This is a genomic window from Phycobacter azelaicus (genome assembly GCF_014884385.1).
Classification (GTDB): Bacteria; Pseudomonadota; Alphaproteobacteria; order Rhodobacterales; family Rhodobacteraceae; genus Phycobacter; species Phycobacter azelaicus.
The window spans coordinates 2,911,741-3,139,848 of sequence record NZ_WKFH01000003.1 but is presented as its reverse complement, the minus strand read 5'-3'; the positions used below and the strand labels follow the sequence as shown (position 1 = coordinate 3,139,848).

The 228,108-nt window shown below is 59.0% G+C and carries 215 protein-coding genes, 3 tRNA genes and 3 pseudogenes (2 of these 221 cut by a window edge); 95 read left to right on the top strand and 126 right to left on the bottom strand.

Annotated elements, in window-relative coordinates:
* Nucleotides 1-452 carry the 5' portion of a class I adenylate-forming enzyme family protein gene (locus INS80_RS16190; RefSeq protein ID WP_192966616.1) on the bottom strand. It extends 1,057 nt beyond the left edge of the window, so 452 of the gene's 1,509 nt are visible here — the first part of the coding sequence; it begins with the start codon at nt 450-452; its stop codon lies beyond the left edge, outside the window.
* Nucleotides 453-516: 64 nt separating this feature from the next.
* On the opposite strand from INS80_RS16190, the gene INS80_RS16185 reads away from it, so the two are divergent.
* Nucleotides 517-1,140, top strand: a complete 624-nt coding sequence (locus tag INS80_RS16185; RefSeq protein WP_192966615.1) for a helix-turn-helix domain-containing protein — start codon at nt 517-519, stop codon at nt 1,138-1,140.
* A gap of 10 nt (nt 1,141-1,150) precedes the next feature.
* Here the strand turns inward: INS80_RS16185 and INS80_RS16180 are convergent, their stop codons facing one another.
* Together INS80_RS16180 and INS80_RS16175 are read right to left on the bottom strand one after the other, a co-directional pair.
* Nucleotides 1,151-1,393, bottom strand: a complete 243-nt coding sequence (locus tag INS80_RS16180; protein WP_192966614.1) for a hypothetical protein — start codon at nt 1,391-1,393, stop codon at nt 1,151-1,153.
* A gap of 114 nt (nt 1,394-1,507) precedes the next feature.
* Nucleotides 1,508-3,325, bottom strand: coding sequence for an extracellular solute-binding protein (locus INS80_RS16175; protein WP_192966613.1), 1,818 nt, complete (start codon nt 3,323-3,325; stop codon nt 1,508-1,510).
* Between the two features lie 333 nt (nt 3,326-3,658).
* Between INS80_RS16175 and INS80_RS16170 the strand changes: the two genes are divergently transcribed.
* Complete coding sequence (locus tag INS80_RS16170) at nt 3,659-4,432, top strand: 3-hydroxybutyrate dehydrogenase (protein WP_192966612.1); 774 nt, start codon at nt 3,659-3,661, stop codon at nt 4,430-4,432.
* A gap of 58 nt (nt 4,433-4,490) precedes the next feature.
* Here INS80_RS16170 and INS80_RS16165 read toward each other — a convergent pair whose 3' ends face one another.
* The 4 genes and pseudogenes from INS80_RS16165 to INS80_RS16150 form a co-directional block, all read right to left on the bottom strand.
* Complete coding sequence (locus INS80_RS16165) at nt 4,491-5,174, bottom strand: DUF502 domain-containing protein (protein WP_192966611.1); 684 nt, start codon at nt 5,172-5,174, stop codon at nt 4,491-4,493.
* 92 nt (nt 5,175-5,266) lie between these two features.
* Complete coding sequence (locus INS80_RS16160; protein WP_192966610.1) at nt 5,267-6,181, bottom strand: pseudouridine-5'-phosphate glycosidase; 915 nt, start codon at nt 6,179-6,181, stop codon at nt 5,267-5,269.
* Entirely contained in the window at nt 6,178-7,098 is a 921-nt protein-coding gene (locus INS80_RS16155; protein ID WP_192966609.1) for a PfkB family carbohydrate kinase, read from the bottom strand. Before INS80_RS16155 ends, INS80_RS16160 begins: the two co-directional genes overlap by 4 nt.
* A gap of 57 nt (nt 7,099-7,155) precedes the next feature.
* Nucleotides 7,156-7,848, bottom strand: a pseudogene (locus INS80_RS16150) (DUF4198 domain-containing protein); the annotation flags it as partial.
* A 106-nt stretch (nt 7,849-7,954) separates the two neighbouring features.
* On the opposite strand from INS80_RS16150, the gene INS80_RS16145 reads away from it, so the two are divergent.
* Entirely contained in the window at nt 7,955-9,097 is a 1,143-nt protein-coding gene (locus tag INS80_RS16145; RefSeq protein ID WP_192966608.1) for a HupE/UreJ family protein, read from the top strand.
* 5 nt (nt 9,098-9,102) lie between these two features.
* Here INS80_RS16145 and INS80_RS16140 read toward each other — a convergent pair whose 3' ends face one another.
* Nucleotides 9,103-9,735: a thiamine phosphate synthase gene (locus INS80_RS16140; protein WP_192966607.1), complete on the bottom strand. Its 633-nt coding sequence runs from the start codon at nt 9,733-9,735 to the stop codon at nt 9,103-9,105.
* 177 nt (nt 9,736-9,912) lie between these two features.
* Between INS80_RS16140 and INS80_RS16135 the strand changes: the two genes are divergently transcribed.
* From INS80_RS16135 to INS80_RS16125, 3 genes are all read left to right on the top strand, one after another.
* A complete protein-coding gene (locus INS80_RS16135; protein ID WP_192966606.1) occupies nt 9,913-10,659 on the top strand; it encodes an RNA methyltransferase in 747 nt (248 codons plus the stop codon).
* Between the two features lie 70 nt (nt 10,660-10,729).
* A complete protein-coding gene (gene ctaA, locus INS80_RS16130; protein ID WP_192966605.1) occupies nt 10,730-11,878 on the top strand; it encodes a heme A synthase in 1,149 nt (382 codons plus the stop codon).
* 4 nt (nt 11,879-11,882) lie between these two features.
* Nucleotides 11,883-13,352, top strand: a complete 1,470-nt coding sequence (locus INS80_RS16125; protein ID WP_192966604.1) for a carboxypeptidase M32 — start codon at nt 11,883-11,885, stop codon at nt 13,350-13,352.
* Between the two features lie 80 nt (nt 13,353-13,432).
* Here the strand turns inward: INS80_RS16125 and INS80_RS16120 are convergent, their stop codons facing one another.
* Complete coding sequence (locus INS80_RS16120) at nt 13,433-13,783, bottom strand: DUF6614 family protein (RefSeq protein WP_192966603.1); 351 nt, start codon at nt 13,781-13,783, stop codon at nt 13,433-13,435.
* A 129-nt stretch (nt 13,784-13,912) separates the two neighbouring features.
* Complete coding sequence (gene gyrA, locus INS80_RS16115) at nt 13,913-16,630, bottom strand: DNA gyrase subunit A (RefSeq protein ID WP_192967311.1); 2,718 nt, start codon at nt 16,628-16,630, stop codon at nt 13,913-13,915.
* Nucleotides 16,631-16,824: 194 nt separating this feature from the next.
* Between gyrA and INS80_RS16110 the strand changes: the two genes are divergently transcribed.
* A complete protein-coding gene (locus INS80_RS16110; protein WP_192966602.1) occupies nt 16,825-17,094 on the top strand; it encodes an usg protein in 270 nt (89 codons plus the stop codon).
* Between the two features lie 6 nt (nt 17,095-17,100).
* On the opposite strand, the gene INS80_RS16105 is transcribed toward INS80_RS16110, so the two are convergent.
* Nucleotides 17,101-18,054, bottom strand: a complete 954-nt coding sequence (locus INS80_RS16105) for a radical SAM protein (RefSeq protein ID WP_192966601.1) — start codon at nt 18,052-18,054, stop codon at nt 17,101-17,103.
* Nucleotides 18,055-18,197: 143 nt separating this feature from the next.
* Here INS80_RS16105 and zwf point away from each other — a divergent pair, with 143 nt between their 5' ends.
* Together zwf and pgl are read left to right on the top strand one after the other, a co-directional pair.
* On the top strand, nt 18,198-19,673 hold the full coding sequence (zwf, locus tag INS80_RS16100; RefSeq protein ID WP_192966600.1) for a glucose-6-phosphate dehydrogenase: 1,476 nt from the start codon (nt 18,198-18,200) through the stop codon (nt 19,671-19,673).
* Nucleotides 19,670-20,341 (top strand): 6-phosphogluconolactonase, encoded by a 672-nt coding sequence (gene pgl, locus INS80_RS16095; protein WP_192966599.1) that lies wholly within the window; start codon nt 19,670-19,672, stop codon nt 20,339-20,341. Before zwf ends, pgl begins: the two co-directional genes overlap by 4 nt.
* Nucleotides 20,342-20,347: 6 nt before the next feature.
* Here pgl and INS80_RS16090 read toward each other — a convergent pair whose 3' ends face one another.
* Complete coding sequence (locus INS80_RS16090; protein ID WP_192966598.1) at nt 20,348-20,830, bottom strand: acyl-CoA thioesterase; 483 nt, start codon at nt 20,828-20,830, stop codon at nt 20,348-20,350.
* Between the two features lie 131 nt (nt 20,831-20,961).
* Nucleotides 20,962-21,035: transfer RNA gene (locus INS80_RS16085), tRNA-Gly, on the bottom strand.
* Nucleotides 21,036-21,189: 154 nt separating this feature from the next.
* Between INS80_RS16085 and INS80_RS16080 the strand changes: the two genes are divergently transcribed.
* Nucleotides 21,190-21,266: transfer RNA gene (locus tag INS80_RS16080), tRNA-Arg, on the top strand.
* A gap of 164 nt (nt 21,267-21,430) precedes the next feature.
* Here INS80_RS16080 and mepK read toward each other — a convergent pair.
* Nucleotides 21,431-22,000, bottom strand: a complete 570-nt coding sequence (gene mepK, locus INS80_RS16075; RefSeq protein WP_192966597.1) for a peptidoglycan L,D-endopeptidase MepK — start codon at nt 21,998-22,000, stop codon at nt 21,431-21,433.
* 361 nt (nt 22,001-22,361) lie between these two features.
* Between mepK and INS80_RS16070 the strand changes: the two genes are divergently transcribed.
* From INS80_RS16070 to INS80_RS16055, 4 genes are read left to right on the top strand one after another with little or no spacing between them, the layout of a single operon-like run.
* Nucleotides 22,362-23,987, top strand: a complete 1,626-nt coding sequence (locus INS80_RS16070; RefSeq protein WP_192966596.1) for a L,D-transpeptidase family protein — start codon at nt 22,362-22,364, stop codon at nt 23,985-23,987.
* Between the two features lie 40 nt (nt 23,988-24,027).
* Complete coding sequence (gene lpxD, locus INS80_RS16065) at nt 24,028-25,101, top strand: UDP-3-O-(3-hydroxymyristoyl)glucosamine N-acyltransferase (RefSeq protein ID WP_192966595.1); 1,074 nt, start codon at nt 24,028-24,030, stop codon at nt 25,099-25,101.
* Between the two features lie 47 nt (nt 25,102-25,148).
* The gene (locus INS80_RS16060) at nt 25,149-25,406 is read left to right on the top strand and encodes an acyl carrier protein (RefSeq protein ID WP_192966594.1); all 258 of its coding nucleotides are present in this window, start codon (nt 25,149-25,151) and stop codon (nt 25,404-25,406) included.
* A gap of 28 nt (nt 25,407-25,434) precedes the next feature.
* The gene (locus INS80_RS16055) at nt 25,435-26,643 is read left to right on the top strand and encodes a beta-ketoacyl-[acyl-carrier-protein] synthase family protein (protein WP_192966593.1); all 1,209 of its coding nucleotides are present in this window, start codon (nt 25,435-25,437) and stop codon (nt 26,641-26,643) included.
* Nucleotides 26,644-26,748: 105 nt separating this feature from the next.
* Here INS80_RS16055 and INS80_RS16050 read toward each other — a convergent pair whose 3' ends face one another.
* Nucleotides 26,749-27,363: an invasion associated locus B family protein gene (locus INS80_RS16050; RefSeq protein ID WP_192966592.1), complete on the bottom strand. Its 615-nt coding sequence runs from the start codon at nt 27,361-27,363 to the stop codon at nt 26,749-26,751.
* A gap of 488 nt (nt 27,364-27,851) precedes the next feature.
* Here INS80_RS16050 and INS80_RS16045 point away from each other — a divergent pair, with 488 nt between their 5' ends.
* Nucleotides 27,852-29,399 (top strand): helicase HerA-like domain-containing protein, encoded by a 1,548-nt coding sequence (locus INS80_RS16045; RefSeq protein ID WP_192966591.1) that lies wholly within the window; start codon nt 27,852-27,854, stop codon nt 29,397-29,399.
* 64 nt (nt 29,400-29,463) lie between these two features.
* On the opposite strand, the gene INS80_RS16040 is transcribed toward INS80_RS16045, so the two are convergent.
* The 5 genes from INS80_RS16040 to INS80_RS16020 all read right to left on the bottom strand — a co-directional run bounded on the left by INS80_RS16040 (nt 29,464) and on the right by INS80_RS16020 (nt 34,710).
* Complete coding sequence (locus INS80_RS16040; RefSeq protein WP_192966590.1) at nt 29,464-30,789, bottom strand: branched-chain amino acid ABC transporter permease; 1,326 nt, start codon at nt 30,787-30,789, stop codon at nt 29,464-29,466.
* A complete protein-coding gene (locus INS80_RS16035; RefSeq protein ID WP_192966589.1) occupies nt 30,786-31,796 on the bottom strand; it encodes a branched-chain amino acid ABC transporter permease in 1,011 nt (336 codons plus the stop codon). The genes INS80_RS16040 and INS80_RS16035 overlap by 4 nt, the downstream gene beginning before the upstream one ends.
* A gap of 3 nt (nt 31,797-31,799) precedes the next feature.
* The gene (locus INS80_RS16030) at nt 31,800-32,633 is read right to left on the bottom strand and encodes an ABC transporter ATP-binding protein (protein WP_192966588.1); all 834 of its coding nucleotides are present in this window, start codon (nt 32,631-32,633) and stop codon (nt 31,800-31,802) included.
* Nucleotides 32,630-33,418: an ABC transporter ATP-binding protein gene (locus tag INS80_RS16025; RefSeq protein ID WP_192966587.1), complete on the bottom strand. Its 789-nt coding sequence runs from the start codon at nt 33,416-33,418 to the stop codon at nt 32,630-32,632. The genes INS80_RS16030 and INS80_RS16025 overlap by 4 nt, the downstream gene beginning before the upstream one ends.
* A 98-nt stretch (nt 33,419-33,516) precedes the next feature.
* On the bottom strand, nt 33,517-34,710 hold the full coding sequence (locus INS80_RS16020; RefSeq protein WP_192966586.1) for an ABC transporter substrate-binding protein: 1,194 nt from the start codon (nt 34,708-34,710) through the stop codon (nt 33,517-33,519).
* A 190-nt stretch (nt 34,711-34,900) separates the two neighbouring features.
* On the opposite strand from INS80_RS16020, the gene INS80_RS16015 reads away from it, so the two are divergent.
* Nucleotides 34,901-36,016 carry a PQQ-dependent sugar dehydrogenase gene (locus INS80_RS16015; RefSeq protein WP_439650947.1) on the top strand — a complete coding sequence of 372 codons (1,116 nt, stop codon included), beginning with the start codon at nt 34,901-34,903 and terminating at the stop codon, nt 36,014-36,016.
* A 13-nt stretch (nt 36,017-36,029) separates the two neighbouring features.
* Here INS80_RS16015 and INS80_RS16010 read toward each other — a convergent pair whose 3' ends face one another.
* The gene (locus tag INS80_RS16010) at nt 36,030-37,037 is read right to left on the bottom strand and encodes a GlxA family transcriptional regulator (RefSeq protein ID WP_192966584.1); all 1,008 of its coding nucleotides are present in this window, start codon (nt 37,035-37,037) and stop codon (nt 36,030-36,032) included.
* Nucleotides 37,038-37,223: 186 nt separating this feature from the next.
* On the opposite strand from INS80_RS16010, the gene INS80_RS16005 reads away from it, so the two are divergent.
* Nucleotides 37,224-38,606, top strand: a complete 1,383-nt coding sequence (locus INS80_RS16005) for a class II 3-deoxy-7-phosphoheptulonate synthase (RefSeq protein ID WP_192966583.1) — start codon at nt 37,224-37,226, stop codon at nt 38,604-38,606.
* A gap of 216 nt (nt 38,607-38,822) precedes the next feature.
* Here the strand turns inward: INS80_RS16005 and INS80_RS16000 are convergent, their stop codons facing one another.
* Nucleotides 38,823-39,641, bottom strand: a complete 819-nt coding sequence (locus INS80_RS16000; protein ID WP_192966582.1) for a PAS domain-containing protein — start codon at nt 39,639-39,641, stop codon at nt 38,823-38,825.
* 266 nt (nt 39,642-39,907) lie between these two features.
* Here INS80_RS16000 and INS80_RS15995 point away from each other — a divergent pair, with 266 nt between their 5' ends.
* The 11 genes from INS80_RS15995 (at nt 39,908) to phoB (ending at nt 50,767) form a co-directional block, all read left to right on the top strand.
* A complete protein-coding gene (locus tag INS80_RS15995) occupies nt 39,908-40,804 on the top strand; it encodes a YicC/YloC family endoribonuclease (RefSeq protein ID WP_192966581.1) in 897 nt (298 codons plus the stop codon).
* Between the two features lie 84 nt (nt 40,805-40,888).
* The gene (gene gmk / locus INS80_RS15990; RefSeq protein WP_192966580.1) at nt 40,889-41,530 is read left to right on the top strand and encodes a guanylate kinase; all 642 of its coding nucleotides are present in this window, start codon (nt 40,889-40,891) and stop codon (nt 41,528-41,530) included.
* On the top strand, nt 41,527-42,051 hold the full coding sequence (locus INS80_RS15985; protein WP_192966579.1) for a gamma carbonic anhydrase family protein: 525 nt from the start codon (nt 41,527-41,529) through the stop codon (nt 42,049-42,051). The genes gmk and INS80_RS15985 overlap by 4 nt, the downstream gene beginning before the upstream one ends.
* Nucleotides 42,052-43,236, top strand: coding sequence for a trans-sulfuration enzyme family protein (locus INS80_RS15980; RefSeq protein WP_192966578.1), 1,185 nt, complete (start codon nt 42,052-42,054; stop codon nt 43,234-43,236).
* 53 nt (nt 43,237-43,289) lie between these two features.
* Nucleotides 43,290-44,330 carry an ATP-binding protein gene (locus tag INS80_RS15975; RefSeq protein WP_192966577.1) on the top strand — a complete coding sequence of 347 codons (1,041 nt, stop codon included), beginning with the start codon at nt 43,290-43,292 and terminating at the stop codon, nt 44,328-44,330.
* Nucleotides 44,331-44,548: 218 nt separating this feature from the next.
* Nucleotides 44,549-45,589 (top strand): substrate-binding domain-containing protein, encoded by a 1,041-nt coding sequence (locus tag INS80_RS15970; protein ID WP_192966576.1) that lies wholly within the window; start codon nt 44,549-44,551, stop codon nt 45,587-45,589.
* A gap of 98 nt (nt 45,590-45,687) precedes the next feature.
* Nucleotides 45,688-47,166 (top strand): phosphate ABC transporter permease subunit PstC, encoded by a 1,479-nt coding sequence (pstC, locus tag INS80_RS15965; protein ID WP_192966575.1) that lies wholly within the window; start codon nt 45,688-45,690, stop codon nt 47,164-47,166.
* Nucleotides 47,166-48,533, top strand: coding sequence for a phosphate ABC transporter permease PstA (pstA, locus tag INS80_RS15960; RefSeq protein ID WP_192966574.1), 1,368 nt, complete (start codon nt 47,166-47,168; stop codon nt 48,531-48,533). The genes pstC and pstA overlap by 1 nt, the downstream gene beginning before the upstream one ends.
* Before the next feature lie 11 nt (nt 48,534-48,544).
* On the top strand, nt 48,545-49,339 hold the full coding sequence (gene pstB, locus INS80_RS15955) for a phosphate ABC transporter ATP-binding protein PstB (RefSeq protein ID WP_192966573.1): 795 nt from the start codon (nt 48,545-48,547) through the stop codon (nt 49,337-49,339).
* Between the two features lie 25 nt (nt 49,340-49,364).
* Nucleotides 49,365-50,075 (top strand): phosphate signaling complex protein PhoU, encoded by a 711-nt coding sequence (gene phoU / locus INS80_RS15950; protein ID WP_192966572.1) that lies wholly within the window; start codon nt 49,365-49,367, stop codon nt 50,073-50,075.
* A gap of 2 nt (nt 50,076-50,077) precedes the next feature.
* Nucleotides 50,078-50,767, top strand: a complete 690-nt coding sequence (phoB, locus tag INS80_RS15945) for a phosphate regulon transcriptional regulator PhoB (RefSeq protein WP_192966571.1) — start codon at nt 50,078-50,080, stop codon at nt 50,765-50,767.
* A gap of 68 nt (nt 50,768-50,835) precedes the next feature.
* Here the strand turns inward: phoB and INS80_RS15940 are convergent, their stop codons facing one another.
* The gene (locus INS80_RS15940; RefSeq protein WP_192966570.1) at nt 50,836-51,747 is read right to left on the bottom strand and encodes a LysR substrate-binding domain-containing protein; all 912 of its coding nucleotides are present in this window, start codon (nt 51,745-51,747) and stop codon (nt 50,836-50,838) included.
* Between the two features lie 108 nt (nt 51,748-51,855).
* Here INS80_RS15940 and INS80_RS15935 point away from each other — a divergent pair, with 108 nt between their 5' ends.
* The 3 genes from INS80_RS15935 (at nt 51,856) to INS80_RS15925 (ending at nt 56,480) form a co-directional block, all read left to right on the top strand.
* Nucleotides 51,856-53,076, top strand: coding sequence for an acyl-CoA dehydrogenase (locus INS80_RS15935; RefSeq protein ID WP_192966569.1), 1,221 nt, complete (start codon nt 51,856-51,858; stop codon nt 53,074-53,076).
* Between the two features lie 748 nt (nt 53,077-53,824).
* The gene (locus tag INS80_RS15930) at nt 53,825-55,567 is read left to right on the top strand and encodes a SulP family inorganic anion transporter (RefSeq protein WP_192966568.1); all 1,743 of its coding nucleotides are present in this window, start codon (nt 53,825-53,827) and stop codon (nt 55,565-55,567) included.
* 145 nt (nt 55,568-55,712) lie between these two features.
* Nucleotides 55,713-56,480, top strand: a complete 768-nt coding sequence (locus INS80_RS15925) for an SDR family oxidoreductase (protein ID WP_192966567.1) — start codon at nt 55,713-55,715, stop codon at nt 56,478-56,480.
* Here the strand turns inward: INS80_RS15925 and INS80_RS15920 are convergent.
* The 10 genes from INS80_RS15920 to INS80_RS15875 form a co-directional block, all read right to left on the bottom strand.
* Nucleotides 56,477-57,352, bottom strand: a complete 876-nt coding sequence (locus tag INS80_RS15920) for an acyl-CoA thioesterase (protein WP_192966566.1) — start codon at nt 57,350-57,352, stop codon at nt 56,477-56,479. The genes INS80_RS15925 and INS80_RS15920 overlap by 4 nt on opposite strands.
* 14 nt (nt 57,353-57,366) lie before the next feature.
* Nucleotides 57,367-59,322: an acetoacetate--CoA ligase gene (locus INS80_RS15915; RefSeq protein ID WP_192967310.1), complete on the bottom strand. Its 1,956-nt coding sequence runs from the start codon at nt 59,320-59,322 to the stop codon at nt 57,367-57,369.
* 8 nt (nt 59,323-59,330) lie between these two features.
* Nucleotides 59,331-60,542, bottom strand: coding sequence for a serine hydrolase domain-containing protein (locus INS80_RS15910; RefSeq protein ID WP_192966565.1), 1,212 nt, complete (start codon nt 60,540-60,542; stop codon nt 59,331-59,333).
* A 31-nt stretch (nt 60,543-60,573) separates the two neighbouring features.
* Complete coding sequence (locus INS80_RS15905; protein ID WP_192966564.1) at nt 60,574-61,341, bottom strand: enoyl-CoA hydratase/isomerase family protein; 768 nt, start codon at nt 61,339-61,341, stop codon at nt 60,574-60,576.
* A gap of 192 nt (nt 61,342-61,533) precedes the next feature.
* The gene (locus tag INS80_RS15900) at nt 61,534-62,562 is read right to left on the bottom strand and encodes a phosphotransferase family protein (RefSeq protein WP_192966563.1); all 1,029 of its coding nucleotides are present in this window, start codon (nt 62,560-62,562) and stop codon (nt 61,534-61,536) included.
* Between the two features lie 11 nt (nt 62,563-62,573).
* On the bottom strand, nt 62,574-63,224 hold the full coding sequence (locus INS80_RS15895) for a histidine phosphatase family protein (RefSeq protein ID WP_192966562.1): 651 nt from the start codon (nt 63,222-63,224) through the stop codon (nt 62,574-62,576).
* 3 nt (nt 63,225-63,227) lie between these two features.
* Nucleotides 63,228-64,238, bottom strand: a complete 1,011-nt coding sequence (locus INS80_RS15890) for an NAD(P)H-dependent flavin oxidoreductase (RefSeq protein WP_192966561.1) — start codon at nt 64,236-64,238, stop codon at nt 63,228-63,230.
* Between the two features lie 31 nt (nt 64,239-64,269).
* Nucleotides 64,270-65,085: an SDR family NAD(P)-dependent oxidoreductase gene (locus tag INS80_RS15885; RefSeq protein ID WP_192966560.1), complete on the bottom strand. Its 816-nt coding sequence runs from the start codon at nt 65,083-65,085 to the stop codon at nt 64,270-64,272.
* A gap of 11 nt (nt 65,086-65,096) precedes the next feature.
* On the bottom strand, nt 65,097-66,212 hold the full coding sequence (locus INS80_RS15880; protein ID WP_192966559.1) for an acyl-CoA dehydrogenase family protein: 1,116 nt from the start codon (nt 66,210-66,212) through the stop codon (nt 65,097-65,099).
* A 5-nt stretch (nt 66,213-66,217) separates the two neighbouring features.
* Nucleotides 66,218-67,393: an acyl-CoA dehydrogenase family protein gene (locus tag INS80_RS15875; RefSeq protein ID WP_192966558.1), complete on the bottom strand. Its 1,176-nt coding sequence runs from the start codon at nt 67,391-67,393 to the stop codon at nt 66,218-66,220.
* A 140-nt stretch (nt 67,394-67,533) separates the two neighbouring features.
* Between INS80_RS15875 and INS80_RS15870 the strand changes: the two genes are divergently transcribed.
* From INS80_RS15870 to INS80_RS15860, 3 genes are all read left to right on the top strand, one after another.
* Entirely contained in the window at nt 67,534-68,529 is a 996-nt protein-coding gene (locus INS80_RS15870; RefSeq protein WP_192966557.1) for an NADPH:quinone oxidoreductase family protein, read from the top strand.
* Nucleotides 68,530-68,699: 170 nt separating this feature from the next.
* Nucleotides 68,700-69,152 carry a type II 3-dehydroquinate dehydratase gene (gene aroQ / locus INS80_RS15865; protein ID WP_192966556.1) on the top strand — a complete coding sequence of 151 codons (453 nt, stop codon included), beginning with the start codon at nt 68,700-68,702 and terminating at the stop codon, nt 69,150-69,152.
* Nucleotides 69,149-69,904, top strand: coding sequence for a helix-turn-helix transcriptional regulator (locus tag INS80_RS15860; RefSeq protein ID WP_192966555.1), 756 nt, complete (start codon nt 69,149-69,151; stop codon nt 69,902-69,904). The genes aroQ and INS80_RS15860 overlap by 4 nt, the downstream gene beginning before the upstream one ends.
* Before the next feature lie 468 nt (nt 69,905-70,372).
* On the opposite strand, the gene tsf is transcribed toward INS80_RS15860, so the two are convergent.
* The 5 genes from tsf to INS80_RS15835 all read right to left on the bottom strand — a co-directional run bounded on the left by tsf (nt 70,373) and on the right by INS80_RS15835 (nt 74,142).
* A complete protein-coding gene (tsf, locus tag INS80_RS15855; RefSeq protein ID WP_192966554.1) occupies nt 70,373-71,248 on the bottom strand; it encodes a translation elongation factor Ts in 876 nt (291 codons plus the stop codon).
* A 78-nt stretch (nt 71,249-71,326) separates the two neighbouring features.
* Nucleotides 71,327-72,094: a 30S ribosomal protein S2 gene (gene rpsB / locus INS80_RS15850; RefSeq protein WP_192966553.1), complete on the bottom strand. Its 768-nt coding sequence runs from the start codon at nt 72,092-72,094 to the stop codon at nt 71,327-71,329.
* A gap of 155 nt (nt 72,095-72,249) precedes the next feature.
* Nucleotides 72,250-73,089, bottom strand: a complete 840-nt coding sequence (olsA, locus tag INS80_RS15845; protein WP_192966552.1) for a lyso-ornithine lipid O-acyltransferase — start codon at nt 73,087-73,089, stop codon at nt 72,250-72,252.
* A gap of 7 nt (nt 73,090-73,096) precedes the next feature.
* The gene (gene olsB, locus INS80_RS15840; RefSeq protein ID WP_192966551.1) at nt 73,097-73,855 is read right to left on the bottom strand and encodes an L-ornithine N(alpha)-acyltransferase; all 759 of its coding nucleotides are present in this window, start codon (nt 73,853-73,855) and stop codon (nt 73,097-73,099) included.
* Nucleotides 73,856-73,959: 104 nt separating this feature from the next.
* A complete protein-coding gene (locus INS80_RS15835; protein WP_192966550.1) occupies nt 73,960-74,142 on the bottom strand; it encodes a DUF3553 domain-containing protein in 183 nt (60 codons plus the stop codon).
* Between the two features lie 27 nt (nt 74,143-74,169).
* Between INS80_RS15835 and INS80_RS15830 the strand changes: the two genes are divergently transcribed.
* A complete protein-coding gene (locus INS80_RS15830) occupies nt 74,170-74,766 on the top strand; it encodes a histidine phosphotransferase family protein (RefSeq protein ID WP_192966549.1) in 597 nt (198 codons plus the stop codon).
* 61 nt (nt 74,767-74,827) lie between these two features.
* Here the strand turns inward: INS80_RS15830 and INS80_RS15825 are convergent, their stop codons facing one another.
* From INS80_RS15825 to INS80_RS15795, 7 genes are all read right to left on the bottom strand, one after another.
* Complete coding sequence (locus tag INS80_RS15825) at nt 74,828-76,093, bottom strand: glutamate-5-semialdehyde dehydrogenase (protein WP_192966548.1); 1,266 nt, start codon at nt 76,091-76,093, stop codon at nt 74,828-74,830.
* Between the two features lie 70 nt (nt 76,094-76,163).
* Nucleotides 76,164-77,270: a glutamate 5-kinase gene (gene proB / locus INS80_RS15820; RefSeq protein WP_192966547.1), complete on the bottom strand. Its 1,107-nt coding sequence runs from the start codon at nt 77,268-77,270 to the stop codon at nt 76,164-76,166.
* Complete coding sequence (gene obgE / locus INS80_RS15815; RefSeq protein WP_192966546.1) at nt 77,258-78,295, bottom strand: GTPase ObgE; 1,038 nt, start codon at nt 78,293-78,295, stop codon at nt 77,258-77,260. Before obgE ends, proB begins: the two co-directional genes overlap by 13 nt.
* A 132-nt stretch (nt 78,296-78,427) precedes the next feature.
* Nucleotides 78,428-78,970 (bottom strand): GNAT family N-acetyltransferase, encoded by a 543-nt coding sequence (locus INS80_RS15810; protein ID WP_192966545.1) that lies wholly within the window; start codon nt 78,968-78,970, stop codon nt 78,428-78,430.
* 245 nt (nt 78,971-79,215) lie between these two features.
* Entirely contained in the window at nt 79,216-79,485 is a 270-nt protein-coding gene (gene rpmA, locus INS80_RS15805) for a 50S ribosomal protein L27 (protein WP_192966544.1), read from the bottom strand.
* An 11-nt stretch (nt 79,486-79,496) separates the two neighbouring features.
* Nucleotides 79,497-80,057: a 50S ribosomal protein L21 gene (locus INS80_RS15800; RefSeq protein WP_192966543.1), complete on the bottom strand. Its 561-nt coding sequence runs from the start codon at nt 80,055-80,057 to the stop codon at nt 79,497-79,499.
* A 258-nt stretch (nt 80,058-80,315) separates the two neighbouring features.
* Nucleotides 80,316-81,167 (bottom strand): DUF2059 domain-containing protein, encoded by an 852-nt coding sequence (locus tag INS80_RS15795; RefSeq protein WP_192966542.1) that lies wholly within the window; start codon nt 81,165-81,167, stop codon nt 80,316-80,318.
* Between the two features lie 119 nt (nt 81,168-81,286).
* On the opposite strand from INS80_RS15795, the gene INS80_RS15790 reads away from it, so the two are divergent.
* The 3 genes from INS80_RS15790 to INS80_RS15780 all read left to right on the top strand — a co-directional run bounded on the left by INS80_RS15790 (nt 81,287) and on the right by INS80_RS15780 (nt 83,150).
* Nucleotides 81,287-81,376: transfer RNA gene (locus INS80_RS15790), tRNA-Ser, on the top strand.
* 458 nt (nt 81,377-81,834) lie between these two features.
* A complete protein-coding gene (locus tag INS80_RS15785) occupies nt 81,835-82,287 on the top strand; it encodes a thiol-disulfide oxidoreductase DCC family protein (protein WP_192966541.1) in 453 nt (150 codons plus the stop codon).
* Complete coding sequence (locus tag INS80_RS15780) at nt 82,284-83,150, top strand: methyltransferase family protein (RefSeq protein ID WP_226892643.1); 867 nt, start codon at nt 82,284-82,286, stop codon at nt 83,148-83,150. Before INS80_RS15785 ends, INS80_RS15780 begins: the two co-directional genes overlap by 4 nt.
* 75 nt (nt 83,151-83,225) lie before the next feature.
* On the opposite strand, the gene INS80_RS15775 is transcribed toward INS80_RS15780, so the two are convergent.
* Nucleotides 83,226-83,825 (bottom strand): SOS response-associated peptidase, encoded by a 600-nt coding sequence (locus tag INS80_RS15775; protein ID WP_369411443.1) that lies wholly within the window; start codon nt 83,823-83,825, stop codon nt 83,226-83,228.
* Here INS80_RS15775 and trhA point away from each other — a divergent pair.
* The 3 genes from trhA to INS80_RS15760 all read left to right on the top strand — a co-directional run bounded on the left by trhA (nt 83,733) and on the right by INS80_RS15760 (nt 86,293).
* Nucleotides 83,733-84,641, top strand: a complete 909-nt coding sequence (gene trhA, locus INS80_RS15770) for a PAQR family membrane homeostasis protein TrhA (RefSeq protein ID WP_369411420.1) — start codon at nt 83,733-83,735, stop codon at nt 84,639-84,641. The genes INS80_RS15775 and trhA overlap by 93 nt on opposite strands.
* 279 nt (nt 84,642-84,920) lie before the next feature.
* Complete coding sequence (locus tag INS80_RS15765; RefSeq protein WP_192966538.1) at nt 84,921-85,142, top strand: hypothetical protein; 222 nt, start codon at nt 84,921-84,923, stop codon at nt 85,140-85,142.
* Between the two features lie 143 nt (nt 85,143-85,285).
* The gene (locus INS80_RS15760) at nt 85,286-86,293 is read left to right on the top strand and encodes a hypothetical protein (protein ID WP_192966537.1); all 1,008 of its coding nucleotides are present in this window, start codon (nt 85,286-85,288) and stop codon (nt 86,291-86,293) included.
* A gap of 117 nt (nt 86,294-86,410) precedes the next feature.
* On the opposite strand, the gene INS80_RS19540 is transcribed toward INS80_RS15760, so the two are convergent.
* The 4 genes from INS80_RS19540 to INS80_RS15735 form a co-directional block, all read right to left on the bottom strand.
* Nucleotides 86,411-86,611: a transposase gene (locus tag INS80_RS19540; RefSeq protein WP_439650946.1), complete on the bottom strand. Its 201-nt coding sequence runs from the start codon at nt 86,609-86,611 to the stop codon at nt 86,411-86,413.
* A 566-nt stretch (nt 86,612-87,177) separates the two neighbouring features.
* A complete protein-coding gene (locus INS80_RS15745; RefSeq protein WP_192966536.1) occupies nt 87,178-89,709 on the bottom strand; it encodes a calcium-binding protein in 2,532 nt (843 codons plus the stop codon).
* A 21-nt stretch (nt 89,710-89,730) separates the two neighbouring features.
* A protein-coding gene (locus INS80_RS15740) for an IS3 family transposase (protein ID WP_192966535.1) occupies nt 89,731-90,857 on the bottom strand; the annotation gives its coding sequence in 2 pieces (ribosomal slippage) (nt 89,731-90,593 and nt 90,593-90,857; 1,128 coding nt in all).
* Nucleotides 90,802-91,272 carry a hypothetical protein gene (locus INS80_RS15735; protein WP_192966534.1) on the bottom strand — a complete coding sequence of 157 codons (471 nt, stop codon included), beginning with the start codon at nt 91,270-91,272 and terminating at the stop codon, nt 90,802-90,804. Before INS80_RS15735 ends, INS80_RS15740 begins: the two co-directional genes overlap by 56 nt.
* 509 nt (nt 91,273-91,781) lie before the next feature.
* Here INS80_RS15735 and INS80_RS15730 point away from each other — a divergent pair.
* Genes INS80_RS15730 through INS80_RS15715 form a run of 4 tightly spaced genes read left to right on the top strand, consistent with a single transcriptional unit; the run spans nt 91,782 to nt 97,014 of the window.
* Nucleotides 91,782-93,341 carry an ABC transporter substrate-binding protein gene (locus INS80_RS15730; RefSeq protein WP_226892641.1) on the top strand — a complete coding sequence of 520 codons (1,560 nt, stop codon included), beginning with the start codon at nt 91,782-91,784 and terminating at the stop codon, nt 93,339-93,341.
* A gap of 51 nt (nt 93,342-93,392) precedes the next feature.
* Entirely contained in the window at nt 93,393-94,361 is a 969-nt protein-coding gene (locus INS80_RS15725) for an ABC transporter permease (RefSeq protein WP_192966533.1), read from the top strand.
* Nucleotides 94,361-95,296, top strand: coding sequence for an ABC transporter permease (locus INS80_RS15720; RefSeq protein ID WP_192966532.1), 936 nt, complete (start codon nt 94,361-94,363; stop codon nt 95,294-95,296). The genes INS80_RS15725 and INS80_RS15720 overlap by 1 nt, the downstream gene beginning before the upstream one ends.
* The gene (locus INS80_RS15715) at nt 95,293-97,014 is read left to right on the top strand and encodes a dipeptide ABC transporter ATP-binding protein (protein ID WP_192966531.1); all 1,722 of its coding nucleotides are present in this window, start codon (nt 95,293-95,295) and stop codon (nt 97,012-97,014) included. Before INS80_RS15720 ends, INS80_RS15715 begins: the two co-directional genes overlap by 4 nt.
* A gap of 25 nt (nt 97,015-97,039) precedes the next feature.
* On the opposite strand, the gene INS80_RS15710 is transcribed toward INS80_RS15715, so the two are convergent.
* The 9 genes from INS80_RS15710 to iscR all read right to left on the bottom strand — a co-directional run bounded on the left by INS80_RS15710 (nt 97,040) and on the right by iscR (nt 104,879).
* Nucleotides 97,040-98,260 carry a cysteine desulfurase gene (locus INS80_RS15710; protein WP_192966530.1) on the bottom strand — a complete coding sequence of 407 codons (1,221 nt, stop codon included), beginning with the start codon at nt 98,258-98,260 and terminating at the stop codon, nt 97,040-97,042.
* A complete protein-coding gene (locus INS80_RS15705) occupies nt 98,253-98,837 on the bottom strand; it encodes a Yip1 family protein (RefSeq protein ID WP_192966529.1) in 585 nt (194 codons plus the stop codon). Before INS80_RS15705 ends, INS80_RS15710 begins: the two co-directional genes overlap by 8 nt.
* Nucleotides 98,834-99,319 (bottom strand): YIP1 family protein, encoded by a 486-nt coding sequence (locus tag INS80_RS15700; protein WP_192966528.1) that lies wholly within the window; start codon nt 99,317-99,319, stop codon nt 98,834-98,836. Before INS80_RS15700 ends, INS80_RS15705 begins: the two co-directional genes overlap by 4 nt.
* Nucleotides 99,319-100,599, bottom strand: a complete 1,281-nt coding sequence (locus INS80_RS15695; protein ID WP_192966527.1) for a SufB/SufD family protein — start codon at nt 100,597-100,599, stop codon at nt 99,319-99,321. The genes INS80_RS15700 and INS80_RS15695 overlap by 1 nt, the downstream gene beginning before the upstream one ends.
* Nucleotides 100,600-101,355 carry a Fe-S cluster assembly ATPase SufC gene (gene sufC / locus INS80_RS15690; protein WP_192966526.1) on the bottom strand — a complete coding sequence of 252 codons (756 nt, stop codon included), beginning with the start codon at nt 101,353-101,355 and terminating at the stop codon, nt 100,600-100,602.
* Between the two features lie 67 nt (nt 101,356-101,422).
* Nucleotides 101,423-101,737, bottom strand: a complete 315-nt coding sequence (locus INS80_RS15685) for a YbjQ family protein (protein WP_192966525.1) — start codon at nt 101,735-101,737, stop codon at nt 101,423-101,425.
* Nucleotides 101,738-101,775: 38 nt separating this feature from the next.
* The gene (gene sufB / locus INS80_RS15680; protein ID WP_192966524.1) at nt 101,776-103,296 is read right to left on the bottom strand and encodes a Fe-S cluster assembly protein SufB; all 1,521 of its coding nucleotides are present in this window, start codon (nt 103,294-103,296) and stop codon (nt 101,776-101,778) included.
* 15 nt (nt 103,297-103,311) lie between these two features.
* Entirely contained in the window at nt 103,312-104,355 is a 1,044-nt protein-coding gene (locus INS80_RS15675; RefSeq protein WP_192966523.1) for a cysteine desulfurase family protein, read from the bottom strand.
* Nucleotides 104,356-104,417: 62 nt separating this feature from the next.
* On the bottom strand, nt 104,418-104,879 hold the full coding sequence (gene iscR, locus INS80_RS15670; RefSeq protein ID WP_192966522.1) for a Fe-S cluster assembly transcriptional regulator IscR: 462 nt from the start codon (nt 104,877-104,879) through the stop codon (nt 104,418-104,420).
* Between the two features lie 190 nt (nt 104,880-105,069).
* Between iscR and INS80_RS15665 the strand changes: the two genes are divergently transcribed.
* From INS80_RS15665 to INS80_RS15655, 3 genes are read left to right on the top strand one after another with little or no spacing between them, the layout of a single operon-like run.
* Nucleotides 105,070-105,723 (top strand): alpha/beta hydrolase, encoded by a 654-nt coding sequence (locus INS80_RS15665; RefSeq protein ID WP_192966521.1) that lies wholly within the window; start codon nt 105,070-105,072, stop codon nt 105,721-105,723.
* A complete protein-coding gene (locus tag INS80_RS15660; RefSeq protein ID WP_192966520.1) occupies nt 105,723-105,974 on the top strand; it encodes a hypothetical protein in 252 nt (83 codons plus the stop codon). The genes INS80_RS15665 and INS80_RS15660 overlap by 1 nt, the downstream gene beginning before the upstream one ends.
* Entirely contained in the window at nt 105,971-107,140 is a 1,170-nt protein-coding gene (locus INS80_RS15655) for an HD domain-containing protein (RefSeq protein ID WP_192966519.1), read from the top strand. The genes INS80_RS15660 and INS80_RS15655 overlap by 4 nt, the downstream gene beginning before the upstream one ends.
* Nucleotides 107,141-107,227: 87 nt before the next feature.
* On the opposite strand, the gene INS80_RS15650 is transcribed toward INS80_RS15655, so the two are convergent.
* Together INS80_RS15650 and INS80_RS15645 are read right to left on the bottom strand one after the other, a co-directional pair.
* Nucleotides 107,228-108,817 carry a methyl-accepting chemotaxis protein gene (locus INS80_RS15650; RefSeq protein ID WP_192966518.1) on the bottom strand — a complete coding sequence of 530 codons (1,590 nt, stop codon included), beginning with the start codon at nt 108,815-108,817 and terminating at the stop codon, nt 107,228-107,230.
* 28 nt (nt 108,818-108,845) lie between these two features.
* Nucleotides 108,846-109,145 carry a hypothetical protein gene (locus INS80_RS15645; protein ID WP_192966517.1) on the bottom strand — a complete coding sequence of 100 codons (300 nt, stop codon included), beginning with the start codon at nt 109,143-109,145 and terminating at the stop codon, nt 108,846-108,848.
* Nucleotides 109,146-109,390: 245 nt separating this feature from the next.
* Here INS80_RS15645 and INS80_RS15640 point away from each other — a divergent pair, with 245 nt between their 5' ends.
* The 3 genes from INS80_RS15640 (at nt 109,391) to INS80_RS15630 (ending at nt 112,342) form a co-directional block, all read left to right on the top strand.
* Nucleotides 109,391-109,726, top strand: coding sequence for a DMT family transporter (locus tag INS80_RS15640; RefSeq protein WP_304622245.1), 336 nt, complete (start codon nt 109,391-109,393; stop codon nt 109,724-109,726).
* 113 nt (nt 109,727-109,839) lie between these two features.
* Complete coding sequence (typA, locus tag INS80_RS15635; RefSeq protein ID WP_192966516.1) at nt 109,840-111,660, top strand: translational GTPase TypA; 1,821 nt, start codon at nt 109,840-109,842, stop codon at nt 111,658-111,660.
* A 100-nt stretch (nt 111,661-111,760) separates the two neighbouring features.
* Nucleotides 111,761-112,342 (top strand): VOC family protein, encoded by a 582-nt coding sequence (locus INS80_RS15630; RefSeq protein WP_192966515.1) that lies wholly within the window; start codon nt 111,761-111,763, stop codon nt 112,340-112,342.
* A 69-nt stretch (nt 112,343-112,411) separates the two neighbouring features.
* Here INS80_RS15630 and INS80_RS15625 read toward each other — a convergent pair whose 3' ends face one another.
* From INS80_RS15625 to recA, 3 genes are all read right to left on the bottom strand, one after another.
* Nucleotides 112,412-112,699 carry a DUF1330 domain-containing protein gene (locus INS80_RS15625; RefSeq protein WP_192966514.1) on the bottom strand — a complete coding sequence of 96 codons (288 nt, stop codon included), beginning with the start codon at nt 112,697-112,699 and terminating at the stop codon, nt 112,412-112,414.
* Between the two features lie 2 nt (nt 112,700-112,701).
* Nucleotides 112,702-115,353, bottom strand: coding sequence for an alanine--tRNA ligase (alaS, locus tag INS80_RS15620; RefSeq protein WP_192966513.1), 2,652 nt, complete (start codon nt 115,351-115,353; stop codon nt 112,702-112,704).
* A 143-nt stretch (nt 115,354-115,496) separates the two neighbouring features.
* On the bottom strand, nt 115,497-116,564 hold the full coding sequence (gene recA, locus INS80_RS15615) for a recombinase RecA (RefSeq protein WP_192966512.1): 1,068 nt from the start codon (nt 116,562-116,564) through the stop codon (nt 115,497-115,499).
* 31 nt (nt 116,565-116,595) lie between these two features.
* On the opposite strand from recA, the gene INS80_RS15610 reads away from it, so the two are divergent.
* A complete protein-coding gene (locus INS80_RS15610) occupies nt 116,596-117,348 on the top strand; it encodes a gamma-glutamyl kinase (protein WP_369411419.1) in 753 nt (250 codons plus the stop codon).
* Between the two features lie 44 nt (nt 117,349-117,392).
* Here INS80_RS15610 and INS80_RS15605 read toward each other — a convergent pair whose 3' ends face one another.
* The 3 genes from INS80_RS15605 to guaB form a co-directional block, all read right to left on the bottom strand.
* Nucleotides 117,393-119,702 (bottom strand): ATP-binding protein, encoded by a 2,310-nt coding sequence (locus tag INS80_RS15605; protein ID WP_192966511.1) that lies wholly within the window; start codon nt 119,700-119,702, stop codon nt 117,393-117,395.
* A 96-nt stretch (nt 119,703-119,798) separates the two neighbouring features.
* The gene (locus tag INS80_RS15600; RefSeq protein WP_192966510.1) at nt 119,799-120,974 is read right to left on the bottom strand and encodes an RsmB/NOP family class I SAM-dependent RNA methyltransferase; all 1,176 of its coding nucleotides are present in this window, start codon (nt 120,972-120,974) and stop codon (nt 119,799-119,801) included.
* A gap of 37 nt (nt 120,975-121,011) precedes the next feature.
* A complete protein-coding gene (gene guaB, locus INS80_RS15595; RefSeq protein ID WP_192966509.1) occupies nt 121,012-122,460 on the bottom strand; it encodes an IMP dehydrogenase in 1,449 nt (482 codons plus the stop codon).
* A 202-nt stretch (nt 122,461-122,662) separates the two neighbouring features.
* On the opposite strand from guaB, the gene INS80_RS15590 reads away from it, so the two are divergent.
* The 3 genes from INS80_RS15590 to INS80_RS15580 all read left to right on the top strand — a co-directional run bounded on the left by INS80_RS15590 (nt 122,663) and on the right by INS80_RS15580 (nt 128,231).
* Nucleotides 122,663-123,811 (top strand): CaiB/BaiF CoA transferase family protein, encoded by a 1,149-nt coding sequence (locus INS80_RS15590; RefSeq protein ID WP_192966508.1) that lies wholly within the window; start codon nt 122,663-122,665, stop codon nt 123,809-123,811.
* A 156-nt stretch (nt 123,812-123,967) separates the two neighbouring features.
* Nucleotides 123,968-126,016, top strand: coding sequence for an ASKHA domain-containing protein (locus tag INS80_RS15585; RefSeq protein ID WP_192966507.1), 2,049 nt, complete (start codon nt 123,968-123,970; stop codon nt 126,014-126,016).
* Between the two features lie 1,033 nt (nt 126,017-127,049).
* Nucleotides 127,050-128,231 (top strand): T6SS phospholipase effector Tle1-like catalytic domain-containing protein, encoded by a 1,182-nt coding sequence (locus tag INS80_RS15580; RefSeq protein WP_192966506.1) that lies wholly within the window; start codon nt 127,050-127,052, stop codon nt 128,229-128,231.
* A 118-nt stretch (nt 128,232-128,349) separates the two neighbouring features.
* Here INS80_RS15580 and INS80_RS15575 read toward each other — a convergent pair whose 3' ends face one another.
* From INS80_RS15575 to INS80_RS15560, 4 genes are all read right to left on the bottom strand, one after another.
* Nucleotides 128,350-129,960 (bottom strand): PAS domain-containing sensor histidine kinase, encoded by a 1,611-nt coding sequence (locus INS80_RS15575; RefSeq protein WP_192966505.1) that lies wholly within the window; start codon nt 129,958-129,960, stop codon nt 128,350-128,352.
* A 290-nt stretch (nt 129,961-130,250) separates the two neighbouring features.
* A complete protein-coding gene (locus INS80_RS15570; protein WP_192966504.1) occupies nt 130,251-131,312 on the bottom strand; it encodes a methyltetrahydrofolate cobalamin methyltransferase in 1,062 nt (353 codons plus the stop codon).
* 3 nt (nt 131,313-131,315) lie between these two features.
* Nucleotides 131,316-132,248 (bottom strand): methylenetetrahydrofolate reductase, encoded by a 933-nt coding sequence (locus INS80_RS15565; protein WP_192967306.1) that lies wholly within the window; start codon nt 132,246-132,248, stop codon nt 131,316-131,318.
* Between the two features lie 26 nt (nt 132,249-132,274).
* Nucleotides 132,275-132,571 carry a virulence factor gene (locus INS80_RS15560; RefSeq protein WP_192966503.1) on the bottom strand — a complete coding sequence of 99 codons (297 nt, stop codon included), beginning with the start codon at nt 132,569-132,571 and terminating at the stop codon, nt 132,275-132,277.
* A 312-nt stretch (nt 132,572-132,883) separates the two neighbouring features.
* On the opposite strand from INS80_RS15560, the gene INS80_RS15555 reads away from it, so the two are divergent.
* Entirely contained in the window at nt 132,884-133,996 is a 1,113-nt protein-coding gene (locus INS80_RS15555) for a Ppx/GppA phosphatase family protein (protein ID WP_192966502.1), read from the top strand.
* A 96-nt stretch (nt 133,997-134,092) separates the two neighbouring features.
* Nucleotides 134,093-134,824, top strand: coding sequence for an RlmE family RNA methyltransferase (locus INS80_RS15550; protein WP_192966501.1), 732 nt, complete (start codon nt 134,093-134,095; stop codon nt 134,822-134,824).
* Nucleotides 134,825-134,845: 21 nt separating this feature from the next.
* Here the strand turns inward: INS80_RS15550 and INS80_RS15545 are convergent, their stop codons facing one another.
* Together INS80_RS15545 and INS80_RS15540 are read right to left on the bottom strand one after the other, a co-directional pair.
* Nucleotides 134,846-135,013: a hypothetical protein gene (locus INS80_RS15545; RefSeq protein WP_192966500.1), complete on the bottom strand. Its 168-nt coding sequence runs from the start codon at nt 135,011-135,013 to the stop codon at nt 134,846-134,848.
* Between the two features lie 120 nt (nt 135,014-135,133).
* Nucleotides 135,134-135,994: a YihY/virulence factor BrkB family protein gene (locus tag INS80_RS15540; protein ID WP_192966499.1), complete on the bottom strand. Its 861-nt coding sequence runs from the start codon at nt 135,992-135,994 to the stop codon at nt 135,134-135,136.
* Nucleotides 135,995-136,145: 151 nt separating this feature from the next.
* Here INS80_RS15540 and cls point away from each other — a divergent pair, with 151 nt between their 5' ends.
* From cls to INS80_RS15520, 4 genes are all read left to right on the top strand, one after another.
* Nucleotides 136,146-137,597 carry a cardiolipin synthase gene (gene cls / locus INS80_RS15535; RefSeq protein WP_192966498.1) on the top strand — a complete coding sequence of 484 codons (1,452 nt, stop codon included), beginning with the start codon at nt 136,146-136,148 and terminating at the stop codon, nt 137,595-137,597.
* A gap of 78 nt (nt 137,598-137,675) precedes the next feature.
* Nucleotides 137,676-138,332, top strand: coding sequence for an ABC transporter ATP-binding protein (locus INS80_RS15530; protein ID WP_192966497.1), 657 nt, complete (start codon nt 137,676-137,678; stop codon nt 138,330-138,332).
* A complete protein-coding gene (locus INS80_RS15525) occupies nt 138,329-140,764 on the top strand; it encodes an ABC transporter permease (RefSeq protein ID WP_192966496.1) in 2,436 nt (811 codons plus the stop codon). Before INS80_RS15530 ends, INS80_RS15525 begins: the two co-directional genes overlap by 4 nt.
* Nucleotides 140,754-141,827: a lipocalin-like domain-containing protein gene (locus tag INS80_RS15520; RefSeq protein WP_192966495.1), complete on the top strand. Its 1,074-nt coding sequence runs from the start codon at nt 140,754-140,756 to the stop codon at nt 141,825-141,827. The genes INS80_RS15525 and INS80_RS15520 overlap by 11 nt, the downstream gene beginning before the upstream one ends.
* 52 nt (nt 141,828-141,879) lie before the next feature.
* Here INS80_RS15520 and INS80_RS15515 read toward each other — a convergent pair whose 3' ends face one another.
* The 4 genes from INS80_RS15515 to INS80_RS15500 all read right to left on the bottom strand — a co-directional run bounded on the left by INS80_RS15515 (nt 141,880) and on the right by INS80_RS15500 (nt 146,728).
* Entirely contained in the window at nt 141,880-142,311 is a 432-nt protein-coding gene (locus INS80_RS15515) for a universal stress protein (RefSeq protein ID WP_192966494.1), read from the bottom strand.
* On the bottom strand, nt 142,308-145,031 hold the full coding sequence (locus INS80_RS15510) for a TRAP transporter permease (protein ID WP_192966493.1): 2,724 nt from the start codon (nt 145,029-145,031) through the stop codon (nt 142,308-142,310). Before INS80_RS15510 ends, INS80_RS15515 begins: the two co-directional genes overlap by 4 nt.
* A 131-nt stretch (nt 145,032-145,162) precedes the next feature.
* Nucleotides 145,163-146,128: a TAXI family TRAP transporter solute-binding subunit gene (locus INS80_RS15505; protein WP_192966492.1), complete on the bottom strand. Its 966-nt coding sequence runs from the start codon at nt 146,126-146,128 to the stop codon at nt 145,163-145,165.
* A 195-nt stretch (nt 146,129-146,323) separates the two neighbouring features.
* A complete protein-coding gene (locus INS80_RS15500) occupies nt 146,324-146,728 on the bottom strand; it encodes a hypothetical protein (RefSeq protein WP_192966491.1) in 405 nt (134 codons plus the stop codon).
* Nucleotides 146,729-146,841: 113 nt separating this feature from the next.
* Here INS80_RS15500 and INS80_RS15495 point away from each other — a divergent pair, with 113 nt between their 5' ends.
* The 6 genes from INS80_RS15495 to INS80_RS15470 all read left to right on the top strand — a co-directional run bounded on the left by INS80_RS15495 (nt 146,842) and on the right by INS80_RS15470 (nt 152,793).
* Nucleotides 146,842-147,132, top strand: coding sequence for a hypothetical protein (locus INS80_RS15495; RefSeq protein ID WP_192966490.1), 291 nt, complete (start codon nt 146,842-146,844; stop codon nt 147,130-147,132).
* A gap of 115 nt (nt 147,133-147,247) precedes the next feature.
* On the top strand, nt 147,248-148,357 hold the full coding sequence (mtnA, locus tag INS80_RS15490) for an S-methyl-5-thioribose-1-phosphate isomerase (protein WP_192966489.1): 1,110 nt from the start codon (nt 147,248-147,250) through the stop codon (nt 148,355-148,357).
* A complete protein-coding gene (locus INS80_RS15485; protein ID WP_192966488.1) occupies nt 148,354-149,019 on the top strand; it encodes a class II aldolase/adducin family protein in 666 nt (221 codons plus the stop codon). The genes mtnA and INS80_RS15485 overlap by 4 nt, the downstream gene beginning before the upstream one ends.
* Before the next feature lie 109 nt (nt 149,020-149,128).
* Nucleotides 149,129-150,175 (top strand): dipeptidase, encoded by a 1,047-nt coding sequence (locus INS80_RS15480; protein ID WP_192966487.1) that lies wholly within the window; start codon nt 149,129-149,131, stop codon nt 150,173-150,175.
* The gene (locus INS80_RS15475; protein WP_192966486.1) at nt 150,172-150,921 is read left to right on the top strand and encodes an N-acyl homoserine lactonase family protein; all 750 of its coding nucleotides are present in this window, start codon (nt 150,172-150,174) and stop codon (nt 150,919-150,921) included. The genes INS80_RS15480 and INS80_RS15475 overlap by 4 nt, the downstream gene beginning before the upstream one ends.
* Nucleotides 150,922-151,044: 123 nt before the next feature.
* On the top strand, nt 151,045-152,793 hold the full coding sequence (locus tag INS80_RS15470) for an alpha-amylase family glycosyl hydrolase (protein WP_192966485.1): 1,749 nt from the start codon (nt 151,045-151,047) through the stop codon (nt 152,791-152,793).
* Nucleotides 152,794-152,802: 9 nt separating this feature from the next.
* Here the strand turns inward: INS80_RS15470 and INS80_RS15465 are convergent, their stop codons facing one another.
* From INS80_RS15465 to INS80_RS15455, 3 genes are read right to left on the bottom strand one after another with little or no spacing between them, the layout of a single operon-like run.
* Nucleotides 152,803-154,023, bottom strand: coding sequence for a glycosyltransferase family protein (locus INS80_RS15465; protein ID WP_192966484.1), 1,221 nt, complete (start codon nt 154,021-154,023; stop codon nt 152,803-152,805).
* A 2-nt stretch (nt 154,024-154,025) separates the two neighbouring features.
* Entirely contained in the window at nt 154,026-154,820 is a 795-nt protein-coding gene (locus INS80_RS15460) for an HAD-IIB family hydrolase (protein WP_226892640.1), read from the bottom strand.
* The gene (locus INS80_RS15455) at nt 154,817-155,788 is read right to left on the bottom strand and encodes a DUF808 domain-containing protein (RefSeq protein WP_192966483.1); all 972 of its coding nucleotides are present in this window, start codon (nt 155,786-155,788) and stop codon (nt 154,817-154,819) included. The genes INS80_RS15460 and INS80_RS15455 overlap by 4 nt, the downstream gene beginning before the upstream one ends.
* Before the next feature lie 253 nt (nt 155,789-156,041).
* On the opposite strand from INS80_RS15455, the gene gap reads away from it, so the two are divergent.
* Both gap and INS80_RS15445 read left to right on the top strand, forming a co-directional pair.
* Complete coding sequence (gap, locus tag INS80_RS15450; protein ID WP_192966482.1) at nt 156,042-157,043, top strand: type I glyceraldehyde-3-phosphate dehydrogenase; 1,002 nt, start codon at nt 156,042-156,044, stop codon at nt 157,041-157,043.
* A gap of 76 nt (nt 157,044-157,119) precedes the next feature.
* Complete coding sequence (locus tag INS80_RS15445) at nt 157,120-157,263, top strand: hypothetical protein (RefSeq protein ID WP_192966481.1); 144 nt, start codon at nt 157,120-157,122, stop codon at nt 157,261-157,263.
* Nucleotides 157,264-157,375: 112 nt separating this feature from the next.
* Here INS80_RS15445 and coaD read toward each other — a convergent pair whose 3' ends face one another.
* The 3 genes from coaD to INS80_RS15430 all read right to left on the bottom strand — a co-directional run bounded on the left by coaD (nt 157,376) and on the right by INS80_RS15430 (nt 159,475).
* Nucleotides 157,376-157,870 carry a pantetheine-phosphate adenylyltransferase gene (gene coaD / locus INS80_RS15440; RefSeq protein ID WP_192966480.1) on the bottom strand — a complete coding sequence of 165 codons (495 nt, stop codon included), beginning with the start codon at nt 157,868-157,870 and terminating at the stop codon, nt 157,376-157,378.
* Nucleotides 157,871-158,009: 139 nt separating this feature from the next.
* On the bottom strand, nt 158,010-158,444 hold the full coding sequence (locus INS80_RS15435; protein ID WP_192966479.1) for a CBS domain-containing protein: 435 nt from the start codon (nt 158,442-158,444) through the stop codon (nt 158,010-158,012).
* Nucleotides 158,445-158,578: 134 nt separating this feature from the next.
* Entirely contained in the window at nt 158,579-159,475 is an 897-nt protein-coding gene (locus INS80_RS15430; RefSeq protein ID WP_192967304.1) for a LysR family transcriptional regulator, read from the bottom strand.
* Between the two features lie 163 nt (nt 159,476-159,638).
* Here INS80_RS15430 and INS80_RS15425 point away from each other — a divergent pair, with 163 nt between their 5' ends.
* Both INS80_RS15425 and INS80_RS15420 read left to right on the top strand, forming a co-directional pair.
* Complete coding sequence (locus tag INS80_RS15425; RefSeq protein WP_192966478.1) at nt 159,639-161,138, top strand: CoA-acylating methylmalonate-semialdehyde dehydrogenase; 1,500 nt, start codon at nt 159,639-159,641, stop codon at nt 161,136-161,138.
* Between the two features lie 211 nt (nt 161,139-161,349).
* Nucleotides 161,350-161,946 carry a L,D-transpeptidase gene (locus INS80_RS15420; protein WP_192966477.1) on the top strand — a complete coding sequence of 199 codons (597 nt, stop codon included), beginning with the start codon at nt 161,350-161,352 and terminating at the stop codon, nt 161,944-161,946.
* A 17-nt stretch (nt 161,947-161,963) separates the two neighbouring features.
* Here the strand turns inward: INS80_RS15420 and INS80_RS15415 are convergent, their stop codons facing one another.
* Nucleotides 161,964-163,721, bottom strand: a complete 1,758-nt coding sequence (locus INS80_RS15415; protein ID WP_192966476.1) for an O-linked N-acetylglucosamine transferase, SPINDLY family protein — start codon at nt 163,719-163,721, stop codon at nt 161,964-161,966.
* A gap of 267 nt (nt 163,722-163,988) precedes the next feature.
* Between INS80_RS15415 and INS80_RS15410 the strand changes: the two genes are divergently transcribed.
* The 4 genes from INS80_RS15410 (at nt 163,989) to INS80_RS15395 (ending at nt 167,368) form a co-directional block, all read left to right on the top strand.
* On the top strand, nt 163,989-165,134 hold the full coding sequence (locus tag INS80_RS15410; RefSeq protein WP_192966475.1) for an acyl-CoA dehydrogenase family protein: 1,146 nt from the start codon (nt 163,989-163,991) through the stop codon (nt 165,132-165,134).
* An 8-nt stretch (nt 165,135-165,142) separates the two neighbouring features.
* Nucleotides 165,143-166,183, top strand: a complete 1,041-nt coding sequence (locus tag INS80_RS15405) for an enoyl-CoA hydratase/isomerase family protein (RefSeq protein WP_192966474.1) — start codon at nt 165,143-165,145, stop codon at nt 166,181-166,183.
* A gap of 4 nt (nt 166,184-166,187) precedes the next feature.
* Nucleotides 166,188-167,060, top strand: a complete 873-nt coding sequence (gene mmsB / locus INS80_RS15400) for a 3-hydroxyisobutyrate dehydrogenase (RefSeq protein ID WP_192966473.1) — start codon at nt 166,188-166,190, stop codon at nt 167,058-167,060.
* A gap of 119 nt (nt 167,061-167,179) precedes the next feature.
* A complete protein-coding gene (locus tag INS80_RS15395; RefSeq protein WP_192966472.1) occupies nt 167,180-167,368 on the top strand; it encodes a YgaP family membrane protein in 189 nt (62 codons plus the stop codon).
* 42 nt (nt 167,369-167,410) lie between these two features.
* Here the strand turns inward: INS80_RS15395 and INS80_RS15390 are convergent, their stop codons facing one another.
* From INS80_RS15390 to lpdA, 4 genes are all read right to left on the bottom strand, one after another.
* Nucleotides 167,411-168,283, bottom strand: a complete 873-nt coding sequence (locus tag INS80_RS15390) for a patatin-like phospholipase family protein (protein ID WP_192966471.1) — start codon at nt 168,281-168,283, stop codon at nt 167,411-167,413.
* A 5-nt stretch (nt 168,284-168,288) separates the two neighbouring features.
* Nucleotides 168,289-171,147: an excinuclease ABC subunit UvrA gene (uvrA, locus tag INS80_RS15385; RefSeq protein ID WP_192966470.1), complete on the bottom strand. Its 2,859-nt coding sequence runs from the start codon at nt 171,145-171,147 to the stop codon at nt 168,289-168,291.
* Between the two features lie 96 nt (nt 171,148-171,243).
* Nucleotides 171,244-172,419 carry an MFS transporter gene (locus INS80_RS15380; protein WP_192966469.1) on the bottom strand — a complete coding sequence of 392 codons (1,176 nt, stop codon included), beginning with the start codon at nt 172,417-172,419 and terminating at the stop codon, nt 171,244-171,246.
* Between the two features lie 191 nt (nt 172,420-172,610).
* Nucleotides 172,611-174,005 carry a dihydrolipoyl dehydrogenase gene (gene lpdA, locus INS80_RS15375; RefSeq protein WP_192966468.1) on the bottom strand — a complete coding sequence of 465 codons (1,395 nt, stop codon included), beginning with the start codon at nt 174,003-174,005 and terminating at the stop codon, nt 172,611-172,613.
* A 234-nt stretch (nt 174,006-174,239) separates the two neighbouring features.
* On the opposite strand from lpdA, the gene INS80_RS15370 reads away from it, so the two are divergent.
* Nucleotides 174,240-174,632: a hypothetical protein gene (locus tag INS80_RS15370; protein WP_192966467.1), complete on the top strand. Its 393-nt coding sequence runs from the start codon at nt 174,240-174,242 to the stop codon at nt 174,630-174,632.
* Between the two features lie 92 nt (nt 174,633-174,724).
* On the opposite strand, the gene INS80_RS15365 is transcribed toward INS80_RS15370, so the two are convergent.
* From INS80_RS15365 to INS80_RS15350, 4 genes are all read right to left on the bottom strand, one after another.
* On the bottom strand, nt 174,725-175,303 hold the full coding sequence (locus INS80_RS15365) for a DUF924 family protein (RefSeq protein WP_192967303.1): 579 nt from the start codon (nt 175,301-175,303) through the stop codon (nt 174,725-174,727).
* Between the two features lie 138 nt (nt 175,304-175,441).
* Nucleotides 175,442-176,716, bottom strand: a complete 1,275-nt coding sequence (locus INS80_RS15360; RefSeq protein ID WP_192966466.1) for an MFS transporter — start codon at nt 176,714-176,716, stop codon at nt 175,442-175,444.
* 203 nt (nt 176,717-176,919) lie between these two features.
* Nucleotides 176,920-177,990, bottom strand: coding sequence for a tRNA preQ1(34) S-adenosylmethionine ribosyltransferase-isomerase QueA (gene queA, locus INS80_RS15355; protein ID WP_192966465.1), 1,071 nt, complete (start codon nt 177,988-177,990; stop codon nt 176,920-176,922).
* 57 nt (nt 177,991-178,047) lie between these two features.
* Complete coding sequence (locus INS80_RS15350) at nt 178,048-181,548, bottom strand: YhdP family protein (RefSeq protein WP_192966464.1); 3,501 nt, start codon at nt 181,546-181,548, stop codon at nt 178,048-178,050.
* Nucleotides 181,549-181,595: 47 nt separating this feature from the next.
* Here INS80_RS15350 and INS80_RS15345 point away from each other — a divergent pair, with 47 nt between their 5' ends.
* From INS80_RS15345 to INS80_RS15325, 5 genes are all read left to right on the top strand, one after another.
* Nucleotides 181,596-182,072, top strand: coding sequence for a peroxiredoxin (locus INS80_RS15345; RefSeq protein WP_192966463.1), 477 nt, complete (start codon nt 181,596-181,598; stop codon nt 182,070-182,072).
* A gap of 97 nt (nt 182,073-182,169) precedes the next feature.
* Nucleotides 182,170-182,412 (top strand): hypothetical protein, encoded by a 243-nt coding sequence (locus INS80_RS15340; RefSeq protein ID WP_192966462.1) that lies wholly within the window; start codon nt 182,170-182,172, stop codon nt 182,410-182,412.
* 178 nt (nt 182,413-182,590) lie between these two features.
* A complete protein-coding gene (locus INS80_RS15335) occupies nt 182,591-183,433 on the top strand; it encodes a ferritin-like domain-containing protein (RefSeq protein ID WP_192966461.1) in 843 nt (280 codons plus the stop codon).
* Between the two features lie 187 nt (nt 183,434-183,620).
* Entirely contained in the window at nt 183,621-184,952 is a 1,332-nt protein-coding gene (locus tag INS80_RS15330) for a DUF5930 domain-containing protein (RefSeq protein ID WP_192967302.1), read from the top strand.
* Nucleotides 184,942-185,460 carry a bactofilin family protein gene (locus INS80_RS15325; protein WP_192966460.1) on the top strand — a complete coding sequence of 173 codons (519 nt, stop codon included), beginning with the start codon at nt 184,942-184,944 and terminating at the stop codon, nt 185,458-185,460. The genes INS80_RS15330 and INS80_RS15325 overlap by 11 nt, the downstream gene beginning before the upstream one ends.
* A 181-nt stretch (nt 185,461-185,641) precedes the next feature.
* Here INS80_RS15325 and INS80_RS15320 read toward each other — a convergent pair whose 3' ends face one another.
* A complete protein-coding gene (locus INS80_RS15320) occupies nt 185,642-186,190 on the bottom strand; it encodes a peptidylprolyl isomerase (protein WP_192966459.1) in 549 nt (182 codons plus the stop codon).
* The gene (locus INS80_RS15315; protein WP_192966458.1) at nt 186,183-186,689 is read right to left on the bottom strand and encodes a peptidylprolyl isomerase; all 507 of its coding nucleotides are present in this window, start codon (nt 186,687-186,689) and stop codon (nt 186,183-186,185) included. Before INS80_RS15315 ends, INS80_RS15320 begins: the two co-directional genes overlap by 8 nt.
* Nucleotides 186,690-186,828: 139 nt before the next feature.
* On the opposite strand from INS80_RS15315, the gene INS80_RS15310 reads away from it, so the two are divergent.
* Nucleotides 186,829-188,022, top strand: coding sequence for a phosphoglycerate kinase (locus INS80_RS15310; RefSeq protein WP_192966457.1), 1,194 nt, complete (start codon nt 186,829-186,831; stop codon nt 188,020-188,022).
* A 54-nt stretch (nt 188,023-188,076) separates the two neighbouring features.
* Here INS80_RS15310 and INS80_RS15305 read toward each other — a convergent pair whose 3' ends face one another.
* The gene (locus tag INS80_RS15305; RefSeq protein WP_226892638.1) at nt 188,077-189,726 is read right to left on the bottom strand and encodes an acyl-CoA dehydrogenase family protein; all 1,650 of its coding nucleotides are present in this window, start codon (nt 189,724-189,726) and stop codon (nt 188,077-188,079) included.
* 243 nt (nt 189,727-189,969) lie between these two features.
* On the opposite strand from INS80_RS15305, the gene INS80_RS15300 reads away from it, so the two are divergent.
* The 4 genes from INS80_RS15300 (at nt 189,970) to INS80_RS15285 (ending at nt 194,271) form a co-directional block, all read left to right on the top strand.
* Entirely contained in the window at nt 189,970-190,269 is a 300-nt protein-coding gene (locus INS80_RS15300) for an FtsB family cell division protein (RefSeq protein WP_192966456.1), read from the top strand.
* 256 nt (nt 190,270-190,525) lie between these two features.
* Entirely contained in the window at nt 190,526-191,539 is a 1,014-nt protein-coding gene (pdhA, locus tag INS80_RS15295) for a pyruvate dehydrogenase (acetyl-transferring) E1 component subunit alpha (RefSeq protein ID WP_192966455.1), read from the top strand.
* A gap of 14 nt (nt 191,540-191,553) precedes the next feature.
* Nucleotides 191,554-192,927 (top strand): pyruvate dehydrogenase complex E1 component subunit beta, encoded by a 1,374-nt coding sequence (locus tag INS80_RS15290; RefSeq protein ID WP_192966454.1) that lies wholly within the window; start codon nt 191,554-191,556, stop codon nt 192,925-192,927.
* Nucleotides 192,928-192,939: 12 nt separating this feature from the next.
* Nucleotides 192,940-194,271, top strand: a complete 1,332-nt coding sequence (locus INS80_RS15285) for a pyruvate dehydrogenase complex dihydrolipoamide acetyltransferase (RefSeq protein ID WP_192966453.1) — start codon at nt 192,940-192,942, stop codon at nt 194,269-194,271.
* Nucleotides 194,272-194,358: 87 nt separating this feature from the next.
* On the opposite strand, the gene cysE is transcribed toward INS80_RS15285, so the two are convergent.
* From cysE to fabD, 25 genes and pseudogenes are all read right to left on the bottom strand, one after another.
* Nucleotides 194,359-195,168 carry a serine O-acetyltransferase gene (gene cysE, locus INS80_RS15280; protein WP_192966452.1) on the bottom strand — a complete coding sequence of 270 codons (810 nt, stop codon included), beginning with the start codon at nt 195,166-195,168 and terminating at the stop codon, nt 194,359-194,361.
* 190 nt (nt 195,169-195,358) lie between these two features.
* Nucleotides 195,359-195,685 carry a DUF7742 family protein gene (locus tag INS80_RS15275; RefSeq protein WP_192966451.1) on the bottom strand — a complete coding sequence of 109 codons (327 nt, stop codon included), beginning with the start codon at nt 195,683-195,685 and terminating at the stop codon, nt 195,359-195,361.
* On the bottom strand, nt 195,682-199,635 hold the full coding sequence (locus tag INS80_RS15270) for a baseplate multidomain protein megatron (protein ID WP_192966450.1): 3,954 nt from the start codon (nt 199,633-199,635) through the stop codon (nt 195,682-195,684). Before INS80_RS15270 ends, INS80_RS15275 begins: the two co-directional genes overlap by 4 nt.
* The gene (locus tag INS80_RS15265) at nt 199,635-200,096 is read right to left on the bottom strand and encodes a C40 family peptidase (RefSeq protein ID WP_192966449.1); all 462 of its coding nucleotides are present in this window, start codon (nt 200,094-200,096) and stop codon (nt 199,635-199,637) included. The genes INS80_RS15270 and INS80_RS15265 overlap by 1 nt, the downstream gene beginning before the upstream one ends.
* Complete coding sequence (locus tag INS80_RS15260) at nt 200,093-200,980, bottom strand: phage/gene transfer agent baseplate hub protein (RefSeq protein WP_192966448.1); 888 nt, start codon at nt 200,978-200,980, stop codon at nt 200,093-200,095. The genes INS80_RS15265 and INS80_RS15260 overlap by 4 nt, the downstream gene beginning before the upstream one ends.
* Nucleotides 200,980-201,612: a DUF2460 domain-containing protein gene (locus INS80_RS15255; protein ID WP_192966447.1), complete on the bottom strand. Its 633-nt coding sequence runs from the start codon at nt 201,610-201,612 to the stop codon at nt 200,980-200,982. The genes INS80_RS15260 and INS80_RS15255 overlap by 1 nt, the downstream gene beginning before the upstream one ends.
* Nucleotides 201,613-201,633: 21 nt before the next feature.
* Nucleotides 201,634-202,290: an RcGTA-type gene transfer agent tail tape measure protein gene (locus tag INS80_RS15250; RefSeq protein WP_192966446.1), complete on the bottom strand. Its 657-nt coding sequence runs from the start codon at nt 202,288-202,290 to the stop codon at nt 201,634-201,636.
* Entirely contained in the window at nt 202,277-202,492 is a 216-nt protein-coding gene (locus INS80_RS15245) for a rcc01693 family protein (RefSeq protein WP_192966445.1), read from the bottom strand. The genes INS80_RS15250 and INS80_RS15245 overlap by 14 nt, the downstream gene beginning before the upstream one ends.
* Nucleotides 202,489-202,812, bottom strand: coding sequence for a gene transfer agent family protein (locus tag INS80_RS15240; protein WP_192966444.1), 324 nt, complete (start codon nt 202,810-202,812; stop codon nt 202,489-202,491). Before INS80_RS15240 ends, INS80_RS15245 begins: the two co-directional genes overlap by 4 nt.
* Nucleotides 202,813-202,815: 3 nt before the next feature.
* Nucleotides 202,816-203,237: pseudogene (locus tag INS80_RS15235) on the bottom strand (phage major tail protein, TP901-1 family).
* A 54-nt stretch (nt 203,238-203,291) separates the two neighbouring features.
* Nucleotides 203,292-203,699 carry a DUF3168 domain-containing protein gene (locus tag INS80_RS15230; RefSeq protein ID WP_192966443.1) on the bottom strand — a complete coding sequence of 136 codons (408 nt, stop codon included), beginning with the start codon at nt 203,697-203,699 and terminating at the stop codon, nt 203,292-203,294.
* A complete protein-coding gene (locus INS80_RS15225) occupies nt 203,696-204,046 on the bottom strand; it encodes a head-tail adaptor protein (RefSeq protein ID WP_192966442.1) in 351 nt (116 codons plus the stop codon). The genes INS80_RS15230 and INS80_RS15225 overlap by 4 nt, the downstream gene beginning before the upstream one ends.
* Nucleotides 204,043-204,642 (bottom strand): head-tail connector protein, encoded by a 600-nt coding sequence (locus INS80_RS15220; protein ID WP_192966441.1) that lies wholly within the window; start codon nt 204,640-204,642, stop codon nt 204,043-204,045. The genes INS80_RS15225 and INS80_RS15220 overlap by 4 nt, the downstream gene beginning before the upstream one ends.
* A gap of 186 nt (nt 204,643-204,828) precedes the next feature.
* Nucleotides 204,829-206,010: a phage major capsid protein gene (locus tag INS80_RS15215; protein ID WP_192966440.1), complete on the bottom strand. Its 1,182-nt coding sequence runs from the start codon at nt 206,008-206,010 to the stop codon at nt 204,829-204,831.
* A gap of 24 nt (nt 206,011-206,034) precedes the next feature.
* On the bottom strand, nt 206,035-206,577 hold the full coding sequence (locus INS80_RS15210; RefSeq protein ID WP_192966439.1) for an HK97 family phage prohead protease: 543 nt from the start codon (nt 206,575-206,577) through the stop codon (nt 206,035-206,037).
* A gap of 33 nt (nt 206,578-206,610) precedes the next feature.
* Nucleotides 206,611-206,829, bottom strand: coding sequence for a GTA head formation protein, RCAP_rcc01685 family (locus INS80_RS15205; protein WP_192966438.1), 219 nt, complete (start codon nt 206,827-206,829; stop codon nt 206,611-206,613).
* Nucleotides 206,822-208,027, bottom strand: coding sequence for a phage portal protein (locus INS80_RS15200; protein ID WP_192966437.1), 1,206 nt, complete (start codon nt 208,025-208,027; stop codon nt 206,822-206,824). The genes INS80_RS15205 and INS80_RS15200 overlap by 8 nt, the downstream gene beginning before the upstream one ends.
* Nucleotides 208,028-208,149: 122 nt before the next feature.
* Entirely contained in the window at nt 208,150-209,520 is a 1,371-nt protein-coding gene (locus INS80_RS15195) for a DNA-packaging protein (protein ID WP_226892637.1), read from the bottom strand.
* Nucleotides 209,420-209,767, bottom strand: coding sequence for a recombinase (locus INS80_RS15190; protein ID WP_192966435.1), 348 nt, complete (start codon nt 209,765-209,767; stop codon nt 209,420-209,422). The genes INS80_RS15195 and INS80_RS15190 overlap by 101 nt, the downstream gene beginning before the upstream one ends.
* 308 nt (nt 209,768-210,075) lie before the next feature.
* Entirely contained in the window at nt 210,076-211,230 is a 1,155-nt protein-coding gene (gene mltG, locus INS80_RS15185) for an endolytic transglycosylase MltG (protein WP_192966434.1), read from the bottom strand.
* The gene (fabF, locus tag INS80_RS15180; protein WP_192966433.1) at nt 211,231-212,496 is read right to left on the bottom strand and encodes a beta-ketoacyl-ACP synthase II; all 1,266 of its coding nucleotides are present in this window, start codon (nt 212,494-212,496) and stop codon (nt 211,231-211,233) included. It abuts the gene before it with no gap.
* A 266-nt stretch (nt 212,497-212,762) separates the two neighbouring features.
* Complete coding sequence (locus tag INS80_RS15175; RefSeq protein ID WP_192966432.1) at nt 212,763-213,506, bottom strand: 1-(5-phosphoribosyl)-5-[(5-phosphoribosylamino)methylideneamino]imidazole-4-carboxamide isomerase; 744 nt, start codon at nt 213,504-213,506, stop codon at nt 212,763-212,765.
* A 169-nt stretch (nt 213,507-213,675) separates the two neighbouring features.
* On the bottom strand, nt 213,676-213,909 hold the full coding sequence (locus tag INS80_RS15170; protein ID WP_065273474.1) for an acyl carrier protein: 234 nt from the start codon (nt 213,907-213,909) through the stop codon (nt 213,676-213,678).
* 402 nt (nt 213,910-214,311) lie between these two features.
* On the bottom strand, nt 214,312-215,049 hold the full coding sequence (gene fabG / locus INS80_RS15165; RefSeq protein ID WP_192966431.1) for a 3-oxoacyl-[acyl-carrier-protein] reductase: 738 nt from the start codon (nt 215,047-215,049) through the stop codon (nt 214,312-214,314).
* A gap of 72 nt (nt 215,050-215,121) precedes the next feature.
* Complete coding sequence (gene fabD / locus INS80_RS15160) at nt 215,122-216,054, bottom strand: ACP S-malonyltransferase (protein WP_192966430.1); 933 nt, start codon at nt 216,052-216,054, stop codon at nt 215,122-215,124.
* 185 nt (nt 216,055-216,239) lie between these two features.
* On the opposite strand from fabD, the gene INS80_RS15155 reads away from it, so the two are divergent.
* Both INS80_RS15155 and INS80_RS15150 read left to right on the top strand, forming a co-directional pair.
* The gene (locus INS80_RS15155) at nt 216,240-217,508 is read left to right on the top strand and encodes a cytochrome b/b6 domain-containing protein (protein ID WP_192966429.1); all 1,269 of its coding nucleotides are present in this window, start codon (nt 216,240-216,242) and stop codon (nt 217,506-217,508) included.
* A gap of 99 nt (nt 217,509-217,607) precedes the next feature.
* On the top strand, nt 217,608-217,829 hold the full coding sequence (locus INS80_RS15150) for a hypothetical protein (RefSeq protein ID WP_192966428.1): 222 nt from the start codon (nt 217,608-217,610) through the stop codon (nt 217,827-217,829).
* Nucleotides 217,830-217,841: 12 nt separating this feature from the next.
* Here INS80_RS15150 and INS80_RS15145 read toward each other — a convergent pair whose 3' ends face one another.
* Entirely contained in the window at nt 217,842-218,417 is a 576-nt protein-coding gene (locus INS80_RS15145) for a YceI family protein (protein ID WP_192966427.1), read from the bottom strand.
* Between the two features lie 371 nt (nt 218,418-218,788).
* Between INS80_RS15145 and rpsF the strand changes: the two genes are divergently transcribed.
* Genes rpsF through rplI form a run of 3 tightly spaced genes read left to right on the top strand, consistent with a single transcriptional unit; the run spans nt 218,789 to nt 220,031 of the window.
* Nucleotides 218,789-219,142, top strand: coding sequence for a 30S ribosomal protein S6 (rpsF, locus tag INS80_RS15140; RefSeq protein WP_192966426.1), 354 nt, complete (start codon nt 218,789-218,791; stop codon nt 219,140-219,142).
* A gap of 28 nt (nt 219,143-219,170) precedes the next feature.
* Nucleotides 219,171-219,398, top strand: a complete 228-nt coding sequence (rpsR, locus tag INS80_RS15135; protein WP_005982441.1) for a 30S ribosomal protein S18 — start codon at nt 219,171-219,173, stop codon at nt 219,396-219,398.
* Between the two features lie 12 nt (nt 219,399-219,410).
* Nucleotides 219,411-220,031 (top strand): 50S ribosomal protein L9, encoded by a 621-nt coding sequence (gene rplI, locus INS80_RS15130; protein ID WP_192966425.1) that lies wholly within the window; start codon nt 219,411-219,413, stop codon nt 220,029-220,031.
* Between the two features lie 72 nt (nt 220,032-220,103).
* On the opposite strand, the gene INS80_RS15125 is transcribed toward rplI, so the two are convergent.
* Nucleotides 220,104-220,781: a hypothetical protein gene (locus INS80_RS15125; protein ID WP_192966424.1), complete on the bottom strand. Its 678-nt coding sequence runs from the start codon at nt 220,779-220,781 to the stop codon at nt 220,104-220,106.
* 104 nt (nt 220,782-220,885) lie between these two features.
* On the opposite strand from INS80_RS15125, the gene INS80_RS15120 reads away from it, so the two are divergent.
* Both INS80_RS15120 and INS80_RS15115 read left to right on the top strand, forming a co-directional pair.
* Nucleotides 220,886-221,248: a hypothetical protein gene (locus INS80_RS15120; protein ID WP_192966423.1), complete on the top strand. Its 363-nt coding sequence runs from the start codon at nt 220,886-220,888 to the stop codon at nt 221,246-221,248.
* Between the two features lie 402 nt (nt 221,249-221,650).
* Entirely contained in the window at nt 221,651-222,070 is a 420-nt protein-coding gene (locus INS80_RS15115) for a transglycosylase SLT domain-containing protein (RefSeq protein ID WP_226892797.1), read from the top strand.
* Between the two features lie 70 nt (nt 222,071-222,140).
* On the opposite strand, the gene tig is transcribed toward INS80_RS15115, so the two are convergent.
* The 3 genes and pseudogenes from tig to INS80_RS15100 all read right to left on the bottom strand — a co-directional run bounded on the left by tig (nt 222,141) and on the right by INS80_RS15100 (nt 225,749).
* Entirely contained in the window at nt 222,141-223,472 is a 1,332-nt protein-coding gene (gene tig / locus INS80_RS15110) for a trigger factor (protein WP_192966421.1), read from the bottom strand.
* A 219-nt stretch (nt 223,473-223,691) separates the two neighbouring features.
* A pseudogene (locus INS80_RS15105) lies at nt 223,692-224,807 on the bottom strand (porin).
* Between the two features lie 462 nt (nt 224,808-225,269).
* A complete protein-coding gene (locus INS80_RS15100; RefSeq protein WP_192966420.1) occupies nt 225,270-225,749 on the bottom strand; it encodes a hypothetical protein in 480 nt (159 codons plus the stop codon).
* Between the two features lie 423 nt (nt 225,750-226,172).
* Here INS80_RS15100 and fba point away from each other — a divergent pair, with 423 nt between their 5' ends.
* Nucleotides 226,173-227,228 (top strand): class II fructose-bisphosphate aldolase, encoded by a 1,056-nt coding sequence (fba, locus tag INS80_RS15095; RefSeq protein WP_192966419.1) that lies wholly within the window; start codon nt 226,173-226,175, stop codon nt 227,226-227,228.
* A gap of 131 nt (nt 227,229-227,359) precedes the next feature.
* Nucleotides 227,360-228,019 carry a phosphoglycolate phosphatase gene (gene gph / locus INS80_RS15090; RefSeq protein WP_192966418.1) on the top strand — a complete coding sequence of 220 codons (660 nt, stop codon included), beginning with the start codon at nt 227,360-227,362 and terminating at the stop codon, nt 228,017-228,019.
* A 5-nt stretch (nt 228,020-228,024) separates the two neighbouring features.
* Here the strand turns inward: gph and INS80_RS15085 are convergent, their stop codons facing one another.
* Nucleotides 228,025-228,108: the final stretch of a hypothetical protein gene (locus tag INS80_RS15085; protein ID WP_192966417.1), read on the bottom strand. Its footprint extends 438 nt past the window's final position; 84 of the gene's 522 nt are visible here — the last part of the coding sequence; its start codon lies off the right edge, out of view; the stop codon is at nt 228,025-228,027.

Here is a 228,108-nt window from a genome sequence, read left to right as displayed (position 1 = left end):
CAAGGCGGACACGCGCGCATCGCTTCAAGGTCCGATAGAAGGACTTGCCTGGGATGGTCGGCACATACGACCTGTGGATCGCGCAGCACTGCGGCGACATCCAGATCCTGCATGATTTTGGCGGTTTCCGGTTCGGTCAACTGCGCCGAGGTGGGAACCGGGATCACTCCCACTGCGATGGCCCCGAGATAGGCAATCGGGAAATCCACAGTATTTCCTAGACGCATCAGCGCGATATCACCGGGTTTCAAACCGGCTTCCAGAAGACCTGTACCGGTCCCCCGCACAGCGGCCTCAAGTTGCGCATAGGTCCAAATCATGCTCGTTGAGGCGCCAAGCACCTCAAGCGCGGATTTGGCGGACAGCTCGCTGGCATGGCGCAGCACATGCGCAGCAAGGTTGAATGGAGACGGGCAGGCCTCAAAGGGTCCGGTATCATGTTCAGAGATCATGCGCCTTGGCTATCGCGGCATGTGGCGCGTTGCAAGCGGCGGCGGCTCGTCCTATAGAAACGCAATGACGGATCGCGACCCCAAAACCCTGATCAGCATTGCCCGCGCAGGCGGCGACAGCGCCCAGGCGGAACCCCTGGATCTTGGCGCGCGCGTGCGCGAGTTACGCAAGGCACGTGACTGGACCCTGGAGCATGCCGCCAATCAGGCTGGATTGGCCCGATCGACCCTGTCCAAGATTGAGAACGGACAGATGTCCCCAACCTATGACGCCCTCAAGAAACTCGCAGTTGGGCTAGAGATTTCTGTTCCGCAACTTTTCACGCCGCCGCAACGCGAGCAGGTGAATGGGCGGATGACAATTACCAAGTCCGGAGAGGGCTCAGCGCAGGCCACGGCCACATACGAGCACGAACTTCTTGCGGATGGGCTGACTCGCAAGCAGATGTTGCCGTACCGGGCGCGTGTACGTGCGCGGTCGATGGAAGAGTTTGACGGCTGGGTGCGTCATGACGGGGAAGAGTTTCTGTACGTGCTGACGGGCGTGATCCGGCTTTATACCGAGTTTTACGAGCCGGTTGAGATGCGGCGCGGCGACAGCGCCTATTACGATGCGGCCATGGGCCACAACGTGATTTCGGTCAGCCCCGAGGATGCGACCATTCTGTGGGTGACGTCTCTGTCTTAAGTTCCTCAAATTAAATCATATCTGCTTCGAGGTCGGGTTCCAGTTCAGCATGGAGACTTTCCCAGAACAGGAAATCGTCAGCCTCTTCACGTGCTTCTGTCAGCGTCAGATGATGGGACTGTGCCAAGTATGCGACAAAGCCGTCCTTATCCCGTATCGGACAGGGCGCAAGACGGCGCTGGAGATAGGGAAAGCGTTGCTTGGCGCGGGGAAAACGCACGGCCCAACTGGCAGTGGCAAAATGCTCCGACATTTGTTTCTCCCCACGCGACCATCACTACTACCCGCCCATATCGTAGCAAAACTGGAAAAAAAGGAAACATTTCTGTTTCAACCGCCGCGATCTGTCTGAGGGCAGACAGCTACGCTATCGCGGCTGGTACCACCAGACATGGGGAAAGAACTCGCTACGGTCGCCGTAGATTGGCAGCTCCTCAGGGTGCCGCAGCTCTTTCACATGGGCAATACGTCCCTTGTCGTATTGCCAGATCGGGATGACATAGCGGCCCGAAATCAGCACGCGATCAAGCGCACGCACCGCGGCAGTAAAAGCTTCGGCGCTCTCTGCCGTGAGCATATGGTCGATCATCGCTTCGACCGCCGAACTGTTGATGCCCATCAGGTTGCGGCTCCCCGGCTGATCCACGCCGGCGCGGCCCCAATAGAGCCGTTGCTCGTTTCCAGGACTTAGCGACAGGTCGCGCCGCACACGGGTCAGATCAAAATCGAATTCAGACTGCCGCGCCACATATTGTGCATTATCAACCAGTTCAGGGATCAACCTGATGCCAAGACGCTCGAGCGCGCGGGCGTAGATTTCCACCACCGTCTTCATTTCGCTATCGCCCTGGCGCAGCAGCACCGACAGCTCAAGAGGCTTGCCCTCGGAATTCTTCAATACGCCGTCCTGCACCTGCCATCCGGCCTCAGCCAGCAACCCAACGGCTTGGCGCAGGTTCCTTCGGTTACGGCTGGTGCCATCGCTTCGCGGCAAATCATAGCCTTCGAGCGCGCCGGGCAGCAGTTCACTCCGAAACGGCTCGAGCAGGGCACGGACTGCGCCTGTGGCTGGCCCGGGGACCATGGCCAGCGCCGAGTTGGAAAAATAGGACGTAATCCGAGGCTGCACGCCGCCGGTGATCGTGCCGTTGATGTACTCGAAGTTGAACGCCAGGAGCAAGGCTTCGCGCACACGCCAGTCATTGAGCGGCGCACGGCGGGTATTGAAGGCAAGCCCGGTGATTCCCGATGGGCGCTGATGCGGGATCTCGGTTCGTATGATGTCGCCGCTCTGTGCGGCGGGGAAGTCATAGGCGGTTTCCCATTTGTCCGGGTTGAACTCTCGGTAGGCACTCAATTCTCCCGCCTTGAAGGCTTCGAACAGCACGGTTTCATCGCCAAAAAAATCGATACGCAGTTCATCGAAGTTCTGTGTGCCCCGGCGCAACGGGAGATCGGCGCCCCAATAGTCCGGATTGCGCGTGAACGTCACAAAGCGACCTGGCTCAAAGTCACTCAAGACATAAGCGCCCGTTCCGATGGGCGCCTCACTCAGTCCGGATGCCGCAAAGTCCTTGCCGACCCACTGGGCCTTTTTCAGTATCGGGCGCAGACCGGCGATCAGGGCCAACTCACGATCCTCTGTGTTGAACGTGAGCCGGACAGAACGCGGACCGGTTTGTTCAATCTTGTCAACCTTCGACCAAAACCCGCGATATCGCAGGTGTCCTTCGGTCCCGAGGGTTTCGTAGGACCAGATGACATCTTCAACGGTCACCGGACTTCCGTCTGAAAAACGCGCTTGCTCTCTCAGTGTAAATTCGACCCAAGAGCGATCTTCGGGCACTTCAAGTGATTCGGCCAACAGCCCATAAAGGGTAAAAGGTTCATCCCAGGACCGCCCCATGAGGCTTTCGTATCCCCAGAACCTGAGTTGCCACGGTGGGGTGCCCTTCTGTGAAAAGGGGTTGAGAGTGTCAAAACCACCCGTATTCCCAACAACAAGGCGGCCACCTTTTAAGGCGCCAGGGTTAACATAGGGTAAAGATTTGAAGTCAGCCTCAAGCGCAGGTTTTCCATACATTGCAATGGCATGCGATGATTCTGCGGTTGCAAAACTGGTTGAGGCAACGAGGGCGATTCCGGCCAATAGGGCCCGTGCCGCAGAGAAATATTCTGGTCTCACTTTGGCAACAATCCCATTCTATCCTTATTTTGCTGAGCCTTAACGGTAGAGGCTAATCTTGTTCTTTTCAAACTTTTGGCTTGGAGGGAAGCAATAAATTGCGTATAAAGAAGTCACTGCTCGATAGGTTTCTTGCCTGTATGAAACCTGCCTCAATAACTGGACGCCCGCTTCGCGCGGGCGTTTTTTTTGGGGGTTCCTTCAATGTTTGGATCCGAACATTGAAGAAATCGCGGCATCCTTCTTGTTTCATCCGTAGTCCTGCGCGTTTTCTTCGCAGTCGCCCCGTGGCAAGGTGCGGCAACCAAACTCAGTGCGAAGGAAAGCTGAACCATGACATTGAAGGGCAAGACAGCGGTCGTGACGGGATCCAATTCCGGCATCGGCCTTGGAGTTGCGCGCGAACTGGCGCGTGCGGGTGCGGATGTGGTCCTCAACTCATTCACTGAGCGGGATGAAGATCACGCGCTAGCCAACGAAATCGCCAAGGAGTTTTCTGTATCGGCACGGTACATCAAGGCGGATATGTCCAAAGGAGACGAGTGCCGCGCCTTGATCGATCAGGCAGGGGCCTGCGACATCCTGATCAACAATGCCGGCATTCAGCATGTGGCCCCAATCGACGAATTCCCGTTCGACAAATGGGACGCGATCATCGCCATCAATCTGAGTTCTGCCTTTCACACCACCGCGGCAGCGCTGCCCTTGATGCGAGCCGCCGGATGGGGCCGTGTGGTGAATATCGCTTCGGCCCATGGGCTAACGGCCTCTCCTTACAAATCGGCCTATGTGGCCGCCAAACACGGGGTTGTCGGCATGACCAAGACCGTGGCCCTGGAAACGGCCGAAGAGGCAATCACGGCCAATGCCATCTGCCCAGGCTACGTGTTGACCCCACTGGTTGAGGCGCAAATCCCCGACACGATGGCAAAGTACAACATGGGTCGGGAAGAGGTGATCAAGAAGGTCATGCTGGAACGCCAGCCATCGCGTGAATTCGCCACGGTCGAACAGCTGGGCGGCACGGCCGTGTTCCTGTGTTCTGAGGCCGCGGCTCAGATCACCGGCACCACGATCAGTGTTGATGGCGGCTGGACCGCTTTGTGATTAACAAACTGGCGGGTCACAAATTGGCCCGCCAGTTCGATATCTTGTCGTGGAAAGCTCAAGCTTTGGCCGGGGGCTGGCTCGGGTCCTTGGCATTCGGGTAGACGAGACCGGCGGAGATCACGAGTTTTGCGGCATCCTCGACCGACATCTCCAGCATGGTCACATCTTCTTCCGGGACAAACAGCAGAAAACCGGACGTGGGGTTCGGCGTGGTCGGGATGAATACGCTCATGAGCCCACCGGAGGTCTGCGCGCGATGTGCAATCTCACCTTTTGCCTTGGTGGACACGAAGCCGATAGCCCATACGCCACGCCGCGGGTATTCGATCAGGCAAGCCTTGTCAAAGCTGCTCTCGGCCTGAGCAAAAACCGTTTCCGAAATCTGCTTGATCCCCGAGTAAATGGACCGCACCACCGGCATCCGGTCCACCAGGTTCTCTGCAAAGGTGATAAGGGATCGACCGATGATCCCCTTTGCAACCCAGCCAACCATGATCGTGAACAACAGGAAGATGATCAGCCCGACGCCACGCAGATTTATTCCGATGTATTCCTCGGGGCGCAGGTTGTTCGGCACCAGCGGCAGAACCACACCATCTATCCAGCCCATCACGGTCCAAAGAAGCCACAGCGTAAGGCCGACAGGCGCAATGACCACGATACCGGTCAGAAAGGACGAACGCAGCCGCGCCAACAGGCCCGGCTTGCGATGGGGTTCTTGGTCAAAAGGAGTAGTCATCGCGTGTGATTGTACCGCAGAGGCAAGGTTGATGGCGGAAACCTATGCACTGTTATTTGGCAGGGCAATGGGGCGGGTCCTGAAAACAGTTGTCAGCGGGCGATTACGTTCAATTCTCGTGCAATTTCCGCGGCGAGACGGGCGTTGTTGCGCACCAATGCAATGTTCGCCACCAACGAGCGCCCCTCGGTCAGCTCAAATATGCGCTGCAGAAGGAATGGCGTGACGTTTTTGCCAGTAATCCCCTGCCGGTCAGCTTCGTCCTGTGCCTGAGAAATTACAGGCGCCAAGACCTCGGCCGGGATCTCCGCGTCGGATGGGATGGGGTTGGCGATCAACTGCCCGCCAGGAAGATCCATGGCACGCCGCATGGCATGGGCGCGGGCGATTTCTGCCGCACTGTCCATCCGCAAAGGCCCCCTCAGGTCGGACTGCGCAGACCAAAAGGCCGGAAAGGCGTCTTGACCATAAGAAATGACCGGAACCCCTTGGGTTTCCATCACTTCTAGAGTTTTGGGAACATCCAGAATTGCCTTGGCGCCTGCTGCGACGACGCTTACCGGGGTCTGGGCCAGTTCCAACAGGTCGGCAGAGATGTCAAAACTGGTTTCAGCCCCCTTGTGCACGCCGCCGATACCACCAGTCGCGAAAACCTCGATCCCGGCGATGCGCGCGGCAATCATGGTGGCGGCAACCGTCGTGGCGCCGGTACCACCGGTCGCAATACAGGCGGCGATATCTGCGCGAGAGACCTTGGCGACATTCTTGGCCTGACCCAGTGTCTCCAGTGTTTGGGCCTCAAGGCCGACGTGCAGCGTGCCCTCAAGCACAGCCATCGTGGCCGGTGTCGCCCCCGCCTCACGTACGTCTTGTTCGACCTGAGTAGCCGTTTCGACGTTCTGTGGGTACGGCATACCGTGTGTGATGATCGTGCTTTCCAAAGCCACTAGAGGCAGGCCCTCGGCCCGGGCTTTTGTGACTTCGGCAGAAAATTGAATGGGGATCACAGCGGGGGTTCTCCTGAAACGTAACTTGCGGCAGCCGCCAGCGCCGAGGCAAGCGCCGTACTGGGCGCTTCTCCACGTGCCTCGGCTGCGATATGAGCGGCCATGAATGTATCGCCAGCGCCGGTGATGCGGGCCACGCTGACCCTTGGCGGCTCAAGCGTGTGGATCTCCTGTCCGTCTGCCTTGGTGGCCGCGCGGCTGCCATCGGTGACCAGCACACGCGCCGCGCCACGGTCCAGTAGTGCATTTGCTGCGACCTCGCTGTCGCTGAAACTGTCCTGACAGAGCAGGCCCGCCTCTTCGAGGTTGACATAAAGCGTTCCGCGCCCGCGCTGCAGGAAGGGGCGCAGACGCTCTGCTTTGCCGGGGGATGCGGGCGCCACCCGCAGATCCGCAGTTTCAAAGGCGGGGCTGGCGGCGATCTCATCCAAAAGAGAGAGGGTCAGATTGCCGTCAAGGGCAATTGGACCGGAATAGGGTGCAGCCTCGGAGCCCAAAGCGCCGTCAAAAAGCGGCCGCAGGATTTTGGCACCGGCTGCTTCAAGGGAATGGGCATCGGCGATGGCCGCGATCAGACCATTTGCCCCCTCAACAGCCATGTACCTGTCGGTCGGCAGATCTTCGGAGCGATAAACGTGACGAGCATCAAGGCCCAGGTGCCCACACGCCGCGATCAGCTCTTCTCCTTCGGGGTCTCGGCCCACGGCACTCAGAAGAATGGGTGCCATGCCAAACCGGGCCAGAGTCATAGCAATGTTCATGGCAACGCCGCCCGGAAGGCGGCTGATCCGCCCCGGCATGTCTGAGCCGCGCTGCATTTCGGCTGGGCAGCGGCCGATAATATCCCACAAAACGGACCCGATGCACAGGATCCGATCGGCGTCCGCCTTGGGTTGGAGAGAGGGCTCATGCGTCATCATGTCCCCCTCATGCCGCCTTTCGCAGCGCCCCGCAAGCGCGATCGCGACCGCGCCTCAGGGCACCGCAAACGTCAGCGCCGCCCAAAGGGTCTCCCAAACGGCGCCGTCGTCCGGATCGGCTGCACGCAGGACCACTGCATCCAGCAAATACTCGTGGCCAGGCTTTACGGGGATGTTCACGCGACCGCCTGCATCAGTTTGCGTCAGAAACACAGAAACACTGCCATCCTGACCGCGCTCAAACACCTCAACTTGCGCATTCGCGCGCGGCTTTCCCTGATACAACAGCAAGACGGGCAGGGCGCCTGCGGCCATGGTGTAGGGGTTGTCCTGGGCAACAAACTCCGTCTCGAGTCCTAGTGCGCGGTCCGACCCCGCACCCGCACCTACAGCGATCAACGCCTTGGCATGTCGGCTATAACGCTCGGCAAAATCCTCAAAAGGAAGGCCGCGTTCTGCGTGTCGCACGCGAATATTGGCAAAACCCTTGTGCTGCGCGAAAACATCGAACTTCTCCCAGGTCTTGTATACGAGGGTCTCCGGCTTGGTTTCATGTACGATTGCAAAGAGGCCAGGTTCGACAGGCTGAAAGGTCAGCGCCGGAAGGTCCCCCATCCGCCCTTGATAGGGCGCGACCGTATCGCCTGAGACAATGTCGAACCGTTTGGTACGGGTCTGAAAATAGGGCAGCCGCGCGCCCTTGAAGGTTTCACCGTTCATCAGATCCGCCGCGACTGGCTCATCACCTGTGACGCGATAGCTTTAGGGTTCGATCCAAAATTCATGCGCGAGGGCTGGAACTGTGCCCGCCATGACGCTAGCAATAATTACAAACGGAAACAGGCGATTTTTCATGACCAGACTTCTTTATCCACTGCGCCTCAACGTGATTTTAATCGCCCTGCTGTCAAGCTTGGGACTATGGATGCCGGAGCAGGCACAAGCCCATGAGGTGACGCCAACCATTGCCGACTTTGCAGTCGAAGGCGGTGAATTGCAAATGCAACTGCGGCTGAATGCCGAAGCTTTTGTCGCGGGCATAGACCTGGACACTCATCAGGACACCGATGAATCCGGACAGGCCGGGGATTATGATCTGCTTCGCGCGTTGCCTCCCGAAGAACTGAGCCCCATGCTCCGCCTCTTTGCCGAAGATTGGGTCAAGACGATCAACTTGGAAGCAGGGACTTCGGTCACGCTTGAGCTGAAGGATGTTCGGATTGCTCCTGTCGGAGATCTGAATGTTCCACGCGAAAGTTTCTTGGATCTGATTGCACCTCTGCCATTAGGCGCGGACGTGATGAATTTGACTTGGTCGGCAGGCTCGGGCGCGGTCGTTTTGCGTCAGAACGGTGTTGATGCGGCTTACACAGGTTACTTGCAGGGCGGCGAAAACAGCGGCCCTATAGCGCTTGCAGGGGGCTCCGCGCTTGCCCCCTATGAGGCCTTTATCTCCTACATACCTGTGGGGTTCGATCATATCCTGCCGAAAGGGCTGGATCATATCCTGTTTGTCCTCGGGCTGTTCTTTCTGAGCACCCGGCTGCGGCCGCTGATCTGGCAGGTCAGCGCCTTTACTGTGGCCCATACCATCACACTGGCCTGCGGAGCCCTTGGGCTGGTCACGGTGAATCCCGATATAGTGGAACCGCTGATTGCCGCTTCGATTGTTTTTGTGGCAGTCGAGAACATCTTTTCCCGCCGTCTGCACAGTTGGCGCACAGCGGTGGTCTTTGGGTTTGGCCTTTTGCACGGATTGGGCTTTGCCAGCGTCCTTGAGGAGTTTGGTCTCCCACAATCGCAATTCATTTCAGCACTGATCGGGTTCAACGTTGGCGTTGAGCTGGGGCAGCTTACGGTGATTGCGCTTGCCTACCTGTTGGTGGGCTATTGGTTCGGCAATCACCCCAAATACCGCGGCCGGGTGGCGATACCCGCCTCAGTGACCATCGCGTTGATCGGTGGCTACTGGTTCGTGGAGCGCGTCTGGCTTTAGCCTCGTCAGCCCATCGCCTTGACAAAGGCTTGCAGGGCGGTGGCAGGATCATCGGTGCGCCAGATCTCATCCCCAATTCCAAAGAAATCGGTGAAGGGGGCGAATTGGGCGATCAACTCCTCGGTCAAACCGCCTTCGGCCACAACAGGGACTTCGATCATTTCCGACCACCACTGGAACAGATCAAGCTGAGCCTGAGCGCCATCACCAAGGCCAGAGGTCCCGATTGGACCGAAGCTCACGTAATCCGCGCCGGCCTCTCCGGCGGACATCCCATCATGGCGCGAGGCGGCGCAGAAACTGCCGACGATGGCATCGGCGCCAAGCGCCTTTCGGGCACTGCGAACGGATTTGGACGCATCGCTCAGATGCACACCGTCAAGACCCAGCCGCTCCGCCAGGATCTGATGGTCCGAAATCACGATGGCCACGTCTCGTGCATGGCACACCTCGCGCAGGGCGTCACCGGCTCGGCTGAGCGTATCTTCATCGCGGCTCGCCATATCCAGGCGCACGCAGGCGACCTCAACACTGTCGAGCACCTTTGCCAGTTGATCCGGGAACCGGCCCAGTTCAAAACTTGGCGGCGAAATCAGATAGATCTGTGGCGTTTCTACAGTGTCCGCGGCGGTGGTCATGACGGGCGCTCCTGTTCTTTCATGGCAGGTGTTTAACGCATCTTGCGCCGGACGCAAGGACACGCCGTGCTTGTCCGGGTTTCATTGGCCGCCCGGCAAGCCTTGCCGATCCCGCGCCCTGCCATTAGAGCAGGGAAAATCGCCTGCAATTGCCCCAGGGGCGCAACGGAGAAAGACATGCCCAGCGAGACCCCTCAGCCCGCCTTTGTTCTGGTTCGCCCGCAGATGGGTGAGAACATCGGCGCCGCCGCCCGCGCCATGTGGAATTTTGGCCTGGATCGGATGCGCATCGTGGCGCCGCGTGATGGCTGGCCGAACCCGAAATCGGTGGCCATGGCTTCGGGCGCGGGCAGGCTGCTGGACGAAGCTCAGCTGGCGCCGGATGTGCCCGGGGCGCTTGAGGATTGCTCCTTTGTCTTTGCCACCACGGCCCGCCCAAGGGAGCTCACCAAACCCGTCTACAGCCCTGAAGCAGCAATGAAATTGGCGCTGGAAAAGATCCGGGGCGGTGAAAAAGTCGCCGTGATGTTCGGCCCCGAACGAGCTGGCCTTGAGAATGATGATATCGCCAAGGCCAATGCCATCATCACCGTGCCGGTGAACCCCGAGTTCCCCTCGCTGAACCTGGGCCAATGCGTACTCCTGACCGCTTATGAATGGCGCCGCCAGGCCGATGAGGTGCAGCACGAGGTCTTTGATATCGGCAAATCCGACTGGGCCACGGGCGTCGAGGTAGAAGCGCTGGTGAAACACTATGAGGATCGCCTGGACGAGGCTGGATACTTCTTCCCGCCGGAAAAGGCGCCGGGCATGAAGGTGGTCTTCCGCAATCTTTTCAGCCGCATGCGTCTGACGCGCGCCGATGTGCAGATGCTGCATGGCATAATGCGGCAGATGGTCCGCTGGAAGAAAAATGGCGAATGACCCCTGACCGGGGGCCAAGGATGATCTATATCTCGCCCGCAAGCGTGACCCGCAATCAAGAGAGACAAGCATGAGCAGCAAGCGCAGTATCTTTGAAGAGGTAAATGAGGCGCAGCCCGCACAGAAGGCCGCCCAGCCGGGTGTCATTGATCGTGGCAGGGGCGGTGCACGCAGGGCGATCCGCCTCTGGCTGATGGTTCTGTTTGGTTTGGTCATGGTGATGATTGCAGTCGGTGGCTTGACGCGACTGACCGACTCCGGGCTATCGATCACGGAATGGCGCCCCGTGACCGGTGCAATCCCGCCCATGAGTGAGGCGGACTGGCAGTCCGAATTTGAAAAATACAAGCAGATCGACCAATGGCGCATTCAAAACCAGTGGATGGAACTGGCTGATTTCAAAGTCATCTACTGGTGGGAATGGGGGCATCGCCAGCTTGGCCGGGTGATTGGCCTTGTCTGGGCCGTGGGCTTTTTCGGCTTTCTTGTTGCACGCAAGATCCCCGCAGGATGGGCCGGCCGACTGGTTTTGCCCGGCGCCCTTGGCGCCGTACAAGGAGCGATCGGATGGTGGATGGTGGCCTCAGGGGTGACCCAGGGTGAGGGCATGACCTCAGTCGCGTCTTACCGTCTGGCAACACATCTGGGCCTAGCCTTCGTCATCCTTGGCTTCCTCGCCTGGTACGTGTTCCAGCTGGGGCGAGAAGAGCGGGAGCTGATGCAAGCGCGGCGCGCAAAGGAAACCAAGCTTTTTGGCCTGTCTACAGGGCTTTTGCACTTTGCGTTCCTGCAAATCCTACTCGGCGCACTGGTTGCGGGCATTGATGCCGGCCGTTCCTACACCGATTGGCCGCTCATGGGTGGGCAGATCATCCCGCCGAACCCGTTGATGCTGGAGCCAGTCTGGAAGAATTTCTTTGAAAACCCGGGTTTGGTGCAGTTCATTCACCGCGTGTGCGGCTATCTTCTCTTTGCATTTGCCGTTGTAGTCTGGCTGCGCGGGCGGGGCAGTGCCCACGCTCAAACGCGCTTCGCCTTCAACGCGGTCTTTGCGGTTCTGTCGGTGCAGATCGTACTCGGCATTGTGACCGTTCTCTACGCTGCGCCCTGGCAGGCGGCGATCCTTCATCAGATCGTTGCTGTGATCCTTTGGGTGCTGATCCTGCGGGCTCGCTTCCTGGCCGCATATCCCATTGCAACCTCGATCAAGGATTACTGATCCCATGACTGCATTTGAACGGCTAATGGCCTATGAACGCGACACGCAGGCCTTGTCGCAGATTTCGGGCCGCCTGGGCTGGGATCAGGAAACGATGATGCCCCGCGGCGCCGCAAGCCAGCGCGGCATCGAGATGGCTGCGCTCGAGGCGGTCCTTCACGCCCGCCGTAGTGCGCCTGAGGTTGGCGAATGGCTTGAAACCGCCCAGGCCCCTGATGAAGTGGGCGCAGCTCACTTGCGTGAGATCCGGCGGAGCTATGAACGCGCGGTCAAGGTTCCCGGCGATCTGGCCAAAAAACTTGCTCAGGTCACATCCGAAGCGCAAGGAAAGTGGGCGCAGGCCCGTGCGGATGAAGATGTCGCCGCCTTCGTTCCGGTTCTCGAAGAAGTCGTCGCGCTAAAGCGCCAGGAGGCTGAAGCCCTTGCCGCCGACGGCGAGCTTTATGATGCGCTGGTCGCAGACTATGAGCATGGTACAACCTCGGCCGAGATTGCTGCGATTTTTGATGCGATGCGCCCGGCGTTGGTGGACCTGCGGGCCCGTGTGCTGGATCGCCCTGCGCCGAGAGGGCTGGAAGGCAAGTTCGACGAGGCGGTGCAAATGAAACTGGCGCGCAAGCTGGCGCGCGCCTTTGGCTATGACATGGACCATGGCCGTGTCGACAAGGCCGTACACCCGTTCAGCTCTGGTTCTGGGCTCGATGTTCGGATCACGACACGGACGAGCGAGAGCGACCCGTTCAACTGTTTTTACTCGACCATTCACGAGGTCGGTCACGCCGCCTATGAGCAGAACATCAGCCGGGACTACCTTCTCACGCCGCTGGGGCGCGGTGTGTCCATGGGCGTGCACGAAAGCCAGAGCCGGATTTATGAAAACCAACTGGGGCGCAGTCGCGCCTTCACCGGCTGGCTGTTCGATCAGATGAAAGACAGCTTTGGCGATTTCGGGATCGCCGATGCCGATGCCTTCTACGCGGCGGTGAACAAGGTCCACAATGGTTATATCCGCACCGAAGCGGATGAGCTGCAATATAACCTGCACGTGATGCTTCGTTTCGATCTGGAACGGGCATTGATGCAGGGCGATCTGGAGGTGAAAGACCTGGAAGCGGCTTGGAACGACCGGTTCGAGGCTGATTTTGGCTACGCCGTCGATAAGCCGTCCAATGGCTGTTTGCAGGACGTGCACTGGTCAGTGGGACTGTTCGGGTACTTCCCGACCTATTCTCTGGGCAATGTCTATGCTGGCTGCCTTCATGAGGCGCTTCGACAGGAGGTCCCCGATCTGGACGCGCAGCTTGCCAAGGGCGATACTTCAGCGGCGACCGGCTGGCTGGGGCAGGCGTTGCAACAACACGGTGGCCTGCGCAGCCCGAAGGACACCATTGCTGAGGCCGCTGGAATGGTTCCTGATCATGCGCCGTTGCTCAACTATCTCGAAGCGAAGTTTTCTGCGATCTACGATCTCTAGTCGTCGCAAAAGCAAAGGCCGGATCAAACGATCCGGCCTTGTATCAGTTCGCGGTGAGGTATCAGTTCGCGCTTAAGCCGCTAGATGAGCGCCATGCGTTCAGCCCGTTCCGGATCCGGGAATGGCCGATACAGACCAAAGTCCGACCGGGCCACCAACGCGGAAACGTTTGCATATAGCTTCTCGATTTCCTCGTCCTTTTCGCCCAGCACGCGAAAGGCCTGATCCAGCTGAGTCATGTTCTCGAACTCGATCTCCAGCAAAAAATCGCGGCAGGAATCGCTGGCCAGATTCAATTTGCGGCGCAACAGGCGCCAGCCTTTGATCACCTTGCGCTCCTTCAGGTAGGACATCCACTGGTCCACCGCGCTGGAAAAGGCCAGCGCCTTGGCCTCGTGATGCAGGTCGATATAGCAATGATACAGGTTCATCGGGCGCTCCCTCCCGTAAAGAAAAACGTTTGTGCAGGAGCGTAGGGAAAATTGTTTAGTCTTTCGTAAAGAGAGGCGCCGCCCCGGCTTGGGACGGCGCCTGATCTGTCAGCGAATCTAATTCGGCTCTCAGCCTTCGTCGCCTTCACCTTCTTCTTCATCGCCGCTGTCTGCGATCCAGGCGACCGAGACGACCTCTTCGCCCTTACCGGTGTTGAAGACGCGCACGCCGCCCGCCGAGCGGGAGCGGAAGGAGATGCCTTCGACCGGCACCCGGATCGACTGGCCCTTTGAGGTTGCCAGCATGATCTGGTCTTCCAGTTCCACCGGGAAGGACGCCACCAGTTCCCCGCCGCGCATTGCCTTATCCATGGCGGTAACACCCATGCCGCCACGCCCACGCACGGGGTAATCATGGCTGGAGCTCAACTTGCCCTGGCCGCCCTTGGTGATTGTCAGGATCAGGTTCTCGGCTGCGGACATCTCAGCATAGAGTTCAGTCGAGAAGTTGGGATCTGCGACCACATCCTCGTCCGAGCCCTCTGCTTCGTCGGCAATCCCGGCCATGGCGCGGCGCATTTTCAGATAGGCGGTGCGCTGCTCTGGCGTGTACTTCGAGTGGCGGATCACCGACATCGAGACAACCTCATCGCCCTCGTTAAGTTTGATGCCGCGCACCCCAACTGAATTGCGGCTGTTGAACACGCGAACTTCGGTCGAAGGAAAGCGGATCGCGCGCCCGGTGTTGGTGACCAGCATGATGTCATCGTCTTCGGAACAAATGCGCGCATTGATCAGCTTGGTGTCGGCATTCTCATCTTCGAACTTCATGGCAATCTTGCCGTTGCGCATCACATTCGTGAAGTCAGACAACCGGTTACGACGCACAGTTCCAGCGGAGGTGGCAAACATGATCTGCAGATCGGCCCATTCATCCTCGGCCCGGTCGACAGGCATGATCGCCGCGATAGACACACCGGTCGGGATCGGCAGGATGTTGACGATTGCCTTGCCTTTGGAGGTGCGGCCACCCTGCGGCAGGCGCCAGGTCTTGAGCTTGTAGACCATGCCGTCGGTGGTGAAGAACAGGAGCTGCGTGTGGGTGTTGGCCACAAACAGGGTGGTGACCACATCCTCTTCCTTGGTCTGCATACCAGAGAGGCCCTTCCCGCCGCGCTTCTGCGCGCGGAAATCGGCCAGCGGCGTGCGCTTGATATAGCCACCCGAGGTCACGGTCACCACCATGTCCTCACGCTCGATAAGGTCTTCGTCCTCCATGTCACCGGACCAGTCGACAATCTCCGTGCGGCGGGGGACGGCGAAACTCTCGCGCACTTCGCGCAGCTCATCGGCAATGATGCCCATGATCCGCTCACGGGATCCAAGAATTTCGAGGTATTCCTTGATCTTGGCAGCTAGTTCTTCCAGCTCGTCGGTGACTTCCTTCACGCCGATCTGGGTCAGGCGCTGCAAGCGCAGTTCAAGAATGGCACGGGCCTGAGTTTCCGAAAGGTTGTAGGTGCCATCGTCATTCATGGTATGGGTCGGATCGTCGATCAGGCGGATGTAGTCGGCAATGTCCATAGCCGGCCAACGACGGGTCATCAGCTTTTCACGCGCCTCGGCCGCGTCCGCCGATGCACGAATAGTTGCAACGATTTCATCCACGTTGGATACGGCAACCGCCAGACCACAGAGGATATGGCTGCGCTCGCGCGCTTTTCGCAAAAGGTACGCCGTACGGCGCGCCACAACGTCTTCGCGGAAATCAATGAAAGAGGTCAGGAACTTGCGCAAAGTCAGCTGCTCTGGGCGGCCGCCGTTCAGAGCCAGCATGTTGCAACCAAAGGAGGTTTGCATTGGCGTGAAGCGATAAAGCTGGTTCAAAACCACCTCGGCCGTTGCGTCGCGCTTCAGCTCCACCACCACACGCACCCCGTTGCGGTCGGATTCATCCTGCACATGGGCAACGCCTTCGACCTTTTTCTCACGGACCTGTTCCGCGATCTTCTCGATCATGGAAGCTTTGTTCACTTGGTAGGGAATCTCATCCACAACAATGGCGTAGCGGTCTTTCCTGATCTCCTCCACCCGGGTCTTGGCGCGGATGATGACGCTGCCGCGCCCCTCAAGATAGGCCTTGCGTGCGCCAGAGCGGCCCAGCATCACGCCCCCTGTGGGAAAGTCGGGTCCGGGCACATATTCGATCAGCTGTTCGCTGGTCAAATCGGGATCCTCGATCAGGGCAAGGGTCGCATCGACAACTTCACCAAGGTTATGAGGCGGAATGTTGGTCGCCATCCCAACCGCGATCCCGCCGGCGCCATTGACCAGCATGTTCGGAAAACGGGCCGGCAGAACAGTCGGTTCGCGGTCCTTGCCGTCGTAGTTGTCCTGAAAATCGACGGTTTCCTTGTCGATGTCGGACAGCATGAAGGCGGCGGGCTTGTCCATCCGCACCTCGGTGTAGCGCATCGCCGCCGGGTTATCACCATCCATGGAGCCGAAGTTGCCCTGACCGTCCAGAAGCGGCAGCGACATGGAGAAATCCTGCGCCATGCGCACGAGGGCATCATAGATCGCACTATCGCCGTGGGGGTGATATTTACCCATGACATCGCCCACGGGACGGGCCGACTTCCGATAGGCTTTGTCGTGGGTGTTACCGGTCTCGTGCATCGCATAAAGGATGCGCCTGTGCACAGGCTTCAACCCGTCGCGCAGGTCGGGAATGGCCCGGCTAACAATCACCGACATGGCGTAATCGAGATAGGAGGCCCGCATCTCAGATTCTATGGAAACCGTCGGCCCCTCGTAAACCGGCTTTGACGGTTGATTTTCATCCATGTTTTCAGGAGTTTCCGGCGTATCGCTCACGTTTGCTGCCCGTTCTTTTCTGGGGGTCTGTCTTGTGTCACGACACCCTATCAGACACCGCATGTGGGGCGCAAGCAGGGCAGCGTGTTCCGGCGGCTTTGGGGTCTTTTAATACTTTGATGTCTAGAATTTGACTTGGGGGGCTTCGAAAGAGGAGACCACAGATGGAGTTGAGCGAAACCGAACTCATGCTCAAAGGCTACGGCCTGACCACGGCCGAATTCATCTACCACATGCCAGACCATCCGCACGTCCTGAATACCTTTCTTTGGCAGGACTACGATCTCGCCCCTGACCACGACCGGATGTTCAAGTTCATCGAATTCTGGCAGCGCGAGATCGAGGGGCCGCTGCATTCGGTCCGTTTCACGCATCGTAAGATGATCAGCGCAGGGGAATGGCGTCACGTGACTGGCGAATTCACCATTCACTGAACACCTTCACGCGGAACAGCTTGCTCCGCCAAGGACGCAAAACTTGGCGCAATGTGGATGGTTCAGCGCAACAGGCGCTTCGGCCTCGGCCAATGTGGCGCCCAACTCGAACTCGGGCGCATACGGCAACAGCGTGCAGGCTAACACCACTGGCGCATCTGCGCCCTTGCGCTTTACAACCATCCGGGACGAGGCGCACATCACATCATTGGGAGATTTATTCAAAATCCCCCAGCAAGCTGTTGTAATCTCAGGAACTTCAACGCTTTCATCCATCTCAGGAAAGAGCACCGTCTGACCCGGATCACGAGCATCCACTGGAAAGCCATGCCCGGCAAAGAGATCCGCAAATCCGCTGCGCGCCTCAGCCTCGCTTTCAGCGAATGTGATCCGCCCCGCAACTGCCATCTGAAATCCATGATCACGCAGCCAGACCATACCTTCCAGCGTTTTGTCGAAACTCCCCTCACCACGTTCCTGATCATGTGCTGCGGCGCTGTGGTGATCCAGTGAAACGCGCAGCGTCAACTTGCCCGGAAAAGCCTGGTTCAGCTCCAGAAGACCGCGGCGCACCGATTTGCGCATCATCGGGCGCATGGCATTGGTTAGGATCAAAACCTCATACCCTCGTGAAAGAGCGGCCTCGGCCATCGCGCACATCTGCGGGTTCATGAACGGCTCCCCGCCGGTGAAACCGATTTCCCGGATCGGCCAGCCCCGGGTCTCGATCTGGTCGAGATAGCCTTGGACCTCGGCGGCGGACAGGTACACCAATGCATCATTGCGGGGCGAGCTGAGAATATAGCAGTTGGAACACTCGATATTGCAAAGTGTGCCCGTGTTGAACCACAGGGTTTCTGGCCTGGTGAGCGCAACGACCGCCCGCTCTTTGCCATCGGCCGTTACATGGGCGTCTTGAAATTTCCCTATGTTTGCAGTGGGCTTAGGCAGATCTTTCACGCGAATGTCCTCATGGGCCGTTCCTTTTGTGAGAGGCTAGCCTATAGTAGCCCACAAGTGAAAGACACCGCGTGCAGTGCTGACAGGGATGTGAAGCCATTCCCGTTTCTCATTTAGCGGTAGCAGGTATTGGACAAAGCCCTATGGCCACACGAGTGATTCCGGTCGACCCTTTTGATTTAGTCATTTTCGGCGGCACTGGAGATCTTGCAGAACGCAAGATCCTGCCCGCCCTTTATCGCCGGTTCTGTGGTGGACATTTCCCCGAAGACATTCGAATCGTCGGTGCCGCCAGGTCTGAGATGAGCGTCGCAGACTATCGCGCCTTTGTAGCGCAGGCAGTCCAGGCGACACTGGACGACCAGGGGCCGGACAAGAGCGCCATGCCAGCATTTCTTGATCGGATCAGCTACATCTCGATGGACGCCCGAGAGGAAAGGGGCTGGGACGCGCTATCCGCACTCGTCAAGGCGCGCGAGGACAAGGCAATCCGGGTATTCTATTTTTCCGTGGGCCCCAGTCTTTTTGGCGCGCTTGCGCAGCGCCTTCAGGCGCATGGGCTGTCAGATGCCGAAAGCCGGATCGTCGTGGAAAAACCCTTTGGCCATGATCTGGCATCGGCACAGGAGTTGAACGCAACGCTGGCAGGATATTTCTCGGAGAACCAGATCTTCAGGATCGATCACTACCTGGGCAAGGAAACCGTTCAGAACCTTATGGCGATCCGCTTTGGCAATATGCTGTTCGAGCCGCTTTGGAACAGCCAGTATGTGGACCATATCCAGATCACCGTGGCCGAAACCGTCGGTGTGGCCGGACGTCAGGAATACTATGACCGTGCCGGCGCCATGCGCGACATGATGCAGAACCATCTGATGCAGCTCTTGTGCTTGATCGCGATGGAGCCGCCTGCGAAATTCGACCCCGATGCCGTGCGTGATGAAAAACTTAAGGTGATCCGCGCGCTTGATCCGCTGGAGCCGCATCACATTGTCCGCGGGCAGTACAGGGCAGCACCCGGACATCAAGGAGACGATCTAAACTACCGCGATACCGTCGAAAACCCGCGTTCCACAACCGAAAGCTACATCGCCTTCAAAGCTCATATCAGCAACTGGCGGTGGGCCGGCACCCCGTTTTACATGCGTACCGGAAAGCGCCTTGTCGCGCGCTCATCGGTGATCAACGTGCTGTTCAAGGATGCGCCGCACTCGATCTTTGGCGCCGATGCGGGGCGCCATGCCAATCACCTGAAAATCCGCCTTCAGCCGAACGAGGGGATCACCCTCAGCGTGACCATAAAGGAGCCTGGACCGGGGGGCATGCGATTGATCGATGTGCCGCTGGACATGAGCTTTGCCACGGCCCTTGGGGCAGACGGGCAGAACCCGCCTGATGCCTATGAGCGGCTGATCACCGATATGATCCGGGGCAATCAGACGTTGTTCATGCGCGGCGATGAGGTCGCGGCAGCCTGGGCCTGGACCGACCCGATCATCGCAGGCTGGCAAGCGCGGGGAGATGTGCCCAAACCCTATGACACCGGCAGTACCGGCCCCGGAGATGCGGACCTGCTGATGCGTCGGGATGGACGCGAATGGAGAGGCATAAACCCATGAATATTCAAGAATACCCTGACCGGGAAATCCTTTCTATCAACGTAGCCAAACGCTTGGCCGACGACCTGGAGACACACCTTCTGCATCACGAAACAGCCTCTTTGGCCGTGGCGGGTGGCAGCACTCCGGGGCCGATCTTCGATGATCTCTGCGCCGCATCCATCGACTGGGAGCGAGTGCACATCATGGCAAGCGACGAACGCTGGGTTCCATCCGACAGTGACCGCTCAAACGCGCGCATGATCCGATCACGATTGATGACCGGCCCGGCGGCAGCCGCTACGTTTGTGCCTTTCTACGTTCCAGATCGCGCGCCCGAAGCGGTTATGGCCGAAATTGAAGCCTTGATCGCGCCGCGACTGCCGCTTTCGGTTGTCTTGCTGGGTATGGGGGAAGACATGCACACCGCCTCGCTGTTTCCTGGGGTCGCAGGCCTCTCGGAGGCCCTGTCACACGCAGCATCGCCCCTTGCGGTCCTGCGACCGGACAGTCAGCCTGAAGCCCGCGTCAGCCTGACCGCGCCGATTTTGAATGGCGCCCTTTGCAAGCATCTGGTTATTTTTGGGGAAGGGAAACGGAAGGCTCTGGAACGCGCGGTGTCCTTGCCCCCGGAGGAGGCACCTGTGCAGGCGGTGCTGTCCGGCGCCGAGGTCCACTGGGCCCCCTGATGGCGTTTACCCGCCGCTCAGATCCTGGGCGCCGTCGATTTCCCGAAACTGCGCTGCCAGTTTTTCGGGAATGGGATAGCCCGACACACCATCCGGCGTGCGCAAGACCATCACCGCCTCAAGCCGCGCACGCAGATCTCCGGACCAGATCTGCTGCTCCATGACATAGGAGGTGCGTCTAAATGACAGCACCCGCGCCGTGGTGATGTAGCTTTCGCCCTCGACCATCTCTTTGACGTAATGGACGTTTGCATTGCGCATGACGGTGCGCGGCTCTGGCATTTGCGCAAAATGGGACCGGCAGAATGTTTCGAAATAGATCACACGCGTTGTTTCGAACCACCCGAGATAGGCCTTGTTGTTCACATGGCGCAGCATATCGAGTTCGGAGAACCGGACCCTATCAGCCACGGCAAGCGGGCATGGGCGGTCTAGGCCGTTTCCCAGTTGTTCGTCCGGGCCGAGTGGAGTGAGGTATCGCAGTGTCATGAAGGGTGGGTAGTCAGGCCGAGAGGGATTTGCAATACCATTGCCGCTTTCCCAGGATGTTCCCATGCGTCTGCAGAGCAGCTTCGCGAGCGGAAAGGGAAGGGCGCCGTGATCTGGATCCCGAGGCGCCATGGAGCGGGTGAAGGGAATCGAACCCTCGTCGTCAGCTTGGGAAGCTGCTGCTCTACCATTGAGCTACACCCGCGATACGCCATTCGTTAGCACCCGGTGCCAGAGCTCGCAAGGCGAATTCGTGAGGGAGGCGCGCAAGGGCTTGAAGTCGTGCGCGCCGAGGAATAGCGCGTTGAATTTTCCGATTGCAGGAGCCGGAAACCGGGGGTATACCGCCCGTCAGACAGGCACCTGTAGCTCAGCTGGATAGAGCGCTGCCCTCCGAAGGCAGAGGCCAGAGGTTCGAATCCTCTCAGGTGCGCCACTTCCCCCAAGTTTGCGCAAGAACGGCGGAATGCTCATTCATACCGATCGTTGCGAAATTGCGTAGCTGCGCCGGGTAAACCGCCAAACATCAGGTTAAAAATGCAAAGGGCGCTCAAATGGCGCCCTATGTAATTAGTTTTGGAGTTCAGTTACTTCAGCCGATTATCCACTCCAATCGCGGACCACACCGCAATCCATGTGCACGAAATTGGAACGATAATATTTGCCGACACCGCCGGCCCGGCAGGCCATTGCCGCCTTGGCCATCTGCGTCACGGATCGCGAGGAAAGACGCAGGTCGGCGGCTTGCCCCCGCATGTGCAGCGAGTTTTTTGCCACCCCACGGGAACGGCTGCGCAGCATCGCGTTAGTCTTGGGGCTGCGGTAACCGGACAACAACATGTAAGGCTCATTCACATCCATCAGGTTGTGGGCGGCGGCCATGATGTCGATTGTACGCAGGTCCATGTCCTTAACGTCATCGGTGCGCCAGTCCCGCATGAAGTGATTTACCTCACGCACCGCGTCCTTGATGTATTTACCCTCGATCCAATAGACCATGTCCAGACGCTCGCCGGTGCGTCCGGAGTACATGCGGATCCGGCGGATGTCGCCGCCCCCCCGCAAAAAGCCTGCTGCATTGGAAAAGGTGGGGGCGGCTGTCACGGCCGTTGCCGCAAATGCACCCAATAATGCCCGACGGGTAAGCCCCGTGCCGTTAGCTTCTGCCATCTTTATCTCGCCATCCCGAACGATATTTTATCCTGCCAAAACCCGATGTTACGGGCGGACCGTGTTGTACTGCACGCGGGCTGTATGCCACAGCAGGAATCACGATCCAAGATTCGTTTGCTCCAACCCCATTTTGCGTCGGTTTTTCGGCAAGTTTTTGCGCAAAAGGGGACGATGCTCGATGTTTTCCCCTTCAAACGGCGCTCTTTGCTCTGGTCATGGGACAGTTGAAGGCCAAAAGTAGAATCTCAGGCAATGGTTTACGAAATGTGAATAGACACCGGACCCAAGATTTTTTACCAGAAATTCACGTCGTTTGAGCCATGATATCAAGAACCGTCTGCAAGGGGCCTGTTTGTCCATGAAATTTTCGCCGTTCAATAGTTTTGTCCCAAACCTCAAGACCAGCGTGTTCGCGCTTGCCGTGGTGAGTGCCGGGCTGGCGGTTTCACCGCATGATGCAGCAGCGCAGGTGACTGCATTCAAACAGGCCGTCGCCTCGAGCGCTGCGCAAAGCGATGCAGTGGCGCAGTTCTATCGCGAGAACGGCTACGCCCCTCTATGGACAGGGGGTGATGACACATCCCGCGAGCGTCGCATGGCTTTGCTGCGTGCGCTAGAAGAGGCGTCCATGCACGGCCTGCCGGATCGCGGCCGCCTGGCCGCCGACCTGGTGGAGCAGATGCGAAACGCGAGGACCGTTCGGAGCCTTGGCGAGGTCGAGGCCGCTCTTAGCCGCGCCTTCGTGAACTACGCCACGGACCTGCAAACCGGCCTTTTGAACCCTCAAAGCATTGATGATGGGATCGTGCGTAAGAAGCACAGCACCGATCCGGTCGCCTATCTCGAAGGGATCCGGGACAACAGCCCCATGGCTTACATGCGGGCGCTGGTGCCCGCTTCGCCCCAATACCGTGCCCTGCTGAGGGAGAAATTCCGCCTCGAAGCTCTGGCCGCAAAAGGTGGCTGGGGTGGCAGCGTTCCGGGCGGCAAGCTTGAGCAGGGCGACACGGGTCCAGCGGTCATCGCATTGCGCGATCGGCTGGTGGCAATGGGGTATCTGACCCGAAGTGCCACAGCGCGGTATGATCACGACCTCGAAATGGCGGTCCAAAGGTTTCAATCCGATCACGGGCTTGAACCTGATGGCGTGGCCGGAACAAGCACAATCGCCGAGATTAACAAGCCGGTTTCCGAGCGCCTAAAATCTGTCATCGTCGCGATGGAGCGCGAACGCTGGCTGACACCGGATCGTGGCGACCGGCATATTCTGGTCAACCAGACAGATTTCACCGCAAAGATCATCGACAACGGCGATGTGACCTTCGAAACCCGCTCAGTCATTGGCAAGAACCAATACGACCGACGCTCCCCTGAGTTTTCCGATGTGATGGAACACATGGTGATCAATCCCAGCTGGTATGTGCCGCGCTCGATCATCACCAAGGAATATCTGCCCAAGCTGAAGAACAACCCCAACGCCGTCGGTCATATCGAGATCACCGACAGCCGCGGCCGGGTGGTCAACCGCAGCTCGGCTGATTTCTCCCAGTACACTGCGCGGAACTTCCCCTACGCCATGCGTCAACCTCCAAGCCGCAAGAACGCTTTGGGGCTGGTCAAGTTCATGTTCCCGAACAAATACAACATCTATCTGCACGACACCCCGCACAAGAACCTGTTCAGCCGGGAAGTGCGTGCCTTCTCCCATGGCTGCATCCGTCTGGCGCAGCCATTTGAATTTGCCTACGCGCTCCTTGCCCGCCAAACCGAAGATCCAAAAGCGTTTTTTCATCGAATTCTAAGCAGCGGGAAGGAAACGAAAGTGGATCTGGAACAGCAGGTGCCTGTTCACATTATCTACCGGACCGCTTATGTGACGAATAAAGGACGGGCCGAATTCCGGCGCGACGTCTACGGACGTGACGCAAAGGTGTGGGACGCTCTGCAGCAGGCGGGTGTGGCCTTACCGGGCGTGCAGGGATAAACTGAGGGCCCGCCAACACTGGCTGTGAGGAAGGGTCTTTATGTACACTGTCCGGCAGATTGCCGATGCGCTTGGCGCCGAATGCGACGGGGACGAAAGCCTCGTCATCTCCAAAACCGCCGAACCCCAAGATGCCGGGGCCAGAGACTTGGCCTTGGCGACAGCGCCCAAATACGCCGAAAGCATTGCCCAGGGCGCTGCCGAGGTGGCCTTGTTGTGGGAGGGCGCGGATTGGCGGGCGATGGGCTTGAAGGCCGCGATCTTCGCCATCAGGCCGCGCATGGCCATGGCCGGGCTCACCTCAATGATGGACCCCGGACAGGGTTTTGGGAGCGGCATCCACCCCTCAGCGGTGATCGCCCCTTCCGCCCAGCTTGGCCGCGATGTCTCGATCGGCCCTCTCGTGGTCATCGGGGACGGGGCCCACATCGGCGATGGATCGGTGATCGGACCACAGTGCCACATCGGCGCTGACGTCACGATGGGACCGGGGGCACAGCTGCGGGAAATGGTCTCGATTGGCGCGCGGGTCACGATCGGCGCGCGGTTTCGCGCACAACCCGGTGCACGGATTGGCGGCGATGGCTTCTCCTATGTGACGCCCGAAGTGTCGGGTGCCGAGAACGTGCGCAAGACGCTCAAGGACACCGGCGATGCAAGACCACAAAGCTGGCTCCGCATCCATTCGCTCGGCTCGGTCACGATTGGCGATGACGTCGAGGTGGGCGCCAACTGCACGGTGGACAATGGCACCATCCGCGACACGGTGATTGGGGACGGAACCAAGCTGGATAATCTGGTCCATGTCGGACACAACACCCGCATTGGGCGCGATTGTCTCCTGTGTGGTCAGACCGGGACCTCGGGGTCTGTCGACATTGGCAACAACGTTGTGCTTGGCGGACAATGCGGTGTCGTCGACAATATCTTCATTGGCGATGGCGTGATTGCAGGCGGCGGCACCAAAATCCTGTCCAACGTTCCGGCTGGCCGCGTCATGATGGGATATCCGGCTGTCAAAATGGAGACACATACAGAGGTCTATAAGGCGCAACGCCGACTGCCCCGTCTGATGCGCGACATCGAGGCGCTCAAGAAGGCAGTTTTCAAATAAGGACGCAGTGACTACATCTGCGCCAGCCATAGGATCAGGAGACCGCCATGAGCATTCAGGACAAGGTCATCGAAATCATCGCAGAGCAGGCCGTGCTTGAACCGTCGGATGTGACCCCGGAAAGCACGCTCGAAGATCTCGGCATCGACAGCCTGGGGCTGGTCGAAAGCATCTTTGCAATAGAGGAAGAGTTCGACATTTCGATCCCCTTCAATGCCAATGCCCCCGAGGAGAGCGATTTTGACATCTCGAACGTTGCAGCCATTGTGGCGGGCATCGAAAAGCTGATGACCGAAAAGGCTTGATCCGGGTAGGCGGGCAGGAACGAACTCCATGAAACGAGTAGTCATAACCGGCGCCGGCACCATAAACGCGCTTGGGCATAGCGTGCCGGACACCCTAGCGGCGATGCGCGAAGGTCATTGCGGCATTGGCCCTCTGGATTTTCGCGACGTAGAAAGACTGGCAATCAAAATTGGCGGTCAGGTGCGCGGGTTTGAGGCCGAAGGGCGCTTCAATCGTCAGCAGATGAGTCTGTATGACCGCTTTACACAGTTCACACTGACGGCCGCAAAAGAGGCCATCACCCAATCCGGCATCGAATTTCATGGAGAGCTGTCGGCCAAATCCGGCGTGGTGCTGGGCACGGCCGGGGGCGGTGTTTCGACGTGGGATACCAATTACCGGTCTGTCTACGAGGACGGAAAGAACCGGGTACACCCGTTTGTCGTGCCAAAGCTGATGAATAATGCAGCGGCCAGTCACGTCTCGATGGAGTTCAACCTCAAGGGACCGAGTTTTACCGTCTCGACCGCCTGCGCCTCATCCAATCACGCCATGGCCCAGGCATTCCAGATGGTGCGCAGCGGCATGGCGCCGGTCATGCTGACAGGTGGCTCGGAGTCCATGCTTTGCTTCGGTGGAATCAAAGCATGGGAAGGGCTGCGCGTTATGTCCCGCGATGCCTGCCGACCCTTTAGCGCCAACCGAAACGGCATGGTGCAGGGCGAGGGCGCCGGTGTGTTTGTCTTTGAAGACTACGATCGTGCCAAGGCCCGCGGCGCGGACATCCTGTGTGAGGTGATCGGCTACGCCATGTCCTCGGATGCATCCGACATCGTGATGCCGAGCAAACAGGGTGCTGCCCGTGCGATCGCCGGAGCCCTTCAGGACGCACAGATCTCAGCCGACAAAGTTGGCTATATCAATGCCCACGGAACGGGAACGGCTGCAAACGACAAAACCGAATGCGCCGCTGTTGCTGACGTATTTGGGCCCCATGCGGACCGTCTGATGATGTCCTCGACCAAATCAATGCACGGACATCTGATCGGTGGGACAGGCGCGGTGGAGCTGCTGGCCTGCATCATGGCGGTGCGCGATGGGGTTATCGCTCCGACCATCGGCTATCAGGAGCCTGACCCGGAATGCGCTCTGGATGTTGTTCCAAATGAAGCCCGCGAAGCGGATGTTGAAGTCGCGCTAAGCAACGCGTTTGCTTTTGGCGGTTTGAACGCCGTTCTTGCGGTCAAGCGGGTGTAGGGGCCCGCTCGGACCAGAGTAACACTGCAAAAAAAGGTCACCGAAAGCTAAGTTGCTTCGGTGACCTTTGCGTTTTCATAGTCTTCTCAGACGCAGACCAGCGCCTTACTGGCTGACAACATCCACTACGTCATATCCGGCGGTGAAGCCCTTTAGGGACAGTTTCATCTCGATCAGCTGATCTGGAGCCGGGGCAGGGCGCAGGGATACGATAGCCTCTGTGCCCTTCTTGAATGCGTCAATGTCGCCTTGGGTGAAGCCAATCTGCGCGACACAGCCCAGCTGGTTGCAGAACGAATAGTTGTAACGTTTTCCCGGCGCGCCATCAATCGAGATCGTCAAAGCAGACGGTAGCAGAGTTTCCAAGGGAACGATTACGGTTGCGCCTGCCACAGCCTGACCGCCTTGCTGATCGATCCGGAACAAGGAAACCTCAGCCATGGGGTTGCCATTCGGATCTGTTAGGATCTGCAACAGGGAGCAGGGATCCGTGTCTGTGTCGGTCTTGATGCAGGCCAAATCCCAGTCACCGTGTTCTTCCTTGAGGTAGCGATCACCGATTTGCGGCGTTCCGTCATCCACCGGCTGGCCAAGGTCGAGCATCTGATCCGCAGATGATTCGCCAGCCCCGGCGGCCGAACCTTCGCTTTCCTGTGCAGCCAAGGGCGCGGTTGTCGCAAGGAGCGTCGCCAAAGCGATCGGGGTCAGGGACTTGATCATGTGTGCCTCTTTCGTATCAGGACAATCATCGAAGGACTTAACATGATGCTGGTCGGGTGTCAGGTCATTATCCTATGATCGGCAGGGAAATGTGCATGAAGCTTCAACTCTGGAAGATTATGAAAACAAATAAAAAAGGGAACCAATTTGGCTCCCTTCTTTATATTTGTGTCTCCCCGTCGGACTGGCCGACTTAGTTATTGGTAGAAACGTTACGAAAGGGCTGGCCTGCGGTCAACATGGAATGAAAAAAAAAAGTGACACATACTTCCACATGCAAATTTCTGCACGTTTCACGGTATAAAAAATGGGCACCTACGAAAAAAAGGGCCGTGCACAACGGCACGGCCAGTCTGACAGGGAGGAAATGACCGCCCCCACATCCGTATTTGCGTGGGCGGACGCTTCTGAGTATTCACATAAAAGGTTAATTTAGTGTTGTTTTGGGACGAAACCGGAACATCGGGCAGAACGGACAGGTTTTTTGAATGGCAGACAAAATATTCATCGGCGGCGGCGGAGCGGATTACGGTACTCAGCAGGGGCTCGCTCTGAAATATGCAAACCGTCACGGACTGGTTGCCGGTGCGACGGGCACCGGGAAAACCGTGACGCTTCAGATTCTAGCCGAAGGGTTCTCCAATGCGGGGGTTCCGGTCTTTCTGTCGGATGTGAAGGGGGATCTGTCCGGGTTGGCAAAACCCGGGTCACAAGACCACAAGCTTCATGATGCATTCACCTCCCGTGCCGAAAAAATCGGCTTTGCAGACTATTCCTACCACGACACGCCCATCACCTTTTGGGACCTTTTCGGAAAGCAAGGTCATCCGGTGCGCACTACGGTGGCCGAGATGGGGCCGCTTTTGCTGTCGCGGCTGCTGGAGCTGAGCGAAGCGCAAGAAGGGATCCTCAATATTGCCTTCCGCTTGTCGGATGAAGAGGGGCTGCCGCTGCTGGATCTGAAGGATCTGCAATCCCTGCTGGTCTGGATTGGTGAAAACCGCGCCGGGTTGTCCTTGCGCTATGGTAACATCTCTCCGGCCTCGATCGGGGCCATTCAAAGGCGGCTTCTGGTGCTGGAAAATCAGGGCGGAACGAAACTGTTCGGGGAACCCTCGCTGGCGCTTTCGGACCTCATACGCTGCGATGCATCGGGGCGCGGCATGGTCAATATTCTGGCGGCAGACAAGCTGATGGCCGCACCGGGGCTTTATGCGACCTTCCTTCTGTGGCTGCTCAGCGAGTTGTTCGAAGAACTGCCCGAGGTCGGCGATCCTGATAAACCCAAGCTGGTCTTCTTCTTCGATGAGGCGCATCTCCTGTTCGATGACGCCCCAAAGGCGTTGGTGGACAAGGTGGAACAGGTGGCGCGGCTGATCCGCTCCAAAGGAGTCGGCGTCTATTTCATCACCCAACATCCCGGAGACATCCCTGAGGATATCCTCGGCCAGCTTGGCAACCGCATCCAGCACGCGCTACGCGCCTTTACGGCGCGGGACCGCAAGAACCTGAAGCTGGCGGCGGAAACCTATCGCGAAAACCCTCGGTTCTCCACCGAAGACGCCATTCGCGAGGTTGGCGTCGGCGAGGCGGTCACATCGATGCTTCAGAAGAAGGGTGTGCCCGGCGTTGTGGAGCGGACCCTGATCCGTCCGCCATCCTCGCAGTTGGGGCCGATCACGGCGGAGGAACGCAAGGCCATTCTTGCGGCGTCGGATTTGGCTGGGAAATACGACCAACCGCTGGATCGACGCTCTGCCCATGAAATCCTGGCACAGCGCGCCGAAAACGCCGCAAAGGAGGCGGAGGCAGCGGAAGAGCAGGCCGAAGCCGCCGCCAGCCCCATGGCCCGCGAATTCAACGCGGCGCGGCGCTATTCCGGTGGACGGGTCAGCCGCTCCTCCGCGCGCAGTTATGGCAAACCCAGGGACACATTCGGATCGGCTCTGCAAGAGGCCGTCATCAAAGAGCTGAAAGGCACCACGGGCAGGCGCATCGTGCGCGGGATCCTGGGCGGGTTGTTCAAAGGACGCTGAAACACCCGCACCTCTGCAAAGAAAAACGCCGCCCCGGATCTTGGGGCGGCGTTTCTTTTGTGGCTTACTTCTCAGGTATCAGGCCCCTTGGGCTGAACCTCAACACCAAAAGCAGGATCAACCCCATCGTGAAGAGCCGCATGTGCGATGCGTTCTCGATCAGGTGGCCTTTCAGCCAGTTGTCATCGGCCATAAAGGTCGTCAGCAGCTTGATCAGCTCGATCCCCATGGGTTCAACCTTGATCCAGAAGAACCAGATCAGCATCCCGCCCAGCACCGCACCAAAGTTGTTGCCGGATCCGCCCACGATCACCATCACCCAGATCAGGAAGGTAAACCGCAACGGGTTATAGGTGCCCGGCGTAAGCTGGCTGTCCAGCGTGGTCATCATCGCACCGGCCAGACCGCAGATCGCCGAGCCCAGAACGAAGATCTGCAAATGGCGGCGGGTCACGTCCTTGCCCATGGCTTCGGCGGCGACCTCATTGTCGCGAATGGCGCGCATCATGCGGCCCCAGGGACTGCGCAGGGCCATCTGCGCCATCCACAAGAGCGCCAGCAACACCACGGTGAACAGGATGGAATAACCCAGCTTCACAAAGATCGTGGAGCCTTCGACCGGATCAAGGCCGAAACTCGCCGCGCGCTCCACGAAGGAGGGATCGTTTTGCAGATCCACCTCGTAAGGCACCGGGCGGGGCAGGCCGACCACGTTCTTCACACCGCGCGACAGCCAGTCCTCGTTTTTCAGGATCGAGATGATGATCTCCGCAATCCCGAGGGTGGCAATCGCGAGGTAGTCCGAGCGCAGACCCAGCGCCGTCTTGCCGATCAGCCAGGCCGCACCTGCGGCCAGCAGACCGCCTGCGGGCCAGGCCAGCAGAACCGGCAGGCCAAGGCCGCCAAGGTTGCCTTCGAGCGCGGGGTTGATCGCCTCGACCGCCTCAACCGAGGGGTCAAAGATGGCGCGATAGACGAAGAACCCCACGATCAGCACCGCCAGCAGCACCAACGTGCGCGCAAGACCGGGCTTCATGAACTTGTAGATGGCAACCGCGCCCACAACCGTCAGCGCGCCCATCACCAGCGCCATCAGGATGCCCATGCCGCCAGCGGCAAAGGCGCCCGGCGTCGGGTTGGTGGAGACCAGCACCACCGCAAGGCCGCCAAGGGCGGTAAAGCCCATGATGCCGACATTGAACAGCCCGGCAAAGCCCCATTGCAGGTTCACCCCCAGCGCCATGATGGCCGAGATCAGCCCCATATTGAGGATCACCAGCGCCGAGTTCCAGGAACCCGAGAAGATGCCGCCGAATGTCGTTGAACCCTCCAGCAGGATCAGGAGCCCGACAAAGGCGAACAGCAGGGAGTGTTTCACTGTATCGCTCATACCGATTTTCCTTTGAAGATGCCCGTGGGTTTGAACAACAGGACGATGATCAGGATCGCGAAGGAGACCGCGAATTTGTAATCCGTGCTCAGAAGCTGGACCAATCCGTCAGGTGCCATGCTTTCCGGCAGCACATAGGTCGCCACCTTTTTCCAGGCGTAGGTGATCATGACTTCGGAAAAGGCGATGATGAACCCGCCCGCGATGGCCCCGATCGGGCTGCCAAGGCCACCCACGATGGCCGAGGCAAAGATCGGCAAGAGCAGCTGGAAATAGGTAAAGGGTTTGAAGGACTTATCAAGCCCATAAAGAACCCCGGCAATGGTCGCCAGCGTCGCGACGATCAGCCAGGTGTACATCACCACCCGTTCCGGGTTGATACCGGACAGAAGCGCCAGATCCTCGTTATCGGAATAGGCGCGCATGGACTTGCCGGTGCGGGTCTTGTTCAGGAACCAGAACAAAAGCGCCACCACGACAATGGCCGTCACCACGGTGATGCCCTGGCTGGTCTTGATCGCCAGCCCTTCATCCAGACCGGTCATCTTCTTGAAGGCGCGCGCCTTGATGATGAAGCGTTCACCGTCAGAGAAACGCTGATCGCCGGGGCCGATGATGAAGCGGACAAGGCCGTTCATCATGAACATCACGCCAAGCGAGACCATGACGAACACCACCGGCTTCGCCTTTTGCTCACGATAAAAGCTATAGACGGTGCGGTCGGTGATCAGCACCAAAAGCATCGTCACCGCAATGCCAAGCGGCAGGGCCAGAAGGGCGGTCGGCAGAGGGCCAAAACTGATGCCCATGGACTGGAACCACCAGGTGAAAAGGATCGTCACCATGGTCCCGAAGGCCATGGTATCGCCATGGGCAAAGTTCGAGAACCGCAGCACGGAGTAAACCAGCGTCACCCCCAGCGCGCCGATGGCAAGCTGGCTGCCATAGGCGATGGCGGGCACGCCAACGAAGTTGGTAAAGGCCACAAGGGCGTTCAGGAGTTCCATACCTCAGCCCCCCAGGAAGGATTTGCGCACTTCGGGGTCGGCCAGTAGCTCCTGACCGGTGCCCGTATAGGCGTTGCGGCCCTGGACCAGGACATAACCTTTGTCCGCGATCTCAAGGGCTTGTTTGGCGTTCTGTTCCACCATCAGGATCGGCAGCCCCGTGCGGGCGACCTCGATGATGCGGTCGAACAGCTCGTCCATGACGATGGGAGAGACGCCCGCTGTGGGCTCATCCAGCATCAGGACCTTGGGCTGGGTCATCAGCGCGCGGCCCACGGCCACCTGCTGACGCTGACCGCCCGACAGCTCCCCGGCAGGCTGGTTGCGCTTTTCCTTCAGGATCGGGAAGAGATGATAGACCTGCTCCATCGTGCCCGAGAAATCATCGGTGCGGATGAAGGCGCCCATTTCCAGGTTTTCCTCCACCGTCATCGAGGTGAAAATGTTGCTGGTCTGCGGTACAAACCCCATCCCCTTGACCACGCGGTCCTGCGGGGTGAGCTGGGTGATATCCTCACCATCCAGACGTACCGAGCCAGAACGCACGTTCAACATGCCAAAGACCGCCTTCATCGCGGTGGATTTGCCGGCGCCATTGGGGCCGACGATCACGGCAATCTCGCCGGGGTTCACGGCGATGGTGCAGTCATGCAGGATGTCCGGCCCCTTGCCATAGCCGCCGGTCATGCAATCGCCGATCAGGAAGGGGCTGTCGCCCTCGACCTTTGTGGTGGGGCCGCTTTTGCGGTGGGCGGGCTGCATTGTGCCCGCGCCATGGGGGTTGGTGATCGTGGCGTCCTTGTTGCCGCGATCGTCCTGATACGGGTTGCCGCTCATGCGTCTGCCCCTATTTTGTCTTTGTTTTTCAGGCCGGTGCCCAGGTAGGCTTCGATCACCTGTTCGTTGGCCTTGATCTCGTCCAGGGTGCCTTCGGCCAGTTTCTTGCCCTCGGCCATGCAGATCACCGGATCGCAGAGGCGGCCAATGAACTCCATGTCGTGTTCGATGACGACAAAGGTATAGCCGCGCTCTTCGTTCAGGCGCTTGATCGCATCGGCGATGGTGTAAAGCAGGGTGCGGTTCACGCCGGCGCCAACCTCGTCGAGGAAGACGATCTTGGCATCCACCATCATGGTGCGGCCCAGTTCCAGCAGCTTCTTCTGCCCGCCCGAGACTTCGCCCGCCTTCAGATCCGCGATATGGCTGATGGTCAGGAACTCCAGCACCTCGTCGGCCTTGGCACGAAGGGCGCGTTCCTCATCTGCGATGCGTTTGCGGCCGAACCAGGTGTTCCACAGGCTCTCACCCGACTGGTTGCCCGGAACCATCATCAGGTTCTCGCGGCAGGTCATCGAGGAAAACTCATGCGCGATCTGGAAGGTGCGCAGCAATCCCTTGTGGAACAATTCATGGGGCGGCAGGCCGGTGATATCCTCACCATCCATGGTGACCCGCCCGGAGGTAGGTTCAAGAACGCCCGCAATCACGTTGAAAAGAGTGGTTTTTCCCGCGCCATTTGGCCCGATCAAACCGGTTATGGAGCCCTTTGCGATTTCAAGCGACGCGCCATCAACCGCATGGAACCCGCCGAAGTGCTTGTGCAAGTCCTCGACGACGATCATGTCATTTCATCCCCCAACTGCTTGTTTTGCAGTCTTTAAATTTGGAACAGCCCGGGCAATGCCGGGCTGATCTTTCGTTCATGGTATCCGGTTCAGGATTAGCGGAACTTCACAGTGGCGTTCGCGCCGTCCTTGACTTCGATCTCACGGTAGGAGCCTGCGCTCTCACCGGGGCCGATCAGCTCGACGCCGGTTGCGCCCTGATAGTCAATGTCGCCGCCGGCAGCGAGGATTTCCAGCGCCTTGCCAAGTTCACCGGGATTGATCGGCTCACCGGGTGCGTTGGCGACTTCCATGATCTTGGAGCCGTATTCGGCCGGGTCCATCGAACCTGCAGCCTGCATGGCCAGCAGGAACAGGGCTGCCGCGTCGTAGGATTCAGGCGCATAGGCCGAAGTGCCATCGAAACCTTTGGCCTTGGCGAGCTCTGCAAAGACTTCAGCACCCTTGGAGTCGGAGCCTGCGATCTGGCCGAAGGAGCCATCGAGGTCGGAACCAACGTTCTTGGGCAGGCTGTCACCGATCATACCGCCGGGCAGGCCGAAGGTGTCGTAGGCGCCGCTGTCGAGGGCTGACTGGATGATACCGAGACCACCCTGATCAAGATAACCTGCGACCACCAGAATGTCGCCGCCCGCGGAGGCCAGCGAGGCCACCTCGGCAGAGTAGTCGCCCTTGCCGTCTTCATGCGCGGCAACGATGGTCACTTCACCGCCGACCTTTTCGAAAGAGGTCTTGATGGCATCAGCCAGACCCTTGCCGTAGTCGTTGTTGGTGTAGGTCAGCGCGATGGACTTGACGCCGCGCTCCATCAGGATGTCAGCCATGACTTCGCCTTCACGGGCGTCCGACGGCGAGGTGCGGAAGAACAGATCGTTGTCTTCCATGGTGGTCAGGCCCGGCGAGGTGGCCGAGGGAGAGATCATCACCATGCCATTCGGAATCGCGACGTTCTGCAGGATTGCGCCAGTCACGCCGGAGCAGTCGCCACCCACGATGCCGTTCACGCCATCTGCGATCAGCTTTTCACCGTTGGCAACCGCCAGACCGTTGTCGATGCAGCCAGTGTCGGCACGGATCGAGGTTACCGAAGCGCCGTCCAGCAGCTTCCCGGATGCGGTCACTTCTTCCATCGCCATCTCTGCGCCGGAACCCATGGCAGCGGTCAGCGATTCAATCGGACCGGTGAAGCCCAGGAGGACCCCAAGCTTGACTTCCTTGGCGTGACCTCCGGCAAATGCAGTGCCCGCTGTCAATGCTGCGGCCGCAGTGGCCATCATCAATTTTTTCATTGTTTAACTCCCGTGTTGGAACATTTCAGTTCACATTGGACCCTAGGCAAGCTCTTGCGAAAAGGGAAGTCCATTTGGATATCGTTTCGCGCAATGCAGACTGGGTCGTCCTCCTCCGAAACCGGGCGCGTTTTTGTCGATCTGGCCCGATTGCGGCGTGCGTTTACAGTGTTCTTCTAGAAAGGGGAAGATGGCAATGCGAATAAACTGTTTGGCTCTCTTCTTGGGACTTGTGCTCTCCTTTGAGGTGCGGGCCGCTGAGGAAACCGGGCTTGAGAGCAGTCAGGGAAGACTGATCGTCAACCAGATGGCCGAGGGGTTCGATATACCCTGGGCGTTTGCCTTTTTGCCCGATGGCGGTGTTCTGGTTACGGAACGAGAGGGCGAGTTATACCATCTGAAGGACGGGCGGCGCACCCAGATTGTCGGCACGCCCCCTGTCGTTGCACGGGGGCAGGGCGGGCTGATGGATGTCATGGTCCCGCGCGATTTTGATCAGAGCCGCGAGATCTTTTTGACGTTCTCGAAAAAGCAGGGGCGCGGAGCCAATACCGCCTTGGCCCGCGGGGTGCTGAACCCGTCAGGCGACAGGCTGACCGAGGTCAAGATCCTGTTCGAGGCAGCAGAAGGTGGAACCGGCGGGCGGCATTTCGGCTCCCGTGTGGTTGAGGCCACAGATGGCACCCTGCTGATTACGGTCGGGGACCGCGGCGACCGGCCCAGCGCTCAGGATCTATCCTCTCATCAAGGTAAGGTTTTGCGCATCAACAGGGATGGAACACTTCCCAGCGACAATCCCTTTGCATCCACGCCCGGAGCGAAGCCAGAGATCTGGTCGTTCGGGCATCGCAATCCGCAAGGGATGGCTGAGGACGGGCGCGGCCGGATTCTGGTCGCTGAGCACGGCGCGCGCGGTGGGGATGAAATCAACCTGATCCGTAAAGCCACCAACTATGGCTGGCCGGTCATATCCTATGGGCGCCACTATTCCGGCGCCAAGATCGGCGAAGGCACGGCCAAGGCCGGAATGGCGCAGCCCGAATGGTACTGGGACCCATCAATCGCGCCCTCAGGCATGATTGTCTACTCCGGCAAGATGTGGCGCGCCTGGCGCGGAGACCTCTTTGTAGCCTCATTGAAGTTCGACATGATATCCCGGCTGTCAGCTGCGCCGGTGCGTGAAGTGGAACGCTTGAGCAACGAGGTAACAGGCCGCATTCGTGATCTACAGGAAGCTTCAGACGGCTCAATCTGGTTCCTGTCCGAAACCGAAGGAGCTCTGTTCCGCGTCTCGAAGGGCAGATAAGGCCGCCCGCGACTTAGGTCGGCGGCACACGGACCGATTTGCTACCGCGTTCGCGGTATGGGGTGGTGTCGTAATGGGCGCGGTAGCATTTGGAAAAATGCGAGGGCGACGCGAACCCGCAGGCAAGGGCAACGTTGATCACGCTCATATCGGTTTGCATCAGCAAGTTCCGCGCCTTTTGCAGCCGCAACTCCATGTAGTACCGCTTCGGGCTACGATTGAGATAGCGACGGAACAGGCGTTCAAGCTGGCGGGTGGACATGCCCACATCCTGCGCCAGAATCGACGGGCTGATCGGCTCCTCGATGTTGGCTTCCATCATCTGGATCACCATGGAAAGCTTCGGGTGCCGCACGCCGATTCGTGTCGGAATCGAAAGGCGCTGCGTGTCCTGGTCCGTGCGGATCGACGAGTAGATCAACTGATCTGCTACCGCATTGGCCAGCTCCTCGCCATGATCATTGGCGATAAGTTTCAGAATCATGTCGATAGAAGAGGTACCCCCGGCAGTCGAAAGCCGGTTGCCATCGACCACAAAGACCGATTTTGTCAGCTCAACTTCCTCGAACTCTTCGGCAAAACTGTCCGCATTCTCCCAGTGAATCGTGGCCCGTTTTCCATCCAGAAGCCCTGCCTTTGCCAGAGCATAGGAGCCGGTACACAGCCCTCCCACCATCGCGCCCTTGCGTGCTTCGCGGCGCAGCCACGCCAGCAGCTTCTTCGAGGTCACGTCCTGCACGTCCAGCCCCCCGCACAGCAGAATCGTATCGTCTCTTTGCAGATCCATCAGATCTCCATCAAGTTGAAACGTCGTGCCCGCAGAACAGGTTACCGTCTCACCGCCTTCGCCATGCACGACCCAGGAGTACAAGGAGCGCCCACTCATCCGGTTTGCGATCCGCAAACACTCCACCGCCGAAGCAAAGGAGAGCATTGAAAATTTCTCGAGCAAAACAAAAACAAACCGTTTGGTCGGGCCGGGGGATTGTTCGAGTTCAACACGCTTGCGTCGGATTTGCATGGCGGCAGGCTCCCTGACGAGAATGGAAACATGCGCAGAGAGTCGGGCTCGTTCTGGCTGTTTGAGACCGTGCTCACAGGATGGCATCTGGGTCAAGTCATTCAAATTCTGAACTGGTCAGCGCAAGCCTGGTTTTGTATAGGTTACCTCCGTACTACCAAAAGACCTCTTGAGCGGAGACAAGCGATGAGTGAGTGGCAAAAATCGACCTGGCGCCAGAAACCGCGGGTTCAGATGCCCGACTATACCGACGCGGCGGCTCTTTCGGCCGTCGAGGCGCAGCTTTCCAAATATCCGCCCCTGGTCTTTGCCGGAGAGGCTCGCCGCCTGAAACAGCATCTGGCCGCCGCCGGACGTGGCGAGGCCTTCCTGCTGCAAGGCGGAGATTGCGCCGAAAGCTTTGATCAGTTCAGCGCGGATGCGATCCGTGATACCTTCAAGGTGATGCTCCAGATGGCGATGGTACTGACCTATGGCGCCAAGGTTCCGGTGGTCAAAGTTGGCCGGATGGCGGGGCAATTCGCAAAACCACGCAGTGCACCCACGGAAACCGTCAATGGTGTGGAACTTCCCAGCTACCGTGGCGATATCATCAACGATCTGGCCTTCACCGAAGCAGGTCGCATTCCTGACCCCGCTCGGATGTTGCAGGCCTACACCCAGGCGGCAGCGACGCTGAACCTCTTGCGCGCCTTTTCGACCGGGGGTTACGCAGATGTGAACCAGGTTCACTCCTGGACACTGGGCTTTACCGAAAGCGAGAAGGCCGAAGCTTACCGCGAGATGGCCAACCGCATCACCGATACGCTCGATTTCATGAAGGCGGCCGGTGTCAACAACGATACAGCCCACACTCTGCAGTCTGTCGAATTCTACACCAGCCACGAAGGTCTGCTTCTGGAGTATGAAGAAGCGTTGACCCGCCTTGATTCGACCTCTGGCAAATGGCTGGCTGGCTCCGGTCACATGATCTGGATTGGCGACCGCACCCGCCAGCCGGATGGGGCCCACGTGGAGTTCTGCCGTGGCGTACTGAACCCAATTGGCCTCAAGTGCGGACCAACGACAACGGCCGATGATCTCAAGGTGTTGATGTCAAAGCTGAACCCGGAAAACGAAGAGGGTCGTCTGACGCTCATCGCACGCTTCGGGGCGGGCAAGGCGCAGGAACATCTGCCGCGGCTGGTCAAGGCCGTTAAAGAAGAGGGCGCCAATGTCACTTGGGTCTGTGACCCTATGCATGGCAACACCATCAAATCAACCTCGGGCTATAAAACGCGCCCATTCGACAGCGTTCTGCGCGAGGTCCGCGACTTTTTCGCCGTGCACACCGATGAAGGCACGATCCCGGGCGGTGTGCATTTCGAGATGACAGGCCAGGACGTGACCGAATGCACCGGCGGTGTCCGCGCAGTGACGGACGAGAACCTGAGTGACCGTTACCATACCGCCTGTGATCCACGCCTCAACGCCAGCCAGTCTCTGGAACTGGCCTTCCTGGTGGCGAAAGAACTGTCGAGCCTGCGCGAAGAACGGTCTGCGAATGCAACGCGGGCCGAAGCCAGCTAACGCCTGATGGGCTGAAAATCTGAACTGACAAAACCGCTCCCCAAGGAGCGGTTTTTTTTGGGGGGGCGACGAGGGCGCTTTTGTGCCATGCAAACCCAAGCTCAAGCCACGCACACGCTATAAAAAGGAAACGCCCCGGGAATTCTTCCGCGGGGCGCATTTCTGGTGCTATGACCTACGACCAGAATCTCTACCGGATCGCTCCGGGGTGTTCGATCAGTCCCGGCTCACAACCAAGCGCAAGTGGGAGCCGCGCTTCTTGGCTGCGCCCTTCGCAGTTGGCTGTGCAACCTTTTCGGACTGTGCTCCCAATCCAAGTGTTGAGCGATCAGCAATGGAGCGCGCCTCGTCGAGGATCGACTTTTCCGGCGCAAACCGTGCTTCGGTGCTCGCAAAACCCGGATTGGGAGTATTGATGTCTTCCTTTTCTTCGCGCGGCTTGGCCTTGAAAGTGCCTTCCTCGCTGGGCTGAGATACCGTCCGCATCTCGATCGACGAGATCGAGAACCTTTGCGACACGCCCGTCGGGTTGCCTTCGGATACGAAGACACCCAGTGCCCGGCTCACGTCACCAAGATCGCTGCGCAGCGGCAAAAGCAGCATGCGGGCTTCGCGTTCACCGTGCAGGCGCGTTGCTTCAATATTCAGCTCCAGTTCGATGATCGCCGGTGCGTCGAACATGTGCTCCAGAGATGCGCTCAGTTGCTTGCGGGCATCTGGTGTGAAGAACGCTGTGATCGGCATTCCACGCACTTCCATACCGGCCATGTCGTTCACTTTTTGACCGGCCAGGCGGAAACGGGCAATCCCCGGTGCCACGCGCTCAAGAATGAAGGTTTGGGACAGGATGTTTTCCAGACCCCGCGGGTCAATTTGCGACCGGCTCGGGATATCGTCCCCGCGACGCAGGGCTGTCCAGTAGGCTTCTGCCTGACGCAACGCCGTCACCGAGGTGCGGCTGCGGAAATTGTTCATCGGAACCACCTTATCGTGACCCTTGCCGTGTCCAGAGCTCTTGCGACCGCCGAAAAACATGTCCTTGTCCCTTGCTTGTACCGACGCGATGTCGGTTGGTTGCGGTGGACGTTCAAGCATTCTTAAGACTGCTTAACAATGTCCAACAAAATCCTTACTTCTCCGTTAATATGGCACAATGTAATTCAAATTGTGACTATTTGTTCAAGCAATGGTTAACGGGATAGAATAGCTGACCTATACGAATGGGGTTGCCTGCTATCCTTTGCCCGTACTACGCCCCTGGTGGGCATCTTGCCATGACAGCAGTAACAGAGGCAAAGCGTATGAGCGTAAACAGCATGACAGGTTTCGCATCCGGCCAAGGCGGGCAGGGCGCACACAGCTGGAGCTGGGAAATCCGCTCGGTGAATTCCAAGGGGCTTGATGTGCGCCTGCGCATCCCCGATTGGCTCGAAGGTCTGGAAGCCTTTGTTCGCACGGCACTTTCCAAGGAACTTTCCCGCGGCAATGTATCTGTAACACTCAGGATGAGCCGGGCAGAAGAGGGGGCCGCCCCTCTTAGCGTCAACTCAGTCGTGCTGTCCTCCGTTCTTGATGCGCTAAGACAGACCGAGGCCGCCGCACAGGACATGGGCGTGGATCTCAAACCCGCATCGGCCGCTGACCTTTTGGCCCTGCGTGGCGTGCTGGAACATGCCACGTCACAAGATGATCCGGCCCCTTTGGTGGCCACACTGAAAGACGAATTCTTAACACTTTTGGCCAGCCTGGCGCAGATGCGCAGAACCGAAGGTGCGCAGTTGTTTAAGGTTATGAGCCGTCAGATTGGGGAAATTGAACAACTCGGGACGGCAGCAGCCGCCCTTGCAGAGGAGCGCAAACCGCGTATGGCGGAAACACTGCGCGCCAATCTTGAGCGGGTTCTGCAGAACTCTGACGGCGTAGATCCGGATCGGCTGGCTCAGGAACTGGCCCTGATCGCGGTGAAATCCGATGTCACAGAAGAGATCGACAGGCTTGCAGCGCATGTCGATGCGGCCCGGGAACTCCTGCAACTTGGCGGCCCCATCGGCCGCAAGCTGGACTTCCTAATGCAGGAATTCAATCGGGAGGCCAATACGCTCTGCTCCAAGTCCCAAAGCAGCGAACTGACCAAAGTTGGGCTTGAGCTGAAGACCGTGATAGATCAGATGCGCGAGCAGGTTCAGAACGTTGAATGACGTGAACGGCCTCTCGTTCATTGCACCCGGGTTGCGGTTCGCCCTAGAAAGACATCAAAACATTCCAACAAGGGAGAGCAGCAAATGGCGGATCGCCGTGGCCTCTTGATAATTCTGTCTTCGCCGTCCGGCGCGGGCAAATCCACCCTGGCAAAGCGGTTGCGCGCCTGGGACGACAGCATCCGCTTTTCCGTCTCCGCAACCACCCGCGCCCCACGCCCCGGCGAGGTGGACGGGCAGGACTACCACTTCAGCACGGTGGATGCCTTCAAATCTGCAGTCGCAGAAGGCGAGATGCTGGAACATGCGCATGTTTTCGGCAATTTTTACGGCTCTCCCAAAGGTCCGGTGCGTGACGCCATCAACCATGGCCAGGATGTGTTGTTCGACATCGACTGGCAGGGTGCCCAGCAGATCCGCAACTCCGACCTTGGTCAGCACACTCTGTCGATTTTCCTGCTACCACCCTCGATCACCGAATTGCGACGCCGCCTAGAAAGCCGCGCTCAGGACGATGAAGCCACGATCAAACGCCGGATGGAGAAGAGCTGGGACGAAATCAGCCACTGGGGCAGCTATGATCACGTGCTGATCAACGACGATCTGGACGGGACCGAACAGGCGCTGCGCACCATTATCACCGCGACCCGTCTGCGCCGTATCCAGCAACCGCATTTGATGGAACACGTCCGCAGCCTGCAAGCAGAATTCGAGGAAATGAAATGACCCTTTATGCTCTTGGTTCCGACCGCCCCGACATTCACGACGACACATGGGTTGCGCCCGATGCGAACCTCATCGGCAAGGTGGTCATGGAGGCGGGATCCTCGGTCTGGTTCGGCTGTACCATCCGCGCCGATCACGAAGAGATCCGCATCGGCGAAGGGTCGAACGTGCAAGAGAACGTCGTCATGCATATTGACGCTGGGTTCCCGTTGAGCATCGGCAAGAATTGCACCATCGGTCACAAGGTGATGCTGCATGGCTGTACGATTGGCGAAAACTCCCTGATCGGGATGGGGGCCACCGTTCTGAACGGGGCGAAAATCGGCAAGAACTGCCTGATCGGCGCCGGTGCCCTGATCACCGAAAACAAGGAAATCCCGGACGACTCGCTCGTGATGGGGGCGCCGGGCAAGGTCGTTCGTGAGGTGGATGCCGCCACGATCGAAAAGCTGAAGTGGAGCGCCCTGCATTACCAGGAGAACATGCGCCGCTTTCGCGATGAAATGAAGAAGGTAGACTAAATGAGAAATTCCAAAGGCTCGCTGATGCGGCCTGATCCGCTTCCTCACAGTGCAAGCCGCCCGGTGGTGACGCCGCTTAGCCCCTCGGTGGTTTATGCCAGCGAGACGCCCGATGCGCTGGATGACCAATACGAGGGCCGCGTTCACGGTTACACCTATTCCCGCGAAGGGCATCCGAATGCGGATGTGGTGGCCAAGCGGCTCGATGCAATGGAAGGCATGGCTGGCGGCGTTGTCACCGGATCCGGCATGGCGGCAGTCTCTGCCGTTCTGATGGGGCTGACCAAGGCAGGCGATCACGTGATCGGCGGCAACCAGCTTTATGGCCGCTCTTTGCGGCTGATGAAGGAAGACCTGCCGCGCCTTGGCATTGAAACCTCGCTGGCCGACCCGTCCGATGTGGAGGCCGTGCGCGCCGCGATCCGGCCTGAGACCAAGATGATTCTGGTCGAGGCCGTGTCGAACCCGACGCTGGCAGTCGCCGATATCGACGGCCTGGCCGCCCTTTGCAAGGAAAAGGGCATATTGCTGGTGGTGGATAATACCTTCACCACGCCGCGCGGGTTCAAGCCCTTCGACCATGGCGCAGATATTGTCATCCACTCCATCACGAAGTTGCTGGCGGGCCATTCAGACGTGATGCTAGGCTACGTTGTGGCGCGCGATCCGGCGCTCAATGACCGGATGCGGGTCTTTTCGGTCACCACCGGCATGACGCCCAGCCCGTTTGATTGCTGGCTGGCGGAACGCGGCATGCTGTCGTTTGAACTGCGGTTCGAACGCAGCCAGGCCACGGCAGCGGCGCTGGCCGATCACCTGGCGGGGCTGCCAGGGGTCAAACGCGTGATCTACCCGACCCGCAAGGACCATCCCGACCACGCCCGCGCCATGGATCTGCTCAAGGGGCAGGGGTGCAACATGGTCTCCTTCGAACTGGAGGGCGGGCGCGCGGCGGCCAATGCCTTTACCCGCGCGGCGGACGGATTGAGCTTTGCTCCGACGCTTGGGGATGTGGGCACCACCCTGTCGCATCCGGCGTCCTCCTCGCACCGGGCGCTGACAGCGGACGAGCGTGCAGGCCTGGGCCTGAGCGAGGGATTCTTCCGGGTCTCGGTCGGCCTTGAAGAGCCTGACGCTTTGCTCGCCGTCTTCACTGCGGCGGTCGAAGCTGCGCGCGGAGCTTAGCAAAACCGTTACATTGGGAAGGTAGAGGGGCTGAACCGCTATCGGAGAGTGCCATGACGCAAGAGCTGATCGAAGGGTTTCTGGAAGCCATCCCGCTGCCTGCGGTGCTGGTGGACCAGACCGAACGCTTCATCGGCGCCAATGCGGCGGGCTCCACCCTGTTGGGCCAGCAGCTGAAGGGAAGGCATTTCGCGACCATCCTGCGCCAGCCCAATGTAACAAGCGCGATCGAGGCCTCCTTGCGAGACAAGGCGGCACGGTCTGCGCGGCATCTGTCTAATGATGGCGCGCAGGATACCACATTTGAAGTGAGCCTGCGCTACGTGCCAGGGATCGGCGCCGTCAATGGCGGTGCCGTCCTTTTGTGTTTTACGGACATCACCGAACGCGAACAGGCCGGCCAGATGCGACGGGACTTCGTTGCGAACGTAAGCCATGAGCTGCGCACGCCGCTGACGGCGCTCATGGGCTTCATCGAAACCCTGCGCGGCGCTGCACGGGACGATCCAGCGGCGCGGGACCGGTTTTTGACCATAATGGAAGGGGAGGCCAACCGGATGAATCGTCTGGTCGGCGATCTTTTGTCCCTGAACCGTGTCGAAAGCGAAGAGCGCATGCGACCGAAGGAAAAAGTGGATCTGACGGCTCACCTGCAATCGACCCTGAAGTCCATGCAACCTCTGGCCGAGAGCGGCCATGTCACGCTGGACCTGCAAGCGCCGCAGGAGCCGGTATTTGTCACCGGTGATGCCGATCAGCTCCAACAGGTCTTCACCAACCTGATCGAGAACGCGATCAAATACGGTGGCAAGGAGGTTAGCGTCGTGCTGACCCCGATGGAACGGGACCCCGCGTTGCGGGCTCCGGCCGTACGGGTTCAGGTCATCGACAATGGACCCGGAATCGATCCCGTGCATCTGCCGCGCCTGACCGAGCGATTCTATCGCGCCGACAGCCACCGATCCCGAGAGCTGGGCGGAACCGGTCTGGGGCTGGCAATTGTAAAACATATCATCAATCGGCACCGCGGTCGGCTTCGGGTAGAGAGCGATCTGGGCGCAGGGGCCACCTTTACGGTTATCCTGCCGCAATAAAAGAGAAACTCTCGCTGCCACATCCTTGAGATCCGGTTTAACGCCAAACGTCGCGCCATCTGGGGATAAAGGTTTTTGTTACAAAACCGCCGCCATTTCCCGCATTGTCATATAGCTGTTACATACCTGTCACAAAAGCCACATCAGACGCCATTAGCAGAAGGCCCAAGATCATCGTGGGGGTGATCGTGAACCTTCTAAACCTCATGGAGACCTAGATGTCCTTTGTGAAACTTTCCGCTTCCGCCCTGGCAATCGCTGCCGTTTCGGCCACCGCTGCCGCCGCACGTGATCAGGTGCAGGTTGCCGGCTCCTCGACCGTGCTGCCCTATGCTTCGATCGTTGCCGAAGCCTTTGGCGAGAACTTCGACTTCCCGACACCGGTTGTCGAATCCGGTGGCTCCTCGGCCGGCCTCAAGCGTTTCTGCGAAGGCGTTGGCGAGAACACCATCGACGTTGCCAACGCATCGCGCAAAATCAAGGAAAAAGAGATCAAGGCCTGCGCCGAAGCTGGTGTCACCGACATCATCGAAGTGCGCATCGGTTATGATGGTATTGTCTTTGCCTCCGACATCAACGGCAACGGTTTCGAGTTCACCCCGACCGACTGGTTCCTGGCCCTGTCCAACGAAGTTCTGGTCGACGGAAAGATGGTCGCCAACCCGAACAAGACCTGGGCCGACGTGAACCCCGCCTTCCCGGCACAGGCCATCCAGGCCTTCATCCCCGGCACCAAGCACGGCACCCGCGAAGTCTTTGAAGACAAAGTGATCCTGGCCGGCTGTGAAGCCACCGGTGCCTTCGACGTGCTGAAAGAAGCCAACGGCGGCGACAAGAAAGCGGCCGAGAAAGCCTGTATCTCCCTGCGTACCGATGGTGTCTCCGTGGACATCGACGGTGACTACACCGAGACCCTGGCTCGCATCGAGAGCAACAAGGACGGTATCGGCGTCTTTGGTCTGGCCTTCTACGAGAACAACACCGACAAGCTGCAGGTCGCAACCATGTCCGGTATCGTTCCCTCCACCGAAAGCATCGCAACCGGCGAATACCCGGTGTCGCGTCCGCTGTACTTCTACGTGAAGAAAGCGCACATCGGTGTGATCCCCGGCCTGAAGGAATACGCTGAATTCTTCATCGCCGACGAAGTTGCAGGCCCCGATGGCCCGCTGGCCGAATACGGCCTGGTGTCCGACCCTGAGCTGGCCGACACTCAGGAAGCGGTTGCAAACGAAGACGTGATGGGCGGCAACTCCTAAGCCCCCACGCCGAATGTGATTTGGCCGGGGGAGTGATCCTCCGGCCTTTTCAGTCTCCCTGACCGAACCTTCAAGATCCGCCATAAACGGAGCAATCGATGCCAACTTTCTGGCTTGTCATTCTTTTGGGCGTCCTTGCGGCTGCCGGATATGTCCTGGGTCGCAGGCGCGCACTGGCCTCCGCAGGCGGAGACGCCAAGGCGTTGCACTCCCTGCCTGGCTACTATGGATACCATGTAGGCCTGAGCGTGCTGATTCCGGCTTTGGGCCTTCTCGTGGTCTGGCTGCTGGCCCAGCCCATGCTGATTGAAAGTCGGGTCTCGGCCATGATCCCACCCGAGGCGGTGCCGGAAAGCACATCCCGCAGTCTGGTGATGAGCGATGTCCGCCGTGTTTCGGAAGGTTTGGACATTGCGGTTGAGCAAGGCGTACTCAGCAATCGTGACATCCGGTCCATGGACATCCAGGAAACCGACCTGCGCACACTTCTCGGCGACGTGGGCGTTGCGCTGGGTGCTGAGGTCCGGCCCGAGGTCCTGGACGCCGCGCGCAGCTATCGGACCTTGTCGCATCGCGGGCAATGGGCAATGGTTGTGTCTGTTTTGCTGGTCGCCATTGGCGGGCTTGCGCTGTCCTACCGGAAGTCCCAAAAGGACTTTCGCGCGCGCAACGTTGTTGAGCGGGCCATTATGGCGCTGCTGATCACCGCTGCATCTCTTGCGATCCTCACAACGGTCGGCATTGTCTTGTCTATGCTGTTCGAGACCCGCAACTTTTTCGGCCTGCATTCCTGGACCGACTTCTTCTTTGGCGGCACTTGGGCTCCGAACTTCCGCGGTGACAGTGACCTTTCGATCCTGCCGCTCTTGTGGGGCACGCTTTACATCTCGATCATCGCCCTGATTGTCGCGGTTCCGATCGGGCTTTTTGCAGCGATCTACCTTTCAGAATACGCCGGTCCCGCGGTGCGCGCCTTTGCAAAGCCGCTGCTGGAAATCCTTGCCGGCATTCCGACCATCGTCTACGGCCTGTTCGCGCTCCTTACGGTCGGACCGCTTTTGGTGCGGATCTTTGGCCAGGGCGAAAACGGTATCCTCGGCGTTGACTGGATGAGCGGTGCGACCTCGGTTCTGACCGCAGGTGTTGTCATGGGCATCATGCTGATCCCCTTTGTGTCTTCGCTGTCGGACGACATCATAAACGCAGTGCCACAAGCCATGCGCGACGGTTCTTTGGGCCTTGGCGCCACCAAGTCGGAGACAATTCGTCAGGTGGTTCTTCCAGCCGCGCTGCCAGGCATCGTCGGCGCCATCCTGCTGGCTGCATCACGCGCCATTGGCGAGACCATGATCGTGGTTATGGGGGCAGGGGCGATTGCCAAGTTTTCGCTCAACCCGTTGGAAAGCATGACAACGATCACCACACGCATTGTCAGCCAGTTGACCGGCGATACCGACTTCGCCTCGCCCGAAACGCTGGTGGCCTTTGCCCTTGGCCTCACCCTTTTCGTTCTGACGCTGGGGCTCAATGTTCTCGCCCTCTACATCGTGCGCAAATACCGGGAGCAGTACGACTAATGACCGATATCAGCCAAACTCCCAGCAACATGGGCCGCACAGAACAGACGCCTAAAGGCGGCTCCCTTCTGACGCAGAACGCCCGCACCCGCAAACGCAACGCTGCCGAAATGCGCTTTCGCGCCTACGGTATCGCCGCCATCATGGTCGGCCTTATGATGCTGCTGGTGCTTGTCACAACCATCGTGAGCCGCGGCACCGGAGCGTTCCAGCAGACCTTTATCACGCTGCAGGTTGAGCTTTTGGAAAGCAAGCTCGACAAGAAAGGCAATCGCAACCTTGAGGACATCAAGAAGGTCACGACCTTCGGGTATGCACCGCTGGTCAAGGGCGCCATGCAGACCATGGTTGAAGACCTAGGGATTGAGACCGGCCTCAAATCCAAAGACATGGCTGGCCTGCTCTCGAAAAACGCCGTTGCTCAACTGCGCGCCTATGTGCTGGAAAACCCGGATCAGATCGGTGAAACGGTCGAATTCCGCTTCCTCGCTCAAAGCCGTGTTGACGGATACCTGAAAGGGCGCGTGAGCCGCGAAACCATCGAAAATGACAAGAACATTTCTCCTGCTCAGCTGGATCTGGTGGATGCGCTTGTCGCAGCCGGTGTGATCGAAAAAACCTTCAATATCGATTTCATCATGGGCTCCGACGCCTCGGACCAACGCCCCGAAGCAGCCGGGATCGGGGTGTCTATGATGGGCTCCTTGTTCATGATGCTGGTGGTGCTGGCCCTGGCCCTGCCCATCGGTGTTGCCGCCTCAATCTACCTTGAGGAATTTGCCCCGAAGAACTGGCTCACCGACATTATCGAGGTGAACATCTCCAACCTCGCTGCAGTGCCGTCCATTGTATTTGGTATTCTGGGCCTTGCGGTGTTTATCAACTACATGCACCTGCCCATGTCAGCGCCGTTGGTTGGCGGTCTGGTGCTGACGCTCATGACACTGCCGACCATCATCATCTCGACCCGCGCCGCGCTGAAGGCGGTGCCGCCCTCGATCCGCGATGCGGCCCTGGGGGTCGGGGCGTCGAAGATGCAGGCGGTATTCCACCACGTTCTGCCGCTGGCCGCACCCGGCATCCTGACCGGCACCATCATCGGCCTGGCTCAGGCACTTGGAGAAACAGCCCCGCTGCTTTTGATCGGGATGGTGGGCTTTATCGCCTCAAACGCACCGGAAACCCTGGCAGATGGGCTGCTGTCGCCCAACTCGGCCATGCCCGCCCAGATCTACGAATGGGCCAAACGGGCCGATCCCGCCTTTTACGAGCGTGCATGGGGCGGGATCATTATCCTTTTGGTTTTCCTTGTAACCATGAATACGGTGGCCGTGATCCTGCGTCGCCGGTTTGAACGCCGCTGGTAAGGGGCATCGACATGAACGACATGAGCACATTGGATAAGACTGTGACCAATACGACCAAAATCTCGGCAAAAGACGTCAATGTCTATTACGGCGATTCCCATGCGATCAAGGACGTCAACGTCGAGATCGAGGACAAGACCGTCACTGCCTTCATCGGCCCGTCAGGCTGCGGTAAGTCGACCTTTCTGCGCTGCCTGAACCGCATGAATGACACGATTGATATTTGCCGCGTTACCGGCACCATCCTCTTGGATGGTGAAGACATCTACGACAAGCGCGTCGACCCCGTGCAGCTGCGCGCAAAGGTGGGTATGGTGTTCCAAAAGCCGAATCCCTTCCCCAAATCGATCTACGACAACGTCGCCTATGGGCCGCGTATCCACGGCCTTGCCCGCAACAAGGCCGAGCTGGATGAGATTGTTGAGAAATCCTTGCGCCGTGGCGCCATCTGGGATGAGGTCAAAGATCGCCTCCATGCCCCCGGGACCGGTCTCTCTGGCGGCCAGCAACAGCGCCTTTGTATTGCCCGCGCCGTTGCCACCGAACCTGAAGTCCTGTTAATGGACGAACCTTGTTCGGCGCTGGACCCGATTGCGACAGCTCAGGTCGAAGAGCTGATCGATGAGCTGCGCGCCAGCTATTCGGTGGTGATCGTCACCCACTCGATGCAACAGGCCGCCCGTGTCAGCCAGAAGACTGCCTTCTTCCATCTTGGCAACCTGGTTGAGTTTGGCAACACCGGCCAGATCTTCACCAACCCAGAAGACCCCCGGACCGAAAGCTATATTACCGGCCGGATCGGCTGATCCCCCTTACCCCAAGGACACAGACATGGAAGAGCAACATATTGCATCCGCATTCGACCGGGATCTTGAAACGATTCAGGCCCGGATCATGAAGATGGGCGGCCTCGTCGAGGCTGCGATCATGGAAGCCGCACGCGCCCTTGAAACGCGCGATGAAGAACTGGCGCAAAAGGTACGCGCCGATGACAAGGCCATCGACGGTCTTGAGGAACTCATCAACGAGGAAGCCGCACGGGTAATTGCGATCCGCGCCCCTGCGGCTGTGGACTTGCGCGTGGTCCTGTCTGTTATGAAAATCGCAGGCAATCTTGAGCGCATCGGAGACTATGCCAAGAACATCGCCAAACGCACCGGTGTTCTGATCCAGGGCCATGATACCACCGAAAGCGCCGCCGCTCTGCGCCGTATGGCCCGCGAGGTAGAATTGATGCTGAAAGATGCACTCGATGCATATATCCAGCGTGATGTTGAACTGGCCGGGGACGTCATTACCCGAGATAGCGACGTTGACCAGATGTACAATGCGCTGTTCCGTGAATTCCTGACCCACATGATGGAAGATCCACGCAACATCACCCCCTGCATGCACTTGCATTTCATCGCCAAGAACATCGAACGCATGGGCGACCACGTGACCTCGATCTGTGAAGAGTTGATCTACCTGGTCACGGGCAGCCGCCCGGAAGAGGACCGGCCCAAGGCTGACACCACCTCCACTACCCCGCAGGAGGTCTGATCATGGCAGCCGATCAGCCCACCGTTCTGGTCGTCGAAGACGAACTGGCGCAGCGCGAAGTGCTGGCCTACAACCTTGAAGCTGACGGTTTTCGCGTGATCCGCGCCGAAAATGGCGAGGAAGCTCTGCTTCTGGTCGAAGAAGACACGCCTGACATCATCGTGCTGGACTGGATGATGCCGAACCTCAGCGGAATCGAGGTCTGCCGCCGCCTGAAATCGCGCCCGGAAACCCGTGGCATTCCGATCATCATGCTGTCGGCGCGCTCCGAAGAGGTGGACAAGGTGCGCGGCCTTGAAACCGGCGCCGATGATTACGTGGTGAAACCCTATTCGGTGATCGAGCTGATGGCCCGCGTGCGCACCCAGCTGCGCCGCGTGCGGCCCTCGACCGTGGGGATGCGGCTCGAGTTCGACGATATCGTGCTGGATGCCGAAACCCATAAAGTGAGCCGTTCCGATCAGCCGCTGAAGCTGGGGCCAACCGAATTCCGCCTGCTCTCAACGTTCATGGAGAAACCGGGCCGGGTCTGGAGCCGGGAGCAACTGCTGGACCGGGTCTGGGGCCGCGACATCTACGTCGATACCCGCACCGTGGATGTTCATATCGGACGGCTGCGCAAGGCGCTGACCCAACACGGTGGCGACGATCCCGTGCGGACAGTGCGCGGCGCAGGCTACGCATTGGGCTAGGCGATCTGCGGCGCATGGCCGGTGTACGGAGGATGTACAGGGGGTGCACAGGGTGCACCCCTCTTTTTTCAGCGCGGCAGGGGGTCTTCTGGCTGCGCCTTGGTTTCCAGCCAGTCGCGGAACTTCACAAGCGCAGACATCTGCGCTTTGCTGGTGGGCCATACAAGATAATAGGCGCCACGGGTTTCTGTCGGGGCAGGGTGTAGCGCCATCAACCGTCCCGTCGCCACATCCTGCTCGACCAGATAATCAGGCATCAATGCGACGCCCAGCCCATGTAGGGCAGCTTGGGTTATTGTTGAAAATTGATCATACATCGTGCCCCCCACAGTTGGCGGCGGCGTTACGCCATGCGCCTTGAACCAGTCGGACCATGCCTCGGGCCTTGTCTGAATATGCAACAGCGGCAATGACAGAATGTCCTTTGGTCCTTTCAGCCCGCGCGCGCCGACAAGATCCGGCGCGCAGACCGGCACGAGTTGTTCGCTTTTCAACAGCATAGCTTGGGTTCCCGGCCACTCTGCCTGTCCAAAATGAATTGCTGCATCAAAGGCTTCCGAAGCAAAGCTGAAGGGTTCAAGCCGGGTCGTCATGTTGATGGTAACATCCGGGTGAAGCCGCGCAAACTCAGGCAGCCGTGGCATCAGCCACCGCATCCCAAAGGCCGGCAGGATGGCAAGGTTCAGCGTACCCGAAAGAGGTGCCGTTTGCAGACGCAGGGTGGCCTGCGCGATCTGATTGAGCGATGTGCGAATTTCTGCTGCATAATCATGCGCTTGCGGCGTGAGCGATAGTTTCTTCTGCGCCCGATCCACGAGGTCGAGCCCAAGCTGCCGTTCCAGCGCCTGCAGCTGGCGACTGACCGCGCCCTGGGTCAGAGACAGCTCTGCGGCAGCAGCGGAGGCACTGCCCAGCCGGTCAAGCGCTTCGAGCGCGCGCAGGGATGAAATCGAGGGAAGAAATCGACGGGGAGCGCTCATGTATGATCTATACTCATACTTTCTTGCCAAAGTCTCGCTGTTTTTTTCCTTAACCGCCCGTTAGGGTGTGCCCAAATCCACCATTTCAAACAATTATGGGGCAAGACGATGACTGATGCACCTAAACTGCGGGCCAAGGACAAGCCAGATCTTGGCGGCTTCAACTGGGAAGACCCACTGCGGCTGGAAGACCAGTTGAGCGAAGACGAGCGCATGATTGCAGCCTCGGCGGGTGCCTATGCCCAGGAAAAACTGCAGCCGCGGGTAACCGAGGCCTATGAAAAGGAACAGACTGATCCAGAGATCTTCCGCGAAATGGGAGAAATGGGTCTGCTTGGTACGACGATCCCCGAAGAGTATGGCGGGCTTGGCGCAGGCTACGTCTCCTACGGTCTGGTGGCCCGCGAGGTTGAACGCGTGGACAGCGGATATCGCTCGATGATGTCAGTGCAAAGCTCGCTGGTGATGTATCCGATCTACGCCTACGGCAGCGAAGAGCAGCGCAAGAAATACTTGCCGAAATTGGCATCTGGTGAATGGATTGGATGTTTTGGCCTGACCGAACCCGATGCGGGCTCCGACCCGGCGGGCATGAAAACCCGCGCCGAGAAAACCGCGACTGGCTACAAGCTGACCGGCTCCAAAATGTGGATCTCCAACGCGCCGATCGCGGATGTCTTTGTGGTCTGGGCCAAATCCGAAGACCACGGCGGCAAGATTCGCGGTTTCGTGCTTGAAAAAGGCATGAAAGGCCTTTCTGCACCAAAGATCCAGAACAAGGCCTCGCTGCGTGCCTCGATCACAGGCGAAATCGTCATGGATGGCGTCGAGGTCGGCGAAGACGCGCTGCTACCGCATGTGCAGGGTTTGAAAGGCCCGTTCGGCTGCCTGAACCGCGCGCGTTACGGCATCAGCTGGGGCGCCATGGGCGCAGCTGAAGCCTGCTGGCACGCGGCTCGCCAATACGGCCTAGATCGCACGCAGTTCGGGCGGCCATTGGCCAACACCCAGCTGTTCCAGCTGAAACTGGCAAACATGCAGACCGAAATCGCGCTTGGTTTGCAGGCCTCCTTGCAGGTGGGTCGCCTTATGGACGCTGCAAATGCTGCGCCCGAAATGATCTCGATCGTCAAGCGCAACAACTGCGGTAAGGCACTAGACATCGCCCGTATGGCTCGTGACATGCATGGCGGCAACGGTATCAGCCTGGAATTCCAGGTCATTCGCCACATGGTGAACCTTGAAACCGTTAACACCTACGAGGGTACGCATGATGTACACGCGCTGATCCTCGGTCGGGCACAGACTGGATTGCAGGCGTTCTTTTAACGTCTTTTGACCGTTGCCTCAGCCCCGAACACGGGGGCTGAGGCCTTTGACGATCCCTTTGGATGGTGATCCAATCTGGCTACTGCTCCAGCACTGCGCAGCACACCACAGCAAAACCGCAAGACAAAGATTGCGTTTTTGCAGGAGGGAAGGATCAAGCAGTCCTGCAAAGTTGCCTGCAGCCAAATTCCCGGCAAAATCCCTTACATAGGATCCGAAACGATTACATCAGTCGTTAACAGCGCAGTGCTCCAACGCTGCGGCGACGCCACAACAAATATACCCGCGAGACCTCGCCGATTAACGTTGGTTAATCCACCCCGCGTGACGGCAGCTAAGTCGCAAATATTCTCAGCGAAAAAGCCGCAGGTCTGGCAGCTACGCAAAGTGCTACGAAACATACGAAATGGGCATGCTGAAGGGGCGGAACTGCAAAGCGCGATAAAAACCTTCAGCTCCCCGAGTCTGAGAATGCTCACACCCTGCAGAATTGCAATAGTAGGCTTGCGTCTTTGCGCCGAAAATACGCAAAACAACCGTCACAGATTACCGAAACCTTTTGCACGAGCGCGGCGGACATTTACCACATGTTAACAGCGTCGAAACTGCGGGGTCGAGCACGTTCTGCGGATAATTTTAACGACAGGGCTTTCAACATGCGAACAACAATTATATATCGTTTTGTGAATATGTTTGGGTGGGACGGTTAATCTCAAGCCGATCCAATCCTTCCAATGAAAGCCGCCTTATGCCAAAGCCATCTCTTCGTATCGACCTTCCGCGCTTGTTGCCCATCCTGGACTGGGGCAAACGGTATGATCGCATAGACCTCAGCGGAGACATGACTGCTGCAGTCATCGTTACGATCATGCTGATCCCTCAATCACTGGCATACGCTCTTTTGGCAGGTCTTCCTGCCGAGGTTGGTCTTTACGCCTCCATCCTGCCTCTTGTTGCCTATGCAATCTTTGGCACCTCGCGAGCGCTAGCCGTCGGACCGGTGGCGGTCATATCACTCATGAGCGCATCGGCGCTCGCGCCGCTTGGAATAGACAGTGTGTCCGAGTTCATCGCGGCAGCAGGGGTGCTTGCCCTATTGTCGGGCGTGATGCTGGTGGCCATGGGAGCCCTGCGCCTTGGCGTGGTTGCAAATCTCCTGTCACACCCGGTAATCGCGGGCTTCATCACGGCGTCAGGGATCCTGATTGCCGTCAGTCAGCTCAAGCACATCCTCGGAATTCCTGCTCAGGGGCACAATCTTCCCGAAATCCTGTCTTCGTTGGGGCAGGGGATAACGCACCTCAACCCCTGGACATTGGCGACCGGCCTGGCAGCACTTGGCTTCCTCGTCTGGGTGCGTCGACATATGGCAGACGTCCTGCACAGACGTCTGGGCCTTTCCAAAGGGGCAGCAGGAACCGCTGCTCGGGTTGGTCCAGTCTTTGCAGTCATCGGAACGATCCTGCTATCCTGGGGTGCCAACCTTCCAGGGCTGGGGGTCGCCGTAGTCGGCGAGGTGCCCACAGGCTTGCCGCCGCTGGGTCTACCGACAATCGATTGGGCGCTTATTCCCGCACTCATCGGACCGGCCGCACTGATCACCATAATAGGCTATGTCGAAAGCGTTTCGGTTGCGCAAACACTGGCGGCCAAACGGCGGCAAAAGATCGATCCCAACCAGGAATTGAAAGCCCTTGGCGCAGCAAACATTGCCTCTGCCATGTCGGGGGGGTATTCTGTCACGGGTGGCTTCGCACGCTCGGTGGTCAACTTTGATGCCGGGGCGCGAACACCGGCCGCCGGAGCCTTCACGGCGATTGGCCTGACGTTTGCAGCGCTTTATCTCACTCCGTTACTGTACTTCCTTCCAAAGGCGACATTGGCTGCCACGATTATCATTGCCGTGTTGTCGCTGGTGGATCTGAAAATCCTGAAAACCGCCTGGACCTACTCAAAAGCCGATTTTGCAGCGGTTCTCAGCACGATCATGCTGACCTTGCTGGTCGGCGTGGAAACGGGCGTCGCAGCAGGTGTAATGGTATCCTTGCTTCTGTTCGTCTGGAAGACGTCGCGCCCCCATGTCGCCGAAGTGGGGCAGGTGCCAGGAACCCAACATTTCCGCAACATTCACCGCCATCAGGTTCTGACGGATCCTAGGGTCGTCACGCTCCGTATTGATGAAAGCCTGTATTTCGCCAATGCGCGCCGGATGGAGGATATGATACTGGCCCGCGTTCACGACGGCCGGGATGACATTGAACACGTGGTTCTCATGTGCTCAGCAGTCAACGAGATCGATCTCAGCGCATTGGAATCGCTGGAAGAGATAAACCAGCGGCTGTCTGACATGGGGGTCAAGTTGCACCTTTCAGAAGTCAAAGGTCCGGTCATGGACCGTTTGAAACGCAGTCATCTCCTTGATGCGCTTACGGGCCAGGTTTTCCTTTCTCAGAACGAAGCTTTTGAAGCTCTGATCCAGCAGCCGAGCTAAGTGCGCTCAGCGGCTCCCGTCAGGCGCTACACGATTCCCATAATCAGTATTATGTAATATAATTGTTCCGTTCCGTCACGTGGGATTGGCAGATAGACCCTCGGCAGTTAGCCTGATGACAATTGGCTCAAGTGTAAGGACGACCATGAATTTCAAGGATAGCTGCATTGTCGTGACGGGCGCCGCAAGTGGTATTGGCAAAGGTTTGGCCAATAAGTTCGCCGCCCTCGGCGCCTCTCATGTGATCTGCGCTGACATTGACGCCGATGGCGCCGCGCGCACAGCCGCAGAGATTGGCGGGATCGCAAAAACCGTTGATGTTGCATCCGAAGACAGCATTCAGGCCCTCATCGAAACCGTTGAGACGCAAATCGCTCCGATTGATCTGTTTTGCGCCAATGCCGGCATCCTGACGCTAGGCGGCCTTGAGGTGGAAAATGACGCCTGGCAAAGAATATGGGACATAAACGTAATGTCTCATGTGTGGACTGCCCGCCATCTCGTCCCGCGGATGCTGGAGCGCGGCGGCGGTCATATTCTGACAACAGCATCGGCTGCCGGGCTGCTGAACCAGATCGGCGCAGCGCCATACGGCGTCACAAAACACGCTGCTGTTGGATTTGCCGAATGGCTGGCAATCACGTACGGCGACCAGGGAATTGGTGTCTCGGTGCTGTGTCCACAAGCTGTTCGGTCTGAAATGACTCGTGGTATGGAGAATAGCGTCGCAAGCGTAGATGGCCTGCTGGAGCCCGAGGATGTTGCCAACGCCTGCGTGGAAGCCATTGAAAACCAGAGGTTTCTGGTACTTCCACATCCAAAGGTCATGGGCTACATGCAAGCCAAGACGGCAAACTACGATCGCTGGATCACGGGCATGCAAAAGCTGCGCGATCGCTTTGAGGCCGGTTAGAGTGTTCGTTGGCGATTGATCGGTCGCATCAGGCCTTCCTGGGCAACACTCGCGACGAGATGGCCATCTCGGGTGTATATCGAGCCGCGGTTAAAGCCGCGGCCATTGCCCGCGAAGGGAGAATCCATCGTGTAGAGATGCCAGTTCTCGAACTGAACCGGCGCATGAAACCACATGGCATGATCCAGACTAGCGGTCATCGCCTCAGGTTTGAACCACGTGATCCCGTGCGGTCTGAGCGCCGAGCCTAAAAGCCCAAAGTCGGAGGCATAGGCCATCAGCACATGTTGCAGCTGTGGCCCTGCCCCTTGAGCCGCCTCCATTCTTATCCACATATGATTGATATCGCTTGAAATTTCCGGATAAAGCGGGTCACGCGGTTCGACATCCCGGATTTCGAACGGCCGTGCGCGGGTGAATTCATCCCGCATGTGTTCCGCAATGCGGTGCGCATGGGATTGGTGCAACTCATCCCGGCTCTGCAGGCCTTCCGGAGGCGGTACATCCGGCATGGCGTGCTGATGGCTCCACCCCGGTTCCTCTTTGTGAAAAGACGCCGCTAAGTTCAGGATCTGCTTCCCATTCTGGATTGCGGTGACCCGTCGCGTGGTAAAACTACCGCCATCACGGGCCGGATCGACCTGATAGATCACCGGGCTTGCGGGATCGCCGGGCCGGATAAAGTACGCATGCAGCGAGTGACACAAACGATCTGGCACCGTCGCGTAGGCGGCCGTCAGTGCCTGAGCGATGACCTGACCGCCGTAGATCCGCGTCGGGGTTTCGCCGCCTGATCCAATGCCGCGATACAGGTTACGGTCCAGCCGCTCCAAATCCAGAAGATTGAGCAAAACCCTCCCAGCATCAGACATTTAATTCGCCTTTCTTAAGTGGATTCCCGCGCTTTTGCATAGGCGACAAAAGTCTCGAAACTGTCCGGATTGGCCATCGAGTCCCGGTTCACCACATGCGCAGGATCGCCCCCAAGTAGCAGCTTTTTGACCGGAACTTCCAGCTTCTTTCCCGAAAGTGTGCGGGGTATCTCAGCCACCACATTGATTTCATCCGGCATGAACCGGGCAGAAACCGAGCTGCGAATGGCCGATTTAATCTTGTCCACAAGGGTATCGTCCAACGCTTGTCCCTCGGCCAGCACAATAAATAGCGGCATAAAGCTATCGCGGCCCAGAAACTCAAGATCGACCACCAGACTGTCAAGGATCTCGGGCAGGCCTTCAACCGCTTGATAAATCTCAGAAGATCCGAGCCTGAGCCCACGCCGGTTTATGGTCGCATCCGACCGGCCGTAGATAACAGACCCGCCCTCGGGCGTGATTTCGATCCAGTCTCCATGTCGCCAGATACCGGGATAGGTGTCAAAATAACTGGAATGCAGCCGCGATCCATCCTCATCCCCCCAAAAAAACAATGGCATGGACGGCAAAGGCTCCGTGCAGACCAGCTCCCCGACAGCCCCGATGACCTCTTTTCCGGCCTCGTCAAAGGCCCGCACCGCATTCCCAAGCGCACGGCATTGCATTTCGCCAGCGCGCACCGGCATGGTGACGTTGCCACAGACGAAAGCACCACACAGGTCTGTCCCGCCTGAAATCGGCGCAAGCCAGATATCCTTTTTCACCTCTGAATACACCCAATCGTATCCGTCTGATGTCAAAGGTGAACCTGTCGTCCCAAGCGACACCAGCGCTGACAGGTCAAGCTCTGCTCCAGGCCTGATCCCCGCCTTCACACACGCGGTGATATAGGCAGCACCCACACCGAGATAGGTTATCTGCTCATCGGCGGCGCGACGCCATAGCTCCAACATATCGGGGTGATTTGGAGCACGGTCGTAAAGCACGGTGGTTGCGCCCTGTCCCAACGCCACGAATTGCGCATTCCACATGACCCAGCCAGACGACGTCATCCAGCAAAAGCGGCTGTCTGCGCTCAGGTCCTGATGCAGCGATTGTTTCGCACCTTCAAGAAGGATACCGCCATGCCCGTGAACGATAGGCTTCGGGTTTCCTGTGGTGCCAGAGGAATAGACGATCCAAAGCGGGTGATCAAAAGGCACAGGCGTAAACGCAAGCGGTGCATCGCTTGTGACAAGGTCCCGCCAGTCCTGTGCTCCGGTTGGAACTTCACCAACAACCGGCAGGACAATGATCTGCTCAACGCTGGGCAAGCCCTTGGCGATGGCGCTCAGCGCATCGCGGCGATCCATGGTCTTTCCCGCGTGGACATAGCCATCCTGGTAAATCAGCACCTTTGGTTCAATCTGCCGGAAACGGTCCAGAATAGCGACGTGCCCCATGTCCGGGGCACAGAGCGACCAGATCGCGCCTAGGCTGGTTGCGGCAAGGCAGGCAATGATGGCGGTTTCGGTGTTGGGCAGCACTGCTGTCACACGATCCCCCTGCCCGACGCCCATCTGGCGCAAATGAGCCTCAACGCTGGCCACCCGATCAGCCAATTCAGCCCAGGTGAGATCAACCCTGCCGAAGGTTTCAGAATGAACCACAAGCGCCTGATTTTCTGGCGTTTTCTCCGCCTGTCGCAGCATATGGTGTGCCCAGTTGAGCTGCGCGCCAGGAAACCACTCAGCGCCCGGCATGCAACGGCTTCCCAAGACGGACGTCGGCGCAGTGTCAAACTCTAACGCAAAGAATTCTGCCAGCGCGCTCCAGAACCCCTCAAGGTCAGAGACGCTCCACTCCCAAAGGGCATTATAGTCTTTGAATGTCCGAGATTTTTCAGCAGCAAGCCAGGTCTGGAATGCGACCAGGCGGCTTGCCTCTGCGCGCTCATGGCTTGGGCGCCAAAGGATGTCACGTGCCATTTCTTCGGTCATTGGCAAACCGCCCCATGAACCAGGGCCTTCAGTTCAGCGCGCGAGGGATAGGAGCTGGAGGGAGACAGCTGAGTAAAGAAAACAACAGAGAGATCCAAAACTGGATCTACCCAGAAAAATGTCGAAGCCATACCGCCCCAACTGAAATCGCCAACGGATCCCGGACAGCGCGCCCGGCCCGGATCGAGCACCACAGCACCGCCTAGGCCAAAGCCCATACCTTCCATCGGCTGCTCTGCAAAACTTTGCGGCCCCATCGAGGCGATATCACCGGGCAGATGGTTTCTCATCATAAAATCAGCTGTTTGTGGGCTGATGATAAAGCCGTCACCGCATGCCCCGCGCTGGCGCAACATCTCGGCAAACTTCATGTAGTCATCAATGGTACCGACCAAACCGCCGCCGCCAGACATCATGTCGGCGGTTTCAAAAGGCGATCCACCGTAACTGTCCGTCAACCGAAGTGTGTCGCCACCGGGCTTGGCCGAATTCAGCGCCATCGCATCGCCGACAAGCGGCGTATAGAGGGAGGCAAACCGATCGCCGACTCCTTCCGGGACGCGAAAACCAGTTTCTTGCATCCCGAGTGGCTCAAAAATCTCGGAACGGAAGAACTCCCCCAGGTTCTTGCCCGAGACCACTTCGACAACGCGCCCAAGGACATCGATGCTGACCGAGTATTCCCAGCGGGCACCAGGCTGAAATGCCAGCGGATAGGATGCAAGCTCGGCCACCATCGCCGCCAGACTCCCCTGGCGCGGTTTGAACATCAGTTCACGCTCGTCCATGGCCGCAGGCAGAACGCCAGGATTGAACGGGTAACTCAACCCGCTGGTGTGAGTCAGCAACTCATGCAAGGTTGGGCTTCTGCTGGCTTCGGTCTGATCGATTGCAGTCGCGCCCGGCACTAACGCCTTCATCTCACTGAATTCAGGTATGAAATCCGACACCGGCGCATCAAGATGGAACATCCCGCGTTCGAGCAGCATCATGATAGCGAGCGATGTCACCGGTTTGGTCATGGAGTAGATACGAACCATGGTATCACGGGAAAACGGCAAACCTTCTTCGAGGTTGCGCTTGCCCACCGCATGATAAAAGGTTTCCTCGCCACCCTGGTGGATCAGAACCGCGCTACCCGCATATTTTCTTTCATCCACATAGCGTTGCTGCCATGTTTTAACACGCTCCAAGCGGCCTTGATCCATGCCTGCTCCCCCAGTTTATCTTGGCTTTGTTTCAGCCATCCCCTCGCAACATACGCTCCATTGCTGGGGCTGTTTCATCCCGGAACCAACCCTGTTCGGGTTCGTTACCGCCTGACGCCATCGCTGACTTGATGCGGGCAATCGTATCGCCGCGTAGTTGCATTTTGACGGATGCGTAGGTCTCAGGCGGCAGTTCTGCCAGTTTGCGGGCTTCGCGCAGGCTGTAGATCTCAAGATCTTCCATATCCTCGGCGATGATATCTACAAAGCCATAGTTGCGCGCCGCGATTGGGCCGATTGGTTGGCCGGTCAGCATCATCCGCCGCTGGGTATTGGTATCGAGCGTCGCTTTAGCAACCTCAAGCGGACCAACGGGAAAGTCGACGCCCACACGCACTTCGGCAAGACCATAGGCCGATTTTGAATAGCCAACCCTTACATCAGAACCGAGAACAAAGAACAGCCCACCCGCGATTGCAGCGCCTCCAACGGCCGCCACAACAGGTTTTGGACAGCTATAGAGCCCGAGAACCGCTTCATTCAGGCCCCGGACCATCGCCTGCTGCTGCTCCAGATCGAATGCCTTCGCCTCTTTCAGATCGACCCCGGCAGAAAACACCTTGAACGGACTTTTCAGGATAATGGCCCGCACGGCGGTGTCCTGCCCCATCTCGCCAATCATTGTCGCGAACGCCATCAGGAAATCTGCGCTCAACGCGTTGACCGGACCCCGACCCAACTGCAACTCCACAACGCCTTCTCCAAGGTCTTTTGTGTTCAGCCAATCTGACTGTGTCATTAGAAATATCCTCCCGGGCGACCAAGGATGTGTCGGCCCGCCTGTTAAGTCCATAATGCGCAGTGGATGCATAGGGGTCGAGAGTTAAGGCATACGTAAAACCACGCAATCAGCCGTCCTTCTGCACAGAATACGCACAGCAGACCAATAAATGCCACGACGTCGCCATATCGGGCAAGGCCCGGCATGAGTTCAGCTTTTCAAGGCTTTAAGACCGCTCTGAGCAAAGATGGGAACAAAGCCGCCCAGCTTTCGCGCTCTTTCTGGGTTTGACGCGTTGCCATCAAGCGCGCGTTTCAGAACCCCCTGCAAAATGCCTGCCATACGGAAGAAGCTGAAGGACAGATAGAAGCCGAAGTTATCAATCCCCGGCAGCCCCCTGCGGTGACAGTAGGCTTCGACAAAGGCCTCGTCCGTGGGCAGACCGAGGGCCTTGCGATCAATGCCGGCGAGACCCCGCCCCTCCTGCCCCGGTGGCATTTGCCATTGCATGATCACGCCGGCAAGATCAGCGTAAGGATGGCCGATAGTCGAGAGTTCCCAGTCAAGCACGGCTAGGCACTTGGGGGCGTCCGCGCTGAAGATCATGTTGTCGATGCGATAATCCCCATGCACCAACCCGCGCTGGCCGTCGTCCTTTGGCATGGCCGCTTCCAGCTCCTGGATCAACTCATCCATTTCGGGGATGACGCGAGTTTCCGAGGCCCGGTACTGTTTGGTCCAACGGCCAAGCTGACGCTCAAAGTAATTTCCGGGCGGGCCATAGTCCGAAAGACCAACGCTATCGATGTCAATATCATGCAAGGCTGCAAGCACGCGGTTCATATCGTCGATCACCGCCGTGCGCTCTGCCGTGTCCAGATCCGGCATCACCGGATCGGTGAAATTGCGCCCTGCGACATGCTCCATAATGTAAAAGGCAGATCCGATGACATCATTGTCTTCGCACAGCAGATGCATCTTGGCGACCGGCACATCCGTACCCGCCAACGCCTGCTGGACACGGAACTCGCGATCAACTGCATGGGCCGATTTGAGCAACACCCCGGGAGGTTTGCGGCGCAGGACATAGTTTCCAGCCGAGGTTTTCAGCAAGAAGGTCGGATTTGATTGTCCGGTGGCAAACTTTTGAACCTCTACTGGACCATCAAACCCGGCCAGGCGCCCGCCGAGGAACCGCCTGATTGCCTCGATGTCCAGTGTCTGGGTGTCGCTGCTCATGTCATGCTCCCTCAGCTATAGCTCATCAGTTCAGCGCGCGCGGCATCATGAAACTGCGGCACCGAATTGAATTCATGTAGAAAAAAACGCCTCTTGGACGAAATGAACCGGGTTAGGGAGGTGTTTTTTACCTGCAAGTTCAGTGTGATCATCTGGCGATCAGGAACCTCTAGCGTCGCCGCGACCAATCTCGCAATCACTCCCCCCGAGCTGACCACCAGGATCCGTTCAGCGTCACAGGCTGCAGCATGACGACGCGCCGCCTCCACACGGGCAGTGAACTGCGCCCAGGTTTCTCGGGCCGATTGGATCCCCCCATCCTGCCATTCTGCCAAAGTATCGCGCAGAGCCCGGAAGTGGGTTTTACGGTCCGTAATAACATCATCGGGGGCCTGCCCCCCGAACCGCTGGTGCAACAGGTCATGGAAGTCATATTCGTTCCACCCACTATGCTCTTCAGCCTGAACAGAAAATCCCATCTCCTCAAGGGTCTGTTTCTGGCGCGCCAGACTGCCAGTGATCGCGCGGTCCGGCTGCCAGCCCATCGCGCGCAGCGTCTCGCCAAGCAACTGACCCTGCTTTCGCCCAAGGTCACTGAGCTCATCATAGTTGTCCGCCCCGAAAGAGGCCTGACCATGCCTCACGACCAGTATCTCAGCCATGACCTAGCCCAGGAACTCAGCGGCGAGCCTCGCTCCCGCGGCGCGATACTCACGGTCGATCCGATCAACCAGGTCGCCAGTCGAGCACACCTCTTTGACCGCACCAATTCCCTGCCCCGACCCCCAGATCTCTTTCCAGGCTTTGGGTTTGGAGGATCCGCTGCCAAAGTTCATCGACGTTGAATCCGCAGTCGGGAGGTTATCGGGGTCAAGGCCCGCCCTAACAACAGAATCTTTCAGATAGTTACCCCAAACGCCTGTAAACAATGAGGAATAGACGATATCTTCGGCGCTGCTGTCGACAATCATCTGTTTGTATTCACTCTGAGCGTTGGCTTCGTGCGTGGCAATGAATGGTGAACCGGCGTAGCCGAAATCCGCCCCCATGGCACGCGCAGCCAAAAGAGACTCCCCGGTGGCAATTGCACCCGACAGCGCGAGAGGGCCATCGAACCAGCTCCGAATTTCCCGGATCAAGGCTAGGGGCGATTGTTGTCCGGCATGCCCGCCTGCTCCGGCAGCCACGGCAACCAGCCCATCCGCACCCTTCTCGATCGCCTTTTTGGCAAAACGGTTGTTGATCACATCGTGCAGCACAACACCACCGCAGGAATGGGCCGCTTCATTCACCTCGGGACGCGCGCCAAGCGAGGTGATCCAGACTGGCACCTTCCAGCGGGTACAGATTTCGAGATCACGCTCAAGCCGCGCATTGGAGCGATGTACAATCTGGTTCACCGCAAAAGGCGCGGCCGGGCGATCCGGGTTTTCCTGATTATGGCGGTCTAGTTCCTCGGTGATCTGCTTAAGCCAGGCCTCCAGCAACGGCGGCTCATCTTCCGCTTCGCGTGCATTCAGCGCAGGAAAGGCACCAATGATCCCGGCCTTGCACTGAGCGATCACCAGCTCTGGCACCGAGATGATGAACAGCGGAGAGCCAATCAGCGGAATGCGAAGTCCACGCAAGGCAGGCGGCAGGTGATCTTCGTTTCGGGACCAGGTGGTATTGTTCATTTCCAAACCTCTAAAGCCTACACTTCATGCACTAGTTCAGTGCGCTTTCAAAAATATTGTGGCCTGACATAACGTTGATGCCGCCGGACACGGGGATCACCGCCCCAGTTACATAAGCCCCCCCGCGCCCAGACAGGAAAAGCACAGCGCCGGCGATATCCTCGTCTCGACCCACGCGACCAAGGGGGACGTCCTTGCCCACCTTTTCCCGCTTGTCCGCATCGCCCGTGGCAAAAGCGGTCATGCGCGACACGAAAGGTCCCGGCGCAAGCGCGTTGACCGTGACGTGCTTGTGGGCAAGCTCCTTGGCCAGGATCTTGGACATATGGATCACAGCGGCTTTTGAGGCGGAATAACTGTACGCTCCGTCGCCCATCGGGATCTCGCCCATAACTGATCCAACGTTGATAACGCGCGCAGGGTCGTCCGCGTCGGAGGATTCGATGAGCAGTGGCAGCAGCTTTTGCGTCAGATCAAACACTCCGGCGACATTGACGTTCATCACCTTTTGCCAGGCATGATGCGGAAACTGCCCCAAGGGCGCGCCCCATGTGATCCCGGAGTTATTCATCAGGATATGCAGCGCATCGGTGCGGGATTTCACTTCTGCCACCAGCTTTTCGATACCCTCCGCGTCTCCCACGTCTCCGGCGAAACCTTCGGCGCTCCCAGAAGCCTCGAGCGCGTTAAGCTCGGCCGCAACCGCCTCGCAGGCGTCACCCTTGCGCGATGCGATCAAGACTCGCGCGCCAGCGCGTACCATGGCTTCGGCGGCCATCCGGCCAATGCCGGTCGCGCCGCCCGTCACAAGCGCTGTTTTTCCATTCAGAGCAAAGAGTTCCTGCATCTTATAATCCTTCAAAAGCCTCGCAGGCGCGCCACCCGGTCAGCGTGATAGCCATAGTCGCCGAGCCATTCCGCCGCAACGCGCGCGCGTTTCATGTAAAAACCCATGTCATAGGCATCGGTCATCCCGATCCCACCGTGCATCTGAACACCTTCACGTACCGCCAGCTGCGCTGTATCAGTGGCGCGCGCCTTGGCAAGGGAGACTGCCAGCGTGGCATTTTGAGGATCGCTGTCGAGCATACGGCCCGCGTGAAGGATGGCCGACGCCGTGAGTTCAATCTCACACCACAGATGGGCGGCGCGATGCTGCAAGGCCTGAAAGCTGGCAATGGGGACGCCAAACTGCTTGCGCTCTTTCAGGTAGCCGGTTGTCATCTCAAAGGCTGCCTGCGCCAGCCCTTCCGTTTCGGCCGCAAGTGCGGCTTGACCCGCCTCAAGACCAAACTGCAACAAACTGCCTCCGCTACCGGCCATCCCAAGGATCTCATCCCCGGACAGTTCGACGTTTTCAAAGACCAGCTCCGCTGCATCCCGACTGTCGATCATTTCAGAACTCGTGCGGCTCAGACCGCCGCGATCGGCAGGCAGGTCAAACAGGCACAGCCCATCCTCTCCTCGGGCAAGAACCAGGACGTGAGAGGCATTGCTGCCACCCACCACAAATCGCTTCTCACCATTCAGGACATAGCCGTTGCCGCGTTTTTCCGCCTTCAGCTCAATATGCTCTGGGTCGAACTTAGCTTTTTCGTCAAGCGCAAGAGCATAGGTTCGTGCGCCGGATGCAATTTCGCCAAGGGCCAACTGGCTGCGCGGATCATCACACCGTCGCAGAACAGTCGCCGCGATGACCGCCGTGCTTAGAAACGGGCTGACAGTCAGGTTCCGCCCCATTTCCCGCGCCAGAACATGTGCCGCAGCATGGCCCATGTCGGCACCTCCAGCGGCCTCTGGAACAAGTATCCCGGCCCAACCGGCCGCGACCATTTCCTGCCACAGCGCATCATCATGGGTCTGCCCCTGATCACGCAGTTCACGCAGACGAGACACGGGCGCAGATTTTTCCAGAAGCGCACGCCCGGCATCCTGCAGCATGGCCTCTTCTTCAGTCTGAACGAGTTTCACCATGCCTGTCATGCTCCCAAACCCAGAATACGACGGGAGATAATCGAAAGCATCACCTCGGATGTCCCGCCCTCGATCGAGTTGGCCTTGGTTCTGAGCCAGCTGGCCGCGCGGCCGTCCCCCCAAACAAGAGCATCACTGCCACCGGCCGCCATGACCAATTCCAGCCTGCGCTTGTTCAACTCTGTTCCGGCATATTTCAGCATCGCCGACGCATCACCCACGCCCTGCCCGCCTTCGGCCTGGTCCTTGTAGCGCTCAAGCGTCAGCTCCATTGCCAATGCGTCCACCTCGGTCCGCATCGCATCGGCACGTAGAACCGGATCGCTGGCACCGGTTTCACTTTCGGCTAGAACAGCCCCCAAAGGCCGCCCTGCGCCCATTGTCTGCCCACCTGCACTGATCATCTCGCGCTCATGGGTCAGCAGATATTTGGCCACGTCCCAGCCCCGGTTAACCTCCCCGACAACCTGTTCCTTCGGAACTTTTACATCATCAAAGAACGTCTCGCAGAAAGGCGACGCCCCCGAGATCAGCCGAATGGGCCGTGTCGTGATACCATCGCTTTTCATGTCCATAAGAACAAAGGAAATTCCCTTGTGCTTGGGCGCGTCTTTATCAGTCCGCAGCAAGGCGAAGATCCAATCGGCTTTGTCGGCGTAGGAGGTCCAGATCTTTTGACCGTTCACCAACCAGTGATCACCTTTGTCCTCGGCCCGGGACTGAACCCCAGCCAGATCCGACCCTGCGCCTGGCTCTGAATACCCCTGACACCAGCGGATTTCCCCACGCGCAATCGGCGGCAGGAACTTTTGCTTTTGCTCTTCGGTGCCGAACTTGAGCAAAGCCGGGCCCAGCATCCAGATCCCAAAACTGTCCAGTGGAGAGCGCGCGTTGAGTGCGGCCATCTCCTCCTTCAGTATTTTGTCCTGTTCTCGGCTCAACCCCGCCCCGCCATAGGCCTTAGGCCAGGTCGGCACCGTCAGGCCCACCGTTGCGCAGCGCTCCAACCACAGCTTTTGCCCCTCGCACGCGAACGTCCAGTTTCGTCCGCCCCAACAGATTTCGGCCTCTCCACCGGCACCGTCGCGCATTTCTGCGGGGCAATTCTCCTCCAGCCAGACGCGGATTTTCTTGCGAAAATCAGGCGCATCGGCAAACTCAGTGCCAGATTCTGTGGTCATGCTCTCCCCCCATGGTCCCACGTTGCGTCACTTGTTTCGCAGAGCAGAATTGCATTTCGCTATTGCATTGACAACGCTCCCCGGTGGCAGAAGACTTAACGTAACTTCAGGACAGAGATCGGCGCGAAAAGGAAGTCTCCATGAAAGCGATGATGAGCAACGAACCAGGTGGGCCACAGACTTTGGTCTGGAGCGACCTCCAGGATCCGGTGCCCGGCAAGGGGGAATTGCTGATTGAAATCAAAGCAGCCGGGGTCAATTTCCCAGACACACTGATTATTCAGGACCTTTACCAGATGAAACCCCCGCGCCCCTTTGCGCCGGGTGGTGAAATTGCAGGCGTCGTTGCAGCCCTCGGGGAAGGCGTCGAAGGCTTCTCAATCGGCGACCGGATTCTCGCCCTAACGGGCCATGGCGGGTTTGCGACCCACCTGTGCATTGACGCCGGTCGCGCGATAAAGATCCCCGATGCAATGCCGTTTGAGGATGCTGCCTGCTTCATCTTCACATATGGTACCTCATACCACGCCCTGAAAGATCGCGCGCATCTGAAACCGGGCGAAAGCCTGCTGGTTCTTGGAGCAGCCGGCGGCGTTGGCATTGCCGCCATTGAACTGGGTAAGGCAATGGGAGCAGAAGTTATTGCCGCAGTTTCCTCGGATGACAAGGCGGCATTCTGTCGTGAGGCAGGCGCCGACAAGACGCTGGTCTACAAACGCAGCCTCGACAAGGTCGAACAGAAAGAGTTCTCAAGCCAAATCAAAGCTCTGTCAGGCAAAGATGGGGTAAACGTGGTCTATGATTCGGTCGGTGGGGCCTACAGTGAGCCTGCGTTGCGCTCCATGGCCTGGGAGGGCCGCTTTCTGGTTGTCGGCTTCCCGGCCGGAATTGCACAGATCCCGATGAACCTGCCCCTTCTCAAGGGTTGCGATATTGTTGGGGTTTTCTGGGGGGCCTCGGTCTATCGTGACCCCAAGGGGCATGCGGCGAACATGGCCGAGCTTTTCTCTCTGTATGAAAAAGGCGCCATAAAGCCCCGTATCAGCGAGATTTTCCTAATGCAGGACGCCGGAAAAGCATTGGAACTCGTGCAAGACCGCAAGGCCTTGGGCAAAATTGTTCTGCACAACGAATAGAAGCAACGCGGACCAGGCGGAGCGACCGATGTTCCGGCAGTCACAGGCCACGCGATGTTTACCATATCCGTTTCAGATCGGACAAAGTGCATGACCCATGCTTTTGATTGGTCGCTTTCGCAAAACTATTCCTATAGTTTCCAGCACATAGTCTGCACAGGAAAGCTGATATGCCAAGTATTCTCCTCTTGAATGGTCCTAATCTGAACCTGTTGGGCACGCGCCAGCCAGAGGTCTACGGATCGGAGACCCTTGAGATGGTCGAGCGCAGCTGTGTACAACACGCCACTTCCCTGGGTTTGGATCTGGTGTGCATGCAATCCAACCATGAAGGCGCGCTGATTGATGCGCTTCACGCCGCGCGCGGGACACATGACGGCATCATCCTAAACGCCGGGGCCTACACCCACACCTCAATCGCGCTGATGGATGCGCTCTTTTCGGTTGCACTCCCTGCAGTTGAAGTTCACCTTTCAAACATTCACGCACGCGAGGAATTCCGGCACCAATCCTACATTTCTCGTGCGGTAATCGGTCAGATCTGCGGCTTCGGGTCCCAAGGGTACCTTTTTGCCATTGACGCTCTGGCCCGGCATTTGAGTGGGGAGGCAAATACCGAATGAACCTTGCGGACTATCTGCATGTCGTTTGTGGTGCAAAGACTCTCGAAGAGCTATGGCACGCGCATGTCGCACAGATGGCCGAATTCCACTTCGACAGGCTCATTTACGGTTACACGCGGTACAAGACACCAACCTCTTTGGGAGATCCGGAAGACTTTGTCATACTCTCCAACCACTCCCCCGAATATCTGAACGGCTTTCTTCACAAGGGCCTCTATTCCAACGCGCCAATGCTGCGTTGGGCGCTTGAAAACGAAGGCGCAGGCAGTTGGCGGTTGATCGAGGAAATGGCCGAAGAGGGCAAGCTTGGGCCGGACTCAGAACGTGTCATCGCCTTCAACAAGAAGATGAACATGACCGCTGGCTACACGGTCAGCTTCTATTCGTCCTCAGCCCGCTTCAAAGGTGCGATTTCTCTGGCTGCGACACCAGGCCTTTCCCAGGATGATGTGGACGCGCTTTGGCAAGAGCATGGCGATGACATCGTCTTGATGAACAACGTGGTGCATCTAAAAATCCTGACCCTTCCCTACACGCCCCCAAACCGCGGCCTGACGAAACGCCAAAGGGAGGCTTTGGAATGGGTCGGCGATGGTAAAACAACCCAGGATATCGCCCTACTGATGGGGCTTACCCCAGCCACGATCGAAAAGCACCTACGCCTTGCGCGGGATGCGCTGGCGGTGGAGACTACGGCTCAGGCTGTACTGAAAGCGGCCCTGCAGAACCAGATGTACGTTATGGAATCATGATGTGCACATCTTGCCCACCTCCAATGCACTTCCCCTACGGAAACTCGCAAAGTGCAAGACGCCAAATAGCGTCAAATAGGTAAGGAATTCACGACTACCGAAAACGTCACCAAGACTGCAATCTGTCGTCGTTCCGTGAGTGGTGGCTTTGGCCTTGGAACTTTGGGAAACGCTCCTTGCAATATCAGGGCTCTCCGACCTGTGTGGTTGTCGGCGTTTATAGTCAACGTCGGCGGCCATGTTTAGTGGGGTCCCATCCATCCCCATCAATGGGGCCCCATTTTCATCCTGGTAGTAAGCGAGTGTCACCGCGATCCTGCGTGCGTATTCGTGGCACGACGGCAGCAAGATCCGCCGTTTTCCGTACCGACGCCCCACCCTACCGCGAGTAACCCGACAACGTAAAACACAAAAGAGCCGATGGATCTCTCCATCGGCTCAAAAAGATGTGTAACTGCGGTTTAGTGTTTAGCCTTGAGCGGCTTTTGCAACCTCTGCCGCGAAGTCTTCTTTTTCGACTTCGATGCCTTCCCCAACTTCAACACGCACAAAACCGGTCACGGTCGCGCCTGCTTCCTTGGCCGCGGCTTCCACGGTCAGGTCGGGGTTCACAACGAACTGCTGGTTCAGCAGAGTGGACTCAGCAACGAATTTCTTCATGCGGCCAACGATCATCTTCTCGATGACCTGCTCCGGCTTGCCGGATTCGCGGGCGATATCCATCTGAACCTGCTTTTCTTTTTCGACAACTGCCGGATCAAGATCAGCTTCGCTCAGCGCGGCCGGGTTCACAGCAGCAATGTGCATTGCAACCTGTTTGCCAAAGGCTTCGTCGCCGCCGGTCATCGCAACCAGAACACCGATCTTGCCCATGCCGTCGGCAGCCGCGTTGTGCACATAGGACACGACGGTTTCGCCTTCGATCTTGGCCATGCGGCGCAGGGTCATGTTCTCACCGATGGTGGCGATCTTATCGGTCAGGGTGTCAGAAACGGACTTGCCGCCCAGGTCGGCAGAGTTCAGACCGTCGACATCATCGACGCTCAGAGCGGCCTTGGCGATGCCGGAAACCATTTCCTGGAATTCGCCGTTCTTGGCAACAAAGTCGGTTTCCGAGTTAACCTCGACCGCGACGCCCTTGCCACCTTCGACAACAACGGCAACCAGTCCTTCAGCGGCCGTACGACCGGATTTCTTGGCCGCTTTGGCAAGACCTTTGGTGCGCAGCCAGTCAACGGCCGCTTCCATGTCGCCATTGGTTTCGGTCAGCGCTTTTTTGGCGTCCATCATGCCGGCGCCGGTGGAGTCGCGCAGTTCTTTTACGAGTGCAGCTGTGATTGCCATGTCAGGCTCTCCTCAAATCGAAACGGAATTGGGGCAGGAAATACCCTGCCCCTGATGTCATATCTGTGACAGCCGGGATCAGGCTTCGGCTTCCTCGGAAACCGCTTCCTCGGCCGGAGCTTCTTCCAGGGCACCAAGGTCAACGCCTGCTGCGCCCAGCTGGGCGGACATGCCGTCCAGAGCCGCACGGGCGACCAGATCGCAATACAGAGCGATGGCGCGCGATGCGTCGTCGTTGCCGGGGATGATATAGTCGATGCCATCAGGCGAGCAGTTGGTGTCGACCACGGCCACAACAGGGATACCCAGCTTCTTGGCTTCGGCGACTGCCAGGGCTTCTTTTTTCACGTCAATGACGAACAGAAGGTCCGGCACACCGCCCATTTCACGGATACCGCCCAGCGACGCCTGCAGCTTGGCCTGGTCGCGTTCCATGCCGAGGCGCTCTTTCTTGGTGAGGCCCTCGGCACCGGCTTCCATGCGCTCGTCGATCTCTTTCAGACGGTTGATCGACTGGGAAACGGTTTTCCAGTTGGTGAGCGTGCCGCCCAGCCAGCGGTGGTTCATGTAGTACTGAGCCGACTTTTCAGCCGCTTCTGCGATCGGCTGAGCCGCCTGACGCTTGGTGCCGACGAACAGGATGCGGCCGCCTTTGGCAACGGTGTCGCGGACGACCTGCAGCGCCTGGTCCAGCATCGGAACGGTCTGGGTCAGGTCCATGATGTGGATGCCGTTGCGCGCGCCGTAGATGAACGGCGACATGCGCGGGTTCCAACGCTGAGTCTGGTGGCCGAAGTGAACGCCAGCTTCGAGCAGCTGACGCATGGTGAACTCGGGAAGAGCCATGCTATTCTTTCCTTTTCCGGTTTTATCCTCGGCGGGGGTCTCAGAGCGAATGCTCCAACCGGCGGCGTGTCGGGGATGTCTCCCCCGAACAGACCAAACCCCGCCTGCGGGTTCGATGGCGCGCGTATAGGCTACCTTTGATCGGTGGGCAAGCCCTATTTTGCAACACTCTCGTGCAACCGGGCATGGCCTTCGCGCACCGCCTCCTCGCAACGGGCAGCAAGCGCCTTGCGGCTGTCGAAGTCCCGCACACGCAACGGCGGGTGATAGAGCAGCTCAACACGTCCCTGTCGTCGTGCCGCGAGGGTTTTCAGCAGGTGCGGTCCGAATTCCATATCTCCCCACCAGCCATAAAAGCGGTCAGGCTCCCCCTCTGGTGCAAAGAAAACAACGGAAACCGGCTGAACGAACATGAAGTCACGCAAATGATCACTAAAGAAGGCCGCGAACAATGTGGTCTTGAAGGGAAGAACCCGCAAGCCATCCGTCGACGTGCCCTCCGGAAAGAATAGCAGCTTGTGACCGGCTTTCAGGCGCTCCTCGAACACCAGCGTCTGCTCCTTGGCTTTTTTACGGTCTCGGTCAATGAAGACCGTTCCCGTGGCCCGTGCCAGCCAGCCGATACCGGGCCAGCCTGCAACCTCTGATTTTGAAACAAAATAGATCCGCTTTCGGGCATTCAAAGCAAAAATATCCAGCCAAGACGTGTGGTTGGCGACCACCGCCCCGCGTTCACGCATCAACTGCCCGTGCGTCGCGAAGCCGACCCCGAGAATGCGAAATGCATTGCGGCATACGAATTGGGTTATGAAGGGGGTGACGGGTCGCTGCACGCCACAAAGCGGCTGTTCAACAACGCGCACCGCCAACAGGATAACCAGCCCACCAAAAACCAATGTCCCCAGCAAGATCACCCGCACGACCACCAGAACCCACCCAATGGGTCCGATCACGATGGGATCTGGATCATCCTCGCTGTGCCAAACCGGGCTCATATCCGTCTCATCCGTCGTTCCGGCCCGCGTAAATCTTTTTCTGCCGCGCATTCATCCGCTGCGTGTCAAGGATCAGGCAAACATCTGTGGTGTTGAAGCTGTGATCAACATAGGCGCCGTCCCCGACAAAACCGCCAAGCCTGAGATAGGCCTTGATCAGCGCTGGAACCTCGACCATCGCCTTGCGACGGTCCAGCGCCTCGGGCGCGATCAAGTCCATGGACTGGTATCGGCGTGAGCGCACGCGCAGCTCTTCGGGCGCAAGGTGCCGATCGTGCAAGAGCGACAGCGGCGCTGACAAGGCGTTGATGTCGGTTCCCGGAAAACTCGCCACCCCGAATAGGACGTCGATGTTCCGTTCAGATACATACTGGGCAAGCCCGTTCCACAGGTGATACATCCCAGCCCCGCCCCGATAATCGCGATGCAGGCAGGACCGGCCAAGCTCCAGCAAGCGTCTGCCAGTAGCTTTGAGCGGCGCCAGGTCATATTCCGCTTCGGAGTAAAACTCACCGAGTTCGGACGCTCGTTCATCCGTCAGCAAGCGATACACACCAACGACCTTGTCGCTTTTCCTATCTGTCAGCAGCATATGGTCAAAATAGGGATCAAAACGGTCCCGTTCGAGACCGGCATCATGATCGACCATCTCTCCGTCGCCGCCAAGTTCACAGACGAACACTTCATAACGCAAGGCCTGCGCCGCACGCAGATCCTCCTCGCTTTTTGCAAGGCGCACAGAGAACTCAAAAGAAGGATCAGGCATGGGAGACTTCAGCTGTCATCTGCGATCGGCCCATAGCGTATCATCCGGGAAATACGCAAGAGTTTAACAAAAACGAAAACGGTTTATTAACCTATGATAAACCATTATGGCTCAAACACCGGTACCAAAGGCACCTGGCTTGCATTGAAGACAAGTTTACCTTGGTCCCTGAAATTAACGGTGATTTTGCCGGAGGCATTGGACTGCACCTGCCCGAGGCCCCATTCAGGGTGCTCGGGATGTTTCACGAACATGCCCGGAGATAGGATTGCATTGAGGTCGGTCATCACACTGGCCCAATTCGGAGGAAGAACATGGCTGTAGATAACGAAGATCTGGCCGCTTTGATAGGGTCTCGGATCTGTCATGACCTGATCAGCCCGATTGGCGCCATCAACAACGGCCTTGAACTGCTTGGCATGTCCGGAGAGGTTTCGGGTCCAGAGATGGAACTGATTTCCGACAGTGTCACCAATGCCAATGCCCGTATTCGCTTTTTCCGGGTTGCTTTTGGCGCGGCGGGCGATCAGCAGATGGGCCGTGCCGAGATCGTCTCGGTTCTTGATGACATCAGCAAAGGCGGACGGCTGAGCTTTCAATGGGCGCCGCTAGAAGGCACCAGCCGCAGCGACGTCCGCATGGCTTTTCTTGCCGCCCTTTGCCTGGAAAGCGCCCTGCCCTATGGCGGATCGGTCGCAATTCTGTGCGCGGATGGTCAATGGACGGTCATCGGCGAAGGTCGCAAGGTGAACATGGATGAGGCCCTCTGGGCGCGCCTCACGAACAAGGATGCCGATGTGGCGATCACACCGGCCCAGGTGCAGTTCGCGCTCTTGCCACAGGCCGCGGAACAGTCCGGACGGACGATCAAGGTGGACGCCATGCTGGAAAAGATCTCCATCCATTTCTGAGCGGGCCAATCCAACAACGAAAACGCCACCCAAGAGGGTGGCGTTTTGCATTTCCTTGGCCTCATGCGCGTACGGTACCGTCGCCGCGAACCAGGTATTTGAAACTGGTCAATTGCGCCGCCCCCACAGGGCCGCGGGCATGCATCTTGCCGGTTGCAATGCCAATCTCGGCTCCCATGCCGAACTCTCCGCCATCCGCAAATTGGGTGGAGGCGTTGTGCATCAGGATGGCGCTATCGAGTTCGGCAAAGAACTGGTTCGCTGCCGCCTCATCTTCCGTCAGGATGCAATCGGTGTGCTGCGAGTGATGCGCACGGATAAAGGCGATAGCCTCGTCGATATCGGCAACCTGCCGCGCCGCGATAATGGCGTCGAGGTATTCCTTGCCCCAATCCTCGTCAGATGCAGTTGCCATACCATCGGGGCCCGGCAGACCTGCCTGCGCATGAATTTCGACACCCGCTTGCGCAAGGGCCGTCAGCACGTCCTTTCCGATCGTGTCCGCAACATCATGGTGAATCAGCAGGCATTCCGCTGCACCACAGATTCCAGTCCGCCGCGTCTTGGCGTTGAGAACCACATCGAGCGCCTTCTGCGGGTCAGCGGCCTTGTCGATATAAATATGAACAATGCCCTCAAGGTGTGCAAACACCGGCACACGGGCTTCGCGCTGGACCAGCCCCACTAGCCCTTTGCCGCCACGCGGCACGATCACATCAACGTAATTGGTCATGGTCAAAAGCTCTTGCACCGCAGCGCGGTCGCGGGTCGGGACCAGCTGCACTGCATGCTCAGGCAAATCAGCAGCCTTCAGCCCCTCCACCAGACAGGCATGAATGGCGCGAGCCGAATGGAAACTTTCAGATCCCCCCCGCAAGATCACGGCATTGCCGGACTTGAGGCAAAGGGCGCCGGCATCTGCCGTCACATTGGGGCGGCTTTCGTAGATCACGCCGATCACGCCCAAAGGCGTGCGCACCCGTTGTATCCTGAGGCCTGAGGGCTGGGTCCATTCTTCCAGAACTGCACCGACCGGATCGTCCTGCCCAGCCACGGCGCGCAGGCCATCAACGATACCCTGAATGCGCGCCTCGTCCAGCATCAGCCGGTCCATCATCGCAGGGCTAAGCCCCTTTTCACGGCCAAACTCCATGTCCTTGGCATTGGCCGCGATAATCTCCTCCCGCCGGGCCCAGACCGCATCAGCCGCGGCCAAAAGCGCCTTTTCTTTGCACTCAGCGCTGGCCACTGCCAAGTTTGCAGCTGCTAACTTTGCGTTTTTGCCAAGCCTGGCCATGACGGCCTTGATATCACTGTTGTCTTTCATCGGTTCTGCCTTTGACGCCCTCGCGCAGACACTACTGCGAAACCCGAGGGAAATTCCATAAAGAAGAGGATCAGAAGGCGATGTCGTCTCGGTGGATCAATGCGGCGCGGCCCGGATAGCCAAGCGTCGCTTCGATCTCTGCCGACTGGCGCCCCTGAATGGCACGGGCTTCATCGCCGGTATATCGCGAAAGCCCCTGCCCCAGTTTGCGTCCGTCTGGGCCAAGGATGGCCAGGGGATCCCCCCGACCAAAGTCTCCTTCTACATATCGCACACCGGCAGGCAAAAGGCTTTTGCCATTCATCAATGCATGAGCAGCGCCCTTATCCACGGTGATGACGCCTCGTGTTTTCATCGCGGCAATCCAGCGCTTGCGCGCAGCTTGCGGATCTCCTTGCGCAGTGAACCAGGTGGAGGGTGCACCGTCTTCGAGTGTTTTCAGTGGGTTCAAAGCCGACCCTTCAGTGATCACCATGGCGCAGCCTGCGGCGGTGGCCATCTTGGCCGCCATCAGCTTGGTGATCATGCCGCCCTTGGAAAGCCCCGAAACGCCGTCGCCGGCCATGGCTTCGATTTCGGGCGTGATCTTATCGATCCGGTCGAAGCGTTTGGCATCGGGGTCCTGAGCCGGGTTGGCGCTGTAGAACCCATCCACATCGGACAAAAGCACCAGCGTATCGGCGCCGACCGTGACGGCGACCTGCGCCGCAAGACGGTCATTGTCACCATAGCGGATCTCGTCGGTGGCGATGGTGTCGTTTTCATTCACGATCGGCACGGCACCAAGACTGATCAGGGTCTCAAGCGTGGCGCGGGAATTGAGGTAACGGCGCCGGTCTGCGCTGTCCTCAAGCGTTACCAGCACCTGAGCCGTTGTGATGCCGTGCGGTGCAAGCGCTTCCTCATAGGCGCGGGCCAGACGGATTTGCCCCACTGCCGCAGCAGCCTGCGATTGTTCGAGCGGCAATTCCGCAGGCGGCAGGTTCAGAACGCCCCGCCCCAAGGCAATTGAGCCAGAGGAGACGATCACCACATCCTTGCCCTGAGATTTGAGCAAGGCGACGTCGTTGGCCAGCGAGTGCAGCCAGCCCGCGCGCAGTTGTCCCGTCTTTCGATCCACAAGCAGCGCTGAGCCGATCTTGATGACAACGCGGCGCGCATCGCTCAGGGCTGCCACGGGGCGTCCTCCTCCTCCGCGGGCTTCAGGCGCAGGCGGTCCTCATCGATCTGGCTGCGCAGCGCCCGAAGTACATCTGTCAGGCCTTCGCGGCTGACACCCGACATCATAAAAACCGGCCCGCCAACGGCAGCCTCGAGGGCAGCCTTGGCCTCTGCCCGCTCTTCGTCGTCGAGGGCGTCGACCTTGTTGAGCGCGGTAATGCGCGGTTTGTCGGCCAGCTCGCCGCCATAGGCCTCAAGCTCACCGATGATCGTGTGATAATCCTCCACCAAAGTGTCAGAGGTGCCATCCACCAGATGCAGCAGCACCGCGCAGCGTTCGACATGCCCCAGGAAACGGTCCCCGATCCCGCGCCCTTCATGGGCCCCTTCGATGAGGCCGGGAATATCGGCAACAACGAACTCAGCGTTATCGATGCCCACAACGCCCAGGTTCGGGTGCAACGTGGTAAAGGGGTAATCCGCAATCTTTGGCCGCGCGTTAGAGGTGGCCGAGAGGAAAGTCGATTTCCCAGCGTTGGGCAGACCCAAAAGCCCGGCATCCGCGATCAATTTCAGGCGGAGCCAGATCGTCCGATCAACACCCTCCTGCCCCGGATTAGCCCGGCGCGGGGCCTGGTTCACAGATGTTTTGAAATGCAGGTTGCCAAAACCGCCATTGCCACCCTTGGCCAGAAGCACCCGCTGGCCCAGCTCGGTCATATCGGCCAAAACGGTCTCTTCATCCTCGTCGAGGATCTCGGTGCCGACGGGCACGCGCAGGATGATGTCGTCGCCATCCTTGCCGGTGCGCTGCCGCCCCATGCCGGACTGGCCGTTCTTGGCAAAGAAATGCTGCTGGTAGCGGAAATCGATCAGCGTGTTGAGGCCATCTACAGCCTCGGCCCAGACCGAGCCGCCCTTACCACCGTCGCCACCATCGGGGCCGCCGTATTCGATGTACTTTTCGCGCCGAAAGCTGATGCATCCATTCCCCCCGGCGCCAGAGCGGATATAGACCTTTGCCAGATCGAGGAATTTCATGTCGGCTCCTTCATGCAAGGGCGCCTTCTGCACCCTCACCTTGTTGTATCTCTCGGTCGGGGCCATCTATGGCACCAACCCGTTTTTTTGCGATTGCCTTACCGCATCCCTACCAAGGCGCCAATCGCTGATTTATCCGTCTTGCTTGCGGCTATAGGTCCAGGTCGGAACCGTTGAGTCGCGGGCAACGCAAAAAGTTTCCGCATCTCCAAGATACTCAAAGCCGCAGTGGATCAAAACTCGCGCCGAAGCCGGATTGTCCTGAAAAACCGACGCGAACATGGCCGCATTGCCAAGCGGGTTGGCTTGCACCAAAGCCTCCAGGGCTTCTGAAGCAAGGCCTGTGTTCCAGAACGCCGGAGCGACCCAGTAGGCCACCTCTGACTGGTTGCGATCCATGCGCTTTAGCCCAATCACGCCTTTCAGTTCGTCCCCGCCCGCTGGGGTGCCGTCAATGGCCCAGACGTCTTCGTCTCGTTCGGCACTCATCGCACGGGAGACATAGGCTTCCGCTGCGCCGGGCGGCAATGGATGCGGAATCGACGCGGTCATGCGCGCAACACGTTCATCCCCTGCGTAGTGGGCGATCAAGCCTTCATCCGATTTGCGCAAAGGGCGCAGCACGAAACGCTCTGTCTCGATGATGGGCTGCGTGCCAATCTGATCCAAACTCATTCCGCTCTCCTCCTTCAATACTCTTATCCGCTCTGCGTCCGGACAAAATGCGCCTTGGGTCCCTAAATAGGTACTCATCCAAGATGTGCCAGACGCAGGCAGTACAACTCCTCCAGGGTGGAATTCACCAAGGCTTGAACCCGATGACTTTCTATCGGGCCTTACAGCAAAACCATTGAGAAAACCAAAAAGGGGACCGGCTGCATCGCCGATCCCCCAAATTTTGTTGCCACGTTGGGTTCGGCTTACTCAGCGGCCTCCGCCACTGGGAGAACCGATACAAAGGTGCGGCCTTTGAGACCCTTGTGGAAGGTCACAGCACCGTCGGTGGTTGCAAAGATGGTGTGATCTTTGCCCAGACCAACGCCTTCGCCCGGCCAAAACTTGGTGCCGCGCTGACGTACGATGATGTTGCCTGCGATGGCAGCCTGGCCACCATAGAGTTTCACGCCAAGGCGGCGACCGGCTGAGTCGCGGCCGTTACGGGAGGAACCGCCAGCTTTCTTATGTGCCATTGTCTATCTCCTTAGCCTTTGGCCAGATCTTTGGCCTGTTCAACCCATTCGGGTTTCACTTTGATGGCGTCGATAGCAGCAATATCGTCTGCCGACAAGGCTGCGATCTGAGCAAAGCTGGTGATACCGGCTTCGTTCAGCTTTTTGGCAGCGGCAGGGCCAACACCGGTCAGCTGGGTCAGATCATCCGCAGCATCAGCAGCCGGAGCTGCCTTGGGAGCGGCTTTTGCAGCAGCTTTCGGAGCAGCTTTGGTTGCGCCCGATGCCAGGATCTCGGTGATCTTGATCAGGGTCAGCTTTTGACGGTGACCCTTGGTGCGCTTGGACGAGTGCTTCCGGCGACGCTTCACAAAGTGGATCAGCTTTTCGCCTTTGATCTGGTCGATCACTTCTGCCTTTACGGCAGCGCCATCTACCAGCGGAGCACCGACAACCGGTGCATCGCCACCGAGCATCAGAACTTCGTCGAACTGGATTGTTTCGCCGGCATCTGCAGCAAGTTTCTCAACGCGGAGCACGTCGCCCGCCTGAACCTTGTACTGCTTGCCGCCAGTCTTGAGGACCGCAAACATGTGCGTCTTTCCTTTTTCAACCGCGTCCTTCGGCCCCTGGCACTCAGGTGTTTTTGGCTTTCGGCCTATCGGCCGGTTGCCGCCTCGAACAGCGCGACCCTTGCGCGGGTCGTTATGACAAAATAACCCCGGCGCGGAGAAACCGGACCGGGATGCACGTCTTTTATGGATCCCCTCACCTGAGTCAAGCCTTCACATGACTAGATTGCAAAAAATCCCCAAGCCGGATCACAGACAAATACGGCCCGCCCATAGAAATTAAATGTCTTCGCTCTGGCCCAGCTCTTTCATCCGATAGGCAAGCTGTTCGTAGCGGTCCGCCGTGATCTCGTACTGAACCGCGTTCAATAATTCATAGACCTCCTGCATCAGGGGTGTTTCCAAGGCTCGGACATAGGACAAAACCTCCTCGTCACTGAAACCCTGATAGGTGTACGCTGACGTTGCGATCGCGGATGCCTTTAGGTTCATGCGAAGACTCGCAGCTTGCTGGTCCTGCCAGGCCCGCAGCCCGTCTGCATCCAATTGCAGGTCGATCACCCCCGCCGCGCTGGCTGCCATGATGAACCGGAACTGGATCTGCTGCACCGCGCGCACGCCAGCATCGGCAGCATCTATCGCGGCATTCATGCGCTGGAACAGCGCAATCCGGTCACTTCCGGCACGCACAAGATCAGAGATGATACGCTGGCCCGCCAGTTGTTTGACTTCATCATCCTCCACCTTGTGCGCTGCATTCTCCGCCGCCACGAGCCGCTGTCCCAAAGCACTGGCATAAAAGGCCTGAGCATGCTCGAGAGCTTTGTCATCGAGTGTTTCCTCGAGAATGTCCAAGGCCTGCTCGCGCATCTTGCTGCGATCAAAGACCTGTTCGGACATGCGGGTCCACTGCTGGCCGAAATCCTGCGCTTCAAGGCCTAGCATCTGCGGGGCGCTGCCTGCAGAAAGCGCAATACTGTCCAAAGCAACATCAAACCCCGTCACCTCAAGAAACATCGCCACGCGCGAGCGATCCGCAGCAGAGGCAGCCACTGCCCAGGAAAACAGCCAGAACGCGGCTAGAAAAAGTGATAGAATGGCGGAGGCGGGTTTGATGCGCTGCTGGGTCATGCGAATAAAACTATGGGAAATTCCACGACAGGCAATGAAAAAGAAGCTTTCTCGGATTTCCTCGAAAATCCCCCTTGCGCCCATAGGAATTCCTGATTAAACCGCCGCTCACCCCCCGCGGAGAGGTGCCGGAGTGGTCGAACGGGGCGGTCTCGAAAACCGTTGTCCCTTCACGGGGACCCAGGGTTCGAATCCCTGTCTCTCCGCCATAATCCCATCCCAATAGATTGTATTTGAACGCAGATACCGTGCTGAGGGTTTTGCGTTACTCCTTTAATTCCCAAGCACGAAGATCCGGTGGAGTACGGTAACCTAGGCCGCCAACGATCTTTGACCGACCCTCGAAGACAAAACCGACAATACTGACAAACCCAGAGCACGCGCCAGGCAATGCTAGTCTTTAGGTTCTGTCGCAGCGTGGTCTGTCCGTGGGACGCAGGCGTATGCTTATTGCTCTGTGTGAAAGCCGTGCTTTACTGCTTGTGTAGCCGCCACCTGCCATCTGACTGGAATTGTTCGCTCAAAGCTGCCGTCGAACGTGGCCGGGAGCATCCCAAGTTGCGACCTCGTAACGCATCTGTTTGACACGGCTGCGCCCTCGTTTCTTGAGATAGAGAGCTACCTTTTACGCGGAGCTAAGTGGTCTGCGGAACTAAGGTCGAACACGATGCAAGAAACGGACAAACATGAGCTTGAGGTCAATTCGGCCGAGATCGAAGCCGATCAATCTCGCACCACGGTCTACTATGACGGATCGTGCCCTCTTTGCTCTGTCGAGATAGGGCACTACGCCTCCTGCGCGGGGGCTGATCGCCTTATGTTTGTAGACGTATCAGACCCCAATGCAGGTCTTGGCGATGATCTGACGCGCCAGAATGCGCTGGAGCGGTTCCACGTGCGTCGGCCAGATGGAGTTCTGTTATCCGGTGCGCGCGGTTTCACTGAGCTCTGGGGCACTCTTCCCAAATGGCGATGGTTGGCGCGTGTGGCACGCTTGCCGGGGGTGATTTCTCTGCTGGAGCTCGCATACCGAGGGTTCTTGCCCATTCGACCCGCTCTTTCGCGGATCGCCTCTCGGCTCGGGGCGAAACCTGTGAACAGGACAGATACGTCGACATGATCCGCCCTGAAGATAGTCACTTCAAACGACTGATCTGGCTTCTGAGAGGAGTTATTGAGCCCGCTCCGGGCAAGGCTCGCATCGTGCTCGCGCTTTGTTTTGGCATGGTCACGCACACCACATTTGCTGCCGCCGTTGTTGCCATGGTGGTGGCCATGTTTTTCGGAATGAGCAAAAGCCTTGGAACGGTGCCATGGCCGACCGCTGCCTTCGCAAACGCCCTTCTGCTTCTGCAGTTTCCCCTGGTCCACTCGTTTCTTCTATCGGACGTCGGCAGCAAATGGCTCGTTCGTCTTGTTCCATCTCCGCATGGTGCAACGTTGAGCACATCGACTTATGCAATCATCGCCTCGCTCCAACTGTTTGCTTTGTTTACGTTCTGGACTCCCAGCGGCGTCATCTGGTGGCAGGCAGAGGGTTGGGCCTTCTATTTGATGACCACACTCTACGCTGCGGCCTGGGGGCTCTTGATCAAAGCCAGCTGGGATGCAGGGGCCGAGGTCCAGTCGGGCGCATTGGGTTGGATGTCTTTGATGCGAAACGTAAAACCCGTCTTCCCGGATGTGCCGACAACCGGATTGTTCCGCCTGATACGGCACCCAATCTACGTAGCCTTCGCGCTGACGCTGTGGACGGTGCCGGTGTGGACGCCGGACCAGCTTGGCCTTGCGTTGGTGTTGACAAGCTACTGCCTTGCTGCCCCGTTGCTGAAAGAGCAGCGACTTGAAAAGCGGTTCGGCCAGCGTTTCCAGCACTACAAAAAAGACGTGCCCTATGCGATCCCGCGATGCGCCAGAGGCAGTCGCCAATTGGTCAAAGGGTTGCGGCAATCCCTGACCCGTAAACCAACGGGCTCTGAATAACGAAAGCGCGGGGCGCGCAGGTCAGAATCGGCTAACGAGCGCTCTAACCTGCCGCCCGAGTCACGGATTTCAACTTCATGTAAGCCGCTCCCTCCCAACCTCTGTGTCGAAAGGCAGGAGGGCCCCGTCCGGCAAGGGACGCTGCAGCGCTTTGGCAACCTCAATGGGAGCCGTCAACCACAACTCCCATTCTTCGGGCTCCGTCAGGATCACCGGCATTGCCTTAGGGTGAACCTCAGACACCTCTGCGTTCGGCTGGCAGGTCAGAAAGGCGAAAAGATCGTCCTCCGTCTCGCCGTCCTTTACCTTGCGCACCGATCGCCAGCTGCGCGTCTCGATCCCGGCAAAGAATGCTGGGCGATCTGGGTCGGCAAAACGGAACCACTGATTTCCTCCCTTGACCGGCTCGGCAAAGGAGGTGATCGGCACCAGACAGCGGTGCGAGGGACCCAACCAGCGTTGCCAGTGGCGCGAGGTCAGGTTTCGGACGTTGGTTACGCCGGGATCTCTCTTCGTCTTCAGGGCGAAGGCAGGAGATGGCATCCCCCAACGCGCCTGAACCAGCTCCAATCCTCCGCCTGAATGCCGAAGGATTGGAGCCATCTGGTCGGGGTAATAGGTGCCACCTCCCAGGTTCCCCGCGCGATCTGCGAGCCCGGGGAAGAGTTGCCTGATGGCGTCTTGAGATCTGATGTTGCTGTAAAGGTTGCACATGACGTCACGCTGCCGCCATTGGGTGTGGTTGGTCAAGCCTCCAAGGCACGAGCGCGCTACCTGACGCCTCGGAAGCATGGACACTCTGCTGGGCCGGATGTAGCGTCAGCAATTTATGTGCCCGAGGCCAACGTGACCAAAGCGACCTATCCAACTCCCAATCAAAAGCACCGACAAGCAGATGCTGTCACGCACGCTATTGCACTGGTGTTGATCCTTGTTGCCGGCGGTTTGCTTGTGACCAAATCGATCCCTAGTCTAGAACCCAAATTGGTTCTTGCGGTCATAGTTTACCTGTTGTGCGCTTTGGCCTCCAACCTGGCCTCCACTGCCTATCATTTTTCCACTTGGCATCACCGGCGCATCCTGCTGCGACGTATTGATCATGCTGCCATCTACCCCAGCATTTCGGGTGCATTCACACCTTTCTTTGTGATCGCTGGCACCCCGTGGACTATGACGTTGCTCTGGATCTGCTGGGGTCTGACGGCCTTGGCTGTCTGGAACAAGATTACAAACGAAACAGTCAAGTCACGATGGTCAACCGCGTCCTACCTTGGGCTGGGCGCACTCGGATTGAGCGCCCTGCCCGACCTTTCAGATGTGCCCGTCGCGACACTTTGGTGCATTGTGGCCGGGGCAGTTGCCTACGTGGTTGGAACTGCATTTTACGCCCAAAAGGAGATGCCTTACCGATATGCGGTTTGGCATACATGGGTGAATATCGGTGGTGCGCTGATGTTTGCGGGCATATGGATTGCCTTGCCCGCAACATGACAGGCGGCGTTGGCGCGACAAGGAACCGCCTCGCCCATAGTCTTGAATGCCGGGGGTAAAACGGCGGCAGGGTGGTAGCGCCTCCGGCCTGGTCTCTGTCGCCAAATAACGCCAACCTGTCCAAATTCACCATTCAAAGATGGTGCCGCGAAAGCTCTGCTGCAGGGGTGAAAACCTCTTAGAGCAGACCTTTGGCTCCCGAAACGTCCACGCTTGGCAAACTGCAGCATCGTCCTCCTGGCCCCCTGCCGGTGTCGTGGACACCGAGATAGGGTGTTCATGAAACTGGAGAAACAAAATGACGAGAAAAGCATCCAGCCGCGAGTTCAAGCGTTCCCGTTGCTCCCAAAGCATGTTTGGACCATTCACGCCCGTCTGTTGCTCGCGGGCGATCTGCTCGGCCTCGCACTCTTAGATGGGGATGTCGACAGCGGGCTGAGGGGCGGCGATCTGGTGTATCTGGGCCTTGCCCATGTCTGTTCTGCCGGGCAGATCATCTAACGATTGATCTAAGATTATGACGATCACTTTACTTAATTGCCCCGCTATGCAAAGAAACAAAAGCTCGTTCCCAGAAAACGCCGCAGTGAAACTTATGTTCAGGCAACAAGTTTTTTCCAAAAAATGAATGATGAGCAAGCCACATGCCAAGCACTCTCCACTACAAGAAAAACATGCTTTGGGTAACTTTATTAACCTTGGGAATTTCCACCCTTACCAACAGCGCTCTTGCCTCCACAGATTGCTACTTTCGGCTTTCTCCGAGGAAGTACGAGCTTTCAGAAGTAAGATCGGAGATCGAATACTTGGAAAGTGTGATTCAGGGTTTTGAAGCAAATGAGCGAAAATACGCGACCGAAGCAGTCCAGTTCTACCTCCCCAGAACAAGGAATGCAAAATCTGTTATTAGGGATCTTGCATACACCCTTAATTTTGTTGAGATGAACCCGCGAGAGGGGTGGGGTGATGAGCTAAAATACCAGCTAGTCCGTGTTTTTGCGGAAATCCAGAGCAGAAAGTTTCGCGTCACAAACGGCGTTGATGGCTACCCTGAAGATATTAGAAGCTACTTTTTGAAAAATTACGAAACCTATCGCCCTCTAATAAATCGGCACCTTAGCACGTATCATTCGGCATATTTTTTTGCTCCATGCCCATCTGGAACGCCCTACTACTTTTTCTACCTAATAGCCGCTTTAGATCGTCTTAAATCACAAGCACCTCAGGTTTCGGTGCGCGACATTTTGAAAGGGGCAGGGTTTCGGCGTCTGGAGGGGGCGAGACTGTTCTCTAGGAGGTTCTATCATGCAGGAACTGAAAGGTTGCCAGCGATAAGGATAGTTGCGCCACCTTGCAACGTAAACGGCACCTCCCCTGAAGTTATAGACTATGAATACGATCCAACAGTCCAAGGCTGGAAAAAGGCTGGCTTCACCAAGAGTGAAAATTTAGACATATATCAATGGTTTACTGAAGGCTTTAGTGACTTTGGCCATCACGAATCGGTTAGATGGAGAGTCACGACAGACAGTCTGTATGAAGCCTACCAAGAAAAGCAATTTAGACGATTTAGGAGTTTATTGCAGCAGCAAGGCATTTTTGCAGAGTTGCCAACGATTTTGGAAAGGGAGTGCCATAATAATGACGATTGATCTGGAACAAGAACGCGAGAATGCACTAAATGATGGATTTCCGTCCGGGAATGTGAGCTTCTTTAAAGAAGCCGTTTCAGATGTCACAAGCAGGTTAGGCTCAGGACTCATTGAGTTTCAAAGCCAGTAGATAAAGAGGGCTGCAAGCGCGATTGCTGACAGGAAGACTTTTGGGCATCTGTCGTATCGGGTCGCTACGCGCCGCCAGTCTTTTAGCCTTCCGAACATGATCTCGATCACTGCCCCTCTCGGGGCAATGCACGCGTGGCTTGCCATAGGACTTTGGTAAGAAACACTCGAGACGCGCCATTTGGGCATCCGTCAGCCAAAAAAATATCGGACAGGGTCACCGCTCGCTCTTCGAACGGTGAATCACGCAACCCAGGGGAAATCAATCGGTCCGGACACTAGGGACCAGGGAGGGTTTTGCGGGTTCTTGACCAGCTTTACGACCCTAGATCGCTCCGAGATCGCACAACCCTGAGACCCGCCACCAGCCAGGACTGCATCGCCGGGCTGATATTCTTCGACATTGGAAGCAACGGCCTTTGCTAGGACCTTGTGGTCGTTCTATCGAGAATCTGGGTTTACAGGACTTCACCGGAAGCCACTTGAACGCACGTTCTCATAAAACCGTCATGGGCAAGCCAGGACAGGTAAGTAATGGAATTTCAGGAGTTCTGCACGGCGACCTGTCTCTGCGCCATTTTCCTGATTAATGATCAAGTGCATTGCACTTGGCGCAACGAGGTGTTGTGCCGTGCGCTGGTCTTTCACCCTGAAAAGAAGACAGTGGCAAGGGCATGGAACAATGCCCGAAGCTCGATCAGAGCTCCGGGCATTGCATATTCCTATCGAGCATCCGATACCGGATGCATCTGCGATCAGACGATCACCAGATCGTCCACCAGCGCCGCAGCAGTCACAGTACCGTTGAATGTGATGGTCTGTCCGTCGCCGAAATCGAGAACATAAAGGCCACCGGACACGCCACCGTAGGTATCGAGCACCGCTTGTGCGGAGAGGCCGCCGCCCCAAATCGCATCGTCCAGCTGCAGAGTGTCTTCGACTGTTGAGAAGTCATCAATGACATCCACCCCATCTCCATCTGCGAAGACAAAGGTATCGCCATAGATGCCCCCGCGAAGGAAGTCATCGCCCGTACCGCCATCCAGCGTGTCTTCGCCGATATTTCCGTACAGCGTGTCATTGCCCGACCCGCCATCCAAGGCATCGTTGTCATCACCACCATAAAGCTGGTCGTTGTTGGCGCCGCCGAACATTTCGTCATCGCCGGCATTGCCGTACAGGGTGTCGTCGCCGAAGCTGCCCAGAAGTGTGTCCACTCCGGTGCCGCCATTCAGGAGATCATCGCCGGTCATGCCGATCAGGTAGTCATTATCATCACCACCGTTGATCTCGTCATTGCCGTCACCACCACTGATGTAGTCGTCACCGGCATCGCCGAACAACTGATCGTCACCGGTATTGCCGTAGACAGTGTCATTGCCGTCACCACCCAGCACAGTGTCATTGTCGGTGCCGCCCATGAGGGAGTCCTCACCGACCCCACCATCCAAACTGTCATCCCCGCCGTTGCCCATCAGGGTATCGTCGCCCTCAAGACCCGAGAGGGTGTCCGCGCTGTCATTCCCTTCAAGAACGTCAGGACCGGTGGTACCCGTGGTGGTTGAAGGCACCCCTACTTCAGAGCTTTTTGTCGCTGTATAGAAGCTTTCTGCGCCAAGCTCGGAGCCGACCCCTACGAGGGTCACCACCTGACGGCCATCGATCGAGATAGACAGGTCGCCACTGACCAAGCTCTGCGTGATGTTGGTCGAGGCCATCGCCGTGTACAGTGTGACATGATCCGCACCCAAACCGATGAAACCCAGAACATCTTCGCCGATTGTGAAATCATGCACGACGGAATTGCCGACAATCTCGGATGAACCTTCTGCACCGTAAGACAGAACAAACATGTCATTCCCGGCCCCGCCAGTCAGCTCATTGTCTCCCTGCCCTGCGATGACATCATCGCCAGCGCCGCCAACAAAATCCACACCCACATCGTGGATTGCGACCTCCTCATAATCCATAAGCAGCTCAGCACTATAAAGCGTCGCCGGCTTGATGTCGCCTTTGATGTAGACCGACAGATCGAACTTGTCGCTCATGTTCACGCCATTGTCGGACACGGTCCCGGCGAGGTTCTGGAAGCCTGCACTCAGGGCCATCGGTGAGAAGGGTGTTTCCCAATCGAGGAGGTTGATGACAGTCTGCGTCTCTGCGCCCACCTCATATTTAACCTGATCTTTCTGCGGATTGGCGGTCGCGCTCGGATCCGTCGGAATGGTCACACCCGGCAGGTCCTGGCCGTACTTGTCCGGCTTCAGGCGCCAGCGCGGACCGGAGTCGCCATACTCATCTCCGTCCAGAACGGGCTCAAAAGGCTCGCGGTTCATGGTGGTGTACCACGCGTTGGTGAACCCTTCGGCACCATCGGCCGCACCAATCTCGGCCAGATCACTTGCGGCCCAGTTGGTCGCCAGGTTCGCATCCTTCAGGATGGTTCCGGCTTCGTAGAAGGTGCCATCACCGGCGTAGTACCCGTCGGTGCTCCGCCAGACTTCACGCGGACCTTCGCCGTCTTCGTTGTAGTCGGATACGATCTCATAGGTCGGCAGCGTGCCGATCGCAGATTCGTTTTCCAGATCTTCCGGGCGGATCTGGTCGTTGGGGTTGTTGGTGATGGTGTGATGCATCACCACCTCGGCAGAGGTGTTCCGGTACAGCGACTGCAAGGAATCCTCGGTCGGACGCAGGCTCCATTCCTCAGGCAGGTCCAGTTGGGCTTCAAGTCGGATATCATTGGGCTTCTTGATCATGTTGCCCCAACGATAAAGGAGCTTGCCATCATCCTTGACCGTCACCGAATAGTCTGTGCTGGCCGCGATATCGTAGTCAACCGAACTCTCGTTGGGGTTCAGGATATCCTTGATATCAACAACGCCGTCCTGGTTTTCGTCGGCAATGGTGATGAAGCCACCCTCTCCATCCGAAACGGTTCCGTCCAGCAGATCCTGAACCGCATGGCCATCATAATCGCCGCCAATCACGATCAGGTTGTCGTCCAGAGCATACTCCGCATCCGGATCTCCAGGATACTTCTGGTCGGAAAGGATGTTCTGCATCACCACGTAATGCTCGGTGGAGGCTTTGACCGAGTTCCCGCCCAGGCCGGACAGCCACGTGCCCAAAACGGCTGGCGTTTTGAAGGTATCCGTCGGCGCATCGGACACGACCACACCAATTTGGTCCCCAACTTCGTTGGGCAGGTTGCCGATGAAACCCTCTTCATACAAACCGTCTGAGAATTCCTTTTCCACCGCACCTTCGAAATTGATCAGCCCCACCTGAGTGGTCCGTTTTGATTGTTAGTGCATGACCGGTCTCGGGTCCATCGGGATGATGGTTTCCGGGGCGGGAGGGCGATAGCCCAAGGCACTATGTGGTCGTTTGGTATTGTAGTGTTTCCTCCATTGTTCGATCAGGATTTCCGCTTCCCGAAGGCTGTAGAAGACTTCTCCGTTGAGCAGTTCATCGCGGAACCTGGCATTGAGGCTTTCGCAGTAGCCGTTCTCCCAAGGTGACCCGGGCGCGATGTAGGCGGTCTTGGCGCCGACGGCCCTGATCCAATCTTGAACGGCCTGAGCCACGAACTCCGGGCCGTTGTCAGACCGGATGTAATCCGGCACACCCCGCATGATGAACAGGTCGCTCAAGGCATCGATCACGTCACCCGAGTTCAGCTTGCGCTTCACCTTGATCGCCAAGCATTCCCGACTGTGCTCGTCCAAGATGTTGAGCGTCCGGAAGACCTTTCCGTCCTCCGTCCGGCAGTGGACAAAGTCATAGCTCCAGACGTGGTTGCGATACTCAGGGCGCAGCCGGACACAGGATCCGTCATAAAGCCAGAGCCGTCCCTTCTTCGGTTGCTTCATTGGCACTTTCAGCCCCTCTCGTCGCCATAGGCGCTCGACCCGCTTGTCGTTCACCTCCCAGCCCGCATCTCTCAGCAAAGCCGCGATCCGACGATAGCCGTAACGGCCATACTGCCGCGCCAGTTCGACCATGTCCGCGACCAGACGCTCCTCATCGGCACGGCCATGCGGCTCCTTCCTCTGCGTGGATCGGTGCTGACCCAAGACACGGCAGGCGCGTCTCTCGGACAGATGGAACCGGGTGCGAACGTGATCGATGCAGGCGCGGCGGCGAGCGGGGCTCAAAAGTTTCCCTTTGCCGCCTCAGCCAGGATCAGCTTGTCCAAAGTCAGATCCGAGACGGCTTTTCTCAACCGTTCGTTCTCTTTCTGGAGGCGCTTCAGTTCCCTGAGTTGGTCGGTTCCCATACCGCCGTATTTCTTGCGCCAGCGATAATAGGTCTGCTCAGTAATGCGAACCTCGCGGATCGCATCCGCCCGCGCCATGCCTTGCCCGACAAGCACTTCAACCTGCCGCAGCTTCGTGACAATCTCTTCCGGCTTGTGTCTCTTCGTAGCCATTCTGATCCTCCGTTTTCCTAAACATAACGGCGGACCACTTTAGTGGGGGAGGATCCAAATCGGTGACGTGATAGCCGAACTCAGAGTTGATCGGATAAAGCTCGACACCGTCTTTCGTGACCGTTGGATCGGCGGAGAAATCAACGACGGGCATATCGCCGTCTGCCACATCCCCCTGCCGCAATCCGTCAAATGTGCCAGTTACATCGTCGGTGCTGAAAACATGCGTTACGCGATAATCCGGATCGGTGTTGAGCGGCTGATCAACGTCCTGCGCGTTTTCTGGATCAATAATTGTAGCCATGTTGTACTCCATTGTTCGCAATGTGCCGGGAGAAAAAGGCATGCCGTCAAAGCCAGATCGGTCGAAAAAACCGCTCGAAACCAGATTCGCAAGGAAGCCTTCCTTGGACAAGAATCGGGTAGCATCTGGAAATTCGAATGTGTTTTATTTATGTCAAATTGACACTGAGCAATCCGCCTTTTCACAACTTCATGTTGACAAAAGGAAAGCGATCTATGGCGCGGTCATCCACGGCCAAAACAGTCTAACCTGTCTGAATATCTCGCACATTCAAGCAGTAAGGTCCATCTCTGCACCAGCCACCTCTTAGACCTTGGAACACGCCACTGCGGAGTACACACCACTTTGCCGCGTTCGCCAGCTCACACCACCGTGGGCTTCGAAGCCCGCAAATAGGTAACAATTGGTGACCAATTAATGAGCAATTCACACGCAGGCTGACTGCGGCGTTGGGGAGACTGCCCCCCTCTCCTTGGCAACAGGCTTGATCCGTTTTGGAATAACGGCCAACATGCCTTGGTATATCGTATCCACACAGGCGTGCGGAGACGGTCTGTTACCAGAGTTCATGCCTACCGCCGGGACAGGTCGGAGGCACGTTTTTCAACAGGGAGAAAAAAATGTACCTTAAGAAAATGTTCACGGTCTCGCTATTGGCGATGACTGCTGCCAGCCCCGCGCTGGCGGAAAATGTTTTGCGATGGACCAGCCAGGGCGATGCCCTAACGATGGATCCTCATTCCCAGAACGAGGGCCCGACCATTGCGATGAATGGTCAGATCTATGAATCTCTCGTCACGCGGGATGCTGAGCTGAACCTGCAGCCTGAACTGGCCGAAAGCTGGGAAGCCGGCGCAGATGGCTGGACCTTCAAACTGCGCCAAGGCGTCAAATTCCATGATGGCGCAGATTTCACCGCCGAAGATGTGGTGTTCTCCTTCGAGCGCGCCAAACATGAGGCCTCTGACTATAAAGAGCAGGCCAAGAACGTCGTTTCGGTCGAGGTGATCGACGACTATACCGTCAAACTTGTCACTGACGGCCCGAACCCGATCCTGCCGAACCAGTTGACATCAATCTACATGATGGACAAGGGCTGGTCCGAGGCAAACAACGTTATTGCCCCGCAAGACTTCAAGGCCAAAGAAGAAACCTACGCGGTACGCAATGCCAACGGCACTGGGCCATTTACACTGGTCAGCCGTGCTCCGGATGAGTTGACCGTCCTTGCCCGCAATGACGCGTGGTGGGGTGACGGCATGTTCCCCGGCAACATCGACAAGATTGAGTATCGCCCGATCTCAAACGCTGCGACCCGCGTTGCCGCGCTGCTGTCCGGTGAAGTCGATTTCGTTCTCGACCCGCCGCTGCAGGATCTCAAACGCATCGAGTCTGCCGACGGTCTGGGTGTGTCTACGGTTGCGCAGATCCGTTCGATCTTCTTTGGTATGGATCAGGGAATCGACCAGCTGCGCAGCTCGGACGTCGAAGGAAACCCCTTTAAGGACAAGCGCGTGCGCGAAGCCTTTAACCTCGCCATCGACAAGGCAGCGATCCAGCGCGTCGTCATGGAAGGCCTCTCCTTCCCGACGGGCATGATCACCCCGCCGGGTGTTCTGGGCAACACGCCCGATAACGACACCTCCTACGGCTATGATCCGGAAAAAGCAAAGGCCCTGCTGACCGAAGCTGGCTATCCCGATGGGTTCTCAATCCAGCTTGACTGCCCGAACAACCGCTACAACAACGACGAAAAAATCTGTCAGGCCGCGGTTGCCATGCTGGCCAAAGTTGGCGTCAAGGTGAACCTCGACGCGATCCCGAAGGCACAGCACTTCCCCAAGATCCAGAAGCGGGAGACTGACTTCTTCATGCTGGGTTGGGGTGTGCCGACGCTCGACAGCCATTACGTCTTCTCCTACCTCTTGGACGGCAAGGGCTCTTGGAACGCCACCGGGTATGACAACGCCCGCGTGAACGAGATCACCAGCGCCATCACCACCGAGATCGACATCGACAAGCGCACCGCGCTGATCGGTGAAGCCTGGGATCTGGTGAAAGCCGACATTCCTTATGTTCCGATTCATCACCAGGTTCTGGCCTGGGGCATCTCCGACAAGGTCGATATCCCGATCTCGGCGGATGACGCCTTCCGCCCGCGCTTTGCCGTGATGAAATAAGTTGAGCCTTGGGGCGGGCCGTTGGTCCGCCCCTAACGCTCTGGGGGACAAATGACCACCTTCATTCTTAAACGTCTGGCCCAGTCATTGCTCGTCATGGCTGTGGTTTCGGCTATCAGTTTTTCTTTGTTCAACTTCGTCGGTGATCCGGTCAACAACATGGTCGGCCAGGATGCGACGCGCGAACAGCGGATCGAAATCCGCCAGCAACTGGGATTGGATGACCCGATCCTGACCCAGTACACACGGTTCATGGGTAATATCCTGAGCGGGGACTTCGGCCTCAGCTACCGGATCAAACGCCCCGTGGACGAATTGATCCTGGAACGCCTTCCTGCAACGCTAGAGCTGGTTTTTGTAAGCGCAATCATTGCCTTGCTGGTCGGGATTACACTTGGCGTCTACACCGGTATCCGGCGAAAATCCTGGGTCAGCCGGGTGATCTTGTCCACCTCTCTCATTGGGGTGAGCCTGCCGACCTTCATCATAGGCATCGCGTTGATCTACGTCTTTGCGGTTCACCTGCGTTGGCTCCCGTCATCAGGGCGTAGCGGGACTGTTGATCTGGGCTGGTGGAAGACGTCGCTGCTCACCGTAGACGGCTGGCGTGCGATCCTTTTGCCGGCCATCACCCTGTCGTTGTTCCAGTTGACGCTCATCCTGCGGCTGGTGCGCGCCGAGATGATGGAGGTCATGCGCACCGACTTCATCAAGTTCGCCCGCGCCCGTGGTCTGGCAGAACGCGCAATCAATTTCCGTCACGCGCTGCGCAACACGCTGGTACCGGTGATCACAATCATCGGCCTCAACATCGGGGGGCTGATCGCCTTTTCCGTGATCACCGAGACGGTGTTCCAATGGCCCGGCACCGGTTTGATGTTTATCCAAGCCGTTGACTTCGTGGATGTGCCGATCATGGCCGCCTACCTGGTCTTTGTTGCGCTGCTGTTTGTTCTGATCAATCTGGTCGTCGACATTCTCTACTTCGTCGTCGATCCTCGTATTCGCTTGGGGTCCTGATGAGCCTTCCAACTGACCGCCCAGCCACGCGCTGGGAACGTTTCAAGGACAATGACATCGTCTGGTCCTTTTTCCACTCACCCGGAGCCGTGATTGCAGCCGTCGTAACGCTCCTGATGATCCTCGCTTGTGTCTTTGCCCCGATCCTTGCGCCATTTGACCCGTTCGACCCGGCACAGATCTCTCTTTGGGATGGCAAGCTTCCCCCGGCATGGGTCGAAGGTGGGCAGCCGCAATATCTTCTGGGCACCGACAACCAGGGCCGCGACATGCTGTCGACGATCCTTTACGGCGGTCGCCTGTCGATCATCGTGGGCCTTGCGGCCGTCTGCCTGGGCATGGTGCTTGGCGTCGCGCTGGGCGTGATCTCGGGCTATGTCGGTGGCATGACCGATGCGATCATAATGCGCATCGCGGATGTTCAGCTGACAATCCCCGGTATCCTTTTAGCCATTCTTATCAACGGCATAGGCCGCGCGGTTCTGCCGCTTGAGCTGCGGGATGATTTTGCGATCTACGTGGTGATCATCGCGATTGGCCTCACCGACTGGCCGCAATTTGCCCGAGTGGCGCGTGGTGCCACGCTGGTCGAAGCCAACAAGGAATATGTGCAAGCCGCGCGTATCATCGGCCTGCCCCGCTGGCTGATCATGATCCGTCACATTTTCCCAAACACCCTGCGTCCGGTTCTGGTGATTGCCACCATCGGTCTTGCGCTGGCGATCATTTCAGAGGCAACCCTGTCGTTCCTCGGCCAGGGCATTCCGCCCACCACGCCGTCGCTGGGCACGCTGATCCGGGTTGGTAACGAATATCTCTTCTCCGGCCTCTGGTGGATCACCTTCTTCCCTGCAATCGCACTCGTCGTCCTGGTCTTCGCAGTCAACCTGCTTGGAGACTGGATGCGGGATGCCCTCAATCCGAAGCTACGATGACAGAACTTTTGAAAATCGAAGGGCTCGATGTCGAGTTCCCCACCCGTCGCGGCACGGTCAAGGCGGCGCGCAATGTGTCGCTGACCGTAAACCCGGGTGAAGTTGTCGGTCTGGTCGGTGAGTCCGGGGCCGGGAAATCCACCATTGGCAATGCCATCATCGACCTGCTGGAAGCGCCAGGGCGCGTCGCCGGTGGCTCTATCCTGTTCCAAGGGGAAGAGCTGCGCGGGCGCGACGAGGATGAGATGCGCACGGTCCGAGGCGACCGGATTGGTATGATCTTTCAAGACCCCCAAACCTCACTCAACCCCTTGATGACAATCGGCGCACAGCTGGTTGAAACCATCGAGAAGACAACCGGCCTGGAAGGCGCCAAAGCTGAGGCCCGCGCAGAGGAATTGTTGGCTCAGGTTGGCATCACCGAGGCGAAAGCGCGCCTCAAGGCCTACCCGCACCAGTTCTCGGGCGGCATGCGGCAGAGGGTTGTGATTGCCTTGGCTCTGGCCGGTGATCCCGATCTGATCATCGCGGATGAGCCGACAACCGCGCTGGATGTTTCGATCCAGGCGCAGATCCTGGATCTTCTGAAACGTCTCTGCCGTGAACGCAACCTTGGGGTCATTATCGTCACCCATGATATTGGCGTGATTGCCAATATCGCGGATCGGGTTGTCGTGATGTACCGCGGCGAAGTTGTGGAAACCGGTGATGTGGCGCAGATCCTTGGCGCGCCCAATCACGAATATACCAAGTCGCTGATCTCGGCCGTGCCGCGCGCCGACCGAAAGCTCGAGCGGTTTACATCCGTCGATTACATTGAAGGCGATACCAAACCTTTCAAGCGGATCGACGTTCAGAACCATTGGCTGGGCCAGTCCCGCAGCGAAGCTCAGGGAAAGGCCGCTGTCGAAGTTGAAAACCTCAACCTGTCCTTTGTGCTGCAAAAGTCGTTCATCAAGAAAAACCGGCGTATGCTGCAGGCGGTCAACGATGCAACCTTCTCGGTCGCCGAAGGCGAAACCTTTGGCATCGTGGGAGAATCTGGCTCGGGGAAATCCACCATCGCCCGTTTGATCGCCGGGCTCTATCAGCCGGACTCAGGGCAAATACGGGTTCTTGGGCAGGATGTCAGCTCGCGCCCAAACAGCCAACCCGCGCAACAAGCCCGCCGCGCCCTGCAGATGATCTTTCAGGATCCCTATTCCTCGCTCAATGCCCGAATGCGGGTCATGGACATTGTGGCAGAGCCGATCCGGTATCACAGGATGACCGGAAGCGAGAGCGAAACCCGGCAGGTGGTCAGCGATCTTCTGGATCACGTCGGTCTCGGGGCTGCGGCAGGCCTCAAGTATCCGCATGAGTTCTCAGGCGGTCAGCGGCAGCGGATCTCGATTGCCCGCGCGCTTGCCTCGCGCCCACGCATTTTGATCTGTGACGAGCCGACATCGGCGCTGGACGTGTCAGTACAGGCCACGATCCTGAACCTTCTCAAGGACTTGCAGGAAGAACTCGGCCTGACGATGATCTTTATCAGCCACGATTTGCCAGTGATCCGGCAGATGTGTGATCGGATCGCAGTAATGCGCCATGGGACAATCTGCGAGATCGCCGAGGCCGAGACCCTGTTTGAGGCCCCGACCCATGAGTATTCGCGTCACTTGCTGGATCTGATGCCACGGATGGATCTTTTGGGCGGAGACCGCGTCGCCACGGCCTGAGGCCCGGATCGAGAACCGGACTGGCCTACGAGAACAACTCGTGGGCCAGTTCCAGCGCGTCGACCAGCGTGTCGACCTCTTCCCGTGTATTATAAAGAGCAAAGGACGCACGACAGGTTGCGGCCACACCGAGGTGCTCCATCAGCGGCCCGGCACAGTGCTGCCCGGCCCGAACCGCGACACCCTTCTTATCAAGAATGGTAGATATATCATGGGGGTGCGCAGCATTGTTCATGGTGAAACTGAAAATGGCGGCCCGGTCTTTCGCCTGCCCCTGAACGGTGAGCCAGTTTAGTCCTGACAACCGTTCGGTGGCATAGGTGCAAAGATCTTTCTCATGGGCCGCGATGTGCTCCATCCCCAGATCCATCATGTACTCAAGCGCGACACCGAGACCGATCGTCTGAACAATCCCGGGCGTGCCAGCCTCGAACTTCATCGGCGGATCATTATAGATCACGCCATCCCGGCTGACTTCTTTGATCATGTCACCGCCACCGATGAAGGGACGCATCTCGGCCATGCGTTCGGGCCGGATGTAGATCGCACCGGACCCAGAAGGCCCGTACAGCTTATGCCCGGTAATCGCATAGAAATCACACCCGATATCCTGCACATCAACTGGCATGTGCACGGCGCCCTGTGAGCCATCCACCAGAACCGGCACGCCTTTTGCATGCGCGCCCGCGGTAATTGCCTTGACGTCCACAATGGTCCCAAGAACGTTGGAACACTGCGTGATGGCGACCAGTTTGGTTTTGGGTCCGATGGCGTCGATCACCGCTTGGGGATCAAGACTGCCATCCGGCGCCGTGTCTACCCATTTCAGGACCGCCCCCTGCCGTTCGCGCAGGAAATGCCAGGGCACGATATTGGCGTGATGTTCCATCACCGACAGGACGATTTCGTCACCCGGTTCGAAGCGGGGCATCGCCCAGCTGTAGGCCACCAGATTGATGCCCTCGGTGGTGCCAGAATTAAGGACAATGGTGTTTTCATCGCCTGCGTTCAGAAAGCGCGCGATAATGCCCCGGACGCTTTCATACTTTTCGGTCGCAAGATTAGAAAGAAAGTGCAAGCCCCTGTGAACATTCGAATATTCCTGAGAATAGGCGCGTGTAATAGCGTCAATGACCACCGATGGCTTTTGGGCGGAAGCGCCATTGTCCAGGTAAGTCAGCGGCTTGCCGTTCACCTCCCGCGACAGGATCGGAAATTCAGAGCGGATCTTTTCGACGTCATACATATGCGGGCAGTCCCAGGTTATCAGGGCCAAAGAGACCCAATACGAATGTCAGTGCAAAGAGCGCCAAAAGGCTCGCCATCAGGAGAACGCCAAAGGCGCGCCAGAGAGAAGCAAATCGATGGCCCTCGTTCACAAAATGCAGGAGCACGTACACAAGGTAGAGGTTCACGGCCAAGCTCAGAAGCCCACCAAGCCCTGGCGAAAGGACAATGGCGAAAATCAATACGACCTGAAGAGCAAGGCGAACCACCTGCAACCAGACCATCATGGACAGCACTTCGAAGAAACCGCCCTGGCCGCCGATCATGCGCCCAGACACAGTCACCGCTGAGGAGAAAACAAGCAGAACGCCGGTCGAAAGCGCCATATACAAGATGGGAGACGGGTTCAGAAACGCCATTTCCTCGGGAACGGGAAACAGGACCGTCATTACCGCATAGGCAAGCGCGTTAAGGACCGCGACCAAAAACAGGCCAGTCCACAGCGCCTCTCCCCGCCAGTGTTGGGCCAGTACAATCTGCGCTGCCGCAGACGGGTTTCGGAGGGTCAAGCGACCAAGAGTGAAAAACTCAGTCATCTACGTGTCCAATATGCCTCGATCATGCCCGACAGCCAGAACCAGCTGCAGACGGCCAGCCACAGGACGCCGACCAGGTTCAGCTCAATGCCGGGCCCGATAAAGCCCGCAACAAGTCCGTTGAGCAAAAGCAACGGACTTGACGCCAGAAGTGTCCAGAACAGAACGAGCCGCGCGCGATAGGACTCGCCCGATCCCCCGAACAGCCGCGCCAGCAAGTGCAGGCACCAAGACGCAGCGTATAGGGCGAGCGGGGCAATGAAAATCAATCCCAGCAGCGCACCGCCCAAAAGCATGTTCAGTTCCTGCCCCGTCAGGTGCGCTTCACGCGACAAACGTGGCATCTGTGCGATGAATGCGATTGCACAGCCGAACATCAGAAAGGCAAGCAAACGGTCTTCGCGCGGCCCCATGGACAGGAGCCGCGCGATTACACGACGCGGCCCCCGGTAGGTGGCCACGATATCAGTGGTTATTGCCATCAGCGACGACGGGCCAGCCAGCCTTCAAGCCGGGTGACAATAGCTGCAGCGATCTCTTCATCTTCAATTTCGTCGACGGCCTCGGCCAAGAAAGCCAGGGTCAACAGATCGGTCGCCTCATCCGCCGGAACGCCGCGTGAGCGCAGATAAAAGAGCGCGTCCTCATCTATCGCACCCGAAGTCGATCCATGCGAACAGGCAACGTCATCGGCGTAGATCTCCAGCTCAGGCTTGGCAAGGAACTGACTGTCGTCATCCAGCAGCAGAGACTGAGAAATCTGATATCCATCAGTCTTTTGCGCACCTTCCTTCACGAGGATCTTACCCTGAAAGACGCCGGTGGCACCGTTTCGCAGCACCTTTTTGAAAACCTGACGGCTTTCGCAGTTCACCGCGTCGTGCGTGATGAAGACCGTATCGTCGTGGTGGAAATCACCATCACCGGCGCAGGCCCCTGCGATATGGGCGACTGCATCGTCACCCGTCAACTCAATCACAGCCTCGTTCCGGGTCAGAACGCCATTCACGGTCAGGGTAAAGCTCTTGAACTCGGACTGGGTTCCAAGGCGGGCAAACAGATGCGTCGCCGCGCGGCGTTCGTGATCGCGTCCCTGAGCGCGGACCAGATGGAGCTTGCCGGTGTCGGCAATGTCGATCTCCATGCACTTGTTGAAACGCGAGGCCGCAGGACCGTTTTCCAGAATGGTTGCTTCCGCTCCAGCATCTACGCGGATCACATGGTGCAGGATCGCGTCCGAGCCTTCATCCGAATGCCGATAGACCATGTTGATGGGCTTGGAAGGCTTACCGGTCACATGAATGGCGAGCCCGTCCTGCGCAAAGGCAGTGTTGAGTGCGGCCAAGGGACGCGCCACAGGGGATTGCCCACGTGCCTCAAGAACGCCGTACAAGTCTTTGGCCCAATGGATATCCTTATTACAGATATCGGCGATGCGCTCGATCGCAATGCCCTCGAGGGACAGATCATCGGACTCTTCAGCCGAGAACACACCATCGACAAACACGATCTTGATGCGATCGAACTGGTCGAACATCGGCGCTTCATCCGTTTCAAAAACGGCCGCATTCGGCGCTTCGACCTGCGTCAGCGTATCGGGCTGGGTGTACTTCCAATACTCATCGCGGCGCCCCGGCAGGCCCAAAGTCTGTACACGGGACAGGGCGGCACGGCGCGCGGCCTCAAGGCAGCCGCCCGTGGGCAACGAGAGCGCGGCCAGCCGCGCGTCGGTTGCGTTTTGCTTTACCTCTGGAAGCGCCATTTAAGCCACCTCTGCCAGGATGTCGGCATAACCGTTGTTCTCCACCTCAAGCGCCAGCTCGGGGCCGCCGGTTTTAACGATGCGCCCATTGGCCATGATGTGCACCACGTCCGGTTTGATGTGATCCAGCAGGCGCTGATAGTGGGTGATCACCAGGAAGCCGCGCCCCTCGTCACGCAGGGCGTTTACGCCTTCGGCCACCAGCTTCATCGCGTCCACGTCAAGGCCGGAGTCAGTTTCATCCAAGATGCACATCTTCGGCTCAAGCATGGCCATCTGAAGGATCTCGTTGCGCTTCTTCTCGCCGCCCGAGAAGCCCACATTCACCGGCCGCTTAAGCATCTCGGCGTCGATTTTCAGGTCTTTCGCCTTGGCGCGCACTTCTTTCAGGAAGTCAGCTGCCGACAGCTCCTCTTCGCCGCGCGCCTTGCGCTGTGCGTTTACCGCGGTGCGCAGGAAAGTCATGTTGCCCACGCCGGGGATTTCAACAGGGTATTGGAAGGCTAGGAACATGCCAGCAGCAGCACGCTCTTCCGGCTCCAGCTCCAACAGGTCTTCACCTTCTAGCGTGGCGGATCCACCTGTGACCTCGTAGCCATCCTTGCCCGACAGCACATAGGACAGGGTGGATTTACCCGACCCGTTCGGCCCCATGATCGCGTGCACCTTGCCGGCCTCAACCGCCAGGTCCACACCTTTGAGGATCTGCTTGTCCTCTTCTTCAAGTTTCACTTGCAGGTTTTTGATTTCCAGCATGATTTCCTCGTTTCTATCTCTTCGGGGATCGGCCCCGGTTGTTCCTGTGCCCCGAAGGACGAATTCCTTAGCCGAGTACCACGGCCGTGCCACTTGCCGAAACCATCAGCATGGAGTCGGCGATCACTTCATAGTCCAGATCAACCCCAACAACGGCATTGCCGCCAACTGCGCGGGCGTTGGCCTCGAGCTCTGAAAGGGCGGTTTCTCGCGCATCCTGCAGCTTGCTTTCATAGGCGCCAGAACGCCCGCCAACGATGTCGGTCACAGAGGCAAAGAAATCCCGCACGACATTAGCGCCCATGATCGCCTCGCCCACGACGATGCCCTTGTATTCGGCGATCTGATACCCCTCGACGGAGGGGGTGGTTGTCACGATCATCGAGTTTGTTCCTTTGCTGTGCTGCCAGGGACCGGCCACTAGCCGACCGAGCCTTCCAGCGAAATCGCAACCAGCTGCTGCGCTTCCATGGCGAATTCCATTGGCAGGGCCTGCAACACGTCCTTGCAGAAGCCGTTCACCACCAGGGCGACCGCCTCTTCCTCGTCCATGCCACGCTGGCGGCAGTAGAACAGCTGATCATCGTCCACCTTGGATGTGGTCGCCTCATGCTCCACCCGGGAAGAGTTGTTCTTGACTTCGATGTAAGGCACCGTGTGGGCGCCGCATTTGTCACCGATCAGCAGGCTATCGCACTGGGTATAGTTGCGCGAATTCTTGGCCTTTGGATGCATCGACACAAGGCCGCGATAGGTGTTCTGCGCCTTGCCAGCCGAGATCCCCTTGGAGACAATGCGCGACTTGGTGTTCTTGCCCAGGTGCACCATCTTTGTGCCGGTATCGGCCTGCTGCATGTTGTTGGCGATGGCGATCGAGTAGAACTCACCCTGGCTTTCCTCACCGCGCAGGATGCACGACGGATATTTCCAGGTGACCGCAGAGCCGGTTTCCACCTGCGTCCACATCACCTTGGAGCGGTCGCCACGGCAATCGGCGCGTTTGGTGACGAAGTTGTAGATCCCGCCCTTGCCTTCCTCATCGCCGGGGAACCAGTTCTGCACGGTGGAGTATTTCACCTCGGCGTCTTCTTCGATGATGATCTCCACCACGGCGGCGTGCAGCTGTGCGGTGTCGCGCTGCGGAGCCGTACAGCCTTCCAAGTAGCTGACATAGCTACCTTTATCAGCAATGATCAGGGTACGTTCGAACTGGCCGGTGTTTTCCGCATTGATACGGAAATAGGTGGACAGTTCCATCGGGCATCGCACACCCGGCGGCACGTATACGAAGGAGCCATCCGAGAACACGGCAGAGTTCAGTGTCGCGTAAAAGTTGTCAGACACCGGAACAACGGAGCCAATATACTTCTTGACCAGTTCCGGATGGTTCTTGATCGCCTCCGAGATGGAGCAGAAGATCACACCCGCCTCTTCCAGCTCTTTCTGGAAGGTGGTGCCGACGGACACCGAGTCGAAGACCGCATCAACGGCAACCTTGCGGCCCTCAGCAGGGGCATTCTCTGCGCCCTCGACGCCAGCCAAAATCATTTGCTCTTTCAGCGGGATACCGAGCTTTTCGTATGTTGCCAGCAGTTTGGGATCGACCTCATCCAGAGATTTCGGCTTCACCTCCATCGATTTGGGGCGGGCATAGTAATACTGGTCCTGGAAATCGATCTCGGGATAGCTGACCATGGCCCAGTTCGGCTCATCCATCTTTTCCCAACGTTCAAAGGCCGCGAGACGCCATTCGGTCATCCATTCAGGCTCTTCGTTCTTTTCCGAAATCAGGCGAACGATATCTGGGTTCACGCCCTTGGGGGCGTATTCCATCTCGATATCCGTCTCCCAACCATACTTATACGTACTGACCTCGGCCACCGCGTCCACGGTTTCCTGGTCGACACCTTCCTTGACTTGGGTCTGGTCCAAAGCGGCCATGATCTTCTCCTGCAGTCACGCCGCGCGGGCGCGATGTTTCTTTTGTTTCTCAAGCCACGCCTTGGCAAAGCGCAGCACATCATCTTCGGTTGTATCGAGCCCAAGCGACACCCGGATGGCGCCCTGAGCGGTCGTCTCGTCATATCCCATAGCGGTCAGCACAGCGCTGGCGCGCACCTTGCCGCTGGAGCAGGCGCTGCCTGCGCTGATGGCAAACCCGGCCAAATCCATCTGCATGACCTGCGTCTCGCCCTTCCAGCCTGGGGTCGCAAAACATGAGGTATTGGGCAGGCGTTTTGACTCTTTCCCGACAAAAATAGTCTCCGGCGCGCCCGCTGCAAGCTCATTTTCTAGAATATTTCTAAGTTCTGCGATGCGGTCCCATTTTCCATCGGCAAGATCGCGCGCGGCAGCACATGCGGCGGCGGCAAAACCTGCGATCCCGATCACGTTTTCGGTGCCCGATCGGCGTCCCATTTCCTGACCGCCCCCCTTGATCTGGGCAGCCAGGTCCGTGCCGCGTTTCAGGACCAGCGCTCCGCAGCCCTTCGGACCACCGAGTTTATGAGCGGAGATAAGCGCCATCTCGACACCGAGCCAATTGAAGGCAACCGGCAGCTTGCCAAAGGCCTGTGTAGCATCGCTCACCGCTAGCCCTTGGGGCAAATCTTGTATCACACCGGTTTCTGAGTTGGCCAATTGCAGGGCGCTCTTTTCCGGTTCAGGCACCGCAACCACACCACCTGAAGTCGCAGAAAGATCCTCAACAATCCAAGCTCTTACGGCATCATGTTCAACCCCACAGCCGAGCAGACCGCGCCCCGCCATCGCCAGCGCCGCACCCTCGGTTGAGCCAGAGGTAAATACAATGTCGGCCCCGTCCGCGCCGATGGCTTCGGCGATTTGCGCGCGGCTTCGTTCAATCAACGACTTGGCCGCGCGCCCTTCGGCATGGACAGACGACGGGTTCCCGCAAATCTCCATCGCGGCGATCATTGCATCACGCGCCTCCGCTCTTAGCGGTGTTGTTGCGTTGTGATCGAGATAAACCCGTTTCATACACTCATCTTTTCGAAATGCCAGCCAGAGTACTGGCTCGCAAGGCTTCACAGAGGTCAGTCTTATTCAGCGTCCACGACAGCAAAAAGGTTCGGCACCGCCGGACAGGGGGCTAGTTCATTCTCGATCACGTCAGACAGGCGTGTTTGGTGCAAAAACACATAGACCTGTGCAGAAAGGCTCTGCCACAAACGGTTCGTAAGCGATTGCGCGCGGGATCCTGAGGCACCGCCCGAGGCCCCTGCCCCCTTGTGCATCGCATCCACGGTTTCATCCACCGCAGCCAGAACATCCACCACGCGAATCTCAGACGTTGGTTTGGCCAAGCGATAGCCGCCACCCGGACCGCGCACCGAAGAGACGAGTTCCGCGCGCCGCAGCTTGACAAAGAGCTGCTCTAGGTAAGGAAGCGAAATATCCTGGCGTTTCGAAATATCCGCAAGCACGACCAAAGAGCCTTCGGGCTGCAAGGCAATATCGGCCAGCGCCACCATTGCATATCGTCCCTTGGTCGATAGCTTCATTTCTATTCTCCCAAATGGCAGCCCGCGCCGCGAAAACATTGACCTTGAGTGCTGCAACGCATATCTCAGCTTGACAGCATGTGGGCCACAGGGGCCCGCAGCAATTAGAACAGTTCTAAGGTGCCCTAGGGAATTCGTCAAGTTTCCCCGACCGGCAGTTTTGGAAATTCAGAGTAGGAACGAAGCTTACATGCCTGAGGTCATTTTCCCCGGACCCGAAGGCCGCCTGGAAGGCCGCTATCACCCCCAGAAAGAAAAAGACGCCCCCATCGCGATCGTTCTGCACCCACACCCGCAGTTCGGCGGCACGATGAACAACAAGGTCGTCTACAATCTGCATTACGCCTTCTACAACATGGGCTTTACCGTGTTGCGCTTTAACTTCCGCGGCGTGGGGCGAAGCCAGGGTGAATACGACCAAGGTGTGGGCGAGCTTTCCGATGCGGCATCGGCGCTGGATTACCTGCAGTCGATGAACAACAACTCCAAACACTGCTGGGTTGCCGGGTTTTCCTTTGGGGCCTGGATTGGCATGCAGCTTTTGATGCGGCGCCCGGAAATCACCGGGTTCATCTCGGTGGCGCCGCCTGCGAACATGTATGACTTCTCCTTCCTCGCCCCCTGCCCGTCCTCAGGCCTGATCATCAACGGCACCGCCGACCGTGTGGCGCCGCCTGCCGATACGGTGAACCTGGTGAACAAGCTGCACGAGCAGAAGGGCATCACCATCACCCATACCGAGGTTGAAGGCGCCGATCACTTCTTCCAGGAGCCACACATGGATACGCTGATCGGCAATGTCAGCGATTATGTCAAACGCCGCCTGACTGAGACCACCCGCTGATGGGAACGATCGAGACGCTGGCACAGAAACTGGCCGTCGATACGCTCAAGATACAGGACGCAATCGGCGAAGATCGGCTTTACGTCGAAGTTGGTCAGGTCCTCGGTGCAGCGTCTCAATCCCTCGAGGAGGCCTTTCTCACCGAGGTTCGCGTGCGCCTCGCGGAACGCAAGGCGCGCGATTTCCTGAACCAGAAGATTGCAACATTGCAGGCCGAAGCCGAAGCTCGGCAACAAGGCGACAAGACGTGAACGCACGGCTTGATGCACAGTTCACATTCCTGCGCGAAGCGGAAAAACTCCGCCGCATAGAACGGCAAAACCTGATCTTAGACGGCTCGCGGGTTGAGAATTCGGCAGAACACAGCTGGCATCTAGCGCTTTATGCCATGGCTCTTGCCCCTTTCGCAGAACCCGAAGTGGATGTAGACCGCGTCATCCAGATGCTCCTCCTCCACGACTTGGTGGAAATCGATGTGGGCGATCACCCGATCACCAATGACGTGGATTGGGCTGCCGTGGAAATCGCAGAAGCGGCTGCGGCACGACGCCTGTTCGGGCTTCTGCCAAAGGATCAGGGCGATGCCCTTCTGTCCCTTTGGCTGGAATTCGAGGCGGCCCAGACGCCAGATGCGCGCTTTGCAAAGCAACTGGACCACTGCCAGCCGATTTTTCAAACGCTCTATTGCGAGCGCGTGCCCGATTTTCACATTGATGTGGTTCGCCAAAACCTGACCGTGGGGCGCGCCACCGCCTTGGAGCACAGCTTTCCCAAGGCTTTTCACCATGCAAAAAACCTGCTTGGCGAAGCAAACACAGAAAGCTGCCCGGATCTGGCCGCCCGCATCGCATTTTTGAACGAAGCCGACGCTTTGAAGCGTGTACTGCGCGCCTCGAAACTTGGCGACGGCAGTCGCCATGAAAACTCTGCCGAGCACAGTTGGCATATCATGCTCCATGGCTGGGTCTTGGCCGAACACGCAGCTCATGACATTGATCCTTCGCGCGTTCTACAGATGTTGCTTTTGCATGACATCGTAGAAATCGACGCCGGGGACACACCCATTCACGGCGTTCAGGATGCAGTGGCCCTCGCCGCAATCGAGGCCAAGGAAGCAGCGGCAGCCGAGCGTCTGTTCGGGCTTCTTCCCGCGCCTCAATCAGCGCTTTTTCACGCCCTCTGGACCGAGTTTGAAGCCGCCCAGAGCACGGATGCAATTTTCGCCAAATCCATCGACCGGGTGCAGCCGCTGTTTCTGAACCTTCTGAACGGCGGTGGCAGTTGGGTGGAATACGATGTGAACCTGCATCAACTTGAGGAGCGGGTTGGACAAAAGGTCGCCCGTGGCGCTCCGGGCGTCTGGGACCATGTCCTTGCAGAGGTTCGTCCCTGGTTCGAACAGGCCGGACGGGTCTAACCTGTCTTCAGAATCTCAAAAGGGGCAGTGCCGCGGCACTGCCCCTTTTCATTTGAACCCTCCGGATCGCACCGAAGCGCCGGGATGTTAACCCGCAAAACGCATGCTGTTGTCCAACGCCTGTTCACCAGAGTCGTGGTCAAGTTCGAACTTGGACAGAGTGTCCGCCAGCTCACGCGCCTTGCTGTCCATTGTCATGCTCATGGCGGTCATTTCTTCAACCATGGCAGCATTGGTCTGGGTCGCCCCGTCCAACGTGCTGAGAGCCGTTGCCATTTCCGACAGCGCAGACGCCTGATCGTTTGACGTTCCGGAGATCTGCTCGATCAGTTCATTTGTTTCGGAGACACGCTCAACGATATTCTGCAGTGCGCTTCCAGCACGGTTCACCAGTTCCGAGCCTTCTTTCACCTGCAGCGCGCTGGTACCGATCAGAGACTTCACTTCGTTCGCGGCATCTGCAGTACGCTGGGCCAGTGTGCGGACTTCGGCGGCAACAACCGCAAAGCCACGACCGCTTTCCCCGGCACGAGCCGCTTCAACGCCCGCGTTCAGCGCCAGAAGGTTGGTCTGGAAGGAAATGTCCTCAATCACGTTGATGATGGTCGAAATTTCGCTCGAAGACTTCTCGATATTTCCCATCGCCTCAACTGCAGCACTCATCAGATCGCCGTTCTCGACCGCGCCATTGTAGGCGCTCCGGGCGTTCTCAGCCGCTTTGCCCGAGTCCATCGCGCTCTTCTTGACCGATTCACTCAGCTCCTGAAGGGCGGAAGTCGTTTCTGTCAGTGTGGCCGCCTGTGACTCGGTTCTCGTTGACAGGCTTTGGACGGAGTCCGATACGGCCTGAGCATTGCTCCGGAACTCACCGGAAATCGACATTGCCATGCCGAGGCCCTGGTTCAGGCTGTCGGCAAGAGCGTTGAAGTTGGTCTTCATGCTTTCATATTCAGCCGGGAAGTCGTTGATGATGCGCGTGCTCAGATTGCCCGACGCCATGGTCTGCAGGCTGGTGTCAAAGACATGCACAACAGTCTCTGTGTCGCGCTTGGCCCGCATGGCCTCTTCCTGGGCTTCTTCGGCTTTGGCAGCTTCTTCCTGCAATTTCTGCTGCTGAGTTTCGAGCTCTTTCTGTGCCTCAGCACGCTGTTTGATGCTCACAAGCAGGATCCCGGCCTCCACCAGTACGATCACAGCATGCATGACCGTACGCTCAACGCTTTCGAGCACGGAGCCGCCCGGATAGACCAGGCTGGGCATAAGAAGGCTGAACGATAGGTGATGCACGGCAATCAGCCCGGTGGCAAATACCACCGCGCCCATGTTGTGCAGCGTCGCAACAACAGCAAGAAGCGCAAAGAACAGCATGTGGCTGTCAAGCTGCCAAGGGTGGCCTGAGAACGACGTTGTAAAGAGGATGCTGTGTCCGATCAGGCAAAAGCTGATCACGTAGTCGCGGGTATTCTTCGCCATTCCCCCAGACAGAAGTGCCAACACACCGAGCCCGAGGCTGAGAATGCCAATCATCCACCATGAAACTGCGCCATTCACAAAGTAGGCGACAAGCGCTGGAACCGGCACCAGGGCCATACCCGTCAGCCGCTGAAACTGCTGGCTTGCACCATCTGCACCCGAGCCGCGGCCAGCGCCCTTCGCCTTTTCTACCAATGTCCGCATTGCAATGCGTCCCCTATTCAACTTTCATTCACTCAGCGCACAGCTGCGCTATCAGTCGTCCATCGACAACGAACCAAGCCCCGTTGTTCTTTAAACGCTCCACTTCGGAAGCGTCGCTCAGGGCTGTCAAAGCCCCAAAGAGCGCGCGTTCAGGAGAGATCTCTTGCAGCCCCGCTCGTCTGATCACATCGGCAGCATCCTCACGCCACGGTGCGGAAATCACCAAAACAGGCTCGCCGATGCTCAGCCCCTGATGCGCAGCAAGCGCCAGCAGTGGGGATAAGCCCACAGCCAAAAATGCCGCTAACCCAAGAAACCATTTCCGCATAAGACGTCCTTTCAAACTCCGTGTTAAACCACCGCCTGTTCACATTCCGTTACCAATTCCATTAAAAGTTTCCATGGTCTGAAGATTCTTGAACAAGTCGATCTCTCGGGCCCTGCCCGACAGCCGCTCCATGCGTATTCTGAGCAGCTTTGTCGTTTCTGGGCTGGCACCGGTTGGGCCTCTCAGCTACTCAGACTGCAGATCAGAGGCATACCTCGACAGTCTATTCAGCAGGGATCGTTCAGATGCCAATGCACTACATTTTCCTCGTTGTCGCCGTTGCCGCCGAAACAATCGGCACAACCGCGCTTCAGGCCAGCCAACAGTTCACGCGATTGGTGCCATCGCTTATCGTTCTCTTTGCCTATGGTTTTTCTTTTTACATGCTCGGCCTCACGCTCAAGGTCATGCCGGTCGGCATTGTCTACGCAATCTGGTCAGGGCTCGGCATCGTTCTCATTGCTGTGATCGGCTATGTCGTCTTTGGGCAGCGGCTTGATCTGCCGGCTGTTCTGGGCATGGCAATGATCCTTGCAGGTATTCTGGTGATACACCTGTTCTCATCATCATCAGGGCACTGACACCCAATGCGCGCAGCGGCGCAGCGCCGGGGAAAGATGAATGTGCATTTTCGCTGGCCTTCGGGCCGGGATCGGGCTATGCGCGGCGCAACTTCCTTACAAAGGCTGACGTCATGGACCTGCGCAACATTGCGATCATTGCACACGTGGACCACGGGAAAACCACCCTCGTCGACGAATTGCTCAAACAATCCGGCGCCTTCCGCGAAAACCAGGCTGTGGCGGAACGCGCCATGGACAGCAACGACCTGGAGCGCGAGCGGGGCATCACCATCTTTGCCAAACCGACCTCTGTCGAATGGAAAGGCACCCGGATCAATATTGTCGACACCCCCGGCCACGCCGACTTTGGCGGCGAGGTGGAGCGTATCCTGTCGATGGTGGACGGCGTTGTGCTGCTGGTCGATGCTGCCGAAGGCCCGATGCCGCAGACCAAATTCGTGACGTCCAAAGCGCTGGCCCTGGGCCTGCGCCCCATCGTTGTGCTGAACAAGGTGGACAAGCCCGACGCCGAACCGGACCGGGCGCTGGACGAGTGTTTTGATCTTTTTGCATCGCTCGATGCAACCGAAGACCAGCTCGACTTCCCCCACATGTATGCTTCGGGCCGCAACGGCTGGGCCGATGCCGAACTGGACGGTCCCCGCAAGGATCTGCACGCGCTGTTCAACCTGATCGTGAACCACGTGCCCGAGCCCAAGCAGATCAAACGTCAGGGCGAAGACTTCCGTATGCTGGCCACCACCCTCGGCAGCGACCCCTTCGTAGGACGGCTGCTGACTGGCCGTGTTGAATCCGGCACGCTGAAAGTCGGGGCCACCGTTCAGGCCCTGACCCGCGTGGGTCAGAAAATCGAACAGTTTCGTGTTACCCGCATCCAGGCGTTCCGTGGTCTTGCCCAGCAAGACATCGAAGAAGCCCAGGCCGGCGATATCGTTTCCATCGCGGGGATGGCCAAGGCGACCGTGGCCGACACCATCTGCGCCCTCGCCGTGGACGAGCCGCTGGATGCACAACCGATCGACCCCCCCACCATCACCGTGACGTTCGGCATCAACGACAGCCCGCTCGCGGGCCGTGATGGCAAAAAGGTGCAATCGCGGGTGATCCGTGACCGGCTGATGAAAGAAGCCGAAAGCAACGTCGCCATCAAGATCGCCGACACCCCCGGCGGTGAGGCGTTTGAGGTTTCGGGCCGCGGCGAACTGCAGATGGGTGTTCTGATCGAAAACATGCGCCGCGAAGGGTTCGAGCTGTCAATCTCCCGACCGCAGGTGATCATGCGCGAAGAAGACGGCCAGACGATGGAACCCATCGAGGAAGCCACCATCGACGTCGATGACGAATACTCCGGCGCGGTGATCGAGAAACTGACCGGCGCCCGCAAGGGTGAACTGGTCGAGATGAAACCTGCCGGCGCGGGCAAGACCCGGATCATAGCTCATGTCCCCTCCCGCGGGCTCATTGGCTATCACGGCGAATTTCTGACCGACACCCGCGGTACTGGCGTGCTGAACCGCGTCTTCCATGGCTGGGCGCCGCACAAGGGCCCGATCCCTGGGCGTCGCGCAGGTGTTCTGATCTCCATGGAGAACGGTCAATCCGTCGCCTATGCACTGTGGAACCTCGAAGATCGGGGGAAGATGTTCATCGGCGCGCAGGTCGACGTCTATACAGGCATGATCATCGGTGAACACTCGCGCGACAACGATCTGGAAGTGAACCCACTGAAGGGCAAGAAGCTAACCAACGTGCGGGCCTCCGGCACGGACGAGGCCGTGCGCCTGACGACGCCGGTCACCCTGTCGCTGGAAGAAGCAATTGCCTATATCAACGACGACGAGCTGGTCGAAGTCACGCCCAACTCGATCCGCCTGCGCAAGCGCTATCTTGACCCGCACGAGCGCAAGCGGATGGCCAAATCGAACGGCTGACCGTAACGGCTCATCACAAACAAGAGGCCGTCCCCCGGGGCGGCCTTTTTGTGTTGGTCATCCATGCTAGGTTCCCTTTCAAAGCAAAGGGAGACGCGGCATGCGCAAAATTCAGGTACAGGGCGTTCATCACATCACGCTCACCGGCGCCGACAGGCAGACATCCATCGACTTCTGGGAAGGGCTTTTGGGTATGCCCTTTGTCTTTGATCAGCCCAATCTGGACGACCCGGATGAAGGGCATTTGTACTTTGATCCCGGTGATGGGCGGCTCATCACCGTTTTTACAAATGAAACCCGCACCCCCGACCGTCGCCGCACCCCGACCGAACCGGGATGCGTTCATCACCTCGCCTTCAACGTGAGCAAAGCAACCTTTTCTCAGATCGAAACCCGGCTGAACGAGCGCGGGATTGGCCATTCCGGCCCGAAGGATCGCGGCTTCATGGATTCGATCTATTTCAAAGATCCCATGGGGCTGTTAATTGAACTGGCCTGTTACAGGTTCGAGCCGCCCGTCGGCTGCACCCATGCGGATGTGATGATCGAGGCCCACAAGATCCGCGTGGAACGGGGCGATTACAACATCCAGGAGGCGCACCTGGCCGACGCGATAGAGATGTTGGTGGAGCGACGCCAGAACAGCCTCTCAGACGACCGAAGCCCCCGTAACCCTTATTGATAAAATAGAAAAGAGCGCGAGGAGGACCCCGCGCTCTCTTTTATTCCATATCATACGATCGGTGCTGCGCTACTCGGAGGTTTCAACGACCATCAGCTCGCGCTCGGACGCGCCACGCGCATGATCCAGCGCCTCTTGGTACTCCGGGCTGTTGTAGCATTCGACCGCAGCCTCGACGCTAGGGAACTTGGCAACCACGTTGCGCGGGCGCTCCTTGCCTTCCAGTTGCACGAACTTGCCGCCGCGGGCGATGAACTCACCACCGTGCTTGGCGATGGCAGGGCCGGCCAGTTCAGCGTATTTCCCATAGGCCTCTGCGTCTGTGACGGTGACGTGAGCAATCCAAAGTGCGCCCATGATTATCCCTCCAAAAGTTTTTCTGCCGCCGCAATGGCCGCATCGGCCCCCGCGAAATCCTTGCCGCCGCCCTGCGCCATGTCGGGACGGCCACCGCCGCCCTTGCCCCCCACGGCGGGCACGGCGGCCTTCAGCACATCCACTGCCGAAATCTGATCGGTCAGATCGTCGGTCACGCCAGCGGCAACAGCGACCTTTCCATCATCGTTGGCGATCAAGAGGATCACCCCCGAGCCCAGCTTTTGCTTGTGTGCATCGATGAGGCCACGCAGGTCCCTGCCCGACACGCCCTCCAGCGCCTGGCCCAGGAAGGTCTTACCGCCGATTTCCTTGGTATCAACACCGCCCGTGGCTCCGCCACCCATAGCAACCTGCTGTTTCAACTGCGAGATTTCGTTCTGTAGAGTTTTGCGTTCATCCATCAGCGCCTTGATGCGATCCATCACATCGGCAGGCTGCGCCTTCAGCATGGCGGCAACCTCGGCCATGCGCCCGGCTTCGGCCTCCAGATACTCAGAGGCTGCGGCGCCCGTCAGCGCTTCGATCCGGCGAACCCCGGCCGAGGATGCGCTGTCTCCGAGGATCACAAAGGTGCCGATATCACCGGTTTGCTTCACATGGGTGCCACCGCAGAGTTCAATCGAATAGGTTTCCTTGTCGTGGCCCTTGCCGGTCGCGGCGCGACCCATCGAGACCACGCGGACCTCATCACCATATTTTTCACCGAACAGCGCCTGAGCGCCAAGGGCGCGGGCATCATCCGGGGTCATGATGCGGGTCTCAACGGCGGTGTTCTGGCGAATGAAGGCATTTACATCAGCAGAGACTTTCGCCAGCTCTGCACCGCTCAGCGCCTTGCCGTGGCTGAAATCGAACCGCAGGCGGTCATCGGCATTGAGCGAGCCGCGCTGCGCCACGTGATCGCCAAGCGCCTCACGCAGGGCCTCGTGCAGCAGGTGCGTGGCCGAGTGATTGGCCCGGATGGCACTGCGGCGGACATGGTCCACTACCAGCTGCGCCGGGGCGTTGACGGTCACGATACCCTGCACCACCTCGGCGAAATGGATGAAGACGCCAGCGGCCTTCTTCGTATCCGTTACACGCAGTTCCCCGCCTTCAACACGGATCTCACCACTGTCGCCGACCTGACCGCCAGATTCCGCGTAAAACGGCGTCTGGTTCAGAACAACCTGAACCACATCGCCCTTGCCCGCCTCACGCACGATGGCGCCGTCCTTGACGATGGCCGCGATCTGTCCCTCGGCGCTCTCGGTTTCGTAGCCCAGGAATTCGGTCGTGCCGTGCTCATCCGCGATATCGAACCAGATCGTGCTGTCGGCGCTTTCACCCGAGCCGGACCAGGCGGCACGCGCCTTTGCCTTTTGCTCGGCCATGGCAGCATCGAACCCTGCGGTGTCCACCTCACGCCCCTTTTCACGCAAGGCGTCCTGCGTCAGGTCCAGCGGGAACCCATAGGTGTCATAAAGCTTGAAAGCCGCCTCACCGGGCAGCGGCGCGCCTTCCTCCAGACCGGTAAGTTCTTCGTCCAGCAGCTTGAGGCCACGGTCCAGCGTCTGCTTGAAGCGGTTTTCCTCAAGGTGCAGCGTTTCCTGAATCAAAGCCTGGGCGCGGCCAAGTTCGGGATAGGCAGCGCCCATCTGCTGCACAAGCGCAGGCACCAGCTGGTGCATGACCGGATCCTTGGCGCCCAGAAGGTGCGCATGACGCATAGCACGGCGCATGATACGGCGCAGCACATAACCACGACCGTCATTGGAGGGCATCACCCCATCTGCAATGAGGAAAGAGGTGGAGCGCAGGTGGTCCGCGATCACGCGGTGATGCACGTTCTGATCACCATATGGGTCGACGTTGGTGACATCCGCGGATGCCTCGATCAGTGCCTTGAACAGGTCAGTATCATAATTGTCATGGCTGCCCTGCAAAAGCGCGCCGATCCGCTCAAGCCCCATGCCGGTATCGATGGACTGCATGTCCAGTGCCTTCATAGAGCCGTCTTCGAACTGCTCGTTCTGCATGAAAACGACGTTCCAGATCTCGATGAAACGGTCGCCGTCTTCATCCGCACTGCCCGGAGGACCACCCCAGATGTGATCACCGTGATCATAGAAGATTTCGGTGCAAGGGCCGCAGGGGCCGGTGGGCCCCATCTGCCAGAAGTTGTCAGAGGTATCGATCCGGATGATCCGGTCTTCGGGCACGCCGACCTTCTTCCAGATTTCAAAGGCCTCGTCGTCGGTGTGATAGACCGTGGTCAGAAGGCGGCTCTTGTCAATGCCGAACTCTTTGGTGATCAACTCCCAGGCAAAAGGGATCGCTTCGGTCTTGAAGTAGTCACCAAATGAGAAATTCCCCAGCATTTCGAAAAAAGTGTGGTGACGCGCAGTGTAGCCAACATTGTCGAGGTCGTTGTGCTTGCCGCCCGCACGCACGCATTTTTGCGCGGTGGTGGCGCGTTTATAATCACGATGCTCAACCCCGGTGAAGAGGTTCTTGAACTGAACCATGCCGGAATTGGTGAACATCAGCGTCGGATCGTTACGCGGCACAAGCGGGCTGGAGGGCACGATTTCGTGGCCCTGCTTGGCAAAATAATTCAGAAATGTTGAGCGGATATCGTTCAGCGTCGCCATATGCGGGATCCCTTTTCGGGCTTTGTCAGGGTTTCACGCAGGTTTAGCCCTCCGCGCGAGCACTGTCCACTGCCCTGAAACCGAAAAAGGGTGCGGCCAATTCCGCACCCTTTTCCCAGTTAATCAACCAAGTCCTACCAATGTCAGCCCTCAAGGATGTCATCATCCGCAGCGCCATCAGGTCGATCAAAGTCCAGCCCATGAGCCGCACGGATCTTGTCTTCTATGTCATAGGCGATTTCAGGGTGATCACGCAGAAACTGCTTGGCGTTTTCCCGCCCCTGCCCGATCCGTTCGTCGCCGTAAGAGAACCAGGCGCCGGATTTGTTCACAACACCGGCAGCGACACCAAGGTCCAGAAGCTCACCCATCTTGGAGATCCCTTCACCATACATGATATCGAACTCAACCTGTTTGAAAGGCGGTGCCACCTTGTTCTTGACCACTTTGACCCGTGTTGCGTTTCCGACGACTTCATCCCGATCCTTGATCGATCCGATACGACGAATGTCGAGGCGTACAGACGAGTAGAATTTGAGCGCGTTACCGCCCGTGGTGGTTTCGGGAGAACCGAACATCACGCCGATTTTCATGCGGATCTGGTTGATGAAGATAACCATGCATTTGGAACGGCTGATCGATCCAGTCAGTTTGCGCATGGCCTGGCTCATAAGTCGGGCCTGGACGCCGACGTTGGAATCACCCATGTCCCCTTCGAGTTCCGATTTGGGCGTCAACGCCGCAACCGAGTCCACAATCACCATGTTCACGGCCCCCGAGCGCACCAAGGTATCGGTGATCTCCAGCGCCTGTTCACCGGTGTCGGGTTGAGAAATCAGCAACTCGTCGAGATCCACGCCAAGCTTGGCCGCATATTGCGGATCCAGCGCATGTTCCGCATCGACAAAAGCGCAAACACCGCCCTTTTTCTGTTGTTCTGCAACACAATGCAGGGTCAACGTCGTCTTACCGGAGCTTTCCGGTCCGTAGATTTCGACGATGCGCCCCATCGGCAGACCGCCAATGCCAAGGGCAATATCCAGCCCCAAAGAGCCGGTCGAACTGGCTTCGATCTCCTGGATCGCATTGCCATCGCCCAGCTTCATAATCGATCCCTTGCCGAACTGCCGCTCAATCTGGGCAAGCGCGCTATCCAGCGCCTTTTGCTTGTCACCGCTCACTTTGTTTTTCATGGTCAAAAGATCCGCCATAGTCCCTTGTCCCCTTCTATCTGTCATACCCTTGGGGTCGCGGCAATCACTTGCTTTGTTCGCCTCTTGTTCCTTATGGGACCAAAAGGAGAACATTGCAATAACAAACTTGCAGCAGGCCGCCTGGCAAGCCAATGTGGGGCAGGATTTGGTCGCTTTTTGCGCTGCATTTTCACGAGGCTCGGTTCAGATGATGGTTTTTTATGACGAAAGGCTCGTCCTTCTGTCGGTTCCAAAGACAGGAACGACGGCCTATCAGACCGCTTTGAGAGACCGCGCCGATATCGTCATGGCAGATCCACCGGAGCTGAAGCACGCCCCGGTTTATCGATACAATCGCTGGCTGCGTCCCATGTTCGAACGCGTTTGCGGTGTTGAATTGGAACTTATGGCAGTCATGCGTAACCCAATCGATTGGCTGGGCAGCTGGTATCGGTTTCGTCAGCGTCCATTCCTGGATGGCAAACCCACTTCAACCAAAGGGCTGTCCTTTGACGATTTTGTCCGTGCCTATTGCAAGGGGGACGCGCCCGCCTTTGCAAATGTCGGCAGTCAAGCTAAATTTCTGGAGGGTCGCCCCAATGGCTGCTGCGTGACACATCTGTTCCGCTATGAGGATCAGCGGGCAATCAGAGCTTTCCTGGAGGACCGCCTTGAAACTAAAATCAGCCTTGAAACCCTGAACGCCAGTCCCCGAATGGATCTGTCTCTAAGTCCGGAAGTCGAGCGCATCTTGCGCCGGAAACGGGCTGAGGATTTCGAACTCTATGAAAGTCTCTCCTGACCGGGCACAGTTCCGCAGCGGTGTCCCCGTATCAGCAAAGCCGTTCAATGGAGCTGTGCATGAACCGTCTCTGTCAGCTGGCTCAGCGAGAAGGGCTTGGGCAGGAAGACCGAGTTCGGAACATCCGGTTCGGCATCTCCGAATGCGCCTTCGGCATAACCTGAAACGAATACTACGCGGGTATCGGGCCGCTCTTTCAGCGCTTCGCGCACCCAGCTTGGGCCATCCATACCCGGCATGACCACATCGGTCACAAAGACATCGACCTGAAGCCCCGGGTCTTCCAGAGTGCGCAGAGCATCCTCGGCCGACTCGGCCTCCAGTACCGTATAGCCACGCATGCGCAGGGCCCGTGAGGCAAAGGCACGAACCGGCGCCTCATCCTCTACCAGCAACACGACCCCTTCACCGTGTTGCGCGGTTGCATTGTCTTGCTTTGAAGGCGCTGTGGACACCGCCTCCGTGGCGTCGGCCTTGTGAACAGGGAAGAACAGCGTAAAACGGGTGCCCTGCTGTTTGACGGAGTCGATAAAAATGTAGCCCCCCGTCTGCTTGATGATGCCATACGCCGTGGAAAGGCCCAGGCCGGTCCCCTCGCCCGTTCGCTTTGTAGTGTAAAAGGGTTCGAACACTTTCTGGAGTTTATCCGGCTCGATCCCGACCCCCTCGTCGGACACCTTGATCGTTACCCAGTCTCCGGCAGGCACTGTGGCCCTGTCGCGCTCCAGCGGCTCCTTCAAGCTCACAGCTTCGGTTTCAACCCGGATTTCGCCCCCATTCGGCATGGCATCCCGTGCGTTCACAACGAGGTTCATCAAGACCTGTTCAAGCTGGCGCTTGTCCGCCCTGATCGACCGCATGACCGGGTCATGGCTCAGGGTGAGCGTCACCTTTTCGCCGACCAGACGATTCAAAAGATGAGTCAAATCAGACAGTGTATCGCGCACATCCAAGACTTCCGGCTGCAGCGTTTGCTTGCGTGAAAACGCCAGAAGCTGGCTGACAAGCGAGGCCGCCCGGTTGGCGTTCTCATGGATCTGGATCAGATCACCGTAATCCTGATCCCCCTGATCATGGCGGAGCAACAGCAGATCGCAGTGGCCAGAAATTGCGGTCAACAGATTATTGAAGTCATGAGCGTCGCCGCCGGCAAGCTGGCCGATCGCCTGCATTTTTTGGCTTTGAACGAATTGCGCTTCCAGCGTCTTGAGCTCGGTCGCATCGTTCAGGACCGCAATCAGGACCGGGACCCCATCCTCAAAGGTTCGGGTCAGCGTCACCTGGACAAAAACCTCCTTGTCACGGCGCGAGAGCCGCAGGAATTCGGATTTGTTGGAGGCAAGACCGTCCGCCGTATCGCGCAGCCAGTCAGACATCGGCCGTCCAAGCCCTTCCATCAACTGTCCGATTTTGAGATCATCGCGCGGCTCAACACCCAATAGTCGAACCGCCATCTTGTTGAGCGAAAGAATGTCTCCCGATGGCGCCACCTTGAGGAAGGGAACAGGCATGTTCTCGAAGCCAGCGTTCGAAGAACCGAGACCGGCGGCATCCACCTCCATCATGTAAAGCTCTCGGCGTCCTTGCGTGCTGTTCCTTTCCGTCACCAGCACTTCGACCGGGCCGGACTTGGTGACTATGGTATTGACCTGACCCGAACTGACGGGAAGGGCGCTGAACAGCCGCTCGGTGGATTTGACCCGCTCTCCGATAAGTTTCCGCGCCGCCTCATTCATGAACAGAACGGCACCCGACCGCCCAACCGTGATCATCGGAATCGGAACCGCCTCAGCCCCCCGGCCGGAGCCGCTGCGTTCGGCGATATCCTCGACGCGCCACAGGAAGCTTCCCCCTTGCATCTGATGCACGGCGAGGCGCACATGGCCGCGCCGTGTGACGATATCCTCGCGCGCCGAGCCTACCTTGGCCGCTTGACTTTGCAGACGGAACAGCACCGCCGAGGGATTGGCCAGCACCGAACGCAGCGTTCCCGCGAGTGTTTCCCGCTTCGCGTCTTCGAACCGTTTCAGCGAGGCATTGTTGCAGGCATGAATCCGTCCTTCATCGTCGGTGACAAACGTCGGAGTTGCGTCCTTTTCGATAAAACCGGTCAACAGATCCGCTGCCATGGCCCGCGCATTGAGCCGGACACGCGCCTGCACAACCATCAACAGAGCCACCGCCACCAGAGTCAGCGAGACAGCCATCAGGCCACGGGCCACCCAATCGGGAACGGCGATCAGCCAGGGTGACACCAGCAGCACAAAAGCCAGCAGACCAACGACAGCAAGGCGCTTTTGTTCTGGGGATGCGACCCGCAATGAAGGAACGAAGGAAGTAGGACGACCTGTCATTGCGGCTCCGTAAAAAGGGACAAGATGCCGCCAATACGCAGCGATCAAGGTTAAGGCGACGTTAATGACACTCCGCCCTGTTACGATCGATACTTATCAATCCGGCTTCGTTCGCGTCAACAGAGCAACATAGAAGCCATCAGTGCCGTCCTGAACCCGCCACGCGCGTTCACACAGCAACTTCCATTCAGGCGAACGCGCAAGAAACCTCTCAACCTGAGTGTGATTCTCTTCGTCGAGCATAGAGCAGGTTGCATAGGCAAGCATCCCATCCGGGGCCACAAGCGACGTGACCTTATCCAATATGCTAGACTGAATGGCGCGGATCTCATCCAGCCGCTCCCGCGTGAGACGCCATTTTCCTTCTGGCGCGCGCCGCCAGGATCCCGATCCGGAACAGGGCGCATCGCATAGAACCAGATCATAGGGCGCCGCCTGAGCAACCTCACCCGTAGACAGGCATTTGACCGACAGCCCCGCTCGCGCAGCCCGGTCGGGCAGATCCTTCATCCTGCCCGGGTCGATGTCATATGCCGCGAGTTTCAGATCCGCCCGCGCGCCCATCGCAAGGCTCTTGCCCCCACCGCCCGCGCAGTAGTCCAGCACCTTCATGCCATCAGACAGGGGCAATAGGTCGACAACGGCCTGACTGGCAGCATCCTGCAACTCCACGAGACCATTTTTGTAGGCCTTCGCGTTACGCAGTTTGCGCGCGCCCTCCTTAACCTCCAGCGCCGTAGGAGAAGCTGAATGAGGCTCGGCGGCAATGCCGTCCTCAGCCAAAGCAGCGATGGCCTGATCGCTGCTCGCCTTGCGGAGGTTGACACGCAGGTGAACGGGCGCACGGCTTCGCAATCCCGCCGCTGCAGCGGGTGCATCGTCTCCGAGACTGCTTTCAAAGGCGGGCCACAGCCAGTCGGGGACATCCAGCTCTTCCGCGAGACTGGCAAAAGGGCGCGAATCAGCGCGCTCTGCTTCGCTCAACGGCGCCGGTGCATGCCCTTCACCGGAGAACAGCGCATCAGGATTTGTCCCTGCCTCACGCAGCATACCAAGCACGAGGCCCCGCCCCGTCATGCTGCCGCCCAGAACGGCAAAGGATCGCATCGCACGCAGGCACGCAAACACATGGTCGCGCACGGCAGCGCGGTCTTTTGACCCTGCAAAGCGGCTACGCCGGGCCCAGCCCGTCAGTGCTTTTTCTGCCGGGCTGCCCTCGATCACCTGATCCAGGATTTCAATCGCCGCCTGCAGGCGGGCGGCAGGGGTCATGCCCCTGCCCCGAAGCGGAGAGCGGCCCCCATCAGGGTCACCCGATCCGGTAGTTCGGGCTCTCGCGGGTGATCTGCACGTCGTGGACGTGGCTTTCCTTGAGGCCCGCGCCGGTGATCTTCACGAAGTTGCAGTTGTGGCGCATCGCCTCAACGGTGGCGCAACCGGTGTAACCCATGGCAGCCCGCAGGCCACCAACAAGCTGATGAATGACGGCACTGGCGGAACCCTTGTAGGGCACCTGCCCTTCGATCCCTTCCGGCACCAGCTTGTCGCTGGCCGCATCTTTCTGAAAATAACGATCGGCAGAGCCGCGCGCCATGGCGCCCAGGGACCCCATGCCGCGATAGGATTTGAACGAACGACCCTGATAGAGGATCACCTCGCCAGGGCTTTCATCCGTGCCCGCGATCATCGACCCGACCATCGCACAGGAGGCACCAGCGGCAATAGCCTTGGCAAAATCGCCCGAGAACTTGATGCCCCCATCAGCGATGACCGGCGTATCCCCCGCCGCGCCCGCGCAGTCCATGATGGCGGTCAGCTGCGGCACGCCAACACCCGCGACCATACGCGTTGTGCAGATGGACCCCGGCCCGATGCCAACCTTGACCGCATCGGCTCCCGCATCGATCAGCGCGCGGGTTGCTTCGGCGGTGGCGACGTTGCCCGCAATGACCTGCACCTCGTTGGACAGGGCCTTGATGCGTTTGACTGCTTGGATAACACCAGCCGAGTGCCCGTGGGCGGTATCAACGACAACGATGTCAACGCCCGCATCGATCAGCGCCTCCGAGCGCTCAAAGCCGGAATCGCCAACCGAGCTGGCCGCTGCAACGCGCAAACGGCCCAGATCGTCCTTGCAGGCAGTGGGGTTCAGAACCGCCTGCTCGGTATCCTTCAGGGTCAAAAGACCGGTCAGCTTGCCATTCTTGTCGGTGATCAGGAGCTTTTCGATCCGGCGCGACTTCATCAGGGATTTCGCCTCTTCGCGGTCTGCCGGCTCTTGCAGGATCGCGAGGTTGTCCGAGGTCATCATCACCGAAACCGGCGTCTTGTCATCGCTGGCAAAGCGCATATCGCGGTTGGTGACGATTCCGACCACACGGCCCTTGCTGTCGACGACGGGGAAACCTGTCACGCGGTAGCGTTCCTGCAACGCCTTGGCATCCGCAAGGGTCTGATCCGAGGTCAAAGTGATTGGATTGTAGACGATCCCGCTTTCAAAGCGCTTTACCCGGCGCACCTGACGCGCCTGTTCTGCCACATCGAGGTTCTTGTGGATGACCCCCATCCCGCCGGCCTGGGCCATGGCAATCGCCATGCGATCCTCGGTGACGGTGTCCATCGCCGAACTCAGAAGCGGAATATTGAGCGAGATCGACCGCGTCACGCGGGTGCGCGTATCCGCTGTGCTTGGCAGCACTTCGGACGCCCCCGGAACCAGAAGAACATCATCAAAGGTGAGAGCCTCACGAATCTGCATTTGTCATCCCCATGCAAAACCCCGTTTGGCGGTGACCCTATTGCACAGAAGCGCGGAAGGGAAAAGAGGCCCCGGCAATAATTCCGCGTAGATTGAAAATTGGCGTCTGATCTGCGTCAAGGTACGATTGAAATGCCACTGTCACACAGCACGCATATCGAAATCACATTTTCGCGCGCAAACAATCAAAGGACCCACGCCCATGTCCGGACCTCTTGCAGGCGTAACCGTCGTAGATCTCACCCATGTGCTGGCAGGGCCCTATGCCTCGATGATCCTGTCGGATCTTGGCGCCAAGGTGATCAAGGTCGAACGCCCCGGCATTGGCGATGACACCCGGAGCTTTCCACCCTTCAAGAACGGGCACAGCGCCTACTTTGCGACCATCAACCACGGCAAGCAAAGCATCGCGCTGGACCTCAAGTCCAAGGATGACCGTGCGATTTTCGACCGCCTGCTGGCGCGGGCGGATGTGCTTCTTGAGAATTACCGCCCCGGTGTGATGGAGCGGCTGGGCTATGCCTGGGAGGATCTCCATGCCCGCTTTCCCCGGCTAATCTACGGGGCGGTTTCAGGTTTTGGACATACCGGCCCGGACGCCCTGAAGCCGGCTTATGACATGGTGGTTCAAGCGCGCGGTGGGGTTATGTCGATCACCGGTGAGAAAGACCGTGAACCGGTGCGCGTTGGAGCCTCGATCGGGGATATCGTCGCAGGCATGTATCTGGTGCAAGGCATACTTGCTGCCCTGATTGATCTTGAGAAGACCGAAACAGGGCAAAAGGTCGATGTGGCCATGCTCGACAGCCAACTTGCCCTGCTGGAACATGCCATCGCCATCACCTCGGTCACAGGAGAGCCGCCGCGCCCCTCTGGTGCGCGCCATCCCTCGATCACCCCGTTTGAGACATTCCATGCCAGCGACGGGTTGTTCGTCATTGCCGCCGGGAACGATACGCTTTTTGCAATACTCTGCGAGGCCCTTCGGCTTCCACTGGCCGATGATCCCCGCTTTGCCACCAACCCCGAGCGCTGCACCCACGCACGCCTGTTGAAACGACTGATCGAGGCCGTGACAATAGACAAGCCAGCGGCGCACTGGATCGAGCTTCTTACGGCCGCAGGCATTCCCACCGGTCCAATTCAAAACGTGGCCGAGGTTTTGCAGGACCCACAGCTTTTGGCGCGCAACATGGTGGTTGATGTTCTCGATGAATCCGGTGCTCCGGCCTACACGGCCGCCGGAAACCCGATCAAGATGTCTGCCCTTGAAGATCCCGCGACCCGTGCCCCGGCACCGACATTGGACGGAGACCGGCAGGCCATTCTGGACTGGCTTGACCGATCTTAATGCTCCGGGTGAGTTGCCACTTCCGAGAACCGGCATTTTCGATGTGTCTTTTCAAAAAATGCCGGTGCCGACCCGCAAAATGACGCGGGCCGCCTTTTCCTTGGGCAAAAAGATCTTATGCTCCGCTGAAACAGCGCACTCAGTGAAGGCACAGGCATGGCTGACGATCCTCTTGTTGTGTTTACCCCCTCCGGCAAACGCGGGCGGTTTCCGGTTGGAACTCCGGTTCTGACCGCCGCGCGCCAGCTGGGCGTGGATCTTGATTCCGTCTGCGGCGGGCGGGGCATTTGCTCAAAATGCCAAATCACGCCCTCTTACGGCGAGTTCTCTAAATTCGGCGTGACGGTTGAAGAAGATGCGTTAAGCCCCTGGAACAAGGTGGAACAGCGCTACAAGGACAAACGTGGCCTCATTGACGGGCGGCGCCTTGGCTGTCAGGCCCAGATCGAGGGCGATGTGGTCATCGATGTCCCGCCGGAAAGCCAGGTCCATCGACAGGTCGTCCGAAAACGGGCCGAAGCGCGTGATATCGTCATGAACCCCTCGACCCGGCTGTTTTATGTCGAGGTTGAAGAACCGGACATGCACAAACCATCTGGTGATCTGGAACGTCTGGTCGAGGCGTTACGCGTACAGTGGGAAATCGAGAACGCCCAGTGTGATCTGCATATCCTGCAGGCCATGCAGCCGATTTTGCGCAAAGGCAACTGGAAAGTCACGGTTGCGGTTCACTTGGGGGACGAGACCACGCCGCCCCGCATTATGCACATCTGGCCGGGTCTCTACGAAGGCAGTCTTTATGGGCTGGCGGTTGACCTTGGCTCGACCACCATCGCAGCGCACCTGTGCGAACTGAAAACCGGCGAAGTCGTCGCCTCTTCCGGTATTATGAACCCACAAATCCGGTTTGGAGAAGACCTGATGAGCCGGGTGAGCTACGCAATGATGAACAAGGGCGGCGATCAGGAAATGACCCGCGCCGTCCGTGAAGGGATGCGGCAGCTTTTTACCCAGATCGCTGAGGAAGCACAGGTCGACCGTGAGTTGATCGTAGATGCGGTCTTTGTCTGTAACCCTGTGATGCATCATCTTTTTCTGGGCGTAGATCCGTTCGAACTTGGTCAGGCGCCTTTTGCCCTGGCCACATCGAATGCTCTGTCCCTCAAGGCCAGCGAGCTGGATCTCAACATTCACCCGGCGGCCCGCGTCTACCTGTTACCTTGTATCGCAGGTCATGTGGGGGCCGACGCCGCCGCTGTTGCGCTCTCCGAAGCACCCGACAAATCCGAGGATCTGGTGCTGGTGGTCGATGTGGGCACCAATGCGGAAATCCTGCTCGGCAACAAAGAAAAGGTGCTTGCCTGTTCCTCCCCCACCGGCCCAGCGTTCGAGGGCGCGCAGATCTCCAGCGGTCAGCGCGCCGCGCCAGGCGCCATCGAGCGGGTCGAGATCAACCCCGTCACAAAAGAGCCGCGTTTTCGCGTCATCGGATCGGATCTCTGGTCGGATGATCCGGGGTTTGAAGCCGAGGTTGCCACCACCGGGATCACCGGCATCTGTGGCTCTGGTATCATCGAAGCGATTGCCGAAATGCGCCTTGCGGGTGTTCTGGATGCCTCGGGCCTCATTGGTTCGGCCGAGCAGACGGGATCGTCGCGCTGTATTCAGGACGGGCGCACCAACGCCTATGTGCTCTGGGATGGGTCCGCCGATGGCGGGCCGACCATTACCGTCACCAACCCCGACATCCGTGCAATCCAGATGGCCAAGGCAGCCCTCTATTCCGGTGCGCGGCTACTGATGGACAAATTCGGCGCCGATACTGTGGACCGCGTGGTTCTGGCCGGGGCCTTTGGTGCGCATATCTCGGCCAAACACGCGATGGTGCTGGGCATGATCCCCGATTGTCCGCTTGAAAAGGTCACCAGCGCGGGCAACGCCGCAGGCACCGGCGCGCGGATTGCGCTACTCAACACAGAGGCCCGCCGCGAGATCGAGGAAACGGTGCGAGCAATCGAGAAAGTAGAAACCGCCGTCGAGCCGCGGTTTCAGGAGCATTTCGTCAATGCCTCCGCGATACCGAATTCCGCCGAACCCTTCCCGATCCTGGAAAGCGTGGTCGCACTGCCCGATGTCGACTTCAACACCGGCGGCGGCGATGGCACCGCAGAGGGCGGTCGCAGGCGCAGACGGCGGCGCGGCTAAAGGGCCCCCCGCGCATGCGCATGGCGGGCGCGGGTATTCAATCGAAGACCTAAACAGCCGGTCGATCAAACTAATGATTGGTGCGCCCAACGGCGCGCTACTTAATCGGCGTGTAGGTTCCTACGCCTGAAACTCTATCCAGCTGATCGAATGAAACAACCATCTGGTACCTCGAAACAAACTCTACTCCAGATATTGTGCTAAACAGAGATGGATTGATCGACCGATATTTTTCCATATTCCACCAGCCCGTTATCTGAGACACGGGCATCCTCGCACGCGGTGGGGTGTGTTTTTTGGGGAACGTTCGATTTTGACCCGAAAACCTAAATTCGTGATAGCGCAGCCACGACTCTATCAATTCGACTTATCCGAGGCTCGAGAATATTCGAAACGCACAGACCTCTGCACCAGCACCAGTCCCCACGCGCGCCCAATCAATCTGTAGGAGGTTTGGATCCTCACTTTTAGCTTCTTCGCTCGTCAAACATGATCTTGCATCAGGGTATTTCCATATTGCCCAGCGGAACTGTGACCAACGCGGGTGTTCTGAGGTCATCACCACGCCTAGGAACAAGAAAGGGTCAGACTTTTGAGTAGAAAGGTGCTGGTATTCGATGGTGCAGCTATTGTTCGCAGCGCATTCCATGGCTGATTGGGCCGCTACAGGTGGCGTTGCAAAAGCGATCCCAAAGAGAAGTATCAGACGCTTCAGGGGTGTTTTCTGCAACCTTTGAGCCAAAGTATCGTTCGATTTCAATTTCCACTTTCTCCGGAATAAACACGGGATCAATACAGCCCCCCCAAATAGCAATCTGTTTTCGCAAGAGCCACAAATCTGCGGCAACACAACAACCCCACGCAGCTCTGCAATACCAGAAGCGCGCGGTAACCCCAGCCCTTCCATCCTGTGATCACCGCGTCGACGAGGCGCGGCGGCGGTCCCCGAGGGCCGAGTGAAAATCAACCGATGATTGCACCCCTGTGGGTTTAAGGCTAGGCTTTTCGATAGGAATTTCCGGGAAGTCGTTTCATGTCACGCAAATTGATTATCTGCCTTGATGGCACCGGCAATGAAGTCGAAAAGAACGAAAGCAACATTCTGCGGCTTTATAAGTGTCTGAAGCATGACGAAAACCAGCTAATCTACTACGAACCCGGTGTGGGTACGCTATCGACCCGCCCGTTTGCGCGCACCCTTTTTGCCCGAACCCGCCTGGCAATGGGGCTGGCCTTTGGCCTTGGCCTGCATGCCAACGTTCTGCATGCCTATTCCTTTCTGTGCGAGAACTACCGTGAGGGCGACAAGCTCTATTTCTTTGGCTATTCGCGCGGTGCCTATACGGCGCGGGTACTGGCAGGGTTTATCAATGATTTTGGCCTCGTTGCCCCGCATGAGCTGCACCTGATCGGCCCTGTCTTTCGCGCCTGGCGAAAGCTCCGCCAAGACGGCCCGCACGAGCAATTTGCACCTTTGCGCATCTCTGAGCAGTTCTTCCATATCCGTCGCGTGCCAATCCGGTTTCTGGGCCTCTGGGACACGGTCAGTTCCATGATACGCTTCAAGATCGGCGGGGGTAGCCTGATCGAATTTGGCACCCATTCCAGTGTCGATGAGAACCCATCGGTCAAAGCCGTGCGCCACGTTCTGTCAATCGATGAGACCCGGCGGTTCTTTCGTCATCAGCTATGGGCAGAAGGGCGAAACTACTATGGCAACCGGTTCAAAACCCGAAAGGATCCACCACAGCAGGATGTCAAGCAGGTCTGGTTTCCCGGCACGCACACCGACATGGCAGGCAGCGTCCCCGAGCCGGAGGCAGGCCTGTCAAAGATCACGATGGAGTGGATGCGCGCCGAGCTTGACGGCCTCGGCGTCGACAGCCTCGTGTTTCGCGAAACCTTTTACAATCGCTATGTGCGGGGTCAGGAGGACAAGGTCACCGAGCGGATGCAGCTCAATATCTCCAAGCCCTGCGCAAAGTCAGAAATCCACAGCCAAATGAAGTTGACCAAGGGTTGGCCCATTCTTGAGATCTTTCCAGGCCTCACCTCTCGCAGCACCTGGCCCAACCAAAAGGGCTGGCTTGGCTACTACATTCCTTTGGGACAGTATCGTCATATTCCAGAGAATGCCGTGATTGACCCCTCTTTTTTTGAACGCCGCGAGGATCCCGTGCTGGGGTACGACCCACCCAACCTGCGCGGGCGATAACTGTGCGTGAGGAAATGACGCTCTAAGCCTCTCCAACGACACAGAGCGCTATCGGGAGGTGGCCAGTTGCACGGTCATCACCGTGATGCGCCCGTGTGCACGGCGACGGCTGCGCCCCTCACTCGAGCGACCTCAGATACTCCAAAAGTTCTTTTTTGCGAAAAGGCTTACTCAGGAAGCCGTTCATTCCAACCTCCTGACAGGCCCTTTCATCACTCTTTCGCGCGTTTGCTGTCAGGGCAACGATCCTGCAAGGCGGGCGGCCGCTGTTCTGTTCGTGGCGGCGGATCCTGCGGGCCGCTTCAAGGCCACCCATTATAGGCATCGACAGATCCATCAAGATCAGATCAAAATCCGAAGTGACATAGGTATCCACCGCATCGGAGCCGTTTTCCACCAATGTGACCTCCACCCCCATCTTGCCAAGCATCCTGTCGACAACCATTTGATTGGTCTTGTTGTCCTCCGCCACCAGCACACGTTTTCCATGCAGCGGTTGCGCCGTGGCAAAGGCGGCTTCGGCGGAGATTGGCGGCCCTTCGGTGCCAAATTTCGACGGGGAAACAAGTGATGCATTGGCGCGGTATGAGGCGTCGCTATCCGCACACGGGGCGAAATCCAGAGAAATGGAAAACCGGGCGCCTTGGCCAACTTCGGAGGACACGGTTATCTTCCCCCCCATGCGTTCAACAAGCGCCTGTGTGATAGCAAGGCCCAGCCCGGTTCCTTGCTCAAGGGCCTTTGGTGCATTTGATGCTTGCTCATACGCGGCGAAAATCTTTCGCAGCTTGCTTTCTTCTATGCCGCAACCGGTGTCGCTTACAGTGAGACCCAGCGCCGCACCAGCCGCCCCGGCATCATAGGAAACAGATATCGACACGCTCCCCTCGTCAGTGAACTTGATCGCGTTTCCGATCACATTCAGCAGGATCTGGCGGGTCTTGCTGACATCCCCAACAAACACCGAAGGAACCGTTTCAGGATAATCGACCTCAAAATCCAACCCCTTGAAAGAGGTCTTGGCCGAGAACAGCGTCACGAGTTCATCCACAAGATCGCGAAGCGAAAACGCTTCATAGTTCAAAGAGACCTTGTCCGCATTGATTTGTGAAAAGTCCAAAACCTCATTGACGATTTTGAGCAAGGCTTGTGTCGAACTGATGATCGTATCTGCGAGAAGGTTCTGCTCCTCATTGAGACCTGTTTCCTTCAGCAACTCGCAGATCCCCAGGACACCGTTCATGGGGGTTCGGATTTCATGGCTCATTTCGGCCAGGAACCTTTCTTTTGCCTGGTTCGCTTCTTCGGCCTTTTGCTTCGCAATCCTGGTGAGTTCCAACGCAACGTCGCGCTCGCGCTCCGAGGTGATATCCAACGATGAGCCAACCAAATAGATGAGCTGCCCTGCCACGTTGAAGACAGGCGTCATCGTGGTGCGAATGTGGCGGGTCTTGTGTACGGCTGGGAGGTCAATTTCATAGGTGGTTTCCTGCCCAGAACGCACCACTTCCATATGTTTGGCCAGTGCGCGTTCCCCGGTTGATCCTCCGAAGATTTCCAGAGCCGTTTTGCCGAACCATCCTTCCGCAGGCAGCTTTGTGATAGAACGGGAGCGTTCGTTCATCGCCACATACCTGGGGATCCCATCATCGCCGACCTCCAAGACGATAACCGCCATGCCCACAGCATCCAAAAGCGTGTAGATGTCTGCGTTTTGAAGTCGTTTCACTCGATACCATCCCTAACAACAAGACAACACGCCCTCCAAGATCGGCGGCACTGGTTCCATAATAGTAAATTTTGCTGGGTCATTTTAAGCAGCACCCGAAGAAACAGGCCCCGGTACGCGCCTAGCGTGATATCGTCGCCACCAACCTAACCGTGACGCGAAATCAGCGTCCCGCCAGCGCAATACAATCGTGATTTCAGCGCCAAGGAAGAGCCTTTACCACCCCACGAATAGAAAACAAGAAAAGGCCGGAACTAAATTCCGGCCCATTCACAGTCCCATGGTACAGATCAGGCGCGGCGGCGGCGCCCCCCGGCGCGTCCACCGCGACCGCGACCTTCCTCCCCGGCTTTCGCCGGGGCCTTGTTCGCCGCGATCCAGGCGCCGCCGTGCGGATCGTTGTTGGTCAGAAGGTTGGCAGCGCGGATCGCCTCCATCTCCTTGCCTGGGCGCGGCTTGGTGGAACCAAGGCCAAAGAGGGTAACAAAGGTCTCGTCGTCCATGCCTTCGGGCAAGATGATGCCAGCAGCCGTCACCTGTTCCTTCTTCTCGGCAATCGCCTTTTGCGTCACCGGCAAGGCAACCGGGTTCATGATGGCCGAGGTCATGCCAGCCCCCATCGCCATGGGCAGGAAGGCGTTGTTGATGCCGTGGCGGTTGGGCAGTCCAAAGGAAATGTTGGACGCGCCGCAGGTGGTATTGACGCCCAGTTCCTCGCGCAGGCGGCGCACCAGGGCAAAGACCTGCTGACCCGCCGTCGCCATCGCGCCGATAGGCATCACCAACGGGTCGACCACGATGTCATGGGCGGGGATGCCGAAGTCAGCGGCGCGCTCCACGATTTTCTTGGCGACGGCAAAGCGCACGTCGGGGTCTTCGGAAATCCCGGTATCGTCGTTCGAGATCGCCACCACGGGCACGTTGTACTTCTTCACGAGCGGCAGCACCAGCTCGAGCCGTTCTTCTTCGCCGGTCACCGAATTCAGTAGCGGGCGACCTTCAGCAGCGGCCAACCCGGCTTCCAGCGCCTCCGGCACGGAGGAGTCGATGCACAGCGGCACATCGGTCAGCCCCTGCACCAGCTCGATGATCTTAGTCATCAGCGGAGGTTCAGTCTCGTTCGGGTTTGGGTTGGAGTTGTAGACAACACCCGCATTGATATCGAGGATATCCGCCCCTGCTGCGACCTGGGCCAGAGCGTCCTTCTCAACGGTGGAGAAATCCCCCGCTTCGAGCTCCGCTGCCAGCTTCTTGCGCCCCGTAGGATTGATCCGCTCCCCGATGACGCAGAATGGCTCGTCAAAGCCAAGGACAGCGGTTTTTGTTTTTGATTCTACGACAGTACGGGTCATGTCTTATCCTTGGGAGTTGACCGGCTGCGCCGAGGCGCCGCCGTTGTTGATAGCCCAGGTGGCATTTGTCTTGATGCCGCCCAGAGGGAAGAAGTGGACGTTTGTGATGTTGAAATCCGGGTTGGCGGCCTTGTGGGCGGCCAGTTCAGCGATCACGTCCGTCGGCTCGTAAGGAAGCAGCAGCTTGGAGACATCCATCGCCCGCTTCTGCAGCACCTTAAGGGACGGGCCAACGCCGCAGGCGATAGCGAATTTAATCAGGGTCTGCAGCTTGGCTGGACCTGCGATCCCGATGTGGATCGGCAGGTCGACACCGGCCTCTTTCAACCCGTCGGCCCAGGCAATGATCGGCTTAGCGTCAAAGGCAAACTGGGTGGCCAGCGCCATCTTGGCATCGGTGCGCTCTGAGAATTTCTGTTTCCAGAGAACCGCCTCCATCACGTTCTTCACGGATCCGTCAGGATCAATGTCTTTGTTGCCCTCGGGATGCCCCGCCACATGCAGATTGGTGAAACCGGCCTTGTCGAACAGCCCGGTTTCCAGCAGTTGCATCGAGCTGTCAAACGCACCGTGCGGCTCGGCCACGCCGCCCGCCAGCAACAGCGCCTGTTTTACATCCGCTTCGCCCTGATAGCGCGCAATCCAGTCAGCCAGCGTCGCTTCGTCCTTGATGATGCGCGCCGGGAAATGCGGCATCACAGGGTAGCCTTCGGCGTTGAGCCGCTTGGCGGTCTCGACCATGTCTTCGATGGGGGTGCCTTCGATGTGGGCGATGTAGACACGAGTGCCAGCGGGCAAAAGATCGCGGAAATCTTCTACCTTCGAAGCCGTGCGCGGCATCACCTCGATCGAATAATCATCGAGGAAGGCCTCAACCTCTGGGTTCACCGGCTGCGAGCTGTTAGCCTCGCGTTTCTTGAAGTTCAACAAAGCCATCGCGGCCTCCCATAGTGCTGTCAGGCTCATGCCCATCCATCATTGGCGATCAAGGCCTTGAGGCGATCCTGATCGTATTCTTGTTCCAGACGGGTGGCTTCGGCTTCGGCAACATCCTTTGGATCGCCTTCGACCTGGAAGGGAGCCGCCTTGCGCCATTCCGCCAGATAGGCGTCCGCATCCTTGGCATTGACCTTCATGGCCGCACGGTCAATCGCCTGCTCAAACCGCTCTTCGAGCTGGCGTTTGGCACCGCGGCGCCCTTTCCCGACGATAACCTGCGCCGGAATATCGCGCCAGTAAACGATGGTGACGTCCGGCATGTCGGCTCCTTCCATTCCGTCTGTTCTCTTGCGTTTCTACGGCGGCTACGCGGATCGCGGGCGCCGGATTTCGACAACACTTGGGGTGTGAGCGACCTTTTGCTCCGCCTTTGGTTACAATTTTTGCATGCACAAGGCCACCGACAGACGTCCTCATAATTCTCATCAACCTTATGAGCCGTCTGCATGGGGCGGAGGTTGAAGTTTTCCTCTGGCAGGCCCGGCAAATTACAATTGCCACGCACTGCCACTTGCGCAGGCGGATTTCGGCGCATATTCTAAGGTTAACACGATAATCGGAGGGCGTGACTCATGGCGCCCAGGCGTTCCAAAGGTGCGGGCGCGTTTCCCAAAGCGGTAGAAACCCCTGTACCAGCCCGTCCGGATCCGGATGCGCTTTATGCTGCATTGGATCTTGGCACAAATAGCTGCCGCATGCTGATTGCCCAGCCCAAGGGCAGCGGCTTTCATGTGGTGGACAGTTTTTCCAAGTCGGTTCAACTGGGAACCGGACTTGAACGGACGGGGCGTTTGTCCCGCTCCTCCATGGCGCGCACCATTCAGGCGCTGCGGATCTGTCAGCAGAAACTCAAGCGCAACAAAGTGAAGCGCATGCGGCTGGTCACGACCGAGGCCTGCCGCCGCGCCAAGAATGCTCGTGAGTTCATCCACCAGGTCAAACGGGAAACCGGCCTCACCCTTGAAATCATCCAACCCGAGGAGGAAGCCCGTCTTGCGGTGATCTCCTGCGCGCCGCTGGTCTCGACCAAGACCGAACAGCTGTTGGTCGTGGACATCGGCGGCGGATCGACCGAGCTGGTGTGGATCGACATCTCATCGGTGCCGCGTCGGGACCGTCCGTCGGCCATCATGCGGCTGCACGCAGGCTTCCACCCGCCCGAAAGCCCCTTTCCCGCCGCCAAAGTTGTGGATTGGATCTCGGTTCCCCTGGGGGTCGCGACCTTGCGGGATCAATTCAACGATGTTGAGGATGACGCCGCTCGTTTTGCTCTTATGAGTTGGTTTTTCGAAGAACACCTCGCCGATTTCGCCCCGTACAAGGACGAGCAGACCCGCGAGGGCTTTCAGATTGTCGGCACATCCGGGACCGTGACGACTGTTGCCGCGTCTCATCTGGGACTGAAGCGCTATGACCGCACCAAGGTCGATGGCCTCAGGATGACCAGCGATCAGATCGACAAGGTGATCCGGGGGTATCTGGAGCTTGGTCCGCAAGGGCGGCGCAGCGATCCGCGCATCGGCGAGGACCGGCAGGCGCTGATCATGTCCGGCGCGGCGATCCTGCAGGCTCTTTTGCGGTGCTGGCCCACTGACCGGCTATCGGTCGCCGACCGAGGCCTGCGCGAAGGACTGCTCTATGCGCAGATGAGCGCGGACGGCGTTCTCGAAGACGGGCCTTTCTGAGCTCCCTACCCCGACATCCAGAGATTTGAGTTTTCCCTTCGGATCTGTCATGGAGCGCCGAAGCAGACTGCAGTATTGGCAACGATGGTATCTACGATGGCAAAGACCCCTTCTGGCAAAGGCCCAACCGGCAAGAACACCTCGGGCCGCGGTCAGCGTGATCTCAAGGTCAAGGTCAAGACCGCGCGCGGGCGCAAATTGTCCTCGACCCGCTGGTTGCAGCGACAGCTCAATGACCCATACGTCAAACGCGCTCAGGCCGAAGGCTATAGGGGCCGCGCCGCTTATAAGATCATGGAGCTCGATGACAAGTTTCGCTTCCTGGTGCCCGGCGCTCGCGTCGTCGATCTTGGCTGCGCACCAGGGGGCTGGGCACAGGTGGCCGTCAAGCGGATCAATGCGCTCGGCGAAAAACAGGGCAAGGCGGTGGGCCGCATCATCGGGGTGGATCTGCAAGAGGTGGAACCGCTGGCGGGGGCGGAGTTCCATCAGCTTGATTTCATGGATGAAGGAGCCGACGACCAGGTCAAGGAATGGCTCGGCGGCATGGCGGATGTTGTAATGTCGGACATGGCCGCCGCCAGTTCCGGGCACAAGCAGACCGACCATTTGAAGATCATGGCCCTGTGCGAGGCGGCCGCCTATTTTGCTTTCGATGTACTTGAACAGGGTGGCACATTCGTGGCCAAGGTGTTGGCGGGTGGCGCCGAAGGGGACCTTCAGAAGCTTCTCAAGCAGAAGTTCACCAAGGTTGCCAATGTAAAGCCGCCCTCATCACGCTCGGACAGCTCTGAAAAATTCGTGATCGCTACAGGTTTTCGCGGCTGAGAGCGCTCTTCAGATCGTAAATCAGGCCAGTGGCTTGTGCGTGGCGCTGAAGGACATCAGGGCCACCTCGCGCCAATGGGCGGAATCTAGGCGCTCACCGTCGCACTGACGGGAAATCAACAGGGATTTCTCGCCAGTCTGAACCTCGGCACGCTTCACTCCAAAAATCCGTTCCAACAGCTTGCGCATCTTGCCTCTCCTCATTTCTTGAGTTGAGATCAGGCTATGCAGCCAATGCGCCTAGCCGATGACCAAATTGAGGCAAACGCGCCATATTGTTTCGTTTTGTCGAACAATAGGGGGCGCCTGTCAGCGCCTGTCGCGCTCTATAGCCATCAGCGCGCCGTTCAGTTCAGCGCCCAGAATCAGGATGGCGGCGTTGACATAAAGAAAGATCATTGCGGCCATGGCCCCGGCAAGCCCCGCGTAAGTCGCTGAATATTGGGCGAATGAGCCAACATAAACCGCAAAACCGAAGCCTGCAGCCCACCAAAGAACCAGGGTAACGACCACGCCTGGCAGAATCTGAGAGAGCCGGTGGCGTTGGCCCGGGAGCAAGAGGTGACACAGCAGCACCGCAACAAGCGGCACCAGGACCAGTAATCCCCCGCGCAAGCCCTGCTCCCAGCCTGCACCAACCACCGGGTAGGGCAGCAGATCCGCAATGTAGCGCAGGTACAGGGGCAGGATCACTTCGAACAGAGCGGTCGCCATCACACCGATCCCGCCGGCAATCACAAGCCCCAGACAGATCAGCCGCGCCTTCCAAAAGGGGCGCTTGTCTGTATCTCCATAGGCATTGACCATGGCAATGCGCACCGCATCGACACCGTTCGAAGCGAAGTAGAGCGTCAGAATACCCCCAAATGTCGCAAGGCTGGTGCTGGAAGTTTCAAGCACAGCATAGACTTCGCGCAGGATCGGGCCCGATACCTCCTCAGGCCAGCTGCCAAATACGGGATTCAGCAGATCGGCGATTGCAACATTCTGACCCAAAACGGATGCAAGGGCGCCAGACAAGGCAACCGTGAACAGGATAAAGGGAAAGAGCGCCAACATCATAGACATGGCGATATGGCTGCTCATCACCCAGCCATTCTTGCGGCCAAAGGCCGACAGGGCCCGGAGGGTCGCCCGCAAAATGAACCTCGGATGTGATGACGCTACCATAGCTCGAACCTTCCACAAGCAAGACCAATTTGCGAGAGCCTTTGCACGCCGTTTTCGTGCAAAGCCAGCTAATGCTCTAAATTTCTCGGCAGCGGCGGCGTAGTGGCACGTCAAAGCGACTGGCGGAAGGCATCGCATCCCGCCATACTGGATGGCGAGGGAAGAAATAATCGGGACTGAATCGGTGACATTTTGGGTCGTTGTCAGTTCGGCAGCCATCATCATGATGTGGGTGCTTGCCGCCCTCGGGGCACTGAACGCCGCGCGCACGGCACGTACACCCCAAGGAGCCATAGGCTGGGTCGTATTTCTTCTGGCCTCCCCGTTGATTGCCCTGCCCGCCTATATGCTTTTTGGACATCACCGGTTCGAGCGCTATCGCGCCGCACGCCAGGCCACACATCGCGCGGTCAAGGATCTGCAGGCCATGGCCGATGTCCGCGCCCGCGGGCCGGTGACAACATCCATTCCCGCATCTCCCTTTGAGGCGGTTTCCGGGCTGAAGGTCTGCGATGGCAATGACTTTGAACTCCTGATCAATGGCAAAGCCGCCTTTGACGCCATGATAAAGGCCATCGATGAGGCCGAGGAATACGTCCTAATCCATTTCTATATCGTGCGGGACGACGATCTTGGACGCCGACTTCAACGGCACCTGATAAAGGCCGCTCAGCGGGGGGTCACGGTCTGGTTCATGGCCGATGCAATCGGCAGCCACCGCCTGACGCGGAGCTATCTGCGCAATCTAGAGGCAGCGGGTATCAATCTCGTGGATCGTCGCTCGCAGCGCGGGCCAAAGCACCGCTTCACACTCAATTTCAGAAACCACCGCAAGACCGTCATCGCTGACGGGCGTATCGCCTTTACGGGCGGGCTCAACGTCGGTGACGAATACATCCGCCCAACCAAGGCCTTTGGCGATTGGCGTGACACACATATCAAACTGCTCGGCCCCATGGTTCAGCAGTTGCAGCTCACCTATGCGCAGGATTGGCACTGGCTGACCGAAGAGCCAATTTTGGACCTGCTCGACTGGACCCCCACCCCGGCAAAGGCGAACCGTGCCGCCCTGATTGTGCCCACAGGACCGGGAGACACCACCGAGAACGGTTCGATGATGTTCTTTTCCGCCATCTCAGCAGCAAAAACCAGGGTCTGGATCGCCTCGCCCTATTTTGTTCCCGATCTCGATGTGGTGGCCGCACTGAAACACGCCGCTTTGCGCGGTGTGGATGTACGCATTCTAGTGCCAGACGTCGTTGACCACTATCTGCCATGGCTCGCCTCTTTTGCCTATTTTGACGATCTGCGCGGCGTTGGTGTCAATGTGCTCCAGTATTCTGGCGGCTTCATGCATCAGAAGGTGTTTGTGGTTGATGATACCCTGGCCGCCGTAGGCACCACCAACATGGACAACAGATCCTTCCGGCTGAATTTTGAAACCATGGCACTGTTTTTCGATTCCGACGCAGCTGCCGCCGTGGCTGCCATGCTCGAAGAAGATTTCGAGCGCTCCCGGCAGATTCATCTCGGCCTAGATGATCATCGTCTTTGCATTCGTCTTTTTGCACCGGTTGCAAGGCTTATGGCTCCTGTCCTTTGAGCGCAGCGTTTTTCCTGTTCGCCGCGACAAAGCCCGCTAGATGTCTGATGACACATGAACGACCCAAAGAGCCTCCAAATGGTCCTGCAAATCCGTGACGTCACAAAAAGCTATCCCGCGCGTGCTGGAAAGAGCCCCGTCTTGCAGGGGGTGTCCCTGTCGCTCACGCCCGGCGAAAGTCTTGCCCTGACCGGCGACAGCGGCTCGGGCAAGAGTACGTTGTTGCATCTCGCGGCTGCGCTTGAGGGCTTTGACAGCGGCGAAATCACGATTGGTGACACACACCTTTCGACGCTGGGAGAGGCAGGGCGCGCCCGCCTGCGCCAAAGCCAGGTTTCAATCGTGTTTCAGCAGTTCAACCTGATCCCATCGCTCAGTGTGGAGAGTAATCTCTCCCTCCATGCCCGCATTGCCCAGCGTCGCGATGCAGCCTGGGAGCAGCGCCTCGTGGATCAGCTGGGTTTGTCGGATCTCCTCCATCGGTTTCCGGATCAGTTGTCGGGCGGGCAGCAGCAGCGGGTCGCCATCGGTCGGGCCATGGCCTTGCGCCCTGCCCTCCTGCTGGCAGATGAGCCAACCGGAAACCTGGACGAGGGCGCCAGTGACGCGGTGATGGGATTGATGCTGGATCTTCTGAAGGAAAGCCGCGCCGCGCTGTTCCTTGTCACCCATTCAGAGACCATCGCGGCGCGGCTGGATGGGCGCCTCCATCTGCGCCAGGGGCGCGTTTCATGATCAGGGCTGCCTTCCTGACGCTGCTGTCTCATTGGCGGCGTCATCCCTTGCAACTGGTGGCCATTCTTGTGGGACTGGCGCTGTCTACCGGGCTTTGGTCGGCGGTTCAGGCCATCAACGCCGAGGCGCGTGCTTCCTACGCCCGGGCGGCCGCGCAATTGGGCCAGACCCAGGCAGACCATCTGATGCCCCGCGCAGGCCGCCAGATCACTGTAAGCGACTACATCGCCTTGCGGCGAGCCGGCTGGCTAGTGGCCCCGGTGCTGGAAGGGCGTGTTCGGTTTGGCTCGCAAGGCTACGATCTGATGGGGATCGACCTCCTCAACCCGCCTCCCCTGGCCCTGATGGAGGCAACGCCCGTGACAACAGATGAGAGCGGCGACGCGGATGTCTCCGTCACGCTTCTGCCGCCCGGCCAAATCTTTCTCCATTCCGACACGGCAGCCACCATCGATCCCGAGTCAGATGTTCCCCCTATCGTCACCTCGCCGGATATTCCGCGCGGCACGGTGATCGCCGACATAGCCTTGGCCAGCCGCCTACTTGAAACGCCAGACCGTCTAACACGGCTGGTCATCCTTCCTGATCAACCCGTGAAACGCGGACCATTGGCCGATGTGGCGCCTCACCTTGTGCGGATTGCAGCAGATGAGGCCGGTACCGCAACCGAACGCCTCACCGATAGCTTTCATCTGAACCTCACCGCATTTGGTCTTTTATCCTTTGCCGTGGGGCTGTTCATCGTTCAGGGCAGCGTGGCACTTGGCATGGAGCAGCGGCGCGGTCTCTTTCGCACGCTGCGCAGCCTGGGCGTACCGATGCCGACCCTTATGGCATTGCTCGCGGCCGAGCTGGTGTTGATGGCGTTCGTGGCCGGAACGCTCGGTCTGATTTTGGGCTATGGGATTGCGGCCGCACTGCTTCCGGACGTGAGCGCGACCCTGACGGGGCTGTATGGTGCGAGCGTGGACGGTAGCCTGACTCTGCGTCCAGCCTGGATTCTGTCAGGTCTTGCGATGGCGCTGGGCGGCGCTGCGCTAGCCGCCGCGCGCGCGTTCTATGCGCTTTGGTCGATGCCAATTCTGACCGCCCCAGCGGCCGGAGGGCGGATCATGCGCGCGGAGCGCAGTTTTGCCTTTCTGGCCATGGTGGGTGCGGCCATGATCCTTGGCGCGGTGCTAATAGTCTGGCAATTCGATGGCCTTTTGGCCGGTTTCCTGTTTCTGGGCGGGTTCATGCTGGGGGCCGCTCTGCTTCTGCCGCTGAGCCTTGCCCTGCTCCTGCGCCTTGGAGCGAGAACCGCCAAAGGTCCGGTGGCAGAGTGGCTCTGGGCCGACACCCGGGCACAACTTCCCGGTCTCTCTCTGGCGCTTATGGCCCTGATGCTTGCGCTAGCGGCCAACGTTGGAGTTGGGACCATGGTCTCGAGCTTTCGGCTGACCTTTGTGGGCTGGCTCGACCAGCGCCTCGCAGCAGAGATCTATGTGACCGTGGACACCGACGAACAAGGCGCCGCACTCACGGAGTGGATAGCGCAACGTGACGGCGCCCGCGCCTTGCCGATCCGTTGGCATGACATAATCCATCAAGAGGCACCGCTGCGGATCTACGGCATCCTCGACGATAGAACCTACCGCGACAACTGGCCGATCCTGTCCTCCATTGACGGGGTCTGGGACAGCCTTGCAGAGGGGCGCAGCATACTGATCAACGAACAGCTTGCGCGCAAGCATGGCTATGTCCCAGGTGATACCCTGCAGCTGTCCAACAATTGGCAAATGACAATCGCGGGCATCTACTCCGATTATGGCAATCCCAACGGTCAGGCGATCCTATCACTGCCCCTGTTGCTGCAGCGCGCCGATAACGTCCCAAACCGACAATTCGGTCTTCGGCTCCCGCAGGACGAAGTGGCAGCACTTATCCAGGAGATCCGCACTCGGTACGACCTGCCGCCGGAACGGGTGGCCGATCAATCCACGATCAAAGCACAGTCCCTATCCATATTTGACCGCACCTTTGTCATCACCGATGCACTGAATGTGCTGACCCTAGGCGTTGCCGCTTTTGCGATGTTGACGAGCCTCCTGACGTTGTGGGGACAGCGCCTGCCCCAGCTTGCGCCCGTCTGGGCTATGGGCATCACCCGCAGACAACTTGCCCGGCTCGACATGCTGCGCAGCCTCTTGCTGGCGGCTCTCACGGCCTGTCTTGCCCTGCCACTGGGACTGGCGCTGGCCTGGACGCTATTGGCGGTTATCAACGTGGAGGCATTTGGCTGGCGCCTCCCGATGTACCTCTTCCCCACAGATTGGGCGCGCCTCTTTGTCTTTGCCCTTTTGGCAGCCGCACTTGCCGCCCTTCTGCCCGCGCGAAGGCTTGCCAGGCTATCCCCCTCCGAACTGTTGAAGGTCTTTGCCAATGAACGATAGGGGATCTTTCATACGCATCTTGCTTTGCTGTCTTGCCGTGCTTGCGCCTGCGGCCAGCACATCAGCACAGGGGTTTGCAGGCCTTGGGACCGAGGCCGTCGGCTTTGCCATTCCCGAAAAGGGCGCAGAACTGAGCTTTCCGCGCGATCATGGACCGCACCCTGCCTATCGCATTGAATGGTGGTATCTGACCGCGAACCTGAAAGGCGAAGACGGGCGCGACTACGGCGTTCAGTGGACGCTGTTCCGCTCGGCCCTCGCGCCTGAAGAACAATCCGGCTGGGGCAGCCCCCAGATCTGGATGGGACATGCGGGCCTGACCACTGAAAATGCGCACTATTTCGCAGAGCGGCTCGCCCGTGGCGGGATCGGGCAGGCAGGCGTCATTGCGACACCCTTTGCGGCCTGGATCGACGACTGGGAGATGACAGGCGCGGGTTCGGGGATCGATGCGTTGACCCTGACCGCCAGCGCGCCCGAATTTTCCTATGCGCTGGATCTTGAGGCACAAGGGCCGCTGGTTTTGCACGGCGACAAGGGCTACTCTGTAAAATCCCAAAGCGGTCAGGCAAGTTACTACTACTCACAGCCACGCTATGGGGTCAGCGGCACGCTGACACTGCCCTCTGGTCCGGTTGCTGTTACCGGGCAGGCTTGGCTTGACCGGGAATGGTCCAGCCAGCCGCTCGATGAAGACCAGAGCGGCTGGGACTGGTTTTCGCTCTCCTTTGACAGCGGTGAAAAGCTGATGGGCTTCGTGCTGCGCGGCGCCGACCGGGATTTCACATCAGGCACCTGGATCGCAACAGATGGTACAGCGACGGCGCTGGAACCCGGTCAGTTTGCCGCCACGCCTTTGGAAAACAGTATCGTCGAGGGGCGTTCTGTGCCGACCCGATGGCATGTCAACCTGCCCGAGCGCGATCTTTCAGTTACCGTAGATGCAGTCTATCCACACGCTTGGATGGGAACCTCTTTCCCTTATTGGGAAGGCCCGGTGCGCATCAATGGCAGCCACAGCGGCATGGGATATCTGGAAATGACCGGCTACGAGCCGGACTAGGAAAAGGGCGCCGATAAAGGCGCCCTTTAGTGTCGATCAGTCTTTGTCAGGTTTAACGGACCACATAGACCGAACAGTCTGAGTGGCGGATCACCCGCGCGGCATTCGGACCCAGCAAGTAGTCTTTCAGATCAGGCTTGTGAGCCCCAATCACGATCAGATCGGTGCCCGCCTTAGCCGCCACCTTGAGGATCTCCTGATAAGCGGTGCCAGTGGCCACAAGGTGGCGGACCTTGACGTTTCGATCCGCGCCAAGGACTTCTTCACACATCTCGCTTAGGTGGGCCGCCGTATCCTTGACCGCCTTTTCGTGGTGATGCTCTTCGAAAAAGCCCGACACCCAGCTTTCGCCGAAATCGGGCAACACGTTCACGACATCCAGCTGGGCATCGTCCAGCTCAGCCAGGCGAGCGGCTTCGGTCAGAACCTTGCGATCCAATGCAGGATCCCCCAGTTCAAGCGCGCAGAGAACAGATTTGCTCATGCCGGTACTCCTTCCTTGCTGGCGCGGCTGCGCTGCATCAGAGCCACGAGGGCCAAAAGCAGCAGCGCCGGGATAAAGACCAGCTCTTTCGGGAGCTGATCCTGCGGGGCCTTGATGGCCGTCACCTTGACGGGCTCGTCCCCATAGAAGTCAAAGTTGCCCAAGGTTTGTTCTGCAGGCGTACCGAACCCCGGCGCGTCCAGCTTCATCAGCCCGTCTTCCGGCAACAGCACAAGGCCGATGCCCTCGGCCATCGCCAGCCCGTCGCCCGACCCATCCGAGGGGATCACCAGCGTGGTCGAGGCCGCACCGCCCGTGTCGAAATCCGGCCCCTCAATGCGCAGGCGGATCTCCTGACCTTCGTGCGATGCAGACAGTGCTTCGACCAGTTCGATTGGCGCCACATCGGCAAATGGCGGCATGATCCGGTTCATGAAGAAATCAGGCCGGAACAGAGTGAAGGCGACGAGGACCAGCAGCACGCTTTCATAGATGCGGCTGCGGGTCAGGAAATAGCCCATCGTCCCGGCAGTGAAGACTAGGATCGCAATCGTGGCGGAGATGGCCACAAGTATCCCTTGCGCCCATGTCACGTCGATCAGCAACAGGTCGGTGTTGAAGATGAAGACAAAAGGCAGCGCCACGGTCCGCAAGCTGTAGAAGAAGGCCACGAAACCGGTGCGGATGGCATCGCCTCCAGACACGGCTGCCGCGGCAAAACTGGCAAGGCCCACGGGCGGTGTAACATCCGCCATGATCCCGAAATAGAACACAAAGAGATGCACAGCGATCAGCGGCACGATCAGTCCCGACTGTGCGCCCAGTTCAACCACGACCCCCGCCATCAACGAGCTGACAACGATGTAGTTCGCAGTTGTCGGCAAGCCCATTCCAAGAACCAAGGACAAAAGGCCGACGCAGAGCAGTACAAACACAAGGATTGTTCCGGTCATATCTGCCGCCCGTTCAGCCACGGTACCCTCGAAACTCGTGATCCCGATCAGATCCGTCACCGGGCTGATGGCATGCACGAACATCGCGCTGATATAGGTGAGACCAAAGGCCATGCCTTCGACCAGTTCCGCCATCACCTGGCCCACACCGGTCAGCGTTACAGTACCGACGATCACACCGGCTGCCGCCGTTGCAAGAGCGATACCGATCATATTGCGTGCGCCGTCGATCATCCCCTGCCAAAGGTCGGCGAAACCCTCTACGAAGGTCTGTGCCAGATTGCTTTGACCGCGGAAAACAGCCTTCAGCGGCTTCTGCGTCAGCAGGATCACAAAGAGAAGCGCTGTGGCCCAGAAGGCGGACAGACCGGGCGATTTCTGTTCGATCATCAGGAAGTAGACCAGAACGATGATCGGCAGGAGATAATAAAGACCGGCCGTGTAGATCTTCGAAATGTCCGGCAGCTCAACTTCTTGGGCATTCGGATCATCCGGCTCAAGATCCGGCGTCTTGGCGGCGAGCGCCAACAGCCAAAGATAGACCAGCATCACACTGACAAACATCAACAGGCCCGCGATGCTGGGCGCCCAAGCATAGGCCACCTCAACCGGGAACTGAGAGCCGTAACACAGCCCTGCAAAAACAGCAAAAAAGCTGAACATGCCGAGGATCGTCCGCGCCAGATGCACCTCTCGGTTCCCTAGCGTGGGCATGTTCTGCTTCACGGCCTCAAGGTGCACAATATAGATCAACGCGACGTAGGAGATCGCAGCTGGCAGGAAGGCATGGGTGATGACCTGAACATAGGAAATCCCGGTATATTCAACCATGAGAAACGCGGCAGCGCCCATGACCGGCGGCATGATCTGGCCATTGACAGAAGAGGCAACCTCGACCGCCCCGGCTTGTTCATTTGAAAAGCCCACCCGCTTCATCAACGGAATGGTGAAGGTGCCGGTGGTCACAACGTTAGCGATGGAAGAGCCAGAAATCAGACCGGTTGCAGCCGAGCCAACCACGGCCGCCTTGGCCGGGCCACCCCTCAGGTGGCCAAGGGCACCAAATGCCATCTTTATGAAGTAATTGCCGGCGCCTGCCTTGTCCAAGAGCGCGCCAAAAAGCACGAAGAGAAAGACGAACTTGGTCGACACGCCAAGGGCAATACCAAACACCCCTTCGGAGGTGATCCACATGTGGCTCATCGCCTTCTTCAGGCTCGCGCCTTTCCAGCGGATCACCTCGGGGACAACCTCGGACGAACCAAAGAAGACATAAAGCAAGAAAATCGTCGCGATGATCGCCATGGCCGGACCGAGTGCACGGCGCGCGGCCTCAAAGAGTAGCACAAGACCGGCCAGTGCGAACCACTTGTCCACGTCATCGGCCAGCCCACCGGAATTCACGATCTTCTGATAGAAAATATAGCCATAAAGCGCGATCCCCGCGCCGGCGATGGCAAAGAGCCAATCCTGGATCGGGATATGGCCGCGCGGGCTGGTTTTCAACGCCGGATAGGCTGCGTAGGCCAGGAAAATGGCAAAGGCCAAATGGATCTGGCGGGAATTGTTCACAACGCTGCCCGGCAGGATCACGTTGGATAAAGGTGAGGCCTGAATGACCTGAAACACGGACCAGATTACCGCAACAATGGCAAGGAACAGACCCACGGACCCAACCGGGTTGCGCGCACCGGCATCCGAGGATGCGACCAGTTCCTGTAGCTCTTCTTCGGTAAGCGGTCGATTTCCTTGCGCATCGGATGTCATGGATAATCTCCCCTGCGGCGGCCAAAACACAGGCTCCGCCTATTATGATTGGCGCCTGCACAGGTGAAATACCCTGTCGGCGCAAGAGAGGGGCAAACACGCTGCCCCTCCCGTTGGCGAAAAGACGGGCCTTATTCGATCCAGCCCATTTCCTTGTAGTACTTGGCCGCGCCGTCATGCAGCGGAGCAGACAGACCGTCTGCAATCATCTCTTCCGGCTTGAGGTTGGCAAAAGCAGGGTGCAGCTTCTTGAAGGCGTCGAAGTTTTCAAAGACCGACTTCACAACCGCATAGACCGCGTCTTCGGAGACAGCGGTGGAGGAAACGAAAGTCGCGCCGACACCAAAGGTCTGGGTGTCAGCGTCAGACCCGCGATACATGCCGCCCGGAATGGTTGCCATACGGTAGAAGGAGTTGTCGGCAACCAGTTTTTCGACCGCTGCACCATCAACAGTGACCAGAACCGAGTCACAGGCGGTGGTGGCTTCCTGGATCGAACCGGAGGGGTGACCCACGGTGTAAACCATCGCGTCGATCTGGTTGTCGCACAGAGCGGCGGACTGTTCGGCAGCTTTCAGTTCGGTCGCAAGGGCAAAGTCTTCCATGCCCCAGCCTTTGGCTTCCATAAGCACTTCCATGGTGCCGCGCTGGCCGGAGCCGGGGTTGCCGATGTTGACGCGCTTGCCCTTGAGATCGTCAAAGTTGGTCACGCCAGCGTCGGCACGTGCGACTACGGTAAAGGGTTCGGGGTGGACCGAGAACACCGCGCGCAGACCTTCAAAGGCGCCCTGCTCTTCAAACTTCGAGGTGCCGTTGTAGGCGTGGTACTGCCAGTCCGACTGCGCCACACCAAACTGAAGTTCGCCTTCGCGGATGGTGTTGATGTTGTAGACAGAACCGCCGGTGGACTCGACCGCGCATTTGAAACCGTGTTCTTTGCGGTTCTTGTTCACCAGACGGCAGATCGCACCGCCAGTCGGGTAATAAACGCCGGTAACACCACCGGTGCCGATGGTGATGAATTCCTGCGCCTGAGCCGCGGGCGCCATAAAGGCAGCCGCTACAAACGCGCCGATGGACAGCTTTGCGTGTTTCATTTTGGATATTCTCCCATTTTCTATTTGGTCTTCTTTTGGTTGGTGATCCGCCGCAAGTTGCCACGCGGGGGCCACTCTTTTAAAAACAAAATCCGGGCGCTAGGCTCCCCATAGAGGTTTACGCCTCGTCCAGTGCTGTTAGCACCCGCACTTGCATGTGACAGCCTTGAGACTTTCAGGCGCCGTCAGCGCCTGTCAACTGCCGCTTGTCCAGATGGGGTGGAAACTCCTGTTTTCCAGCATATCTGATGCGCTGAGTTGGATTTTCCCCCCTGTGAACTGCAGACGACCGGATTCGCCGAACTGTGTCAGAATGTCGCATGAAAATGCAAGCCCCCAAATCCGGTATGCAACACCAGAAACAGGTCTTTCCTGCAACGATCTGTGTTTGGCAGGCAGCGAGCCACAAAGGCTGATTTTCAAAGATCCAAATTCTTGCGCGGGTTCCTTCATCCGCCAGGCAAAAACCCAACAGCCACCCGTTTCAGGCGAGCGCAATCTTGTCGCAAAATCAGAATATCTCAACATTTGAATACGTGACACAAAGTCAGCAAGGAGGTACAAATCAAAGATGGGCTCCAAGCGATGCCCAACCTTCATGGCAGGTCTCAATCTCCCGTGCGCTGAGCCTTTTCGGCGCCTATCGTCTTGGGTGCCATTTCTGTGGCGCCGTCCTACTCAAACGCCCCTATGCCCCTTGGGATAATCACGCGATGATCCGACTGAGCGACATCATGGAAACCGCCCCGGAGATCAACACCTTCTGGGCGTTGGAGCGTTGCGTCTCCGTTGCCGCAAGGTCAATGACCATGCCCGGCCTTGATGACTTAGGCGTCCTCAGGGGGGGCAGTGCAGCGCAGACAGAGCCCGATCGGAAATTGACCTTCCTCAACTGTGATGTTGTCCCAGAGTTTCGCGATACGCCGCGCAAGTGGCAATTGGTCCTCATCTCCGCATTTGAGCGGGGGCAGCGCGCCCGTGCCCTGAATATGGGAAACCGTTAGATTTTCCGGACTGCACGCTCACCATGCCGAAACATCTCCGGCAATGACGGCTCTTGCATGGGGTGAATATTTCCCGCAAAACCCAACCACGTCGCATCTAAAGGAGATGTTGCCCGTGAAGGTCAATGGAACCCCCTATCGATCCCTGTGGTGGGATGAGGCGAAATCGGCGCTGCAAATCATCGACCAGCGCTGGCTTCCCTATGACTTTCGGATAGAACAGCTCAGTACTCTAGAAGACTATTGTGAGGCGATCCGAGGCATGCATGTGCGCGGGGCGCCCCTGATCGGCGCCACCGCTGCCTATGGTATGGCGCTGGCCGCACGCATTGACCCGTCAGAAGCGACACTTGCTAAGGCTTGGGACGCGCTGCACAACACCCGCCCGACTGCGATCAATCTGCGCTGGGCCCTGGACCGGTGCCGCACCGCCCTGAAAAACACCTCGCTGAGCGAGCGCGCTGATGTCGCCCTGAGACTGGCGCATGAGATTGCCGATGAGGATGTTGAAATCAACCGCAGGATCGGTCTTCACGGACTGGAGATCATTAAGCAAATCGCCGCTCAAAAACCTGCAGGAGAGCCTGTTCGGCTTTTGACGCATTGTAATGCGGGGTGGATCGCGACGGTGGATTGGGGCACCGCCACCAGCCCGATGTATCAAGCCCACGACGCGGGTCTGCCAATTCACGTCTGGGTCGATGAAACCCGCCCACGCAACCAGGGTGCACTCACAGCCTGGGAGCTCGGCAGTCACGGTATTCCACACAGTTATATCACCGACAATGCAGGCGGCCACCTGATGCAACACGGGCTCGTCGACATGGTAATTGTCGGCACTGACCGTACCACGCGTAGCGGTGATGTGTGCAACAAGATCGGAACCTACCTCAAAGCGCTTGCAGCGAAAGACAACGGGGTGCCGTTCTACGTCGCCCTGCCCTCGCCCACGATCGACTGGTCCGTATCGGACGGCGTTGCCGAGATCCCTATCGAAGAACGCGCAGGCGAGGAGGTCTGCCAGATCCAAGGTAGCCTTGCCGATGGAAGCATTGGCAGGGTCCAGGTCACGCCCGAAGGCACCCCGGTTGGCAACCCTGCGTTCGATGTCACACCCAGCCGTCTCTTGACTGGCCTGATCACCGAACGCGGTGTTTGCGACGCAAGTGCCGAAGGCTTGGCCGGTCTGTTCCCAGAACGAGCCGCCTGCGCGTCCGGACGATGAGCAAGTCTCCTTACCAAGACAGCGACGAGCTGCGGCAAGCGATCATCGATGCCTGCCTGTCGATGGAGCGTCAGCAGATCAACCAAGGCACCTCCGGCAATATTTCGGTGCGCATCGGAAATCAGATGCTGATCACACCGTCCGGTGTCGATTATGCCCGTATGACGCCCGAAATGATCGTCTCCATGCCCCTGGATGGCAGCGATCCGGCACCAGGGCAGCTCAAACCTTCGTCCGAGTGGCGGTTTCACCACGCCATACTTTTGGGCAAACCCGCTGTGAATGCCGTGGTGCATGCGCACCCCGTCAACTGCACGGCCTTGGCCATGAACAGGATGGAGATCCCGGCCTGTCACTACATGGTGGCAGCCTTTGGAGGCGACACGGTCCCCGTTGCCGGATACGCCCTTTTTGGCACGTCAGAACTTTCTGATACCGTGTTGGCCAGCTTGGAAAATCGCTCTGCCTGCCTGATGGCAAACCATGGCGCCGTCGTGACCGGAGACACACTGGAGCGTGCACTGTGGCGCATGGTGGAACTGGAAACCCTGGCCAAAGGTTATGTCACCAGCTTGTCTGTCGGGGCGCCCCATATCCTGAGCGCAGAAGAAATGGCCGACGTCAAAGCTGCCTTTGCCGATTACGGGCTGAAGGACAGCTGACACGCAGGTGGCGACACGCTGCACTGTCGATTTCTCTGGACATTGTCTCCCGCGCACACAAGTCTGCTCTCAATTGGATCCAATTCGAGCTTCACAGCGCAGGTATTACATGCAAACTCCGCCCATATTTGATGGTCACAACGATCTTCTTCTCCGTGTCCACAGTGGCAATGTTCCATTTGGCCCTGATGGTTTCCAAGGCGGCGGCGGACATCAGGTCGATCTGGAGAAAGCCCGCGCGGGTGGGTTTGCAGGTGGATTTTTCGCCATCTTTGTGCCGAGCCAAGATGCCTCCATGGATATGGAGGAGATGAACAAACCGGCTTATGACCTTCCCCTGCCAGCTCAGGTCGAATGGTCCACAGCAAGCCGCATCGCGCTGTCGCAGGCCGCAATCCTGATCCGGCTTGAGCGGGAGGGCGCGCTGCGCATCTGTCGCAGTACTTCCGACATCAATTCCGCAATGGAAGCAGGCGTTCTTGCTGCGGTCATGCATATGGAGGGCGCCGAAGCCATCGATCCCGACTTTCACGCGCTGGACGTTTTATTTGGGGCGGGCCTGCGCTCTTTGGGCCCGGTGTGGAGCCGCCCGACCATCTATGGGCACGGGGTCCCATTCCGTTTTCCCTCCACCGGGGATACTGGGCCCGGGCTGACGGCCGACGGGATTCGACTGATCAAGAAATGCAATGAGTTGAGGATCCTGATTGATCTTTCTCACCTCAATGAGGCCGGGTTCTGGGACGTTGCCAAACACAGCAACGCGCCACTGGTCGCCACCCACTCCAATGCCTACGCTCTGTGCGCTCATAGCCGCAACCTTACAGACCGGCAGCTTCATGCGATCCGCGATAGCGACGGGATGGTGGGTCTGAACTTTGCCGTGGCTTTTCTGCGCCAAGACGGGCGGATGGACGAAGCAACATCTATCGACCGCATGATCGCCCACCTCGACTACCTGATCCAGGAAGTGGGCGAAGATCGGGTTGGTCTTGGATCTGACTTTGATGGCGCCATTGTTCCGGCGGAAATCCGGCACGTGGGCGGCCTTCCAAAGCTGTGTGAGGCCATGGAAAAACACGGCTATGACCGCGACCTTATCGCGAAGATCTGTCACAAGAACTGGCTGCGCGTGCTGGGGAAGACCTGGGGATGACGCTGTTAAGAGGTCACCCCAAGCGCCTGTATCTGCTCGACTTTGGCCTGTTTCGCGTGCATTCGAATGGTCGTGAAATCGGGATCTGCGGTTACCTCATTCAGACGGATCGAAATGAGAACATCCTGGTCGATTCCGGCTTTCCGGCCAAATATGCCGCAGATCCCAAGGGCGCCAGCGCAGAGGATGGCCTGGATTCTTTTGGCGACGTTCTGGAATGTACACCTGCCAATCTCCCAGAAGCGCAACTGGCACAGATCGGGCTTGGCGCCGATGACCTCGACCTCTTTGTGCTGACCCACACCCATATTGACCACGTTGGAGGAATTGCAGATTTTCCGGATGTTCCCATGCTGTTGTCCCAGGCAGAGCGTGATCTGCCGCGCCCCCTGTACTGGGGCGAGGTTCAGCCCTTTGAGTGGCCCGACCGGACCTATCTGACCATTGATCAGGACATCAGAATTGGGCCGGGGATCACGGTGTTGATGGCACCCGGTCATACGCCTGGACAAATCGCGCTTCAGGTCGATTTGCCAAACACCGGCGGGGTGCTTCTGACCTCGGATGCAATCTCTCGACCGGCTGAAATCGAACAGGGTTTCGACAGCGCGCCCGATCCGGTGCAGGCCACGCATAGCGCCCGAAGACTGATGGATCTCGCTGAAGAACAGGACATGATGGTGGTCTATGGCCACTGCCCCCAGCAATGGCAGCAGCTTCGCAGGGCGCCAGCCTTTTACGACTGATCACGGAAGGTGAAAACCGCTGTAGTGGGCCTGCCAAAAAATCCATCACACGCGTTTCATTTGCCCCCCCGTTTTTCAGGATAGGATTGGCCTTGCCCGCGCAGACATGATTGACTGTGGAGCATGACAAAACCGCCTCAGTCCTTCCATCGTGCCCTGACGAACCGTATAGCGCGGATTTACCCGGATATTGACGCCGCCGCCTATGCAGACCAGATCAATGCAGCCTTCTGGCCAGACCCGACCAAAAGGCGCAAGCGCGCCCGCACACCGGGCAACCGCATGTGGAGCGAGGCCGATGCCATCGTCATCACCTATGGCAATTCGCTTGTTGACGGGCAGCACAAGCCTTTGGACCTCTTGAATGATTTTCTGCGCCGCTACTGCAAGGGCTGGCTCAATGGCGTCCATATCCTGCCGTTCTTTCCATTCACCTCGGACGATGGCTTTGCGGTTTCTGATTTTTGCAGTGTCAACCCACAGCTTGGAGATTGGAGCGACATCAACCGGATTGCAGACGAGTTTACGCTGATGTCCGACCTGGTCCTGAACCATGTGTCCAGCCAGGGCGCGTGGTTCAACGCCTACCGCCAAGGCCAAGCTCCGTATGACAAATTCTTTTTCGAGGCGCACCCCGAGGACGACCTGAGCGCCGTGGTCCGCCCCCGCACGACACCGCTTTTGCAGGAAGTTGAAACCAGCAAGGGACCGCGCCATGTCTGGTGCACCTTTTCTCATGATCAGATCGACCTGGACTTCCGCAACCCGGAGGTTCTGCTCGAATTCCTGCGCATCATTCGGCTTCATCTGGACAATGGTGTCCGCATGATCAGGCTGGATGCTGTGGCCTTTATCTGGAAGGAGATTGGCACGCCGTCGATCCACCTGCCCCAGACCCATGAGATCATCAAGTTGTTGCGCATGCTCTGCGACAACACCGCGGAAAAAGTGGTTCTGATCACCGAAACCAATGTGCCCAAGGCCGAGAACCTCAGCTATTTCGGCGCCCGGGACGAAGCGCATATGATCTACAACTTCCCGCTGCCGCCCCTGATCCTGCATGCGATGCTGTCCGGGGACGCGCGGCATCTGTTGGAATGGCAAAAGGCCATGCCACCTGCCCCACTAGGCTGCGCCTATTTCAACTTCACCGCCAGCCATGACGGCATCGGGATGCGCCCCGCCGAAGGCTTGCTCAGCGCGGAGGAACAGCGGCGCATGATCGAAACCGTGTGCCATGCCGGAGGGATGGTTTCCATGCGGGCACTGCCTTGCGGCGGCGAGTCCCCTTATGAGCTGAACACCACGTTCTATGAGGCGCTGACCGAAACCTTTGACGGACCCGACACGCTTCATTTGGAGCGTTTCATCTGCTCACAGACCATCGTCATGAGCCTGGAGGGCATTCCAGCCTTCTACATCCACTCGCTACTGGCAACGCCAAACGATCATGAGGCCGTGGAAAAGCGTGGCATGAATCGGGCGATCAACCGGCACCGATGGGATTACAGTGCCTTGCGCGGCCTTTTGGACGATGGGAGCAGCTTGCAGGCCCGGGTTTTGAATGCCCTGCGCGAGCGCCTTGAGCTGCGCAAGAAACAATCCGCCTTCCACCCCAATGCCACGCAGTTCACACTGAATTCAGATGACGACAGGGTGTTCACGATCTGGCGGCAAAGCCTGGACCGCAGCCAGTCGATCTTTGCCCTGCACAATGTCAGTAAGGATGAGGTCGCCCTGCCGTCCCACCACCTGAACCTGATCGAGGATGAGACCTGGATTGATCTGCTGACCGGTGAACATCTGGCCATGATGGACGGCACGATCACCCTTGCGCCCTATCAGTGCCGGTGGATCACAAACGCCCCATAAGCCCATGTTTTATTGATATTCATTTCTGTCCGCGACGGCAGCCGCCTGCATGTCCCGCAGAAAGGTCGGATCCGCTGCATGCACGCGGCTCCACGTGGGAATGAACGGCGTTTCATGCGGGTTGTCGAGAAAGAACTGACCCGCCCGCATGATGTTTTCTGCAAACAGTTCGATCGAGCGTTCCTCGCTGTGGCGGTCGATGCTGAGGCCGTTCATCTTTGCGTCTGCGTAATAGGCCTCCAAAAGATCCAGCGCGCTACGGTAATAGGTGGCTTTCAGCGTGCGGAAGACATTGGTCGTAAAGATGGTACCATCGGCTGCAAGTTTGCGGAAGATGGCCTTGCAGATGTCCACGGACATTCGGTTGAGCCCTGCCTGCGCATCCTCTGGGCTCAGATCCTGATGCTTGTGATCATAGGAGTCCGCGATTTCGACCTGGCAAACCGCTTTGGGCGCAAGATTCCGCCAAGCTTCTGAGAGCACACCGATTTCAAGACCCCAATCTGACGGAATCCGCAGGTCCGGCAGAATGCTCGTGCGCATGGCGAATTCACCCGACAACGGATATCGAAAGCTGCGCAAGTAGTCGATGTAGTCCCGGTCGCCAATCACCCGCTTGAGGGCGATCAACAAGGGACTGACCAACAACCGCGTTACGCGCCCGTTGAGTCTGTCCTGTCCGACGCGCGCATAGAAGCCCTTGGCCACCTGATAAGGAAAGCTGGGGTTGGCCACGGGGTAGACAAGCCGCGCCAAGAGTTCATTGGTGTAGGTCAGAATATCGCAGTCATGGATCGCCATGACCGCACTGTCCTCGCACCCCAAAAGATAACCGATGGACGACCAGACATTTTTTCCTTTGCCCTGCTCATTGGGGGCCAGCCCCATCTCTTCCAGCCGCGCGCCGAGGGCTGTCATGCGAGGGCTATCGTTCCAGATCACCACGTGGTTCTGGTCTAAATCCTTGAAGAACACCTGCGCGTGGCGAAACTGCGCTGCATCGGCCCGGTCTAGGCCGACAATGATCCGGTGCAGATAGCGCACCTTGGAAAGCTCCGAGACGATCCTCGGCATCGCCTCTGTTTCCAGTTCCGAATAGAGACAGGGAAGGATCAGAGAAATTTTACGCGACTGAGCAAACGTTTCCAGCTCATAGTTCATCTCCTCCAGCGAGCGGGTCCGCAGATTGTGCAGCGTTGTGATGTTCCCGTTCTGATGAAAATCAACCATAGCTATCCCTGCTCTTGTGCCTCGAGTTCAAGGCGGTCCAGTAGCTGCATCATGGCCCGGTTCCACCCCAAAGGCCCAGCCTCTTTGGTGCGAATGATCCGGCCGGATGCTTCATTTTTGAGCTTTGGAAGCGGTTTGCTATGAAAATTGGCAATCACCACACCATAATCGGCAGCTTCCAGCATCTCAACGTCGTTAGGCGCATCGCCCAGAGCGACCGTTTGGAGCGGTCGCAAGTCGGCAATGATCTCTCCCATGCGGTCCGCCTTTGTCCCTCCGAAAGACAGGGTCAGAAACCGACCGCCACGGCGCGCCGAGATCCCTTTTAGGGCCAATTGATCCAGGAACGCATCAAGCTCCGCATCGCTGCCGGTCCAGGTTCCCGGCTCCGAAAACATCCGCTGAGCCGCAAGCGTCGCCGCATCCGGCGACAGCCCCGTCGCATCCGCAATCTCATCAATCGACAGATCGCCAAAGCCCACGAATGATTGGCGCAGCTCCAGGGCAACGCTGTCCAGCCGCGCGCGCAGTTCATGATAGGTCGGCTCTGCTGTTTCCCCCAACAGCCCGGTGCCATTTTCCACGATAGCTGGCCAGTGAGAGAGCCCCATTTCCCGTTGCAAGACAGATATTTCCGCTCCGGTCTTGCTGCTGGCCAGAACCACTGCAGCGCCCATGTCCGCAAGGCGATCAAGGGCCGGTTTTGCCGCAGCCCAGGAATAGCTCTCGTGATCCAACAGCGTTCCGTCCAAATCGGAAAAGACCAGAATCGGCGGGCTATCGGGCTGCGGTTTCAATGCGAGGCAGTCTTTCCAGTCACCGCATCAACAAGCGGGACGATAATCCGGGTAGCAATCGGGATCAGGAGCATACCCAGAGCAAGCCCAAACACCCCATCCAACCCAGCCTTGGCAAGCCATTCAACAAACCCCGTCCAGGAGACAGGAACCGCGTGGCCCGCAGCGGCGGCCCAGTCATGAATGTGATGGCCGAGCCAGCCAAAGCCTAGCTCTTCCATCCCGTGAATGACAATGGAGCCGCCCACCCACAGCATCGCAGCGGTGCCGACAATCGTCAGAAGCTTCATGAAACCGGGCATCGCCTGCACGAGCCCGCGTCCCATTGCTCGGGTCAGCCCAAGTGCGCCGTTCTGCGCAAGGTAGAGCCCCACATCGTCCGCCTTTACGATCAGCGCAACCGAGCCATAGACCGCAACGGTGATGCCCAACCCCACGGTAGCCAGCGTTGCGGCCTCCATCCAGATGTTGCTTTGCGGGATCGCCGCAAGAGCGATGGTCATAATTTCGGCCGAGAGGATGAAATCGGTCTTGATCGCACCGGCTGCCTTCTGCTCCTCCAGATGGGCGGGATCGCCGGGCTCATCCTCGGCAAAGACATGGCTCTCATCATGCGGTACCAGTGCGTGATAAACCTTTTCCGCACCTTCAAAGCAAAGATAGGCGCCGCCCAACATCAGAAGCGGAGCAATCAGCCAGGGCGCAAAGTTCGCAAGCAACAGGCCAATGGGCAACAGGATCAAAAGCTTGTTCTTCACCGAACCCTTGGCGATTTTCCAGATGATCGGCAACTCGCGTTCGGCGGCAAACCCGTGCACGTATTTCGGCGTCACGGCGGCATCATCGATCACCGCGCCTGCCGCCTTGACCCCAGCCTTTGCGGCCTGGGTCGCCACATCATCCACCGAAGCCGCCGCCACTTTGGCAATGCCTGCCACATCGTCCAGCAATGCCAATAGACCGCTCATCGGGATCCCCTTGTTCGAACTGCTCTGCACGCAGCCTACCCGATCAGACACCGCAGACAAGGCGAAGCGCGATTCTTTATTGCCGCACCGCAGCACAGACGGGGCAAATCGTTATCGCCACCAGCCTCCGACCGTTAACGCCGCCGGCGCAGTTTTGCGCTAACACCCTGGCGTTTCGCCCTTTTTGACCCTTTAGGGATGTAACGAAGCCGTCTATATCCGGCGCAAGTTTTGCTCGCCAGGAGAGATACCAATGACCATCAAAGTCGGGATCAACGGTTTTGGCCGTATCGGACGCTGCACCCTTTCGCATATTGCAGCATCCGGCCGTGACGATATCGAAGTCATCAAAGTCAATGCCACCGGACCACTGGAAACCGCGGCGCATCTGATCAAATACGACTCGGTCCACGGCCGCTTTCCCGGCGAAGTCAGCATCGGCGACGGCACCATGAACCTCGGTCGCGGTGACATGCAGATGTTCTCTACCTACGACATGAACGAGCTGGACTGGGACGGCTGCGATGTCGTTCTGGAATGCACCGGCAAGTTCAACGACGGCGAAAAGGCCAAAGCGCACCTTGAGCGTGGAGCGGGCAAGGTTCTGCTGTCTGCCCCCGGCAAGAACGTGGACAAAACCATCGTCTTTGGCGTCAACGATGATCAGCTGACTGCCGCTGACCGCATGGTATCCAACGGCTCCTGCACCACCAACTGCCTGGCCCCGATCGCCAAGGTTCTGGACGAAGGCGTCGGGATCGAAAGCGGCATCATGACCACGATCCACGCCTACACCGGCGACCAGCCCACTCTGGACCGCCGTCACAAGGATCTTTACCGTGCGCGGGCGGCGGCCATGTCGATGATCCCAACCTCCACGGGCGCGGCCAAGGCGCTGGGAGAAGTTTTGCCGAACCTCAAAGGTCGCCTCGACGGATCCGCAATCCGCGTGCCGACCCCAAATGTCTCAGCTGTGGATCTGACTTTCCGCGCCGCCAAAGAGGTCACCGCTGAAGAGATCAACGCCCTTGTCGCCGAGGCTTCCAAAGGTGCGATGGCGGGCGTGCTGGGCTACGAACCGGCGCCGCTGGTCTCAACCGACTTCAACCACTCCAGCGAAAGCTCGATCTTTGCGCCAGACCAGACCCGCGTGGTCGAAGGGCGCATGGTGCGCGTGCTGTGCTGGTATGACAACGAGTGGGGCTTTTCTGTCCGTATGGCGGATGTCGCCACCGCAATGGGCCGTCTGGTCTGAGGCACAGCCCCACCCCTTGAGGTTTCGCGCCCGCTCAGGTTATCTGGGCGGGCGTTTTCAATGGACCGGGCCAAACATGACAAATACCATCGCCGTCGTTCTGGCGCTGATCCTGATCGCGGCCATCTCGATCGACGTGGCTCTTTATGGCAGCGAGCATATGGTTTTTCTGGGAAAGCGGCTTTTTGAGTTGATAGACTGGATTGCTTTCTGGCGTTAGGACAACCATCCGGCGCCCATGTCACGCTCGCCGTGCTCATACAGCAAAGCCGGACGCAAAGTCCGGCTTTTCCATTTGATAGCAGCTACCTCTAGACGCTTCTTGCGTTGGCTTATTTGCCGAGGCGCTTGCGCAGTTCCTCGTTCACCAGAGGTGTCACGAACTTCGAAACATCGCCATCCAGGCGCGCAATCTCCTTGACCAGCTTGGAGGCGATCGCCTGATGGCGCGCTTCGGCCATCAGGAACACGGTCTCGATGGAGCTATCGAGTGCCCGGTTCATGCCAACCATCTGGAATTCATATTCGAAATCGGCAACCGCCCTCAGGCCCCGGACAATGATCTGGGCCCCCACATCACGGGCGCAATCAATCAGAAGGTTCTCAAACGGATGCGCGACAATCTCCGTGCCCGTCTGCTCCGTCAGCTTGGCGCACTCCGCCTCGATCATCGCCACACGTTCTTCCAACGTGAAAAGTGGCCCCTTGTCGCGGTTGATGGCAACGCCGATGACCAGTTTGTCCACCAAGGCGCTCGCGCGGCGGATGATGTCGATATGCCCCAGGGTGATGGGATCGAATGTGCCTGGGTACAAGCCAATACGCATGGGGCTCCTCCTGCCGCCGTGGAATTCGCGCGCACGCAAACATATTTGTCCGCATCAAGGCAAGAGGGTGAAAATACGGAATAGCCCGTTCCGGCGCGTCATAAACCCCCGCTTTCGCAGAAAACGGGCGTTGGAGCCCTCAGTGCCCCATTATCATGCCTTCGAGCGCGTCTTTCTCCATCGCCACTTCGGCCAGTTTGGCTTTGACCACATCACCAAGGGAGATCAGCCCGACCATCTTGCCGTTCTCCACCACGGGCATGTGACGGAAGCGGCCATCGGTCATCTGCTTCAACACGTTTTCAACATTGGACTGGGTATCACAGGTGACAAGCTTGGCTGTCATGTAGTCCTTGACCTGCCGGGACAGACAGCCGGAGCCGCTTTTGCCGAGTTCACGCACGATGTCGCGCTCTGACAGGATGCCCTCGGCCGTTTGACCGTCTGTAGAGACGACGACCGTTCCGATCCCCTTCTGAGCCAGAAGCTGCGCCGCCTCCGAGACCGAAGCGCCCGGGGCAATTGTGACCACTCCGGCTTCGGCCTTGGATTTCAAAATCGATTGAACCAGCATGAACCCTCCAACTTGTAATTTTATTGCGTAAAACCAAGCGTTGCCGCAATAGGGACGCAAGTCAAGAAAATGTAAGGTGCAAATGGATCGTAGGTCTCTGGCACAGTAGCAAATTTCCGGACTGTCCCTGCGCGTCAGGTCAGCGCCTCAAGCCGCGCCACCTCTTCGCGAATGCCCTTTGACAGCGCCTCGGCAAAGCGGTTCAACCGTTCGCTGCGCTGGTCGCCCTGATGACGGACAAGGTAGAAGCTGCGCGTCAGGCTGATCTTGTCGGTCAGGACCTTGCGCAAAACCCGGTGTGAGGGCAGCGAGAAATCATGCGCCACGCAAAGCGCTGTTCCCTCGGCGGCCAGTTTGATCTGAACGGAGACCGAATTGGACGCCAGCGCCACTCGCTGTACGCCAAGATCGCTGAGATAGTCGAGTTCCCGGTCGAAGATCATATCGGGAATATAGCCGATCATGCGGTGGCCCTTGAGGTCTTCCAGGGTTTCAAGTGGCGGGTGATCGCGCAGGTATAGACGCGAGCCAACAAGGTGCAGTTTGTAGTCGGTGATTTTCTGCACCAGAAGCTGCCCAGCGGTGGGCGCGCTGACCGTGACGGCCATGTCCGCTTCGCGCCGCGACAGGTTGATCACCCGTGGCAGGGCAACGATCTGGATATCCAGATCCGGGTGTTCTTCTCCGATTGCGGCGCAAACCTGCGGCAGAATGTAGTTGGCGCTGCCATCCGGCGCACCGATGCGGATCTGCCCCGACAGGGTATCGCTTGGCCCGCTCAGCGCCTCCTGACCTGCGCGCATGGCCTGCTCGGCGGCCTCTGCATGGGCCAAAAGACGATCCCCGGCGGCGCTGAGGGCATAACCTTGCGGGGATTTCACGAACAGGGGCGTATCGAGCGCGGCCTCAAACCGGGCAACGCGCCGCCCCACCGTGGCCGGATCCATCTTGAGAATACGTCCAGCGCCAGACAGGCTCGCCTCGCGGGCGACCGCAAGAAAAACTTTCATATCATCCCATTGTGGGTCCATGCCGGGTTCCTCCTCGACTGTCTGCCTGCCACGATGCACGTTGGGCGCCCCATATTCATGCATCAGACACCTGCGTTCCTGCAAAGCCTCTTTGAAATCTTTCCCCTTTTCCAGAGTTTTTTGCAAGCCTAGGATGCGGCCAAACTGTAGAGGGAGAGATCCGATGCAAGAGCTGACGCATTATATCAATGGCGAACACGTAAAGGGCACATCCGGCCGTTTTGCCGATGTGTTCAACCCGGCCACCGGCGAAGTTCAGGCCAAGGTGCCGCTCGCGTCCAAGGACGAGATGGAGCAGGCCGTTGCCATTGCCGCCGCCGCGCAGCCCGCATGGGCCGCTGTAAACCCGCAGCGCCGCGCGCGCGTGCTGATGAAATTCGTTGACCTTCTGAACCGCGACATGGACAAGCTGGCCGAGGCGCTGAGCCGCGAGCACGGCAAGACCCTGCCCGACGCGGCTGGTGACGTGCAGCGTGGCCTCGAGGTGGTCGAATACTGCATCGGCGCGCCGCAGATGCTGAAGGGTGAGTTCACCGACAGCGCCGGTCCCGGCATCGACATGTACTCGATGCGTCAGGCCCTCGGCGTCACTGCGGGCATAACCCCGTTCAACTTCCCGGCCATGATCCCGATGTGGATGTTCGCGCCCGCCATCGCCTGCGGTAACGCCTTCATCCTGAAGCCGTCGGAGCGTGACCCCTCCGTGCCGCTGATGCTGGCCGAGCTGATGGAAGAAGCCGGTCTGCCCAAGGGCATCCTGCAGGTCGTCAACGGCGACAAGGAAGCGGTGGACGCGATCCTGTACAACGACACCATCCAGTCGGTTGGCTTTGTTGGCTCCACCCCGATTGCCGAATACATCTACGGCACCGGCTGTGCTCAGGGTAAGCGCGTCCAGTGCTTTGGCGGCGCCAAGAACCACATGATCATCATGCCCGACGCGGATCTGGATCAGGCCGCTGACGCGCTGATCGGCGCAGGATACGGCGCTGCTGGCGAACGCTGCATGGCGATTTCGGTTGCGGTTCCCGTGGGTGAAGAAACCGCCGACCGCCTGATCGACAAGCTGGTGCCCCGCATCGAAAAGCTGAAAGTCGGCCCCTACACGGCAGGCAATGACGTTGACTATGGTCCGGTTGTGACCTCTGCCGCAAAGGAAAACATCTTGCGCCTGGTGGAATCCGGTGTGGAGCAAGGTGCGAAACTGGTGGTTGATGGCCGCGATTTCTCGCTGCAGGGTTATGAGGACGGCTTCTTTGTCGGCCCGCACCTGTTCGATAACGTCACCCCAGACATGGACATCTACAAGAAAGAGATCTTTGGTCCGGTCCTGTCCACCGTGCGCGCCAAAACCTATGAAGAGGCCCTCGGCTATGCCATGGACCACGAATACGGCAACGGCACCGCGATCTTTACTCGTGACGGTGACACCGCCCGTGATTTCGCCAACCGGATCAACATCGGCATGATCGGCATCAACGTTCCGATCCCGGTTCCGCTGGCTTATCACACCTTCGGTGGCTGGAAGAAATCCGCATTCGGCGATCTGAACCAGCACGGGCCCGATGCGTTCAAATTCTACACCCGCACCAAGACCATCACCTCGCGCTGGCCCTCGGGCATCCGCGAAGGCGGCGAGTTCAACTTCAAGCCGATGGACTAAGGTTCGCCCCAAGCACAATCAGTAAAGCCCCGGCATAGCTGCCGGGGCTTTTTGCGTTCACACCTGCGTCAACGACCTTGCAGGGCCGCTGACGCGTGAACACATATGCGTGAGACGGGCCAAAACGGCCCCACCCCCTCTAGCCAAATTCGTCAAACCGAATATGTTCGCAAAAACGCAGAGCAGAACCCAAAAGACCACAGGAGGCATCATGGCATCCCGGATCACCCGACGCGCAACTCTTCTTGGCATTGCAGGCGCGCTTTCGAGCCCCGCACTGTTGCGGGCGCAATCAACCGACGCTTTCCCTACCGACGAGGCACCGATCCGAGACACCGAATCCGTAAAGCGCAATATTTCCGCCTTTACGCAGCAGAACTGGCAGGATCATTTTGATGAGCTTGGCGTGGGCTGCCTCTTGGCCGACGTCACCTCGCGCGCGGTACACTATTGGGGCGGCGATGGGGAAACCTACCGCCTGTTCCCCTCTTCCGTTCCAATGAGCGAGGAGTTGACCAAGCGCGGCTACACCAAGGTGGTGCGCAAAGCTAAGAACCCCGGCTGGACTCCGACAGCAAACATGCGCGAGCGCGACCCCAGCCTTCCCAAGTATATGGAGGGCGGTCCCGGCAACCCGCTGGGGACCCGTGCCATGTATCTGACCTGGCCTGCGTACCTTGTTCACGGTACGCACGACACTCGGAAGATCGGACGCCAAAGCTCTTCGGGCTGCATCGGTCTGTACAACCAACACGTTGAAGAACTTTACGAGATGGTCGAAATCGGCACCCAGGTGCGGATCCTTTAGGATCCGCCTCCGGCCTTTCAGCGCAGATACAGATGCTTGGGCTTTGATCCCTCTTCGTAGCGCAGGATCGCCTTTTCCATCAGGCTCTCGAAATCGCGAACGTAGCCCTCTGAGTCATAAAGCGGAGTGGTGCGCAGGTTGGCTCGCAAACGTCGTTTGAGAGCGCTCAGCGCCTCGGGGTCGGTGGCGAGTTTGTACGCCAGATCGTAGTATTCTTCCTCCGTCTCCGTCACCAGATCAGGACACCCGATCGCGGTCACAATACTCGCCGCAACCCGGGCCGCGAACTGTTTCCCGGCCTTGGTCACAAGCGGAAGACCTGCCCAGACCGCCTCGCTCGCCGTGGTGTGAGCGTTACAGTTGAAGGCATCAAGGAACAGGTCCCCGAGGCTCATCCGTGCCTGGTGCTCAGGGATTGAAACCCGCCCAGCAAAAAACAGGCGGTCGGACGAGACACCGCGCGCCTCTGCCTCGCGCAGAAGGTTGTGCCGAAGCTCCTCCGTCGGTGCGAATAGCCACAGCACACTGTCTGGCACGTTGCGTAGCAGTTTCATCCAGATATCGAATTCCGCCGGTGTCACCTTGTTGGGGTTGTTGAAACTGCAAAAGACGAATGCATCCTCCGGCAGGCCCATCTCGGCACGCGTCGGAACATCCTTTGAATGTTCGCGCGTGTTGTCGTTCACCTGATAGCAATGCGGCATGTAAAGGATCTTTTCGCTGAAGTGCTGACGCTGGGATTGCGGTACGGTGACATCATCTGCGAGGAAATAGTCCATCGTCGGCAACCCGCTGGTCCCCGGATAGCCGAGGAAGGCAACCTGTACCGGCGCAGCGCGCTCGGCAAAGACTGCCAGCCGCCCGCCTTTTGTAAATGTCTTCATATCGATTGCGATATCGACCCCATCCTCGCGGGCCAGTTCAGCGAGTTCATGGTCACTTATGTCGCGCACATTGTGATAGACATCCGCACTTTCTTCGACATCCGCGCGCACCGAACCGCCCGCAGTTGTGGCATAGTCATAGACAAACACTTCAAAGCGGTCGCGATCTACCAGATCAAAGAACCGCCCCATCAACAGCATTGTGGCGTGTTCCCGGAAGTCATCAGAGAAAAAGCCAAGGCGAATGCGGCGCCCTTGCACGCTTGTTCGGGAAAAGCGCTTGTTCTCCTTGACCGTTTTCATGATGCCTTTGCTGCGCGCCTCGACCCGCTTTTTGTGAAGCGCCGGATTGTCGGTAATTCCCAACAGCGCAAAGGGCTGCACATCCATCGGGCTATTGTCTCCAAGACGAAGGATATGGGGCAGCTTGTCAAAGAAGCTCCAATCGCTTTCCTTCATGCAGGCATGCACCCAGTTGTAGGCGGAGAAGGCATCGTTCGGCTGAATGTTATGGGCCGCCTGGAAGAACCCTTTGGCATCATGGTAGTTTTTCATGAGCGTCAGCAGGCTACCGATCGAACTCAAGGTCTGTGGATCAAGCGGATTGATCCCCAGCGCATTCATATAGCTCAGGAGCGCCTTATCTCGGTCATTTTGCTGCAGATAGATGTCGCCAGAAAACCGGTGGAGGACAATGTTATCTGAGTAGATCGGAAGAGCCTCGTCAACGATCACACGCGCGGCGGCCAGATCTCCGGAAACCACAAGCGCCATCGCCTCATCAAGGACAGTCTGACAGGTTCTGACCGGTGCGATCTCGTCACTTGCCAGCGATCCAGTTGTCCGACCCGTCCCCGAGTTAGGTAGGCCTGCAGCTGGCTGGCTGCGCATGTTTTTCTGAAATTGGAGATCGTAGTTTGACATGGATCACTTCCGAAGTTCTGACAGTTCAATGATACCGACCGCCCATTCACAGGCTTCAAGCAACTCTACAGCCGCGGTCCCTAAGATTTCCTTGCCAGGCAAGCATTTCTGATTTTCCCTGTTTCTGGCCATTCTTGCAGCACCGCTTTGCATTTGCGCAGCTTGCTCTGAAGCCCGCCTGCCGCTAATAAATAAACAACCGTTCAATTCGCACCGCGCCAGGGAGGACACGACGTGGATTTCGCTTTGACAGAAGAACAGTCCGCCATTTTTGACATGGCTTATGCCTTTGGTCAGGACAACATCGCGCCCTTTGCTCGCCAGTGGGAAGCTGACGGCACCATACCCAAGGATCTGTGGCCCAAGGTGGGCGAGCTGGGCTTTGGTGGCCTCTATGTCAGCGAAGAGGGCGGTGGCTCGGGGTTGTCGCGGCTTGACGCGACGCTGGTCTTCGAGGCGCTGTCAATGGCTTGCCCGTCGGTTGCTGCCTTCCTGTCGATCCACAACATGTGCGCCAAGATGCTGGACACCTTCGCCAGTGACGAGATGAAAGCGCGCGTCATGCCGAATGTTCTCACCCTGAACACTGTGTTGTCCTACTGCCTGACCGAACCCGGCTCCGGCTCGGACGCGGCCGCGCTGAAAACCCGCGCCGAGAAGACCAACGAAGGCTACACCCTGAATGGTACCAAGGCCTTCATCTCTGGCGGTGGCTATTCCGATGCCTATGTCTGTATGGTGCGCACCGGCGAGGACGGCCCCAAGGGAATTTCCACCGTCTATGTCGAGGACGGCACGCCGGGCCTGTCTTTTGGTGGTCTGGAAGACAAGATGGGCTGGAAGAGCCAGCCCACGGCCCAAGTTCAGTTCGACGACTGCAAGATCCCTGCGAATAATCTGGTGGGCGAAGAGGGTCACGGCTTCAAATATGCCATGATGGGCCTTGATGGCGGCCGCCTCAACATCGCCTCCTGCTCGCTTGGCGCGGCGCAGACCGCGCTCAACATGACCCTGCAGTACATGGGCGAGCGTCAGGCCTTTGGCAAATCCATTGACCAGTTCCAGGGGCTTCAGTTCCGCCTTGCGGATATGGAGATCGAACTTCAGGCCGCGCGCACCTTCCTGCGCCAGGCGGCGTGGAAGCTGGACCAGGGCGCGCCGGATGCCACCAAGTTCTGCGCCATGGCCAAGAAATTCGTGACCGAGGCCGGGTCCAAGGTGGTCGATCAGTGCCTGCAATTGCACGGCGGCTATGGCTATCTGGCGGATTACGGCATTGAAAAACTGGTCCGCGATCTGCGGGTTCACCAGATCCTTGAGGGCACCAACGAGATCATGCGCGTGATCGTCGCCCGCCACATGCTGTCTGAAAACCGCTGAGGCCGGGGATGAGCGATATCGACATTCGCGTGACCGGCTGCGCAGGCCGGATCACGCTCACCCGCGAAAAGGCGCTGAACGCCCTGTCCTATGACATGTGCATGGCCATCGACGCGGCACTAAAAGCCTGGGCCAAGGACGATGCCGTCAAGCTGGTCGTCATCGATGCTGCCGGAGAAAAGGCCTTCTGCGCTGGCGGCGACATTGCAGAGCTGTATTCCACCGGTAAGGCGGGCGATTACGGCTATGGGCGGACGTTCTGGCGGGATGAGTATCGTCTGAACGCGCGCATTTTCGGCTACCCCAAACCCGTGGTCAGCTTCCTGCAGGGGTTCACCATGGGCGGCGGTGTCGGCATCGGCTGTCACGGCACCCATAGGATCGTCTGCGAAAGCAGCCAGATCTCCATGCCGGAAGTCGGGATCGGCCTTATCCCGGATGTGGGGGGCACGCTCATCCTCGCACTAGCACCGGGGCGGCTCGGGGAATACCTCGGCTTGACTGCAGGCCGTTTGAAAGCGGCTGATGCAATCTATGCAGGCTTTGCCGACCTTTTCATTTCCAAAGAGAAATGGGAGGGATTGATCGCCTCCCTTGAACAGGACGGCAACCCGGACATTCTGCAACAGGCCGCGGAGACAGCGCCCGATGGCACACTTGAGGCTCAGCAAGGTGAAATCGACCGGTTGTTCTCTGGCGAGACCCTGAACGATATTCTGATTGATCTCAGCAGGGATCCATCTGAAATCTCCGCAGCCGCGCAAAAGGCCCTGATGCGTAATTCGCCCCTCTCCATGGCCTGCACCATCGAAATGCTGCACCGCCTGCGTGGGCCGAGTCTATCCATTCAGCGGGCACTGGATCTGGAGTACCGCTTCACCTTCCGCTCGATGGAGAAGGGAGACTTCCTGGAGGGGATCCGGGCCCAGATCATTGACAAGGACCGCCAGCCCAAGTGGCAATATGCGGATCGTAACGTGCCCGCCGTGGCCGTCAGCCAGATGCTGATGCCTCTTGGCGCTGACGCACTGACATTTGAGGAGGAGTAACCCCATGAAGATCGGATTTATCGGCCTCGGCAACATGGGCGGCCCCATGGCCGCAAACCTGGCCGCCGCAGGTCACGATGTCACCGGCTTTGACATGGCAGAGGTCAGTATCGACGGCGTCACTCTCGCCGCTTCGGGCGCCGAGGCAGCCGCGGACGCAGACGTGGTGATCACCATGCTGCCCAACGGCCAGATCCTGCGTGCCGTTGCCGATGAGATCATCCCGGCGATGAAAGCGGGTGCGGCATTCGTGGACTGCTCGACGGTCGACGTGGACTCAGCTCGTGCCGTTGCCGAGAAAGCCTCCGCAGCGGGCCTGCTGCCAGTCGATGCACCCGTTTCCGGCGGCATCGGCGGCGCTGCTGGCGGAACGCTGACCTTCATGGCGGGCGGTTCGCCCGAAGCGTTTGAGAAGGCAAAGCCGCTGTTCGACATCATGGGTCAGAAAGCCGTGCATTGTGGCGATGCTGGCGCGGGTCAGGCCGCGAAGATCTGCAACAACATGATCCTAGGCGTCACCATGATTGCCACCTGCGAAGCCTTTGCCCTTGCCGACAAGCTGGGTCTGGACCGGCAGAAGATGTTCGATGTGGTCTCGACCTCCTCGGGCTACAGCTGGACCATGAATGCCTATTGCCCGGCGCCGGGCGTCGGCCCGCAATCGCCCGCCGACAACGATTACAAGCCCGGTTTTGCGGCCGAGCTGATGCTGAAGGATCTGCGCCTGTCGCAGCAGGCCGCAGACAGCGCCGATGCGGACACCCCCATGGGGCAACTGGCACAGGCGCTTTATGCACAGTTCGTGGAAAACGAGGATGGCATGGGCATGGATTTCTCGGCCATGCTCCCTCGCTTCGAGAAACGCAGCCGCGGCTGAGCCAAAGCGAAGGAACAGAGACTAGGACGGGTCAACTGACCCGTCCTTTTTGATTCAAATCATATTCCACATTCCGCATGCAAGTTAGACTTCCGGCAATAGCAAAGAAAGGAATTGTCATGTTTGCAAACAATGTCGGGGGTCTGGACAAGATCCTGCGGATCGTCGTCGGCGCCTTGCTGATCGTCGGCGCGCTGATGGGCTTTGGTTGGTGGATGTGGATTGGCGTCGTGCCGCTTGCAACCGGACTGATGGGTACTTGCCCGCTCTATTCCCTCATTGGCGTCAATACCTGCCCCAACAAGTAACTGCTCCGTTGAAAGCGGCAGGCGGGTGCGTCCAGCGCCTGCCTACGCTTCGGTGCAATCAAGGATCTGCTGCTGTTGGGCCTCTACAATACGGCGCCCTTCCCGGATGATTTCGTCCCCGCAGCTGAATTCCAGCACCGAAAGATGAGACAGATCCGCGTTGAGCAGCACCTGCGGCGGCTCTCCAGCAAGACGCGCGCGGCGGATTTGTTCCGTCATGACATCAATCGCGGTCGAGACAACCTCGGCATACCCCGGCGGTGTTGTGGCATCACCCACAACCGGGCTCAGGGCTTGCCCCAACCACTCCGGTAGCGCATCGAGCTTACCTTCCAGCCTGCCCGTTTGCCGTGTCCACAGCTTTCCGTGAAGCTTGGCATTAGGGTTCACAGCAAAAATGACATCGGCACCGATGGCACGGGCGGTCGAGACCGGAACCGGATTGGTCAGCCCTCCGTCCAGCATCCAATGGCCATTTACACGGTGCGGACTAATCACCCCCGGCAGGGCGACCGAAGCCCGCACCGCATCTTTCAGACTGCCCTCGCGCAGCCAGATCTCTCGCCCCGTTTCCATATCGGTGGCCACGGCTGCAAAGACCAGATCCAAGTCTTCGATCCGCTCCGGCAGATCCAGATCATCCAGCAAGGTCATGATTTCACTGCCCGCCACGATCCCACCGCTGCCGGGGCGAACATCAATCAAGCCAAGCAGCCGCGTCGGCGTGAGGCCCCGCACCCAGGTTTCCAGCGCCTCCAACTTGCCGCCCGCATAGGCCGCCCCCACAAGTGCGCCCATCGAGCAGCCTGCGATGACCTGCGGCTTTACACCGATTTCGTGCAGCTCATGCAGGACACCGATATGGCACCAGCCGCGCGCGCCGCCTGATCCCAGCGCCAGTCCCACCTGGGCCATGCGCCCTACTCCGCCGCGACTTTGCGGGCCTCAATCATTGGTTTGAGATAGCGCCCGGTGTGGCTGCGCGGCTCTTTGGCAACCTCTTCCGGCGTGCCGGTCGCAACGATCTCCCCGCCGCCGTCGCCGCCTTCGGGGCCGATATCGATGATCCAGTCGGCGGTCTTGATGACATCGAGGTTATGCTCGATCACCACCACGGAGTTGCCCTGCTCCACCAATTCATGCAGCACTTCCAATAGCTTTTTCACATCCTCGAAATGCAGACCCGTGGTCGGCTCATCGAGGATATAGAGCGTGCGGCCCGTAGAGCGTTTGGACAGCTCTTTGGACAGTTTCACCCGCTGCGCTTCACCGCCTGAGAGGGTCGTCGCCTGCTGGCCCACCTTGATATAGCCAAGACCCACCCGCATCAGCGCATCCATCTTGTCCCGGATCGAGGGCACGGCGGCAAAGAACTGCTGCGCCTCTTCCACGGTCATGTCCAGCACATCGGCGATGCTCTTGCCCTTGAAGGTGACCTCAAGCGTTTCGCGATTGTAGCGCTTGCCCTTGCAGGTCTCGCATTCCACATAGACGTCCGGCAGAAAGTGCATTTCGATCTTGATCACACCATCGCCCTGGCAGGCCTCGCAACGCCCGCCCTTGACGTTGAAGGAGAAGCGCCCCGGTTTATAGCCGCGCGTCTTGGCCTCTGGCAGACCCGCGAACCAGTCGCGGATCGGGGTAAAAGCGCCGGTATAGGTCGCCGGGTTCGAACGCGGTGTGCGCCCGATGGGGCGCTGGTCGATGTCGATCACCTTGTCGAGATGCTCCAGCCCCTTGATCGTCTCACAAGGTGCCGGTGTCTGGCGCGCACCGTTGAGGCGCATCGAAGCGGTCTTGAACAGGGTCTCAATCGTCAGGGTCGATTTGCCGCCGCCCGAGACGCCAGTGACGCAGACGAATTTGCCCAATGGGAATTCGGCGGTCACCTCTTTCAGGTTGTTTCCGGTCGCCTTGACCACCTTGATCTTCTTCTTGTTGCCCTTGCGCCGGGTCGCGGGGATCTCAATCTCGCGCGCGCCGGACAAGTACTGCCCGGTGATCGAGGCCGGATCGGCAGCAATGGCTTGCGGCGTGCCATGGCTGACCACCTGCCCGCCATGCACCCCGGCGCCGGGGCCGATGTCGAATACGTAATCGGCCTGTCGGATCATATCCTCGTCATGTTCGACGACGATCACCGTATTGCCCTGATCGCGCAGGTTCTTGAGCGTGGTGATCAGCCGGTCGTTGTCGCGCTGATGCAAGCCGATGGAGGGCTCATCCAGCACATAGAGCACCCCCGTCAGCCCCGAGCCGATCTGGCTGGCCAGCCGGATCCGCTGGCTTTCGCCGCCCGACAGCGTGCCCGAGTTGCGGCTGAGCGTCAGGTACTCAAGCCCCACATTGTTGAGGAAGCCGAGCCGTTCTCGGATTTCCTTGACGATGGCGCGGGCGATTTCCTGTTTTTGGACGCTCAGATGGTTCGGCACATCCTCGATCCAAGCCAGTGCCTCGCGGATAGATTTCTGAACCACCTGCCCCACATGAACATCGGCAATACGCACCGCCAGCGCTTCTTCGCGCAGCCGGTAGCCGCCGCAGGCCCCGCATGGGCGGTTGTTCTGGTAACGTTCGAACTCTTCGCGGATCCAGTTGCTGTCCGTCTCGCGGTAGCGCCGCTCCATGTTCGGGATCACGCCTTCAAAGACACGGGTGACATTGTAGACCCGCCCGCCCTCGTCATAGCGGAAGGCGATTTCCTCGTCGCCCGAGCCATAGAGAAAGACCTGTTTCACATGGGCAGGCAGATCCTTCCAAGGCGTGTTCTTGTCGAACTCATAGTGTTTGGCGATGGCTTCGATCGTCTGCAGGAAATAGGGGGATTTGCCCTTGCGCCAAGGGGCCAACGCGCCGTCATAGACCTTGAGACTTTGGTCCGGGACCACGAGGCGTTCATCAAAGAACAGCTCCATTCCCAGACCGTCACATTCGGGACAGGCCCCAAAGGGCGCGTTGAAGGAGAACAGGCGCGGTTCGATCTCAGGGATAGTGAAGCCGCTGACAGGGCAAGCGAAATTCTCTGAGAAGGTGATGCGTTCCGGATCCCCCTCACGCGGGGCGGTTTCGAGGATGGCGATGCCATCGGCCAGGTCCAGCGCCGTGCGCAGACTATCGGCCAGCCGGGTTTCCAGCCCTTCGCGGACCACGATCCGGTCTACCACCACGTCGATGTCATGGCGGAACTTCTTGTCGAGGGTCGGCGGTTCGTCCAGCTCATAAAATTCTCCGTCCACCTTGACCCGCTGAAAGCCCTGCTTGCGCAGTTCAAGCATTTCCTTGCGATACTCGCCCTTGCGGTCGCGCACGATGGGGGCCAGCAGGTAACCCCGTGTGCCCTCCTCCAGCGCCATGATGCGGTCCACCATGTCCTGCACCTGCTGTGCCTCAATGGGCAGGCCGGTGGCAGGGCTGTAAGGCGTTCCCGCGCGCGCAAACAGCAGGCGCAGGTAGTCATAGATCTCCGTCACGGTGCCAACGGTCGAGCGCGGGTTCTTTGACGTGGTCTTCTGCTCAATGGAAATCGCCGGGGACAGGCCACTGATGTGGTCCACATCGGGTTTTTCCATCATGTCGAGGAACTGGCGTGCATAGGCGCTGAGGCTCTCCACATAGCGCCGCTGCCCCTCGGCATAGATGGTGTCAAAGGCCAGCGAGGATTTGCCCGAGCCAGAAAGACCGGTGATCACTACCAACTCATCACGCGGAATATCCACGTCGATGTTTTTCAGGTTGTGTTCGCGCGCACCGCGCACCTCGATGGATTTCAGCTCAGCCATAAAAGCCCCCAAATACCAGCACCCGGCCTGCACGCCAGTGCTTGCCCCTAGAGATAGGCAAAGCGAGCTGAGTCTCCAACCCAAAATGAAGAACGTTCAGTGAACATCTTCTTTTCTGCGGCGCATCGCCAACAGCGCGTGCGCCGCAAAGCCGCACAGAAAGAGAATTGCCGCAACAACAACCATCGCATTGTACCCGCCAAACGCCAGTGTCCACACCATAAGGGGCGTTCCGATTGTATTGCCCAGATTTCCAGCCATCGCCATCGCCCCATTGGAACTGGCCTGATCTGCCGCGCGCCGGTTCAGCTGCGCGACCGAGGCAAAGCTGGGCCCTTGCACCAGCCCCAGCGCCCCGGCAAGCGCAAGGCATCCCATCGGCGCCCCGGGATCCAACCAGAGCCATATCAACGACAAAGCGCTCAGCACAAACCCCAGCTGGATCAGCGCGACGGCGGTGACCCGACGAAGCAGAACCACACCAAGGGTCATGGACACCGCAATACTCGTAAGCGGCATCGCCCCCATGACAAATGCCCGCCACGCCGGATCCAGATAGGGCGGCAAGACTGTCAGGATCGCAACGAAACAGATTGTATAGAACAGCCAGCCCGCAGCGGGCGCCGCCAGCCGGGGAGACCGGAAGATCTGCAGGTGCAGGCGCGGCAGGGACGAAAGCCCTGGCATCGGCTGACGGTCCGGCACCGGCACATCCCGCAAAGCGCGGGCCAGCACCAGCGCAAGCACGGCCATGATGACTGCATGGGCACCGAACAGCGCCTGAACGCCCCATGCCCGTGCCAGCGGCACGCCAGCCCAGCTCAATAGCGCAAAGGCCACCGCGAAAAACGTACTCCAAAGCGTCAACGCCGCGCCGCGATGTCGGCTCAAACTGATCTGCGCGATCAATGTGGGGGCCGCAACAACCAGCCCCAGATGCGACAGCCCTTCAATCACACGAGTCGCTAGAAAGGCCCCGAAAGGGAGATCAAGCACCTGCAGGGCAGACATGGCAGACCCGCTCAGCAAAGCCGCCACCAATGTCCGGCGGAAGCCAAAGGCCGAGACGACCATGCCCGCAATGATCCCCAGAAGGATACCAAGGAAACCCACCAAAGACACAGCAAAGCCGATGGAGCTGCCCACACTGGGAAACAGATTGGCCATTTGCTCAAAGACGACGCTGATCTTGCCGTATTGCGCCGCAGCGCCCAGTCCTGCACACCAGATCAGGAAGATCACGCCCCACCGAGTCCGCTCAACTGCTGCCATTGCCATGTCCTGGCCCCCGGTGATTTTCTGTTCCCGTGGTACGCGCGCTCATTTTTTCAGGCAAGGCGCATCAAACCACAGCTCAATTGCTTGAAATGCACAGGTTCATCCTGCCCGATACAGAATGCGAAACGCCCGCCGAAATGGCGGGCGTTGTCTGTGAAATCACAGACAGAAGAGCCGGACCCCGATCAGATATGGAGGGCTCGATCAAAGGCCGCCAGCACACTTTCGTGCATCATCTCCGACATTGTCGGGTGCGGGAAGACGGTCTCCATCAGGTCTTCTTCGGTGGTTTCCAGCTGACGGGCAATCACATAGCCCTGGATCATCTCGGTCACCTCGGCGCCAACCATATGGGCCCCCAGAAGCTCGCCGGTTTTCTCGTCGAAGATGGTCTTGACCATGCCCTCAGCCTCGCCCATTGCGACAGCCTTGCCATTGCCGATGAAGGGGAACTTGCCGACCTTGAGCTTGTATCCGGCTTCCTTGGCCTTCTCCTCAGTCAGACCGACCGAGGCCACCTGCGGGTGACAATAGGTGCAGCCCGCAATGGAGTTCGGCTTGATTGCGTGGACCTTCTTACCCGCGATCATCTCTGCCACCATCACCCCTTCATGAGAGGCCTTGTGCGCAAGCCAGGGCGCCCCGGCGATATCGCCAATCGCAAAGACGCCGTCGACACCCGTGCGACAATACTCGTCCGTCACGACATGGGTTCGGTCGATCTTGACACCAAGCGCCTCCAGCCCGAGGTCCTCTACATTGCCAACGATACCCACGGCGGAAATCACAGTGTCAAAGTCGTGTTTTTCAACCTTGCCGCCCACTTCGATATGAGCGGTGACCTTGCCCTTGCCACGGTCCAGCTGCTTGACCATGGCCTTTTCCATGATCGTCATCCCCTGTTTGACGAACTGCTTCTTGGCAAAGGCGGAGATGTCTTTGTCCTCAACCGGCAGGACGCGATCCATAACCTCGACCACAGTCGTATCTGCGCCAAGCGTATTGTAGAAACTCGCGAACTCGATCCCGATCGCACCCGAGCCGATGACAAGAAGCTTTTTCGGCATGCGAACCGGTTTCAGTGCATGGCGGTAGGTCCAGACCAGATCGCCGTCTGCCTCCAACCCTGGAAGTTCGCGAGCCCGCGCGCCGGTGGCAACAATGATGTTCTTGGCCGTCAACTCTTCGGTGCCTTTGTCGGTTTTCACCGAGACCTTGCCCTTGGCGACAATCGTGGCCTCGCCCATGATCGAGGTCACCTTGTTCTTTTTGAACAGTCCTTTGATGCCGCCATTCATCTGCGCTGCGACCTTGCGGGAGCGGTCCACGATGGCATCGAGATTAAAGCCGAACTTGTCCGCCGTAAGGCCAAATTCCTTGGCCCGCTCCATCTGGTGAAACACCTCGGCAGACCGCAACAGCGCCTTTGTGGGGATGCAGCCCCAGTTCAGGCAGATGCCACCAAGGTGCTCGCGCTCAACGCAAACGACCTTGAGACCAAGCTGCGCCGCCCGGATGGCGGCAACATAGCCACCGGGCCCTGCGCCGATTACGATCACGTCATAGGTTTGTGCGGCCATGATATCCCTCGCCAGACTGGACCAAAACTAGTTTACCATTAAACTAGTTTGTCAAGCACTGCAATCTCGGTTTCCAGAACCCTGCTATGCGCCACGTGCCCCGTGGCACTTTATTAGGCAACGCACACCGGCAATTGCATCAGCAGTCAACCATAGGCACAGTGACACGAGCGCGACAATCAAAATCGCCGTGATACGGAACCCAGCCGCCCCTGCAGAACGGAGCCCCTAGAGATGACCAAGGCCGTATTGGACCTCGCAAAAGCCCTGATCAACGCAACGCTACTGCTGGCAGCCTTGTGCCTGTTCCTGGGATGGCAGCTGTTTTCTTCGGTTGAGAGTCTGACTGACCAGCTTGTATCGACACGGGACAACCTCAGTTCGGTGTATCAGGGCATCACTGAACTGCGCGCGGAGGTTGGTCAAATTCGTTCGGCAATCGCATCAGGTAGAGCAATCGATACTCAGCTGGCCGAGAGGTTGGACGCCATCGAAATGCGTATCTCTGACGCGCAAGTGACAATGGCAGCACAGCTTGCAACGATCGATCAAACCGCCATCGCTGCGGCCGAGGCCTTTGCCGCCAGCCTTGTGCGAAGCCTTGCAGAGGCATTCGGCCAAGGCTAGCAAGCCATAAGCGTAACGCGCCCGTAGGTGCGCCCACACAGGTGATGCAAAGGCAGGCGCGCCAATCCCCCTACCTGCACGAACAGCCGTGTTCAGCTTGCCTGTTGCAGGGTGCGCACCGTCTCGCCATATCCACCCTTCTGGACATAGGCGATCTCAGGGGCGGTGCTATTGCGCAGCAAGGCCTCGTTCCGGTAAGGGAAACGACCGAACTTTCGGATTACGGCCCGATGCGCACGGGCGTGCAGGAGATTGCTGTCGCCGCTTTGCGGCATCCGCTCTTTCATCAGACGCACGCAACGTTCCTGGTCATACAGGTTTTCCGAATGCATCAGCGGCAGGTAAAAAAATTGCCGCGCGGGTTCGTCAATTTTGAGGTCCCATTTCTTGTGGATCGCATTCTTTGCAGCGGCCAGCGAGATGGAATCAGACGAGAAAGCCTGCCCCGAGCCGCGGAACATGTTGCGCGGGAACTGGTCGGTCAGAATGATATAGGCCAGCGTCCCACTTGGGTATGTCAGCCAAAGTGAAAAACGGCCTTCGCAGGCTGCTTCCCAAGTGGGTTCAAATCTTTGACGAATACGGTCATCCAAATCGCCATCTTGCATGTACCACCCTTTTTCTCCGACTTCATCAAGCCAGAACTCAAGGATGTCTTCGGGGCCGACCATTTTACCTTCTCCACTTACAAAACCTGTCTCCACCATCAAAGACAATGGCCCAGTATGGCAAGGGACAGAGGCGTCACGAATTGCAACAGCGGCGGCAATTGGTGAAATATTGCTCACGATTTCGGCACGTTAGCGCCATCAGCTCGCCTCTTGCGCGGCTTCCTGCTCTTCCAGCTCGGTCTCGATCACGTATTCTTGCGCAAATTCCACCGCAACCGGAGAGCCAGTCGGCGCCATCGGCGCGAAGGTGCCCGATTCGTCGACCGCAATCGATGCTCGCTGGGTCATCCGGTACAGCGCATAGGCAGCAAGGGCAAAGGTCAGCACGGCCATGATCATGAAAAAGCCCGGCGGCCCCATGATGCTCTCCCCCATCAGCCAGCCGGTGATCAGAGGGCCGGTAATGGCGCCAAGGCCGTTGATGAACACCAGCCCACCCGACGCGGCGGCCATGTCATCGTAGTCAAGGTAGTCGTTGGTATGCGCGATCAGCAAAGAGTAGAGCGGGTTGGTCATGCCGCCAATCAGAAAGGCTGCGACCAGCAGAAACACGAAATTCCCGCCAAGTGCCATGCCCAGTACGGCAGCCGCCCCGCTGCAGGCGGCCGCGAACAGGATCACGACACGGCGATCCATCCGGTCAGACACCCAGCCAAGCGGGTACTGGAGCAGCAAGGCTCCGACATAGAATGTAGCAACGAACAGCGAGATCTGAGGCAGGGTCAACCCGGCGGAGGCGCCATAAACCGCGCTCATGCCGAACTGGGCAGAGAACACCCCGCCCAAAAGGAACATGCCCACGCAGCCCAGCGGAGAGGCATCCATCAGTTGCCGCAGGCTCATCGGCTTTGTGGTGTCAAAGGCCGGTGTAGGCGAAATCGACAGAAGAATGGGCGCAAAAGAGACCGAGATCACAACCGAGGCAATTACGAAGGTCTCATAGCCCGACGGGTTCCCGACCAGCATCAGCGCCTGCGCCGAAACAATCCCAAGCATCTGTACGAGCATGTAAAGCGACAGCGCCTTACCCCGGTTGGCATTGTCAGCGGCATTGTTGAGCCAACTTTCGGCCGTGACATACACGCCGGAAAAGCAGAAGCCGATCAGCACGCGGCCCAGCATCCAGGCAAAAGGGTTTGTAATCGCGGGATAAAGAATCATCACCGCCGAGATCAGTGAAGCCAGCGCGGCAAAGACCCGCACGTGTCCAACCCGACGGATCATCTCGGGCGCCATACGCGAGCCGCCGAGGAAACCCACGAAATAGGCCGACATCACAAAGGACATCTCGAGCGTGGAGAACCCTTCCAAGTCACCGCGCACGCCGAGGATCGTGCCCTGAAGACCGTTCCCGACCATCAGCATGCCCATACCCAATAGCAGCGCCCACGCGCTCGACAGTACCTGCCACATTGCCCAAATTACCTTTGTTGCCCGCCGTCAGCCGCCCGGATGAGGGCCACGGGGTTTTTCCTGCCAAACACCAGAAAACCGGGTCGGGCTTTATTGCCCGCAGCCCGGTGGTGACGTCCGATGCCTGATCGTTTTCATTCATGCGCCCGGATTGCAACCAAAAGGCGCTTTCCTTGCAGTGTGACCCTACACGGCTGCCCGGATCAGTGCTGATCCGCCCCCGGCGCGGGCGGGATCAAAAGCGACGCATCGCCATAAGAAAAGAAGCGATAGCGGCTCTCGACTGCGTGGGCATAGATCTGCCTGATCTCCTCCTGCCCCATAAGCGCGGAAACGAGCATCATCAGCGTCGAACGTGGCAAATGGAAATTGGTCATCAACGCGTCTGCCACATGGAAGGTGAAACCGGGGTAGATGAAAATATCTGTCTCCCCCTCCCATGGCTTGATCTCGCCGCTACGGCCCGCGCTTTCGATCAGGCGCAGGGCGGTGGTGCCAACCGGAATCACACGTCCCCCTGCCGCCCTGGTCGCGGCGATCTCGGCTGCTGCCTCGGGGCTTACGCGCCCCCATTCGGCATGCATTTTATGGGTGGTCACATCGTCCACCTTGACCGGCAGGAAAGTGCCGGCACCAACATGCAGGGTCACATAGGTGAAGGTCACGCCGCGCTCGGCCAGAGCCTTCAAGAGCGGTTCATCAAAATGCAATGAAGCCGTGGGCGCGGCAACCGCGCCCGAATTCTTGGCCCAGACAGTCTGATAGTCAGTCTTGTCCTGCTCATCGGCGGCGCGTTTGGCGGCGATATAGGGCGGCAGCGGCATGGCCCCCGCCTCTGCCAGCGCGGCCTCGAAATCATCGCCTTCCAGATTGAACCGCAAGGCCCCCTGTCCATTCTCAATCCGCTCCAGCTCGGCAGTGAAACGATCTGAAAAGACGATCACCTCGCCCGGCCTTACCTTCTTGAGCGGCTTCAGCAGGGCCGCCCAGGTGCCATCGGCGCCCGGTTCAAGCAGCGTGACTTCTATTCGCGCCGCCGTCTCTCCCTGCTCGCTCACGCGGTGGCGCAGACCAGACAGGCGCGCTGGGATCACCTTGGTATCGTTCAGCACCAGCCGATCACCGGGTCGCAGCCATTGCGGCAGATCATAGACATGGGCGTCCGCAATCTCGGCGCCATTGGCCACCAAAAGGCGGGCCGAACTGCGTGGAGAGGCAGGCCGGGTGGCGATCAGATCCTCTGGGAGGTCGAAGTCAAAGTCACTCAGTTTCATGCGGCGCGATATAGGTGCTTCTGAATGTCTTTGCCATTCAAAAAAGGCAACTGGCGCTTAACGTTCACCAGCCTGGGAGGATTGCGGTCGCCTTGTCGGTTTTTCCGGAGCCAGAGGTCCACTGGTTGGCGCATCGGCCGCCGGAGCCTGGCCCGGAACCTCGGGCGTGCGACCGCGGAACAGCTCGCCGAACATTCCCGGCGCAAGTGCAGATAGCGGATTGACCTGTACCGCCGGATCATCTGCGGTCCCGCGCAGGCGGAAGGAAAATCCGATCAATCCTTCCCCCTTTCGCGTCAGAACGCTGCCAATCGCATTCAGCATGTAAAGCGGAGAGATCACTCCGCGCATATCCAGCGCGGTTGTTGCCAGATTGTAGTTTCCCTCCATCGACAAACCAATCGAAGGCCCCACAGCGCTGCTTTCGTGCACGATCAGATGTGTCGACCCCAGTCGGAATTTGGCCTCGACCTCGGAGAACAGGATACCCTGCCCCGAAAGCTCATTGACAAGTCCTACCAGGCTTATGGCATTGACCAGCGCGGCCATCGAGGGAGCATCCTTGATGCGCATGTTGCGCATTGTCATGCGCCCATCGTATTCGCCCGCCTGTGCGGCCGGCACCAGCGTCATGTCAAAGTTTCCGCCCTCGCCATGGCGTAGAACGCCGGCAGCGCGAAAAATTCCGCCTGCGTCCCGCGACTTGATCCGCGTCGCCGTACCACCGCCTTCGGGCACCAGGATGCCGCTCAGCGGGGTTTGTCCGTTCAGATTGGCGGCAAATTCTCCCCGAAAACCGCCCGCGACCGAAAAGATTCCGTTGAACCCGGTCAGCGCGATACTGTCGGTGACCTGCAGCCGGTCCAGTCCCAAAGTGATGGGACCGATGCCTGCCCCGCTGCCACTGCCGTCGGCACTGCCGCTGCTGCTTGTGAAGGGGGCCAGGCGCATATCAATGCGACCGCCGGTCATGCGCAGTTCCGGTGGGGCTGAACCGCGCCCGGTGAACTCGACTGGACCGTTGAGCCAGTCTCCCAGCGAGACCGAGCTGAACGCCGCGCGCTCAAGGCTTCCATCCTCGCGCGTTGTCACTGTGCCGGAGGCCGTGAGCCCGGATGCGTCAATTCGCAGACGGTCGACCGAGGGCTGGGCCCGCAGGGTCACGATCATGTCAAGAAGCCCTGCCGCATCCGGCGGTTTGCGCCAACTGAGGCTGGGAATGCGCAATCCGATCCCCTCCAATGCAGAAGTCAGGGTCAATTCGGGCGGAACTCCGGGCGTGAGGCGCAGGCTGTAGCGACCTGTTCCCTCCCCAAAGACCGTGCCGGTCGGCAAGCCGATGTTGAATGTTTTCAGCACGTTCTCCGACAGCGCAACGGTGCCGTTCACAAAACTCGTTGGATCAGAGCCCGCACCAATGCCCTGACGCCAGGCTGCAGTGAGCGCCACCCCCGACAGGCTCGCCTTGCCCGCAATCTCCACACGGCTCTGGTCCCCTGCGACGGTCAGCAGTTCTGAGCGAACCTCCTGCCCTGGCACCAGAACACGGCTTTCAACATCAAAGAGCTGACCGGAATAGTGATAGCGGATCTCATCCGGCGCCACGCCCTTGCGCAGCGGTACCGACAATGTCCCGGCGACGCGCACCGTCCCATCGGCCAGTTCGACAGGCAGCCCCGCCTTGGACATCACATTCAGCGGTGGTCGATTCAGCAACGAGAGCGCCGCTGTCACGGAACCCGACGCCTCAACCCGCGCAATCCCTGGTCCCCCCCCCTTGATCGAGGTGTCAGGGATAATGAAGGACGTGCCCGCAACATCGACCTCTCCGCCTTCATCCGCCGTCACATGACCCGCACTGGCAATGGCCACAAGGCGGGTGCCGTGAAGATTGAAATGTCCAGAGGCCTCCTGCAACGGAGGCATGTGCTTTTGAAACCGGACATGCACACCAGAGAAGCTGGTATCAAGATGCACAAACGGCTTACCGCTGCCCTGGCCGCGCAGGGCGACCCGTGCGTCCTTGAGCGTTCCGGCAAAGAGGTTTTCCTGCACCCATTCGCGGGGCTTTGGTGGGGCTGCTGCAGGCCAAAGCTCTTTGATACGCGCAACCGAGATCTCATCCACTTTGCCGTTCAGCGCATAGGTCCATCCATCCGCATCCGCCGCAGCACTCCCGTCCAGAAGAACCCGAGACTCTCCGTCGCGCACCAGCATTTCGCCAACCTGCAGGCGGAACGGCTCGGTCTGCAGACGGAAATCGGCAAAGAGACCGGCAAATTCGAGAGGCGCATCATAAAGAGACCCCGGATTGAGCTGCAAATCCGACACCTGCATCTGCCCGACCAGCTCGGTCAGCTTGCCATCCTCGATCCCACTCAGCGCGGCGCGGCCTTCCATCGTGCCGGACACCCATCCACTTTCGATTTTCAACTCGTCAAACTGCAGGGCTTGGTCGGCCGGAAAATAGGTGAAATAGCTATGGGCGCTTCGGATCGGAACCGGAAGGGTTTCGGGCGATGGCTGGATCACGCCCTGCCCGATCTGCAGGCTGGCAGCGAGGCTTAGCAACTCACCGCTGCTGTCGATCCCGCCCCGAAGCGAGCCGGAAATTGGTGCGCGAAGCGCTTGCAGCCAGCCTAGGACGGGCGCCTGAACGGCAATATCCTCGCTCGCGATCTCACTGATCAGGAACCCGAATTCCGCCGATGCATCCCCGATGTCGGATCGGTAGTTGGCTTCGACACTGCCAACATACTGGCGCCCGCTCAGCACCGAAAACTGACCTGAAAGGGACAGGCGCGCGTCCTCACGGGCCAACCGCACCGTGCCCCCGTCCAGTGTCCAGACACGGTTGAGCCGACCATCCTCATATCGCAACGTTACAGCTTCGGTCGTGACCTCAGTGAGAGCCAAAAGCCTCGGCCTCTCAAGCTGGGCATCCCAGGATTCGATAAGCTCAGGCAGGTCCTTGGCAGAGCGTAGCGGTGAGCCTGCATCTGTAAAGCTGAGTTCAAAGTTGCCGTTCGCGTCCCGTCGCAATGCGGCAAAAAGACCGCTCAGCCAGATCTTCTTGGGCTGAAGCCGTCCCCGCAACAAAGGCCGCATGGCCAGCGAGATCTCAGCGTCGGCCAATCTGGCAACCGCCGTTCCGTCAGGCTGGCGTAAGACAACATCCTGAAGGCCGATCCTTGGCCTCCAGCCCCGGTTGACAACCATATGCATCGGACCGAATTCGACCTGCAGTCCACCAAGGTTCTGCTCCAGCCTGACCTCAATCCTCTGCCGCACCCAGTCCGGGACAGAAATCCGGGTTCCGATACCGAAGTAAAGCCCCAGCACAGCAAGCACGCACAGGACCGAAAGCAGTCGCACAACAGGTTTGACCCACTTGCGCCGACGCCTTTTCAGGCGCCCCGCACCGCCCGGCCCATGCTGCGCTTCGGGTCCGGACACCGGACTTGCAGAACCGCTGTTCGCAGAGGCCGTTTCGACCTTGCGACCGGATTGCGAATGATCTGCCCCAGGTTCGATATGTGCTTTTCCTTTGCCGACCATAGTCTATCTATGGCATCCGACACAGCCAAACCAAGCGGAGACACACCATGTCCGAACCATCCGATCTTGCCCCGTCCGATCTCGCGCCATCTTTTACCCTGCCCCGCGATGGCGGCGGCGAGGTCTCTCTTTCAGACCTCAAGGGAGAGGCCGTCGTTCTGTTCTTCTATCCCCGCGATGATACGCCGGGCTGCACCAAGGAATCCATTGGATTTTCAGGCTCTTTGCAGGCTTTTGCCGATGCCGGTGCCAAGGTCTTTGGCATTTCCAAGGACACCGTGGCCAAACACGACAAATTCGTCGCCAAACATGACCTGACCACACCGCTTTTGTCCGACGCCGAAGGCACCACTTGCGAGGATTATGGCGTGTGGAAGGAAAAAAACATGTACGGCAAGAAACACTGGGGCATAGAACGCTCCACGTTCCTGATCGACGCCGAGGGCCGCATCGCGCGGATCTGGCGCAAGGTCAAGGTCGATGGCCATGTCGAGGAGGTGCTGGAGGCGGTCAAGGCCCTCTAGGTCCTGTCACGACTACAATACCCGGTGGGCATCAAGCATGGATAGGCCGGATGCCCACCCTAGGCGGCAGTCGATCAACCCGGCATGGATAATCGAAGTGAAGTTCACAGTAGAACTGGAAGATGAAAGCATTACAGACGGCTCTACTGCTGCGGTGCATCTGTTGTTGGATGGCGAAGCAATCGACCAATTAATTGCGGATCTGAAGCAATTAAGGGAAGCGGAACGTATGAAGAGTGTCCGTCTTTTCACAGAGGCCTTGGGCCCTGGCGAGTTGTCTTCCGAACAACAGTTACCAACTTCATCCATGATCAATCACCTGCGAATTTGGAAAATCTGATCGCCACCGAGACGCAAAACTCCCACGCCCGCGGAACAGGGCCAGTTGGCCATGCCCCTGGTGGCCTTGGGCCCGGCGCGCGGCGTTGCCACAACGCAGCCGGTTGCCAAACCCCGCCACACGGTGCAGGAACACATCCCGCACCCGATAAAGCCGCACCCGATGAAACGGAGCCGACATGAGCGACACTCCTCTTTCCCTTGCCGAAATGGCAACCGAGGTTCTGACAACTGCGGATGGCCGCCAGAAAACCGCCCTATCGCGCCGCCATGCCGCCAGTTGGTTTGCGGCCCGGCGCGACGAGGCCCCCGAAATACGAATCGGTAGAGCAAGCCCACCTCTGCAACCGGCCCGCCCCGACCGGCCCGAACTCCTCGATCCGCGCGATGTGCCAAAACGCAAGCCCGGATCCGAAGCGGGCCGCATCGCACTTTTACATGCGGTCGCTCATATCGAACTCAATGCCGTGGATCTTCACTGGGACATCATTGCGCGGTTCTCGCACGTCCCGATGCCCATGGGATTCTTTGACGACTGGGTAAAAGCGGCAGATGAGGAGTCCAAGCATTTCAACTTGATGTGCGACTGCCTTGAAAGCCTCGGCAGCCACTACGGCGCCCTGCCTGCTCATGCGGGCATGTGGCGTGCCGCGGAAGATACCGCAGAAGACCTCATGGGGCGCCTGGCTGTGGTTCCAATGGTTCTTGAAGCCCGCGGTCTGGATGTGACGCCCGGCATGATCGGGATATTTCGCAAGGCAAAGCTGACCGAGGCCGTGGACGCGCTCGAGACGATCTATGCCGAGGAAGTCGGTCACGTGGCCTATGGTTCAAAATGGTTTCACTTCCTGTGCGGGCGCGAGAACCTCGACCCCAAGGACGTGTTCCATGACTTGGTGCGTAAGTACTTCCACGGCGCCCTAAAGCCGCCCTTCAATGAAGAAAAGCGCGCCGAGGCGGGCCTGCCGCCGGATTTCTACTGGCCACTGACCGAGACCGGTGCCCAGCCCGCCGGGGGCTGACCGACGCGCACTTCCGGCAGATTTCCGCCAATCACCGGCCTTGAGCCCTGCAATTCCTTTCCAATTGGTCAACGGACTTGCCCAAATGGCACCCTAGAGCTATTCAAATGGGCCATGGCGCTCCGCTCAAGGGCCTGACCGGGTTCAAACAGCGCCAGACTTGATGGGATGGAACAAGGATCAGCACGTGCGCAGACGTCTGACTATTCGAATACACGCCTTTCTGGAGAGATACTTCCCCGAACGTCGCGTTTTTCTAAAATCGGATGACGACACCAGGTTCATTCGCCTGCGCCCGGAAACCCAACTCGCGGCCTTCATTGGCGTGACCCTGTTTGTTGGCTGGTCCGCCATTGCGACAGCCGTGGTACTGATGGACAGCATCGGCGCTGGCAATTTTCGGGAACAGGCGAAACGGGATCAGATCACGTACCGCGAGCGCCTGAATGCGATCTCCCAGGAACGAGACAGCCGCGCAGAAGAAGCCCTTGCCGCACAGAACCGCTTCAACGCCGCCCTTGCGCAGATCTCGGACATGCAGTCCGAACTGCTGGCCTCGGAAACCCGGCGCCGAGAACTTGAAACCGGGATCGAAGTCATCCAGGCCACTCTGCGCGAGACCATGAGCCAGCGCGATGCGGCGCGGTCCGAACTGGCCGAACTGCGCAAGGAGGCTGCTCAGGACAGCGGAACACAATCACTTGCATCCGTTGCTCCGGTGCAGATGGAGTTCCTGTCCAGCGCGCTGGCCGAAACCGCTGCAGAGCGTGACCAGGTGCGCGCCGACGCGCAATCCGCGCTCCAAGAGCGGGATTCGCTTGAAATGGAAATCAAGCTGATGGATGAGCGCAACAACCAGATCTTCCGTCAGCTGGAAGAGGCTGTGACGGTTTCGGTTGCCCCGCTTGACAAGATGTTCCGCAACGCAGGAATGCCACCCGACAGCATTCTGGAGCAGGTGCGGCGCGGCTACAACGGCCAGGGCGGGCCTCTAACCCCTTTGGCCTTGTCCACGCGTGGTGAGGAACCCACAGCCGAGGAACTGCGCGCCAACAAGATTCTCAATGAACTGGATCAGCTCAACCTCTACCGGATGGCGGCGCAGCAAGCGCCTTTTGCCACGCCTGTTAACCTTGGGCTGGTGCGTCAGACTTCCGGTTTTGGATATCGCCGCGATCCTAAAACAGGCGGACGCCGCTTGCACAAAGGATCGGACTTTGCCGGGCGGACCGGCACCGATATATATGCGACCGCTGACGGCGTTGTCACCCATGCGGGCTGGCAATCTGGCTATGGCAAGCTGGTGACGATCCGCCATGCTTTCGGCATTGAGACGAAATATGCCCATAACTCCAAACTCCGTGTGAAGGTCGGTCAAAGGGTCTCGCGCGGGGATCACATTGCTGATATGGGTAACACCGGACGGTCTACCGGGACCCACCTTCATTACGAGGTACGGGTCAACGGAAAACCGGTAAACCCTATGATCTACATCAAGGCTGCACGAAATGTTTTCTAAGAGCAAAATCAACGAGCCCGGGCCCAAGCAGGCCGATGCAACCCCTGCGTCAGCGACACCCAGCGCACCGCCCGCTGCACCGTCGAGCGAATTCAAGGCCTCCCCGCCCAAGGCCAAACCGCCGGCATCGCTCCTTAGCTCCGATCTGCACATCACCGGCAACCTGAAAACGACCGGCGACATCCAGGTCGAAGGCACCGTCGAAGGCGACATCCGTGCCCACCTGCTGACCATCGGTGAAAGCGCCACCATCAAAGGTGAAGTCACCGCCGATGATGTTGTGATCAACGGCCGCATTGTGGGCCGCGTGCGGGGCCTCAAGGTTCGCCTGACCTCCACTGCGCGTGTCGAGGGCGACATCATCCACAAGACGATCGCGATCGAAAGCGGCGCTCATTTCGAGGGCTCGGTGCAGCGTCAAGACGACCCGCTGAACCCAGGCGCCAAGAAGGCTGCGCCTGCAGCCGCGGCGGCCCCCGCCCCGGCGGCAGCAAAGGCAGAAAGCTAAGCAGGCGCTAGCCCATCAAAGGGTAACGGAAACAAGAAGCGCCGCATCTCTGCGGCGCTTTTCTTTTTTCGCAGACTTCACCCAAAGACAAAAACAGCAGGCAAAGAAAAACGCCCGCACAGACCATGCACGGGCGTTCCTGATAAAGGCACACCAAAGGCGCCTTTCTTTTCAAGGTAGGTCAGTCGGTCACGGTGACCTTTGTCATCACGTCAGGTTGCCCAACCACAGAGCCGTTTTGCCCGGTGCCGCGCTTGATGGCATCCACCACATCCATGCCTTCGGTCACCTTGCCAACGACCGTGTACTGGCCGTTCAGGAAGTGACCCGGTGCGAACATAATGAAGAACTGCGAGTTGGCGCTGTTGGGGTTCTGCGAGCGCGCCATGCCCACGACACCGCGATCATAGGGCACGTCCGAAAACTCGGCAGGAAGATCAGCGCGCTCTGAGCCGCCCATGCCAGCCATGCGCATGTCGGCACCCATTTTGCCGTATTGCACATCGCCGGTCTGCGCCATGAAGCCTTCGATCACACGGTGGAACACCACACCATCATACTGACCTTCGGCAGCCAAAGCGGTGATCTGCTCCACGTGTTTCGGGGCGACATCCTCATAGAGATCGATCTTGACGGTGCCATTGGCGCCCTCGCCTTCGATCTGGATTTCGAGGCCAGAGGCAAAGGCGGACCCGGCGACAAGGCTCAGAGCTGCTGCAAGCTTAAGCATCGGCGGCCACCTTGACGCTGATCATGCGATCGGGGCTTGCTGGCGGCTCACCCCGTGTGATGGCGTCCACGTGCTCCATGCCTTCGATGACGCGGCCATAGACGGTGTACTGGCCGTTCAGGAAGTGGTTGTCCTTGAAGTTGATGAAGAACTGCGAGTTGGCCGAATCCGGGTTGGCCGAGCGCGCCGCGCCCAGCGTGCCGCGGTCATGGGGCAGTTTGGAGAACTCGGCTGGAACGTTCGGCAGGCTGGAGCCGCCGGTGCCCGCCATGCGCAGGTTGAAACCGTCTTCCATATCGCCGTGCTGCACATCACCCGTCTGCGCCATGAAGCCGTCGATCACCCGGTGAAAGGCGACGTTGTCGTATTCACCGGCGCGGGCCAGTTCCTTCATGCGTTCGCTGTGCTTGGGCGCCACGTCGGGCAGCAGTTCGATCACTACGTTGCCGTCTTTCAGCTCGATGATGATGGTGTTTTCCGGGTCTTTGATCTCGGCCATCTGGCTCTCCTGTCGTCTATGCTTTGGCAGATACCTAAGGCCAGAGGCGCTGAATGCCAAGCGTGAGCATTGACTGCGAGCGCAAAAGCTCCGAAACAGCGGGAAAAGACATTTGCCAAAGACCAAAAGGAGCCTGAGCATGGGCTGGAATACCCTTGATGACATGGATCTCAGCGGCAAGCGCGTCCTGGTGCGCGTGGATATAAACGTGCCGATCGTGGACGGCGTCGTGACCGACTCCACCCGGATCCGCCGCATTGCCCCGACCGTGCGCGATATCCTTGATGCCGGAGGCAAGCCGATCCTTCTGGCCCATTTCGGTCGCCCCGGCGGAGAGCGCCGCGAGAACCTGTCGCTGAACCAGCTGATCCCGACGCTGGAGCGCGCCTTTGAAACACGCGTTCTCTTTGCCGCCGACTGTATCGGCCCCGGAGCCGAGGCCGCCGCCGCCGCGCTGCAACCGGGTGAAGTGCTGCTTCTGGAGAACACCCGCTTCCATGCGGCCGAAACCAAGAACGACCCCGAACTGGCCGCAGGCATGGCGCGTCTGGGCGATGTCTATTGCAACGATGCCTTCTCAGCCGCCCACCGCGCACACAGCTCTACCGAGGGTATCGCCCGCCTTCTGCCCGCCTGCGCAGGCCGCCTGATGCAGGCGGAACTCTCGGCGCTCGAAAGCGCTCTCGGCGCGCCGAGCCGTCCCGTGACTGCAGTCGTGGGGGGCGCCAAGGTTTCCACCAAGCTGGAGCTTTTGAGCAACCTCATCACCAAGGTCGACTACCTGGTGATCGGCGGCGGTATGGCCAATACATTCCTTGTGGCCAAGGGACATTCCGTCGGCAAATCCCTGGCCGAGCGGATCATGAAAGACACCGCAGCCGAGATCATTGCCAAGGCCGAAGGCGCAGGATGCCAGATCATCCTGCCGTCCGATGTGGTCGTCGCGGAAACCTTTGCGTCCCACGTCCCCTATCAGGTCCTGCCAGCGGATCAATGCCCCGAGAACGGCCTGATCCTCGATGCGGGCCCGGAAAGCGTCGCCAGGATCAATGACATTTTCGAACAGAGCCGTACCCTGATCTGGAACGGCCCGCTTGGCGCCTTTGAGATGGAGCCCTTTGATGCGGCCACCAATGCGACCGCGCTAAAGGCGGCGGCGCTGACACGCGCAGGCAAGCTGACCTCGGTGGCTGGCGGTGGTGACACGGTTGCGGCCCTTAATGCCTCGGGCGCGGCGCGCGACTTCACCTATATTTCCACAGCCGGTGGCGCCTTCCTTGAATGGATGGAAGGCAAGACCCTGCCCGGCGTGGCCGCCTTGGAACAAGGCTGACACCAAACCACATGGTGCCGGGCCCGGAGGCTCGGCACCGTTGCCTTCACGCCCTCACCCGGTGAGACGCTCGAGAATGGCTGTCTCATCCAGCCCCGATACAGATCCCGGAAGCGATCCGCGCATACCCGACAGGCGGCTAGTGACATAGCCTTCAGCCACAGCATTTGGCGCGGTATCCAGCAGGCTTGCAGCGGTCATCAGGGTTGCGAGGCTTTCTGCAAACCATCTTGCCTCACCCTCTGTCGGCAGGCCCGGCCAGCGCGCGCGATGCGCCTGCAGCGCTTCGTCATAGCGGCGATCCCCGCCGCGCACCCGATCCAGCATAGCGTTCAGGGCTTCTCCCGCGCGCGGCTCCCGCGCAAGACTGCGCAGGATATCAAGGCAGATGACGTTTCCCGATCCCTCCCAAATGCCGTTGAGCGGCGCCTCACGATAGAGCATCGGCATTGGCGTTTCTTCAATGTAGCCCATGCCACCCAACACCTCCATCGCCTCCCCGATCACAGGGATACAGCGCTTGTTGTTCAAGTATTTCGCTAGTGCCACACCGATCCGGGCCAAAGCACGGCTTTCTTCGTCCTGGCGATCAAAAGCTGCAGCCATGGCCATGCTCGAGGCGAGCGCGCCTTCAGCGTCCAAAGCCAAATCCGCAAGCACCGAGCGCATCAGCGGCTGGTCGATCAGCTTCTTCTGGAACACCGAACGCCCCTCGACCCACCAGGCGGCCTCGGCCAGGGCGGCACGCATCAAACCCGCCGGGGCCAGTGCCGTATCCAGTCGGGTGTGGTGGACCATCTCGATGATGGTTCGCACCCCGGCGCCCTCTTCGCCGAGGCGGTAGGCGAGCGCATCGACGTATTCGATCTCCGAACTGGCATTGGCCCGGTTGCCAAGCTTGTCTTTCAGGCGCTGCAGACGGATACCGTTGCGCTCCCCTTCCAGCCAGCGCGGCACCAGAAAACAGGTCAGGCCGCCTTCGGCATAGGCCAATGTCAGGAAGCCATCCGACATCGGCGCCGAGCAGAACCATTTGTGACCCGTCAGCCGGTAGTGTTGCCCATCGCGCACCGCGCGAGTGCTGTTGGCACGCACGTCCGATCCACCCTGTTTCTCAGTCATCGCCATGCCGAGGGTCACACCCTTTTTCTGCTCCACTCGTCGGGCCGAGCCGTCATATTCGGGGCTCAGAAGCCGCGGCACCCAGATTTCGGAAAGCGTCGCATCCGCCTGCAGCGCAGGCACGGCAGCATAGGTCATTGTCATCGGGCAGCAGACGCCCGGCTCGACCTGATTGAGCATATAGACATGGGCCGCGTGGGTCACATGACCGCCCGGCTTCCCACTCCAGGCGCTATGGGCATAGCCCTGTTCCTTGGCGGCAGACATGACCCGGTGATAGCCAGGGTTGAACTGCACCTCGTCCAGCCGATGCCCCGAGCGCGCAAAAAGTGTGAGCCGCGGCGGATCCCTGCGCGCATCCTCTGCCGCCTGCAGGATTTCCGCACTCCCGTAAAGCGCGCCTGCCTCGGCCAGAGCCGATCCGTCTCCACCGTGATGCGCGACCTGTTCGCGCAAAGCCCGATCCCCGTCCCAAAGGCACCAGGCAGTACGTGGCACGGGCTGGTTCTCCACCACATGTGTCCCAAGATCACCGCGTGGACCGCTTGCCTGCACTGGCGCAGGCATCGCATTCTTTTGCATCTTATCTCCTCCATACGTCGCAGGATCGTATCGACGCACCAAGCAGAGGCCATCCCCGCCGTGGCGTCACAGGGTGCGATTTCGTTGCGTTCAGGCCACAGGACCATAATCACAGCAGAAACTGACGCAATTAACCAATTTGGGGATTCACAGAGCGATTCGCTTGTGGCATAAACATGCCAGACATCGAAACAATCGGTGCAAAAACAATATCTTGAGCAGTAGCATACAGGCAATCTCAACGTGACCCGAAGCAACACGCCATCCCTTGGCGCATTCGTCTTCTTTTCCATCGCATTCGCGCTCAGCGCGTATTTTACCTTTGCGGCGGTGCAGGGCGATTTCGGGTTGTTCAGAAGGGTCGAGATCCAGGCAGAAGCCGAAGAGCTTCGCCGGGATCTCGCTCTGCTACAGCAAGACATCGACCAGATGGAAAACAAGACGCGCCGCCTGTCGGACGATTACCTCGATCTGGACCTTCTTGACCAGCAAGCCCGTTCCGTTCTTGGCATGCTGCGCGCGGATGAAATTGTCATCCACTAAACAGCCCACAATCACTCATGAAGATCCGATCACCTGACGCTCGCCGAAGCGTGAGATGACGCACCCTTGCCGCGCGCCACTTGGCGTGCAAATTTTAAGCATGCGTTTGGGGAACCGAGGGCGATTTCAAGGGTTTTATGCTGATTTTCTGCATCGCTCAGGCGCGGCATCAGAAAAGCACTCGCCACAGGCCAGAAAATCGCATATGAATTAGTTTAACGCTAAACTATCTGGCATTCAGGGGGAGTCCGCCACTATGGCCGCAAGGAAAACCACCAAGAAACCAAACGTTTCTGCCGAAGAGCTGACCAGCAATTACCGCGAGATGCTGCTGATCCGCCGATTCGAAGAAAAGGCCGGCCAGCTTTATGGAATGGGCCTGATCGGCGGCTTCTGCCACCTTTACATTGGCCAGGAAGCCGTCGTGGTGGGGTTGGAAGCTGCCGCCGAGGAAGGCGACAAGCGCATCACCTCTTACCGTGACCACGGCCATATGCTGGCCTGCGGCATGGACCCGGACGGCGTGATGGCCGAACTCACCGGTCGCGAAGGGGGCTACTCCAAGGGCAAGGGTGGCTCCATGCACATGTTCTCTAAAGAGAAGCACTTCTACGGTGGTCACGGCATCGTTGGCGCCCAGGTGCCGCTTGGTGCGGGCCTGGCCTTTGCGGACAAATATAAGGACAACGGACGCGTGACCTTTGCCTACTTTGGCGACGGCGCCGCGAACCAGGGCCAGATCTACGAGACCTTCAACATGGCCGCGCTCTGGCAGCTGCCGGTGATCTTTGTGATCGAGAACAACCAGTACGCCATGGGCACCGCCCAGGCACGCTCTACCTCTACGCCCGAACTCTTCACCCGTGGCGAGGCCTTTGGCATCCCCGGTGAAGCCGTTGACGGCATGAACGTCTTGACCGTGAAAGACGCAGGAGAACGCGCCGTTGCCCACTGCCGCGCAGGCAAGGGGCCGTACATTCTTGAGGTCAAGACCTATCGCTATCGCGGTCACTCCATGTCCGATCCGGCAAAGTACCGCACCCGCGAAGAGGTGCAGAAGATGCGCAGCGAACGCGATCCGATCGAACAGGTTCGCGAGATGCTCCTGGCCGGCAAGCATGCCACCGAGGATGACCTGAAAGCGATCGACAAGGAGATCAAGGACATCGTCAACAAGTCGGCGGATTTCTCGAAGGAAAGCCCAGAGCCCCATCTCGATGAGCTTTGGACCGATATCTACGCCGAAACCATTCCGCAGCAAAGCGCCTGAGGGGACCCAATATCATGGCAACTGAAATTCTGATGCCCGCCCTGTCGCCAACCATGGAGGAAGGCACGCTGGCCAAATGGCTGGTCAAGGAAGGCGATACCGTAAACTCTGGCGATATTCTCGCCGAAATCGAAACCGACAAGGCCACGATGGAATTCGAGGCTGTGGACGAAGGCGTGATCGGTAAGATCCTGATCGCCGAAGGCACTGAAGGCGTGAAGGTCAACACCGCCATCGCCATGCTTCTGGCAGAGGGCGAAAGCGCAGATGATGTTGCCGCTGCGCCCGCAACCAAGGAAGCGCCGACCGCAGAGGCACCTTCGGCGCCCGCTCCGGCCACCGCTGCTGCCGCACCTCAAGAGGCCCCTGAAGTGGATGAAACACCCGATTGGCCCGAAGGCACCGTGCTCAAGCAACAGACCGTGCGCGAAGCGCTGCGCGATGCCATGGCTGAGGAAATGCGCAGGACCGAAGAGGTCTACCTGATGGGCGAGGAAGTCGCCGAATACCAGGGTGCTTACAAGATCTCCCAAGGGCTGCTGGACGAATTTGGCGCCAAGCGCGTCATCGATACCCCCATTACCGAGCACGGTTTCGCCGGGATCGCGGTGGGTTCTGCCTTTGGCGGCCTTCATCCGATCGTGGAGTTCATGACCTTCAACTTCGCAATGCAGGCGATTGACCAGATCATCAACTCGGCTGCAAAGACACTCTATATGTCTGGCGGTCAGATGGGCTGCCCCATCGTCTTCCGCGGCCCCAATGGCGCGGCGGCCCGCGTCGGCGCCCAACACAGCCAGGACTACGCCGCGTGGTACATGCAGATCCCCGGCCTCAAGGTGGCCATGCCCTATTCCGCCTCTGACGCCAAGGGCCTGCTGAAATCGGCAATCCGCGACCCCAATCCGGTGATCTTCCTTGAAAACGAGATCCTTTATGGTCGCTCCTTTGATGTGCCGGATGTGGACGACTACACCGTGCCCTTTGGCAAGGCCCGCATCTGGCGCGAGGGCAGTGATGTCACCATCGTCTCCTTCGGGATCGGCATGACCTATGCTTTGGAAGCAGCAGACAAGCTGGCCGAAGAGGGGATCTCGGCCGAGGTCATCGACCTGCGCACCCTGCGCCCGATGGACCTGCCGACAGTGATCAAATCGGTGATGAAGACCAACCGGCTTGTGACGGTCGAAGAGGGCTGGCCGCAAGGGTCGGTCGGCAGCTACATCGCCTCCGAGGTGATGCAGCAAGCGTTTGACTATCTCGATGCGCCCGTGGTCACCTGCACCGGCAAGGACGTGCCTATGCCCTATGCCGCCAACCTCGAAAAACACGCGCTGGTCACCACGGATGAGGTGATCGCAGCTGTGAAACAAGTCACCTACCGGTAAGGAGAGACAGCGATGCCGACAGAAATCCTGATGCCCGCCCTCTCTCCCACGATGGAGGAAGGCACCCTTGCCAAATGGCTGGTCAAGGAAGGCGACACCGTCTCCTCTGGCGACCTGCTGGCCGAGATCGAAACCGACAAGGCGACCATGGAGTTTGAAGCCGTGGACGAAGGCGTCATCGGCAAGATCCTGGTGGCCGAAGGCACCGAAGGGGTAAAGGTCAACAGCCCCATCGCTGTGCTCTTGGCCGATGGCGAAAGCGCCGATGATGTGGCCGCAGCGCCTGCCCCGAAACCGGAAGCCGCGCAGGACACTGCACAGGCGGCTGACGCGGGTGACAAGGCGGCCCCCGCAGGGGGCTCCGCGTCGCCCGCATCCCCTGCCCCGGCCGCGCCTGTCGCTGCGGATGGCAATCGCATCTTTGCCTCCCCCCTGGCCCGGCGCATTGCGGCGGACAAGGGACTGGATCTGGCCAGCATTGCAGGCTCAGGCCCGCGTGGACGTATCATCAAGTCGGACGTGGAAAACGCTACCGCAGCGCCCAAAGAGCCTGCGGCACTCGCCCCGACTGCAAGCGCTGCCCCCGCCGCAGCGGCCCCTGCCCCGGCCACGGGCCCATCGGCCGATATGGTGGCCAAGATGTACGAGGGACGCGCGTACGAAGAGGTCAAGCTCGACGGTATGCGCAAGACCATCGCAGCGCGCTTGTCCGAAGCCAAGCAGACCATCCCGCACTTCTACCTGCGCCGCGACATCCAGCTTGACGCGCTTCTGGCCTTCCGCAGCCAGCTCAACAAACAGCTGGAAGGGCGCGGCGTAAAGCTGTCGGTCAACGACTTTATCATCAAGGCAGTTGCCAACGCGCTGCAAGCCGTGCCCGAGGCCAATGCCGTCTGGGCGGGGGACCGGGTGCTGCAGATGAAGGCCTCGGATGTCGCGGTCGCCGTTGCCATCGAAGGTGGGCTGTTTACGCCGGTACTTCAGGATGCGGACGTGAAGTCCCTTTCGGCGCTATCAACCGAGATGAAAGACCTCGCCGCCCGCGCCCGCGACCGCAAGCTCGCCCCACATGAGTATCAGGGCGGTGCTTTTGCCATCTCCAACCTTGGCATGTTCGGCATCGACAATTTCGATGCTATCGTGAACCCGCCGCACTCCGGGATCCTCGCGGTCGGCGCGGGCAGCAAGAAGCCCGTGGTCGGCGCCGATGGCGAGCTGAAGGTCGCAACCGTCATGAGCGTCACAATGTCAGTCGATCACCGGGTCATCGACGGCGCCCTTGGCGCAAACCTCTTGGCGGCGATCGTCGAGAACCTGGAGAACCCGATGGTCATGCTGGCTTAAGGCCGTCCCGACCCAAGACACAAGACAAACGAAAGGCGGTCTCCGGTTTGGGGACCGCCTTTTCTTTGATCTGTTGTGCTCTGCCGCTCAGCCCTCGTGGGAAAGAACCTGGTTCATGCTTACCGCAGGCTGGGCGCAACCGGCCTCTCCGACGATCCGTGCGGGCACTCCTGCAACCGTCTTGCAGGGCGGGACGTCTTCCAGCACGACCGAACCTGCCGCGATACGGCTGCAGTGACCGATCCTGATGTTGCCCAGAACCTTGGCGCCGGCGCCGATCAGCACCCCATCCTCGATCTTGGGGTGACGGTCTTCCTCTTCCTTGCCGGTGCCGCCAAGGGTGACGGAATGCAGCATGGAAACGTTGTCTCCAACCACCGCCGTTTCACCGATGACTATGGAATGCGCGTGGTCGATCATGATGCCCTGACCGATGCGCGCTGCCGGATGGATATCCACGCCAAAAATCTCGGAAATGCGCATCTGGAAAAAATACGACAGATCGTAGTCGCCCTGGCTCCACAGCCAATGACCTACGCGGTAGGCCTGAACCGCCTGGTAGCCCTTGAAGTACAGGATCGGTTGCAACAGACGGTGGCAGGCCGGGTCGCGCTCGTAGACCGCCATGAGGTCGGCGCGCGCGGCAGCAACCAGTGCAGGGTCCGCCTCATAAGCGGACTCGACGATCTCCCGCAGGATCACCATCGACATCTCATTGGAGCACAGCTTTGCTGCGATCCGGTAGGACAGCGCCTTTTCGATCGTTGGGTGGTGAAGGATACAGGCATGGATCAAACCGCCCATGAGGGGCTGCTTTTCGACAGCCTCTTGCGCCTCTGTGGCGATCCGGTCCCAGACAGGATCCAGCGGGGTCACGGCTTTGCGGGTTTTGATCATGGCATTACATCCTCTGCTGCCCTCAGGATATGTACCTAACCCAGAAATCACAAAACGCAAATTTGTGAAGTAAGATATTTCTAGCCATGATACGACGCAGCCAAAAGGAGCAGCCGCGCCGTGCGGCAGCGCGGCGCCCGGCCCAACGGGAGCGCTTCCCTGTTTCAGGGCTGCGCGGAAGGTCCACCTCTCAAGGCTTTTGAGGATCCTCTGCACATCCGACCCCGCCCGCCATGGCGAGCCGCCGCTCCATCTCCAGCAGCACCATAATCGTGCAACACAGATAGTCCGTGTGATCAAACGTTGGCTCATCGGCCAGCTCATAGCGACGCGCGGCTGCCTCAAGTCCGCCGTTTCCCCATTCCGGATGCAAGCAGCCCGCACGCCTGTCCAGCTCCAGAGCGGCTTGTGCTCCCTCGAAAATGGCCGTCAGAACGGCGCCTCTCTGACCGCAGGGCGCCGCAAGAAGAGCGCGGGCCACTGTCGAGACATCCCCCGGCAGAATGGGTCGCCTCATTCCAGAACGGCCCTCGCCGCAAAGCCTGCCCCAAAACGATCCGACAGTTGCGCAACTTCGAACATATCCCCGGGCATGACTGTATCGACCGCTTGCATAGCCAAATCGTATGCCCAGGCGCTTTGGGTTGTGATGTCTTCGCGCAACAGGGTCTGACCGCGCAGAATACGAACCCTGTACTGTTCACGCGCCTCGCCAAGGGGCACATCCGGCAGATCCCAGCTGTCCCCTTCGATCCGGGTGCGACGAATCCAGCTCACCGCGACATCGGCGCCCAGCGCGCCGCTGAGCCGCAGATGAACCGGCGCATAGGGTCGCAATCCGTTGCCATCAAAGGCTTCAATCCGATGGACATAACTTGGATCTTCATAACCCCGACGTGCCGGGCCAATAAGGTAATGGCGCGCAATCCGCCTCTGGTCGAGTGGCAGGTCCAGTTGCTGAGGCGTTCCGTCCAGCAGAACCACAAAGGAACCTTCCGGCCAGACCTCTGGCATCAGCCCGTCACTACCAAGTTGCCCGCGCAAACGTCCGCGCAGCAGATAGGTATTCGGCGCGACCAGCTCAGCTTCGCGGAACTGGATGATCTCCCAGTTTCCATTGCTCCCGTCGCCAATGGCCAAGGCATTCGCCCCATTGAGTACGGCCAGACTGTCGCGCGCCTCCAGGCTCCCAGAGATCAGGCGCAGCTGCAAGTCCGCGCCTCGATCCCAGCGCCCCAAGGGCCCCGCCGGAAGCGGCGTTTCGGTCACACCCACGATGGATCGCGCGGCTATGATCTCTTCCAGCGCATATCCCTCATCCGACGGGGCGCCATAGACAGCCACGGTTCCCGGCCAAGGATCAGCCGTCACGGCAAGATGGGGAGCATGGGGGACTTCATCTCCGGTCAGCAAGGGCAAATCCATAAAGAAGGGCGCCACGGGAGTTGGCGCGACAAAGGCGCTGGCGCGGGGCAGGTCTTCAGGCACGTCAGCGGGTTCATAGGCACCGGGATCGATCCGGACCGCCTCAACCATTTGCGCCTCGGCCATTTCGATCCGGTCCAGCCGGAACAGCGCGCGAGCTGGGTGTTTCCCATCCTGTTCCGTGCCCATAGGACCGATGGCAGGCAGTGCGACAACGTCTCCAACACGAATCCCCAGCAGCGAGGGTGGCAGCACGAACCTGGCCGTATCCCGCGCGATCCTGGCCTCAATGAGCCAGCGGTCCACGGTCTGACGCGCTTCGGCCCGGGTCAGCACCAGCGCCAGATCGTTCTGGCTGACGGCACGGGTGGCATCATCCGGTAGGATCGCCTCTTCAGAAGCCAGATCATAGCGCGCGCCCCACTCTGGGAACCGCAGACGTACGCGACCGGCCAGTTCCGCCTCGCCTGCGCGTATCTGGTTCAGGCCACCCTCAACCTCGCTGCTATCCACCAGAACTTCCAGGTCTAAACCTTGGACATCGCGCCCGGTGCGCTGGCGAAACCGCAACAAGCCGTCTTGCTCAATCGCATCGAACCCGTGCCGCAGCATCAAGGGCTGCAGGGAGGCGCGTGCGTCTTCTAAGCTTTCAAGGGCATACCCATGCACAATTCCATAAAGAGCACTCGTGTCGATATCTGCTAGCCCGGAGCGGTTGCACAGCTCACCAACCACCGAAGCCAGGCTGCGTTGCCCGACCCGCCCGTTGAGCCAATGACCACGCAGGTAGTTATTGCCATCGCTCCACACCTCCACTTCATTCGGAAAGGCTGGAAAGGGTCGCGCGTCCCAGGCCCAGACATAGGCGTTGGTCATATCCACCATGGGCGCATCATATTCCGGCGAGGTCGGGTTATTTGTCGGATCGCTCCAATAGCCAAGCATCGCCCGCAGGTATTGTCGCTGAATCAGATCGTCCCGCTGCCCGTTCGAATATTTCGGCAGTCTGGATTCCGAGCTTTTGGGGTCAAGGAACTTATTCGGCTGATTGGTGCCCCCGTCTATGGCGGCGCAGCCCAGTTCGGTGAACCAGATCGGTTTGCTCTGCGGCTCCCACGCCGTGGGAGCAGCCTGTCGCACGCCGCCGATGCGCTCGTGATGGGTATTGGCCCACCAGTTGCGAATATCCTTGTAGCGCCAGACCCAGGTCTCGTCATGGGCGTCATTGGTGATAGGCGTGCGGATCTGGGCCGCTTCAGCCTCGGGCGAATGGTAAAACCAGTCGTATCCCTCGCCGCCTTCGATATTACGGCGCAGATACTCAAGATCATAGATCGCAGGCACACCTGCCGCCGCATCCAGATGGTTCTCGCTCTGGCGCCAGTCTGAAAGGGGCATGTAGTTGTCGATCCCGATGAAGTCTATCTGCGGGTCCGCCCACAGCGGGTCGAGATGGAAATACCGGTTCCCGTCGGGGCTGGTATAGCCCCTGTATTCCGACCAATCCGCCGCATAGCCGATCTTGACCTGCGGTCCGAGAATCTGCCGCACCTCGGCTGCCAAATCCCGCAAGGCTTCTACCGCAGGAAACCCACTGGCGCCACGAATCTGCGTGAGGCCGCGCATTTCAGAGCTGATGCAAAAGGCCTCGACCCCGCCCGCTGCGGCACAAAGGGCGGCATTGTGCAGGATGAAGCGCCGTAGCCCCCAGTCCTCGGGGCCTGCATAATTGACCGAGCCGTTTGAAACCACGAAATCTGACGCCTGTGCGGTCCCCATGAAAGCGGCCACCTGCGCATCGGCAGCCGCGCTCTGGTCCGGTGAGCCGCTGCGTCCGGGCGCGGTCGACAGCGTGATCCTCCCCCGCCAGGGAAGATGCGGCTGATCGGCGCTGTTGCTCCAGGGGTCGGGGAGACCATTGCCTTCGGGCTGTTCCATCAGGATGAACGGATAAAACATCACCCGGCGCCCCTGATCGCGCATGGCCTGGATCGCCTCGATCACTGCAGCATCTGCCGGCGTGCCACCAAAGACCGGCGAGTCTTCGCTGTTCTTCAAAACCTCTTCGGCTGTTGCGCGGGTCAACCCAGAGACACGCCAGGGCATGCTGACCCCGTCAGCGCGCTTTTGTTCCACCTTGGGCCTAATCTGGCATTCCCCGCAGGGTAGATCATCCCCGAACCAGGACACGACCAAGGAGGCCGCATCACAGGCCGGGAGTTCCTCGTCCAAAGCCGCCAAAGATGTCAAAAGATCCGTTTGCCCCGAGGGCGTATGCGTATTGGCGGCGCGTATATCGCCAAGCCCGCCGGAATAATTAACCGGACTGGCTGCAAGGCTGTACTCTCCGGTCCCCGGCATCAGCGCGACACCGCGCACAAGCTGGCTTGGATCGTCCGCATACTCTGGGCCACCGGGCTGTTCTGCACGGATCACCTCGAATGAGAACTGCGGCACCCGGTTGCCAAAGCGCTCGAGCTGAATGTTCTCCATCACCACATAGGCGGTTCCCCGGTAGGCTGGTACCCGCCCCGCGCCCTCGACCGCCTCCATCAGCGGATCGGGCGCCTGATCGGGCGTGCCTCGATAGACCGTCATATTTAGATCTAGCGGCGAGACTTCTTCCCCATCGGCCCAGATGCGGGCGACCGAAGTAATCTCACCCTCGCACAGGGCTATCGCCACCGACACCGAGTAGCTGTAGCGGGTGACGGTGGGCTGACGCGGCGCCCCTTTCCCGCCCCCGCCGGTGGTCTGGCTGGTTTCCAGAAACTGCGTGGACCAGATCACCTGACCGCCGACACGGGTGCGGCCAAAGACCTGTGCGATGGGTTCACCTTCGCTGGCCTTGGTCAGTCGGAACTGATTGACCCTGCCGGTCTCCACCGGATCCGATCCGGCCCCGAACAGGCGCTCATCGACGGCCCGCCCCAAGGTTGCCCCGATGGCGCGCCGGATCACGACAGAAGACAAGCCCGCCACAGTGCCACCGACAGCCCCGCCAATTGCGGCGCCCGCCGCGGAAAGAAGAATAGTTGCCATCAGAGCCCCTCTTGCGGGAATGCAAATCGCGCCACGATCCGGCGCCGCCAGGGGGTGCTGAGCGCGCACTCCACAACGCCCCGCCCCGCATAGGCATGGATGAAGCGCGGCAGTGCTCCGCCGCCCTCAGGTCCCGAGCCGAGCCAGGACTGGACGCCAAGATGTTTTGCCACAGATCCCGCCCGCATGCGGAACAGCAGCACATCACCAAGCGATGCTTGGTGCAGGGGCTTGGGGTGCAGATGCCTGCGCGCGCCTTGCCACAGCCGCTCCTGTCCCTGCGGTTCGGACCAGTCCATCGTGTAGGACGGCAGGGCTTTTGGCTCATCCCCACCCAGTTCGCGCCAGATTCCCCGGATCAGTCCAAGACAATCACAACCAGCGCCGCGGCAGCTGGCCTGATGCACATAGGGCGTCCCCAGCCACAAGCGCGCTCTTGCAACAACCGCGCCCCCTGTCATCGGCGGCTTCCGCCTGTGTTGATCCCGGAGGATCTTGGGACCGACATCACCCAGTCTTCGCCCGGGATATCCGGGAAGCCCTGGTAGTTCAGAAGGTTGTTGTACTTCAGACGGCAGGTTTCCATCCTCTTGTCGCAGCCCGCCTCGAGACGGACCATATCACCAGGGGCTATGGCGGCGCGCAAAGCTTCCCACAGCACGATCCGGCGCTGCTGCCCCTCGCTGCGATCCTGCTTGATCGCGCTCCACAATCCCTTGGCTACCCCGTTCAACACGGTCAGGCGGCCGCGCGTGAACCACTCCTGTTCAAACCCAGACAGATCGTCCCAGAAGAAATCCCGGCCCTCTTCGCTGCGCTCTACCGCGCGCTCTTCGGCATAGCCGGGCGTGTTCAGGTCGAAACCACAGTGCGTATCCCCCAGCACGGCAGTGCAGGGCTTTTGATAGATCCGTCCCAGAGGCTGGTTCAGCGCTTCGCTCAGCCCGCGCAGCTCAGCCTCGAATGCGCCGCCTGCGCGCCGCAGCTCCCCTATGGAGCCGCGAAACTGCAGCCAGCGCACCGAGATGTCCTGCCAGTTCACGAGCCAGCAGCGCACATCAGCGCCATCAAACCGGCCCGCCGCAATCTCATCCTCCCGGATTGCTGCATCCGAAAGCGCCCCAAGCGCCTCCGTGTTGTCCACCGCCAGCCCCGTGGCTTGCTGCAAAGCGCGGGCCGTTAGACCGCTGCCAGCCTTGAACGAGAGGCCCTCAAACGTCAGATCCCGGTCGTGGTCAGTAAAGCCAAAGGCCTGACCATCCTTCCGGGTCAAAGCCCAGGCCCGACACAGGCTGGTCAGCCCCGTGGCGACATGATCGAGAAAAGGCTGTGCAGGACCCGGCATCAGACTCGCACCTCGACAATGGGCACGGTAGGCACATCCCCCGCCTTGAAGGAGGCCACGCTGGTCTGGATCTGATCAGTATCAAAGCGCACCGGCACATCAAATTCAAAACCGGCGACCACCTGAAGGCCCGCCTCGGGCGGGTAGACAAGCGTGATCAACCCGGTGACTATATCAAGGGCATAGTCGACACTTTCGCGCAGTTCCTCCTGCTCGATGCCAATGCGAACGGACCCCGCGACCGGTTTGGCGATTGGGCGCCGATAGAGCGTCTCACCCGAGCGATAGGACTTTGCCAGTTGAAAAACGGTCGTTGCCCCGTCGCCTAGCCCGATCACCTCGTCCCGGTAATCGACATCTGCTGTGGCGCGCGCGGATTTGTAGTCAGACCAATCCTTCCAGCGAAAGCCGTACATCTGGCCCTGACGCGCCTCGAAAAAGGCGATCAGAACCTCCACATCGTCCAGTGAACGCAGGCCCAAGCCCGCATCATAGCGCCTGCGCGAGTGCGCCCAGGGCGTGTTACGTTCCTCGTGACCATTGGCCAGCGTCACGATATCGGTGCGCCGCTGGGGACCTCCGACAGATCCAAAGCTGAGCGATGCCGGAAACCGGATTTCATGGAAGCTCATCGCAAAATCTCCCTGAGTTGTTCAACGGTTGCGGTTGCCACGTGTCAAAGCGCGGGACAGGCGCGCGGCGATCTGGCCCTGGCTGCGCTGAAAGCCCTGCACGTCGGGCGTGGTGATATTCATCACCACCTGCATCGGCCGCTCCCCGGCGCTGGTCACACCCAGCGAGCCATCGGCGGCGCGGCGCAGGGGCAGAATTGCCTCGGGACCGGCTTCCCCCATCAGACCCACCCCCCCGCGCATCGGGAACAGGGTGGCGCCGCTCACAACGCCGCCACGGGCAAAGGGCATCACGCGCCCTTCGGAAAACGCCGCGCCGTCGGCAAAGGGCAAAAGCCCGCTCACGAGGTTGCCCACACCAGAGGCCAGGATGCCGCCGACATGATCCGTGACCGGGCGAATGGCGGCGTTGTAAGTGGTACGGATCATCGAGCGCGCAACGCTATCCAGCGCGTCCGACAGGCTCTTGCCGTCGAACACCACCCCCTCGAAGGCACGGCGTAACCCCCGCGACATGCCGCGTTCCAGCGTCTGCACATCCTTGCCCGTCGCCGCGAAGGCATCACGTACCCGGCGCAGTTCGGTATCGAAACTTGCCGCCATGCCTGCAGCCTCTCCGAGCGCGTCGCCCAAAGCCTCGCTTCGCAGTTCAAGTTCAGCGATTTCAGTTCCTGCCATCGGTTTGTTCCTCGCTCCTTGGCCCATCCGGGAAGGCTGACATCAAATCCTGAAGTCCAGCCCGGTCCATCGCCGCCCCGGCCCTATCTGGCCCCAGCATGAGGCGCAGCTCAGCCGGCGTCAGATGCCAGAAGGCATCCGGTGTCAGGCGCAGCCCAGTCAGGCCGAGCCGCATCAACGCAGGCCAGTCAAAACCGCTCATCCCTGCCCCTCCGGAAGTGCAAAACTGCGCGCCAATAGCTGCGCCGCGATCCTTGCTGCACCCAATGGACCGCCGGAAATCTCAGCCCGAGCCAGATCCTCGGCCCGCAAATCATGTCCGCCCCCTTCCAGCCCCGCCACCAGAAGCGACAGAATATCGCCAGCGGAAAACCGACCCTCTTCGAACCGTTTCACAAGATCCACCAGGGAGGCATTACCCAGGCTCTGCTCCAGGCCGGCCAGAGCCCCAAGTGTGAGCTTCAACGCATAAGGCCTTCCATCGATGACAATTTCGACCTGACCTGCAAACGGGTTCGCCATGAGTCATACCGCCGTGAAGGTGAGCGCGCCGGCACTGGCCAGTGACAGCTCATAGGTGGCCTCACCGTTGTGCGTCCCCGCGTATTCCAGGGCGGTCAACTGAAAGGGGCCTTCGATGATCCCAAAATCCGGGACAACAACCTGGAAATCCGGCGTGATACCATCAAAGAACAACTGCCGCGCCCGCTCGTCCGTGCTTTCATCGCGAAACACACCGGAGCCAGAAACATTCGCCGAGCGCACCCCGGCACCTGACAACAGCTCGCGCCAGCCCCCCTGGCTTTCGAGACTGGTCACATCGACGCTTTCAGCGTTGAAACTGACCCGCGTGGCCCGCAGCCCCGCAGTCCCGCAATGGTTTCGAACTGACCATCCCCGGTCATATCCACCTTGACCAGCAGATCCTTGCCATTCTGTGCACCCATGGGGTCACTCCACTTCATACATGATTACAGTGCCTTACGTCTTGCTCTAAACGCTCATCCGTCTTCAACCCGCGCAGCAAAGCGCAGAACAATGCTGCGCCCACCATCGGTCAGGCGTTCGGCTGCAGCGCGTTCAAACCACAGCCCCACAAGCCGTCCGCGTGTGAGGGTGAGGGGCGCATCGATCAGCGCGTCACACACCACCGCAGCCACGGCTTTCGCCGCCGAAAACCCGGCGGTATCGGAAAAGACACTGACCGTGAAACGATGCCGTGCGCCAGCGCCTGAGACATCCGAACGGTCCTCCACCTCTTCGGGGCCAAGTGCCACATAGGTCTGCGGCAAGGTGCCCGATGGCAGCGCATCAAAGAGATCCCCACCGATCAGCGCAGTGAGGCCCGGGTTCGACGCAAGATGCTGATAAACCGCCGATTGCAGTGCCTCGGACAGGGCATATGTCATGCGCCCACCTCCTCGACCGCGAAACAGGTAAGATAGCGCCCGCGGGCATCCGCCTCGCTCACCGCATCGATGCGAAAGAGCCGCTCTCCGTCGCGGAACCGCTGATCCGGGCGGGGGCGAGAGGTGGACCCAACCGGCGCAGCCCGCACGGTGATCCGGTAACGCTGCAGCGAAAGGGTCGCGCCCTGCTGATCTACATTGCGACCATTCAGGGCGCTCACCTCGGCCCAGAGCGTGCCAAGCGCTGTCCAGCTTTCCACATAGCCGCCTGCTCCATCGGGCAAACGCTGGGGGTCTTCCAGCACCAGAGAACGGCTAAGTTGCGGCACGGGTGCAAGATCCGTCATTGCACCGCCCTCAGCGACAGGCGCGGCGCGCGGTAGCGCTCGATCAGGCTGGTGACCCCAAAGGGCATGCAGCCGCCGTGCAGCCCTGTATCCTCTCGGTACTCGTAGTAGTGAGCCGCCAGCATCAGCACCGCCTGAGCCAGATCGGCAGGCAGATCGCCCCAGTGAGTGGCAAGACCGGCCTCAAAAGTGATCTTTGCCGAGCCACCTTTGGCCACGAGCGGCAGATGGCCTCTTGCTGGCCGCAGCTTCGGGTGATGGGTGTCCTGTTCAAGGTGGTAGAGCCCGGGATCAAGAGTGGTTTGACTGCCTGCGCCATCCTCAACCACCACCGCAGAAATCGCCACGACCGGAGCCACTGGAAAGGTCGCCCTGCTCGGATCACGCCACCGGGGCAAGACCCATTCGAATGTCCGGCGGATCAACCCCTTCCCTGTGCGTGCCTCGATTGCCGAAACCGCCGCCCGCAGAAACCCAATCAGAACACTGTCCTGAAGGTTGCCTTCGCCAAAGCCTGTTCCCAGTCGCAGATGGGCCTTGAAGGCCTCCAGCGGCAAAGCGCTGTCCGGAACTGGCGCCACTTCGGTCAAAATCATCTCATCTCTCCGCACTTCCCCGCAAATGTTGGCCCCAGGCCGGTGTCCCCCCTCGTGTGATCATTGCAGCGGGCGCAGATCCTCTTTGCCGCTCGGACGGAGGGGGAGCAGCTGGACGACAAAGAGTTGGTGATATGCGCCCGCCGACGGGTCCGGGCTGCCGGCCCCGTCATCGGCCTGAAGCGATTAGCTCAGGCCGAATTTCAGCAGTTTGATGGCTGCAAAATCGCTGACATCGCCGCCGTTGCGTTTGGTCGCATAGAACAGCACATGAGGCTTGGCACTGAAGGGATCGCGCAGCACCCGCAGATCGGGGCGTTCTGCGATGGTATATCCGGCAGCAAAGTCCCCAAACGCCACCGAGTAGCTGCCTGAGGCGACATCCGGCATATCCTCTGCCACCAGCACCGGGTAACCCATCAGTCGCGCAGGCTCACCAGCAGCAAGACCATCGGACCAAAGGAAACGGCCATCGGCGTCCTTCAGCTTGCGGATCACGCCTGCGGTTTTGGAGTTCATCACGAAAGACGCCCCGGCCCGATACTGAGCCCCCAGCGCATAGACCAGATCAATGATCGCATCGCCATTGCCGATGTCGCCATCGACGCCTGTCGCCACATAGCCAAGGCTGCCCCAGGACCAGACGTCGTTGTCCACGGTGGGATGGCTGAGGATGCCGGTGGGTTTGTCCACCCCATCGCCGCTCAGGAACGCAGCCGCCTCGGCCCGAGCGAATTTATCGGCGATCCGGCCTGCAAGCCAACCTTCGATGTCGAAGGCGCTGTCATCAAGGAGGCGCTGCGAGGCCTTGGGCAGCGCGCTCAGCTCATGCAGCGGGATAGTGATGCGGTCGATTGAGGGCGTACCGGTCTCTGCGCTCGGGTCGGTCTCCGTCGCCCAGCCAGCGCCAATGTCAGTATGGTCAATCAGCACGTCGTAAGACGTCGCCTCCACGTTAACCACCGAGGCCACGGCCCGGATCGACGCCGTCGACTGGAGCACCGACTTCACGGTATCGGCGGTTTGCGGATCGACCAGATAGCCACCATCGCTGTTGACCGATGCCGACAGGGATTTTGCATCCAGTTCAAGGCCCCTCAACGCCCCTTCATCGCCCGAGCGCAGGTAGGCGCCAAATGCCTTTTGATGGGGCGCGCCGATCTCCTCGCTAGCGGCAAGATGGGGACGCGCCGCCACCTGAGTTTTTCGATCCAGCATGGTCATTCGCTCTTCCGTCTGTTTTAGTTTCGCCTGCACTTCACCCTGGAACCCCCTGAAGTCTTTGACAAAGCCGGAAACGGCCTGACGGACTTCCTGCACCAGCGGCACCGCATCTCCGGCCAGGGCCGGGATTTCCAGTTTGCTCATTTGTTGTCCTGTTTCCTTGAGGTCTTACGTATCCCGCGCGCCGCGCAGTTCGGCCGCAAGGGCGCGCAACACGGCTTCCGTCTCGGAGGTCGATTTCGCCGCAACCCGCGCGGTGGCGAGCATGGGAAAGGTCACCAGGGACACTTCCCACAGGTCCAGCTCGGTCAGCTTTCGCCCGCCCCCCTCATGGTGTGCAGCCTGAACCGTACGGTAGCCGATCGACAGCCCATCCAGGGCACCTGCTGCGATAAGCGATACCGCCTCTGCTCCGCGCTGCGTTTCGGTCAGAACCCGCCCTTTGACCCAAAGGCCGCGGGCATCCTCTCGCACCTCATCCCAAACCACAATGGGCTGACCAGGGTCATGCTGCCACAACATCTTCACCTTGCAGTCTCGCGCGGCAAGGGCGCTTAGCGATGCCCCGTAGGCCCCCGGCATCACGACATCACCGCCCTGATCAATTTCGCCGAACAGGCTGGCATAGCCTTGAATGACATCGTCACCTTCCAGTTGCAGCCCCGTGTCACTGCCCGCGAATTTCTGTTCAAGTTCAAGCTGCGCCTGCATGAATTGCTCCTTTTACTGCACTGTTTTCCAGTCCTATTGTGCGACCAGAAAGGACTGAAATGCCTGCGCCAAAATGACGGCTGCAACGCCATAGACCGTCAGCCAAAGCCGCTTTTCCAGCCGCTCTATCATCTGCTCGATCCTCTCAAGCCGCCGGTTGACCGCCTGATTGTGGATCTCCGTCACCCGCTCATGGGCCGACAGACGCAGACCAGGCGAGCAATCGAAGGGGGGAAGTTGCATCTCAGGCATCACAATCCCTCATGTCCAAGGGCGGCAGGCCAAGGAGTCGACGCTTTTCATCCTTGCTGAGGAAATCTGCCTGCGACACCCGGCGCCATTGCGCCTCCCGTTCAGAGGACAGGGCGGAGACCTGATCCAGATCCGCGCGCAGCTCAAGCGCCTCGCCACTGAAACCCGACAGCCAGTCCGACAGAACTGCCGCCACGCGCGAGACCAAGGGCAGAACGGTCAGGCGATAGAAGGCGCGGTTCGCTTCCTGGTAATTTGCGTAGGCCGCGTCGCCCGGCAGGCCCAAGAGCATCGGCGGTACACCAAAGGCCAGGGCGATTTCCCGCGCGGCGGCCTCCTTGGTCTTTTGAAACTCCATGTCGGAGGGCGAAAACCCCATCGGCTTCCAATCAAGCCCTCCCTCCAGAACCATCGGCCGCCCAGCATTTCGCGCGCCCTGAAAGTTACTTTCAATGTCTTCACTTAGGCGACGAAATTGATCCTCCGTCAGCATGCCCTGACTGTCACTCCCAGACCAGACCAGCGCCCCAGAGGGCCGCGCGGCATTATCCAGCAGCGCCTTGGACCAGCGTGAGGCCGCATTGTGCACATCCACAGCGGTGGCTGCCGCCTGGATGGGCGCGAACCCATAGTGGTCATCCTGCGGATGAAAGCTGCGAATATGACAGATTGCACGTCGCGCGCCCGCGGCGGCAAAGCGATGTTTGCGCCCAGCGACCGCATAATCATAGGCCACCGGCCAGCCATCGGCGCCAGGCACCACGCTCATCCGCTCAGGGCGCAGCACGTGCAGCTCACCCGGAAGGCCTTCCTCGGTGGCGACCGCCTCAACATAGGCATTGCCTGACAACAGAAGATGACCAACCAGCGCCTCCATCAGGTCAGAGCGCGATTGCGCCGGGTTTGGCCTGGCCAACAGCGATAGGATCGGATGCGTCTCATAGCGCTGCGCGCTGTCCTGCAGGATCAGGGGCAAGGCCGCCGCCGCCTCGGCGATCAGCTTCACCGCACGAAAACCCACCGGGTTTCCGGCAAAACCGTTGCGCGTCAGTGAGACGGTGTCGCGCGGGCTCCAGTTTACGCCCCCACGGTCATGCCAATTCGCAACCCGCGCGGCAGCGCTGGCCTTGCGCTCTGGCGGGTGCGGGGCCGATTGCTGCATCGGCTGCTTTCTGCGCCGCAGGCGGTCAAAGACCATGCTGCACTCCTCATTCCTGATCGACGCGACTGCGCCCTTTGCTGGGAACAGTTGTGACAGCCGGACATGAAGATCCGCTCATTCACCCGCCCGCCACACAGGCAACACCCGCAGCGGATCAATCAGAGCATCCGCGCACGTGGGACCCTCAGATCGGAGGCTGGCCGGATCATCAGCTCGTGAATGGCCCAGACCATTGCATCAAGCCGGTCCGGAGAGCCCTGCCCCTGATAGCCACGCGCAGTCATCTGGCACATCTGGTCCTCAAGCTCCCCAAGGCCCGATAGGTGGAAGACACGCCCCTGTTCATAAAGTGCCGCCACCGGCTCGGCCCGCGCTCCTTTGCCCCTGGCGGCATGCAAGGCGCGAAAGGGCACAAACGGATCCACCTGCCGAAGCACGCTTTCCACCAAGGCGCCCCCTTGGTTCACCTCGGCCACCAAACGGTCTGCAGAATACTGATCCCGCGCGGCAATGGCTGCTCTGGCCCAGGCCAGGGGCTGTGCGCCTTGCACCGTACAATCCTCCAGCACAAAGGCGCACCAATCTTGTGGGGGACCGTCCGTGAGGGCCCCTACCACAACGATCCCGCAAGCGTCCGAGGCTTTGCCCGCACTCACGGCCGGGTCGACTGCGATCACAACCCGGCTGAGGGGCGGCGGCGCCTCTCTGCGCAGCTTTTCCAGCTGAGCAGCACTCCACAGCGCGCCTTGCACATCTTCCAACAGCTCTCCATCCAGTTCCTGCCGTCCAAGGCGTGAGCCTGCATAGCGGGCGCGCACATCGGAAAGAAATGACGGCGCCAGGTTTGCGCGGTTCGCTTCGGTGGCCGCATGTGTTTGCACGGTAGAGGGCAGCGCCAGAAGTCTACGCAACAAGGCCACGTTGCGCGGCGTTGTGGTGACACAGACCTGCGGGTTCTGGCCAAGCCGCAAGGCAAATTGCAGCATGTCCCAGCAATCTTGTCCCTTTTTCCACTTGGCCAGCTCATCTGCCCAGGCAGCATCAAATTGAGGGCCGCGCAGAGCCTCGGGATCGCTCGCAGAAAAGGCCTGAGCCATTGCCCCGTTCGCCCAAATGAGCTTGCGCTCGCTGGCCTTCCACATCGGTCTACGATCTGGCGGTGCGCAGGCCAAAAGACCGCTATCCCCCTGGATCATCACATCGCGCACCTGATCGTAGGTCTCACCAATCAGGGCCAGCCGTTCCGCCGGGCCTGCCGCAAGAGGGGTGCTGCCCTCCACCTGGCCGCGCAACCACTCGGCCCCGGCGCGCGTCTTTCCTGCGCCGCGCCCGCCAAGGATCACCCAGGTCCGCCAATCCCCGTCCGGCGGGAGCTGATGAGGGTGTGCCCAAACGTCGAAAAGATAGGGCAGCGCGCGCAGGGCATCGTCACTTAAGGTGTCGATCAGGTTCTGCGCCAATTGCTGCGGCCCTGAGGCGAGACAGGCGGCGAGTGACCTCAGCCCTTGCCTCATCGAGGTTGATCCCATTGTCCGTGCCGTTGGTGCCTTGTGTTTGTTCTGCAAGCGTCTTCTCCACCTTCTGGCAATCCCGGATGAGACTGTCGAGTTTGGCAACCTGTCGCTGCTCACCCTCCTCGAGGGCGTCTGGCCCAAGCCGCTCCAACTGCTCCCGCAGCTCCTCAGCCTTTTGTCGCAGCCGAAGGATGGAGGCCTTTAGCGAGCGCAGCAAATCGCTGGTTGAATGGGTCGGATCCACTGTTTCAGGATCCGTCACGAGAATACGTCATGGAAAAGGAGACCTCATTCGGATGCGCCCCGGATGAGAGAAAGAAAAACGGCCGCCGAAATGACATCGGGGCCGCCAAGTTTCCTTCCAACTGCAATACAACCTATACGCGATATTCGCAATCAAGTCAAGTAAGCTCCGGATGCCACCGCGCTGCACAGGAAGGCCAAGTTAGGATTTGGCGACCTGCCAAGCGCGCGCTCAAGTGAACTTTGGCTGCTGCACCGGCAGACGGAAAAGGGCGCCCGCGCGCGCCCTTCAACCAAATCCCAGTATTTGAAACGGAGCCGCAAATTTCAGTTGTTGTTTCTCTCAGCTTCGATCTGACGCCATTTCGCGACATTGCGATTATGCTCTGCCAGTGTTTTGGCAAAGGCGTGGCCTCCGGTGCCATCCGCAACGAAGAAAATGTAATCCGTCTCGTCAGGATTCACCGCAGCTGTCAGGCTGGCAAGGCCAGGGTTGGCGATGGGCGTGGGCGGCAGCCCTTCGATCACGTAGGTGTTCCAAGGCGTCACACCGCGCAGCTCGCTTTGGCGTAGGCCACGCCCCAGAACCCCCTCACCTTTGGTCACACCGTAGATCACGGTCGGGTCGGTCTGCAGACGCATCCCCCGTTTCAGGCGGTTGGTAAAGACGCTGGCGACCTGGCGACGCTCTTCGGCGACACCGGTCTCCTTTTCAATGATGGAGGCGAGGATCAACATCTCTTCAGGTGTTTCGACCGCCGCATCAGGCGAGCGCGCCTCCCATGCGTCATTGATCCTTTGAATCTGACGCTCTTGCATCTCGGCCAGGATCTCGGCGCGCTGGTCACCGGGGCTCACTTCATAGCTGTCAGGGGCCAGCATGCCCTCGGGTGGACGCGGGCCGGTTTCACCTTCGAGGATGTCCATCGCTTTGAGAGACTCGGTCACCTGCCAGCTGGTCACCCCTTCAGCCAAGGCGATACGGAACCGGGTGTCGCCTTCAGCCTTCTTTTCCAGATACTCAGCCGGAGCTTCTTCCTCTGCTGGGTTGAACTCCGCCCGCTCAACAAAGCGGTTGGTAGCAGGGTCCAGCTCGCGCACCTCTGCCAGAACCCGCGTCACGCCGATACGGTAGACAATCTCTGTGCCGCAGGTGCTGGCGCCGCCACGGGTGATCTGATCGACGATCTCTTCCATCGAGGCGCCGGGCCGCACCAGATAGCTGCCAGCCTTCAGGAGGGCGGCTTTTTCGTCATATTTCACGCCGATGCGGAAAAGTGCACCAGAGGTGATCGCGCCCTGGTCTTCAAGATCGCGCGACACGCGAGTCATGTTCGACCCGCTTTGAACGCGCAGACACATGGCCTGCTCCAGCGGGCCTTCGGCTGTGTATTGAGACTTGCCCCACATGACGACGCCCCCCAGAAGGAACAGCGCCACGATGAGGACCGTCATCATGTTGGAGGCAAGGGCGCGCCACATTTACTTGGGCTTTCCGAAAACCACGGAGGCGTTGGTGCCGCCAAAACCAAAGGAGTTGGACAGAGCCACATCGATCTTGCGCTCGCGCTTGGCGTTGGGCGCAAGATCCACGGGGCTTTCCACCGCCGGATTGTCGAGGTTTATCGTGGGCGGCGCCACCTGATCTCGGATTGCCAGGATCGAGAAGATCGCCTCGATCGCGCCCGCCGCGCCCAGAAGGTGCCCGGTGGAGGATTTGGTCGACGACATTGTGACATTGCCAGCGTGCTCGCCGAGCATCCGCTCAACGGCGCCCAGTTCGATGGTGTCGGCCATGGTCGAGGTGCCGTGGGCGTTGATGTAATCCACGTCCTTCGGCTCCAGCCCCGCATTGGCCAATGCGGCACGCATGGAGCGTTCACCGCCTTCACCCGTCTCGGACGGCGCGGTGATGTGGTAGGCGTCACCCGACATGCCGTAGCCCAGAACCTCGGCATAGATTTTGGCTCCGCGCGCCTTGGCGTGCTCGTATTCCTCAAGGATCACAACGCCGGCGCCTTCCCCCATGACGAAACCGTCACGGTCCTGGTCATAGGGGCGGCTCGCCGTTTTCGGATCATCTCCGTACTTAGTGCTAAGCGCCTTGCACGCGTTGAAACCTGCGATTCCGATCTCGCAGATCGCAGCCTCGGCGCCACCGGCCACCATCACGTCTGCATCACCCGCTCGGATGATACGGCTGGCATCGCCAATGGCATGAGCACCCGTCGAGCAGGCGGTCACAACCGAATGGTTCGGCCCCTTGAAGCCATAGCGGATCGAAACCTGACCAGAAGCCAAGTTGATCAGGGATCCGGGTATGAAGAAGGGGGATACCCGGCGCACGCCGCGTTCCTTGATCAGCACTGCGGTGTCGGCAATCGAGCTGAGGCCGCCAATGCCCGAACCGATCATCACGCCGGTGCGCAGCAGGCTTTCCTCATCCTCGGGCATCCAGCCCGCATCCTTGACCGCCATATCCGCTGCGGCAAGGCCGTAGAGGATGAAGTCATCGACCTTGCGCTGCTCCTTTGGGGCGAGGAAGTCGTCGGCGTTGAAAGTCCCGTTCGACCCATCACCTCGCGGCACTTCGCAGGCATAGGTGGTTGCAACGCCGCTGGCCTCAGTATCAAACAGGGTGATCGGCCCTGCGCCGGACTGACCGTCCAACAGACGCGACCATGTTTCTTCGACCCCGCTGGCCAAAGGGGTAACCAGGCCAAGTCCGGTGACAACTACTCGACGCATTCCTTGCTCTCCTCTGCCTCGGCAATTCGTCCACCCAGATACATTGGATTGGACAAAAGGTGCAAGTGCGCCGATCAAACCCGACATGAGCCAAGAGCGGGGTCACGCTCAGACGCGCGAATAATAGACACCAGCCCTAGCGGCAAACCCTAGCGGTTAGACCCGCGCGCCCTTGGGCAGGGCCGTGGCTGCGCTTCTCAATGCCGGACTGCCAGACCATGAACCTTCGCCAATGTGGCGCGGTACACTGGTTTGTGATCAGTACCTTACAGGAATTCGGCGATAGGTTCTGATTGCGGACGGGCCACTTCCAGGGCTTCTGCCAGGGTCAGCGTTTTGCGGAACAGTGCCCGGCCGACCAAGCTGCCGGAAATATTCGGAATGTACTTGAGACGTGCGATATCATCGACACCGCGCACCACCCCGCTGGCAATAACCGGTGCCTTCGCCCGCTCGGCAAGGCCGGCAATCAAGCCAAGCTGCGCTTCCACATCAGACATGTCGCTATCGATGTCGGTAATGATGATCGCAGCAAAAGGGGCGTCGCCAAAGGCTTCGATATAGGCTTGAGGCTGGAAAGCGCCTGACTGGCGCCAACCCTCAGTCATCACCTGCCCCTGCCAGACGTCAACCGCCAGCACGATCTGATCAGGATGCTGCTTGGCCAGTTCAGCAACCAGCGCCGGGTCGCGGGCGGCCAGGGTGCCCACGGTCACGCGCCCGGCTCCGCGATCGATCCAGTGTTCGATCTGCTCTCGGCTGCGCATCCCCCCACCAAGCTGAACAGGAATACCGACACTGCGAATGATCTCTTCAACAAGACCTGCATTGGTGTCCTCGCCCCGCACCGCGTTGAAATCCGTCAGATGCATCCACTCGGCCCCACTCGCGGCAAAGCCTTTCGCCGTTTCCACTGGATCCACATGCCAGAGCATCGGATTATCGAGCCGCCCCTTGTCCAGCGTGACGCAGCGGCCGTTCATCAGCTCCATCGTCGGGTAGATCATCATGGGCAAGTCCTCCAAAAAATGCGCGTATCCGGGTTCCGCACCAGCATAACACAGGCGCAGTGGTCTCAGGATCAGTCGGCCACAAAAAGGAGAAGGCTCCATGACGCAAAACGGCGCTTTCCATGTGGAAAGCGCCGCTCAGGCATTCACAAGGGTGTGAATGAAACTCTTAGGAGGCTTCGGTGATGAACTTCACCGCATCGCCAAAGGTCTGGATGGTTTCGGCTGCATCATCCGGGATCTCGATGCCGAACTCTTCTTCAAAGGCCATGACCAGTTCAACCGTGTCCAGGCTGTCGGCGCCCAGGTCGTCGATGAACGAGGCGTTCTCGGTCACTTTGGCTTCTTCAACACCCAGGTGCTCTACAACGATCTTTTTCACGCGGTCTGCGACGTCGCTCATATCCATTCCTCGTTTCTTCAGGGCAACTCTGCCCGGTTTTGCCCTTACCCGCACGGGCTGGCATTGTTTTGCCCGATCCGGGCGGTTGTTCCCCCGCGAAGCGGAGACAGCCAACATGGGCCACGCCCGGTCAGCAAGAATATGGGGCGCCTATAGCACAGACGCGCCCTGAGGCAAACGTTTTCGCAACCTCCCGGCGGTTCCCGGAACCCTGCGGCTTCGCATGCTGGAGGGGCAAATGGCGGCTGCTCGCGGAACCTGCAACCCCTGCGCCTCCACTTTTCTCATAATTACTATAAAATCAGCATCTTAGAAGTGGAAATAACCGCTCCTAGCCAGCCTAGAAATTCCCTCAAGAAGAGGTTTGGAGCACCGAGTCCGCTCGGCGCCCCGAACCAAAACTCAGAGCATCGCCATGCCGCCGTTTACATGCAGCGTACTGCCGGTGACATAAGCGGCCTCCGCACTCGCCAGATACAGGACCGCCGCGGCGATCTCTTTCGAATCTCCCATCCGCCCGGCTGGCACCTGGCCCAAAATGTTCGCTTTCTGGTCATCGGTCAGCTTGTCGGTCATCGCGGTCGCAATGAAGCCCGGCGCAATCGCGTTCACGGTGATGCCGCGGTTTGCAACCTCATAGGCCAAGGATTTGGACATACCTACCATACCTGCCTTGGACGCCGCGTAGTTCGCTTGCCCGGGGTTACCCGTGGCTCCGACGATGGAGGAGATATTGATGATCCGCCCCCAGCGTGCTTTCATCATACCGCGCAACACGCCGCGGCACAGGCGCATGGTCGAGGTCAGGTTCACGTCCAGAACGCTTTGCCATTCTTCATCCTTCATGCGCATGAAAAGATTGTCACGTGTTATACCGGCATTGTTCACCAGGATATCGACCGAGCCCATCGCTTCGGCGGCCTGTTTAGGCAGCGCATCGACGGCTTCGGAGTCGCTGAGGTTGCAGGGCAGCACATAGGCGCGCTCTCCCAGCTCATCTGCCAGCGCTTTGAGCGGCTCCTCGCGGGTGCCGGACAGAGCAACAGTGGCACCTGCGGCATGAAGAGCGCGGGCAATATCCCCGCCAATCCCGCCAGAGGCGCCGGTGATCAGGGCGTTCTTTCCCGTCAGATCAAACATGTGATTTCCTCGTTCTTTATGTCAGCGCCGATCAGGTGAACCACGCGGCGCCTATCATGTGGATGTCAGCTTTCAGCTCTCAAGCGCGGCCTTTGCGCCTTCGGGCGTACCCACCTGGCGGCAGACCAGTGCGCGATCGATTTTACGGATCATTCCCGACAGGGCCTTGCCCGCACCGATCTCCCAGAACTCGGTAACGCCCTTGGCAGCCATGGCCTGCACGCTTTCACGCCAGCGCACCGAACCAGTCACCTGTTCCACCAGGAGCGCGCGGATCTCATCGGGATCCGTGACTGCATCAGCGCGTACATTGGCGATCAATGGCACCGCGGGGGATAGGATTTCTACACCCGCAAGCGCCTCAGCCATCACATCGGCGGCGGGCTGCATGAGGGCGCAATGAAATGGCGCACTTACCGGCAGCATAACGGCGCGCTTGGCGCCTTTTTCCTTGGCGATCCCGGCGGCCCGCTCAACAGCCGCTTTGGAGCCGGAGACCACAACCTGTGTCGGATCGTTGTCATTGGCGGCCTGGCAAACCTCGCCCTGGGCGGCCTCGATCGCGACGGCGCGCACGGCCTCAAGGTCCAGCCCCAGGATTGCAGCCATTGCGCCCTCACCCACCGGCACGGCATCCTGCATCGCAGCGCCGCGGGTGCGCAGCAAGCGTGCGGTATCGCCAACCGAAATTGCTCCGGCTGCCGCAAGAGCGGAATATTCGCCCAGAGAATGCCCGGCGACAAAGGCGGCCTTGTCGATCGCGATGCCCTCGGCCTCAAGCGCGCGCATGGCCGCCATGGAGGTCGCCATCAGTGCAGGCTGCGCGTTGCGGGTCAGGGTCAGGGTCTCAATGTCGCCCTCCCAGATCAGGCCGCTCAGGGCTTCACCAAGCGCCTCGTCCACCTCGTCAAAGATGGCTTTGGCCGACGGATAGGCCTCTGCCAACTCCTTGCCCATGCCGATCGTCTGGGCACCCTGCCCCGGAAACACAAATGCGACAGTCATCTATGACCTCATCCCTTTTTTGCCATTTCAGCCGGTTTAGACGCAGCGACCCATGCATACAAGTGATCTAGGTCGCCTGCCGCGTCTGCGCACCCCAACTGTGCGCTCACAGACAGGCTCCGCCATTGCCTGTGGCAGCGCGCCCGCTAGGCTGTGACGTGTCGCAAATCGCAGAGGCCCCCGCCATGTCCGCACGCAACAGTTTTTCCGAATACGGCAGTGTCGCCAAAACATTTCACTGGCTGACCGCTCTCTTGATCTTTACAGCCTTTCCCCTGGGCTATTTCGCCAATGAACTGGCGCATTATATCCAAAGCCCGGATTTTGACGGCTCCCAAGACACCATAAGCCGCACCGCGCTTTTGTTTTCCCTGCACAAGACCGTAGGCGTTGCCGTCTTCTTTGTGGCCTTGCTGCGGATCCTTTGGGCCATCAGCGGGGAGAAGCCCGGGCTTTTGCATCCTGACAACAAACTTGAGGCATTGGCCGCCGAAGTGGTGCACTGGATGCTCTACGGCTCGCTTGTCGCTGTTCCCCTGACCGGCTGGATCCATCATGCAGCAACGACGGGCTTTGCGCCGATTTTCTGGCCATTCGGTCAATCGCTGCCGTTCGTTCCGAAATCCGAAGAAGTGGCGCATCTGTTCGGCGACGCACATGAAATCCTTGTCTGGACATTGGCCGCATCCCTGGCCCTGCATATTGCCGGTGCGCTGAAACACCACGTGATCGACCAGGACTCGACCCTGCGCCGGATGCTGCCCGGATCGGGAAAAATGCCGCAACCTCCCGCGCAAACGCACAGTCTGCGGCCTGCCAGTGTGGCCTTGGCTGTGTTCGTCGCCGTTCTGACCGTGGGCACATTTCTGGGCGAAGCCGAAGAGCATGAGCGTGCCGCCGCTGACGCACCCGATACCTTTGAATCCGACAACTCCGCGCTCGTAGACACGGCAGGATCGGCGGCCTTGGCTGGCTGGCAAGTCCAGACCGGAACTCTCGCCATTACGATCACCCAGATGGGCAGCGCGGTGGAGGGTCAGTTTTCTGACTGGACCGCTACAATCGATTTTGAAGAACCTTCAAGTCCCGGCCCCGCTGGCAAGGTCGACGTGACGATCGTCATTCCGTCTCTCAGCCTCGGATCGGTCACGGATCAGGCCATGGGGGCCGACTACTTTGACAGCGGAACCTACCCGACTGCCCGGTTTGAAGGTGAAATCGTGAAAACCGAAACAGGGTATGAAGCGAACGGACCGCTGACCATCCGCGACCAGAGCGTGCCCATCACCCTGCCGTTCGAACTGACCCTTGAGGGCGATCAGGCAACTATGAACGGCAGCACCACGGTGAACCGGCTTGATTTCAACATCGGACAGGGCACGCAGGACGAGGGCACGCTGGCCTTTGCCGTCGGCATCGACGTGAATCTGACTGCGACACGCGCCGCTCCTTAGCCTGCGCAAAAACCCAACAAGTCACCCGGCATGCCTCCCCAAAGGCCCCCTTCGAGGGGGGCCTTTCTTGCATCGAAGGCTCGTGAAGACCGCTTCTGAATGAGTGCAGTGTATAAAGAGGCAGAAGAGCAGCCACGCATCGCGCTGCGTCTTTCACGCAGCCTGCCGACCATAGCTGCCGCGCGGTCGTTCGGTGCAGGCCGCGAGGCAGACACACAGGACGCAAACAACGCCAAGCGCTACTCCGGCGCAGGCGTGGCTCGCCACACAAGAAAAACGCCGCACCCAAAGGGTACGGCGCACAAACTGGTCTTGATTTGAGTGCAGGACCGATTACTCGGCTTTCATTGCCTCGATCGAGATCTGAACCTGAACTTCATCGCTGACGTAAGGTGCGAACTTGCCGAGGCCAAAGTCGCTGCGCACCAGGGTCGTGGTGGCGTCAAAGCCGGCCCAGGGCTTCCCGGCCATCGGGTGATCGCCAACCTGGTTCAGAGTTGCATCCAGAACCACCGACTTGGTGACACCGTTGAGGGTCAGGTCACCGGTGATCTTGGCCGTGTTCTCGCCGGTAACTTCGATACCTGTCGAGGTAAAGCTGACCATTTCATCTTCAGAGGCTTCAAAGAAATCCTTGGACATGAAGTGGTCGAAACGGCCTTCCCAGCCGGTGAACATGGACATGACCGGCATAGAAACCGAAACGCTGGAGGAGGCAGGATCTTCCTGATCGAACATGATCTCGCCTTCAAAACCAGAGAACATGCCCCAAGTCGTGGAGAAGCCCAGGTGGTTGTAGCTGAAAAGGATCTGGCTGTGGCTGGCGTCCAGAGCGTATTTCTCAGGCGCAGCGATGGCAGCAGTGGCGGCTGCACCGGTCAGGGCAGCGGCAAGAAGAAGGTTTTTCATGGTCAAAAACTCCGATACGAGTTGGTGTATAACAGGGTGTGACATAACAAGTGTGGGAACTACCTGTGAAATGATACGGGCAAAACTCCACATAACGTGTTCTTGATCGAACAGTGGCGCGGGCGGCGGGATTTTGCGCAAACGCGGAGGTTCGACTGTGCAGTCTATTGAGCGCGCTCCACCTTGCTGGCTGAGGCCCGTTTCGACCCTGTTGAACCTTGATTGCATTAAAACTTGCCCTTCGCGGGAAAGCCTGTATACGGAGGCTTCCTTCCGCACGATTTTCGATCCGCGCAGCCTCTCGTGACCAGGCCGCGGAAGGATCAACCGCCCGGTCTATGAAATGCGCCTAGACAGAAACAGGAGTTCGCATGCCCCTTTATGAGCATGTAATGATTGCGCGTCAGGACCTGTCCAACTCGCAAGCTGAAGGCCTCATCGAACATTTTGGTACCGTACTGGCTGACAACGACGGCAAGCTCGTCGACAGCGAGTACTGGGGCGTCAAGACGATGGCCTACAAGATCAACAAGAACCGCAAAGGCCACTATGCCTTCCTGCGCACCGACGCCCCTGCGGCAGCGGTACAGGAAATGGAACGCCTGATGCGCCTTCATGAAGACGTGATGCGTGTTCTGACCATCAAGGTCGATGAGCACGCCGAAGGCCCCTCGGTTCAGATGCAGAAGCGTGACGACCGTGAAGGTCGCCGTGAACGCCGCTGATCAACGCTTGAGAAAAGGACGCTAAACCATGGCAGCCAAACCGTTTTTCCGCCGTCGCAAAGTTTGCCCCTTCTCGGGCGACAACGCGCCGAAGATCGATTACAAAGACACCCGTCTTCTGCAGCGCTACATCTCTGAGCGCGGCAAGATCGTTCCGTCCCGCATCACCGCCGTTTCGGCAAAAAAGCAGCGTGAACTGGCCCGCGCCATCAAGCGCGCCCGCTTCCTCGCCCTGCTGCCCTACGCCGTGAAGTAAGGAGACCTCGACATGCAAGTTATCCTTCTTGAACGTGTGGCCAAGCTGGGCCAGATGGGCGACGTCGTAGACGTCAAGCCCGGTTACGCACGCAACTTCCTCCTGCCCCAGGGCAAGGCGAAGACCGCATCCGAAGCCAACATCGCAGCTTTCGAATCTCAGAAAGCGCAGCTTGAAGCGCGCAACCTGGAGACCAAGAAAGAAGCAGAGGCTCTGGGCGAAAAGCTGGGTGGCCAGCAGTTCATCGTGATTCGCTCCGCCTCCGATGGCGGCAACCTCTACGGCTCTGTCACCCCGCGTGACGCAGCTGATGTTGCTACCGAAGAAGGCTTCTCCGTGGACCGCAAGCAGGTCATCATTCGCGAGCCGATCAAAACCCTTGGTCTGCACGAAGCCGAAGTTCACCTGCACCCTGAAGTGATGGTGACCATCAGCCTGAACGTGGCCCGTTCGCAGGAAGAAGCTGAATTGCAGGCCTCCGGCAAATCCATCCAGGAGCTGGCCGCCGAAGAGGAAGCCGCTGCGGAATTCGAAATCTCCGAGCTGTTTGACGATATCGGTTCTGCCGCATCGGACGACGACGAGGGCGACGCTGCTCCGGCAGCGGAAGGCGAAGAAGAAACCAACGCCTGATCCTGTTCGGATCCGACAGACAAACAGAAAGGCCGCGCCTGATCGGGTGCGGCCTTTTTCATGCGGGACTTATCAAGACGGGGTCGGCAGACAGTATTCATCGCGCAACCGCATCAGGCCTGTAGCAAAGTCACGACCTTGATCCGGACCACTGATATTCTCCATCACAACCAGAAAATCGTCGGTTTCCGTAAAAAAATATTCGATAGGCCCCTCCCGATCCGAACGCCGGACTGGGTTTTTCGGCTCTCTGTAGGCAGGAATTTCTCGGGGGATCTTATAAGGTGAGATCGCCTCAAAAACCACCAAGGCCATACTGGGGTTGATGGAGTTGGCCTCGACAAACATGCTCGGATCGCCCTCACGCGATGGGCTTACCCTAACAAATCCCAAGTCGAATTCGAATAAGGTATGCAACACCCAGCCCAAATCCTTGTACGGTTCATGCGCAAAGGTGGTGACCATACAGCCATTGATCTCAACCCCTGTGCGGCGCCCGTCGGAGGCGGACGTCCCGGCGGCAATGATACGCGCCACCAGCTCTTCACGGGAAAGGTCAGCCGTTTCAATATCCGGCTCGGATGACGCAGCAGGCTGTAACAAAGCCATAAAGATGAAGGCAAAACCGAATAGCTGTCGAACACACCGCATCAAAAACCCCTTATCGACAGTCCGCAAGAAGCATAGCTGTGTGCCCGGCAAGATCAAAGCACCATGTACCCAAAGCACCATGCAGTCATGGTCAGGCACGTTCCTGCCGTGACGCAAACCCCTCACTCTTCCCACTGGAATGCCGAAGCTGCCAATCGTAGCATCACAATAATGGACGCGCGTTTTGACAAAGGAAACCGAGAATGATGGTTCGATCCCTCGCCATAGCAGGCCTCTGCGCCGCTACACTTGCAGGCTGCGATACGCCGCCAGTTGACGCCCCACTTTCCCTGGCCGGAACGCCTGGCCCGACCTATCAGACGGATCTTGCCCAGTGTCAGGCCCAGGCACAACAAATCGGACAGGGTCACATCGGCAAGAGCGCCGCATTGGGCGGTGCTGGCGGTGCGCTCGTAGGGGCAACAGAAAACAGCGACAAGGCGCTCGTTGGTGCCATTGCAGGTGCCATGGCCGGGGCCGCTGTGGGGGATATTCAGGTCAAGCAGGCCCAGCGTGATTATCTGGTGCGCTGCATGCAAAACCGCGGGCACCCGGTGACCGGCTGACGACCGTTGAAAAAGACAGATCAGATGGGGCCGCGAAATGTGGGAAACAGGCGCGGCCCCTACTGCTCTGGCTCAGGGTCGAACCGCAGGCGAAAGCGGAGCGACCCTTCTGAGGGATTGGTGCCTCAATGTGCCACCTTTTTCGCATTTTGCTCGAATGTGAACAAATCGTTAGAAAATAGAATTGTAGGCACTTTCGCCAATCCGGGTCCCCAGCCCGCCCTCATAGGAAAAGATCCGCCGACGACCGGAGAGCTTTCGCCGAAGCCCTGGCTCTCTGAGGATCGCGGATTGAGGCCATAGAGCAGCGCTCCTACTGTGCTCCCGACCAGATACACGAAGGAAGCCTCCTCCATGCAAAGAAGGCGTGACATTCTTTTGTACTCGGGCTGTGCTCTGTTGATGGCTGGCTGCAGCCAACCGACCGCTGCCGTGACCCGCTATTCACCTCCGCTCTACCCAAACGAAACACCCGAGTTGCGCCAGAAAATCAACTACTGGGCTGATCATTACGAGGTTCCGCGCACGCTGGTGCATCGTCTGGCCGTGCGGGAGAGCACCCATCGCCCGTGGGCGATTAACCGCCCCTACTACGGGTTATTACAGATCCTACCAGCCACGGCGCGGTCTATGGGATTCCGTGGCAACCCTGAGGATCTGCTGGATGCGGACACCAATCTGGAGTTCGCCGTGAAGTACCTGCGGGGGGCTTGGCTCCTTTCAGATGAGAACGAGGCGACAGCGGTCAAACACTACTCGCGCGGATACTACTACGAGGCCAAGCGGCGCGGGATGCTCAAAGAGACAGGCCTAAGGCCCTGAACGACCACCGCGTCGTAAAAAAGGCCGCTCATTTGAGCGGCCTTTTTTGTCTTGCAGAGGAAGGGACGAGTTATTCTTCGTCCAGCGCCTCAACAGCTTTCTGCAGGTCTTCTTTGGAGACCTCTTTTTCTTCCACAGTCGCCTGTTCAAAGACATAGTCGATGACCTTGTCTTCAAAGATCGGCGCGCGCAGCTGCTGCTGCATCTGGGCGTTCTGCTGGATGAACTCGAAGAACTGACGCTCCTGACCCGGGTACTGGCGAGCCTGCGCCATGATGGCTTGGGTCATTTCGGCGTCCGACACTTCAACCTCAGCCTTTTCGCCCAAGTTGGCGAGCAGCAGACCCAGACGCACGCGGCGCTCCGCCAGCTTGCTGTGCTCCTCGGTGGTTTCGATCTCACCGTGGTTGTGATCCTGAACCTCGGGGTTATCCTCATGCCACAGCTGGTGCGCGATGTCTTTGGCTTCCGCTTCGACCAGCGACGGCGGCAGATCAAAGGAGACCAGTTCGTCCAGCTTGTCGAGGGTTGCGCGCTTCATCACGGCGCGGGCGGCACCGGCGTATTCGGCCTCCAGACGCTCACGGATCTGGCCTTTGAGGGCTTCCAGATCCTCGGCACCGAATTTCTTGGCCAGCTCGTCGTCGATCTCGGCCGCTTTGGGGGCTTTCACCTCTTTCACGGTGCAGGAGAACACGGCATCCTTACCTGCCAGGTTTTCGGCCTGGTAGTCTTCGGGGAAGGTGACGGTTACGTCTTTTTCTTCACCCGCCTTCACGCCGACCAGCTGCTCTTCGAAGCCGGGGATAAAGGAGTTGGAGCCCAAGACCAGCGGGTAGTCTTCGGCAGAGCCACCACCGAAGGCTTCGCCGTCGACCTTGCCCACGAAATTGATGACAACCTGGTCGCCATCTTCAGAGGCTGCGCCTTCGTCGCGCGCCTCAAAGTCCTTGGCGGTTTCGGCAAGATTGTTCAGCGCTTCTTCGACCGCTTCGTCCTCGGCTTTGACAACCAGCTTTTCAACGGAGATCACGGACAGATCCACTTCGGGGATCTCGGGCAGAGCCTCATAGGACATTTCGACGTTGACGTCGTCGCCCTCTTTCCAGTCTTCGTTGGTCATCTTCACTTCGGGCTGCAGCGCAGGGCGATCGCCGCTGTCTTCGAAGTGCTTGTTCATTGCGCCGTCGATGGTTTCCTGCATGACTTCGCCCAAGAGGCGCTGGCCAAATTGCTTGCGCAGCAGGGCCATCGGCACCTTGCCTTTGCGGAAACCCTTCATTTCGATTTCGGGCTGTGCCTCAACCAGCTTTTCCTTGACCTTCTCGTCCAGCTCGGCAGCTGTGACAGTGATGGCGTAGCCGCGTTTCAGACCTTCGTTCAGCGTCTCGGTGACCTGCATCCTATACCCCATAGAGATTCGGGGCGCGCGCGCAGGCTCCGCCCCCAGACAATTTGAGGCCTTCTATTTGGCTCGGGCCTTCGGTGCAAGGGGCATTGCCCGCTTCCCCGTCACAATGGGCAGGTTTTCTGCCTGTTTCCGTCTCGTCAGGGGGCGCCGGAAACAAAAACACGCCCCCGCAAAGGGGCGTGTCTTGATTGTGTCATGCTGAATTGGGGCTCAGAACTTCCAGCGCGCGCCAGCCAGGATCACGTTGCTGTCCTGATACTGGGTCGCGGAGGTATCCGAGTAGGAGTAATCGCGATAGGCGACGTACGCCTCGACGTTGTACTTGTCGATTTTCTGAACCGCAGCAACGCCCCAGGACTCCGCCGAGTCACCTGCGGACACCATGTCAGAGCCGTCATAGTAATCGACCGAGAAGGATGTCGTGCCGGCAGCGATCAAATTGGCGCTATAGCCCAGCTTGGCATAGGCATAGCTGCCCGCGATATCACGCTCACCTGCGGCAACGGACAGCGACAGGCCTGTGGGCTTGTGCGCAACCGAGAAGGAGCCGACCACGTCGCGCGTGTCTGCCTTGCCAGTCTCTTCGGTCCATGCCGCCCCCAAAGCCGCATCAACGGCAAGATCGCCGAATTCGCTGCCATAGCGCACCGCGATATCATAGGTTTCACGGTCATTGTTGGTTTTCAGGATATCGGTCCCATAGGACGCCGAGAAGGTGAAACCGCCAAAGTCGGCCGAATCGTAGCGCACACGGCCCAGGCGGCCACCGTCATAGTCGGTGAAGGCATCGCTGACCGACACGCCACTCAAGCCACCACCCGCGGTGCGGAAGGCATAGCCGCCCGCTGGGTCCGCGACCGCAACGCCCGCCACGACGCCGGTACCCGACGCGTCGCTGCCTGCGATCCCGTCAGACGCCATGGAGCCCTGACCTGCAGAGAACCTGCCATAGCGTGCCGTGTCGAACTGGAAGTCCACATGGCGAATGTTGGTACGGGTCCAGCTGAGGCTGTCACCCGTGGTTGTCTGGCTTACGCCATCGGATGCGCGCAGGCCGAAAGCCGTTTCAAACCGGAAGGTCAGAGTGTTCTCGCCATAGGCCTGCTTCAGCCAGAAGCCGATGCGCGAGTTGGATCCGGTGTTGTCAACCAGACGGTCTTAGGTTTCGGCGCCATCGTCATAGTACTGGAAGGCCGGGTTGAACTGACCATACCAGCTGAAGGAACCGCCGGTGTCGTTCTCATAGGTCGGACCGGCGAAGGCGGGCGCTGCGAGTGTTGCAGCAACGGAAGCCACAAGGGCTCTGCTTGCGAATTTCGGTTTCATCAAAGGTGTCTCCTGACATTTCCGTACGGCACGGCAGCCCCTTTCCTGCGACTGCAACCTAAAGATAGGTCTGGCGCAATCGCCGCAGCACTCTTGAATTTTTGTTCGCGCTGACAGTCTGGGACCGCCTAGAAAACTGGGCAGATTATTGCCAATCCCCTCCAGCTTTCCGCACTCTTAACGGCTTTTGGCATTTGTTATATAAAGCAGATCACACAGCGCATGCGCCGCAAGCAAAGCTGCATTGCAGCAGATGCAGAACTCATCACGCGCCCTCCCATATTCGTGAAGAGTGAAACGCCCGATCACGTCAACTTCGCCGCTCGAATACGCAATTGTTTGTGAAGATGGCTATGTGATTGCACTGATCGGGTCGCAACGGCGCGGCGCCATCCGGTATGGCGCCGTTCGCGACATCTACCGTTGAACAACTGCTCGCAGACCCCGGACCCGCGTTGCGGGTCAGGGCTTTTCGACCTGAATGCTCTCAAGTTTGGAAATGAAATCCTCCAGTGCCAGCGTCGGCTGACCGAGCATTTTTTTGATCGTCAGCTGATCACGACTGATTTGCAGCAGATCGAGTTTTGCATCCTCATCATGGACGGTCACACGGTAGCCCTGTTCGGCATAGTGCTTCCCAATCTTTGAAAGAAATCTCAGACCAGTTGCCGACAGCATCGCAACGAACTGGGTATCCTCATACCCCGCGTTGAGAAGGTCCTGAGCCAATTCATCGATCTTGCGAGGCGAAATGGCCAAGAGGTCATAATGGGCGAACACGTTGTCGATCTGCCCCAGCGCTGATTGACCAGCGGGCCTGGCCTTATCCACAAACGATATGACGTTGTTCCTGTCGTGGTTTCGCGGAATGCCCTGTTGCCGCCGCTCTTTAGCAGGTTCGGCTTTTGGCAGACATCTTGTTTCTGGCAGAGCCGCATGCATTCAGAAATTCCCCTTGGCTGATCCACACAAACAGGCTGATCAGATTCGGTAAAAACAGGCTAAATGCCGTCGCGCCGAGCTTGTCATTTTGCGAAGTATTCGCCCATGGCGCCGAAGCGGCACTCACTTCCTTTATGACGGCCCTAAAGCATGGGACACTCACGGCGTTCGAAAGGCTGCCACTTCGACTTCACGACCCGGCCATCAGTCAAAGGCTGCTGCAGCGACCTGCCCTGCCCGGCATGTTCGCAATTGCCGCAGGCGGTCCTGAAAGGGTTGCGGCCCGTTACAAGGCCGGTGTATCCGGCGCACTCACATATCACTTTTCCACCAGAGGAGCCGTTCTGGAGCCATCGGAGGGCATGATGCTCTGCGGCAGCCCAGCGCGGCAGAAGCGGCCAGATATCGGCCCAAGAGGTAATCATGGCACTTATCACTCTTCGTCAACTGCTGGACCATGCCGCCGAGCACGGCTACGGCGTGCCCGCCTTCAACATCAACAATATGGAGCAGGGTCTTGCGATCCTGAAGGCCGCTGCGAAATGCGACAGCCCGGTGATCCTGCAGGCCAGCCGCGGCGCGCGCTCTTACGCGGGTGATGTCATGCTGCGGCACCTGATCCAGGCGCTGGTGGAAATGTATCCTCAGATCCCGATCTGCATGCATCAGGATCACGGCAACAACGAGCAGACCTGCCTGTCCGCCATCCGTCATGGCTTCACCAGCGTAATGATGGACGGCTCGCTGGAGGCGGACATGAAAACGCCCGCGTCCTATGAATACAACGTCGAGATCACGGAACGCGTCTCGCGCATGGCCCATTGGGTCGGCGCCTCGGTTGAAGGGGAGCTGGGCGTTCTCGGCTCGCTGGAGACCGGCGAAGCAGGAGAAGAGGATGGCTCCGGCGCCGTTGGCAAGCTCACCCAGGAACAGCTTCTGACCGATCCCGATCAGGCGAAGGATTTCGTGGCAAGAACACAAGTGGATGCCCTTGCCATCGCCTGCGGCACCAGCCACGGCGCCTACAAGTTCAGCCGCAAGCCCACCGGCGATATCCTGGCGATCAGTCAGATCGAAGCGATTCACGCCAAAATCCCCAATGTCCATCTGGTGATGCACGGTTCCTCCTCGGTGCCGCAGTATCTTCAGGACCTGATCAATGAGTTTGGCGGAGAGATTCCCCAGACCTATGGCGTACCTGTCGAAGAGATCGAGCGGGGCATCAAATCGGGCGTGCGCAAGGTCAATATCGATACCGACAACCGCATGGCCATCACCGGCCAGTTCCGCAAGGTGGCGCAGGAAAATCCGACCGAATTCGATCCCCGGAAGTTTACCATCCCCGCGATGGAAGAAATGGAGAAGCTTTGCCTAGACCGGTTCGAACGGTTTGGGACGGCCGGCAACGCCTCCAAGATCGTGCCCATTGATCTTGATGAAATGGCAAAACGCTACAACAGTGGCGCGCTGGCTGTGTGAGTTTGCCCTGCTTATGCTAGGGGGCGTGCGCGCCCCCTGCCCTGCCCACGACGTGACGCACCGACCGGCGTGCCTTGCTTGCAGTGCGAAGACTACGCAATTCGGCAATGGGTCAAATGGAGAGAGCTGGCATGAGCAAAGCTGTCATCTTCGATCTGGATGGAACGCTGATCGACAGCGCCCCGGACATTCGTGCAGCCGCCAACAGCACGCTAGCGGCGCTTGGCCTCGCCCCGCTGTCCCTGGTCGAGATCACGAGCTTTATCGGCAACGGGTTCCCGCACCTCGTTCGCCTTGTCATGGCGGCACGCGGCATTCCCACTCAAAAGGAAGACATCATTCAGGCCCGGATGTTTGAACACTACATGGCGCATCCGGCCACCTTTTCGCGACCCTACCCGGGCGTTCTTGAATGCCTGCACACGCTGCACTCAAGAGGATACAGACTGGGTCTTTGCACCAACAAACCTTACGCGCCTGCCATTGAGATCCTCGAGGCTCTAAAGTTGTCCCCCATCTTCGATGTGGTCATTGGCGGAGACACCCTCGACGTCAAAAAGCCTCACCCAGCGCCGCTTCTTGCAGCCATCAGGGAACTGGAGACTGAAGCGCTCCTTTTTGTCGGAGACAGTGAAGTGGACGCAGCAACGGCAGAGGCCGCGAAGGTGCCCTTCGCCCTCTTTACAGAGGGCTACCGGAAAACAGCAGTTCATGAACTGAGGCACAGCGTGCGGTTTGATCGCTTTGGGGAACTGGCCGACATCGTGGCACAGCGCGATACAGCAGATTGACCTGATCAGGCCTGCTGCTGGTACCCGCCTTCGGCCATCGCTTTGGCCTGGGCGAGTTGCACGGCGCGGGCCGCGCGGGCGCGGTCCAT

Coding starts and splice junctions, on each gene's coding strand:
- INS80_RS16185 (WP_192966615.1), top strand. CDS start 517: ATGACGGATCGCGACCCCAAAACCCTGATCAGCATTGCCCGCGCAGGC.
- INS80_RS16180 (WP_192966614.1), bottom strand. CDS start 1,393: ATGTCGGAGCATTTTGCCACTGCCAGTTGGGCCGTGCGTTTTCCCCGC.
- INS80_RS16170 (WP_192966612.1), top strand. CDS start 3,659: ATGACATTGAAGGGCAAGACAGCGGTCGTGACGGGATCCAATTCCGGC.
- INS80_RS16165 (WP_192966611.1), bottom strand. CDS start 5,174: ATGACTACTCCTTTTGACCAAGAACCCCATCGCAAGCCGGGCCTGTTG.
- INS80_RS16155 (WP_192966609.1), bottom strand. CDS start 7,098: ATGACGCATGAGCCCTCTCTCCAACCCAAGGCGGACGCCGATCGGATC.
- INS80_RS16145 (WP_192966608.1), top strand. CDS start 7,955: ATGACCAGACTTCTTTATCCACTGCGCCTCAACGTGATTTTAATCGCC.
- INS80_RS16140 (WP_192966607.1), bottom strand. CDS start 9,735: ATGACCACCGCCGCGGACACTGTAGAAACGCCACAGATCTATCTGATT.
- INS80_RS16135 (WP_192966606.1), top strand. CDS start 9,913: ATGCCCAGCGAGACCCCTCAGCCCGCCTTTGTTCTGGTTCGCCCGCAG.
- ctaA (WP_192966605.1), top strand. CDS start 10,730: ATGAGCAGCAAGCGCAGTATCTTTGAAGAGGTAAATGAGGCGCAGCCC.
- INS80_RS16125 (WP_192966604.1), top strand. CDS start 11,883: ATGACTGCATTTGAACGGCTAATGGCCTATGAACGCGACACGCAGGCC.
- INS80_RS16120 (WP_192966603.1), bottom strand. CDS start 13,783: ATGAACCTGTATCATTGCTATATCGACCTGCATCACGAGGCCAAGGCG.
- gyrA (WP_192967311.1), bottom strand. CDS start 16,630: ATGGATGAAAATCAACCGTCAAAGCCGGTTTACGAGGGGCCGACGGTT.
- INS80_RS16110 (WP_192966602.1), top strand. CDS start 16,825: ATGGAGTTGAGCGAAACCGAACTCATGCTCAAAGGCTACGGCCTGACC.
- zwf (WP_192966600.1), top strand. CDS start 18,198: ATGGCCACACGAGTGATTCCGGTCGACCCTTTTGATTTAGTCATTTTC.
- pgl (WP_192966599.1), top strand. CDS start 19,670: ATGAATATTCAAGAATACCCTGACCGGGAAATCCTTTCTATCAACGTA.
- INS80_RS16090 (WP_192966598.1), bottom strand. CDS start 20,830: ATGACACTGCGATACCTCACTCCACTCGGCCCGGACGAACAACTGGGA.
- mepK (WP_192966597.1), bottom strand. CDS start 22,000: ATGGCAGAAGCTAACGGCACGGGGCTTACCCGTCGGGCATTATTGGGT.
- INS80_RS16070 (WP_192966596.1), top strand. CDS start 22,362: ATGAAATTTTCGCCGTTCAATAGTTTTGTCCCAAACCTCAAGACCAGC.
- lpxD (WP_192966595.1), top strand. CDS start 24,028: ATGTACACTGTCCGGCAGATTGCCGATGCGCTTGGCGCCGAATGCGAC.
- INS80_RS16060 (WP_192966594.1), top strand. CDS start 25,149: ATGAGCATTCAGGACAAGGTCATCGAAATCATCGCAGAGCAGGCCGTG.
- INS80_RS16055 (WP_192966593.1), top strand. CDS start 25,435: ATGAAACGAGTAGTCATAACCGGCGCCGGCACCATAAACGCGCTTGGG.
- INS80_RS16050 (WP_192966592.1), bottom strand. CDS start 27,363: ATGATCAAGTCCCTGACCCCGATCGCTTTGGCGACGCTCCTTGCGACA.
- INS80_RS16045 (WP_192966591.1), top strand. CDS start 27,852: ATGGCAGACAAAATATTCATCGGCGGCGGCGGAGCGGATTACGGTACT.
- INS80_RS16040 (WP_192966590.1), bottom strand. CDS start 30,789: ATGAGCGATACAGTGAAACACTCCCTGCTGTTCGCCTTTGTCGGGCTC.
- INS80_RS16035 (WP_192966589.1), bottom strand. CDS start 31,796: ATGGAACTCCTGAACGCCCTTGTGGCCTTTACCAACTTCGTTGGCGTG.
- INS80_RS16030 (WP_192966588.1), bottom strand. CDS start 32,633: ATGAGCGGCAACCCGTATCAGGACGATCGCGGCAACAAGGACGCCACG.
- INS80_RS16025 (WP_192966587.1), bottom strand. CDS start 33,418: ATGATCGTCGTCGAGGACTTGCACAAGCACTTCGGCGGGTTCCATGCG.
- INS80_RS16020 (WP_192966586.1), bottom strand. CDS start 34,710: ATGAAAAAATTGATGATGGCCACTGCGGCCGCAGCATTGACAGCGGGC.
- INS80_RS16015 (WP_439650947.1), top strand. CDS start 34,901: ATGGCAATGCGAATAAACTGTTTGGCTCTCTTCTTGGGACTTGTGCTC.
- INS80_RS16010 (WP_192966584.1), bottom strand. CDS start 37,037: ATGCAAATCCGACGCAAGCGTGTTGAACTCGAACAATCCCCCGGCCCG.
- INS80_RS16005 (WP_192966583.1), top strand. CDS start 37,224: ATGAGTGAGTGGCAAAAATCGACCTGGCGCCAGAAACCGCGGGTTCAG.
- INS80_RS16000 (WP_192966582.1), bottom strand. CDS start 39,641: ATGTTTTTCGGCGGTCGCAAGAGCTCTGGACACGGCAAGGGTCACGAT.
- INS80_RS15995 (WP_192966581.1), top strand. CDS start 39,908: ATGAGCGTAAACAGCATGACAGGTTTCGCATCCGGCCAAGGCGGGCAG.
- gmk (WP_192966580.1), top strand. CDS start 40,889: ATGGCGGATCGCCGTGGCCTCTTGATAATTCTGTCTTCGCCGTCCGGC.
- INS80_RS15985 (WP_192966579.1), top strand. CDS start 41,527: ATGACCCTTTATGCTCTTGGTTCCGACCGCCCCGACATTCACGACGAC.
- INS80_RS15980 (WP_192966578.1), top strand. CDS start 42,052: ATGAGAAATTCCAAAGGCTCGCTGATGCGGCCTGATCCGCTTCCTCAC.
- INS80_RS15975 (WP_192966577.1), top strand. CDS start 43,290: ATGACGCAAGAGCTGATCGAAGGGTTTCTGGAAGCCATCCCGCTGCCT.
- INS80_RS15970 (WP_192966576.1), top strand. CDS start 44,549: ATGTCCTTTGTGAAACTTTCCGCTTCCGCCCTGGCAATCGCTGCCGTT.
- pstC (WP_192966575.1), top strand. CDS start 45,688: ATGCCAACTTTCTGGCTTGTCATTCTTTTGGGCGTCCTTGCGGCTGCC.
- pstA (WP_192966574.1), top strand. CDS start 47,166: ATGACCGATATCAGCCAAACTCCCAGCAACATGGGCCGCACAGAACAG.
- pstB (WP_192966573.1), top strand. CDS start 48,545: ATGAACGACATGAGCACATTGGATAAGACTGTGACCAATACGACCAAA.
- phoU (WP_192966572.1), top strand. CDS start 49,365: ATGGAAGAGCAACATATTGCATCCGCATTCGACCGGGATCTTGAAACG.
- phoB (WP_192966571.1), top strand. CDS start 50,078: ATGGCAGCCGATCAGCCCACCGTTCTGGTCGTCGAAGACGAACTGGCG.
- INS80_RS15940 (WP_192966570.1), bottom strand. CDS start 51,747: ATGAGCGCTCCCCGTCGATTTCTTCCCTCGATTTCATCCCTGCGCGCG.
- INS80_RS15935 (WP_192966569.1), top strand. CDS start 51,856: ATGACTGATGCACCTAAACTGCGGGCCAAGGACAAGCCAGATCTTGGC.
- INS80_RS15930 (WP_192966568.1), top strand. CDS start 53,825: ATGCCAAAGCCATCTCTTCGTATCGACCTTCCGCGCTTGTTGCCCATC.
- INS80_RS15925 (WP_192966567.1), top strand. CDS start 55,713: ATGAATTTCAAGGATAGCTGCATTGTCGTGACGGGCGCCGCAAGTGGT.
- INS80_RS15920 (WP_192966566.1), bottom strand. CDS start 57,352: ATGTCTGATGCTGGGAGGGTTTTGCTCAATCTTCTGGATTTGGAGCGG.
- INS80_RS15915 (WP_192967310.1), bottom strand. CDS start 59,322: ATGGCACGTGACATCCTTTGGCGCCCAAGCCATGAGCGCGCAGAGGCA.
- INS80_RS15910 (WP_192966565.1), bottom strand. CDS start 60,542: ATGGATCAAGGCCGCTTGGAGCGTGTTAAAACATGGCAGCAACGCTAT.
- INS80_RS15905 (WP_192966564.1), bottom strand. CDS start 61,341: ATGACACAGTCAGATTGGCTGAACACAAAAGACCTTGGAGAAGGCGTT.
- INS80_RS15900 (WP_192966563.1), bottom strand. CDS start 62,562: ATGAGCAGCGACACCCAGACACTGGACATCGAGGCAATCAGGCGGTTC.
- INS80_RS15895 (WP_192966562.1), bottom strand. CDS start 63,224: ATGGCTGAGATACTGGTCGTGAGGCATGGTCAGGCCTCTTTCGGGGCG.
- INS80_RS15890 (WP_192966561.1), bottom strand. CDS start 64,238: ATGAACAATACCACCTGGTCCCGAAACGAAGATCACCTGCCGCCTGCC.
- INS80_RS15885 (WP_192966560.1), bottom strand. CDS start 65,085: ATGCAGGAACTCTTTGCTCTGAATGGAAAAACAGCGCTTGTGACGGGC.
- INS80_RS15880 (WP_192966559.1), bottom strand. CDS start 66,212: ATGGTGAAACTCGTTCAGACTGAAGAAGAGGCCATGCTGCAGGATGCC.
- INS80_RS15875 (WP_192966558.1), bottom strand. CDS start 67,393: ATGACCACAGAATCTGGCACTGAGTTTGCCGATGCGCCTGATTTTCGC.
- INS80_RS15870 (WP_192966557.1), top strand. CDS start 67,534: ATGAAAGCGATGATGAGCAACGAACCAGGTGGGCCACAGACTTTGGTC.
- aroQ (WP_192966556.1), top strand. CDS start 68,700: ATGCCAAGTATTCTCCTCTTGAATGGTCCTAATCTGAACCTGTTGGGC.
- INS80_RS15860 (WP_192966555.1), top strand. CDS start 69,149: ATGAACCTTGCGGACTATCTGCATGTCGTTTGTGGTGCAAAGACTCTC.
- tsf (WP_192966554.1), bottom strand. CDS start 71,248: ATGGCAATCACAGCTGCACTCGTAAAAGAACTGCGCGACTCCACCGGC.
- rpsB (WP_192966553.1), bottom strand. CDS start 72,094: ATGGCTCTTCCCGAGTTCACCATGCGTCAGCTGCTCGAAGCTGGCGTT.
- olsA (WP_192966552.1), bottom strand. CDS start 73,089: ATGAGCCCGGTTTGGCACAGCGAGGATGATCCAGATCCCATCGTGATC.
- olsB (WP_192966551.1), bottom strand. CDS start 73,855: ATGCCTGATCCTTCTTTTGAGTTCTCTGTGCGCCTTGCAAAAAGCGAG.
- INS80_RS15835 (WP_192966550.1), bottom strand. CDS start 74,142: ATGACCGACCTCAATGCAATCCTATCTCCGGGCATGTTCGTGAAACAT.
- INS80_RS15830 (WP_192966549.1), top strand. CDS start 74,170: ATGGCTGTAGATAACGAAGATCTGGCCGCTTTGATAGGGTCTCGGATC.
- INS80_RS15825 (WP_192966548.1), bottom strand. CDS start 76,093: ATGAAAGACAACAGTGATATCAAGGCCGTCATGGCCAGGCTTGGCAAA.
- obgE (WP_192966546.1), bottom strand. CDS start 78,295: ATGAAATTCCTCGATCTGGCAAAGGTCTATATCCGCTCTGGCGCCGGG.
- INS80_RS15810 (WP_192966545.1), bottom strand. CDS start 78,970: ATGAGTTTGGATCAGATTGGCACGCAGCCCATCATCGAGACAGAGCGT.
- rpmA (WP_192966544.1), bottom strand. CDS start 79,485: ATGGCACATAAGAAAGCTGGCGGTTCCTCCCGTAACGGCCGCGACTCA.
- INS80_RS15800 (WP_192966543.1), bottom strand. CDS start 80,057: ATGTTTGCGGTCCTCAAGACTGGCGGCAAGCAGTACAAGGTTCAGGCG.
- INS80_RS15795 (WP_192966542.1), bottom strand. CDS start 81,167: ATGACCCAGCAGCGCATCAAACCCGCCTCCGCCATTCTATCACTTTTT.
- INS80_RS15785 (WP_192966541.1), top strand. CDS start 81,835: ATGCAAGAAACGGACAAACATGAGCTTGAGGTCAATTCGGCCGAGATC.
- INS80_RS15780 (WP_226892643.1), top strand. CDS start 82,284: ATGATCCGCCCTGAAGATAGTCACTTCAAACGACTGATCTGGCTTCTG.
- trhA (WP_369411420.1), top strand. CDS start 83,733: ATGCCGAAGGATTGGAGCCATCTGGTCGGGGTAATAGGTGCCACCTCC.
- INS80_RS15765 (WP_192966538.1), top strand. CDS start 84,921: ATGAAACTGGAGAAACAAAATGACGAGAAAAGCATCCAGCCGCGAGTT.
- INS80_RS15760 (WP_192966537.1), top strand. CDS start 85,286: ATGCCAAGCACTCTCCACTACAAGAAAAACATGCTTTGGGTAACTTTA.
- INS80_RS19540 (WP_439650946.1), bottom strand. CDS start 86,611: ATGCCCAAATGGCGCGTCTCGAGTGTTTCTTACCAAAGTCCTATGGCA.
- INS80_RS15730 (WP_226892641.1), top strand. CDS start 91,782: ATGTACCTTAAGAAAATGTTCACGGTCTCGCTATTGGCGATGACTGCT.
- INS80_RS15725 (WP_192966533.1), top strand. CDS start 93,393: ATGACCACCTTCATTCTTAAACGTCTGGCCCAGTCATTGCTCGTCATG.
- INS80_RS15720 (WP_192966532.1), top strand. CDS start 94,361: ATGAGCCTTCCAACTGACCGCCCAGCCACGCGCTGGGAACGTTTCAAG.
- INS80_RS15715 (WP_192966531.1), top strand. CDS start 95,293: ATGACAGAACTTTTGAAAATCGAAGGGCTCGATGTCGAGTTCCCCACC.
- INS80_RS15710 (WP_192966530.1), bottom strand. CDS start 98,260: ATGTATGACGTCGAAAAGATCCGCTCTGAATTTCCGATCCTGTCGCGG.
- INS80_RS15705 (WP_192966529.1), bottom strand. CDS start 98,837: ATGACTGAGTTTTTCACTCTTGGTCGCTTGACCCTCCGAAACCCGTCT.
- INS80_RS15700 (WP_192966528.1), bottom strand. CDS start 99,319: ATGGCAATAACCACTGATATCGTGGCCACCTACCGGGGGCCGCGTCGT.
- INS80_RS15695 (WP_192966527.1), bottom strand. CDS start 100,599: ATGGCGCTTCCAGAGGTAAAGCAAAACGCAACCGACGCGCGGCTGGCC.
- sufC (WP_192966526.1), bottom strand. CDS start 101,355: ATGCTGGAAATCAAAAACCTGCAAGTGAAACTTGAAGAAGAGGACAAG.
- INS80_RS15685 (WP_192966525.1), bottom strand. CDS start 101,737: ATGATCGTGACAACCACCCCCTCCGTCGAGGGGTATCAGATCGCCGAA.
- sufB (WP_192966524.1), bottom strand. CDS start 103,296: ATGGCCGCTTTGGACCAGACCCAAGTCAAGGAAGGTGTCGACCAGGAA.
- INS80_RS15675 (WP_192966523.1), bottom strand. CDS start 104,355: ATGAAACGGGTTTATCTCGATCACAACGCAACAACACCGCTAAGAGCG.
- iscR (WP_192966522.1), bottom strand. CDS start 104,879: ATGAAGCTATCGACCAAGGGACGATATGCAATGGTGGCGCTGGCCGAT.
- INS80_RS15665 (WP_192966521.1), top strand. CDS start 105,070: ATGCCTGAGGTCATTTTCCCCGGACCCGAAGGCCGCCTGGAAGGCCGC.
- INS80_RS15660 (WP_192966520.1), top strand. CDS start 105,723: ATGGGAACGATCGAGACGCTGGCACAGAAACTGGCCGTCGATACGCTC.
- INS80_RS15650 (WP_192966518.1), bottom strand. CDS start 108,817: ATGCGGACATTGGTAGAAAAGGCGAAGGGCGCTGGCCGCGGCTCGGGT.
- INS80_RS15645 (WP_192966517.1), bottom strand. CDS start 109,145: ATGCGGAAATGGTTTCTTGGGTTAGCGGCATTTTTGGCTGTGGGCTTA.
- INS80_RS15640 (WP_304622245.1), top strand. CDS start 109,391: ATGCCAATGCACTACATTTTCCTCGTTGTCGCCGTTGCCGCCGAAACA.
- typA (WP_192966516.1), top strand. CDS start 109,840: ATGGACCTGCGCAACATTGCGATCATTGCACACGTGGACCACGGGAAA.
- INS80_RS15630 (WP_192966515.1), top strand. CDS start 111,761: ATGCGCAAAATTCAGGTACAGGGCGTTCATCACATCACGCTCACCGGC.
- INS80_RS15625 (WP_192966514.1), bottom strand. CDS start 112,699: ATGGGCGCACTTTGGATTGCTCACGTCACCGTCACAGACGCAGAGGCC.
- alaS (WP_192966513.1), bottom strand. CDS start 115,353: ATGGCGACGCTGAACGATATCCGCTCAACATTTCTGAATTATTTTGCC.
- recA (WP_192966512.1), bottom strand. CDS start 116,564: ATGGCGGATCTTTTGACCATGAAAAACAAAGTGAGCGGTGACAAGCAA.
- INS80_RS15605 (WP_192966511.1), bottom strand. CDS start 119,702: ATGACAGGTCGTCCTACTTCCTTCGTTCCTTCATTGCGGGTCGCATCC.
- INS80_RS15600 (WP_192966510.1), bottom strand. CDS start 120,974: ATGACCCCTGCCGCCCGCCTGCAGGCGGCGATTGAAATCCTGGATCAG.
- guaB (WP_192966509.1), bottom strand. CDS start 122,460: ATGCAGATTCGTGAGGCTCTCACCTTTGATGATGTTCTTCTGGTTCCG.
- INS80_RS15590 (WP_192966508.1), top strand. CDS start 122,663: ATGTCCGGACCTCTTGCAGGCGTAACCGTCGTAGATCTCACCCATGTG.
- INS80_RS15585 (WP_192966507.1), top strand. CDS start 123,968: ATGGCTGACGATCCTCTTGTTGTGTTTACCCCCTCCGGCAAACGCGGG.
- INS80_RS15580 (WP_192966506.1), top strand. CDS start 127,050: ATGTCACGCAAATTGATTATCTGCCTTGATGGCACCGGCAATGAAGTC.
- INS80_RS15570 (WP_192966504.1), bottom strand. CDS start 131,312: ATGACCCGTACTGTCGTAGAATCAAAAACAAAAACCGCTGTCCTTGGC.
- INS80_RS15565 (WP_192967306.1), bottom strand. CDS start 132,248: ATGGCTTTGTTGAACTTCAAGAAACGCGAGGCTAACAGCTCGCAGCCG.
- INS80_RS15560 (WP_192966503.1), bottom strand. CDS start 132,571: ATGCCGGACGTCACCATCGTTTACTGGCGCGATATTCCGGCGCAGGTT.
- INS80_RS15555 (WP_192966502.1), top strand. CDS start 132,884: ATGGCGCCCAGGCGTTCCAAAGGTGCGGGCGCGTTTCCCAAAGCGGTA.
- INS80_RS15550 (WP_192966501.1), top strand. CDS start 134,093: ATGGCAAAGACCCCTTCTGGCAAAGGCCCAACCGGCAAGAACACCTCG.
- INS80_RS15545 (WP_192966500.1), bottom strand. CDS start 135,013: ATGCGCAAGCTGTTGGAACGGATTTTTGGAGTGAAGCGTGCCGAGGTT.
- INS80_RS15540 (WP_192966499.1), bottom strand. CDS start 135,994: ATGGTAGCGTCATCACATCCGAGGTTCATTTTGCGGGCGACCCTCCGG.
- cls (WP_192966498.1), top strand. CDS start 136,146: ATGGCGAGGGAAGAAATAATCGGGACTGAATCGGTGACATTTTGGGTC.
- INS80_RS15530 (WP_192966497.1), top strand. CDS start 137,676: ATGGTCCTGCAAATCCGTGACGTCACAAAAAGCTATCCCGCGCGTGCT.
- INS80_RS15525 (WP_192966496.1), top strand. CDS start 138,329: ATGATCAGGGCTGCCTTCCTGACGCTGCTGTCTCATTGGCGGCGTCAT.
- INS80_RS15520 (WP_192966495.1), top strand. CDS start 140,754: ATGAACGATAGGGGATCTTTCATACGCATCTTGCTTTGCTGTCTTGCC.
- INS80_RS15515 (WP_192966494.1), bottom strand. CDS start 142,311: ATGAGCAAATCTGTTCTCTGCGCGCTTGAACTGGGGGATCCTGCATTG.
- INS80_RS15510 (WP_192966493.1), bottom strand. CDS start 145,031: ATGACATCCGATGCGCAAGGAAATCGACCGCTTACCGAAGAAGAGCTA.
- INS80_RS15505 (WP_192966492.1), bottom strand. CDS start 146,128: ATGAAACACGCAAAGCTGTCCATCGGCGCGTTTGTAGCGGCTGCCTTT.
- INS80_RS15500 (WP_192966491.1), bottom strand. CDS start 146,728: ATGAAGGTTGGGCATCGCTTGGAGCCCATCTTTGATTTGTACCTCCTT.
- INS80_RS15495 (WP_192966490.1), top strand. CDS start 146,842: ATGATCCGACTGAGCGACATCATGGAAACCGCCCCGGAGATCAACACC.
- INS80_RS15485 (WP_192966488.1), top strand. CDS start 148,354: ATGAGCAAGTCTCCTTACCAAGACAGCGACGAGCTGCGGCAAGCGATC.
- INS80_RS15480 (WP_192966487.1), top strand. CDS start 149,129: ATGCAAACTCCGCCCATATTTGATGGTCACAACGATCTTCTTCTCCGT.
- INS80_RS15475 (WP_192966486.1), top strand. CDS start 150,172: ATGACGCTGTTAAGAGGTCACCCCAAGCGCCTGTATCTGCTCGACTTT.
- INS80_RS15470 (WP_192966485.1), top strand. CDS start 151,045: ATGACAAAACCGCCTCAGTCCTTCCATCGTGCCCTGACGAACCGTATA.
- INS80_RS15465 (WP_192966484.1), bottom strand. CDS start 154,023: ATGGTTGATTTTCATCAGAACGGGAACATCACAACGCTGCACAATCTG.
- INS80_RS15455 (WP_192966483.1), bottom strand. CDS start 155,788: ATGAGCGGTCTATTGGCATTGCTGGACGATGTGGCAGGCATTGCCAAA.
- gap (WP_192966482.1), top strand. CDS start 156,042: ATGACCATCAAAGTCGGGATCAACGGTTTTGGCCGTATCGGACGCTGC.
- INS80_RS15445 (WP_192966481.1), top strand. CDS start 157,120: ATGACAAATACCATCGCCGTCGTTCTGGCGCTGATCCTGATCGCGGCC.
- coaD (WP_192966480.1), bottom strand. CDS start 157,870: ATGCGTATTGGCTTGTACCCAGGCACATTCGATCCCATCACCCTGGGG.
- INS80_RS15435 (WP_192966479.1), bottom strand. CDS start 158,444: ATGCTGGTTCAATCGATTTTGAAATCCAAGGCCGAAGCCGGAGTGGTC.
- INS80_RS15430 (WP_192967304.1), bottom strand. CDS start 159,475: ATGGACCCACAATGGGATGATATGAAAGTTTTTCTTGCGGTCGCCCGC.
- INS80_RS15425 (WP_192966478.1), top strand. CDS start 159,639: ATGCAAGAGCTGACGCATTATATCAATGGCGAACACGTAAAGGGCACA.
- INS80_RS15420 (WP_192966477.1), top strand. CDS start 161,350: ATGGCATCCCGGATCACCCGACGCGCAACTCTTCTTGGCATTGCAGGC.
- INS80_RS15415 (WP_192966476.1), bottom strand. CDS start 163,721: ATGCGCAGCCAGCCAGCTGCAGGCCTACCTAACTCGGGGACGGGTCGG.
- INS80_RS15405 (WP_192966474.1), top strand. CDS start 165,143: ATGAGCGATATCGACATTCGCGTGACCGGCTGCGCAGGCCGGATCACG.
- mmsB (WP_192966473.1), top strand. CDS start 166,188: ATGAAGATCGGATTTATCGGCCTCGGCAACATGGGCGGCCCCATGGCC.
- INS80_RS15395 (WP_192966472.1), top strand. CDS start 167,180: ATGTTTGCAAACAATGTCGGGGGTCTGGACAAGATCCTGCGGATCGTC.
- INS80_RS15390 (WP_192966471.1), bottom strand. CDS start 168,283: ATGGCCCAGGTGGGACTGGCGCTGGGATCAGGCGGCGCGCGCGGCTGG.
- uvrA (WP_192966470.1), bottom strand. CDS start 171,147: ATGGCTGAGCTGAAATCCATCGAGGTGCGCGGTGCGCGCGAACACAAC.
- INS80_RS15380 (WP_192966469.1), bottom strand. CDS start 172,419: ATGGCAGCAGTTGAGCGGACTCGGTGGGGCGTGATCTTCCTGATCTGG.
- lpdA (WP_192966468.1), bottom strand. CDS start 174,005: ATGGCCGCACAAACCTATGACGTGATCGTAATCGGCGCAGGGCCCGGT.
- INS80_RS15370 (WP_192966467.1), top strand. CDS start 174,240: ATGACCAAGGCCGTATTGGACCTCGCAAAAGCCCTGATCAACGCAACG.
- INS80_RS15365 (WP_192967303.1), bottom strand. CDS start 175,303: ATGGTCGGCCCCGAAGACATCCTTGAGTTCTGGCTTGATGAAGTCGGA.
- INS80_RS15360 (WP_192966466.1), bottom strand. CDS start 176,716: ATGTGGCAGGTACTGTCGAGCGCGTGGGCGCTGCTATTGGGTATGGGC.
- queA (WP_192966465.1), bottom strand. CDS start 177,990: ATGAAACTGAGTGACTTTGACTTCGACCTCCCAGAGGATCTGATCGCC.
- INS80_RS15350 (WP_192966464.1), bottom strand. CDS start 181,548: ATGGTCGGCAAAGGAAAAGCACATATCGAACCTGGGGCAGATCATTCG.
- INS80_RS15345 (WP_192966463.1), top strand. CDS start 181,596: ATGTCCGAACCATCCGATCTTGCCCCGTCCGATCTCGCGCCATCTTTT.
- INS80_RS15335 (WP_192966461.1), top strand. CDS start 182,591: ATGAGCGACACTCCTCTTTCCCTTGCCGAAATGGCAACCGAGGTTCTG.
- INS80_RS15325 (WP_192966460.1), top strand. CDS start 184,942: ATGTTTTCTAAGAGCAAAATCAACGAGCCCGGGCCCAAGCAGGCCGAT.
- INS80_RS15320 (WP_192966459.1), bottom strand. CDS start 186,190: ATGCTTAAGCTTGCAGCAGCTCTGAGCCTTGTCGCCGGGTCCGCCTTT.
- INS80_RS15315 (WP_192966458.1), bottom strand. CDS start 186,689: ATGGCCGAGATCAAAGACCCGGAAAACACCATCATCATCGAGCTGAAA.
- INS80_RS15310 (WP_192966457.1), top strand. CDS start 186,829: ATGGGCTGGAATACCCTTGATGACATGGATCTCAGCGGCAAGCGCGTC.
- INS80_RS15305 (WP_226892638.1), bottom strand. CDS start 189,726: ATGCAAAAGAATGCGATGCCTGCGCCAGTGCAGGCAAGCGGTCCACGC.
- pdhA (WP_192966455.1), top strand. CDS start 190,526: ATGGCCGCAAGGAAAACCACCAAGAAACCAAACGTTTCTGCCGAAGAG.
- INS80_RS15290 (WP_192966454.1), top strand. CDS start 191,554: ATGGCAACTGAAATTCTGATGCCCGCCCTGTCGCCAACCATGGAGGAA.
- INS80_RS15285 (WP_192966453.1), top strand. CDS start 192,940: ATGCCGACAGAAATCCTGATGCCCGCCCTCTCTCCCACGATGGAGGAA.
- cysE (WP_192966452.1), bottom strand. CDS start 195,168: ATGATCAAAACCCGCAAAGCCGTGACCCCGCTGGATCCTGTCTGGGAC.
- INS80_RS15275 (WP_192966451.1), bottom strand. CDS start 195,685: ATGAGGCGACCCATTCTGCCGGGGGATGTCTCGACAGTGGCCCGCGCT.
- INS80_RS15270 (WP_192966450.1), bottom strand. CDS start 199,635: ATGGCAACTATTCTTCTTTCCGCGGCGGGCGCCGCAATTGGCGGGGCT.
- INS80_RS15265 (WP_192966449.1), bottom strand. CDS start 200,096: ATGACAGGGGGCGCGGTTGTTGCAAGAGCGCGCTTGTGGCTGGGGACG.
- INS80_RS15260 (WP_192966448.1), bottom strand. CDS start 200,980: ATGCCGGGTCCTGCACAGCCTTTTCTCGATCATGTCGCCACGGGGCTG.
- INS80_RS15255 (WP_192966447.1), bottom strand. CDS start 201,612: ATGAGCTTCCATGAAATCCGGTTTCCGGCATCGCTCAGCTTTGGATCT.
- INS80_RS15250 (WP_192966446.1), bottom strand. CDS start 202,290: ATGGCAGGAACTGAAATCGCTGAACTTGAACTGCGAAGCGAGGCTTTG.
- INS80_RS15245 (WP_192966445.1), bottom strand. CDS start 202,492: ATGAGCGGTTTTGACTGGCCTGCGTTGATGCGGCTCGGCCTGACTGGG.
- INS80_RS15240 (WP_192966444.1), bottom strand. CDS start 202,812: ATGGCGAACCCGTTTGCAGGTCAGGTCGAAATTGTCATCGATGGAAGG.
- INS80_RS15230 (WP_192966443.1), bottom strand. CDS start 203,699: ATGACATATGCCCTGTCCGAGGCACTGCAATCGGCGGTTTATCAGCAT.
- INS80_RS15225 (WP_192966442.1), bottom strand. CDS start 204,046: ATGACGGATCTTGCACCCGTGCCGCAACTTAGCCGTTCTCTGGTGCTG.
- INS80_RS15220 (WP_192966441.1), bottom strand. CDS start 204,642: ATGATTTTGACCGAAGTGGCGCCAGTTCCGGACAGCGCTTTGCCGCTG.
- INS80_RS15215 (WP_192966440.1), bottom strand. CDS start 206,010: ATGAGCAAACTGGAAATCCCGGCCCTGGCCGGAGATGCGGTGCCGCTG.
- INS80_RS15210 (WP_192966439.1), bottom strand. CDS start 206,577: ATGCAGGCGCAGCTTGAACTTGAACAGAAATTCGCGGGCAGTGACACG.
- INS80_RS15205 (WP_192966438.1), bottom strand. CDS start 206,829: ATGCCTGAGATGCAACTTCCCCCCTTCGATTGCTCGCCTGGTCTGCGT.
- INS80_RS15200 (WP_192966437.1), bottom strand. CDS start 208,027: ATGGTCTTTGACCGCCTGCGGCGCAGAAAGCAGCCGATGCAGCAATCG.
- INS80_RS15195 (WP_226892637.1), bottom strand. CDS start 209,520: ATGGGATCAACCTCGATGAGGCAAGGGCTGAGGTCACTCGCCGCCTGT.
- mltG (WP_192966434.1), bottom strand. CDS start 211,230: ATGTGGCGCGCCCTTGCCTCCAACATGATGACGGTCCTCATCGTGGCG.
- fabF (WP_192966433.1), bottom strand. CDS start 212,496: ATGCGTCGAGTAGTTGTCACCGGACTTGGCCTGGTTACCCCTTTGGCC.
- INS80_RS15175 (WP_192966432.1), bottom strand. CDS start 213,506: ATGATGATCTACCCGACGATGGAGCTGATGAACGGCCGCTGCGTCACG.
- INS80_RS15170 (WP_065273474.1), bottom strand. CDS start 213,909: ATGAGCGACGTCGCAGACCGCGTGAAAAAGATCGTTGTAGAGCACCTG.
- fabG (WP_192966431.1), bottom strand. CDS start 215,049: ATGTTTGATCTGACGGGAAAGAACGCCCTGATCACCGGCGCCTCTGGC.
- fabD (WP_192966430.1), bottom strand. CDS start 216,054: ATGACTGTCGCATTTGTGTTTCCGGGGCAGGGTGCCCAGACGATCGGC.
- INS80_RS15155 (WP_192966429.1), top strand. CDS start 216,240: ATGTCCGCACGCAACAGTTTTTCCGAATACGGCAGTGTCGCCAAAACA.
- INS80_RS15150 (WP_192966428.1), top strand. CDS start 217,608: ATGAGTGCAGTGTATAAAGAGGCAGAAGAGCAGCCACGCATCGCGCTG.
- INS80_RS15145 (WP_192966427.1), bottom strand. CDS start 218,417: ATGAAAAACCTTCTTCTTGCCGCTGCCCTGACCGGTGCAGCCGCCACT.
- rpsF (WP_192966426.1), top strand. CDS start 218,789: ATGCCCCTTTATGAGCATGTAATGATTGCGCGTCAGGACCTGTCCAAC.
- rpsR (WP_005982441.1), top strand. CDS start 219,171: ATGGCAGCCAAACCGTTTTTCCGCCGTCGCAAAGTTTGCCCCTTCTCG.
- rplI (WP_192966425.1), top strand. CDS start 219,411: ATGCAAGTTATCCTTCTTGAACGTGTGGCCAAGCTGGGCCAGATGGGC.
- INS80_RS15120 (WP_192966423.1), top strand. CDS start 220,886: ATGATGGTTCGATCCCTCGCCATAGCAGGCCTCTGCGCCGCTACACTT.
- INS80_RS15115 (WP_226892797.1), top strand. CDS start 221,651: ATGGCTGGCTGCAGCCAACCGACCGCTGCCGTGACCCGCTATTCACCT.
- tig (WP_192966421.1), bottom strand. CDS start 223,472: ATGCAGGTCACCGAGACGCTGAACGAAGGTCTGAAACGCGGCTACGCC.
- INS80_RS15100 (WP_192966420.1), bottom strand. CDS start 225,749: ATGCATGCGGCTCTGCCAGAAACAAGATGTCTGCCAAAAGCCGAACCT.
- fba (WP_192966419.1), top strand. CDS start 226,173: ATGGCACTTATCACTCTTCGTCAACTGCTGGACCATGCCGCCGAGCAC.
- gph (WP_192966418.1), top strand. CDS start 227,360: ATGAGCAAAGCTGTCATCTTCGATCTGGATGGAACGCTGATCGACAGC.